Source organism: Sphingopyxis solisilvae, from assembly GCF_015475875.1.
In the GTDB taxonomy this organism is placed as follows: domain Bacteria; phylum Pseudomonadota; class Alphaproteobacteria; order Sphingomonadales; family Sphingomonadaceae; genus Sphingopyxis; species Sphingopyxis solisilvae.
Map to the genome: position 1 here is coordinate 1 of NZ_JADKYM010000006.1, position 166,461 is coordinate 166,461.

The following is a 166,461-nucleotide window of genomic DNA, read 5'->3' on the forward strand; positions in this document are numbered from 1 at the left end:
GCGTTGTGCTCCTCGGGAGTCTGATCCCGTTGATCGCGGGTTAGCCAAAGACGCCGATTCCATATTGATTGCCAGGCCCCAATCAGTCAGTGCAAATCATTCTCAATAAAGGTGTTGGCGGCTCCGAAGCCAAGCTTCTTCTTGGCAGCGATCTGCATGGTCTCTCCGGTCGCCGGGTTGCGGCCCTCACGAGCAGCCGACGTCGAGACCTTGAACTTGCCGAAGCCACTGACCGAGACTTCTTCGCCCTTTGCGGCCGCGTCCGTGATCGCCGAGAAAACGGCATCGACGGCCTTCTTGCCCTCGGCCTTGCTCACTCCGAGCGATGCGGCGACGCTGTCTGCCAGTTCGGCATGGTTCAATTGATGTCTCCTTGTGCGGCCGGAGAATCCCGGCCGGGCGGGCCATATAGCGCCAGCTGATGCGAGACGCCATGTACGGCGCAGCATGTGGGGAGAAGCTGTTGAACTCGAATACTCCCTGCGGCACTAGCGCACCAATGCTCTCCATCCGCCTCATCGCATCCGCCCTGATCCTCAGCGCCACCGCCTGCTCCGCCGCGGCGAGCTCGCCTGCGGACATAACCCCGCCCGCGCAGACCAAACCGCTAAAAGTCGCTAGCTGGAACCTAGAATTCCTCGCCGAGCAAAACGGCGCCGGCTGCAACCCGCGCGATGATGCTGATTATGCCGCGATGCGCCGCATAGTCGGCAGCCTCGATGCCGATGTGATCGCGTTCCAGGAAGCCGAGAGCATTGCCGCTGCCGCACGCATCTTCGACACGGCGAGCTACACGATCGTCATGGAGGCGCGCCCGGGCGCGCCGAGCAGTACATGCGGCGGCGAGCATCCGGATCAGAAGGTCATTCGCCAGGCGGTGGGTTTCGCGGTCCGCAAGGGCATCGCCTTCGAGCGCAATGCGGATGTTTCTTCGCTGATGATCGGCAACGCGCAGCTGCGATCGGGGATCGACATCACATTGCGGCCGGCTGACCGCGCGCCGATTCGCCTGCTCGGCATTCACCTGAAATCGGGTTGTTTCGCGGGCAACGAGGCCAAGGCATGCCCGACGCTCATGCAGCAGCTCCCCGCGCTCGAGGCATGGATCGATGCAGCCGCGAGCGGCCCTGACCGCTTCGCCGTTCTCGGCGACTGGAACCGCCGGCTCGCGCAGAGCGGCGATATTGTGTGGACCGAGATAGACGATGGCGAGCCGGCGAACGCCGACCTCCATCTCGCCGACGCCGGCAAGGGACCGGCCTGCGATCCCCGCTATACCAGCTTCATCGACCATATCGTTCTCGACAGGCGCGCAGCCGCGGACCTCAGAGGCTTCGCCGAGACGTTCTATGCTCCCGGCGAGAAACATTACTCCGATCATTGCCCGATTGCGGTGACGATCGCGAACTGAACGGCGACACGCCCCACTCAGTCGTCGAGAAACCAGTCCGGCGTGTCGATCCTGCGCCAGGTCTTGTATGTGCCGGGCACCGGTATCTTCGCGCGAGCCTCGATCAGGGCGCCGGTCGTCAGATCATGGATGTCCGCAAAGACTTTGGGATTGCCATAATATGGCGGGGGACCGTTGAGCGGCCCTACCTCGACGATGCGCGCGCAGCTGTTCGCCCAGGTCGTTCGGCGGATCCAGAAGCCCGGCTGCCGCGCGTTGGCTTCGTACATCTGAAAGACGTTGAGATCGGAAAATTCGGTCGTCGCCCCCTCCCTCTTGCTCAAATCGGATAGTTCAGACCCATTGGAGGGCACAGTCTTCGATCGAAGCCTCCTCGCCCATCGAGAGGCGGACAAACAACGCGTGCCGGTAGCGGAAGCTCCGCTTGATCTGCTCAAGCTTCATCAGGTCGCGCTCATTGCTCCTGTTGCTCGTGGACTTCTTGATCTCGATAACCAGCAGATTGTCGTCGTCGGATCCCGGCACATGGACGATGATGTCGGGAAAGACCTTGCTCTCGGTCAGCTCGCCTTCTGCATCCGGCAGCCCGATCTCCTTGGGATAGATGTCATGCCGATTATATTCGACATGGACCTTGTGCTCGGGAAAATGAGGGATGAGCAGCCAGGCCAGAGAGGAGCTGATCGTCCTCTCGCCGATATCGAAGGAAATGATCTTGCCCTCTTCGGCGTAAAGCTGCTCGATCGCCTCAACGACGATAGCACCGATCGTATCAGCGTCCATAATGCGCCCTTCTCCACTATCAACAATACCGGATATGGAACAATTATTGACAATTGTTCCTATAAGGAACATATAGGTCTCACTGGAGACTATATGGCTACCGCTGCAAAAGCTATCGACCGCAAGGAACTCACCGGCCCCGCGCTCCGGACCTTCTTCAACATCGCAGAGGCCTGGGACCTCAGCGAGGTCGAACAGATGAAGATCCTCGGCCTCGACAGCCGTTCGACCTTCCACAACTGGAAACGCGGCGATGTCGCTGCGCTCAGCAAGGATGCGCTCGAACGCATCTCCTATGTGATGGGCATCTACAAGGGTTTGCAGATCCTCGTCCCGCAAACCGCCGACGCGTGGGTGCGCAAGCCCAACAAGGCGGCCATGTTCGGCGGCAAGCCTGCCATCGATCGCATGGCGTCGGGCAATGTCTCCGACCTCTACGTCGTGCGCCAGTATATCGACGGCCAGCGCGGCTGATCCCTTGGACATTCCCGTTACCGCCACGAGCTGGGCGCCTTGCTATCGCATCATCCCGAGCCGCTTCCCGCCAGTCGGCCTGTTCGACAAGGTGGCAGACCCGGCCGACCTCGACGCAGTCTTCATCATCGAGGCGATGACAAATGACCGGCTCCGCGACGAGGTCGGCGACCTCGCGCTCGTCCCGCCCGAGGACCGCATCGCCGGCCCCGGCACGACGCCGATCATGGCCGCCTTCACGCATCTCAATACCGAGGGTAGCCGTTTCTCCGACGGGAGCTTCGGCGTCTTCTACGCCGGCCTCACCATCGACACCGCGATTGCCGAGACCAAGCACCACCGCGTCCGCTTTCTCGGCGCGACCGACGAGCCCGCGCAGGAGATCGACATGCGCGTTTATGCCGCCGACCTCACCGCAAATCTTCACGACATTCGCGGCCACGCGGAAAGCCATGCCCATCTCTACGATCCCGACACCTATGCCCATTCGCAGGGTCTCGCGACCGAGCTGCGCGAGGCAGGATCGGATGGCATTCGCTACCTAAGCGTCCGCGACCCCGGCGGAGAATGCGCCGCCGCCTTCCGGCCTCGTCTGCTCGCGAACTGCCGGCAGGAACGACACCTTTGCTATGTCTGGGACGGCGCGACGATCGGCACCGTCTATGAGAAGAGAAATTTCGAAGGCTGACCAGACCGCGGGAACCATCGATCGATCCCGGACGTTTCAATTACCTGTCCAGACGAAAGAATGGCAGAATTTGATCGCATCTTCGGATGCAATCTAGGGAAGCCCCGCTGCAGAGATGTAGCGGGGCTTACCGCATGAACTCCCCGAGAACTGAGGGCAATGGCCCGAAGGCCTTGGACGAATGCGCTCATGTCGAGTCTGCGAAGTGAGAGACCGATCGAAAGCGCTCAATTTGACCAATCGGGAGATTTCGGACAAAAAGAGAACAAATGTCCACGAGCCCGCCACGACGTAGCCGCAAGATCGGCCGAAATGAGCGCTGTCCCTGCAGAAGCGGACGCAAGTTCAAGCACTGTCATGGTACAGTCGGATCGAACCTCCCCGCAGTTGGCGTTTTTCCAAAGGACATCGAGCAAGCCCGGACGCAGTGGCGAGCGCGCGAGAGGGTGCGCGAGAAGCAGCAGGGCCTAGGACGCCCGATCATCTCTGCGAAGGTTGGTAATGAGCAGATCGTCGCAATCGGCAACAAGCTCCTTTCATCCCGGAACTGGAAGACATTCCCTGATTTCCTGCAGGACTATCTCAAGACCAAGCTCGATCCGGCGTGGGGTAATGCCGAGATCGCAAAGCCGCTCGAGCAGCGACACCCGATCATGCAATGGTATGAAGCGCTATGCCATTTTCAGCGCAAATGGGTGATGAAGCCCGGCGTCCCGACGAGCACCGATGTTGTCGGCGTCCTCGCCTGCTATCTTGGTCTTGCCTATGCACGAGAGTACACTCACCGTATGTGCAGATCGATTCGAGGTGGCGTTCGGGTCGGACTCATGGTCCAGCAGAGATCACGGCCTACAGCGACGACCGCCTCGGTCACCTGGCTCAGGGGGCCCCAACCAGCCCCATGCTGTCCAACCTGGTAAGCGAGCCAATGGACGACCTCTTGGCAAAGATCGCTCGGGAGCGTGGACTTGTTTATACACGCTACTCCGACGATGTTGTCTTTTCGACCGGGACGACGATTACTCGGCGTGAAGTGCGCAATCTGGTCCATGATGTGAAGCGTGTGTTCAATTCGTTCGGGCACCTGTTACATCGCAAGAAAGTCGTCATTGCGCCGCCAGGCGCGCGCAAACTCGTCTTGGGATTGCTTGTTGACGGCGATGAGGTGCGGCTGTCTCGCGAATATCGGGCTAGGGTCGAATCTCATGTCCGCGGCATCGAGAAATTTGGCTTAGCGGAGCACGCAGCCTCGCGCCACTTTACGTCGGTCTGGGGCATGGTGAGACACGTCGGCGGACTGATTGCACACTCCAGAGCCGTAGATCAAACTTATGGAGATTCAATGCAATTGCGACTTTCGGCGGCACTTGAAGCTTCAGGTTGGAGTGATGCTTCACCCTGAAAGTATCCCCCCTTTAAAGCATCCACCTGGCCATCTGGTCAGATCGAGTTACCGAATTTCATTCAGGATGGAATGCCAAAGATCACCGCTTCGAGCGAGGCGCAAACTAGCTGGCTGCCCGTGCAGTTTCCTCAAGCTCGGAGATACGCGATGTGCAGACTTCGCGGACAATCGCCGCTAGAGCGTCAACTCGGCTACCGAGCCAAGCTAGCTCCTCCACAGAGATCCGATAGTGCTTCGAATAGCGGGCTTTAATGTAAGCCTCCTTCAACTTCTCGAAACGTGATCGATCGGCCTTCGTCTCGCGAGGCCAAGCTTCAGCCAAGCGCTCGTCCATCCGTTCTGCTTGGGTGCGCAGAAATGCGAGATTGTGCACGTGCGGGCTGTAGAACGAACAAACAAGCAGTGCGCAATTGTAGAGGCGCTCGGCCGTCTGATGGTAGTCGAACGCGGCGTCCTTCAGATAATTCTGCTCGACAGCGAACTTCGCTATATCCCTCCGCTTCAAAGCACTCGGATACCACTCGTCGAAATACTCCCGCGCCATCTCCAGCGCAGCGTGCGGCGTCTTCGGTTGCGGTTCGGGTAGTTCGTCGTCGACCGCCTGATAAATCGCGATCCCGTCGCGCGCGACGTCCATGAAGAAATAGCGACCCTGCGACAGTCCCGCGTTTACCTCGCCAGCGCTATGCACGATGAAGTTCACTGGCGTGCGAAGCGTCTTCGTAACCGACAGTTCCCGGATCAGCCGATCATCAAGCTTCGACCAATATTCGACCCGGTCGGTCAGCCGATCATCGTTGACGATGATCAGCAGATCATAATCGGACTGATATCCCTTGGCCGTATGCGGCTCGTCGACCCAACCGCCGCGGGCGTAGCTGCCGTACAGGATGATCTTGGAAATGCGCCCCTTGCGCTTCCAGTCCTGCGTCGCGAGAGCCAATGCGTCGCCGAACTCCTCGAAAATGATCTCGACGATCCGTTCGAGCTCGCGCTGCTTCTGAGGTGGGAGATGATCGATACCGCTACGCATGCGCGGTCACCCTAACAAGGTGGCGACACCCTTGCACCCCGATATTGATCCGGAACGCAAGGATGCCGCCGAGTGACGGCCGAGCGGGTCGCATGCTCGGCCGACGGGTTGTTGCTGAGAGATTTACCCCCATCGGCGCGGCCCCCCGACGGCGCCGATGCAGGCCGGTTAGAGCGACCGTTACCGTAAGGGAAACAAGCGATTGCATGAGCGTGGCAAGCCCAGCTTCGTCGCGAGGGTGAAAGTTATTTGCCATCTCAATCCGCCGCGTTCCAGATGATCGCAAAGCGGTTCTCATCTTCGGCCGCCGCAGCCCTGCCAAGGTTCGCATAGAGGCGCCGTGGGCCGAATTCGGGCGCTTCAAGCGTGATGGATACGTAGGGCTTTCCCGAGCCCGCGCCGACACGGATCCATCCCGCGCCGATCTCGACGCCGTCCGACCAAAGGCGATAGTCAGGCTGAATCTGCGAGCCCTTCGCCCGATTGAGGCGGATTTCGATCGGGGCCCTTATCGATAGGGTCGTCAGCTGGCCAATGAAGCCCTTCTCGATACTTCCATTGACGATTCCGATTGCTGCCATGGTGCTGCTCCTGCGTCACGCGCGGGCCGATCCCGCCGCGGCGGAAGCGTCGGGACGGTGGCATGAGCAGCGGATGCACCCGCAGGGCCGCAGCGCAGCGAAGGACAGGAGCATCGCTCCTGTTGCATCGGCTGCGCCGCCGTCCAAAGCGCTGTTGCGGCGGGTCGGACCGATGGATCAGTTGAAATGACGACCTCGGCCGGAAGCTGACAGATAGATTCAATTTGGACCATTAACCCGTACGTCAACTTGCCCCTTCGCAGCGCAGCGCTATGCTGACAGGGCATCGGGCAGCAAGGCGCGCGGTGCCGGGACGTAAGAATCTCGTTCGGAAGCCTTATGACATTCCCATCCGTTGCCGGGTGGCCGACGCGTATGTCCAGGCCTTCGGGCTAAAGGCGGCGGCGCATATTTCCGAATATGTTCTTACCTCCCGGCTTCATCGCCTCACCGTCCGACCGGTAGGCGATATGGAATGGACTATGATGACGACCCGACGGACCGGCGAGGTGCCGCACCGGGCGACCCCCTGCCTCCAAACGACTGGGCGGGGTTCAACCATGCCGATCGCGCCGAGGCGCTGTACGTCGCACATCAGGCCCGCGTAGCAGGCATCTTCCGCCGCAACGTTCCGCCGCATGAAGTCGGCGACCTCGTGCAGGAGACGTTTCGCCGCCTCTTTTCCGCGAAGGGCGTGAGCGCAACCTTCCTCGAAGCCCCTGCAGCCTATCTCGCGTCGACAGCCCGAACGATCCTGAAAAACCGGAAGCGGTCGGGGATGCGCAGCCAGTTGCAAGCTCACCACAGCTTCGAGGATCATGACGTTGCGGGCCCCGACCCGCATGCGACGCTGGAGCACCGCGACATGCTTCGCCGCGCCGAGGAAGCCATCGCCAGACTGAATCCAGTCACAAGGGATGTATTCCTGATGCACAGGTTCGAAGATCTCAGCTATTCCGAGATCGGACGAATCAAAGGCATGAGCAATAAAGCCGTGGAAAAACATATCGTCAAAGCTTTGGTCGCGGTTCGCAAGGCACGAGACCCGCAGTCGTGAAATCCAGCGAGCGCGAAGCGATCGAATGGGGCGTGCGCATGCGAGGTGCCCCCACAGAGGCCGACCGTGAGGCCTTCAAAATCTGGTATGCGAAACCCGGTAACGCCGAAGCATTCGCGGTGGCCGAGGACGATTTCGTGATGACCGGCTCTGCCTCCCGAACCCGCATCGAGGCGATCGCGCGAGAGGGACAAAAGCCGTCGGGCGGATTCCGGTGGGCCTTCGCCGCCGTCGCCGGGCTCGTGATAGCTGTCGGCTTCGCCTGGCATCTCGGCCGGCAGGGCGACACGCCCCAGATAGCTGCAGGCCCCATGCTTCCCGGCCAGCTTCGCCTCGCCGACGGCTCGACCGTGACGTTGATGGACGGCGCGTGGGCCGAACCGCAATTCTCCGACACCGAGCGCCGTGTCCGCCTGCACGGCGGCCGCGCACGCTTCGATGTTGCACACGACAGCGCCCGCCCCTTCATCGTCGTCGCCGGCATCTCGGAGACGAAAGCTCTTGGTACGGTGTTCGAGGTCGACGCCCGGTCGGATGTCCCGAAGGTCAAACTCGTGCGCGGCTTGGTCGAGGTCCGGCTCGGCGGGACGACAAAGACCGTGCGCCTCGCCCCCGGGGAAAGCGCCGAAGTCGCGCAAAGCGGCCCGCGTCTCATTCCTGCCATGACCAGCCCGGTCCAAACGGCAGAGCCGACCACAATGCTGGCGGCCGACGGACTCCCGCTCGGCGCGGTCATCGATGCGGCCAACAAGGCCAACGCGAAGCCGATCCGCCTCGCCGACCCGGCCCTCGCATCACTCCCTGTGACGGGCCGTTTCGACGTCGACAACGGCGCAGCCCTTGCCCGCAAACTCGCGGCAGCTCTGGACCTGGAGGCGGCAGAGGGGCCGGACGCGATCACCCTCAGTAAAAAATAATTCCGATCGGAGAGGGGGGGAGTTCCCTTTCCGGTGTTTTGCACCCCCAGACGGCCATCGGTGGCCGCTTGGGGAGGTAAGATGAAGTACAAGTTTCTGGCGGCGATGCTCTCGGTGAGCACCGCGGCAATCGCGATTCAGGTTCCTGCCGCGCACGCACAGGCACAACCAGCACAGCAGACCTATAATATTGCCGCGCAGGATCTCGGCGCGGCCCTGCAACGCTATTCGCAGATTTCAGGCCGGGAAGTGATCGCCTCGACAGGTCTCGTCGAAGGCAAGCGCAGCGCCCGCGTCCAAGGTCGCCTGACAGCCGATACTGCCCTCTCGCGTCTGCTTGCCGGCACCGGCCTCAACGTCGAACTGGTCGAAGGGGCCTGGGTGCTGCGCTCGGGAAACGACCATGCCGAGGAAGTTGGATCGACTGAATCCGGCGGGGAATCGATCGTCGTTACCGGCTCGCGTATTCGCGGGGCCGGTCCCACCGGGTCGCCCGTCGTGTCCATCGACCGGGAGGCCATCGAGAAGAGCGGCTACAGCAGTGTCCAGCAGTTGCTCCAATCGCTCCCACAGGCATTCGGCGGCGGTTCGAACGAGGCCACAACGGGCGCGACCACGCGCAACGGCACTGGCAATGACGCGACGCTCGGATCGAGTATCAACCTTCGCGGGCTCGGCACCTCGTCGACTTTGGTCCTGATCGACGGCTCGCGCCCCGCCCTCGGCGGCGTCGGCGGCCTTTTCGCGGACATCTCGCTGATCCCGATGGGCGCGGTCGAGCGGATCGAAGTGCTGACCGATGGCGCGTCGGCTATCTATGGGGCCGACGCCGTCGCGGGCGTGGTCAACGTCCGAATTCGCAATCGCTTCGAAGGCGCGGAAACGACGCTGCGCGCGGGAACCGCCGACGGCGACTTCAGCGAGGTGCAATTCAGCCAGCTTCTCGGCAAGCGGTGGAGCGGCGGCCATGTCATGCTCGCCTACCAGTTCTCGAACCGCGGCGCGCTCGCGGGCGCGAAACGCGATTTTGCCCGCGAGGATCTTCGCCCCTTCGGCGGACCCGACTTCCGGTCGACAACCGCTGTGCCGGGCACGATCCGGGCCGCGAACGGGCAGATCTTCGGCATACCCGCCGGGCAGAACGGAACGGCGCTCACCGCTGCGCAGCTCCTTCCCGGCATCCAGAACCGGCGCGACGGCCGTGCCGAGAGCGACATCCTGCCGCGCCAGCGCGTTCACAGCCTCTATGCCGGAGGCGAACTGGAGATCACGAGCGACCTGATCCTCAAGGTCAACGCGCTCGCCGCGCAGCGCGATTTCCGCAGGATCGCGAAGGGCGACTTCCTCCGCGTGTCGCGCGTGCCGGTCACCAATCCCTTCTATACCGATCCGATCGGTACGAACCAGCCGGTGCAGGTCACCTACAGCTTTGCGAACGACCTCGGACGTGAGAACCGTTCGGGCCGCGTGCGGGCCATTAACCTGTCAGGTGGGCTCGAACAGCGTCTCGGGCCGTGGAGCATCCAGCTCGGCGGTGCCTATGGCCGTCAGAAGGGCAAGGCCGACTATACCAATCTCGTCAACAATGCCCGTCTGACTGCGGCGCTCGCCGACACCAACCCGGCGACCGCGCTCAACGTGTTCGGCGACGGAACGGCGAACAATCCCGCGACGCTCGACCGCATCCGGGGCAGCTACGGGACGATCGACGATTATTCGAACTGGTCGGCGGCGCTTCGCGCCGACGGCCCGTTGTTCCGTCTCCCGGCGGGCGATATCCGCCTCGCTGCGGGCGCGGAATATCGGCGCGAGGCCTATGACTATTTCGTCAAGAACGACATCAGCGCCGCGACCCCGAACAATGCGCCCTATCCCGGCCTGCCCGGTCCGCGGCATGTGAAGTCACTCTATGCGGAATTGCTGGTGCCGATCTTCGGCCCCGACAATGAAGTGCCCGGCTTCCGGCGCCTCGAACTTTCTGCTGCAGGTCGCATCGAGGACTATAACCAGTTCGGTCGCACCGAGAATCCGAAGTTCAGCCTGCGCTGGGAACCCGCTGAAGGCATCGCGCTCCGCAGTTCCTACGGCACGTCGTTCCGCGCCCCCCTGTTCGACGAACTGATCGGCCCGGCGCTCTCGCTCTACTCGGTCGAGAATGTGCCGGATCCAGCGTCGCCGACGGGGCAATCGACCGTCCTCGCGCTGTTCGGCTATGCGCCGAACATCCAGCCCGAGAAGGCGACGACCTGGACTGCGGGCTTCGATATCGCGCCGCCCTCGCTGCCGGGCCTCCGCGCATCGCTCACCTATTATTATGTCGATTATCGCGATCGTATCGGAACGGTGACCGAGGATTATCTCCGCTTCCTGTCGAACCGCGACGTGTTCGGCGGGGTGATCATCGACAACCCGCCGCTCGACCTCGTCAATTTCTACTTCAACCAGCCGACCTTCTTCAATCCCTCGGGCTTCGCGCCGACCGACATCGTCGCGATCCTCGACGGCCAAACGCGCAATCTCTCGGCAGAACGACAGCGGGGGATCGACTTCGACCTCGGCTACGCACCGCAGCTGGCCGGCGGAACGCTCGACCTCGGGATCAGCGGCACGCATATCTTCTCGATCAAGCGGCAATTGACGCCCGGTGCACCGAGCACCGACGTCGTCGGCTTCTACGCCAGCCCCGTGAAGTGGCGCCTGCGCGGGCGCGCGGGCTGGTCGAAGGGCGGCTTCTCGGCCAATGCCTTCGTCAATTTCACCGACAGCTATATCAACCAGATCGTCGTGCCTGCCGAGCCCGTCTCGTCATGGACCACCGTCGATCTCACGATCTCGCAGCGGATCGGTGGAAGCGGCGGTGAAGATGGCCGGGGGCTTCAGCTTGGCCTTTCCGTCCTGAACCTGTTCGACAAGGACCCGCCCTATGTCATGAACCGCAGCCAGACCTCGGCAATGGGTTATGACCCCGAGAAGGCGAGCCCGGTCGGGCGGATGATCTCGGTCCAGGCGACGATCAAATGGTAGGACGGCTGACGCTGATCCTTGCCCTGCTGGCCGCGGCATCGCCCGCGGCCAGCCAGACGACGCCGAGGGAGATCGTCGAGACCGCCGATATTTCGGGGCTTGCGGCGTCTCCCGACGGTCGCTGGATCGCCTACAGGATTGAGAGGCCATCGACCGCCACGAACCGCATCGACGTCGACTGGTATCTGGTTGCGGCCGACGGCCGGTCACCCCCGCGCTCGCTTGGTCGTCTCGGAACGGCGATGTGGGACGATGCTGGCGTGATCGTAGCCGGTGAGGCCAAATGGGGTCCGGACAGCCATCGCCTTGTCGTTCGCGCGCTCGTCGACGGACGGGTCGGCCTCTGGGCCAGCGCAACCGACGGCTCGGGCTTTCGTGCCATCGCGGACGGCGACAGCGACATCGAGGCATTCGCGTTTCGGGCCGACGGTGCGCTCGTCACGCGCGAGGGGCCGTCGCGGGCCACTATTGCACGCGCCGAGGAAGCCGAGCGCGAAACCGGCATCCTCGTCGACGGCGCCACCGACCTTGCCCAGCCGCTCTATCATGGCGCCCTGATCAACGGGCGCCCGGCCACGCAGCGCTTCTCGGGCGACTGGTTCGACAGGGCGCCGCTGCTCGCTGCCGCGCCGCGCCACTTCCTACGCTACGATGCCGGTGCCCTCGCGCCCGTCGCCGCAGATGCCGCCGATCAGGCGCTGCTCGAACCACAGCCGCATCCCGCTCTCGTTTCGCCAGCCGATTTGCCCGTCGCGCTGCGCACCGCGCTCGGAGCCCGCGGTATGTGCGCGGCAAAAAGCCAATGTCCCCCGGGTGAGCTGCGCCTCTCCTGGTGGGCGCCCCGAAGCGACGGAAGCGCGGTCGTCGCGCTCCATGACGCGGACTTCCACCAGACCCTGTTCGCTTGGTCGGCACGAACAGCAAGGCTGACCCGCCTCGCCGCTGCGGACGGACAACTCTCGGGCGGCCGTACCCATTATCTGCCCTGCGCCGCAGCGCAGGCTGCCATCTTCTGCGTCGAAGCCGCCCCCGATATCGCGCCGCGCCTCGTCCGTATCGGCGAGGGCGGCAACAAGACCGTCGTCTCCTCCCCCAATCCAGATCCTGACAGCGAAGGGCTCCTTGCCGAAACCATCGCGTGGCAGGTGAGCGGCAGCCGTGCGTCGGGCGTATTGATCCGCCCGAAGATCCCCGGGCGGCTGCCGCTCTTCGTCACTTACTATCGCTGCGCGGGATATCTGCGCGGCGGTGTCGGCGACGAATGGCCGCTGCGCGCGCTTGCCGCGAACGGGATCGCCGCACTCTGCATCAATTCGGTGCCAAGCGGCGCGGTCGGAGAAGCACGCTACGAACAGGGCATGGAGGCTGTTCGTGCCGCGGTCGATCTCCTCGCAAAGCGCGGGATCGTCGATCCGGCGCGCGTCGGCATGGGGGGCCTCAGCTTCGGGAGCGAGGTCACGACGTGGACGCTCCGGCACAGTGATTTGCTCAAGGCCGCCTCGATCGCCTCGGTTCAGCTCGAACCAAGCTATTACTGGTTCAACGCGCGGCCCGGGCGCGAGACCTTCATCAAAAATGTGCGCGAAGTCTGGAAGGTCGGATCACCCGATGAATCGCCGGACGGCTGGAAGCGCCTTTCAGCGGCGCTCGACACCTCCAACATTCACGCGCCCCTCCTCATGCAGCTGCCCGAACATGAAGCGCGGCTCTCGCTCGAACTGTTCAGCAAGCTCGCGACCGCCCGGCTCGCCGAGATGCACATCTTCCCGTTCGCTGCACACATCAAGGCCGAGCCCCGGCAGAAGCTCGCCGCCTATCAGCGCAATCTCGACTGGTTTCGTTACTGGCTGCAAGGCGCGATCGACCCCGATCCCGCCAAGGCCGGGCAGTATCAGCGCTGGTCGCTGCTCGGACCGAAGAAGGGCGAAGCCTCGACCGCGCGGATCCAACGCTCGACATCGGCGATCTCAAGCAATCGGAAATAGTCGAAATTGCCGACGACGTCGGCAGCCTCGATATAGGCCGATATGCTCGCCGCATCGAGCAGCCCGCGCGTGGCGAGACGGCCGTCCAGCAGCAGCTCGCCGAGGTCATGCCGCTGCCGCAGGAAGGCGGCGGTGCAGAGCGATTCCAGTCGCCCCTTGTCGCGCCGCCACACGACCGATGCCGGCAGGCGGTTCGCAAAGGCGGCGCGAGCAACCGCCCGGTCCCGGCCACCGGTGAACCAGACCCAGCTCGGGATCGACAGGCAGAGCTCGACGACCGGCTGCGACAGCAGTGGCAGGCCGACATCGCGATCGTACCAGCGATCGGGACGGTCGGCGAAATCGAGGATCCGGCGGATGGCCTCGACATGCTTGCGCTTGCCTCTCGACGCGCCAGCCGCCCCCTCGTCCCAGGGATGAGTGAAGGGTGCCGCAGGCAGCGCCGCCTGATTGCAGAAGCTCGTCTCGCGCGGCCAGCCTCGGCGCGGCCCGACGCGCCGAGCACGTACCAGCAGGCGGACCGCCTCCCAGATCGTCGCGCCACCCGCGCGCGCAACGTCGCGAAGTACGGCAAAGGTCCGCCGCGAGAAGCCGAACTGCTCGAACGCATCGACCGCGGGGCCGATAGAGCTGTCGAAGGCGAAGACATTATCGCCGCCGATGCCGCCGATAATCGCCCTTGCCTTTCCCCCGCCAGCCTCCTCGAAGGCCTGGTCAAGGCCGCCGAGAACGCCATAGGCACCCGGGCGCGGATGCAAATGGGCAGGCGGCGACAGAAGATCGATCCGCGTGTCGTCGTTCCGGGCTTCGATCATCGCAGCGCCAACGCGCTCGGCAACCGCGCGCGCGAAATGGCGTTCGTCGCCATCGGCGCCCGGCGTCGCGAAATTGATCGCCGAAAAGTCCGCGCCCGCCCCCGAGAGCGAGGCCGCGACGATCGAACTGTCGAGCCCACCCGACAGTTCGAGAAGAATTTCGCTGCGACCCGAACTCCAGGCCTTCACGCTGCTGTCGATGCGCCGCTCGAGCGCCGCGGCAAGTTCGGCAACGCCGCTCGCCGCCGGCTTTGCCACATGCTCCCACGGCGACCAGTCCGCCCGGACCTCGGTCCCATGACCGTCGAACGCGAGGCTGGAGCCGGGGAGCAGCTCGAGCAGGCCCGCAATGCCCGTGCGCTCGGTCCTGAGATTACTGTACGCGAGGGACTGGCCGACGAACTCCCAGTCGATCGAAACGTCCGAGAGCAAGTCACGGACGAGTTCGAGATGCGAGAAGCAGAGGATCCCGTCCGCGTTCCGGATCCAATATAGCGGCATGCCGGTCAGCGCCGCCCGCTCAACGATCAGCGTATCACCCCGCCGTGCTACCGCGATGAAATTACCCCAGCCATCCGCGGGAGCGTGAACGCTCACCCCGGTTCGCGTGAAGATATCCCCGAGGATGACCGCGCCGTCCGCGAGGCGCCGCGACGGCAGGTCCGTGCCTGCGAACAGGATATGGTCATGCTCGATCGCGACCGCGCCAAGGCCATGCTGCTCGGCGGCGGCGGCGACGTCCGCCGCGCGGTCGGGTGCTCCCAGAAAGGCGAGCAGTCCCCGCTTCACCGGACGGCCAGGATCGGCGTGAAGTTACGGGCCTCGGCAGCCGAACCGGTAAGGATGGTCTCCGGGGTCTGGAGCCAGCAATGAGCGTTGAAGGGCGACATCCGCACGCCGAAGACGAGGCTCGCGACGATACCGCGCGCAAGAAGGATATGGTCGAGCGCGAGCGCATCGATCAGACAGCGCGGCGGAATGGGATTGAGCCAGCGGCTCGCGGCATAAGCGGCGGCAACGGAAGCGGCTGCATCCTCCGTTCCCGGGACGCCGATGGCACGCTTTCGCTCGGTAAACCGGACGACAGTCGCGGCAATATGCTCAGGCCTCATCGCCCGCCGAGCCCAGCGAAGCGCGAACGCCGCCGAAGCAATCATCCGCAGGCCCGTTCGGCCCTCCGTCGCCATGAGATCATCCTCGGGCACTTCGATCTCGGTCGGTCCGATGCTGGTGGATTTCCCCGACTGCATGATGAGCCCGGCTCGCTCGAGCCGCGTGATGGCTTCGCTATCGTTGGGTTCTCCGGCCCGGAGGCGATCGAACGCCGCGCGGTCGGCCCCGCGCAGCAAGAAATATTTGTCGCGGGCGAGATCGAGGAAGACAAGCTCGCCGCCCACCTCGCAATAGCCCGTGCCGGTCGCCAGTTGCCAACCCATTGCCATGATGCCTGGGGCTTCCGGAGACCCGGCACCGCCGGGCCCCCGGGGTGCCGTCAGTCCTGGACGAGACCGGGGCGCAGCATGCGCCCGCCGGATTCGATCGGCAGGCCTTCGTCGCCGGCGGTATCGGTCGTGACAGTGCCGAGCTCGACGAGCTCCTGGGGTTCGCGTTCCATGGTCATTTCCTTTCCTCGATCATCGAAGGGCGATGCCGGGAGCCGGCTGCCCGGCCCCCGGCGCCGTGGTCAGTCCTGGGTGAGCCCGGTGACCTTGAACTTGCCGGCACCTTCGATGCCCAGCGGATCGTCGCCGGCGGTGTCCGTCGTGACGGTGCCGAGTTCGATCAGTTCATTGGTTTCGCGATCCATGATCGTTTCCTTCCAAGATGCCGCGGAATTGCGGCTCGATCGAAGCTAGGGCGGCGGCGCCGTATAGGAATTTTATACGACTCATATCGTCCGAATATTATCGCAAGGGTTCCGAGCGCTTGCGGATCTCGGCAGCAACGCGCCCGGCGAACCCGGCTCGCCGGCGATGGAAGCGCGTGATTTTGCTGCGCAAAGCGCTCCAGCGCCCGAAGCGATAATCCTCCGCCATTGCCTTCAAAGCATCGTGCGCGTCGGCATCAACGCGGACCTCCAGCGAGCGAATTGTCATGCTCCTCTCCACCATATTGACGATCGCGGCGCGAAGTTCGCCATTCGAGCTGCCGGTCGCGATGGTCCGGAAGAGACTTTCGATCGCCTCCGGATAGGAGTCGTGAGCCGCAAGTTCGATCAGGCCGCCGGGCAAGTCAGGCCGCGGGGACCGCCCCTTGAGCGCCATCGACAGGAGCGCCCCGGCCCAGCCATAGAGGTCGACGAGATCGGCCTCGCCAAGGAGGGGCTGCCGGAACCCCTCCTGGTGCCAGCTCTCGATGATCCGCTCCCCCGAGAGGCGGTAGAGGGCATCGCGGACCGGAGTGGCGCTCGAGGCAAGCGTTCTCGAAAGCTGCGCGGCCTCGAGGCGAGTGCCTGGCGGATAGGCGCCAGACAATATGCGTGCCTTCAAATCCAGATAGACCCGCTCCATCGTGGCACCAGGGCTCATGCCGCCAACGCCCCGCGCTCGCCTTCTCCTTCCGGCGGCTGCCCGGCGACATAGTCGGCGAGAAGGGCCTGCTGATCGGGCCGGAGCGCATCGACCGCGGCGATTGGGTCGGCGGGGTAGCCATTGAACAGCACCGACGGACATTGCCCCTCGAAATTGCCGAGATTGGGACGATGCTGCGCATAGCCGGCAAGCGCCGCGAGGCCTGGCGCGAATGTCCGTGCAATCTCCGGCGGATAGGCCAGCCACTGGTTCTCGTAGGGCTTGAGCCAGCCGAGGCAGTAGCTGACGATGATTCCGCGGCGGACGCTGCCGCTCCGATTTCCGCCGGCGCCGTGCAGTGTCGAGCCGAGGAAGACGATCGCGTCGCCGGGCTGGGCCTCCGCAACGATCGGGGTTTCCTTCGATTCCTCCACCAACGCTTCGACGCCATGGCTGTCCGGCCAGATGATCGTCGCGCCATTCTCCTCGGTGAAGGGGGTAAGCGGCCACATGACATTGACGAGATATTCGACCTCGCCAAGCGCACCCTGCCACATATTCTGGTCACGGTGCGGGAATTGCGCGAGAGCGCCGGGATGAAGCTCGATCGCCTGGGTGAGATTGAGCTGGATCCGGTCGCACCAGTTCCCGAGTACGATCTCGGCGAGCTCGAGGACGGCAGAGTTCATGACCAGATCGGCCATATGTGGCGAGCGGATCAGAAGGCGGCCGAACCGCTTGGTCCTTGTCCCGTAGAAGCCGCCTTCACAAAAAGGCGTCGCCTCGTAGCGTGGCCCGAGATCCTCGGCGATCGCGCCGATTAGCGAAGCCGGAACGGCGTCGCGGAGAACCGTATAGCCCCTTCCCATGAGGTCGCGGGCTGCCGGGGATCGAGGCGAACGTGCGTCGAGCGCAGCATGATTGATCAGCATCGTTCTCTCCTCACGCGGCGCAGGCGGCGTCGGTCGCCGCGGCGTCGCTGGCGATGCCGGCCGCAGCGAGCTTGGCAATCGTCGAGGCGTCGATCTCGATCCGCAGCGCCGCGAGCGCTTGTCCCCGATGGAGCACGGGTTCGCCAAGGGCGCGGCAGTCCCAGCCGAAAGTCTGGATCTGGCGGAACCAAGGGAGCTCGGCGACGCCGGTGTAGGTGCGTACGCCATTGGCGAGGGCGAACTCGGCGAGGCCTACCAGGAGCGCGTCGCGTGCGATCCTGCGCTCGCGCGCCCCGATGCCCGGCGACAGGCAGAAGCGCGTGATCTCGAGCACATCGGGACCTTGCGGCACCTCACCCTCGACGAGACCCGGAAACAGCGTGTCGAGCAGCGCGGGCCGGGTCGTCAGCAGCAGGCGGGCCGAGGCGAGATGATCGCCCTCCTCGGTCGCGACGATCAGGTAGATCGCGTCCTCATTGTCGAACTGGTCGAGCTCGTAGCGGCCGGCGAGCGCGGGCAGGTCCCATTTCAGGAGATCGATGAAGACGCGCTTGCGCGCCTCGAACATGGATCTCAGCACCAGGTGCTCGCGGGTCCGGTTTTGTTGGTCGACGATTAGCAGCATGGATAAGCCTCCTTCTGAAAGAGGCGTTCCAATTGAACGGCTTTTCGGACCCGCACCATAGCATGATAGGGGGGTGTCCACGATTTTTCTCAGCGCTTCGCGATGTCCTCGAAGCTGATGTCGCCATCGTACAGCGCCCGCACGGTCAGCGTGATCCCGCCATTCGCCTCATAACGCTGGCGCGCATTGCGCAGATGCTCGCGGACCGTATCGGGACTGAGACCGAGAATAAGCCCGATCTTCCAGACCGGTTCCCCCTTGGCGGCCCATATCAGGCATTCGCGCTGCCGATCGGTGAGCCGCGGCGCGATGCGCGCGAGGGCCGGATTGCCGATTTGCCGCGCAGCATCGAAGGCCGCGCCTCCGATCATGCGAGCGAACTGCAGCGCATCGGCGTTCGCCGCGATCCCCGGCTTCCAGGCGAACGATACCGATCCATGCGCATCGCCGGGAATATGAGCGGGGACCGTGAGCCCGTCGCCAATGCCGTGCCGTAGCGCCTCGCCGAGGATCATCTCGTCCTCGCGCCGTTCGCCTGCCAACGGCTTCATATCGTGCCACAGGAACCCCGCCGAACTCCGCTGGCTCGCACGATGGACCGGATCGGTCACGCCGAGTTTCCGCTCGTCGAACCAATGCGCCCATTCCTCGGGATAGTTATGGATGCGAATGCCGCGATCGGGCGCAGCGAGAAAATCGACGTGATGGCTCAGCGCGAACCAGGAGCAGCCCATGGCGCGGCAGGCCTCTGACAGGAGGTCGGCGAGCGCCGCCCCGTCCTTTACATGACTGACGTCGAGCGCAAATGCATGCGCGGCGTCCATCGTCGGCATTATGACCTATAGCGCGCCGACCGGCGTTTCCGACCTGCCCGGTCCGCGTGCTCCTCGTCAGTGCAGGCGACCCCTGCCCTCTCACAAGGCTGGCCGGCCCGCAACGGTCGATCGCCGCTGGTCAAGGCGATCTTGGGAGAATCTGAAAATGCGGGACAAGTCCATATTATTCAAATATATTCGGAAGATATAACCAGATTGAGGCCATTATTTCGAGAGATCGGCCGGCGTTCGACCGATTTCAACCTTCGCCCGCTAGCGGCAGGTCCCCTGGAATCAGGCGCCCAGATTCTTCAGGGGCATCGAAACGGGACCGTATCCAGCGTCGGGCGGCAGCACCAGAACGGGTTCTCCATTCTCTTCCGAGACCTCGGGCAGCACGGTCACGAGCCTGCGTTGCCTTGCGCGCGAAATGCAATCCTCCGCACTTTCTGCCTCGGCGAGCAGCTGCAGGTTCATCAAGGTCGGAAAGATGATGGTCCGCTCGCCCGCCGCCGCCAATCGGATCGCCTCCCGCGGCGAGATCCATTCCACATCGACGGTCTCGCGTCCGTCACAGGCCGCCACCTGTCTCGGCGGCGCGCTTATGGTGTAGAACCAGGTATCGAACCGCTTGGGCATGATAATCGGGGTAATCCACCGGGCGAAGGTGGCAAGTGCATCGAGATCGAGGCGCACGCCCAATTCGCGAACCACATCGATGAAAGCGATTTCGCCCGTCTCGACCGCGCTGCGCGCCGATGCGTCGCAAGCGCCCTCAAACGGCGCGCCTTGGGCGGTCTGCGCCAGCAGAATCCCCGTTTCCTCGAATGCCTCGCGGATCGCCCCGATGCGCAGGGTTCGCTGGACCGCATCCAGATTGTTCCACCCGATCGCATGCTCGGACCAACGCTCGTCCTTGTCGCCATCATGCGTCTTGCCGCCTGGAAAGACCAAGGCTCCGGATGCAAAATCGATCTGGTGATGGCGCTTGACCATCAGGACCTGAAACTCGGGCTGGTCGCGGACCAGGAGCAACGTCGCGGCGGGCTTCGGTTCGGGAACCTGGGGTGCATTGGTCATATGTGTCTCCTTGGGTCGAGCTGCATCGAAACACTTTGGTGCGCGCGCAATTCAGTTGCTTCCCGCCGTGCCCATCGGGTCCTGCCGAACATCTGCTGCTGCCGCGCGCATCGAACCGTCACCCTTGGACCACTCTTCGATCAGTGCCCGCAAGGCAGCGGCAAAGGCGAGAGGTTGGTCGAGCATCAAGTGATGTTGTGCGTCCGGAATCGCGATGATGGGGATATCTTCCCCTCCCAGTTCGCGCACGTAGAGGTGGGAATCGGGCGTGAAGAGCTGGCTCTGCTCGCCGTGGACAATCGCCTTTCGACCAGGTGCGGCGATCAGCCGGGGACCGATTTCGAGCCACAGGCGGCGAGAATTGTCGCGCCGGAAGACTGCCGGGGAGAATTTCCACACCCACTCGGCCCGTTGGCGGCGGAGCGCATGATAGGCCATGTAATCCATCAGAAAAGGTTCGCCCACCGGCTGTGGCGGGGCCAGCACGAACCTGGACCGCGCACTCGCGTAATCGGGATAGCGCCGATGAGGCTTGTCGGGATCGCCCGAGCCGGGACTGCTGCGGCCGTTGCTCCAATATTTTTCCAGTTCCGACGGGCGTAGAATCATCATGTCACAGATTATCACTCCCGCAAATGCGGCCGGCGCGAGTTCGAGAGCCTGCAGGGCTACGGCCGACCCGAAGCTGTGCGCTACCAGGATGGGTTTGCGAGCGTGGCCGAACAGGCCAAGGGCATTGGCGACCCCGATCATCTCGCGCCCGCGCGCCGCCATGTCGCAGTCGGGGCGCACGTCGCTGTCGCCCATGCCGGAAAGATCGTAGGCGACTATGTGGTAATCGCGGGACAGGAATGGCGCGATGAAGGCAAAGCAGCGGGCGTGCGACAGGAAGCCGTGGGTCATCAGGACCGGCGGCGCCGCGGGATTACCCCATCGGAAATAGTGAATGCGCACGCCATCGACTGTCACGAAGCCTTCCTCGCGCGGAACCGCCAGCGCCGCGACAAACCAGTCCGGCAGGACCGACGGGTCAGATACCCATTCTTGCACGATATCGGGGACAGTCTCGGTCATCGGTCGTTGCTTTCGTTCATGCCAGCGCGAAGCCGCGATACCCGTCCGCTGCCACGTCTTCGGAAATCTTGGCGAAACCGATCACGCTGGGATAGTTGAGCAATTGTCGAGGTTTACCAGGAATATTGTCGCCCATGTACCAGGACATTGCCCGGGGAAAGAGCGTCATGGACCCGATCGCGGCGACCCCCTCGGTCCATTCACGCTCGGCATCCTCTTCCGCTTCAAACCGCGTGAAGCCGCGGTCGCGCAGCGTCACCAGAAAATCCCGGACCCAGTCCCCCTGGATTTCCGCTGCCGTCGGGCCGTTGGCGAAACCCGACGGGCTCAGCGGCCCGTAGAGATAGGCCAGGTTGGGGAAGCCGTGCACGGCATAGCCGAGATAGGCAGTCACCTGTTCGCGCCAGGTGTCGGCAAGTCTGAGATCATTCCGGCCCCGAATATCGATCTGCATCAGGCCGCCGCGTCCGGCATCGAAGCCGGTAGCGAAAACGATCAGGTCGCATTCGATCAACCCGTCGTCGGTTTCGATCCCCTCGGCTATGATCCGCTGCACCGGTGTCCGCGCGAGGTCCACCAGCGCGACATTTTCCTGAGCGAATATCTCGTAATAGTTTCGCTCGAGCGAGGGACGCTTGGTTCCGAACGGGTGCGGCGGTTCGCTTGGTGCCAGGGTTTCGTGCAAGGCCGGATCGGCAATTCGCGCCCTCACCTTGTCGCGCCAGAAATCATAGGCGTGGCGGTTGGCTTGTTCGCTGGTCAGCAGATCGGCGAAATTGGCGTACCAGAAACGCAAACCCCCAGCCTGCCATTGCTTTTCGAACAAGCATCGCCTTGCCTCCGCATCGACATCGAGCGCCGAAGTGTCGACGCTGCCCGTATCGAAACCGCCAGAGGTCTGAAGGCGAGCTGCAAAGATCGCCGGATAGCCAAGCTTCTCCCGCTCCTGTTGCGCGATCGTCAGAGTTTCCTGTCGCATCGGCAGCGCGAGGATTGGCGTGCGCTGCAGCAGGGTGACCTGCGCCGCTTCGGCGGCCGCTTCCTGCGCCACCTGGACTCCGCTGGCTCCGGTGCCGATGATCGCCACCTTCCGGCCGGCCATGGACAGCCCCTGCTGCGGCCAGTGCGCCGTGTGGTGCCATTCCCCCGCGAAGCTTTCCAATCCCGCGATCTCGGGCACATGGGCCTGTGCCGCAAAGCCAAGGCATGGCAGCAGGTAGCGCGCCCGCAACATATCGCCGCCGTCCGTCGTCACGCGCCAGATGCGCTCGCTCTCGTCCCAGTGGGCGCTTGCCACCCGGGTCCCCATGGTGATGTGCGACCAGAGCGACAGGCGGTCGCAGACATGGCGGAAATAGGCGCGCAGCTCACGCCATCCGGGATAGCGTTCGCGCCAGGTCCAGTCGCGCCACAGCTCGGGGATCGAATATTCGTAGATCGGCACCTGCGAATCGACGCGCGCGCCGGGATAGCAATTCCAGTACCAGATGCCGCCCGGCTCGTCGGCTGCATCGATCAGCCTCGCATCGAAGCCCGCCTCGCGCAACCGGTGGAGCAGGTAGACCCCGCTGAAGCCGGCGCCGACGATCAACGCCTCACAGTCGCCAACCGGTCCGTTGTTCACGTCGTCGCGCCTTGCGATATCGCGAAGTCTCTTACCGCGGCATAGTCGGCCTTTCCGTTCGACGCGCGCAGCGGGATGGTGGCACGGTAAACCGACTTCGGGGTCTTGTAGCCCGCCAGACGCTTGCGGACGTGCGCCTTGATCTCGGTCTCGTCGAACTCGGCGCTCTCCTCGAGGCGAACCACCGCGGTCACCGCCTGGCCCCATTTCTCGTCCGGTACGCCAACGACGAGCGCATCGGACACGGACTTATGGGTCTTGAGCACCTCCTCGACTTCCTCGGGATAGACTTTTTCGCCGGCCGTGTTGATGCAGACGCTTCCCCGTCCAAGCAGAGTGAGGCTGCCATCGGCCTCCACCCGGCACCAGTCGCCGGGGATCGAGTAGCGCACACCGTCAATGGTCCGAAACGTCTTCGCAGACTTTTCCGGGTCCTTGTAATAGCCTGCCGGTATGGCGCCCTTGCGGGCAATGAAGCCGGGAATCCCGCTCCCCGCTTCGACCCTGGCGTCATTTTCGTCGAATATGTCGCAATGCTCGCCGATCACGAACCTCGCGGTCTGGACGGACCCCTGAGCGGTGGTCACCGACAGTCCGTAACCCAGCCCTTCGGATGCACCGAAGGCGTCCATCAACGCCACTTGCCGGATGTGCCGGATCAACCCTTCCTTGACCTCGCGGCTCCACATGACGCCCGATGAGATGATCGAGCCCAGGCTTGAGGTATCGAATTGCTCCGGCGCGTCGTCCAGAGCGGCCAGCATTGGCTTGGCGAAGGCATCGCCGACGATCGCGATGGACTGCACGGCGTGCTTCTCGACTCCGCGCCATAGCTCGGCTGCATCGAACGACGGACTGTCGAGCGTGACGATGCAGCCACCTCCCATCATCGCGCCGAGGGCAGATAGAAGGCCGGTTCCATGCATCATCGGGCAGGCAGGGAGAAAGATCCGGCCAGGGCCGTCGGCGCGGATCATATCGACCGTATCATCCAGGTCCAGGGGCGCCGGGCCGAGCAAACCGGCGGTATCGAGTTGCGCCCTCCGAAGGTCGTCGTGCCGCCACATCACACCTTTGGGCATGCCCGTGGTGCCGCCCGTGTAGATGAACAGCATGTCGTCGGGAGAACGGACCACGTCCAGCCGCGATCCGTCTCCTTGCGTCGCCAGTGCTTCATAGGGTTCGGCAAAAGAGGCGATTTCCGCCGGATCGCCGATTTCGACAAAGATCCGGACCTTGCCGAGGCGGTCCTTCAGTTCGACGATGCAATCGCGGAATTCGCTGCTGTAGACGATCACCTCGGCATCGGAATCGTCGAAGATGTAAAGCACCTCGTCGGGCTTGTAACGATAGTTGATATTGACGTGGGTCAGCCGAGCCTTGAAGCAGGCCGCCATCGTTTCGCCATATTCCGGGCGGTTCCGCATGTAGAAGGCGACCTTGGCCCCGGCTTCGATCCCCTCATTGCGCAGCGCGCGCCCAAGATTGTTGGACCGGGCGGACATTTCCGGCCAGGTGATCAGCCGGTCCCCATGGATCAGCGCGGGGGCGTCGTGCGGGAGCACGGGTTCGATCGCATCGAGAATGTCGCCAAAGTTCCAAGCAGTCATTCTCTTCCTCTCTCCCGCCTTATCGTGTCGCCGCGTTCAATCCTTGAAGCTGCGCCGCTTCAGCCCTGACCCGCTCCGGTCCGCCCAGAAGCTGGCGGTCGAAGCCGATCCGCTTGAACCAGAAGTGCAGACCAAGCAGGTCGGTAAAGCCCATGCCGCCGTGCACCTCCGTAGCCGTCCTCGCCACGAAGCGGTGGACCTCGCCTGTATGCGATTTCGCGAAACAGGCCGTGAGTGCCGCCTCGTCGGGAAGGACGTCGAAGGCATGCGCGGCGTACCACACCAACGCACGGCATGGTTCGTGCCGCGCCGCCATCTCGGCGCACATGTGCTTGACCGCCTGAAAACTGCCGATGACCCGCCCGAACTGCTCACGCTCTGCGGCATAGGCAACCGCCTGCTCGATCATCGCTTCGCCCGCGCCAAGGCTATCTGCCGCTAGCAATATCCGGCCGGCGTCGCGCAGCCGCCGCGTCGCAAGTCCGCCGTCGTCGGCAAGGGGCTCGGCCGCCGCGCCGGTCAACCGCAATTCTCCTACGCTTCGCGTCGCATCGATCGTCTGCAAGGCGATCGGTTCGACCCCGGTCGTCGCGGCAGCAAGCAGGTGAAGGCGCCCCGACGCATCGGCGACAATGAAATGGTCCGCCCCCTCGAAGTCGAGCGCGAACAGCGCGGTGCCGGTCAGCCCGCCGTCTTCGATCCGGACCGAAGCACCATCACGCTCTTCGACGATGCCTGCGATCGCGACGCCGAAGCGCGCCGCGCCGGAGGCAATCCGGGGTAGCCAGTCGGCCTGCTGCGCGGGCGAGCCTGCCAGCATCAGCGCGAGCGGGGCGAGCACGCTGCGCCCCAGAAACGGTACGGGCGCCACGGCCCGACCGAGCTGTTCGGCGACCACCGCCGCATCGAGCATCGTCATTCCCAGTCCGCCATGCGCTTCGGGAACCATCAGGCCGGTCAGCCCGATTTCATGGAAAGCAGCCATGACACGATCGCTGACCGCGCTGCCCGCATCCACACAGAAGCGCACATGATCGAGGGGGCAGGTTTCCGCGAGGCAGCGCCGGACCGTTTCGCCGAGCATCTCCTGTTCGGAGGAAAGACCGAAATCCATCAGGCCACGTCCTTCCGGCCCTCGGCAGAGGCCAGCGCAAGTCGCGGCTCGCGCGGCATGTCGAGGCCACGTTCGGCGATGATGTTCTTCTGAATCTGGGCCGTGCCGCCGCCGATGATGAGACCCAGCTGGAACATGTAGTTCCACTGCCATGTCCCGCCCTCGCGCACGCGCGGACTGTCGCTGTAGAGGATGCCCATTTCGCCCATCGCGTCGATCGCCAGGGCCGAGATCTGATGCGCCAGCTCGCAACTCTGCAGCTTGACGATCAGCTTCGCCATGCCCCCCGCGTCGCCCTTGAGCTGGTTCGAAAGCACGCGCATCCCGTTGTACTTCATCGCCGCGACCTCCGCCTGCAGGGCGACGAGGCGGTCGCGCAGCACGGGATCGTCTATCGCCCGGGCCGATCCGACCCGTTCGTCCCGCATCAGCCGGATCAGGGCCAGCAACCTGTTTTCAAGGGCATCGGGATCGCCCAGCATCCCGCGTTCATGGCCAAGCGTGGCATTGGCGACAAACCAGCCCTGGCCGCGCTGGCCCACGATCTGATCGACCGGTACCCGGACGTCGGTGAAGAAGGTCTCGTTGAATTCGGCGCGTCCGGTCATCGTCTTGAGCGGACGAACCTCGATCCCCGGCAGATCCATCGGGAAGATCAGATAGGAAATACCCGCGTGCTTGGGCGCCTCGGCCTCGGTCCGCACCAGACAGAAGATCATGTCGGCCTGCCGCGCGGTACTGGTCCAGATCTTCTGCCCGTTGATCACGAAGTGACCATCTTCCTCGCGGGCGCTGGTGCGCAGGCTGGCAAGATCCGACCCTGCGCCGGGTTCCGAATAGCCTTGGCACCAGACGATTTCGCCCCGCAAGGTCGGCTCGATCCAGCGGCGCTTCTGCTCTTCGGTGCCCAGCTCGAGCAGCGTGGGAACAAGCATCGAAATGCCCTGGTTGGAAAGCCCGGCCGGGACGCCCGCGCGGGCGAACTCCTCCGCGATGATCCGGGCCTTCAATATATCGGGTTCGGCCCCGTAGCCGCCATATTCTCCCGGGATGGTCCTGGCGGTGTAGCCATGCTCGATCAGCAGCTTCTGCCAGGCAACCGCAGCGGCATCGGGCCGGGCGGCGCGCTGCGACGCGTGCGGTGCGCGGTGCCTGTTGCCGGCGAGAAAATCGCGCACTTCGTCGCGGAAGCGCTCATATTCGGGCCCATATTCGAGGTTCATGGCGCAATGTCTCCAGGCGCGGCCGGCTGGAACACCGGCAACCGGAAATCGTCGCCCAGCGTCTCGAAGGTCAGTTCGACCGGCATGTCGAGTTCGAGCGCGTCGGGAGAGCATTCGATCAGTCTCGAGGCCATCCGCACCCCTTCCTCGAGCTCGACGACCGCGGCAACGAGCGGGATTTCGTCGGCGAAAGCCGGGTGCAGGGCCTGATGCGTAACGGTCCAAGAGAATAAGGTGCCTTTGCCGCTGCTGGGCTGCCAGGCGAAATCGGGGGAGCCGCAGCGTGCACACATATAGCGGGGAAGGTGCCGCCAGGTGCCGCAGGAGGCGCAACGCTGGAAATGCAGCCGGCCGTCCTGGCACAATCTCCAGAATTCCTGTTCGACGGGGTCCTGCGGACGCGGACGCGGCTTCGCCGGAACGGCCTGCGCATCGGGGCGCAGCTTGGGAGGAAGTTCGCTATCCCCGCTCATGAGAACCTCCGCAAGATGGCGATGCTGCCGTCGCCCAGATCGCCCCAGCCGGTGACGAGGCCGGTCTGGGCGTTCTCGACCTGCCGATCTCCGCAGTCATGGCGCAGCTGGCGGACCGCCTCGACCACATGGTTGAGGCCCCAGACATGGGCCTCGCTGAGCAGTCCGCCATGGGTATTGAGTGGATAGCGCCCGCCCAGCTCGATCTGCCCGTCCCGGACGAAATCGAGCTGCCCGCCCGGCTCGCAGTACCCCAGCGCTTCGAGCTGCAGCAGCACGACATAAGTGAAACAGTCGTAGATTTGCAGGAAATCCATGTCCTCGCGGGTCATGCCGGCCATCGCGAACGCTTTCGGAGCGGCGTAGGAGAGTCCGATCTTGAACGGATCCGGGCGGGAGGGAATGTCGTCGGCGGGATAGGGGTGCCCTTCGGCCGCTCCGGCGATCGTCACGGGCACGTGCGGCATGTCGCGCGCGCGGTCGATCCGCGAGACCACCACCGCGCAGGCTCCGTCGGTTTCGAGGCAGCAATCATAAAGCCGAAAGGGTTCGGAGATCCAGCGGGAGGTCGCGTAGGTATCCCAGTCCAATGGCCGCCCGTAGGTATAGGCCCTGGGATTCAGCTGGGCATGTTTTCGGCAGGCCAGCGCCACGGCGCCCATTGCCTCCGGCCCTACTCCGAACAGCCGCGAGTGGCGGGTCGCCAGCCAGGCGTACATCTGCACCGGCAGAAACACACCATAGGGGATGTAATAGCCCTGGATCGTGTTGGTGAGCGTGGTCATGTTCATCGACCGGGTCGGCGGTGCGCCGGCTTTTGGTCGCAGCGCGGAAAAACCGTTCCAGCCAAGCGTGACAAGAACATGGTCGCACAGACCAGACGCGATAGCCATGGCCGCATTTTGCAGTGCGGTCGTGGGACTGGCTCCGCCCATGTGGACGGTGGCTGCGTAACGCAGCACGTGGATCCCCAAATTGGCGGCCATTTCCTCCGAGGTCGTATAGATCGGCGGCGGGACCATGCCGTCGATGTCTCCCGGTTTGAGCCCCGCGTCGGCGATCGCGCGACGCGAGGCCTCCAGCATCATGTCGACCGCGCTGCGTTCGCTGCCCTTGACGAAATCGGTCTCGCCAATTCCGGTAATCGCGGCCTTGTCGGAAAAACCGTTCACGCGCCTCGCCACCGGGTCAGCGAAAACGGCTGGCCAGCGCGAGGGCCTTCTCGGCCTCGGAAACCAGATCGGCCATGACCGAAGCCGCGGGGCGCACCGCGTGGATCAGGCCGATGCCCTGCCCGGCGAACCCGGGGAGAATATCTTTGCGCCTTGCCTCGATACCGGCGGCCATGACCGGGCCGGCGATCATCGACTGATATGGCATCGGCAAAGGTTCCTTGCCTGCCGCGACCCACGCGTCAGCCCATTTGTTCCGGATCATTCGTGCCGGCTTGCCGGTGATCGAACGACTGACCACGGTATCGGAATCGCCGCCTTCGACGATCGCCTCCTTCTGGAAGTCCTCGATCCCCGCCTCTTCCGTGGCAAGGAATGCCGTGCCAACCCAGGCCCCTTCGGCACCCAGCATGAAGGCAGCGGCGACCCCCCGGCCATCGGATATGCCGCCCGCGCCGAGCACCGGCACCCTGTCGCCGACGGCATCGACCACCTGCGGGATCAGCGAGATCGTCCCGATCGGCGAATTATGCCCCCCGCCGTCATGGCCCTGGGCGACGATCACGTCGATACCGCTCTCGACCACCTGGCGCGCGTGCTGGACCTTGCCGACAACCGCCATGACGATGGTCCCGTTTGCGTGGAGCCGGTCCATCCACGGGCCGGGGTTACCGAGCCCGGCGGCGTAGACCGGCACCTTTTCCTCGATCACGACTTCCATCTGCGCCTCGAAGAACTCCTTCGAGAAGAGCGGCGGGCCGCCTTCTGCATCCCGTCCGCCGATCGCGCGTCGCGCCGCCTCGCTATCGGCCTTGGCCAACCCCTCGCGGGCCATGAATTCCTCAGCGAACTGGCGATATTCGGCAGCAAGCTCCATCGGATCGACGGGCGCCGCGCCATCTGGGGCGGGCTTGCCGCGGCGTACCGAGGCAGGGAGCAGCGTATCGACCCCGAACGGTTTGTCTGTCAGTTCGCGGATCTGGCGAATCCATGCCCGCAGCCGCTCGGGCGCGCAGGCCGCGGCGCCAAGCACGCCCAGCCCGCCGGCATTGGAAACCGCAGCCGCCAGCGCCGGAACGCTTGCCCCGCCCATTCCCGCAAGCACGATCGGGTAATCGATCTTCAGCAACTCACAAATGCGGCTGTTCAAGGCCATTGCCTCTCTCCCTTCAAGCTAGCCTGCTTGCGTTCCCCCAGCGCACCTTTTGCGCGAGCAGATCGGGACTGCGCTCGGCCAGGTAGGTTGTCGAACCAGCGATCAGCCGCTCCATCTGGCGGCGCGCGCCCGCCGCATCGCGCATCCGGACGGCGTGCAGCACGCGGCCAAGGCACCGCAGCTGGGTGTCGCGTTCCTGGGCCGAATAGCCCAGGCTTATCGACATGTTGCGGGTCAACAAGTGCAGTGCGGAGACAAGCAGGCCAAATGTGGGGTTGCCGCTGGCCCAGCCCAGCAGATCGTGAAACCGGCGATTGGTTTCCTCGAATTCCGCTCCGTCTCGCTCGCGCTCGAGTCGTCCCAGGCAATCCTCGAGCGCGGCGAGATCCGCGACGGTTGCCATTTCGGCCGCCCGCGCCGCAACCGTCGGGGCGACCGCCTCGCGCAACTCGAGCAGCGCCCGAAGATCGGTGTCCATGAATTGGAGGATCAACGCCATCGAACTGGCGAAATCGGCGGTCTGGGGTCGCGTGATGACCGGCCCGCCCCCCCGGCCCTGGGCGAGGTGGATGACACCCTGCAATTCAAGAAAGCGCAGCGCCTCGCGAAGCGTTGCCCGCGCCACATCGTAGCGCGCCAGCATGACGTCTTCGGGGGGCAGCCGGTCTCCGGGTCCTTGCGCCCTGCTCTCGATATCATCGACTATTTCGCGAGCCAGCACCAGCGCACGCTTGGCCTTGGCCGGAGCCTGGCCACTGCCGAGTGCCACGGTGCGGGCGGGATTGCGGCTTGATTGCATATAATTCTGATAAGATTTCGACGAGATATTGTCAACACATGGGTCATATGCCGGGTTACTTGGGGGAGTGACCCGTAAAAGCTTATACTATTATTGACGAATCGGCATGTTTCTCCTATGCCGCACCCGACACAGGAAAGGGAGTGGCGCGGTCATGGCTACGCGATCGATGCAGTCCGGTCCGGATCGCGAAGAACCGGACCGCCCAATTGCCGAAATCCCGCTTGCGGAAATCGACGTCTCTCGTCCGAGCCTGTTCCAGAGCGACAAGGTCGGAGCCTTCTTCGAGCGGTTGCGGCGCGAGGATCCGGTGCATTATTGTTCGGAGAGCGCCTTCGGACCCTATTGGTCGATCACCAGGTACAACGACATCATGGCGGTCGATACCAATCACAAGCTGTTTTCGTCCGAAGCCAAGTTGGGCGGCATCGCCATCCAGGACATGCACAACGACGCGACCAATCTCGAGCTCGAAATGTTCATCGCGATGGACCAGCCCAAGCATGACGCGCAGCGCAAGGCGGTTACGCCGGCAGTGGCACCATCCAACCTGCTGTTGCTCGAACCGGTGATCCGCGAACGGGCCGGGGCCATTCTCGATTCCCTGCCGGTGGGCGAAGAAATCGACTGGGTGAAGAGCGTTTCGGTCGAACTGACGACGATGACGCTTGCGACGCTGTTCGATTTTCCTTGGGACGAGCGGGCCAAGCTGACGCGCTGGTCGGACGTAACCACCGCGATTCCGGGATCCGGCATCGTCGAGAGCAACGAGCAGCGCCGCCAGGAGCTGATCGAGTGCGCCATGTATTTCAAGGGCCTTTGGGATCAACGCATCGACCGCTCCGAGGGTAGCGACCTGATCACGATGATGGCGAATTCGCCGGCCACGCGTGAAATGCCCTTCCTCGAATTTCTGGGCAACCTGCTCTTGCTGATCGTCGGCGGGAACGACACCACGCGCAACTCGATCAGCGGGGGTGTGATCGCGCTCAACCAGAACCCCGATCAATATGAGAAGCTGCGCCAGCACCCCTCGCTGATCGGCAGTATGGTCCCCGAGATCATCCGCTGGCAGACCCCGTTGACCCATATGCGCCGGACCGCGCTGGCGGATAGCGAGATCGGCGGAAAGCGCATCGCCAAGGGCGACAAGGTCGTCATGTGGTATCTCTCGGGCAACCGGGACGAAACGGTGATCGAGAGGCCCGAAGAATTCATCATCGACCGAAAGAACCCGCGCCAGCATCTGTCATTCGGCTACGGGATCCATCGCTGCATGGGCAACCGTCTTGCCGAACTGCAGCTGCGGATCATCTGGGAAGAGATCCACAAGCGCTTCCGCCTTGTCGAGATGGTGGGTGAGCCCGAACGCCTGCTCTCCAATCTCGTTCGCGGCATCACCCGCCTGCCGGTCAAACTTCACGCGCATTGATCGATGCACCAAGGGAAGGTCACAATCTTATGGTGAAGGTCACCTTCGTCGCCCATGACGGTCGGCGGTTTCCGGTTGAAATCGAACCTGGCATGACGGCGCGCGAGGCGGCTCTGTTCAACGAGGTTCCGGGCATCGACGGCGATTGCGGAGGCCAATGCGCCTGTGCAACTTGCCACGTCCATGTCGATCCTGCGTGGATCGACCGGGTCGGCCGCCTGGCGGATGACAGTATGGAGGCCGACTTGCTCCAATTTGCTGAGGGAACCACGACGGAAAGTCGGCTTGCCTGCCAGATCAAGCTCGATGATCGGCTCGACGGGCTTGTGCTTCGCGTCCCGGAGCAGCAATATTGACCGAGGGCCTTTAGCTGCGGCGCGGCCGCGCCGAGAGGCTGCACACCGATATCCGAGCGGGGCCGATCGGTAGGAGGGCGCCGGCAGGCTGGAAGCCTCGGATGTCCCCGACGGGCCCTTCTGCCTGCGGAAGCACGGCGCCTCCCCGGCCCGAGCGGTGCCGCGTTATAGCGTGCAGGCGGATCGATGCGGCATCGGATGCCGGCGATGAACGACGGGCGGTACGCCGCGACGGGCAATCTGCGGCTCAGCGCGTTGCGCGCCGGAAATCCCAGAGCGGGATACCCATCCGCGCCGCCTTGTCGGCGAGATTGTCCTGTATGCCGCTTCCCGGAAAGACGATGAGGCCGACGGGCAGCGCCTCGAGCATCCGGTCGTTGCGCTTGAATGGGGCCGCTTTGCCATGGCGGTTCCAGTCGGGCCGAAAGGCGACCTGCGCCACGCCCCGACTATCGGCCCAGCAGGCAGCCGCACGTTCGGCCCCCGTAGGCGCCGCCCCGTGAAGCAGGATCATGTCGACATGCCGCGCCCGAACCTTGTCCAGCGCAGTCCAGACGGCGTTGTGATCGCCGGTATCGCTTCCGCCGGTGAAAGCGATCCGCGTTCCTTCGGGTAGCAGGGCCGCGGCTTTCTCGCGAAGTCTTGCGTCGAGGAAATCGCGGCTGTCGATCAGCGATGCCGTCATCGCGCGGCGATGCGCGCGCGACCCGGTTCGCGGCGCCCAGGCCTTGCGCAGCAGGATGCGGAACTGCTCGGCGGCTGCCTCGCGGAAGAACTCCATGGTATCGCGCCGTTCGAGGAGCGAGATGCCCTCTCGGGTTGCCCGCTCGAGTTCGACCGACCGGATCTCGCTGCCGTCCTGCTCGCGCTGGAGGCGGCGCTGGAGCTGCTCATTGTCGTCGAGCGCGCGCTCGACACGTTCGCCGGCCCGGTGGAAGATGTTGACCAGGTTCCAGAGGAGGTCGTCGAGATCGGGCTCGATCCGGGTTTCGACGAGACATCCGGCCAGCGCATCGAACATGTCCGCGATCGCGCCGCCGGCAAGATGCGCGTCGGGAAGCGGTCTCGGGTCAGGTTCGTCTTCGAACGGACGGTGGCCGAAGAGCTGCATCTCCTGTAGCAAATAGGCCGTGGTGCCGGGTTCGGCGGGACAGTCGTGCGGGGTGGCGTCGCCTTGCATCATGGGTCTCCGTCTGTCCAAGCCGCGCCTCGTGCGGCCTTCGTGGCGACGGAAGGCGGCATGCGGAGCGGGGCTGCATCGCGGCGCGCCGCGACCGAAGCGCAGCGAAGGATGGCGAGCGCGCGGCTATTTTGTTTCGCGATGCAAAGGGGCCGCGAGGCCCCGGCGGAAAATAGCCGCACGCACGCCATTGTTGCCCCGCCCCGCCTGCCGCAGTCGCCCTCTCGCGAAGGCCGGGCGCGCACCGCAACAGAGAAGCCGCAAGGCTCCCACGCCGCTCGCTAACCCTCCCGGCAATCCGCCACCAATCAAAGAAGCTGCAGGCGATCCGCGGTTGCCAATTGCCGGCGGAGCGAGGCCGCCATTGCGCTTCGACCCAGCTTCCTGAGGTCAGCGTTAAAGTCGTCATTGAGCGGCTCAAGGGGAATGAGCTCGATGCCGGCCACTCCTGCGCGTTCGCGAAGCGTGGACAGTGCGACCATGCCGGCGGGATCGTCGTCAAGCGCGACATAGAGCCGCCGCAGCGCATCGGGGAACGCGATGGCGGCAAGATGCGCGCCTGACAGTCCCGCGATCATGGGCAGGGTCGGCATGACCTGGCGGATCGAGAGCATCGTCTCGATCCCTTCACCCGCTGCCATGACGGCCCCCGCAATTCCGAAGCGGACGCCATTTCCGAGAAGGTGGCCCATTGCGCGGCGCGGATCGGCAACCGGTGCCTTGTCTTTGGTCTCCGGGTCGAGCCAGGTTCGGTGGACGCCCGTGACCGAACCCGCGAGATTGGTCACCGCTGCGATCATCGCCGGCCACGCCGGCCGCCCGACCGGATCATCGTGGGTGGAAGAGCGGTAATAGCAGTGGGGGTGAAAGCGGAGAGGAGCATCGGGACAAAGCTCGGTGATCGACCGTCCGCGCAGATATTCGGCTCCAAGCGTGCCGAGGAGAGGCTTTGTCGCTGCCAGCAAACGCCGAGCCGACTCCGGCGATCCGGTCGGCGCCTTTGGCGGTCGAGGATTTCGGGGCATCTCGGGAGGCGGAGGCAGGCTCAGGAATCGACGCGCCTCATCCAGCGTCTCGCGAAACCCCGCATGGCCGCAGCTCGCGGCGATGATGTCGAGGAGATCGCCATGATCGCCGGTCGCGGCATCGGTCCATTTTCCCGGAGACCCACCGTCTCCGCTCGCGCCGAGCCGCACATAAAGACTTCGCCCGGGCGCGTTTCGAATGTCGCCAACCATCCAGTAATGGCCTTCTCGGCGGCCGTTGGAGAGATAGCGGCGGCACACAGCCTCGGCATTCTCCCCGAGGCGTCGCGATATGTCGGAAGCTGGACTGCTCATGCGGGGCTCCTTCAGGCGGCCTTGCGGTCGATGACCCGCTGGATCGGAAACCGATCGACGAGCGCATCGAACACATCGGCGCCAGCAGCCCCTGCCGGCACGTAGAGCTTGAGCTTCCACGAAACGATCTCGGAGATCAAGCCCATGGCTTTGAGCCGCTCGACGCCGAGGTCGTTGAACCCGCTGAGCTCGATGCGCCAATCGTTCATCGACCGGACGCGCCGCAGCGTCTGGCCTTCGGTAAGCTGGAACGCCACCTCGCCCGCCCCGAGTAAGCGCCATGCCTCGGCCTTGGGCAGGTCGCACGGCCCGTCGCGGACCACCGACGCCACCCAGCCTGCCGATACCTTGCGCCCGATCAGCCGCTCGCCCTCGTCGGTCTGAAGCCGGTACACGCGCGAGGACTCCTTCGGGAGTCGCTTCCAGATCGGCAGTAGGAGCCCCGACACCATGTAGAGCGTCGATGTCTCATACTCGGGGATCCCTTCGAGTTCGGCCGCCCAAACTGATCGGAACTCGCTGGCAGACGAAGGCTTCCAATGGCTCGCCTCATAATCCTCGAGATGCATGAGCGTGCGCTCGACCGGTCGCTGCAGCCCGATGCGGCGATGCACATTGCCGTCGTCGTCTATGACGCTGCGGGCACGCTGGCGCAGCGCCGCCCGGCCGGACCTCGCATTCACGACGAGTTCGCCATGCCCACCGGCCGCAAACTCGATCGCCTCGTCGAGATCGAACGGTATGATCCGGTCCTTGCTCTCGACGGTCAAAAGCTCGGTCGCCGCGCCCGTCCCGGGATGCGTGTAGATGGTCTGGCGCGACGAGACGATGAAGCTCATCGCCCGCAGGGTTTCGAGCCCGACCTCGTAAGTGCCGGATGCCATCGCCCCCTCGATCCGCGCAACGAGCAGACCCTCGAAGGCCTCGAACAGGATGTTCTGAAGATCGATGGTGAGCGCGAGCATGCGGTTGAGGAAGGTGGTGATCGGCGGCAGTTCCTCCTTGAGCCCGCCGCCCTCGTCGAGAAGTGACAGACCGGTCGCCGCCTCGAAGGTCAGCAGCGAGCATCCCTCGACCTTGCCGTCGACGAGCAGCTGGTAGAGGCGGCGAAGCGCATCGCGGGCGTAGGCGCTCTCGAGATTGTCCTCGGGCCGAAACATATTCTGGCCGCCCGTCTGACGCTGGCCGCGGGTGATCGCGCCCAGCGTGTCGAGACGACGCGCGATCGTCGAGATGAAGCGCTTTTGCGCCTTCACGTCGGTCGAGACCGGACGGAACAGCGGCGGCTGCTTCTGATTGGTGCGGTTCGTCCGGCCGAAGCCCTGGATCGCGGTGTCGGCCTTCCAGCCCGCTTCGAGCAGATAGTGGACCCTGCGGCGCTGGTTCCTGACCCCGAGGTCGGCATGATAGGAGCGCCCGGTGCCGCCGGCCTCCGAGAAGACCAGGATGCGCTTGGCATCGTCCATGAAGGCGTGGGTCTCGCCTAGGTTGGCGCTGCCGGGACGGTTCTGGACCGCGAAGCGCACGATGCCCTCGCCATCGGCCTTCGGGACGATCCGACGCGACCGGCCCGTGACCTCGGCAACCGCGTCGGGCCCGAAATGCTGGACGATCTGGTCGAGCGCACCCGGGACCGGCGGCAGCGCGGCGAGCTTCTCGATCATGGCGTCGCGGTAGCGGGCCGCTTCGCGGTTCATCACCGGGTTGCCATTGTCGTCGAACACCGGGCGCGACGAAAGATTGCCCTCGCTGTCTTCGCATGGCTCGTAGAGCTGGACCGGGAAGCTGTGCTGCAGATAGTCGAGGACATATTCGCGCGGCGTTATGTCGACCGACACATCGTCCCACTCCTCGGTCGGAATTTCCGCGAGCCGACGCTCCTGCAGCGCCTCGCCAGTCGAGACGATTTGCACGACCGCTGCATGACCGTCTTCGAGATCGCGCGCGATGCTCGCGATCGTGCTCGGCGTCTGCATCGCGGTGATGAGGTGATTGAAGAAGCGCTGCTTCGTGCTCTCGAAGGCCGAGCGCGCGGCGGACTTGGCCTGTGGGTTGAGCGTCCCATGGAGCGAGCTGGTGACCCCGGCCGCCTCCATCGCGGCGTCGAGATTGTTGTGGATGACCTGGAAGGCACCGGCATAGCTGTCATAGATGCGGCGCTCCTCGTCGGTCAGCGCATGCTCGAGCAGCTCATATTCGACCCCGTCGAACGACAGTGAGCGCGCCGCGTAGAGACCGAGCGCCTTGAGATCGCGCGCGAGCACTTCCATCGCGGCGACGCCGCCCTCCTCGATCGCCGCCACGAACTCGCCGCGTGTCGCAAAGGGAAAGTCGCCGCCCCCCCATAGGCCGAGGCGCTGCGCATAGGCGAGGTTCTGAACCGTCGTTGCGCCGGTTGCGGAGACATAGACGATGCGGGCGTCGGGGAGAGCGTGCTGCAGTCGAAGCCCAGCCCGCCCCTGCTGCGACGGTTTCGCTTCGCCGCGCGTGCCCTTCCCTCCTGCAGCATTCGCCATTGCATGTGCTTCGTCGAAGATGATCACGCCGTCGAAATCGCGTCCGAGCCATCCGACGATCTGCTCGATCCGGCTCGCCTTTGTATCGCGCGCCTGGCTGCGCAGCGTCGCATAGGTCGTGAAGAGAATGCCCTCGGCGAGCTTGATCGGCGTTCCCTGCCGGTAGCGCGAAAGCGGCGTGACGAGCAGGCGCTCTCGGCCCAAGGCCGTCCAGTCGCGCTGCGCGTCTTCGAGCAGCCGGTCCGACACCGACAGCCAGACGGCGCGGCGCCGACCCTTAAGCCAATTGTCGAGGATGATCCCCGCGACCTGGCGCCCCTTGCCGGCGCCCGTTCCGTCACCGAGGAACCAGCCGCGCCGGAACTGAACGGCTTCCTCATTGTCGTCGCTCGCCGCGGTGACAACGTCCCAGGTCTCGTCGACGGTCCAGCTTCCGGTGATGTGGCCGCTGTGCGCTTCGCCGGCATAGATGATCGACTCGATCTGCGCGTCCGAGAGGATGCCATCGGCAATGAGGCTCGTGGGCAGATGCGGACGATAGCCGGGCTTCGGCGGCGCGACCGAGGCCATCGCCGCCGATTGCACGAGCGCGGTCGGATGCGGCCTCGCATGCGGAATGCTCAGCGATTGCAGGACATAGGGCTCGTAGATGCCGTCTCCGAGCACCCCGTCGGCCGCCGACCAGTCGCGGCAATGATAGTCGAGTTCGGGGGCGACTTCGGCCACCCCCGCGCGGGCCTGCCGCTCGGTGGCGACGGCTCGCGTCCGTTCCGGCGCGGCGACCGGATGCGCTGCGGTCGCGCCCGGCGGAGGCGTCGGCGTGGATCGCGGCGGGACGTCGGCGATGACCCAGCCGAGCAAGGTTGCAAGATCGGCGGCCTCGCCCCGGCTTGCCGGAAAGGAAGAAGGGTCAACGGCCGCGAGCTTGTCGAACACGAGCAGCCGCGTCGGTGTGGTCGTCCCATGCTTCGCATAGAGTTTGCCGGCGATGGCGGCGGAGAATATGAGGCGCGCCTCGGCCTGCAGGCCGGTGAAGGCCTCCCGCCACGCCGGCACCTCGGGCGCGCAATTGGCGCCCACGATTGCCACGAGCCGGCCGCCCGGCCTCAGCCGCGCGAGCGCCGAGCGGATGTGCCGGATGGCGGCGTCCTTCATCGCGCGGTCGACATTCGCGACCGCCGAGAAAGGCGGGTTCATCAAGATGACGTCGGGAACGACGGCCCCGTCGAGACGATCGTCGATCGCTGCCCCGTCGTGGCGCGAAACCTGCGACGAGGGGAAGAGATGTCCGAGGATGGCTGCACGCCTTGGCTCGAGCTCGTTGAGTGCCAGGCGCGCGCCGGCGAGTTCGGCATGGCTCGCGAGCATGCCGGTGCCGGCGGACGGCTCGAGCACGAGGTCGGCTGGACCGATCGAAGCCGCCACAGCGGCGACATAGGCGAGCGGCAGCGGGGTAGAGAATTGCTGATAGGCTTGTCCGGCTTCGGAGCGGCGAGTCTGCGTCGGGATGCGGCGCGCGATCTGCTCCCACAGCATGAGGCGCCTCGGGGCCGAGCCTGCCCGGGTCATCAAGGCCCGGCCATATGAGCGAAGCAGCAGGACCTGCGCCGCCTCGCAGGCATCATAGGCGGTTTTCCAGTCCCAGCCGCCTTCGGCATCGCTCGCACCGAAGGCCGCAGTCATCGCGGCGCGAACTTGCCCCGTGTCGAAGGGGTTGCCCGCTTCGAGAAGCGGGAGAATGGCCTCGGCGGCCACCAACAGGCGGGTAGCTTCGGACGGGACGGAAAAAGGCGCGGCGCCGGGCGCCGCGCAGACGGAAGGATTTGGCATGAGCGGATTCCTCGGGAGAGCGGGACGGATGATGGCCCGCCGGACGCTCTCTCTCGGACCCGGCGGCTCCCTTTCCGGCCCCGGGACACTTCCTCTCATCCCATGGAGCGATGGCGCTCCGGATCGATCACGAAGCCATGCCGGCCGATGACATATTCCTCGTCGGGCACGAGGAAATCGCGGGACGCCACCGCGCCGCGCAAGCCGCCAAGCGAGGCGGTCGCGATTATCTTGCCGGGGTGCGCTTCGGCCTGGCTCGCAGCGATCACGACCCAGTCGCCTGCGTGATCGCGCTGGAAGGCCTCGCGATCGCGCGTCCGGGACTCCGAACGCTCGAGCCTGCGGCCGTAGAGCGCCTCCCAGATATCCGGTTCATAGTCGCGAAGCGTTCGCTCGGCCGCCTCGCGCTCCCGATCGGTGAAGAGATCGGGATAGCCCGCGGCGACGCGCGCCCAGTCGCAATCCTCCTCATACCAGCCGTCGTCCCACCGCAGCGCCGGGTGCAGCAGCGCGTTGCGGATCTCATCGAGGTGGAAGCCGCCGTGGCTCGCCGTGTCGTAGCAAATGATCCCCTCGGCGTAGCGTGTGGCTACCTGCGATGGCCCCCAGGGCGTATGCACGCTCCCGGAAATCCGCTCGCGGCCGAAAGCGGCGCGTTGCCGGAAGTGGAGCAGCCAGGCCTCGACATGCGATCGAAAGCCCGCTTCGTCCGCGACGATGCCATCGCGCCCGAAGGCATCCTTCGCGGACCATGACGTGATCGGCCGCGCCGACGAAGCGGCGGTCGAGATGCGATACTCGTCTCCCTCAGGCAGCGCGATCAACCCGAGATAATCGATGCGCGCCGCCATCAGGCCATCGGAAGTGGTGCCATATTCGGCCTGGATTGCGGTCATGCCGCTTCCTCCCGGATGAGCGGCCGATCGACCGGGTCGGGATCGCTCACCAGCTCGATCCGCGCGTCGTGATAATGATGCTCGGCCAGCCAAGCCCGCGCCGCTTCGTCATCGGCCGCGAGGTGACGCAGTTCGCAATTGTCCGCCAGTCCGGTTAGCACGCGTGCCGAACCGGCGACAGGCCGTTCGAGAATCTCGAAGTCGAGGTTGCCGACCACCGAGTAGATACGGCGCACGACGAGGATCGGGACCCCGCCGCTCGAATAGGTTGCAAGGTGGAGGCCGAAGGTTGCCGGCGATGAATAGGTAGGCCGATCGCAGCCGGGCTGGCATTCGATGAGCGTCCCGGTGCCATTGTCATTCTCCCATGCCTTGACCTTGCGGGTGAAGCGTTCGGGCGGGCGCGGCTGGCCATTGGAAAAGCGGATCTTGCTGCCGAGCGGCGCCGACAGATAAAGTTCAAGCGGTGTCATCATAGGTCTCCTGAAAATGAAGAAGCCCGGCGCGATGGCCGGGCTTCGAAGAGGGAAATTCGGTTCGCGGTTTCAGCCGGGCGGTGCTCCAATCGGGAGCTTGGCGATCGCCTGTTCGAGGAAATCGGATGTCGACATATGTTCGATGTCGCCAGCCGTGATCAGGGTCGCCGAGCCGCCGAAGCCATCGGACAGCATCTTCGAACAGGACCAGGCAGATTCCACCTCGATGTAATCGAGAGCCGAACGTTTCACGACGTCCTGGAAGATGCCTTCGAAACCGATGACCGACAGGTCGAAGTCGAGCTCGTTCGTGTCGGGATCGAGCCCTGCAAGCTCGTCGCGGAGACACTCCGCGAGCGAGCTTGCTATGCCATCGTCGGCGGCGAGCATCGTGATCACCTCGGGGACATCCATCGCGACGCTGTCGTTCGGCCCGAACGGCGCATAGAAATAGACATCCTCGCCGATGATCTCATGTCGAAACACCGAAGACAGCACCCTGAATTCCAGCTCGCTCATCGCCGTCTTCGGAATGTCGGGGCGCACGACCATCTGGGAATAATAGTCAGGCATGATCAGCGTCCTCCTCACCTTTGTGCGGGAGCGCCGGCTCCGGATCACCGTCGACGACCAGCGGCGGGATTTCGAAGTCCGCTTCCTCGAAGTAGGTAAGGATGGCCTCGATCGAACCGCGTTCCTTCACGACATGCTGGTCGATCATGATGCGATCATTCTCGTCGCACATGTAGGAGTCGGCTTCCCCCGAGCCGCGGAAGATGACGCGTTCCGCGCTCCACTCGCCGGGATAGCCGCCCGACCAGCGAACGAACGGCAGGCCTTGCTCGACACATAAGGCTTCAAGCGACTCCGCCCTGCCCCACGGCACATTGTGGGCGTAGAGCGACAGCGGTTCGCCGACGATACGATGACCGGCGTGGAAGGTGGGACCTTCCCATTCGATCGAGAGGCGTTCGCTGTTGATGATCTCGACGAGCGCGCCAAAAGCCTCGGCGCCAACGCGCCCGCCGATCGTGATCGAGATGGAGACGCAGTCAGCCATGATGACCTCCTGCGATAGCGGTAGCGCCACCGGCCTCGGCGGCATGGATTGAATTGGTCATTTCATTTCTCCGAAAAGGCGAAAGCCCGGCGCGATGTCCGGGCTTTCGTAGTCAGGATGGATTGCGGCTCAGCGCCGCAGCCGGATCATTCGGCCGCGACCGCATCCGCATCGTCGTCGTCCGTGGCATCGCCCTCGATGTTCTCGTCAAAGCTTTCGGCGAGGCCGGGCGGCAGTTCGCCGGCACCATCGTCGTTCGCGACTGCGGGTGAGGCCACCGGTTCGAGCTCGGGCGTGCGCAGCGGTTCGGGGAGCCAGTCGGTATCCTCGAGCAGTCGTTCGGCCTCGCGGGCCATGTCGGCCTTCTTCAGATGGTCGATCATCTGCGCGAAATTCTCGCCCCGCGCCTCGGTGACGTCGGCGAGGATGCGCGGCTTGGGCACGGCCGCGAGATAGGCGTCCGCTTTCGCCTTCCAGCCGGCGGCAATGACATCGAGGCCGACCGCGCGCGCGATGACATGGCTGTGCGCGACACGCCGCTCGACGCCGTGGGGAGAGATGCGGCCGTTGTCATATTTGACCGCCTCGCGCTGGGCGTTGACGCCGACCGACACGCAATGCGCGAACAAGGCCCATTGGTCATCGCTGCCGAGCGCGAGCACCCAGTCCCAGATGTCCTTGTCGCTCTTCGGCATCCGGGTGCGCCATTCCTCCCGCCGCTCGGCGATCGCCTGCCCGGGCGCGCTGTCGCGAAGGCCCGGAGGCTCGTTCGAGAAGCTGACCGGGTTCACGCGGACCTGCACGCAGCCCTCGCTGCTGTACCCGAAGAAGCAGGACAGGACGAAGGCGTGGAGCACCGAGACGAAGGCCGTCGCCGGATCCTTGGCGAAAGCATCCTGCAGCGCGAGCGTTCGCCACGCCGTCAGGTCGGAGACGAGCCGCTCGGACAGAGGCTTGAGCGTCTCGATCTCCTCCTCGCCGGCCGCCTCGCCGGTCACTGCGGGCGCCGCAGCATCGGTGGAAGCCGAGTCGGCATGCTGGCCGCCGGCACTGGCGCCCGCTTCGCCCTCACCGCCTTCGACTTCGGGATCGACCGGTTCGTCCTCTGCTTTCACGAAGCCACGCTCGATCCGGAGCGATCCATTGGCCTCGATCGACAGGAATGCGCCGGCAATCGCGATCTCGGCGGGATCGAAGATCTGCGGCCGCTCGGTGATCGCGCTTATCGCAGCGTCGATCTCCTCGAGGCGCGCATGGACCTCTTCGGGGACATAATCGGCGTCGCACCATTCGTTGCTGAGCGCCTCGCCTTCGGTCTCGAGATCGGAGAGCGTCTTCTGCTCCTCGTCGGTCATCGGCACTTCTTCGCCGTAGATCGCGCGCATTCCGCGGCTCGCGTTCCATGGCGCATCAAGGCCGGCATCGACCCATTTCCAGCCCTCGCCGCCGATGCGTTCGGCTTCGGATTCGAGTTTCGCGCCGACAAGCTTGTCGAGCAGCGGGGGATCGGTCAGCCAGCCGCCGGCGTCGGCCTCGAAGAGGTCGCGCACGACGCTGCCGCCCGCATCGACATAGGCCTCGAGCCCGACGAAGCGGACGCGTTTGTCGACGACACGCACGCTATTTTCGGTCAGCTTCTCGCGAATGAAGGCAGGCGCCGAACTTAAGCTGGTCTTCAGCAGCTCGAACACGGCTTCCTGGCGCTCGAAATCGTCCGAGATCGTGAAGGCCATGATCTGTTCGAGCGAGAGGCCGTCCTCGGCATAGACCTTGAGCAGCGCAGGCGACACGCCCGCGAGCTTCAGGCGTTGGCGGACGACCGCCGGCGTAACGAAGTGATGCGCGGCGATTTTTTCGACATCGTCGCCCTTCTCGGCCATCGCCTGCATGGCGCGGAACTGGTCGAGCGGATGAAGGGATTCGCGCCGGGCATTTTCGGCGAGGCTGTCGTCTTCGGCAAGGATGCCGCAATCGGCCGGCTTGACGATGCACGGAACGGGAGCATCCCTGGCGAGCCGCTTCTGCTTCACCAGCAGCTCAAGAGCGCGATATCGCCGGCCTCCGGCCGGAACCTCATAATCCCCGGTTTCCTGGCCGTCGTCATTCAAGACCGGCCGGACATTGAGGCTGGTCAGCAGGCCTCGCCTCTCGATATCGGCTGCGAGTTCAGCAATAGTTTCCCCGGCGAGGATTTTCCGCACGTTGGATTGGGACAGAAACAACCTGTCGAAGGGAATGTCGCGAGACTGGTTGAGGGTGATTTTCGGTTGCGTCTTGGCCATGAGCCATCTCCGGGGCGGGACGCCGGAAGCCACTCTCCCGACTCTCGATTCCGCCGCAAGGACCGGAATTCCCTCTGGCTCTCGAAGAGACACCGGCAGGTCCGGCGTTCGGGCCGGATCAGGCAAGGGACCGGCAGGATGGCTTTCGACCGATTCCCGGAAGCACCGCGCGGCAGCGCGGTGAACAGCGTCCAAGCTCGCGCTGCCGAAAATTTCACCTCCAGCTAGGAAACCGATCTCGGCCCCAGGATCCCGGCGTCGGAATCGCTGACGGTTCGCCGAAGACGCACCGCGCCCCTGCCGCGGCCATCATGCCAATCCCGGCGCGGACGGCGTCATCGCTATCCGGTCATGGTGGCCGTCGCCCTCTCCATGACCAGGGCCAGGGCTGCCGGGAGCGCATGTGCGCCGAGCGCGCGTTCGCGGGCAACGACAAAGGCAGCGCGTTGCCAGGCGCTCACCCCAAGTTCGGGCAGGCTTGCACCTTTAAATCGGTCAGCAGGACGCTGGCCTGAAACCCGTCCGGCACAAAGCGGAAGCTGAGCTGCCCTGCAAGCGCTGCGACCGCGCGCTTTGTAATGGCCAGGCCCAATCCGGTGCCTTCGCCGCCGCGCGCCACGTCGCCTCGTGCAAAGGGCCGAACCATCGCGTCGCATTGGCCGGAAGACATCCCGCTGCCCCGGTCGGTGACCGCTATCGCGACGCCATTCCCATTTCGCCGGGCCTCGACACGAACCGGCGCGGCACCATGGCGGACGGCATTGGCAACAAGATTGGCGACTGCACGCGAGAGGGCGTGCGGCCTGGTTCGAACTTCGAGGCCTGCCTCCACCTCGAGGTCGATAGCACCAGCCGAACCGCTGTCGGCAACGACTTGCGCCAGGAGCGGAGAGATCTCGACTATCTGGATCTCCTCTGTGTCGAAGCTGCCCGCAAAGTCGAGAAATTGGCCAAGCATGGCCTCGATCCTGTCGACCTGCCGAACCGCGCTCAGCTGCAATTCGGGGTCGCCTCGCATCATTTCGAGCGAGAGGCGCAATCGTGTGAGCGGCGTTCGCAAATCGTGACTGACACCGCCGAGCATGAGTGCGCGATCGGCCTCGTGATCGGCAAGTCGCTGTGTCAGTCGGTTGAAGGCAGCAGCAACGGTGGAAATTTCAGGCGGGCCTCCGGCATCTATCGGCTCGGGCGGATGATCGGGGCTATAGGCGTCGACCGCTGCAGTCAGGCGCCGCAATGGTCGGTCGAGACGGCGCTGAATCAACAGTCCCGCGAGCGAAGCGACGACGAAGGCGACACCGAGCGCGGTCAGGAGGCTGAACATGGCGCTCCGCTTGCGCGGCGGCGTCATACTGACCCAATATTCCTCTCGCCCCAGCGTCAGGCGCACCCATAATCGGTCGCCGGGATCGGTGATCCAGTCGAGACTCTCCTGTCTGTCCAGGCGTCCCGCGAGGGCACGCATGAAATGGACTTCAATGATCGACGGGAAGCGTCGCCCGTCCGCAGGCGGATTCGCGAGTGGCCGAACGAGCAGATTGTCGCCGCGATTCAGGTCGGCGAGCACCGCGGCGCGGCGCGACCGCGGCATGTCGGCCATGGCGTTAGACAGCGCTTCGATCATGTCGGCCGTCACGTCCGCGACACGGGCAGTCTGCGGTCCGATGACTAGCAATTGCACAAGCAGCCCGGCAAGCAGCTGTCCCGCCAGCACGATGCCGACCAGCATCGCGACCTTTCGCTTCGCGAAGCGCTCAACCATCCGGGCTGCAGGTCAGCATATATCCTACTCCCCATATGGTGCGCACGAAGCGCGGCGTATCTGTGTCATCGCCGATGGCCTTGCGCAGACGGCCGATCTGGACATCGATCGCGCGGTCGGTGATTTCTGCATCGCGACCAAGCGCGCGATCGATGAGCTGGGCACGGGTGAGCGGACGCCCGGCGCTTCGCGCGAGAGCCCCCATCAGAGCGAATTCCCGCGATGAGAGCGCGACGGGGTTACCGTCGCGCAGCACCGTCATCGCCGAGTAGTTTATCGTGAAGGGGCCGACGATCACCGTCTCGTCGCGCGACTGGGTGCGCGCTGGGGACAGTCGGCGAAGCAGGGCGTTGATACGGGCGACCAGCTCACGTGGCAGGAAGGGCTTACCGAGATAATCATCCGCCCCCATCTCGAGGCCGATGACCCGATCGACGGGATCGCCCCGCGCGGTCAGCATGATGACCGGGATGCCGTCGCCGCCTTCACGAAGACGGCGCAATATTGCGAGGCCATCCTCTCCCGGCATCATCAGGTCGAGCACGAGGAGGTCCGCGGGCTCACGCTGCAACCCCGCCTCCATGGCGCGCCCGCTATCCGCCACGCGAACCTCGAAGCCATGTTCGCGGAGAAAGCGCTGTAGCAGGGCTCTCAGTTCCGGGTCATCGTCGACCACCAAAATGCGGGGCGCCTTGCCGTCCATCCGCGCACAGTGCCAGCAAGCCCGCGCCCGGGCCAGTGCAGAAGATGTGACAAGTCATGACAGGCGCGCGGACCCGTCGCACCCTGTTGCAACTTCGCTCATCGGCGACATCATCACGATATAGTTTTGCGCGATGAAGGGGCGTTCCCATTGATACAACAGACAGGAGTATCGGCATGACCAACACCCCGAAAATGTTCGCCGCCCTCGCAGCGACACTGGCCCTCGCCGCGGCGGGCACCGCCGACGCCCGCCAGGGCTCGATCAAGGCGCGCGGCGCAAACGGCTCGGTTTCTGCCAAGAGCGGTCCCAATGGCACGATGGTCCGCGGTCGCGGAACGGTCCAGAACGATGACGGCTCGGTGACGACCCGCTCCGGCGGCGCCTACCAGGGAGCCAATGGAAGCCAGGCCAAGCGCGCTTCGACCACGACGGTCTCGCCCGACGGATCGGCCAGCCGGAGCGGCGAGGCCTATGCCAGCGGTCCGAACGGCAGCGCAAGCAGCGCCGGCGGCTTCCAGCGAGACGCGAACGGAAACTGGTCGGGCGGGCGTACGACGTCGGCCACCAACGCGAACACGGGTAACAGCTATTCCGGGTCGACGGCGATCGATCCTGCAACAGGCAAGCCGGTGCACAGCTCAAGCTGCACCGATGCGGCCGGCACCGTCATACCCTGCCGCTAACCGGGGCCGCCACACCCCCTCCCCCCGGTATGCGAGGGGCGGCCACCGCGAGCCGCCCCTCGCTTTTCCGGCCGCCTGTTCCTCCCTTGCAGGAGATTCGGTCATGAAGATGAATGCCAGGTCCATCCACGCCCTGCGCAGCGCCGCGCTCGGCCTTGCGCTGACGCTCTCGCTCTTCGCGAGCGCCGGGAGTGCGCAGTCCTTCCCCGGCGCCCCGGGGAATTTCGATCGCGTCGAAGAGCAACTGCGCGCCGCCGACAAGAATGGCGACGGCTCGGTCAGCCGAAGCGAATATAGGCAACAGCGAGCGGCGCAATGGTCCAGCCTCGACCGTGACGGCGACGGCTTCTTCAGCAAGGACGATTTGCCGTCGTTCCTCCAGTCGCGCTGGGATGGCGAGCGGATCGCCGATTTGCGACGGCAGTTCGATCGAAACGGCGACGGCCGCATTTCCCGGACCGAGTTCGTGGACGGACCGATGCCGGGATTCGATCTCGCCGACGCCAACCACGACCAGCTGGTCACAGAAGCCGAGATGAAGGTCGCCGCCCAGAAATTCAAGGCGAAATAGCGATGCGGCTTGCGATGCAATATCCGGTCGTGATGGTCGCCATGCTGCTTCTCATCGTCGCCGAATTTGCCTGGCGGCGCGCTGGCAGAGGTTATGATTTCCGCGCGGCGCTCGCGAGCTTCGGCGTAGCGATCGGGCAGGCAGCCATCCGCCCGGTTACCGGTATTGCGACTCTTGCAATCCTGCAGGCCGCGCACGGCTGGGCCCCGTTCCGCCTCCCCGTCGATGACTGGCGGACATGGGCGGCAGGATTTTTCGCAGTCGAGTTCACCTACTATTGGTTTCACCGCGCGAGCCACCAGATACGCTGGATGTGGGCGACCCATGCCGTGCACCACAGCACGCGCGAACTGATCCTGCCTTCGGCGATCCGCCTCGGGTGGACAGAGTTTTTTTCGCTCGGCTGGCTGTTCTTCGCGGCGCTCGCGCTTGCCGGATTCCCAGCTGTCGTGATCGGCGTGCTCCTGGGGTTGAACCTGATCTATCAGTTCCCGCTCCATACCGAGGCGATAGGCAGGCTTGGACCGCTCGAATGGGTGTTGAACACGCCCTCGCACCATCGAGCCCATCACAGCAGCGACGCCGCCTATCTCGACTGCAATTTCGGCGGCGTTACGATCATCTTCGATCGCCTGTTCGGCACGTTTCGCGCGGAACCCGTCGGCGGAGGGCTCACCTACGGTCTCGTCAAGCCGGTGAACTCGAACAACCCCTTGCTGATCGCGCTTCATGAATGGGGTCGCATGTTCTCCGACATGGTGGCTGCCCGGGGCTTCGCCGCCAGGCTGCGGATCGCAATCGGGCGGCCCTGACGCCGAAGCGTGGGACGTCGCGGGTCGCGCCAACGAGGCTATATTGTCAATAATCGACATAGCTGATATTGCGCGCGGATCGATCCGGTCCGAGGCGGTGCCGAAAGAGCGGAGTAATATCTCGGAGCCGACGCTATGCCCGCCAGCCGCGCCCATCTACGGACCTTCGCCCCTGCCAGCGATCCCTATCGCGAGATCGCGGTCAAGAGACTGACGCCAGCCATTGGTGCGGAGATTGGCGGTGTCGACCTCGCTGCGCCGATGCCGGACGCCGTCTTCGCCGAGATCGAACGCGCGTTCGCGGAGAATCTCGTGATCTTCTTTCGCGACCAGATGCTGACGCCCGAGGCTCATCTCGCGTTCGGCCGCAAATTCGGGGAGCTCCACGTCCACCCTGCCGCGCCCAGTGAAGCCGGACATCCCGAGTTGATGGTGATCGCGACCGACGAGAATAGCCCCCGCGCAAATGGTGAAGGCTGGCACTCGGACGTGTCGTGCGATGCGGAGCCTCCGCTCGGATCGATGTTATACATCCACACCTGTCCCGAAGTCGGAGGCGACACGCTGTTCGCGAACATGTACGCGGCTTACGAATTGCTGTCGGAAGGCATGAAGCGCCGCCTCGAAGGCCTGCAGGCCGTTCACGACGGGGAGCATGTCTATCGCGGCCTCTACGCGAACTTGGGTGTCTCCGATCGGCCGGTCTATCCGCGATCGGTCCATCCGGTTGTCCGCACCCATCCGGTGACGCGGCGCAAGGCGCTCTTCGTCAATTCGGGGTTTACGACCGCCATCGTCGGCCTGTCTCCGGACGAGAGCGACGCGCTGCTGCGATATCTCTTCGGTCACCTAGCCCATCCGCTATTCCAGTGCCGGTTCCGCTGGACGCCCGGCACTCTCGCCTTTTGGGACAATCGCTGTGCCCAGCACCAGGCGATTTGGGACTATTGGCCTGAAAGGCGTTATGGAAATCGCGTGACGATCAAGGGCGCCGCCCCTTTCTGAGGCGATTATGCGCGGCCGCCCGGTCATCTGTCGTCGCAGCGATTCGACGCCTTGCTGCCCCGCCGGCGTGGCCCGGAACCGACGCTTCAGTCCAGCAAGAGCCTGAGGAAGTCGGCATCGGACCATTTGGTCGCGGGGTCCGCGCCGGGGCCGAGCGCGGCGAGGTCGAGCCGCGCCTGGCGCACGATGACAAGTCCGCGCGAAGGGATGACGTATAGCCGCTGGTCTCCGGCCCCCGCCGCGAGCACCAGGTCGCGAGGCAGTTCGGCGGCGCGGCGGCCGATGTCGGTCGACGCCGTGACGGGATCGGCACCTGGCGCAATATGGGGGAGCCACCAGGTGAGGCCATAACCGGGATTGGCCTTGCTGCCTTTGAACAGCTCCGCGAATGCCACGGGATCGACGAGCGATTTCCCGTCCTTCGTGCCGCCGGCGCGGATGAACTCTCCAAATTTTGCCCACTCGCGCGCCGTCAGGACCATCCCTTGCGGCAGCAGCGGATTCCCGTCGGCACCTCGTCGCCACTGCGCCACCGACATTCCCAGCGGCTTCAATATCCGGTCGCCGACATAGGTTTCGATGTCGCCCGGCCGGCCGGCGGCGACAAGCTTGCGCCGGAGGATCTCTCCGAACAACTGCATCGGGGCCGGCCCATAATGAAATTCGGTTCCGGGCGCGGCGACCAGATCCTGCGCGGCTGCTTCCGCATATGTTGGCGGCTTGCCGATCGCGCTGACCTGTCCACCCGTCATCGAAAGGAGATGCCTCAGGGTGACGTCCTTCTTCAGGGGGGTCCCGGACCATTCCCTGATCGTTGCGGCGACCGGCTCGTCGAGGGTCAGAAGACCGTCCTGCACCGCCGCTGCGGCGATAATCCCGACAAAGCTCTTCGTCCCGGACCAGAGTTCATAGGCTTCCTCCGCGGCGCCCTTATGGGTGTCACAGACGATTGCTCCATTCTGCAGGACCAGGACGGACAGGCCCCGGCGGCTGTCCGAATAGGCGGTCGCCGCCGCGCAGCCGGCCCCGGTCGCGGCGATCGCGTGGCCGGGGGCTGCCAACGCCAATGCCGCGAGTATAATCCTGTATCTTGCCATGAACCTGCTCCCACCTGCTCGGCTTTGCCTACATTCTGACCGCGCCTGCCGTTTGTGAGAAAGACCGCGGCCATTGTCAATAATTGGCAAAGAACCGGCCGGGATCGGCATTCGGAGACATGGCACCGATGTCGCGAGACATGCCTGCCCTCAGATTCTGAACTCGCACTGCGCAGCGCAAATCGGCTTGTCCGGCCCGAGCTGCCATGCCTCGCCGTGAACGACGGCAACGCGGCGGCCGATGCGCCTCACCTGGGGTTTTGAAAAGGTCGGGACCGGGCCAGCGCTGGCGATATATTGCAGGTTGATGCTGATCGGGCGCGGCGGGGTGTGAAGCCCCGCAACCCGCGCCAGTTCGGCGGCGCAGCAGAGTTCGAGGAAGGCCGCTATCGCCCCGCCATGCAGCGCCGGGAGCTGCACGTTGCCCACCAGCCTCTCGCGTTCGACAAGCCGATAAAGATGCGCGCCATCGCTTTCGTCCATCTCGACCCCGAGGAAGGCGGCGAACGGAGAATGGGCGAGGATGTCACCTGTTGGGAACGGCTTGTTCACGACGAGGGGTGCCTCCTGAATGCGAAACTTCCCTGAGCGGCGGCGACGAGCGCGCCGGGGTCCGTATCCCACACGTCCGCACGCACGAAGGCGATGTTGCGGGTCATGTGGTAGCAGCGCGCCTCGACCGTCACGGACGATGCCGTAGCGGCTGGCCGCACATGGTCGATTTTGAGGTTGAGCGTCGAGATTACCACCTGTCGATCGAAGCGAGCCATCACGGCCATCCCGCATGCCTGGTCGATCAGTGTCGCGATCGCGCCGCTGGCAAGCAGCATGGCGTCCTCAAAAGCAGCGAGGTCGTCGCGCCAGGGCAGCCTCATGACCGCGCAATCGGACGATATCGTCAGAAATTCGAGGCCGAGGGCGCCGCTCCATGGCGTAACCCGGTTGAGCATCTCGGGCCGCGACGTCATGCGTCACCCTTCTGCGGATATTCCCCAGGCCCGGTAGCCACGGGGCGATGCACGCTCGTGCTGACGATCCGGTGAACCGATTGCATACCGCAGGATCCCAAAGTGTCAGACCGCAGCTCGCCCGGAGAAGGCAGCGGTACGTGCCCGAATTCCGGGACGAATTGCAGCTCGTTCATCTCCTCGGGAGCGCCAGGAAAAACTCCACTATCGTACGGCTTGCGTCCATGTCCCGGTTCGTCTTGCCGATGAGGAAGACCGGGGCATATTGCGGCCCCCCGGGCCAGCTGTGGCCCCCGCCCACGACCGAAACCAGCCTTACGGGGGCGCTGAGCGGACAGGCACGATAGTCCGTTGCGACGGTCGACGTGGATTCGGCGCGCTTCGTGGCCGCAGCATTGTTTCGCACCGTCATCGTGCCACATCGATTTTTCTCCGCCCAGAATTTCGCGCTGTCGTTAGCGGACAGAACGATACCGCCCTGCCCCCTCCCGCCGAAGTCTTCAACCTTCCCGCCGCCATAGGGCACGATCGGATCGGCGTCGCCGCTGATCTGCAGCAAGGCCACGGCGTGCCGGGGGTCGCACACCGCCGCATAGTCGGCGGCGAGCATCCCGGCGACAGCAGCCACAGCCGCAATCCTGTCGGACATGTCGCAGCCCAGCCTGTGTGCCATCATGGCTCCGTTCGACATACCCGTCACGAAAATGCGGCCGCGGTCAACGGGGTGGCGGCGGCCCACATCATCGAGGACCGCCCCGATAAAGCCGACGTCGTCGACCTTGCTTTTGACCGTTGCGCGGCCGTCGTTCCAATGTTTGCCGATGCCGTTCGGATAGACCGCTATAAAGCCCCGTGCATCCGCCAGCGGATCAAGCCGTGCGAGCTTGACCATGCTATCGGCCTGTCCCCCGCCCCCATGAAGAATGACCACCACCGGATAGCCGCCTTGGGGCGGAGCCTTGACCGGGACATGCATCAGGTAGCTGCGTTTCAGTCCGCCATGATCGATCGTGACCGCCGCGTCGGCTTCGCCTGCGGGAGCCCGCGAAACGCCGCCCGAAACCGGCAGGGCCGCCAGGGCCGCCGCGACCATGAAGATTCTGCGCATCGCTCCAATTCTCCCCGTCAGACCGCCAGCGGACTGCACCCGCTCGCTGCTCAGCTCTGCTTTCTGGTACAGGGTCCGGTCGTCTCGGGCAGGCCAAGCCGGACAATATCCCAGCGCGGATCGGAAGCAGACAGGCTCGCCGCCAGCTTGTCAATAATCGACCTGACTTGCCGATTGGCAATGTCGAAGAGAATGGGCAGCAGGTCGCATGTTGCATCGGCAGCACGTAGCAAGGCAGGGTGGCGGCGGTCGTGCGGCCAGCGCATCGAGGGGACGCTGCGCCGAGCTGCCGGAGGCGCCGCGACACCGGCAGGGCCGCACAATATATATGCAACTGCCCCGCCGCGGCCCAGCATCCCTCGCCCCGTCCCGGCCGGCGCCTGGAGACCGCTACGCAGGCGTTGGGCGCTGCGATCGAGGATTGATGACAATCGCTGTTATATTTCCTTCTCGTTACTGACGCGGCTCCTTCTCCGACGTGTCGCAACCCGGCCCTACTGGCCGAGGCGACATTGCTGGCGGGGACCACAACCATGAATCATTCTCTCCCGAACCTGCGGGCCGCACTCCTATTCACCGCGGCCCTGGTTCCTTTACCGCTTCTCGCCCAGACCGAACCCGTCGACGGGGCGGCCGACCCAGATGGCGATTCCATCGTCGTCACCGGCCAGCGCCGCGCGCAATATGAGGCGACGGCCGAAAAGCGAGATGCCTTCATCGTGATGGACGCGATCTCGTCGGACGACATCGGCAAGCTCCCCGACCATAATACCGCCGCCGCGCTGCGCCGCATCCCGGGCTTGTCGGTGCAGGAAGACCAAGGCGAACCGCGCTTCCCCGTGCTTCGCGGGCTCCAGTCGACCTACAACCGCACGACCGTCGACGGCGCGCTGGTGTCGGGCGTGGACTCGACTGGCCGCACGGTGCCGCTCGACATCATCCCCTCGGTGATGGCGGCGCGGATCGAGGTCATCAAGACGGTGACGCCAGAGAATGACGCCAATGCGATCGGCGGCATCATCAACATCGCGACGCGCAGCGCATTCGACGCAAAGCGGGCCTTTTTCAACGGCGTCGCATCCTATGGCGTCTACGAGCAGAATGGGGACGTGCGGAACAGCAAGCCGTCCTATCGCCTGGCCTTCGCCGCGGGCACGACCTTCGGTGCGAACGACGAATGGGGCATCGTCATCGGCGCCAGCCAGGAACAGCTCGACTACGACATCCCGCAGATCGAGGTCGCGAGCCCGTCGGTCCGCGAATATACGGCGGCCGGCGCGCCGGTGAACTCGGGCGCGGCAAACGGCAACGGCATTCAGGTGCCGACCCAGCACCGACTCTTCTGGTACAACAACACCAAACAGCGCACCGGCGGCAATGTGAAGATCGAATGGCGCCCGTCGGATCGCTTTCGCTGGGAATTGTCGGGTGTCGTTGCGCGCACCGAGGACGACGAAGAGCGCATCGAATATCGTATCGAACCGATCGGCAACGTCGCGAACCAGACGCCGACCAGCGGCGATTTCGCGCGCGGCCGCATCATCATCCAGCTCAACCAGCCGATCACGAAGCGCCTCGTCGCGCTCGGCCGCACCGCCTTCGACTGGGATGCCGGTGAGAAGCTGAAGGTCGACGGCGACGCCGTCTTCTCGCTCGGCCGCCTGCGCGTTCCCAATGAAAGCATCGAATTCCGTACCCGCGACGCCGATGGTACGCGCTATGCCTTTCACTATGACACGTCGGACTTTTATCCGGTGTTCACCCCGACGAACGCTGCTGCCGCGGTCGACCCGACCAACTTCTACCTTCAGCAGCAACGCAGCGACCTTCAGAAATCGCTGGAGAAGAGCGGCCAGTTCCGTCTCAACCTGACATATGGCGACGACAGCTATGACGGCGGGTTCAAGATCAAGACGGGCGGCGTCGTTCGTCTGACCGACCGCGAGAACAGCAACCCGCGCACCGATTATCGCGCTGCGACCGGCTTTACCTACACGCTCGACAAGGTCGTCACCGACGGTCCGACCAAGGCGATCCGCGATCAATTCTACATCCCGATCCGCATCGACGCCGACGCTTTCCCCGCTTTCTACGAAGCGAACAAGGCCAACTTCACGACGACGGTCGCGTCGGTCGCGGGCAATTACGACGTCAGCGAAGATGTCTATGCCGCCTATCTTCAGGGCAGCACGCGCATTGGCAATATCACCTTGCTCGGCGGTTTGCGCTACGAACGCACCGAGATTTCCTCGAACGCCTTCCGCGCAGTCGGATCGACGCTGACCGAGGTCACGACTGACGGCAGCTATGACAATTGGTTGCCGAGCTTCCATATCCGCTGGGACGTCGCGGACCGCTTCGTCATCCGCGGGGCCTATACCAACACGATCGGCCGTCCCGATTACGGCTCGATCGCCGCGACCGAAGCACTCAGCTTCGATGGCAGCCAGCCGACGCTGTCGCGCGGCAACCCCGGGCTGAAGCCCCGCGAAAGCCGCGGCTTCGACCTGTCGTTCGAATTTTATCCGAAGGACGGCGTTATCTCGGCCGCGCTGTTCCACAAGAAGATCAACAACGAGATCTTCACCCTGTCCAACGTCGAGCGGATCGACGTGGGCCGTGGGGTCGAGGATGTGCTGGTCTCGGAACCGCGCAACGCCGAGAGTGCAACGATCAAGGGGCTCGAGCTGAACCTTCAGCAGGCGCTGACCTTCCTGCCCGATCCGTTCGACGGCCTTGGCATCAGCGCGAACGCGACCTTCCTCGATACGAAGTTCACCTTCCTGACCAGCGTCGGTCCGCGCGTGACGGGCCTGTTCCTGCAGCCCGATACGGTTTGGAACGCGTCGGTCTATTACCAGAAGGGCAAGTTCGAGGGCCGGCTGTCCTACAATTACATCGGTGGCTTCCTCGAAACGATCAACGACACGATCCCGAATGCCGATCAATATTGGAAGAGCCGCGGCACGCTCGACGCGAACCTCAACTTCCGCCTGACGCCGAACGTCACGCTTTACGCCGAGGGGCAGAACCTCACGAACAAGGGGCGCCGCGAACTCGTCGGCCCGGGGCAAGCCTATCTCCAGGAATCGGCCGAATATGGCCGCACCTTCTGGTTCGGCGTGGCGGCGAACTTCTGATGCTCGGTGCGCTTCTGCTCCTCGCCTCGACCGCAGCGACGCCTGCCGCCGCGGTTCCGCAGGGCGAGGCGGCCGAGACCGTCCGCCGCATCCCCGCCGCCGAAGCGCGGCAGGGTGTGGCGGCCGGCCCCGCGGGCATCTACGCCGTCGCGAACTGGACGATCGCCCGCTACGACCGCAAGACCGGCGAGCGCGTGACACTGTGGGAGGGCGACCCCGCGCGCTATCCGCACATCAACAGCTGCGCCCTGCTCAAAGGCGAGCTGGTGTGCGCGGCGTCGAACTTCCCGGCGGTACCGCAGGCCAGCTCGGTCGAAATCTTCGATCCCCTCACGCTCGCTCACAAGCGCACGGTGTCGCTGGGACAGGGCACCGGTTCGCTCACCTGGATCGACTGGCACGACGGCCACTGGTGGGGCATGTTCGCCAATTATGACGCCAAGGGCGGCGAGCCGCCGCGCGACCACCGTTATACCACGCTGGTCAAATTCGATCCCGAGTGGCGCCGCACCGAAAGCTGGGCGCTGCCCGCGACGATCCTCGAACGGATCGCGCCGATGAGCATTTCGGGTGGCGGCTTCGGGCCCGATGGAAATCTGTGGCTGTCGGGACACGATCTGCCCGAACTCTATGTCACGCGGCTGCCCAAAGGGGGCGCAACGCTCGACCATATTGCGACCGTGCCGATGGAGGCCGAGGGACAGGCGATCGACTGGGACGAAAGCCAGCCGGGCGTGCTGTGGGGGATTTCACGCAAGAGCCGGGCGTTGATCGCAATGCGCGTGGCGGCGATCGACAGCCGCGGCCGCTGAGGCGACCTGCTGCCACCACCCCGGGGTGGCGGGACGCCCGCGCACCGGTGGCTCACGGTTCAGGGGCGTTTCGGGGCGCAACCCGACGGCCAACGTCGCGACCCCTAGATGAAATGGTCAGGCAACGCGCTCGATCGCCGGGAGCCGCCATGCGAGCGAACGAAGAGCGGGCAGCGCGAGATAGCCCCGAAAAAGCGGCCGGAAGGCACCGCCGGGTGTTGGCAGCCAGTTACCGGCCATGGCCGCCTCAGGCGCTTCGCGCTGAAACAATATGTCGATCGAGCCATCGCGATTGGGACGGATCGACCGGGTTCGGTCACCTATCGAATAGCGGGAAATGGGATTGGGAACGAGATACAGCCGACCGTCAGCCTCTTCACTGTACATTGTGAGCGACCAGAAGGCCTTCACCGGAACGCCCCCGGGTGGCAGGCGGAGACGGTAGTTCCGGTCGCCTCGCAGAGCTTCGCCATGATCGTCAGCGAGCCCGTGAGCGTAGAGCGCCTCCTCCGGCGGCAAGGCGGCGAGGCCCACGAGTGCGACACGCGCTCGCTCCTCTTCGTTTTCCCCAAAGTCGCCCGTCGCGTCGGCGGAGTAGCTCCAGCCATCAATTCTCCGCTCATTGGACGACGCGGCGGCTAGCCGGGTCAGCCCGTCGGCAATCGCGGTGCGCCACGACCGAAGCAGGGGCGCGGGCCAATCTTGTGCAGGCGGCATGGCGCCCGAGAACTCGGGAAACCGCCTTGCTCTTAGTGCACGCGGGTCTCCGGGGTCGCATCGATCGAGCATCGCCTTCACCACCGCGAGGAAATTTCCGGCATCGGCTATGTCACCTGGCTCGACCGGCAGGATCGGTCCGTCCTTGCGGGTTGCCGCATCCTCGATCCGGATGGCGTCCTGAAGCGCATTGACCGCAGCGACATCTTCGGGTCCGTCGATCAGAATGCGGATCAACATCCAGACGTCCGAAGTCGCGGCACGAACGGGATAGGCACCCTCGGGAACCGCGTCATCCGGCCAGCCTGGCGGCAGAATGGCAAACCGTCCGCCCCTGCCTCCCGACGCCCGTGTACCTGCAAAGAAGAAGTTATCGGTGAAGGCATCCATGAACGCCGTGCTGAAATAACGGTCCGGAATGTCCGGTATCTCGACAACGACCGGGCCGCCCGAGAGATCAATTCGGGCATTGGTGACGAGGCAATCATTGTTGACGGCGGTTATTTGCCGCATGGCGGGATCAGACAGGCTGCGCCGACTCATCGGCCTGTTGAGAATCCAGGCCCCTCCCGCAGTCCGCGGCCTAGCCGAAACATAGGCGGTGCGGGCGAACTCGAAAAGCGGAAAGCCGGCGCAGAAGGCTGCGAAGCGATCCTCGTCCGCGGTCACCGCGGCGACCGGCTCACCAACGGGAATGACCGCAGCGGCGGCGGCAAAGCGGATCATGTCGCGCCTGGTAAACGTCATGATGCGCGCCTGGCCCACGATTGATGCTAAAGGACGACGCGGCGGCTGCCGCCGCCGCGCCGAGGTATTGCTCCCTCGGAGGTGAGGTCAGGGAGCCGGAGTACGGTTCGCGATCGCAACTTCGATCAAATCCTGCATCACCTGCTCGAGCTCGACGCCCTTGCGGTCGCCGCCGGTCGAGATTTCCGTGGCGATCAGGCCATAATAGCCGGTCTGGCGATCGATCCATCCGGTCCATCCATAGGCCCCTGGCGAGGAATTGATCTTCGAGGTCGCGCAGGCCGCTGGGGTATCGCATTCGACGAAGGAGCCGAGCGCATATTCCCAGTTGGTCGCGCCGGACGGAACGAACAGCCGCGGCAGGCCAGCCGTTCGCTGCTGCGTGAAGGCAGTCATGTCGGTGACGAATGTGCCGCTCAGAAGGGCGCGCAGGAGCTTCGCATAATCGCGCGGCGTCGAGTAGGCGCCGCCGGCAATCCACGGATTGGTCGGGGCGCTTCCGCCTGGATCGTACCAGACCGTGGAGGTCATGCCGAGCGGCGTTGTCACGTGCTGGCTGAACAGCTCGTGGAAATTGCGCTGACGCGCGGGGCTCGTCCCGGGCTGGATACTGGTGTCCTTCGCCTCGAGATAGGCGGCCGCGATCTGGATACCGTGCGGCCCGTAGCTGTACTGGGCGCCAGGCGCATTGCCTGGCCTCAGGCTGTCGTAGCGCAGGTCATGGATGCTTTTCGCGCAATTGTAGAGCGTCCAGGTCGGAAGAAGCTGGCATCCGCCGACCAGCGGGCTCGCATTGAAGCCCGAGGTCATGGACAATGTGTGCTTCAGCTTGACGTTCTTCTTCGTACCGCTCGTCGTCCAGAAGGCAAGCGCCGGGGCCATGGGATCCTCGAGCGTGACGATACCCGACTGGACCATTCGCATGGCGAGCGCTCCGGCCATCCATTTCGAAGCCGAGGCGAGCGGGGTTACGCGATCGATCCCGAAACTCCCCTTCTCATGGGTGAACAGATATTCCGGATCGTTCGCGTTGCCGACGATGAAGAAGCCGTTCGCGACCTCCGTGTCGGCTTCGATCGCGGCTTCCAGCGCCGTCCAGTCATAGGTATAGCCTCCGACCGTGGTCGACAGGCTGGCGCTCGCAGCGGGTGCCGCGGCGGTTGCGCTGCCGGATGCCCGGGCCATGGGGGCCTGGGGAGGCAGCTGCACCATCGGGCGGGCGCCGTCCTCCTCCCTCTGACTAAAGACGGATTGCGCGGCAATCGCGCCCGCGCCGATCAAGGCGGCACCGGCGGCGCCCCAGACCAATATTCTCCTCTGCACCATATTCTCTCTCCCAGCTTCGTTGCACGTCGTCGAAACGGAGCCCGCGGACCCGTGGGCGCTATGGAGCAGTGCCCGATGCTTCGGCATGCACCTTCAGAAGATGATCGATCTGCGCCTTGCGAAAGCCGGAAGCCACGACCGGGTTCGCAGCGAGCAGGGCCAGACGGTCGTCAGCCGCGTCATAACGCGGCCAATCCGGGACGAGCGCGCAGCGCGGATTTCCGAATTTTGCGAAAGCCACCCAGCATTCGGACATAGCGGCGCCGAACCGGCGGTCCTCTTCGCCGATCGGTCCCGCGAGCGATGCAAAATAGTCCAGCGATCCGAACAGATAGGGAATTTCGGAGCCATGCGCGGCACCTTTCGCCTGCGAGCGACGACCGGCCGCGACATAGTCGAAATGATAGAGAAAGGAGGGCTTGCCCCGGGCCGTGCGTGCGGCCAGCCACCGCGCCGGCCCGACGAACCAGGCGTCGCCGAGGATCTGGCGTGCAAGTTCGTCTTCGGCGAGACCAGCGCCATAGGCTGACCGCCCCCCCGCCTGGTCGGCGCCGAGATAGACCATCGCCATCGCGGGCGGCACACCCATTGCGACGATCACGCTGGCCTCGTTACTGTTCGCGCCGACGAGGAGCGGTACATCGACCGGTTCGCCCTTGGCGAGCGTCCGCCAGGGGGCTTCGCGAATGAGCGTCCCGTCGAGTATGGGGCCTGTCATCTCCCCCGGTGACCGGACTTCGCTTGCGGAGACCAGCGCGGCGACGGGAAGCGCGCGCAAATCGGCTGCCGATGCTCCGGGTTTGGCTCCGGCCCGGACCGCCAACGCGGCGCCGAGGGCTTCCTGCTGTGCGAGCGGGCGCGGGTCGAGGAGGCCGACACCCGACTGGACGATCGCGCGCGCGAAGAGCCCCTTGGCCTGCTCCTGCGCGAGGATCGTCGTTACGCCGATCGCGCCGGCCGACTCTCCGAACAGCGTTACCTGCTTCGGATCTCCGCCGAAGGCCGAAATATTCGCCTGGACCCAGCGCAGCGCCGCCAGCTGGTCCATGAGACCATAGTTGGCGAGCGCTTCACCCTTTGGCCTGGCGGCGCTGAGCGCGGGGTGAGCATAATATCCCAGCGCACCGAGACGGTAGTTGATGGTGACGAGAACCACGCCCTGGCGCGCGAAGGCGGAGCCGTCGAAGGCCGGAAAGACACCCGATCCGAGAACATGGGCGCCGCCGTGGATCCAGACCATGACCGGGAGTTTGCGCGCGTCCTTCGGCCGCCAGACATTGAGCTGGAGGCAGTCCTCGGACTGAAAGTCCGCGACACCGCCGGCGACGAGGGCGGGCACGACCCGCTGCGGGCAGGCCGGTCCCGGCCGTGAAGCATCGCGGGTGCCCTTCCACGCGCCCGCGCGCTGGGGCGGACGCCAGCGCAGGCTCCCGGTCGGGGCGGCGGCAAACGGGATGTTGTAGAAGCGGTCGATCCCCGATGCGCTGCTGCCGACGAGCCTGCCCTGTGCGAGGCTGACCGCCGGCCCCGCGTCGCCTGCGAAGGCGGACGCGGGACAGAGCAAGCCGGCTGCCAGGCAAAGTCCCAATGATAAGCTCAGCCGCAATTCGGCCTCCTCATTTCTGCTGCCAGGTGCGAAGGCCTCCTCCGCCGTGCCGTGTCAGAAGGTTATGCGACCCTCGACACCGATTACGCGCGGCTGGCTGTAGCGATTGATCGTGGGGGCCTGGGCGACATAGTAGAGCTTGTCGAACAGGTTGTTGGCGAAGGCGCTGATGTTGACCTTCCCGAACTGTACGCCGACGCGCAAGTTCACCAGAACATAATCGTCAAGATCGACCGATGTGGCCGTCAGCTCCTGCTTGCCGCCCCATTGACCGCTCACGAGGACATTGCTCGTCAGCGCGACATCCTTGGCGACGGGATAGCGAAGGTTGAGATTGGCCGAGGCGAGCCAGTCCGGCACCTGGGCAAGGTCGAGCCCGTCATAGCGTCCGCTCTTGACCTTCCCGCCCTGACGCGACCCGCTGAGCGCGAGGCGGCCATTGCCCTCCCCGAGATCGAAGCCCTGCGAATATTCCGCTTCGATGCCCCAGCTTTTCGCATCGCCTGCATTGGCGAGATAGGTTACGGCGGCCACCGGGCAGGTCGGGTTTGTCAGCGCGCAGCCATCGTCGAGTTGGGCGATCAGATCATCCAGCTCGGTATAATAGCCGGCGATCGCGAAGTAGCCGCGGCGAAGGGGGCTGCCCTTGATGCCGACTTCATAGCTCCGGCTCCCCTCGCTCCCGAACGGTACCTGAACAGGGCTCGGCGCGCGCGGATCCGACAGGCGGGTGTTGAAGCCGCCGGCGCGGTAGCTGGTTCCCACCTTGCCATATGCCAGCACGTTCGGCGTGAGCTTGAACGACAGGGTCGCATTGTAGGAAAGATTGTCGTCGCTCAGCTTCCCGTCGATAATGCGGCTCGGCCCGCCGGTCGGGAGGCCGGTCGCCAGATCGTAGAGCCGCGCCGTGATCGACCGGCTGTCGCTGGTGTAGCGAAGTTCGCCCGTGATGTTGATCGTGTCGGTGATGTCGAAGCCGAGCGACCCGTAAGCCGCATAGCTTTCGAAGTGGAGGCGCGACGGCGCGATGTTGCCCGGCGACGGGTTGGCGAGCGTCGGCGTCCGCGTCGTGGTCAGCGAGAAATCGCTGTCGAGAATCAGCGCCTCCGCGCCGAGGAGCCAGGCGAAGCGCCCGCCCGATCCGTTGACGTGAATGTCCTGCGAGAAGCTGTCGGTGGTATCGATCACAAACGACCCGCTGCTGGGATCGATCGGCGTCAGCGCGCCGACCTGGCCCGCTGCCCGCGCACGCGCCAGCTCGGCCGGGCTGACCGCGTCGTTGTCGAGGTCATATTCTGAATGGCGTTTGCGGAAACTGGTCGTGGAACTGAGCTCGGCGCCGCCCAGATCGACGCGCACCAGGGCCTGCAACCCGTCGATGTCCTGAATGGCTCGCGGGGCGGTGCTCCAGGGATAGCTGAAGCGGTCCTGGATATAACCTCCCGGAAAGCCCGGCGTGCCGGCCGGGATGAAGATCTGGTAGTGGATGCTGGGCGTCGTGAGGCGCTGCGTCTCGGCGAGAAGCACGACATCGACGGGACCGCGCCGAAGGCGGAGCTGGCCGCGCAGACCGTGGCCCTTCTGCCGATCGAAATATACGTCGTTGTCCGGATTGTAGAAAAAGCCCTTGTCCTGCTCGACAAGGTCGCCGCTTATGCGCAGCGCAGCGCCTTCGCCAAGCGGCACATTGACTGCGCCCTGCAGCTGGAGGCTGTTGTTCTCGAAGGCATAGCGTGCGCTCGCCCACCCCGAGAGATCGAACTCCGGCTGTGCCGAAATGATGTTGATCGCGCCACCGACCGCGTTCCGGCCGTAAAGGGCACCCTGCGTCCCGCGCAGCACCTCGACGCGGCCGATATCGAGCATGTCGAGCCGCGAGAAGTTGCGGCCGCCGACGGGGCCGCCGCCAATATAGGCCCCGTTGCGGTAGAGACCGATGCTCGGATCGCCGTTCGTCGCCCGCGCCGTCGACGATGCGCGAATGGAAATTTCGGAGGTCAGCGACGAGTTGAGGTTGTTGAAACGAACGCTCGGCTGATCGGCCAGGAGTTCGGGGGTCGACGTCGCGCCACCGCGATCTGCAAGCGAGGCTGCGTCGATGACCGAGGCCGCTGTCGGGACGTCGGCGAGCCGCTCCTCGCGGCGCCTCGCCGTAACCACGATCGAGCCGTCATCGACGGCTGCCGACGCGGTGTCAGCCGGGGCGGGCGGGTCGCTTTCCTGGGCCAGAGCCGGATCGGCGCCGACGACCCAAAGGGCGGCCGAACAAAACAAGGTGCACGCGTAGCGTCCCATAAATCCCTCCCATGTCATTTCTCATTATTATCGATAATTTTGAACATCGATACAATTCTGTCAAGCCGATTCTGCCCGCCTCGCCTCGCTAATCAGCGATGTGCCGGAACCAGCGCGGAGATCAAATCGCGGATCCCGCGTGCCGTAGCGGCAAGCGGCTCGGAGGCGACGACGTCCAGCGTATCGGTCGCCGCATGATGATGTCTGTGGGCGCCGAACACGCCGGCATGCCGAACATAGCCGGCGCCGATGACCTCGGCGAGTTCGCCCGCCACGCCCTGCGAAGACGGATAGGCCATCTCGAGTCCGGGTTGCCCCTTGAAGATCGCGCGCGCGCGATCGACGAAGTCCGCCGAGGTCATCAGGAAGCGGTAGGGATCCGCGCTCGGCAGCGGCAGAAGCGCGGACGGCGTTTCCTGAAAGTCGCGCGTGGCGACATTGGCTCCGAGGTGGAGCCAGAGGTCGGTCTCGGCCGGCGGCGGCCCGATGCTCTCGACGACGTGGCTGGCTCCGAGATTCTCATACTCATGTCCGCTGTTGCAGAGGAACAGCAGACTGTGACCGGTGAAAATACGCGGCATCCAGTCTGCCAGCGCCAACCAGACGGCGATCCCGGGACCCCGTTCGCCGGCGCAATCGGTCCAGCCCGAACGGGGGGTCGAGACGACGATCCAGCGGCGGCCGGCGCGTTCGACACGCCCTATTATATTGTCCGCCCGGCGAACGCCCCCGTCGCCCGTTATCGTGAGGCTCGCGCGCGTGCCGTGGCGAGCCGCTTCGATCACGGGCGCCGCATGACGCGGCGCGAGGAGGGCTATCGGCCTGTCGGAAAATGGCCCGTCCGCGGGAGCATTCAGCAGAAGCGCCTCCCCGCTCGGGCCGGTCGTGACGAGGATAACCCCGCTGGCTCCACGCGCGAGAGCGTCGGCCAGTGGCTCGCGCACGGCCCGGTCCAGCAAACTCGACCAACGGCGGTACGGGAGCCGGATAACCGCGATCGCGCCGTCGAGCCGCCCGCCGGTTTCGGCCAGCCGCAGCGCCGCTTGAACCCCCCGGGGCTCGGTTACGGCAGCCAGCGGCTGCGCCGTGAGCCCGATCTTGATATCGCCGAAGGCGAGCTCGCAGACGGAGCCATCGAACCAGGGCACCTCGAATCCTTGCCGTTCGACGTTGAAGCCCGCCACTTCAAGGCGCTTCGCGGTCCAGTCGGCCGTCCAGCGGTCTCCAGCTCCGCCCGACCTCTTGTTGCCGGCTTCCGCATAGGTTCTGACGTCCGCCAACAGTCTTTCGGGCCCGAACATCGCTTCACCCCCGGTTGCAGCGCCAGCTTTCGTTGCCTCGAACGCCAGCGGAGCGGCGAGCCCGGCCTTGAGCAGCGTCCGCCGATCGGTCCGGACGCGGGTCACGCCGACTTCGCGCGGCGACGGCTCGCTCTCGGCTTTGCGTGGCGCGCCTTATACTCCTCGAGGGCCTGCTCGAAGCTCTCCTGCGTCACACCGATCAGCGCGCGTGCGGCCGCGTCGGCGGCATCGCCGTCGCGGGCCACGATATGGCGGCATAGCGTCTCGTAGAGCGCGGCCGAGCGCCGCGCGGCCTCGTTGCCATGGGTCTCGATATAGCTGTTGGTGTAGACATTATGCTGCCATCGCGCGAGCAACGCGACGCGGTCGAGAAGTTCGAGAGCGAGCGGCGCATTGCTGCGCTTCGCGATGAAGCGGCCGATGCGGTTCGAGACGTTGAGATGCTCGAACGTATTTTCGGTGCGCAATGTGACGTCCTTGTATTCGACAAGGCGATGCATGAGTTCGCGGCCGTCGCGGTCGCTCATTTCCGCGCAGGCAAGGCGGCAGGCCACGCCGAACAGCGCCTTCCAGAGCTCGTAAACCTCGTCAGCGGCATGTTGGTCGAGATCGATCACGAAGGCGCCGCGCCAGGGGACGACCTTCAGGAGACCTATGTTTGCGACCTGCCTGAACGCCTCGCGCACGGGGGCGTGACTGACCGCGAAGCGCGCGGCTATCTCGCGCTCCCGGATCCAGGCTCCCGGCGGAATGCGCCAGGCCACGATGTCATCTATCAAGAGACGCGCGATCACCCTGTCCTGGGTCGGCGCGCTATCATCGTCGCCAGTATTTCTCGCCATGAAGCTCCGCTCGAATTCCGTTCCGGGTCCATCGTGTTGGCACAATGTTTGCCGGAAATCGATGATTGCGAGAGGCATTATTATCGATAATTTTATTTTTTCACAAGCGGTAGTGCGCCATCGGAATTCAGCCTTCAGGTGCCGGCTTCGGTGCCATGCTGCGCGGCCCGGTCGCCGGCCGATCTCCGTCCGGCCCAAGGGCGTTCGCCGCGGCAGCGAGGGAGGCAGGCGATCGCCCGCGGTCGGCGGAGGATCGCTATTGTACATCATCGTCCAGCTCCTCGCGCCGCCGCTGGCTGGCCATGAATTCGCGCGTGGTTCGGAACGACGGCGGCAGCGACCGGCGCTTGCGGCGCATCGTCGCCCAGATCCGCAGCATGTGCCGTCTGCGTTCCGGCTCGACATGGTCCTCGAACGCAGTCCGGGCATGAAGGACGGTGTAGTTATTGGCGATTTGAAGGTCTCCGGGGACCATCACGAACTGGAAAAAATGCGCCGGGTCGTTCAGCGCCGCATCGAGCGCGTCGAGCGCGGCGACTTGCTGCGCCGTCAAACGCGGGACACCGGGCATGGCTTGCGCGAGATCGATATAGCCGCGCTTGTGCAGAATATTCAGCAACCCGCGATGCTCAGCGAAGATGGGCACGGCCTGCACCGGCCGTTCGGGGCCAAGTTCGCCGCGGGTATCGAAATAGAATTCACGCTGAAGGACGAGCGCAAGACCGGGGTCGCGGGCAATGACGGCATTGAAGGCCGCCCCGGCGCTCACGATGCGGCTATGACCGCCCGATTTTCCCGCGTTGCGGCAGAGAAAGAACAGGGCGTCGGACCCGTCTCCGTGGAACTGCAGCTCGACGTTCGTCTGATAGCCCCGGATATTGCTGCTGCGAAAGGCGGTACGCGCTTCGGCTTCGTCGGCGAAACTCTGCTCGGCGCGGACGTGATGCAGTCGCTTCCCGCTGGCGTCTTGCGGCTCGGGATAGCCCATATGGCTCACGATGCCCCAGAACAGCCGTTCGACATCGGCAAGCTCGAGCCCCTCGATCGGGACATTGCGCAGGAGCGCAAAGCCCGGCCCCCCTTCGATCCGGTCGATGATCGCGTCGAGCCGGCGCGCAAAACCGGGCAGCCGGAAAGTCTCGGGCCCAATCTCGTCGCGCGCGACGCCCATCCGGTTGACATCGGCGAGAGCTGCCAGGGCCTCGGCCCGGTCCGCCGGGGACAATTCGACGATCCAGCTCCGGTCGCTTTCGATATCCGCCGAAAGCCAAACCGAAGGCCCGGTAACCGGCGTCGTGCGAACGGAGTCGGTCTGGATCATTCGGCTTGTGTATTGTCAATAATCGACATTGGCTATAGGAATCTTTCACGCGGCCCCAATGGGCCCGAAGACAAATAGGTGAAGCGGGGGTGGCAATGGCATCGATTGCGAAATCCGGAACCTGGACGGGCCGTCTCGCCTATTTCCTCTTCCTGATGTTCCTGGTCTCGACCCTCAACATGGCCGACCGCCAGATCATCGGTATCGTCGCGGAGCCGATCAAACGCGAGTTTGGCCTTTCCGATACGCTGCTCGGGCTGCTCGGCGGCACTGCGTTTGCGCTGATCTATCCGCCGCTTGGCCTACCCATCGCGCGGCTGGCCGACCGCTTCAACCGCCGAAACATTCTCGCGATCTGCCTTGCCTTCTGGAGCGGGATGACCGCGTTGTGCGGCGCCGCTACGGGCTTCTGGTCGCTGCTCTTCGCGCGCGCGGGCGTCGCGGCAGGAGAAGCGGGTTACGCGCCCTGCACGCATTCGCTCATCGCGGACGAAGTCGATGAGCGCTACCGTGCTACGGCGTTCGCGGTGCTCGTGACCGGCATCTCGGCGGGCGGCTTTCTCGCCTCGGCGCTCGGAGGCTATGTGGCACAGGAATATGGTTGGCGGTGGGCTTTCGCTGCAATCGGAATTCCGGGCCTGCTTCTCGCCCTGCTCGTTCGCCTGACCGTCCGCGAGCCGCCCCGAACCGTCGCACCGCGCGGCGCGACGGCCTGGAGCGTCTATCGCAGGCTCCTTACCAACCCCGCCTTCTCCTGGTGCATTGCCGGTTCCGCGTTGCATCTTGTCGTGACGTACGGGCTCGGTGCGTGGGCGGTGGTCTGGTTCGTGCGGGGTCATGACATGCCGCTCGCCACCGCAGGCCTGGCTCTGGGCGGCCTCGGCGCAGTCGCCGGTGCGCTGGGGAGCTTCTCGGGCGGACTGGCAGGCGACTGGCTGGCCCGGCGCGACAGGCGCTGGCTCGGCTGGTGGCCATCGATCACGGTGCTGATCGCGGCGCTCGTCGGAGCGCCGGCTTTCCTCACGGACAATGTTGCGCTGGCCATCGCCGGCGTCACGCTGGCGGTATTTCTGAACGCGCTCTACCAGCCTTCGACCTATGCGTTGGTGCAGGGCGTCGCCGACCCGGGCGCGAGGGCCAGCGCCGCAGCGCTGATGATCTTCGCCCAGAATATTGTCGGGCTCGGACTGGGGCCGGTTGCGATCGGCGTCGCCAGCGACGCATTGACGCCGGCAATGGGCGAGGCCGGCCTGGGACTGGCACTCGCGGGGGTCTTCATATTCAACGTGCTGGCCTGCATCGCCTATTTCATGGCCGCCCGCTTTTTGCGAACCAAAGGAAACGACGATGCATAAGATCCTCATATCGGTGCTGCTCGCCGCCGCACCCGCCAGCGCGTCCGAGCCGGTTCGACGCGACACGCCGCAGGGCGTGGTCGAGGGCCGAAGCGACAATGGCATAGAGATGTTCAAGGGCATCCCCTATACGGCGCCGCCGCTGGGACCGATGCGATGGCGCCCGCCCGGTGATCAGCCGCACTGGACGGGCGTCCGCGACGCCTCCGCCTTCGGCCCGGTCTGCGTCCAGAAGGCTCCGGCCACCGCGCGCGTTCTCGCCTCCAGCCCCCAAAGCGAAGACTGCCTCACGCTCAATATCTGGCGCCCGGCCGATGCGAAGAATGCCCCGGTGATGGTCTGGATCCATGGCGGGGCGAACATGTTCGGGTCGGGATCCGAGCCATTCTACGATGGAGCCGCCTTCGCGCGGCGCGGCATCGTCTTGGTGACGATCAACTATCGGCTGGGCTATCTCGGCTTTTTCGGTCATCCCGCGCTCAAGGAGGGCGGCGGCAACCTCGTCAACTATGGTCTTCTCGACCAGATTGCCGCGCTCAAATGGGTCAAGGACAATATAACGGCCTATGGCGGCGACCCGGCGCGCGTCACCATGTTCGGAGAGAGCGCGGGCGGCGGCGCAGTCCTGAACCTGCTCGCCGCTCCTTCGGCACGCGGCCTCTTCGCGCAAGCGATCGTGCAGTCCGGCGGGGGGCTTCCGGCTCGCAAGGACGCCGGGGACGCCACAAAGGCCGGACAGGGGATCGCCGCGGCCCTCGGCCTGAAGGACGCGACTGCCGATGCGCTGCGTGCCTTGCCGGCGGAGCGGTTCTTCGATGCTGCCGTTCCCCGGCCGGAGCCGGGTTTCGGCGCGGTACCGGGAGGTGCAGAGGTGGCGGAACCTCCGCTCGCCGCAATTCGCGCGGGGCGTGCGGCGAATGTGCCCCTCTTGATCGGCGTCAACAGCAACGAGGGCAGCCTGGTCGACAGCTGGGGTATGAAGGACGAGCAGGTGCTGGCGCTTCTCGGGGGCCGCGGGCCGGTCATCGCGGACGCTTACGGGTCTGCGACGACAAATCGCGGCGACTTTGCCCGCAGGCTGTATGGCGATGTGATCTTTCTTTATCCTGCGCGTGCGATCGCGAGGGCGCAGCAGCGGCGCGCGCCGGTCTGGCTCTATTATTTCGACTATCTGCCGGAGGGCCTTCGCGCCCAGCAAAAGGGCGTGAACCATGCGGGCGAGATCCCGTTCGTTTTCGACATGTCCGCATCGCTGGCGCAGATCCCGCGCACGGAGCGGGACTTGTCCTTCGCAAAAGGCGTGAACGGATGTTTCGCCGCCTTCGCGACGGGGGGCAAGCCCTCGGCGTCGCCCTTGTGCTCGGCGTGGGCGCCCTATGACGCAAAGGCCGACAACTGGTTTGTCTTTCGTGACCCGCCCGCCGGGGCCAACCGCTTCGCGGAGCGGCAGCTCGACGCCATTGGCGCCGTCCTTCGTCAGCTCGGGCTGGATTGATATTGGCTGGCGTTCGTCGAATTGCCCCGCGAGGCGGGGCAAGAGGCAGCCCTTTGCCTGCCGCCCGGCGTGCTTGTCCTGTCGCTGAATATTCGGGGTGGACGATCAGGCCGCGCGGCCGCCGGCGGCGCGCGCACGCCTGCATATGATCGAAATCTTACGGCACGGATCGCAGCGGAACCCGGCCAGGCCGCCTGCGGGTTCTCGCCAATACCCACATCCCATTGCGTACCGCGCGCCAGGCTGACAAGGAGAGACAAGATGCTGCGTATCGAGGAAGATGGCGGGATAGCCGTCGTTCGGATCGACAGGCCGGAAGCGCGAAACGCCCTGAACGCGGAAACGCTTTCCGCCTTGACGGATACCGCGCGAACCCTGGGTCGGAGATCCGACATTTCCGCCGTTATCTTGACGGGCACCGACAGTTTCTTTTCCGCTGGCATCGACCTCAAGGCCGAACCGAGAGCTTCAGCTACGCTCCTCGAGCGGCGCGATGCCGCGCGCGCGGGTCCTGATCTGTGCCGCGCATGGGAAGCGATCGAGGCAGTGACGATCGTTGCGATCGAAGGCTATTGTGTCGGCGGGGCCTGCGCACTCGCACTCGCGTGCGACTTCCGCATCATGGCAGCGGGCGCGATGATGCGGCTTCCGGAAGTGCCACTCGGCATGAACATGAGTTGGGGGACCCTGCCAAGGCTGGTCGCTCTGATCGGGCCGGCACGGGCAAAGGCTTTCGCGCTCTTCGGAGAGCCTGCCCATGTATCGGAGTGCCTGGCGTGGGGGCTTGCCGACCGCTCGGCCGAGCAAGGCGAGGCCCTGACCGAGGCAAGGCAATGGGCCGAGCGTGTCGCAGCGCTTCCACCACTACCGGCGCGCATGACCAAGGAGGCGATCAACGCCAGCGCCAATGCGCTGAGCGCCGCGGCAAGCTTCATGGACCGCGACCAGTTTCTCCTCACGTCGCTCACCGACGATTTCGGTGAGGGGGTCGCCGCCTTTCTGGAGAAGCGCGCGGGGCGCTTCCGCGGGGACTAGTAATGTCGCTGCATATCGACATATAGCCTCCTTGTAGGGGAAAACAGTGGTCGAGCCTAAACCAGTGGGACGCGTCGCGGACAATCGCCTCGCTCCGGACGATGTCGTATTCGTTGCCCTCGAACGGATTATCGAAGGCGCTCTCGTCGCTGGCGCGCGCATAACCGAGCGTTGGATTGTCGACCAGGCGGGCGTAACGCACGCGCAGGCGCGCGAAGCCCTTCATCGCCTCGACAAGCTCGGCGCGCTCACGCTCTCCGCGCGCCGGGGCGCAACGCTGATACGTCCCGATCATGTTGACCCGTCCGACATCCGGCCGATCTGGCTTGCACTGCTCGGGATGGCAGGCCGAAAGGCTGCGGGGCGCGAAGTGGTCGCGCCAGCGCCCGTCCTCAGGACCCCGTCAGCCCGCTGGCCGCGATATCTGGCCTTGCGAACGAATATCGACCTGATCGGGCGAGCCGCCGGAAGCGAGCGACTGACGCACGTCCTGCAGCGGCTGGCGCTGCAAAGCGTCATCGGCCGTGGCGGTTTCGGCGCGATCGCCCCGGACGCCGTCGCGCAATTCGCTGCCAGCGTTGCTCGCGGGGCGTTCGACGAAGCCGCGCTCAACGCCAGTTTCGAGGATTGCTCTCCGCGCGCTCCCGCGCGTGACGAGGCGACCTCATTGCCCCGCGCGGTCGGCAGCCCAATCATCGACCTCGGCGACTCCGCTTCCTCGGCGCGCGCATATCTCGACCGGATCGCGAAGCGGCTTTCGTTGTCGCCAACGGCCGCGCCCTCGACGTCCGATCAACTCGCCTCTGCGATCCTGCAACGTATCCAGTTCGGCGAGATCAGACCCGGGGAGGCGGTGCGGGAGCTTCCGCTCGCCCAGGAATTCGGCGTCAGCCGGGGACCCGTGCGGGACGCACTGCGCGCGCTGGACCGCCAGGGCATCATCGATATCGAGGGGCGGCGCGGCGCATTCGTCCAGCGATTTGCGGCACGGGATGTTGCCGACCTTTTCGAGATCCGTGCGACCGTATCGGGGGTTCAGATGGCGGAAGCGGCAATCGCCCCGGACCGTCCGGACTGGATCGATGATGAACTGCGGGCGGGCGCCGCCCTTCTCGATGAAATCGCGCATGATCCGGATAGTCCGCTCGGAAACTATATCGTTGTCCGCCGGGCGCTGGCGATGGTCACGCTCGCTGCCGGAGGAAACATTGCCGTGGGACGATTGGCGGCCGAGCTTGAGGGCCAGGTTTCGATCCTATGGACCACGGTCCTCAGGAAAAGCCGCCAGGTCGCCTCTGCCAGGACCTGGCGATCCATTGTCGAGGCGATAATTTCCCGGGACGCAAGCGCGGCGAGGTACAACGGACAGCGCATCGTCGAGGAGGCCGCGATCGAGGCCCTGAGCGAAGCGAGAGCGATCGAGAGGCGAAGCGCGCCCGGTCCATGACCGGCAATATGGGCTGACGCCCTTCCCGCTGCGAGGTTCGAAATTGGCACCGCGTATGCGCCCGGCAGGCTTCGTCCAGACACGGAAGGTCCGGTTGCACTCGTGAGGGTGCGGAAGGCTGGTCCCTCTGCCCGTGTCGAGGAGCGACATTCGGCCGCGCGCAATGCTGCCCTGGCGCAAGGGCGCAGCGCGCGATGGTCCGGACGCGGGGACATTATTTTTCATCGGCAAGGCCTTCGAGCCCTGGAACGACGATCGAGGCTGCTACGCCCGTCCGCGGTCCTGTGACGCCGGTTCGGCCGCTTGTGCCATGGCTGGCAGCGACGCCGCCGCTCCTCGCCTCGCGAGCGCTACACGCGTCGCCGATCCGCCATGCGGGCAGCTTCTAGCGCGAGATATCCTGCGCATGATTGGAGGCGCCATCGACGGCTGCGCGTGAAAATGGCGCGAAATCCCCGCGAATGCCGTGCTTGAGGACTGCCAGCGAGAGGCCGTCGCGCGCCGCTTCTGCGAGGCCCCTGCCCGCCCACAGTCCGTCGAGCACGCCCGCCGCAAAGGCATCGCCAGTTCCGACCCGGTCGATCACCGGCGCGACGAGAACCGAATCGGTCGAACCGCCCTCGTCGCGCGTATCGACCCGGGCCACGAGCCGGTGCGCGTCAGGCCCGATGATTTCGCGAGCCGTCGAGGCAACATATTCGAGGGCTGGAAACGCCTCCAGCAACCCCAGAGCCGCTTCGCGCCGCCGGGTTTCTCCATCACCCGAAAAGGCCCGTCCCAACAGCAGCCCGGCGTCGCGATGATTGCCGAACAGCACGGTTGCGTGTGCAACGATCGGCTTCAGTATCGCCGCCGGTTCAGGCTGCCAGCGCTCCCAGAGCCGGCCGCGCCAATTGCCGTCGAACGAGACCCCGATCCCGGCAGCGCGAGCCCGCGTCACGGCATCGAGCGCAGCCTCGGCACTCTTCGGTCCGAGCGCAGGGATAACGCCCGAAAGGTGCAGCCATCCCGCGCCTTCCAGCAAACGATCCCAGTCCCAATCGCGCGGCCGCATCTCCGTAAAGGCCGATCCGGAAACAGCGGACCGGACTGCCTGACCCGATGCCATGCCCGAAAGCTGGTGACCGTCCTGCCAGAAATCGTCGTGACGAATGGTGAACGCACATTGGTCCTGCCGCCCGACGCTGGATATGGGGAAATATCACAGCCGATGAGCACGCTGAAGGCGTGACGAGCGCCGGTCGGCGATGGCAGGCTAGTTCCAAGCTAGTTCCAAGTGAGACTAGGGCGATGCCTCGTATCGGGGGCACCCAAGAGCGCCAGCAGTAACAGCTGTCTCTGAGCGAGGGAGTTAGCGGATTCGCCTACCCCCCGAGGAGGTGATCGTCCAGGCCGACCGGTGATGCCGATGCGCGCCTGGTCTGAGCGAAATATCAGGGTAGCGGTCGCAGGAACTCGAACAGAGCTTTCTCGGCGTCCGGTTCGCTTAGCATCGGAGCATGCCCGACACCTGCAATTTCGGCCACCGTGATAGATGGCGCCGAACGCTGCATTTTCGCGGCGATCGCTGCTGTAACCAGATCCGAAAGCTCCCCCCGCATCAACAAGACCGGACGTCGGGCAAGTCTTCGAAAGAGCCACCAGGCGATCCAGGTCGAGCGCTTGATAGGCTGGTCGCTAAGCGGCTTTCGAATTTCCGGATCATAGTCCAGCTCAAGGCTACCGTCCGCTTTGGTACGAAATGAACGGCGGGCCATCAAATCCCAGTCGGCGCGCCCGCCTTGCGGGAAAGCATCCGCCATGATCTTTTGCATATAGGCGGACGCTTCATCCCAATTTTGGATGGCTTCTGCCTTCCCCGCGTAACCGGTAATCCGATCGATTCCTTCCTGAGCAATCTCTGGCCCAACGTCATTCAACACCGCCGCGGCAATAACCCGCCGCCGCAGCCCGCCGATCGCCATGGTTATGAGCCCGCCCATAGATGTTCCGACAAATATCGCGCGGCCTATGCCCAGAGCGTCGAGAAGCGCCAGCAAGTCACGAGCATAGGTAGGGACGGCGTAGCGGCCCGCGTCGGGGCTTCTTGCCGATTTGCCCCTGCCGCGGACATCCGGCACGATCACCCGGCGGCCTTCGGCCGCAAGCTGCGGCGCCAGAAGTTCGAAATCACTCGAATTGCGGGTAAGTCCGTGAAGGCAAACCACCGGCAACCGCGCTGCGCCGGCCGCGGCTTCATAGTCGCGCGCGTACAGCTCGAGACCGTCACGCGACAGCCACCAGCGATCGACATAGCCAATCTCGCGCACTGCGCTTTCGATTGCCATCTGCCTCAAAACTTCACCGACGCTGCGACAAATATCTGGCGAGGATTGCCGTAGAATGCGGTAAGCGTCCCTTCCCTTCCGAGAGCGGGTATGAGATTCCCGGACGCATTTCGGAGCAAGGCGCCCGTGCGGGCATCGACTGCCATGAACGTGTAGCCCGACGTCTTGTAGCGCTTGTCGAGCAGATTCTTGCCATGGAGGCCGACGGACCAGCGTCCGCCCGGCGCGCGGTACACAAGATTGGCGTCGAACAGGGAGTAGCCGTCCTGATCGAGGAACGGGTTGGGAATCTCAAACTGGTAAGTCTTCGAACGATACGACCAGGTGGCAGACGCGTTTATGCTCCCGTCACCGACTGGCATCAGATAGGCAGCGGTAACGCTCGAGGTCCACTTTGGCGTATTCTGTACCTGCCGGAAATCTGCGACATCCACGGGCGCTCCCGCTACGAGGGTCACATATTCCTTGTACTCGGCATCGATATAGCCGAGCGTCCCGGCGACGCTCAAGCCGCCGGGGAGGCGGACATTGGCTTCCGCCTCTACGCCGCGAAACCGAGCCTTGCCCGCGTTGCTCACGACGCCGCAGAAGCTTGGCACGCCGGCGACCGTGCAGCCGACCGATCCGGGAATCTGGACATTCTTGTAATCGGCATGAAATGCTGCGAGCGCCAGCGTCAGTCGCCGGTCGAAAAGGGCGCCCTTGTAGCCGATTTCGTAGCTGTCGACCGACTCGGGTGCGAAGCTCAGGAACGCGGCGACCTCGTCATTTTCCCGGACGCCGTTTCCATTCAGGTCCGGCGCGTTCGCGCCAACCCCGCGTGGATCGAAACCGCCACCTTTGAAGCCCTGGGAATAGCTGGCGTAAAGATTGTGATCGGGCGTCGGCTTGAAGCTGATCGAGGCGCGGGGTGTGAACTTGCTGAACACGCTACGCCCCCTGAAATTGGTCGACGGACCACCCAGCGGTACGCCCGCGCCGCCGAACACGGTGGATCCGCCGCCGAGATAATTCTGGCGAAGGATCTGGGCTTTGCGTTCATCCCAAGTGTAGCGCCCGCCGACCGACAGGCTGAACTGATCAGAGAAGTCATAGGTGAAATCGCCAAAGGCGGCGAGCGTGTTGGTCCGCACATCTGCACTCGTATATGCCGCAAGGGTCGGCACGGTTGTGAAGATACGCGCATCGAACTGCGTCAGCGCCGATGCGTCGAGATAGTAGCCGCCGATCAGACCGTGAAAGCGATCGGTGTCGATCAGCAGCTGAATTTCCTGACTGAACTGCGTATTGTCATATAGCCCCGGAACGTCCGTATCTTCCGATGGCAGCGCGTCGAAATCGATCGGGCCTGCCGATTTGTCAGCACGGTATGCCGTGATGGACCGGAACATGATGCTGTCAGCCGGACGCGCCTCAAGGAAAAGCGACGCGCCCCACGCTTCGACGTCCTGCTTGGGGGTGTTGAGGGCTCCCCGTGTGTCATAGACATCAGACAAAACGGGAGCGCCGGTAAGCTGGCTCACGATCAGCCTGTGCCCTCCCCTCGGATTCGACATGTCATGGGTATAATCGCCGGTAAGCCGGGCGAAGATCTGATCTCCATGCACCTCGGCGGTCCCGCGAGCCGCGATCACCTTTTTATCGTAATTGTCCAAGCCGGTCGTCAGATTATCGCCGAATCCGTCCCGATTCAGCGATGCGAATGCGCCACCGAGACGAAGGATACGGCCCGAATCGACGGGCATGCTCGCACTTACTACCGCGTCGCGCTGATTGTAGCTTCCGTAGGCGGCTCGCAGGTTGATCTCGGCTTCGTCGGGAAGCTTCTTGGTGACATATTTGACCGCGCCGCCGACGGTATTGCGGCCATAGAGCGTTCCCTGCGGTCCTCGAAGGATTTCGATCCGTTCTACATCATAAATATCAAGAACGGCAGCCTGGGGACGATTCAGATACACGTCGTCGAGATAGATACCGACACCCTGCTCGAAACCCGAGACGGGATCCTGCTGCCCGACGCCGCGAATGAAGGCAGTGAGCGTCGAGTTGGTTGCACGCGACGCCTCGAGGGTGACGTTGGGCGTGACATTCGACAAATCGGTGATGTCGATCGCGCCCTGTGCTTCGAGCTTTTCCCCGCTGAACGCGGTGATCGCGATCGGGACATTGATGAGAGTTTCCTCGCGGCGACGAGCCGTGACAACGATCTCGCTACCATCGTCCGACGCCGCCGCACTCTCTGTCCCGGCAGGTGCCCCCTCCTGCGCATGTGCAGCCGCGACGGCTCCCGAGGCCACGCCGGCAAGAATGACCGCGCGCACGGCTTTTCCCAGAATGATCATCTACCCTCTCCCCTAATTGATTCTATATGGTATGAGAAATTCGTACGCCGAGGTGAACGGGTCGTCAACTTCATATTCTAGCCGAGGTCGCAAGATCTCGGCCTTCATGCGCCGTAGCGCATCGATCAAGTCGACGTATCCATACCTATTAGTATATATGCACCTTGACCGGCCGGGCAGCAGTCCGATAGGCGTACTGCTATGTCCGGCACCCAATCAATCAAACACGCGGGGGGCGAAGTCCACAGTACACCCCCCTCCCGCGCACTGAAGCGCGGCCCGAAGCGCAAGCTCGACGAAGATCACTGGTTTGAGGCGGCGCTGGACGCGATGGCGATCGGCGGCGTGGAGCGGGTGAGGATTGACCGCCTTGCCGCTGATCTTGGCGTCACCAAGGGCAGTTTCTATGTCCTTTTTCGGTCACGCGAGGCGTTTCTGGACGAACTCCTTGCCCATTGGCGCCGGATTTCCACCTTGCAGGTGATTGCAGAACTGAGTGCAATCAACGAGCCGCCCCTCGATCGCCTGGCCCGCGTCTTTGCCATCTCAACCTCCGATCGCGCCAAACGACGGGCGCGCATCGAGGCAGGATTTCGCCTTTGGGCATATGATGATCTCCGCGCCTCCCAAACGATGAGGGAAATCGATCACCATCGCCTCCTCTATTTCCAATCTGTGGTCGCAGCCGCTGGGATACCCGCAGATGACGCCCGGCCACGGGCGTTTCTCATCTACTCCTACCTGATTGGCGATGCGATGCTGGCGGCCGGGCAGGATGATCTACGGGAAGTATGCAGAGCCTTTCTGTCGACCGGAAGCCAGCGGCAATAATCATTCATGGCCCGGTAGCGCCTCGTTCGCTCACCAAAGCACTCGCCAAATATGGCTGCGAACGCGCGGTCGGCTGACACACGAGACCGCAATGGTTCACAATTTCCGCCGAGCGGGCTGACGGAACCGTGAAGACTGTCGGATGCTCCAGCGACATGCCGGCCTCGTCATGGACATCGAGGAGCTTGGGCGAGATATTGATGTGCTTCGGCCCTTGGCGGAGCGCTTCGCGTCGTCGCAGGAGGGGGCGCCGAAGTTCAGTCGGAACCGAACCTGCCGCGGCTCCAGAACATAATGGCATATTGCATCAAGAGAGACAGGATTTCGCCAGACCCTCGATGTGGATCCGGGCGGCGGCTTTGGATCCTTCCACATCTCCTGCGGACACATTCTCGATCAGCCCGTTAAGCCGGTCCTGAAATCCTCGCAAGTCAGGCGCTGTGTCTGAGGATTGCATGACGAAGAAATTCGCCATGCTGATTAACGATCCGAATTTCTGGCTTATGAGCGGCGATCCAGCCATCGCGTGAACAATGTCGAGGAGTTCCTTGCCTCGCAGGAGCTTTTCGCTATCCGCAAGGCCGTCCCATTCACCGGCGAGTGTGCGCATGGCGACGATGATGGTCCGTCGCCCTCCTTCGCCGCGCGCAGCCGCAAGGCCGGCAAACTCCTCCTCCACAAGGACGAGGCAGCGGAAAAAATCGTCGATTCTTCCCGGACTCGGATGGACTACATCACAGCCGACCTGAGGCACGACGCGGACATATCCCTCTACCGCCAGCGCATTTAGCGCAGCTCCGATCGGTTGCCGGCTGGCACCGGTTTCCGCAGCGAGGTCGTTCACGATTATCCGATCGCCGAAGCGATATTTCCCGCAGATCAGTCGGCATAACAGTTCGTCATAGAGCGTGTCCCGCTTGTTGGCGCTCATCGCTCGAGCCTCGCGCTCGCTATTCGGACGTTGGTTAGCCCCGCCCGGACCCAAGCGATCCCTAGTCTCATCCGACAATGCCCCGAGCCCGCAAAGCGGCGATTTGGCCGGAGTTCAAACCGAGGTCGCGAGCCAGAATTTCGTCGGTGTTTTCACCGAGCATCGGTGGCGCGCTCGAAGCGACAGCCCGCTTCCCGTCGATCATGATCGGGCTTGCGACGCCGGGAAGGTCACCGAGCTGCTCATGTTGGAGTTCGACCTTCATTCCCCGGTGCCGGACATGAGGATCGGCAAATACGTCGGCGATCTCGTTGATCGGCCCTGCCGGGACACCGGCCGCGTCCAGCCTCTCGATCCATGTGTCGGCGCTGGCTGCGGTGAACAACGGGACCAGTTCGCACTCAAGCGCAGACTTGTGAACGGCGCGGGAGCCATTGGTGGCGAAGCGGGGATCTTCTGCAAGATCCGGGCGGCCGACCGCTTCACACAATCGCCGGAATTGCGAATCATTTCCTATCGCGAGATTGATCCCGCGGTCAGCGGCCAGGAATGATTGATAGGGAACGATGTTGGGATGCGCATTCCCGTAGCGGGGCGGGTTCTGCCCGGTCGCAAAATAGTTGAAGGCCTGATTTGCGAGCGTCGCGACCGTTACGTCGAGCAAGGAAACGTCGAGATGACAACCGGAGCCGGTGCGACCCTGCTTGAAGAGAGCGGCAAGGATCGCAGCCGTGGCGTATAGGCCGGTCATGATATCCGATAGCGCGACGCCTGTTTTCATGGGACCGCTTTCGGCAGAGCCCGTCACGCTCATCAGGCCTCCCATGCCCTGAGCGATAAAGTCGTAGCCCGGGCGGCCGCTGTAGGGGCCATCCTGGCCAAATCCCGTGACCGAGCAATAGACCAGCCGGGGATTAAGAGAGCGCAGGCTTTCCGCGTCCAATCCATATCGCTTGAGCACGCCAACCTTGAAATTCTCGACGACGACGTCGGAGCCGGCGGCCAGGGTCCGGATGAGTTCCTGACCTTCGGAGCTGGCGAAGTCGGCGGCGAGCGCCAGCTTGCCGCGATTTGCGCACAAGTAATAGGCCGAAGTCTGCACATCATTCCGGTGCAGCCATGGTGGACCCCATTTACGCGTATCGTCCCCCTCCTGCGGTCGTTCGACCTTGATCACGGTGGCCCCCATATCGGCCATGAGCTGCGTCGCCCATGGCCCAGCCAGCACGCGACTCAGGTCAAGAATCCGGACGCCCTCGAGCAACCGGCTCATTGCTCACATCTCTTCGCGAAGGGCCCGCTTGTCATCTTAACGTCTCGACCCGGACGTCGCATGGCGCATCACGCCGCCCCGCTCGTGGCGAAGTGACATCAGGCCCGGCTTCCAGATGCCCAAGCCCGAGCAAGCCGTTCCACGACGCCGACTGCCCAAGATATTTCACATCCGAATCCATCAGCACTCCATCTCGGCTCACGGTGGAGACGCCGGAGCGGGCCGGGAAGAATTGCCGGCGCGTCGCGCTGCGATCGGAGCGATCGTCGCGCTGACGGATCTACCGGTCCTTTCCGGGTCAGCATGTCGCGATCGGGCCAGCTCCTCGACAAGCCCGCCACATCGCTGTTCGTCCCGGAAATCCATGTCGCCCTCACCCCGCTATTGCATTACGACGAATGTGATGCACTATGTGCAATACTCAATGGCTCAGCAAGGCTCGTTATTCAAGCCTGTTCGCTTGATCCGGAGAGCGACCGCGCAACCCGGAAAAGGAGCTGTTGAATGTCGGTAAGCATATGATGGCCGTTCGCGACCGGATTTGGGGCTCGGCGAGCCTGCTACTGTGTTCCGCGTCGCTTTTCTGGGCACTCAACCCCATCGTCGCGCGGGCCGTCCACCATCTGGTGTCACCCTTGGGGATGGCGTTCTGGCGGTGGGTCGTGGCTATGGGCGTCGGTATGATCTTCGCCTGGCCGCATCTTGTCGACGACCGCCGGGAAATCCTGCGCGAGTGGAAAATGCTCGCGCTGCTCGGAACCTTGGGTATCGGGGCGTTTGCCCTCGTCGTCTATTGGGGGCTTCAATATACCACGGCGACGAACAATCTGATGATGCAAGGCGCGATGCCGTCTATGATCCTGCTTCTTTCAACACTGGTCTTCAGAGACAAGATCACGCCTGGCCAGCTCGTGGGCACTCTGGTTTCCCTCGCAGGACTATTGGTGATCGTGGCGCAGGGCAGCATGGCGAACCTGCTCGCCATGACATTCAACCGCGGGGATGCCGCCGCGCTCTTCGGCGTTTTTCTTTATTCGCTATATTCGACGCTGCTGCGCAAACGGCCCGCGATCCATCAGCTAAGCTTCCTGGTCACCCTGTTCGGTGTCGGGGCGGCCAGTATCGCGCTGCCATATTCCCTGGAGATCGCCCAGGGCCATTACATGGCGGCACGGGCCGAGGTCGTTCTTGCCATTCTCTATGTGGGAATATTCCCGTCGCTTCTCGCCTACTTCTTCTTCAATCGATCAGTCGACCTCATCGGCATCTCCCGCGCCAGCATCTATATGAACCTGCCGCCGATATTCGGGGTTGGACTTGCGATCCTGCTGCTGGGCGAGCGCCTCGCGCCGTTTCACCTCGTGGGTGCGGTGCTCGTGGCGTCGGGCGTTTTCCTGGCGACGCGCCGAGGGGCCGAGGCCTCGCCCACGGTCGGCGAAGCAGAGCCCAAGGCAGCCGAAGCTGAGCCGATCTCACGCTAGGGCGCAGGCGGATTTCCAGCTTTGCGGGGCCCTTATGGCGCCGGGGATCGCACGCGTGGCGCCATGACCGCATAGGAATGCACCCGTTCCCGACCAAGAAACGCCTTTGCATTGCGCGCGATGAATTGTATCTAACGAGCTTATAGTGATCGTGGTTCGCGCTTTCTGTGACGGGCCGCGGAGTTGCATAGACTGGAATGGAAATACTTTGGAACGACTCGGCAAGAGCGTGCGCAAGACGAACGTGGAAGACGACAACATCGCACCCTCCGAGGCGCCTGCCCAAACTGGTTCGCGGGCACCCCGATCGGCTCAGGCCCCAAGGCCCCGGAAGAGTATCCAGTCGGTCGAGACCGGCGTCCGCGTGCTTGAAGCTCTCATTTCCTGCCCTGGCGGCTGTGCTCCCCTACGAGACATCGCGGCCGCTGCGGCCATGTCGCGGAGTCAGGCTCACCGTTATCTCCTGGCCTATATCAACACCGGGCTGGTTCAGCAGGAGCCTTCCGACGGCCGATATTCGCTTGGCCCGATGGCCCTCAAGGTCGGCCTATCCGCCCTTTCGCGGCTCGATGTGATCCGGATTACGACCGCCTACCTGCGGCAACTCGCCGATGACCTTCAAACCACGGGGCTGCTCACGATCTGGGGCGACTATGGCCCGACGATTATCCGCTGGCTCGACGGAGGCGTTCCCATAGCGACGTCGCTGCACGTGGGTTCGGTCCTTCCGATCCAGCACTCCTCGGCAGGCCTGACGTTCATGGCCTTCCAGCCGCCGCTTGCCTATAAAACCCTCCTCGAGCGCGAGCGGGCGGCTCGCGCGGCGATCGACGAGACGGAACTTCAGGGAATGCTGTTCGAGATCCGGCGTCAGGGCTATGCCAAGGTTGACGGTCAGGTCGTACCTGGGCTTGCCGCCATCTCGGTGCCTATTTTCGACATGCAGGGCAAGACGGTAGCCGTGATCGGTGTCCTTGGCCGGATGTCCGACAAGCACTTCTTCTGCCAGGGCAATGTTGACAAGGTGAAAGCCGCGGCCAATGAGGCGAGTCTCGCGATGGGATGGCAGCCGGATGAGGCGCGTGCTGCATCCTGAACCGGCGCTCGCGGTATCGTCGCCTGCTGAGCCCGGTCTTTAAGGCCACTCGGTGGTCAGGCGATGATTGAACTCGACCCGGACTTTTTCTGGAATTTCTCTCTAGACGCCTACGCTCGCCCCGGTGTTGCCCGCCTGTGCCTGACCTTGCAGGACGATCATGGGCTCGACGTCAATGTCCTGCTGTTCTGCTGCTGGATCGCGCAAAGCCGGTCGGCACCGGTCGCAGAATGCGACATCGAGCGTCTCGTGGGCGAGGTCGCACCGACCAACGTCGAGGTGGTTTGGCCGCTCCGTCGCGCGCGCAGATGGCTGAAGGCGGCAGCAGAGGCCGAAGATGATATCGCTCCAGCGGCTGCGCGCACCCGTGCCCTGGTGAAAGAGGCAGAACTTGCAGGCGAACGCCTCGTACAACAGATATTGGCGACGTCGGCGCGGCTATCGTCGGCCGCGAGCATTCAAAACCCCGTTGACGCGGCAGATCTGAGCCTCGCTGCCTATGCCCGTGCAACCGGTGCAATCGCCGCAGGCCCAGATCTTCGCCACCTCGCGAGGCTCATCCTCCAGTCGGCCGGGCCAGCGGCTTCGGCGGAACCTTTGCAGTCTTGAGATAGGTTATGAGGAGTTGGAGATCGTCTTCCGATATCTCGGTCGGCCGAAACGGCGGCATCTCGACAAGACCGTTGCGCACGACCGAATGGACATAATCGCCGTCGAGGTCGGTTCGGCCGATCAGCGAAGCGACCGGGCGATCAAGCTCCTGAAGAAGCATCGTTCCGGGATGACCCGGACCCGGATCGTGGCAGCCCGCGCAGTGGAGGGCGTAGAGTTCCATCCCGTCCGGCTTGACCTCCCCGTTCTGCTTCGAGCAGGCTGCGAGTATCAGCAGGGCGATAGCCGGAATTCCCATCTTCATGGTTCGAGCTCCTCTGCGCCGCTCAGGCAGAAACAAAAAGATTTGCGGGATCGAGCGCGCGCTTGACCCGGGCGTGGAGCTGCGCCGTGGCGCCGCTCTCGTAACTTGCCCGAGCAGCCCCCGCCAGCGAAGCTTCCACATGCGTCTGACCGAAACCGGCGCTCGCTTGCGCTTCGATGATTTCCTGCGCGCAGGTTCGAACCTTCCCGTTACCCTCGCTGCTTCCATTCCAGCAAATATGCTGCAGATGCTGAGCGGAGCGCCAAATTGCGTTGGTTTCTGTCAACAAGTCGAACCCATGACGCCCGGCAGCGTCCCGCGACAGCTCGTAGAGGCGCAAGACGTCCGCGCCGTCGACGGGGCTCACGGGGCTGACGCGCATCGACGATCCGCCGGCCCATGCAGGCACGCGCCCCGGAGGCGCGCCGACGGAACCGCTCATCATGCCGGCCCGCCAATCCCACAACCCGCGGTTCGCGAAGTCCGTGCCCGACAGAATGCGCGCGCCGCTGATCGACGAGAAAGCATCCGAGATCATCGACCAGGCAATGGAGACATTTTCGGGCAAGCCGTAAAGCGAGCCGTAGAGCGTCCAATATCCAAGACCTAACGACGCTCCGGCCTTTCCGATCTCGCTGGCCTTCATTGGTCCGGACCCGGCGAAGTCGCGTCGGGTCTTGCCCGCGAGGGCTGCCTCATGCAGGGCATTCGCGACCGCAACGCCGTTCGGAACCACCATGTTGGTCTTGAGCGGACCGAGCACGTCGAAGAGGGCCGCAAGGTCGTCTTCTCCCGGCACGGTTACCGCGAAAGGCTTGGCCGCGGGCGGACTGGGCATCAGCCAGAGGCCGACCTTCGTGACGATCCCGAGGTCGGACTGCGTGAAGAGGCCGTCAACCCATGGGCCGTACCCGAATTTGAACAGCTGCCAGCATGTACTCTTGGGCATGGCTCCCATGCCCGTCCGCACGCTGCGACCGTCGGCCAACATGACCTCGAGGCCACATTGCATGAGATAATGGTCTGCATATGGCGTATAACCGGCGCGGCGCTGGATGAAGGCATCTGCGACAGACTCATCGGGATCGCCGGGGCAATCGATCCCGAGTCTGAGGCCGCGCTCGCTGATATGCTCGGACAATTGCTGGAAGGTGACGCCAGGTTCGACCAGACAATAAGCGAGTTCCTCGTTCACCTCGAGGATCTTGTTCATGCGGGAAAGGTCGAGGATGATGATCTTGTCGCGCGCGGCTGCATCGCGCCCCGGCGCCGCTCGGGATGCCGGCTGGAGTGCGGCGCCTGCCGACCGTGCCGCGGCGAGGATCCTGGAAAGCTCCTCCTCGCCGGCCGGCGCGACAATCGCTATCGGCAGATTCCGTCCCGATCGAAACGGCGCCAACATCGCGGGATCGCGCGTCAAACTGGCGCCTCCCACCGAAGCTTCAATGGCGTTGACCGCCGCGGCTTGTCGCGTCGCGTCCATTTGGAGCTCCTATTTCTGGAAGTTCGAAGGCTGGAGGACGACCGGGAACCGCCCGGGGTCCGAAATGTCGAGAGCGAATTCCCCGGCGCGCAGCTTGCGGTCGATCGCGCTTGCCGGCTCACTGTCGCGCCAGGAAAAGCAGCAATCGTTACAGCGCCAGATCGTCCAGACGGTCTCACCGTCATCGACACCGCGAAAATCGGCGGTGCTACCGTCGGATCCGCATCGTGGGCATTGCGCTGGCGTCACCGCACGTCTCCTCGTTGCATCTGGCGAATGCGTTTGCCAAGTTCTTCGATTTCCGGTCCGGTGGGCGGGGATACCAGATGAGCCTCGCCGACCGGATCAGGCGGTAGGTAGCTGGTCGCATCGATAATGAGATGATGCCCTTTCCCGGGCGTCACGGCGGCAGGATCGATCGGGACCATTGCCATATTGGGCAGCACGATGATGTCGTCGGCGCGCGTTCGGGTCGATAGGGCCCACATGACCTGGTTCAGGTCGAACGGATCGATGTCGGCATCGACCATGATCAGATTCTTGAGATACATCAGGCCGTGCGGAGTCCCGAGGGCGCGGAGTGCCACCGACTTGGCGAAGCCCGCCATCCGGTTCTTGACCGCAATGATGCCTGTCAGCCCATGCTGGTAAAGCGCATTAACCGCGGTGACTTCAGGAAAGGTCTGGCGGAGCTGCGCATAGATCGGCGCGGAGGTATGAAGGCCGATCAGCGTGTCATGTTCGGTCCAGCCCCTCCCGATGTAGATATTCTCGAAAATCGGGTTCTGCCGGTGCGATACCGCCGTCACCTTGAATACCGGAGCGCGCCGAACCCCGCTGTACGAGCCCGGGAATTCTCCAAACGGTCCCTCGAAGACGCGCTCGCCCAGGACGAGTTCCGCTTCGATCACGATCTCGCTGTCGGCGAGGATATCGATACCGTTTCCGGAGCTGGTGAGGCGTATCGGTGCTCCCATCATCGCCGAGGCATAGGCATATTCGGATTCATCATATCCGATCGGGGTCGCGGCAAAAAGCGCAACGCCCGGATGATTGCCGAGCATCACCGCGACCTTGAGCGGAACCCCTTCCCGCTCCGCGGCCAGGATCTGCCGGCCCATGTCATGGGCCGGGATCGTCATCAGACTGAAGCGATCGGGTCCCTGGATCTGCAGGCGGTAGATACCGACATTCTGCTTGCCGAAATCGTCCGGTTCGAGCGGATCGCGCGATGCGACCGACGCCTTCGCAAGATAGAAGCCGCCATCATATTCGTTGATCCTGTAAACGGGCAGAATATCATAGAGGTTGATATTCTCTTCGTGGCGACATTCGTGGACGGGCGCCTGCCCTTCCGACACGCGGCTGATCTGCGCCGAGGCATCGCCCCATCGGCCGGCGATATCGAAGAACATCTCCCTGATCGTGGTTCCCTTGGGCTGCCCGAGAAGCAGCGCGATATTGTCCCACGAACCATGGACGCCGACGACCGTTCGCTTCCCCGGATAACCCGCAATATTGTCGAATATGATCGCCGGCGCGTTGTTGACGTCCCGCGAAGCCGCGACGGCGATATTGCGAAGGTCGGGTTCGGGCATGACGCGGTCGCTCCAGCGAACCGCCTGCCCATGCTCCTCGAGAAGCTCCAGGAAGTCGCGCAGCGATCCGACCCCCCGCGCGCGCTCCGCGAGGTTGCTTCGCAAATTGCCGTCTGCCCGCTCCATCAATGCCCTCCTTCACCAGCGGCGCCGGTCTGAATGGTGACCCACTTCCACTCGGTCATGATGTCGAGATCGACCTCGGTTCCTTCCCGGCCGAAACCGGAGGCTTTCGCACCCCCGAATGGAACATGGGGCTCATCGTGCAGGGTCGGGGCATTGATATGCACCATACCGACCTCCGCTTCGCGCGCGAACTTCAGCGCCTTGTCGATATCGCGCGTGAAGATCGCCGCGCTCAAGCCATATTCGGTATCATTTGCGAGGCGCAGGGCCTCGTCCATGCTGTCGAACGGATAGAGCGACGTCACGGGACCGAAGGTTTCCTCCCTTGCGACGTCCATCTCCGGCATGACGCCGGCGAGGACTGTGGCTTCGCACACATTTCCGAGCCATTGCCCTCCCGCCAGCACATTGGCGCCCTTGTCCCTGGCGTCGTCAACGTGGCGCCGGACGCGTTGCCGTTGGCGATCCGAGATTATCGGCCCCAGCATCGTCGAGGAGTCGCGGAGATCGCCCCCCGTCAGCCGCGAGGCGGCCGCGGCAAACGCTTTCGAAAAATCCTCGAATATCGGGCGCTCGACATAGATTCTCGAGGCGCCCATGCAGACCTGCCCCTGATACATGAAAATGCTGAAGATCGCGGCCGCGACCGCCTTTTCGATATCTGCGTCGGCGCAGATCACGAGCGGGCTCTTGCCGCCGAGTTCGAGCGTGTATTTCTTCAGCCCCCTCGCGGCGATCGCGGCAATATGCCTTCCGACGCGCGATGAGCCCGTGAAGGTGATCGCGCGTACCTTCGGATGGCTCGTGAGCGTGTCTCCGATGCGCGCGCCGTCGCCATATACGACATTGAAAAGCCCAGCCGGAACGCCGGCCTCGGACCAGAGCCGGGCAAGCATGTCGGCAACCCGCGGCGCAGACTCGGAGGGCAAAAGGACAAAGGCATTTCCCGTCGCCAGAGCCATTGCGGACTGCTTGATCCCCTTGATCAACGGCACGTTGAACGGGGTAATGCCCGCGACCACGCCAACCGGCTCGCGCAGGCTCATGCTGAACCTGCCGGGGGCGTCCGAAGGGATGGTCTCGCCACGGATACGGCGCGGCACACCCGCCGCGGCGCGCAGGAAGCTCGCGGCAAATCGGGTTTCGAAACCGGCCTTCGCGATCGGTGAGCCGATTTCCTCGATGAGAACATCCGCAAAGGCTCCGGCGTCGCGCTCGATCAGCGCCGACGCCTTCACCATCCAATCCTCGCGCACCGCTGCCGGCAGGTGGCGATACTTGCGGAAGGCATCGTCGGCCATCTCGACGGCCCGTTCGATGTCGGCGGACGTCCCGGCCGCGGCGCGCGCGTAAAGGCTGTCGTCGACCGGGTTGAGGTCGTCGAAATATCCGGCATCGCCGGGCGCCACGAACTCGCCGGCGATCCAGTGGTGAAGGTGCGGACGGGCATGGGTCATGATGAAAATCCCGGGAGATCAAGGGACGCCGACATCAGCCGCGCGCAGCCTTCGGCCAGATACCCTGCTTGCCTGGCGACAGAATTCCATTCGGATCGAGCACATCCTTCAGGCGGTGGTGCAGGTCCCATAGCGCTCCATCATTGTGGCGATAGGTCTTCGCGATCTGGTCCATGAAGGCGAGATGGGTGCGATATTCGCCGAAGCCCGCGTCGGCAGCCTCGTCCACAAGGAGGCTGAACAGGTCGTATGCACTTTTGCGCATCGCTTCGTCGGCGCGATTGTACATGATCATCAGGATGTGATGCATGTCGCGCCACCCCACGAGGAATTCGCCGATATAGTCGAAGCCGAACTGGTGGCAGCGTTGCTTGATCAGATTATATTGCGACATCGCCTCGGCCCCGTTCGGCGCGGAGATTGGCGAGAAGTTCACATGCCCGCCCCCCCCGATCCAGTTCATTATGCTGAACTCGGTCATATTGGGTTCGCCGCGCATCAGTTTCACGCGGTAGTCCCATGCCGGGTCGTTTTCGCGCGCGAAGTGAAATTTCGCCCCCGGGATGCTGCCGAATGCGTCCTCGATGACTTTCCAGTTGTTCTCGATCATGGGCGGCGGCCCGTAAAGCGCGCCGTAAAAATTCCACATGCCAAGATCGAGATCGGATGCGATCTTGGCCCGGACCGACGGCGGAACCGGGCCTTTTCCGTCATAATAGTGACGGCGTGTCGTCTTTGCCGATGCCTCCCACAGCAGATCGACTGCGACAGCAGCATTCGGGATGATCTGGTTAACCTTGAGCGGGCGCGTGATCTCGAAAATCTGCTCGAGATCTTCTTCCCGCGGGAAGGTGATCATGAACGGCTTGTACCCGGGTGGCTCGGGCATCAGCCAGATGCCGAGCTTGGTGACAACGCCGAAGTTCGATTGGGTGAACATGCCATCGAACTGGGGACCGATGCCATGCTTGCTGATCTGCCAATTCTTGCTTCCCGCGATTCCACCTTGCCCCGTGCGCACGACCTGACCGTCCGGCAATATCACTTCCATGCCGCACTGCATGATGAAGTGATCGCCGTACGGAGTGTAGCCGGCGCCATGTTCGAGGGCATTCCCCATCACGCCGCCCCATGCCGGCGCGGCGGGATCGATCCAGAGCTTGCTGCCGATCCGCTGGAGGTGCCGGTAAAGCTGCATGTAGGAAACGCCGGGCTCAACCAGCGCATAGCCATATTTCTCGTTGACCTCGATGATCCGGTTCATGCGCTTCAAGTCGAGGATGACATATCCGGACTTGCGGGGCGCCGGGCCGCCATAGGCAAAATTTCGCCCTGTCCCGATCGTCCACAACGGCGCGCGATAATTGTTCGCGACCGCGAGAATTTTCTGAATTTGCTCGATATTCTCTGGAGCAACGGCCGCCGAGGGCAACAGCGTGCCGTCGGCGAGAGGCGAATATGCATCGCGGTAGCTTGAAAGAGGAAGCTCGTCGACGAACACCCAGGATTTCCCGACGACGCCGGAGAGCTCCTCCAGAAGGCGCGAGAAGTCGGCAGCAGCAATGCCCTCGGGAAGGTTGGGCGTCATCGGACACCTCCGTCGAGGCGAAATGCCCAGGTCACGAGAAATCCGGGACTGCGCGCACTCAAGCCGCAAATTTCCGAGGCGCACCCCGACTCCCGCGGCCCGGCCGCCCGTCCGGCGAGCTCGTCGCGGAGGCGCATCGCAGCGACGGCCGGCCATGTGAATTGCGAAACACCTGCGAAGCCTGGCTGGCCGGCTATCCGGTGCGTCCATCGGCCGGCGCCATAACTATGGTCCCAGCGCAGGATCGGAGTGGCGCCTGCCTCGATCAGAAGCTGACCGGCGATCATCGCCACCGGGTCGGAGGTCAGTCCGGCAATCACGCCCTTTCCGCTCGGGCGGTATCCGAATAATTCGTCCAGCCCAGGCCCAACCTCCAGCGCGCTGGCGGTCGGAACCTCCGAGGCAAGCGCATCGGAGAAGCGGATGCTTTCGGGGATTCCCTGCTGCCGCACCACCCGGACCGGTTCGCCTCGCGCAGGCACGGAGCCGAGGCCGGCGACCCCTGCCAATCCAGCGGTGACAAGCCCTGCCCCGAGCAAGTCGCGGCGATTAAGCTCGTTCATCATTGGCTTACCCTTTCCGAAGGTTCGGTCGATTCAAGGCGCGTGACCTGGGCACTGCTGAGGCCGGTCCAGCGCCGGTCCTGTTCCCGATGAATTCCGAACTGATCGAGGACGCGAATGCAGCTGTGATCGACGATGTCCTGGACCGTCGACGGCCGCGCGTAGAAGCCGGGAACAGGCGGAAATATGACCGCGCCCATTTCAGAGCATGCGACCATGTTGCGCAGGTGAGCGAGATTGAGCGGCGCTTCGCGGACCATCAGCGTCAGCCTGCGCCGCTCCTTGAGCATGACGTCGGCTGCACGAGTGATGAGATTGTCGGACAGCCCGTTGGCGATTGCGGCCAGAGTCCGCATCGAGCATGGCGCGACCACCATACCCTCGCACAGGAAGGATCCGCTCGCGATAGAGGCTCCCACGTTGCGAACATTGTGCACGACGTCGGCTGCCGCTTCGAACTGCTTCAGCGTCAGCGGTAGCTCCTCACGGATATTCAGCACAGCGGCCTGAGAAACGACGAGATGCGTTTCGAAGCCGGGCGTATCGCGCATCATTTCGAGAAGCCGCAGACCGTAGACTGCGCCGGTGGCGCCAGTCACGGCAATAACGATCCTCCGCAGCGTCACAGGACCCGGCGGATCGCGTCGCATTTCGGTCCAGAAATCGCCATTGCAGACCCGCTCCCGATTCTATTGTCGACGCACACCATACAATCCATTGCTCATTGTGCAAGGGATAAGTGGGTGACGCCGTCGCGCATCATGGCTTGAAGCGTTCCAGCAGCCTCCCGGCCGCATCAGCGAGCGCGAATGCGTCGATTCCGACGGCGACGAAGCTCGCCCCGGCCGAGAGATGGGCATCGACCAAGGAGAGATCGCGCGACAAGATTCCTGCGGGCTTTCCGGTCGCGATGATCCGCGCGAGAGCGTCCAGCGTCAGGTCCCGCAGCCTGTCCCTGTTGGAGCTGCCCATCAGCCCCGCGGAGGCTGCGAGGTCCGCGGGACCGATGAAGAGGGCATCGACACCGTCGACCGCGGCAATCGCCTCGAGATTTTCTATCCCCGCCATGGTCTCGATCTGCGCGATTACGCAAAGCTGCGCGTTCGCTTCAGAGACAAAGGTGGGAATAGCACCCCAGCGCGACGCCCTCGCGCCGCCGATCCCTCGGCTCCCTGCAGGCGGATACCGGCATGCATCGACGATCCGGGTCGCCTGTTCGGCATTTTCGACCATCGGGATCATCAGCGTTGCAGCGCCCAGGTCCAGGATCTGCCGCAGCGCGATCGGATCGGAGGAAGGTGCGCGTACCACGGCGGCGCAGGAAGAGCAGCCTTCTATCGCGCGAAGCTGGTCAATAATGCCGGGCAGCGTCTGCGGGCCGTGCTCGGCATCGATCAGCAGCCAGTCGAAACCGACCCCGGCGCATATTTCAGCCACACTGGCGTCGGCCAGGGCAAGCCAGAATCCGAACAGGGGACGTTGCTGCGCCAGCGCGGCTTTGAAGTGATTGGGAGGCATGGGCAACGGCACGTCAGGCGAATCTCATGCCGATGGTGCCGAGCCTGCCGAAGTCGGCCGATATCACGTCGCCGCGAGAGACGGGAACGGGGCGCGTAAAGGAACCTCCGAGCAAGATTTCTCCGGCTTGCAGGCCCTCGCCCCAAACTCCCAACCGGTTCGCGAGCCAAGCGACGCCGCGCGCTGGATGGTTCAGCACCCCGGCCGAGAGGCCGGTCTCCTCGATCACGGCGTTGCGCGAGAGGATGGCGCCCACCCACCGAAGGTCAACGGCATCGACCCGGACCGGACGGCCGCCGATGACGATGCCGGCATTCGCCGCATTGTCCGCGATCGTATCCTGGATCTTGCGCGCGCTTCCCGTCACCTCGTCGATGGCTTGAACGCGGCTATCGATGATCTCTATCGCCGGTACGACATAGTCCGTCGCCGCAAGGACGGCGTGAGCCGTGACACCGGGCCCTTTCAGCGGGCGAGCCAGGAAGAAGGCGAGCTCGACTTCGACCTTCGGGTTGATGAAGCGATCGATAGGGATATCGCCTCCTTCCTCGAAAGCCATGTCGTCGAGCAATGTGCCATAGTCCGGTTCGGTAATGCCGGCCGATTGCTGCATTGCGCGGGAGGTCAAACCGATCTTCCGCCCGATGGAATGGCGGCCCGATGCGAGTTTGCCGTCCACCCAAGAGCGGGCGACCCGGTAGCCATCCTCGATCGTCATATCGGGATAGCGGGCCGACAATTGACGAACTGGCGTTCGCGTCTTCTCGGCTTCGCCCAATTCGCCGGCGAGCGTCGCGATGAGCCTATCGTCCATGGCGGTCCCCTTCCGATCTTCCTTCGCGAGCCAAAGCGCTGCGCGTGGAAGTGAAATCCAATGGGCAATGCATTGCACATAGAGATATTCGAGTCTAGCGATATGGGACCTCGCGAGATCTCAAACGCGAATACAATAGACAATGCGATATCCATTGTGCAATGCTCTTGGTTGTCTTCGACATGGAGAAGGAAGGGAGAGACATCGTGAACACAGCTGTACGCGAAGAAAAAATCGTGGGCCGCGGGCTGACATCGCACACGCTCATTGCTGGCGATCCTGCCAATCCGGCGGTCCTGCTGCTGCATGGCGCCGGGCCCGGAGCGCACGCCGCGTCGAACTGGCTGCACCTCATGCCCGACCTGGCGGAGAATTTTTTCGTCGTCGCTCCGGATCTGATCGGCTTCGGGCAGTCGACGATCCCCGACCCCTCGCCGGACAATATCATGGGCTGGATCGGCACGCGCGTGGAACAATGCCTCGGGCTCATGGAGACCATGTCGATCGACGTCGCTCACGTCGTCGGAAATTCGATGGGCGGCGCACTTACGCTGCAGCTTCTGAGCGAGGCCCCGGAGCGTTTCGGCAAGGTCGTATTGATGGGTTCCATCGGGGCTCCCGCTCCCCGCACGCCGGAACTCATCCGGCTTCTTTCATTCTATTCCGATCCCCGTCCGTCGCGGTATCGGCAGCTTATGCACAGTTTCGCCTATGATGCAGACAAGTTCGAGGGCATGGAGGAGATCGTCACGTCGCGCTACAAGATTGCCACCGACCCGTCCGTCATGGCCGTCGCAGCGAAGATGATCGACTCCATGAAGGTTGGTATCGAAGCTCTGGCGATGCCGCCGTCAATCCTGAGCAAGCTTCCGCACGACGTGCTGATCTTCCACGGCAGGCAGGATCGCATCGTACCCCTCGACACCAGCCTTTACCTGCTGGAACATCTGCAACACGCGGAACTTTATGTTCTCGACAGGTCCGGCCATTGGAGCCAGCTTGAGCGGTGGGACGTCATGCGGCCGATGATGGAACTTCACTTCGGCGCCAGGGACTGGGCAAAATCGGGCTGACGATTTGGGCCATCGTCTCGCGTGAGCCGACGCCGTTTGCCGGGCGGCCACTCCCCCCAAGTGACCGCCCGGCGGGGCTAAATCGGATAAACCAGGTAACGTGGGAGCACGGTCGTATCGAGCAGCGCCCGGCGGGAGAGGAGCCTAAGTTCTCCCGCCGCGGATTCGCGCACGACATCCTCGTACCTGCCCGTTGCCAGCACTTCCGATACGCCGCTATCTTCGGGCGTCATGAACACGCTGAAATTCGAACGTGCGTGCCAGGTCTGATCATCGATGCGCCCGGTCGCCACCCGCTGTACAAAGTGCCGCGTACGATAATCCTGGAAGGTTCCAGCCCAGATTTGCGTGATATAGGTAACCCGGTCGAGGAGTCGTGCGCGGCAATCGTCGTACATGAAACCGAGCGCAAGCCCCTGTTCCTCATTCTCGGCCGACAGGCAGATGTAGGAGGCCGCATCTTCCTCGGCATAGTTGGACAACCAGCGCGCCATGTCCTTGCTGTCGAGGGCGTCGGCGTCGGACACGAGCAGAGCGTCGAGGGCGCGGTTCAGAGAATCTGGCGCGAGGCTCATGCCGCACGCCTCGCGAATCCCATGACCTCGCGATAATATTCCCAGCGCGGCAAGTTACCGCTCTCGTCATTCTGCAGGAATTCCTCCTCGATCGTCTCGGGATCTCGGACGCCTTTCTGGAAGACCGCTGCTCCCGGCGTATGATTTCCGATGTGAATGCGATGGAAGATCGACGCGTCTTCCATGCTGATGAGGCCGCTCGGCCCGAGGAGGTTGGAGCTTTGACGCAGCCGGTGACGCACCATTTCCTCGTCGTCATCGGCGTGCGCAAAATAGGCGTAGTGAACTTCGACGCGCTCGTGATCGATGGGAGTCGCAAATCGCAGGTTGATAACATCGAGATGTTTCGTCGCGACGAACGTCGGAAAAAGGCTCACGATCCGCGACCCGACCGAGGGGTCCTGACCCTTGAACTCGATGATCGAGGGATCTTGCAGGATGGTGTCGCCGCGGGCGACCGACAGCTCGGATTCGAATCCGATATGGCCTCGCTTCGTGCTGGTGAACTGCCGTCCCTTTCCGCCTTGCCAGTTCAGCAGGTTGAAGGCCTGATGGAGCAAGGGGGCGTGATACCCGTCATTGTCGGTATAGGACTTCCAGTTCGTGTTGTAGCGAACCTTCTGATAGCCAAGCAGCTTCAGGCGTCCGTCGCCGCCAACCAGCTCCCGCAGCGTCTCCATCATCCCCCCGAGGCTTTCCACAAGAGGTTCGGTCCGCGCCGACATCGTGACGAATACGAGACCGTAGACGCTCTCCATTCTCGGCTGCGCGAGCGGATAGTCGGAGCGGTTGAATCCGGGCAGGAATTCGCGCTGGTTCGGACAACCGACCAGCTCCCCCTTCGTGCTGAACAGCCAGCGGTGATAGGGACACTCAAATTCTGTCTTGTTCCCCATCGGCGCGGTCTCGAGCTGATTGCCCCGGTGGGAACACGCGTTGAAAAAGGCCCTTACGACCCCATCGTCGCCACGCGCGATCAGCAGCGGGACACCCGCGAGCCTGAAGGTCTTGAAATCGCCTGGCTCGGGAATCTCGCTCTCGTGACACACGGGGTGCCACTCCTCGCCATGAAAGATACGACGCAACTCGACGTCGTAAATGTCCTTGCGCGTGAAAGCTTCCTTGGGAATCTCGTTTATATTGTGCGGCCAGTCCAGCTCTACCTTTGTCATAACGCCGACTCCATTGCTGCGGGGGTAGCGCGCTCCGCTTCAAGCGCCCTGCCAAGGTCAGCCCACATCGTCCCCGACTGCCGCGCGCCGGCCAGAAAGGCCTCGGGAACGAGATGGTATGGTGGCCGGACGGGGCCGGCCTTCATCCAGCCTGCCGCGTCCATCCGCGCCTTCTCCAGCCCGATATTGTACGTCGAGAATTCCTTGAAACTTCCATTCGGAAATAGCGGGGCCGCGGTCGGCCCGAGGCGAGACTGGAGCGCCCGGGCAGCCGTCCAGTCACCGCTTGCCCTCGCTCCCGCGACGATGTCGCGCAAGGTGGTCGTCACGAGGGGATGGCACACCGCACCGCTCGACCAGAAGGCGTCGACATCGTCTGCCATCCTCGCCGCGGCATAATAGTCGAAATCGATCGGAAGCAGCTTGATCTTGTCCTTCACCGCGGCAAGATCGGCCAACAGGGTTCCGATACCGATATATTTGGCCGTAACGACTTGCGGAATCTCGGCGACTTGCGCCCAGAAGGATCGCGGAAAGTCGAATTTGAACGCTTCAGGGTTCGCATAGACCGCGATGTTCATGCCGGGCACTGCCTCTGCGACGTCGCGGTAGAACTGGACTGCCACGTCGAGCGCGGGCGCACACCACATCGGGATGCCGAGCATCGTTCCATCCGCGCCGATCTCGAGTGCCTCGCGGGTCAGCGCGATCGTGTCGCGCGTGTTGAGACAGGTCGTTCCGACGAACACCGGTACGCGGCCTCGGGCGGCATCCACGATGGCACGCATATAGTCGAGCTTTTCGGCGTGGGTGAGCGTGGCTGCCTCGCCCAGCGTACCCATGCTCAAAATCCCGTCGATCCCGGCTTCTATCAGGCCATTCACAACGCGTGCGGCTTCGTCGAGATCGACGGTTTGCGTGGCCCGCCAGTCCGACGCATCATCGGTTGCTGGCGTCGGTATGATCGCCCAAGCGCCCCTGATATCCCGCGGGTGGATTAGCCTGTCGCGCATTGTCCCTCTCCTTTGAAGCTCCGCAGAATCGCGGGCCTCATTCATTGTTCATAGTGTAATGCTTTACCCCTTGTGTTTGCAAGCACCGAGATGGTAAGATTGGACCGATCGTTCGATGCCAAGATAAACACTTGAAACTATGCAACTAATTGCGATGCGGGAGAAATGATCCATGTATGGCGGCTCTAATCGTTTTGCTGGTCAAATCGCGGTGGTCACGGGAGGCGCGCAAGGGATCGGCCTCGCTGTCGCAACGCGGATGGCCCGCGAGGGGGCCTCTGTGACAATTGCCGACCGCGCCGAGGAGGCGACAAAAGGAGCGGTAGCGGAACTGCGGTCGCAGGGGCTGGACGCACGGGCCGAGTGCCATGATCTGGAAGGCCTTGAGGGAGCGCGAGCCCTTTATGACAATGTCATGAGCCGTCATGGCCGGGTCGATGTCGCCGTGCATAATGTCGGTGGCACGATTTGGGCGAAGCCATTCTGGGAATATTCCCCCAACGAGATCGAAGCGGAGATCAGACGGTCGCTCTGGCCGACCATATGGTGCTGTCACGCTGTCTTGCCGCACCTCATTTCCGCCGGGCAAGGCGCGATCGTGAATGTCGGATCGGTTGCGACGAGAGGCATCAACCGCCTGCCCTATGCCGCCGCGAAAGGGGGTGTCTCCGCGTTGACGGCGGCATTGGCACAGGATCTGGAAGATCGCCCGATCCGCGTGAATTGCGTGGCACCTGGCGGCGTGAATGTCGCGCGCGTAACGCCCCGCAACCCGGCACCGCCCACCGACGCGGACCGCGCGGGTTTCGACACCGTTGTCCGTCAGACGCTTCGCGACACGCCGATGGCGAGGTTCGGCGAGCCGGACGAGATCGCGTCCGCGATCTGCTTTCTTGCCGCGCCGGAGGCATCCTATATTACGGGGCAGACCTTGTATGTCGCAGGGGGCGGGATAGGCTGAGGTCGACGAGGCTCAGGCCGTCGCACGCTTCAATATCTCCCGCAGCGGTGTATCGACATCGGCAAGATGCGCCGCGTCGATCTGCGTTCTGCGCTCCACGAGGCGCTTTGCGATGCCCATGTCGGAGGGGCGGTTCGCGGTGAGTGCACCGGTCACGATGCCGTCCGACAGGAAGAATGCGGAGAAGGCGCCATCTTCCATCCTCCCGCGGAGTATCACCTGCTTTTCGGCATCGATCCGCCCTGTGCACTGAATATTGAGGTCATACTGATCGCTCCAGAACCAGCAGGGACGACAATATTCCACCGGCAGCCCGAGCATGCCCGACGCAGCCGCCGCCCCTTGCTCCGCTGCATTCTGGTAGGTTTCCAGACGAACGCGCCCGCCAAAGAAGTCAGGCTGCTCGGCGACATCTCCCGCAGCGAACACGTTTGGATTGCTGGTCCTGCACTGGGCATCGACGACGATCCCGTTGCCCACGGCAAGTCCGGCGCTCGCTGCCAGCTCGATCGCGGGCACGATTCCTATCCCTACGACGATGGCATCGCACGGCACCAGTTCGCCGTCGTCAAGCTCGACCGCATTGACCCTTGACCCTTCGCGGCGGAGCGCGGCAACCGACCTGCCGAACAGGGACCGAACACCCTGCGTACGATGATATTCTCCCAGCCACCCGCCGAAATGCTCGCCGATCGTGCGAACCATCGGGGCAGCAAACGGCTCGATGGCCGTGACCTCGCACCCGATGCGGCGCGCACTCGCCGCAACCTCGGCGCCGATCACCCCCATTCCGATCACGACTATCCGGGCGCCAGGCCGCAAATCTCCGGCCAGACGAAGCGCATCGTCATAGGTTCGCAAATGATGGACGTTGACAGCGTCCGCGCCGTCCAGCGGTAACCGTCTCGCGGCCCCGCCCGTCGCGAGCAATATCCGGTCCGCGTCGATGCGCTCGCCCGAAGCCAGCCCGATGGCCCCCGCGCTCAGGTCGATGGTGTCCGCTCGCACACCGAGGCGAAGCTCTATTCTGTTCGCTTCGTACCAGGCTTCATCATGGAGATAGAAGGTTTCCGGCGGCGCTCCGTCGTGCCACAGCAACTCTTTCGAGAGCGGCGGTCTTTCGTAAGGCCGCCACGGCTCGTCGCCGACGAGGTGTATCCGTCCGTCATATCCAGCGCCGCGGAGCGCTTCCGCTGCGCGCGCGCCGGCCATATTGGCGCCGACGATCGCAATATTTCTGATCATCTGCGCTCGTCCTACTGATCGAACATTCCAAGCTTGCCGTCCTGGAGATTGACGATAACTGACTTGGTCTGCGTGTAATGGTTCAGAACCTCGTGGCTGAACTCGCGGCCGAAGCCGCTTTGCTTATAGCCTCCGAGCGGCATGTTCGGCTTGAGATTATAATAGCGATTGATCCAGACGGTCCCGGTCTCCAGCTTTCGCGCGATGCGGTGCGCCCGCGCGATATCACGGGTCCAAACGCCACCGGCCAGGCCAAAACTGGTGTCGTTCGCGCGCGCCATCATTTCATCCTCGTCGCCCCAGCTCTGCACGGTGGTCACGGGACCGAATATCTCCTCTTGCGCGATGCGCATGTCGTTCGCGACCTTGGTGAAGATCGTCGGCTGCACATAGTGACCTTTTGCAAGACCAGGATCGGCTGACCGCGCTCCGCCGGCAAACACGGTTGCGCCTTCTTCCACGGCCAGCGCGAGATAGGATTCGACCTTCTCCATCTGCATTGCCGACGCCTGCGCTCCGAGCTGGGTCGCCGGATCCAAAGGGTCTCCCTGGCGGATGTTGCCGAGCGCAGCGCGAAACTTCTCTAGAAATTCCTCCTCGATGGCCTCGTGGAGGAAGAGCCGCGATCCGGCGAGGCACACTTCGCCCTTGTTCAGGACCGTGGACATGGTGGCACTCTCGACAGCGGCGTCGATATCGGCGTCCGCACATATGATATGGGCCGACTTTCCGCCCAGCTCGAGCGTCTGCGGCACGATGTTGGCAGATGCATATTGGATGACGCGCCTTGCCGTCGCTACCGACCCCGTAAAGGCCACTTTTCGCACATCCGGGTGGGTAACAAGGGCTTCCCCGACGTCGGCGCCATAGCCTGTCACGACATTGACCACGCCTGGGGGCAACAGATCTGCCATTTCCACGAAGAATTCGAGCACCGACAAACATACGGTCTCGGCCGGCTTCAAGACAATGGTGTTGCCGGCCGCGAGCGCGGGCGCCACCTTGCACGCCATCATCAGGAGCGGGACGTTCCAGGGAATGATCTGGGCGCAAACACCAAGCGGCTCCCGGTGTACGATCCCGATCGCATCGGGAAAGTCCAGCGTCTGGCCATGCAGGCCGTAGGCCGCGCCGGCAAAAAGCTCGAACTGGCCGATCGCATTGGGCATGTCGAAATACATCGACTCCCGGATCGGCTTGCCGTTGTTCAAGGTCTCGAGGATGGCATATTCCTCGTGCCGGGCCTTGAGCCGGCGAGCGATCTCGTAAAGCAAGTCCTGGCGCTCTGCCGCGGAACTTTGAGACCAGGCCGGAAATGCGGCTTTCGCCGCAGCGACCGCGAGCCCTATATCCTCTGCATTGCCGGCCTGGATCCGCGTCAAGGTTTCCCCTGTCGCAGGATTCAAGAGCGCGATCGTCTTTCCGCTCGAGCCTGCGATCCACTCGCCGCCGATCAGGTGGCCATATTCGCTCCGGATGCCATAGTTGCTCTCCACGGGTTTCAGCGATGCAGACATGTCAACTCTCCAGGATTAATCCACGACTTCGATCGTCAGCCGTCCCAGCGGATAGAGGCGGCACGCGAGGGCAATTCCGGCGGCCAGGTCCGAGTCCGACACATGGGCCTTGCTCATCTTGCCGAGGCGATGCGGTCCGCGAAGCACGCGGACCTTGCAGATACCGCATCCGCCTCCGCGGCATCCCACCCCGATGTCGCTTGCTCCGCTCCGTTCCATCGCGACCAGAACGCGCTCGCCGTCCGGGCAGGAGAAAGCGCTCCCGCCGTGAATCTCCACCATATGCGCGAGACTCATGGTCCCGGTCCCAGCTCGCGCGCGCGGCGTGCGGCGATCGACTGACCTGCGACTGCAAAATGCGCGGGCGGTATCTCGCGCAGGATGACCCGCACCGACTCGACAGGGGCCCCGATGGCCGTCACGGCCGCAGCGGTCAGCTCGGCGATGAGCGCCTCCTTCGCCTCGGGCGTCCGCCCCTCGAGCAAGGTGACCTCGATGATCGGCATCAGGCCTGCACCCTGAGCGCTACGGACCCGAGATTTTCGATCGTCGTACGTATTGCTTGACCCCCATGGAGGGCGGGAGCGGCGGTGATGCCGCCCGCGAGAACGATGTCGCCTTCCTCGATGCGTCCGCCGCCTTGCGAAACCATTGCCGCGGCCGCCACAAGGGATCGAAGCGGGTGACCGAGGATCGCGGCGCTCGAACCCACTTCCGTTACCGCGCCGTCGATTTCCAGGATCACCCCGAGATTGGAGAGATCCTGCGAGGGATCGTTCCATCCGCCGATCACGAAGCCCGAGGATGAACTGTTGTCGGCGATCACATCGGGCAAGGCGAACTTGAAGTCTTCATACCGGCTGTCGATCACTTCCATGGCCGGCGCCACCGCCGCCACGGCGGCGAGCGCCTCGACCATCGTGACCCGCCCGGCCAGCGGAGCGCCCATCAGAAACGCGATTTCCGGTTCGATCCGGGGATGGATGAAGTTCGCGAGGGAGAGGCTTCCGCCTTCGTCCAGCATCATCGCGTCGGTGAGCCGACCCCACGCCATCTGGTCTACTCCGACCTGCCGCATTTTCGCACGGCTGGTCAGTCCCATCTTGATGCCGACCAGTCGCTCGCCGCGATCGAGGCGACGATCGATCGATAGCTTCTGGATCGCGTAGGCATCCTCTACCGTGAGGTCGGGACGCGCATGGGTAAGCTGCGGGACGGCCCTGGCGCCGACCGCGGCCTGATCGAGCGTCTCTGCAAAATCTGCCAGCCAGCTCATCGCGTCGCTGCCTGTCCGCTGCGCCCCACAAGATCGAGGGCCACATCGACGATCATGTCCTCCTGGCCGCCGACCATTCGCCGCCGCCCCAGCTCGACAAGTATGGCCCTGGTATCGAGGCCATATTGATCGGCCGCCTTTTCCGCATGGCGGAGGAAGCTCGAGTAAACGCCGGCATAGCCAAGGCTCAGTGTTTCGCGATCCACGCGAACTGGCCGGTCCTGCAGTGGTCGGACCAGGTCTTCTGCGGCATCCATGAGCGCCATCACGTCGCAGCCGTGCTGCCAACCTTTCCGATCGGCGGCCGCGATGAAGACTTCGAGCGGCGCGTTACCAGCACCCGCTCCCATTCCGGCGAGGCTGGCGTCGATCCGTATCGCGCCCGCCTGGGCGGCGGCGATGGAATTCGCGACGCCCAACGAAAGATTGTGGTGAGCGTGCATGCCGCGCTGGGTCTCGGGCTTCAGCACGCGATCATAGGCCTCGAGCCGCGCGCGCACTCCGTCCATGTCGAGCGCGCCCCCGCTGTCGGTAACATATACGCAGTGCGCACCGTAGCTTTCCATGAGAAGGGCCTGCGCAGCGAGCGCGTCAGGCTCGATCATATGGCTCATCATGAGGAAGCCCGAGACATCCATGCCGAGGTCCCTGGCAATCCCGATGTGCTGCTTCGCGACATCGGCTTCGGTGCAGTGGGTTGCGACGCGAACCGACCGAACTCCGATGCTGTGCGCCCGCCTCAGTTCCTCGACCGTTCCTATGCCGGGAACCAGCAACGTCGTGAGAACGGCATTTTTGATCACGTCCGCAGCCGCCTCGATCCATTCCCAGTCGGTATGCGCGCCGAACCCATAGTTGAAGGACGTCCCGTTCAGGCCGTCGCCATGCGATACCTCGATCGCATCGACGCCGGCGTCATCGAGCGCCTTCGCGATCATCCGGACGCTGTCGGTCCCGTACATATGCAGGATCGCATGCATTCCGTCTCTGAGCGTGACATCCTGTATGTAGAGCGGTTGGGTAACGGGATCGAAAGTCATGCCGCCGCGCTCCCCGCATGCTGCACCATCACCTCGGCAGCCGCCTTTGCGGCGGAGGTCATGATGTCGAGATTGCCTGCATATTTGGGCAGATAGTCGCCGGCGCCCTCGACCTCCAGGAAGACGCTTGTCTTCAGCCCTTCGAATTCGCCGTAGCCCGGAATTCTCAGGGGGCGGTTCGACCCGAACCGCTCGAACTGAACATCTTGCTTCAGCCTGTAGCCCGGGACGTAGCGCTGGACCTGCGCCACCATCTCCTCGACCGCACTGCGAACCAGCCCTTCGTCAACGATATCGGTCAGCGTGAACACCGTGTCGCGCATGATCATCGGCGGTTCGGCAGGGTTCAGAATGATGATCGCCCGCCCCTTCGCGGCACCCCCGACAACCTCCAGGCCCTTCGCCGTCGTCCGTGTAAACTCGTCGATGTTGGCCCGCGTGCCCGGCCCGGCGGACCGCGACGAAACCGAGGCGACGATCTCCGCATAATGAACCGGGGCCACGCGCGATACCGCCGCGACGATCGGGATTGTCGCCTGCCCGCCGCAAGTCACCATATTGATATTGCGCGCGCCCGAGGAAACGGAGGCATTGACGGGCGGCACCGTGAACGGCCCCAGCGCGGCCGGGGTGAGATCGACGACGAGCTTGCCGTCCTCCGCCAGCGCTTTCGCGTGCTCGATATGCGCATAGGCGGAGGTTGCGTCGAACACGAGGCCAATTTCGCCATATTCGTCGAGCGCCTGAAGGCCGGCCATACCTTCATGCGTCGTCGTTACGCCGCGCTCCCTTGCCATCGCCAAGCCTTCTGACGCCGGGTCGATACCGATCATCGCGGAGAGTTCCAGCTCACTGGAGCCCTTGAGAATCTTGATCATGAGATCGGTACCGATGTTCCCGGACCCGATTATCGCGCATTTGGTCTTTTGCATGTCATTCTTCCCTTCGGAACTTCCGCAACGGCTCGCGACGTCTCAGCCGGCGAAAGCCGCCTTGACGCTACCGAGCCCGTTGATTCTCGCTTCGATCACATCGCCGGCCGCCGCTGCCGCCATGGGACCGAGCGCGCCGGACAGGAGGACATCGCCCGCGACGAGCGGTCGGCCCTCTCTCGCCATTACCTGCGCAAGCCAGAGCGAGGCGCTGATCGGACTGCCGAGGCAGGCTATCCCGGCTCCGACCGAAATCGGCTCCCCGCGGCACTCCATCACCATGCCGCAGGTCCTGAGGTCCAGGCCCTCGAGCTTGCGAGGCACCGCACCGAGGACGAAGAGGCCGCTCGACGCATTGTCCGCAACGGTGTCCCAGATTCTGATGTCCCAGTTGGCGATGCGGCTATCGACGATCTCGATGGCCGGCACGACATATTCGATGGCGCGTATCAGTTCCGCAGTCGTGAGGTCCGGATAGGGGAGATCGCGCCCGATGATGATCGCGACTTCCGCCTCGACTTTTGGCTGGATGACCCGATCGAGGGCTACCGGCTCTCCTTCGGGCACATCCATGTCAGCGAAAAGCATCCCGTAGTCGGGCTGATCGACGCCAAGCTGTGCTTGAACGGCACGGGAGGTAAGGCCGATCTTTCGGCCCACGAGCCGCCGACCCGATTCAAGCGCATTCTTGGTATTGGCCTCCTGGATCGCGTAGGCGGCCGCCACCCCGCCATCGGAAATCCGATCGCGGAGAGGGCGCACCGGAGTCCGCGTTTCTGCCGCGACTCTGAGTTCGGCCGCGATCTGTTCGATGATCTGCTGGTCGAGTTGTTCCTGATCGGGCATGGTCAAACTTTCACGCAGATATTTTCGAGTTCGGTATAGAATTCGAGGCTGTGCTGCCCGCCTTCCCGGCCGATCCCGGATTGGCCCGCTCCACCGAACGCCGTCCGCAGATCACGTAAGAACCAGCAGTTCACCCAGCAAATGCCGACCGACATGGCGGCCGCGACGCGGTGCGCGCGAGACAGGTTCTGGGTCCAGATCGTCGCACACAGGCCATAGCTGGTGTCATTTGCGAGAGCGACGGCTTCGTCTTCGCTGTCGAACGGGATCACACCGCAGCATGGTCCGAATATTTCCTCGCGCATAACGGCCGCGTCGTGGGGCAGCCCCGTCCAAATTGTCGGCTCGATCCAGAAGCCCCCGGACGCGGCCGGATCGACTTGCGGTATACCGCCCCCCGTGATCAACGTGGCCCCTTCCGCCAGCGCCCGCTCGTAATAGCCGAGCACCTTTTGGCGATGCTCTTCGCTGATCAAGGGACCGACATATTGGGGATCATTGACGTCGCCCGGCCTGAGCGCCTGGGCAGCGGCGGCGAGCCTCGCTACAAACGGCTCGAATATGGAGCGCTCGACGTAGATGCGCTCCGTCCCGAGGCAGACCTGCCCGGTGTTGAGAAACGCCGCTCGCGACACCCCTTCGACCGCCTTGTCCAGATCGGCATCGGCAAAAATCACCGCAGGATTCTTACCGCCCAGTTCGAAGCTGATATCGCGAACCCCCACGGCCGCCTGCTTCATGATCGCCTCGCCCGTACCGGTCTCCCCCGTGAAGGTGATGGCATCGACACCTGGATGGGAGGTCAGGAACTCCCCGGCCGCATCCGGGCCGAACCCGTGTACAACATTGTACACGCCCGCAGGCATACCCACCGCGTCCATCACCTCGCCCAGCAGCGCGGCGGTCCGGGGCGTCTCCTCCGAAGGTTTGACGACCACCGTGTTACCGCAAGCAAGCGCCGGTCCTACCTTCCAGGTCATGAGCAAAAGCGGAAAGTTCCATGGGCAAACGACGGCCACGACGCCTTTCGGCTTGCGGACGGAATAATTGAGCGCGCCCGCCCCGTCGGGGGTCGGGGTGGAGAATGCCTCGGTGGGAAGGGTCGAGACGACGTCCGCGAACATCCGGAAATTCGACGCGCCCCGCGGAATGTCGATATGCGAAGCGACGTGACGCGGCTTGCCGGTATCGGCGACCTCGGCGGCCAGAAAGTCCTCCGCCCTGCGCTCGATCTCGTCGGCGACCGCGGCAATGAGCCGGACGCGTTCAGCCGTCGTCATCTTGCCCCAGGGACCGGTCAGTGCGCGCCGGGCTGCCCCGACAGCGCGATCGACATCCGCTCGCGTCGCCTCGTGGACGCGCCCCGTTTCGAGGCCGCTTGCAGGATCGATGTTGGCAAAGGTGGCGCCTGCGCTGCCCTCTTCGAAACGGCCATCGATATAATTTAGAATATGGCGTGCAATCTCCAATCCGCCTGCCGCGTCCGTAGCCTCGAGCCGCCTTGCCTGTTCCATTTAAAACTCCCTCGCGCCGATCGCAGCAGCAGCCGCATTGGCGCAGGCGACGTCGACTTCCTCGCTGCCGCCCGAAACGCCAATTCCCCCAACACATTCTCCGTCGAAGACGACCGGGACGCCTCCCCCGAACATCACGACACGGGGCTGGTGCGCGATACCTTCGCAAAGCGCAGCCGATCCCGACACCAGATCGTAAACTTCGGCAGTAGGAACCTTGAAACTTGAAGCGGTGAACGCCTTGTCCTGCGCAATCTTCTCGGAGTGGAACGGTGCCGCGCCTCCCCGCAGGAACGCGACCAACTCACCGGAAGCCCCGACGACCGCGGCGACTACCGGCGTACCGTTCGCGGCGCCGTGTCCGACAGCTGCCGCAACGGCCTGCACGGCAGCTTGATGCGTTATGGTTCGATAGTTCTCAACCATGGCGGCGGTGTCATGTATTGACCGTCATGAACCGGTCGTTCAGCGCCTTCTCATAGTAGAAGATCGCCTTGCCGGCCTGATCGACTCCCCATGTCCTTCGCGGATTGTCCGGATAATAATCGTAGCCGCCGGAGAAGGTTTCGTTCCGGTTGCCGGACGGATCGAAGAAGTAGATGGTCTGGCCGCGCGTGATCCCGTGTCGAGTCGGACCGATGTCGAGAGAGATGTCATACCGGCTGATGATATCCGCCGCATTGCCGACATCGTTCCACGATTCCAGACGGAACGAGGTGTGGTGAATTTTCGCGTCCTCGGGACCGGCAAGAAAGGCGATATCATGCGCCTTGTTGCTACAGCTCAGGAATATGCCAAGGCGCGCGCCGCTCTCCTCGTCAACCAGTTCCTCGGTGACGGAGAAATCCAGAGCATCCACGAAGATGCGCGCCGAACCGGCAACATCGATGCCATTGAGCGCGGAGTGATCATAACGCATCGCCCGCATGCCCCGCGGTTCGCTGCGCCAGACGTCCGGATTTTTCACCGGCGGACCATCCGCCGAAAGCTCCATTTCGGCATAGAGGTCGAAAATGTGACCCGTCGGAACTGCAAACCGCAGCTTGCGACCGACGCCCGGGTCCTCACCCGCCCCGATCCAGTCGGTAGCGACGCCGCCAGCTGCGAGGCGCTCCGCGAAATGATCCAGATCCTTCTCGCTGCACACCTTGAAGCCTATCCTGTCGAGGCCGGGCATGTCGGCTTCGCGCAAGATGATGCTGTGGCGATCAAATTCGTCGAAGCCGCGAAAGAACGCGCGGTCGCCTGACCGCCCGACCAACTCCAACCCGATGCGATCGCGATAATGGAGGGTCGCCTCGTCGAGATCGAGGACGCGCATCTGGACATAGCCCGGACGCATGACGCCTGTAACTGCCATTATGACTCTCCCAGAGTTTTTACCATTTCAGCCCATGTTTGAAGAACTCGGACACTGCCCGATTGAAGCTGGCCATGCGCTCGATCTGAACCCAATGGCCGCATTCGCCGAAGAAGCGGACGTCCGAATGTTCGATGAGGTTGCCGAGGCGCAGGGAAACTTCCTGCGGGATCACCTGGTCTGCCTTGCCGTGAAGAATGAGGACCTCGTGCGGCAACGCCGCGATATCTTCCTCGCGGCTCGCCAGCATATTGATCCCCGCCTGCCGATCCGGCCCCCCGAACGTGGCGCGATATGGCTCGTGTGCGCCGGGCCGAATGCTGGCCTGATATCTGGAATCGATCAGGTCGTCGGTCAGGCGGCTTTGATCCCAAGCGAGCATCTTGAGCGATGCGTGCATCGCCTCGCGCGAAGGCTCGTAACCCCAGACGAAGTCGAGAGCCGGCGTCAGCGGGAACTCGAGCCCGGCGGCGCCCATAAGAACCGCCCGATGCACCCGGTCGGGATGTGCGATCATGAAGGCGAGCGTGACGCCGCCGCCGAAAGAATTGCCGACCATCGAGACCCGTTCGAGACCGAGCTCATCCAGCAGGCGCACCAACTGGTCCGTCCACACCCGCTTGTCGGTGATCGCGCCAATGGAATCGCTGTAACCGAAGCCCAGCATGTCGGGCGCGATGACCCGGAACTCTTCGGCGAACACCGGCATATTGAGCCGCCAGTTTGCCCACGACGTCACGCCGGGCCCCGACCCGTGAACGAGCAAGATGGGATCGCCCGACCCGATATCGTGATAATTTGTGGTCACTCCGTCGAACGTCGTCGACTTGCCGATTTCCGGGCGATCCTGGATCGTTTCGGAGGTCATGCCTCAACCTCCATCGCATGGAAACACGTGCAAATGGCATTGGTCGCTTCGAGCATCCTCACCCTCCGTTCCGTCCGTTGAATATCGGCCGTCTGTAATGAAATTGTTGCACCATGAGAAACGCGTTTGCAACAGGTAAATGGGAACATGCCGCCGAATTCACAGAAGTCCCTCGGCCCGAAGAGCTTCGCTCACGCCATTTTCGGCGGCAATGCGCTCCCGGAAGCGACTGAGCGAAGGGAAAGCGGCCAGTTCGATGCCGCAGAGCGGGGCCCATCCCAAGATGCAAAAGAGATAGGCGTCGGCCACTGTGAAGGCCTGTCCGAAGCAATAGCTTCTCTCGTGGAGACAGGCCTCCAGCGCTTCGAGATGGCGCAGCACTTCGGCTCGTGCCGCGGCCTTGGCAGCTTGCGGAGCCCCCTTTGAAAAAAGGGGCACGAAGCTCTTGTGAATCTCCGAAGAGATGAAACCGAGTAGGTCCGTGAACAAATATCTTTCGAAGGATCCTGCGGGCGGCGCAAGTCCTGACCCGGGCGCGAGATCGGCGACATAAAGCAGGATAGCCAGAGTCTCGGTGAGAACCTCTCCCGAGGCGAGGCGGAGCGCGGGTATTTTTCCGGACCGCTTGATATCGCGGAAATCCAGCCCGTCTTCCGTGAGGCGCGTGGCCATATCGACTCTCGTCAGGGAGAAGGCCTCGCCGGTGCGCGCGAGCGCGATGTGAGGGGCCAAGGAACAGAGCCCGGGCGCGTAGAATAGCTGCATTCGTAACTCCGCGACTTCGAGGGCGGATCAAGTCCGGTGGCGGCCAGCCAGCCGGGTCAGTTGTCGATTCCGGAGAAGCCTTTCCCCGCTGCCAGGACACCGCAGGTCCGCATTGCGCTCAGCATCATCGCGGGATCTGCCTTCCCGGTTCCCACGATGTCGTAGGCCGTACCGTGCGCGACCGACATGTGGAGATAGGGTGGCCCCATCATGATGACGCAATTCCCGGAAAAGCCCCACGTCTTCACGGCAATATGGCCCTGGTCGTGAAACATCGCGAGCACCAGATCGTAACGACCCTCTATGCACTGGCGAAACACTGTATCCGGAGCCGACGGCCCTTCGACGTTGATCCCGCGCTGCCGCGCGCGCGCAACGCCCGGGGCGATGGCACGCACCTCCTCCTCGCCGGTCGCGTGCGGATTGAGCCCTGCCACGACGATGCGAGGATCGCTGACACCCCAGCTTCGCATTGCCGCGTCGATTTGCTGCAGGGCTCCATCGATAAGGTCGGGTGTGATGAGATCGCAGACTGTGCGGATCGACATATGGTCCGTCAGGTGGGCAACGCGCAACGGCCCGGTGAGCAAAAGCAGGTAGCTTTCGCCCGGGGTCGGGCTGATGACCATATCGAGCTTGCCGGCCAGCTTGAGCGAGCCGGTGCTGATCGGCCCCATTACCGTCCCGGCAAAATGTCCGTCGCGGGCCAGCGCGTCGAGCTCGGCGAGCCACTGAGCGGTTGCCAGGCCAGACGCGAGGGTATCTTCGGCAAAAGGGAGATCGGCCGCATCAAGTGCACCGGTGTCGAGGACGTCGATGATCGCGGGATCGTCGCTCGGCGCGTCGAACGAGCGCAAGACCCGGACGCGCGCCGCGACGCCCGTCGCTTCCAGCGCGCGTTCGATGGACGCCGCCGAGCCGACCAGCATGGGTATCGAAACCTCGTGCACCCGCCCCGTCGCCCACGCACGCACGACCACCTCGGGACCGATACCGGCGGGTTCGCCGACCATCGTCCCGATACAGGGCCTGCCACCTGTCCCGGACGTCACCGCCGCTGCCTCAGATGCTGTAGACATCGAGCATCGTCTGCGCCATGTCGTTGACTACAATGGTATATTTGCGCCGAATGACAAATGTGTCGCCTTGGGGTTCAAGGTCGTAAACGGCCGAGCCGCAATATACCGTCGGCCGATCCTCCAGCACCGACGTTGCCGACCAGTTGGTCCTCGCCTGAATGGCATCGTCGATTTGCTCGACAGAAAGCAGGCTGAACAGGTGAGATGTTCGCGGTGCCGGCGAGCTCGCTGACGATCGTCCCGTCCTGATCCTGTAGACGCGGTCCTCGAGGCCCGCGCGAGTTGGGTAGTAAATCAGCGAGATCTCGCGTTCGGGGTCTTCGGTCAGTCGGCCGCTGTCGTCCCAGGCCGGAACCCAATATTCGGCCTCGGGGTGATAGAGGTCCAGCCAGCTGTCCCAATCCTTGGCGTCCAAAGCTGCAGCTTCGCGGCCAAGGAAGCGCTGGATCGCCACCCATTGTGCAACCTCGCTGCTCATTTTGCCATCTCCGGAACCGTGGTCGCGCGCTCCGTCTCCTCGCGCTCGATCGCGGTATGCATCCGCGAGACCCACTCGTCGTGGATAGCCACATAGAGACCCTCATCCGCCACGGCGGTGCCGCTCATGATGGCATCGACACCGAGCGCGTCGCCGTGACTGCTGACTCCGCGCACCCACCTCGTCGCGCCGCGCGACATATCGTTCGCCCGCCCTGCGCCGCCGCCGAATCCGACTTGGCAATTGTTGAACTCGGTGAGATCGTCGGGCGTTGCCATTCCGCTGGCGTTGAAAAAATCCTCATATTGGCGAATGCGCAAGGCACGGGCGCGGTCGCTTTCACCGACCGGAGCGATGCAATAGGTCGTCACCTCGGTCTCATCGACCGAGATCGGCCGAATGATGCGAATCTGCGTGCTGGTCTGATCCATCAGGAACACATTGGGGAACAGCTCAAGATTTCGGATTCTGCCGTTCATCCATGTGGCGCGCTCCTCGCCCCGCTCGCGCTGCAGCCACTCCAGTATTTCGAAATTGGGACGATCCTGGAAATTCGCATAGTCATTCCAGAGCACGCAGTGCCCGTTGTCGAACGAAAATGACCCCCCCTCGAGCTGGTTCCAGCGACCGAAATCAAAGGCCCTTGTCTCGTTCTTCGAGGTTCCGTCGACGCGGCGGGCTACTGTCATGAAGTAGTTCGCGTGCACCGTCCCGATATGGTAGCCGTCAAGACCGTTTTCGACCTGCAGCTTCCAGTTGCCGCGGTAGCGGTAGCGCGTTGCGCCGGGCAGAACCTCGAGATTCCCCTCAATGGACTGGTCGACCATCAGATCGATGAAGGTCTTCGCCCCGGCAAGATAGTCTTCGAGCGATACCACGTCCGGGTCGAGACTCGCAAAGACGAAACCCCGGTAGGTTTCAAGCCGCGCGACATGTTCGAGACCATAATCTTCGCGCTTGAATCCGGGCGCGTAGCCTCCTCCGGCCTCGTCGGTGACGTCGAGCAGCCGACCGGCCGGGTCGTAGGTCCAACCGTGGAAGGGGCAGGTAAAGTTACGGCGACTGCCGCTCTTCTCCCGGCAGACACGTGCGCCGCGATGCGCGCAGGCGTTGATCATGCAGTGCAGGTTGCCCGACCTGTCGCGGGAAAGGATCACGGGCTGCCGGCCGATGAAGGTTGTCAGGAAGTCGTTCGGCTTGGCCACCTGGCTCTCGTGCGCGAGGAAAACCCAGTTTCGCTCGAAAATATACTTCATCTCGAGCGCGAAGACCTCGGCATCCGTAAAGGCGGCCCGATCGATTTGAAACCGGCCGCTCGCCTCGTCCTTGACGAGCCATGCATCAATACGCGCGCGCAGTGACTCAAGGTCGGTTGTTCCGGCCGAAGCCTCTCTCCCAGGTTGCGACATCCCTCTCTCCATGTTCGCCGGCCGTTCGTCGGCGGGCCCGTTACGCTTCGGGAAGATCGGAAAGGCGCGAACGCTGCGCTCAAGCCGATTTCGCCCTAACGATCACCATAGCAGCTATGCCATAATGTGCAATGGGTTGCACTCAGAACAAAGTTGCACTATCGGAACCACGTTGCACCATAAGAGATGCATCGGGGCGAATCGCCCCTCAAATGAGAAAAAATGCTGTGGGAGTGCGGAAAATGACGGGCGTGACCGAGCTTGGCTATCTGGGACTGTCGGTATCCGACCTTGACGCCTGGAAGCGATTCGCCAGCGGCATCGCGGGCATGGAATATGTCGACGAGGGCGAGGACGGTCGCGCCTATTTGAGAATGGACAAATGGCATCATCGAATCGCCCTGCACCGGGACGGCGGCGACGACCTCGCCTATCTGGGGTGGCGGGTGGCCGGACCGCGCGAGTTCGACGACCTTGTCGAAAAGCTGGTCTCGCAGAATATCGAGGTTGATGTATCGACCGAAGCCGAGGCCCTCGATCGCCATGTTCTCGGGCTTGCCAAGCTGAAGGACCCAGGCGGCAATCCGACCGAGATTTTCTACGGTCCGCAAGTCGACAATCATCGTCCTTTCCACCCGGGCCGCCCGATGTTCGGAAAGTTCGTCACCGGGCCGGAAGGCGTAGGTCACTGCATTCTACGACAGGATGACGTTCCCGCTGCGGTCCGCTTCTACGAATTGCTCGGCTTGAGGGGGTCGGTCGAGTATCGACTCACCCTTCCGAACGGCATGGTTGCCACACCTTATTTCATGCATTGCAACGACCGGCAACATTCGGTCGCCTTCGGGCTCGGACCGATGGAGAAGCGCATCAACCACCTGATGCTCGAATATACCGAGCTCGACGACCTCGGCCTTGCTCACGACATGGTGCGCGAGCAGAAAATCGACGTGGCTCTCCAACTCGGCAAGCATGCCAACGACGAAGCGCTTACCTTTTATTGTGCCAACCCGTCGGGATGGCTGTGGGAATTCGGCTGGGGAGCAAAGAAGGCCGGACCCCAACAGGAACATTATCTGCGCGACCTCTTCGGCCACGGCAACGAGGCCGAGGGTTACGGCATGGATATCCCGCTCGGCTGATTTGGCGCCGATCAATCAAGGGCATCTAACAAATGGAAATGGTTGCGATGGAGAGAATTCGCCTGTGCCGAATAGAAGAACCGAAGGACGGCGAACCCGTCGCGATAGCTCCCGGCGCCTATCCGCCTCTTGCCGTCTATAATGTAGACGGCGACTATTTTGTCACCGACAATACTTGCACTCACGGAAGCGCTCTCCTGACCGACGGATATCAGGACGGCGCGACGATCGAATGCCCTTATCATGGCGGCGCATTCGATATTCCGAGCGGGGCCGCGACGACCTATCCTTGCCAGATTGCCCTGAAGACCTACCCGGTGACTCTGGAAGATGGGTGGATCACCATTGATCCGCCCCGCAGTGAAGCCTGAGCCGGTGGACCTCACGACCCTCCCTCGGGCAGAATTGATGCGCGAAGTCACCGACCTCGTTGCCCTCCATGCCGAATTGATCGACGACGACCGTTTGGAGGAGTGGCCGGACCTCTTCACCGAGGAATGCCTATATTCGGTCATACCCCGCGAAAATGCAGACCGCGGCCTGCCCGTCGCAACCATCTTCTGCGACAGCAGGGGCATGCTCGTCGATCGCGTCGTCTCGTTGCGCAGGGCGAACATTTTTCCCGTCCATAACTATCGTCACATCATCAGCACCAGCCGTATCCATGGCGTTACGCCGGAGGCTGTCACGGCACACACCAACTATGTTGTACTGCAGACCCGAAATATAGGTCAGTCATTCGTTTACAACACCGGGAAGTATGTCGACGAAATAGTTTACAGTTCAGGAAGATTTCTTTTTCGTTCGAAGAAAGCGATCTTCGATACGGACCTTGTGGACACTCTGATGGTTCGACCCATCTAGGACTGAGGTAAGACATGCTCAACAATCACGGCGCGGCCGACGCATCGGCAACAGCGAGCGAGCACGATCGCATCGGGTGCCGGGTTCCCTACTCGGTCTTCACTGACGAGGCGTATTACAAGGCGGAGCAAGAGCGTCTCTTTCGCGGCCCCACCTGGAATTTCGTCGCCTTGGAAGCCGAGGTGCCGGAACCGGGCGACTACAAGGCGACGTTCATCGGCGACACGCCCGTCGTCGTCACGCGCGACAAGGATGGCGGCCTGCATGTCGTGCTCAACAGGTGCGCGCATCGCGGCGCCATGGTTTGCCGTGAGCGCCGCGGCAACGCGCCGCACCTCGAATGTGTCTACCACCAGTGGGCCTACGATCTGAACGGGGATCTCATCGGTGTTCCCTTTCGCCGCGGTATCAAGGGCCAGGGCGGAATGCCCGCTGACTTCGCACTCAAGGATCACGGCCTGGTCAAGCTGCGGGTGGAGTCCCTAAACGGGCTGGTCTTCGCCACATTCTCCGAAGAGGTCGAGCCACTGCGCGACTATCTCGGCCCGCTCATCACGGAGCATGTCGAACGGATTATGTGTCGCCCCGTCAAGATTTTGGGGAATCAGCGCCAGTTCATTCACGGCAACTGGAAACTGTACGCCGAGAATACGCGCGACCCCTATCATGCGAGCCTGCTTCACCTGTTTCACAATACATTCGGTCTTTATCGCTCGACCCAGACAGGCAAGTGCGTGATGGACGAGAACAAGCGGCATTCGCTCCTGTTTTCGATGGCAGGAAGCAACGACGCCGAGCGCGACAGCCAAGTCTACCAGGAATCGCGCAGCTTCGACACGAGCTTCACGCTCAAGGACCCCTCGCTGCTGGCGGGGCGCAGCGAGTTCCCGGATGGGATTACGCTCGTCATCCTGGCACTCTATCCGAACCTCATCCTCCAGCAGATATCGAATACGCTCGCGGTGCGCCAGATTGTCACGCGCGGGCCGGACTCGTTCGAACTCGTGTGGACCCAGTTCGGCTACGCCGACGACGACCCGGAAATGGATGCCATCCGGCTGAAGCAGTCCAATCTGATCGGTCCCGCCGGGGTTATCTCGATGGAGGACGGCGAGGCGGTAGAAATCGTCCAGCAGGCGGTCACACCCGATCGCGGTGCGAAGTCGTACATCGCAATGGGCGGCGGCGGCGCGGACGATGCCGATCATCTGGTGACCGAAGGGGCCATTATCGGCTTCTGGCAAAACTATCGGAAGATGGTCGGCTTCGAAGAGGCCCTCCCATGACATCCGTCATCGATTTCTACTTCGATTTCATCAGCCCGTTCAGCTACCTTGCTCACGTGCGGCTACCCGCAATGGCGCGCGCGCATGGCCGGACCCTCGCCTATCATCCGATCGACATACCCGAAGCCAAGATTGCGGCAGGCAACTACGGCCCGTCCAACCGTGAAGTTCCGGCCAAGATCAAGGTTCTGATGGCCGATCTTGGACGCTGGGCGGACCGATATGAGGTTCCCCTCGCCTTTCCCGCAAGCTTCGAGTGCTCCGAATGGAACATCGCTGCCATATACGCGGCGCAGTGCGGCGCTGCCGAGGCGTTCGTCGCCGACGGGTATCGCAGGATCTGGGGGATCGGCATCGACCCCCGCGACGACCAGGAACTGCGCGCAGCATCATCGACGGCGGGGCTCGATCCGGACGAAGTGACGGCCTTCGTCACGTCCGGGGAGGGCGCGCTCCGCTACCGCGAGGCGCGATCGAAAGCTTATGCGCGCGGCGTGTTCGGCGCGCCGATGATGTTCGTCGATGACCAGATTTTCTGGGGCAACGACCGCCTGGATTTTCTCGAAGGATATTTGCGTCTGAACTGAGCAGAATAATCAGGGAGAGGGAGAAATATAATGTCGAAGAATAGCCGCAGAGGCTCGCGCATCCTGGCGAGCGGCGTCGCGATGATCGCGTTTGCATGGAGCGTGGCCGGCCACGCGCAGGAGACCGCAACGGCCACCGAGCCGGAGCCCGAAGCACAGTCGAGCACAGGCATTTCCGATATCATCGTGACGGCGACCCGGCGCGAGGAGCGGCTGCAAGACGTGGCGGTCGCCGTGACGGCAATCACGGGAGATTCGCTTTCGGCCGCCGATGTGTCGACGGTTCGTTCGCTGACCCAGGTTGTGCCCGGCTTCATCGGCAGCCGCAACATGGGCGTCTTTCAGCCCGTCATTCGCGGCGTCGGGTCGACCGGGATTTCCATCGGCGACGAGCCCAATATCGCCACCTATATCGATGGCGTGTACCAGCCGGAATCGGCCGCGAACTGGATCGACCTCGTCGAGGTCGAGCGCGTCGAGGTGCTTCGCGGCCCCCAGGGCACGACATTCGGGCGCAATGCCACCGGCGGCCTCATCAACGTGATCACGCCGGACCCGAGCTTCGATCTCCGCGGCAAGGCGTCGCTGCGTTACGGCCGGATGCGCAACGATGCGGGCGACTACGACGCGCGCTTCTACATCACCGGCGGGCTGAGCGACAAGTTCGCGGCGGATTTCGCCGCGCTGTATCGCAAGAACGATGGCTATATCGACGACCTTGTTCGCGGCGGCACGCTCGGCGACCAGCAGGTGATCAACCTGCGCAGCAAGCTTCTCTGGCAGCCCGCGGACAACGCCAAAATCATCCTTACGGGCGAGTTCTTCGACCAGAACAGCACGACCAACTCGCCGCAGCCGGTTAACGGAAACACCGCAGGCCGCCGTTTTCCCGGCGTCATACTGCCTACCGATGCATGGCAGGCATCCTTGACCGACATCCCGGCACTGGATCTTCGCCGTTGGAACGCAGCGCTTCACATCAAGCTTGAATTCGATGGCTTCAACGTCGAGGCGACGAGCGGCTTCATGAACCTGCGCTGGTATCAGGAAACCGATTCCGACGCCTCGAACATCTTCCTGGGTAATTTCCCGGCAGCCTTTGCGACCGAGTCGGGGAGCCAGGAAATCAAATTCAGTTCCGCCGATCCCGGCCGCTTCCAGTGGCTTGCCGGCGGCTATTTCTACCAGTTCGGGGGGCATTCCAGCCTGCAAATCGTGACCTCTGCCGGCCCCGGCATTCCAGCGACCACGCTCCGCCTTGACCCCGCGCTGTCCGGTCGCTCCTTCGCAGGGTTCGCCGAAGGAACCTACGAGATCGTCGACGATCTGTTCGTGACCGTGGGCGCCCGTTATACGACCGAAAGGCGCACGTTCGAACAGGTCGTGAATGGCAATCTCGTTGTTCCGAAGACGGCCAAATCCTTCAACAAGTTCAACTATCGCGGTGCCATACGCTACCAATTTTCGCCGGACGGCAACATTTATGCGAGCTACGGCACCGCGTTCAAGAGCGGCGTCTATAATATGGCCGGCACCTCGCCAAACCCGGTCAATCCGGAAAATATCAAGGCGTGGGAAGCCGGAATCAAGGTCGATCCCGTCGATTGGCTGCGCACGAACCTCGCCGTCTACCATTACACCTACGACGATCTCCAGGTGCAGGCGAAGGACGCATCGGGCCCGAGTTACATCCTGCAGAATGCGGCCAATGCGAAGATCTACGGCGGTGAGTTCGAGGCGATCGTGCAGCCGGTACAGGACCTGAGCATCCGCGGCTCGGTTGCTTACAGCCACGCTCGCTATCGCAACTTTCCGCTCGCCCAGAGCTTCTTTCCCCGCCCCGATGGCGGTAACACCGTTTCGCCGGCGGACGCTTCGGGCAACGTAATGACCCGCGCGCCCGAATGGACGTTCAACCTCGGCGTCGACTGGGGCCACGAGTTTGATGCGGGTCGCCTCGGCGTTTCCGTGAACACCTTCTATTCGAGCCGGCTCTATTATGATTTCCAGAATCTCTTTTCGCAGCCGAGCTATACCCTGACAAACGCGTCGATTTCCTTCGCTCCGACCGGAGATCGCTGGAAGTTCAGCCTGTGGGCGACCAACCTCACCAACGAGAAGGTCTTTCAGACGATCCGCGTCGGCGCCCAGGCGACCGATGGCTTTTACGAACAACCAAGGAAAGTGGGCGTCAGCGCCGAACTGCGGTTCTGACGCGCCCGAACGCGATCCGAGGGCGACGAATTCGCGGATCGCGTGCGGCCAGGCTGCCGCCTTGTCCGCCAGCGCTTGCCGATAAGGGCACGTGCTGGCGGACTTTGATTCACAAACGCTGGAGATTAGGTGGTCCATACCGACCCGGAGTGACTTCATGACGATCAACGGACAGATGCAACCGGCGCAGCTCACCATCGGGTCGATACTCGATTATGCCGTTCGCGCGCACGGTAACCGTCCCGTCGTATCGGTCGAACCCGGGAGCGCCGATCTGTGGCGCTACAACTATGCCGGACTGGCCCGACGGACGGCCCAGAGCGCCAATATGCTCGCCGCTGCGGGCGTCACCAGCGGAGACAGGGTATCGTCTCTCGGATGGAATACACACCGTCACCTTGAGCTCTTCTACGCCGTGCCGGGCCTCGGAGCGGTACTCCACACCGCCAATCCGCGCCTGTCCGACGAGCAACTGATATACACGCTGAATCACGCCGAGAGCCGCGTGCTTTTGTTCGAGGCGAATCTCGCCGCCCTGGTCGAGCGCATCGCGCCCGCGCTTCACCATGTCGAAACTTTCATCGTCCTCTCGGACGAGGCGCTTGCCGCTGGCGGTGAATTGGAAGCGCGCGCGTACGACACTTTGCTCGCCCAGTTCCCGGAGACGATCAGCTGGCCCATGTTCGACGAGAATTCGGCGGCATTTCTCTGCTATACCTCGGGCACGACGGGCGACCCAAAAGGGGTTCTGTACAGCCACCGGGCCGTTGTGCTTCACGCAATGGGGGCAAGCCTCGCGAGCGCATTTGGCCTCACGCCCTTCGATTCCGTGATGCCCTGTTCGTCGCTTTACCACGCAACGGCCTGGGGGCTTCCCTTCGTGGCCCCGCTTTGCGGCGCCAAGCTCGTACTGCCGGCAGACCGGCTGGACGGGGCGAGCCTCCACGAGCTCATTCGCGACGAGGAGGTGACCTTTACCGGGGGCGTTCCCACGATCTGGACCATGTATCTTGCCCATCTCGAGGCGACCCGGAGCGCACCCGGACCTTTGAAACGCATCATGATCGGCGGATCAGCCGTTCCGCGCGCAATGGCTGAGACGTTCAAATCCTCCTATGATGTCGATGTTCTCCAGCTTTGGGGAATGACAGAAACATGCCCACTCGGCGTCATTGCGACACCGACCCCGGCAATCGCTGCCCTCGGCGAGGCGGAGATGCAGGACATGTTGTGGACGCGCCAGGGGCGCCTCCAGTTCGGGGTCGACATGCGGATTGTGGGAGACGACGGCACCATATGCGCCCACGACGGCCGCAGTTCCGGGGCGTTGCAGGTGCGAGGCCCTTGGGTCGTACAACGCTATTTTCGCCAGCCATCGGACTGTACGGACGATCTCGGCTGGTTCGATACCGGCGACGTCGCGACGATCGACAGCTTCGGCTTCATGCGCATTACCGATCGCACGAAGGACGTTATCAAGTCGGGGGGCGAATGGATCAGTTCGATCGACCTCGAAAATGCAGCTGCCGGATGCAGCGGAGTAAAGGTTGCTGCCGTAGTCGGCATAGCGCATCCAAAATGGGAGGAGCGCCCGCTACTGATCATCGAGCCCCATGACGGGGCGGAGCCGTCCGAAAGCGATGTCATGGCGACCCTTTCAAGGGAGTTTGCCAAGTGGCAGCTGCCCGATCGGATTCTGTTCGGTCCCGTCCCGCTCACCGCGACGGGGAAGATCGACAAGAAGCAGCTGCGTGACCGTTATGCCGGGCTCTACGGGGCTGACAACTGACCGGGACCGGCGGCGGGCAGCGCCAAGGTCAACCGGCCTCGCCGGGCCCCTCGCCGTGGGCCGGCTGCTTGCGGAGCTTCCCGGTATATTCCGAAAGCAGATCGATGGTCATCCTTGTCACGCGCTTAGAGCGTTCAGGGTCGCGGCCAATCTGGTTTCTGATGGCCAGTCCTCGAATGACGCTCCACATCAGCCACAATATGTCCTCGGCGTCGGAAGGCGAAATACCGGTCCGGGCGAAGCGCCGAACCCAGGCCTGCTCGGCTCCGACACGCCGTCGCTTCGACATTCCCCGCACATCGTCCGCAAGCGCGCGAAGTTTGTTGCCCGAAATGACAAGGTCGAGTGCGATCAGGAAATCCTCCCCGTAAAAAAATGCTTCCGCATCCTCACAGGCGGCCTCGAGTATCCGATCGTCGTCTGCGGCTCTACCGGCGGCTTCGCTGGCTCGTTCCAACGCGACGGCAAAGACTTGCTCGAGGCACGCCGCAACGAGGAGGTCCTTCGTTGGGAAATGATGCAATTGCGCGCCGCGCGATACGCCGGCGGCGTCGGCTACATCCGCAACACGAAAAGCCGAATACCCCTTCTCTCGAAGTAATTCGATCGCCGCGGCGAGTATTCGGGCCCGCATCTTCCGGCTGCGCTCGCCCTGCGGGACACGGGATGCACCCGCTGCTTGGAGGTTATCCGTCACTCGCCTGCCACACCTCTCGCCTGAGCCTTCGCAGCACCGCTCGAAAAGGCTGCATAGCTTCCCGTCGGTCCGAGTTAAAGGCCTATTGGGTCCGCGGATCGCTCGCTGGCTTGCGGCGCGAAGTTCATATCATGTGCCGGCAGCGACCTCAGCGAAACGTCGTTCCTCCATCAACGGCAATCGACTGACCTGTTACGAACTCGCCTCCCTTGGAGGCGAGATACAATGCGGCAGCGAGCAGGTCGTCGGCTGTCTCGTGCCGCTTGATGCATTGCATGTTGAGTATCTGGGTCTTCTGCTCGGGGGTCACCGTTTCGCGTTCAATCTCCGTGAAGGTTGCGCCTGGGAGCAATGCATTGACCGTGATCCCGTCAGTGCCGAGTTCGCGCGCCATGGCGCGCGTCATACCGACGACCGCCGCCTTCGAGGCGACATAATGAAGATAATAGGGTCGCCCCAGCGTCACCACGCCCGACGAGATATTGATAATCCTGCCATGGCGGTTCCGCCGCATTACGGGGGCACAGGCTTTGGTGACGAGCATGACGCCGTCGACGTTGACGCGCATCACGTCGCGCCACTCCTCGTAAGGAATTTCCTCGAACGACCGCATCTTCAGCGTCGAGAATATGGCAGCGTTGTTGATGCAAATATCGATACGGCCGAACGCCGACAAAGTCTGGTCCACGGCGGCTTCGACGGCATCGGGATCGGCAACATCCGCAACGATGGCGATGGCGGCGCCGTCGCCGAACTCCGATACGATCTCCGCGGCAACCGCTTTCGCCTTGGCCTCGTTGAGTTCAACGATCGCGACTTTCGCGCCAGCCCGAGCGAAACCGTTCGCGAAGGTCCGGCCGATCCCCTGCCCTGCTCCGGTGATCAATGCTACCTGCCCTGCAAGATCCTGCCCAAATTCGGTCATATCCACTCCCTTTCTATCTCTTCGCGGTGCGACACCGCGACCTGCGCGGCCGCATTACCGACTTGCCGCGCGTGAATTCTCGGGCTGCTGCCATTCGGTCAGCCATTGCCAAAGTCTTTCGACAACCCCTCCCGACAGGGTCTGCCGCGCCCTGATTTCGCATGCGTCCAGGAGTCCGGTTGCGGGATCGAAGCCCATCGAGCGAATGTCCCGCTCGACGCGTGCCGCATCTTCGAGAAAGAAGGCGAAGGTTGCCGCCTCTTCTATGTCCCGGCCAACGGTGATCGCACCATTGGCACGCATGACGACTGCTGATGCGCTTCCCAGGGTCGTGGCGAGCCGAGAGGCGGATTCAGAATCGCGCAGCAACCTCGGGTCGTTCCAGAGCGGCGGGGCGGGCGCGAAATAAGCCCCCAGTCCATGGCGGGCCGCGGGGGTGATCCCCATCGTTGACAAGGCCATGGTCGCCGGCGGCATGATCCGGCAGATCCCTCCGACATCCGGTCGCGCGCGATAGATGGCCTGATGGGCTCGAACCTCTCCGAGGACGCCGGAAGGCAGATCCCCTTCGACCGAAACTATCGTCCCGGGCTCGTCGCGGATAAGACCCATAGGCATGGGCGCACATACCAGGAATTTTTCTGCATCGACCCTGGCGCTGCAATGCCCAAAGGCATGAACCAGCCCTGCGCGCCCCAATCCGCGAGCTGCCAGGCGGACCCGCTCGTCGAGAACGGGATCAAGGCGGTCCATCGCCGAACCCCTTTCCGCAACACAGCGACTCCGCCATTCGCATCGCAGCCGCCATGCTGGCGTGCTGAGCCACTCCTTTTCCGGCAATTTCCATAGCGGACCCGTGCGGAACGGTCAGGCGAACATAGTCCAGGCCGATATAGATTGTGCAGGCGCCCTCGAAGGCCGCTGTTTTGAGAGCGATCTGGCCCTGGTCGTGATACATAGACACGACGACATCGTAACGGCCCTCGATAGCAAGGCGAAAAATCGAGTCGGGAGATACCGGCCCCTCCACGCGCCGCCCTGCCGCCCGCGCCCGCTCTATGGCCGGCGCGATCTCTGCCGCCTCCTCCATGCCCATCGCGTGGGGGTTGAGCCCGGCCACGCCGATCCTGGCACCGGGCACCCCCCACCGCTGGAAGCTGTCGTCGACGACCTCAATCAGCCGGGAGATGGATGATGCGTTCACTGACGCCGGGACGGCGGAGATTGCAATATGTTCGGTTATGGGAACTACGCGAAGCGAGGGACTTACCCTGAGAAGATAGGTCCCCTCTGGCTGCAGGTCGTCGATCGATTCGACTTTCCCGGAAAGCTTCAGCGAAGAGGAATCGACCGGCGCCATGATCCAGGCCTGGATCTGCCCGTCCCTCGCCAATCCTTCCGCAATCTCGATCCATTCGATGACCGCCCTGCCCGACGCAGCGCCGGCCTGCCCGACCGACCATGCCTCCCTGGGCAGATTCCCGGGGTCGAGGACGGCAATCCCGCCGGCCGCATCGTCGATATCGTCAGGGGATCGGACCGGGTAGGCTTGACACGCGATTCCGCTCGCCGCGACCGCCAGCCGGACAGCGTCAATGCTTCCGATAAGGAGGTGGCGAGCCGACCGCGGATCGCGGTCCAGCGCGAGGGCTTTCGCGCAGACTTCCGGCCCGATACCTGCCGGGTCGCCGATCACCGTCGCGACGACCGGCAGCGCGCCCAGGGCTGCTGACGCGCCGCCGTTCACAGGAGAAACGTCACGTTGCGCATCGGGGAATCATTGGCGATCAGGTAAACTTTCTTCCCGAGTATCCGCAAGCCGTCCGCCTCGCGCCTCAATCGATGGGCGGCACGCCCGAACAACGACTGCTGCTCAGCCCCCCTGACTTCCCCGAGAATAAACGTCGAGAATGCCAGGATATCTGCAGGTCCCGAGGCGCTCGCGGTGATGTTGGAGACGATCCGGATCAACCGCGACTTCGGACTTTGCGAATGCATGCGCTTGTCCTTCAGGCGAAATATCCTGTCCTCGATCTGCGGATACCGTTCGTAGATGATCGAGACCGACTCTCGCGGATCGATGTCTTCGCCATTCGACGGAACCCAGTAGAGGCCGTCGGGGTGCCAGAGCCCGAGCCATGCGTCGAACGAATGGCTGTCCATGAGTTCGGCCTCGCGATACAGGAGCGCCTCGATCTCGCTATACAGGCTGCTGCCCGGCAATATGGACGTGTCGTCCCCGGCCCGCACAAACATGGAGACTTCGTCCCGTTCGGTCATCGCAACGCCCATTCTAGCCCTCCTCGAATTCCGGACGCCCCACCATCATCGTCAGCCATTGCTTGAGCTGGCCCCGTTGCGGCACCTCGTCCGAAATATGGCCAACGATGGTGCCGTCGGCCTCGACTCGTTCGCGGTTCATGCCGCGCGAAATGTTGATCCAGGGGTCGATGCTGGCGCCGAGACCTTTTTGGACGCGCTCGAAGATTTCGGCGTCGTCGGTGGAGCCAGACCCGGCCGGCCCATAAAAGGATTCATGCTGTCGAAGACGCAGCGCGTTGATTTCGGGACTGACGTTCGCAAACAGGACGGGGAACATGACGACCTCGGTCTCGTCGACAGAGATCGGGTTCACGATCCGTATCTGGTTGTTGATGAGCTGGAGATTGGGGAAAATCCCGACATGGGGGTCGCCGGCCATCGCGAGAAGCACATCGGCCCACGATTCGTCATGTTCTGCGTAGAGCGCCTCGATGTAATCGGTCCCGCCAGGCGTGTTTTCGAGGATTGATCGGAACTTGCCCGAGTGGTTTAGCCGGTGCTTCAGAAAATCGAGCATCGTGTGGCCATTCCCGAAGTCGCGCGTTTCGGAGACGCCGTCGAAGTTGAACGGGTTCGCGCTGTGGGTCGCGCCGAGACTATGGCCGGAATCGGAATGCCGCTCCCAAGTTGCCAGCACGGAGGCATGGACGAAGAGCGGATGATACCCGTCCATGCCGACCTGCTTCCAATTCCCCTTGTATATCGTTCGGTTCGACCCCGATCGCACCAGCAGTTCGCCACGCGGGGCTGAATCGACGAGAATGTCTATGACCTTTGCGGCGCCGCCGAGATATTGTTCGAGAGGGGGTACGGCATCGTCCAGTGCCGCGAACACGAACCCCCGGTAGCTTGCGACGCGGGGCACTGGGGTGAGGCCGTTCTCCCGGGCATCGAAACTCGGGCCGTAGCCATCGGGTCCGGATACGCTGACCAGTTCGCCCGAGTTCGAGTAGGTCCAGCCGTGATACCAGCAGCGAAAATAACTGTCGCGCCCCTCGTCGACTTCGCAGACGATCGCGCCGCGATGACGACATCGGTTCAGGAATACCCGAACTTCGCCATCCTGGCCACGAACGAAGATGACGGGCTGCCGGCCCATCTGGCGGCGTCGGAACTCTCCGGATTTCGCGATCTCGCTTTCGTGACCGATGTACACCCAGCCCTTATGGAAAATACGTTCCAGCTCGAGCTCGAATATGCGGGGATCGGTATAGACAGCCGAATGCACCCAGCCGGGCGCAACGAGCGAGCGCAGCCCCGCGGCATCGTATCGACTGCGCGCCACGTCGAGGCGGTCCGGCACACGATGCGGCCCTGGCGGCGCGGCGCGCTCTATCGCTGCCACATCAGCGGAGGCAGGCCGGGCAGGCGAGATTTGGTGCTCAGTTGGCATTTCATTCTCCGGATTGCGTCAAGAAACGGATATCCATTTGGTCTGAAGGGCTATTCACGAGACCATGTCGTCGGCAATCGACCTCCTCGCTTGCCAGAATATGTAGGCGGCGACCGGGGCCAGGAGGCTCGCGCCGACGAGAGCGAAGCGCAGGCTCGCTCCCTTGTCCTCGCCTGCCTGCCAGGCGATGACGTCGCTCGCAGATCCTACGAGCAGCGGGCCAAGGCCGACGCCGATCAGGTTCAGGATTAGGAGGAACAAGGCGGTCGCTGCGCCGCGCATCTCCGGCGGTGACACGCTTTGATGGGTGCTGTGGACCGGCCCCATCCACATGGCTCCCAGAATATTGGGAAGGGCGAGACCGGCGAGCGCGAATATTCCGCTGTCGACCGTAAAAATCAGCGCGTAACAAGGCAGGGAAGCTGCCGCCGCCAGCGCGGGGACGGTGACATAGGCCCGCGCGTCATTCCGGCCATGTCGGTCGGCAAGAAAACCGCCGAGCCACACCCCGATCGCACCGCCAAGGCCAGTGGATAAACCTAGAGTCAAACCCAGGAAGCCCGCCACGCCTAGGCCGGCAGAGGAGGCAAGGTCGCCAATCTCGGCGCCGTGGTTTCGGACGAAAAACGAGGCAAGAAACGGACCGAAGCCGTAGCCCACCGCCGCCTGGAGCGCGGTGGCCATGACCACCAGGCGGTAGGTGCGGATCCGCCACAATGTCACGACGGTCGCCACCGTCCCGATCGGCGCAAGGTCGGGACCCCGCTCCTTGCCGGTTCGCGGCTCGGACAAGACGAAGAGAAGACAGGGGGCGAGAAGAAGGCCTGGAACGCCGGCAAGGAAGAAGGCAGCGCGCCAACCATAGGCATCTGCGACCAGGCCTCCTAGTGCCATGCCGGCCAAGGTTCCTATCGGGACGCCGAGATAATAGAGCGCCAGCGACGAGGCACGGCGCTCGGGCCGGACATAGTCGACGATCAGCGAGTTTGCCGCTGGTGTCAGACCGGCCTCACCGATGCCGACGCCGACGCGGCCCAGCAGAAGCTGAGGAAAGTTCCGCGCCAAGCCGCAGGCGATCGTGAAGCCACTCCACAGGAGCACGGCCAGCGCCATGATCCGAGGGCGGTGGCCGCGATCTGCCCAGCGCGCGAACGGAATGCCGGCGAGACCGTAGAGCAACGCAAATGCGAGCCCCGACATCAAACCGATCTGCCAGTCCGCGAGCTTCAATTCTCGACTGATCGGTTCGGCGAGAATATTCACGATCTGCCGGTCGACGAAATTGAGCGCCAGTGCTCCGGTCAGGAACATCATGGCCGCGCGCGGCCCGAAGGGCAGCCCGGTGTCCGCGGCGCCCGGAGCGTCGTTCGATCCGCGCTTCCCCGTCAGAGTGTCGGGTGCGGTGGTCGACATCGGGGGTGCGCCCGGCGCTTTCACGTCCCGCCGGACCTGAGGGAGATGAAGATATTTTTCTCCTGCGAGAAGGCGAGCAGTTCGCCGAGACACTCCTCACGGCCGATCCCGGATTGTTTCATGCCGCCAAATGGGGCGCCGAGAATGTGGCGGGATGTCTCGTTAATCCACACATAGCCGACGTCGACTTCCATCGCGGTTCGGTGCGCCGTTTCGAGGTCACGCGTCCAGATGGAACATGTCAGTCCGTAATCGAGTTCGTTCACCGTCTCGATCATTGCTCTTTCATCGGACCACTTCATGATCCCCAGCACCGGCCCGAATATTTCCTCCTGAGCGATGCGCATGCCGGGCGTCACGTCCGCGAAGATCGTCGGTTCGACGAAGAGTCCCTTCGAGAGATCGGGGTCTGATGGCGCCCCTCCTCCGCAGATGAGACGGGCTCCATCGTTCTTTGCCGAAGCGATCGCTCCCATGATGCGCTCATACTGCTGCGGGCTGATCACGGCTCCCATCGACGTATCCGAATCGAGCGGGTCTCCTGGTCGAAAGCGCCCGACCGCCGCCTGGATGTGCGCGAGCACATCATCGTAGATGTCCTCGTGAACGAACGCCCGGCTTGTGGACCCGCACGACTGCCCGCACCAGGCGAAGTTCATGCCCTGTACCAGCGCCTGCCCCACTTCCCCCGGATCGGCGTCGCCATAAGCGATCAGGGCATTCTTTCCCCCGAGCTCCAGCAGGACCGGTTTCAGCGTAGCGCTTGCCGCGCGCATCACCTCGCGGCCCGCCGCCGCACTCCCGACAAGACTGATCATCGCCACTTTCGGGTGCGAGGCGAGCGCGGCCCCGGTCTCACCGTCCCCGGTCAGCACTCCGAACGTCCCGGCGGGCAACAAGCCATCGATCAGTTCTGCAAATCTGAGGGCCGAGAGGGGGGCCTGATCGGATGGTTTGACGATGACCGCGTTGCCCGCGGCCAGCGGAGCCGCGATTTTGCCAGCGCAGAAGAGAAAGGGGTGGTTGAACGCCAGAATGCGAGCCACCACGCCGAAGGGTTGCCGAACGGAGAAATTCACCGCGTCCGGGCCGACGGGGATGGACGCCCCCTTCATTTCCGTCACCAGGCCCGCGAAATATTCGATGAGCGCTGCCGCGACCTGCGCATCGCCGATCAATTCCCGGATCGGGTTTCCGCAGTCCAGCGCGTCAAGCCGGGCAAGCTCAGCGTGGTTCTTGCGGATGATTGCAGCCATCTCGCGAAGCAAGCGCGCCCGCTCGAGGGGCAAGACATCGCGCCATACGCGAGATGCGGTAACGGCGGCCAGCACCGCCCGATCGACGTCCTCCTTGCCGGCCTTCGACACGAGTGCGATGTAGGATCCGTCGGCAGGATTGATCGACGGTCGAAAGGTGTCGGATATCGGGGCATGCCACGCACCGCCGTAGTAGAGGCCATGTTCGATCATTGCTGCCATACCGGGACTCGCTGCTGGTCGATAAATCGGGTGACGGTGTTCAGAAGCTCAGCTCGATCCCGGCACCGATGCGCCGCGGCAGTTCGTAGCGAAGGTCGGTGCCGAGCGCTCCCGGGCGCACTTCCTGGATGATCTTCTCGTTCGCGATATTGGTAGCCCAGATCGAGAAACGGAACTTCTCGTCGGCGGTCCTCCAGGAAATCTCGCCGTTGATCGAGGTATAGGGATCCTGCTTTGTCGTGTTCAGGAAGTCGAAATAGACAGTAGAACTGCGAAAGAGGGAGCCATTGATATTCAGCGTTCCGGACTCCAGGGGCACATCGAGGCTGGGAGCGATATTGAAGGTCCATCGCGGTGCCCGCGGCAGGCGGTTGCCCGAGACATCGGCCTGCGAGACGACGTTCCCGCCCGTCGGCCTGGGGATGAAGACCTGGGCTTGCGGGAAATTGTCATATTGAGCGTGGGAATATGCGATGGCGCTGCTGACCCTGAAATTCTCGCTCGGCGCGATCGTGGTTTCCAGCTCCCCGCCATAGAGCGTCGCGTCCGCGGCGTTCTGCAAGACGTATCCGGGACCGATCGGATCCCTGGCAGTCACCTGCAAATCCTTGTAATCATAATGGTAGAGCGCAAGGTTCGCGCGTAGCCAGGGCGTGATATCCGACTTTATACCGCCCTCTAGGGCTCTCAGCGTTTCGGGATTGACGGCCGTCGCTGCCGTGCCGGTCATGTTGAACACGCCGCTCTTGAACCCGGTGCTGTAGGTTGCGTAGACATTCGTGTCCGGGGAGATCTCGAAGCGGACCGTTCCCTTGTAGGTGACCCGGCTGAAGGATTTTTTCGCGGTTTGCGGAAAGAGGGCGACGCCGTTGACAACCTGGTCGAAACTCCTCTTCTCGTCGGTGTACCTGATGCCCCCCGTTACGAAGAGACTGGGAACGACCTCGAGCGTCGCCTCGGCAAAGGCGGCATAGGAGGTGGTCTTGATCAGCGGGTCAAATGTGCGGACGAGCAGCGGCTGTGAAGGATCGGTGCGGCTGCTGAGAATGAAGTTCGCGTCGCCTTCGAGGTGGAAGGCGTAAAGGCCGGCGATCCACTGAAGCGGACCCGATCCATCCGATAGCAACCGAACCTCCTGGCTGTAATATTCGGACGTGATATTCGGTGCCACGAACGTCGCGAGGAGAATGTTGGAGGAATCGGAGTCGGTCGCTTGGGACGTTCGATTATGCGCATAGGCGCCCGTCGTTTCCAGGTTCACGCCCCCAAGATCGAAGCGCGTCTGAAGCGCGACACTGTACCGCCGGGTCTTGAGACTCGGACGCAGGTCGGTTGATAATTGCCAAGGCTTGGTCGGCAGGATTGCGCCGGCAAAAGCGCGCCCTGCCGTATTGTTTTCATAGGGCTGATACACATTCTCGGAACCGGCGCGATCGAAATACTCGCCAGTCAGGACGATCTTGCTGCCGTCGCCGTCGTTGAACATGAGCGTGCTTCGAACGTCTATGACACGATAGCCGCCAGCTTTGCCGCCGCGGACGAGATCGTCGACGAAATTGTCGGACTTGCGGTAAATACCTGCGATATCGGCCGCAACGGAGTCGGACAGCCCCCCGGTAAGGTAGCCGCGAATGTTATAATCCCCGTCGCCCGTTTCCATGGCAGCGGCACGGGCCGAGACGAGGCCGCTGAAGTCGAAGCTCGGATCGGGCGTGATGACATTGATCAGGCCGCCGGTCGCGTTGCGTCCGAAAATCGTTCCTTGCGGGCCTCGAAGCACTTCGACGCGGTCGACTTTCACGAGGTCGGTCCAGGTCGAGAACGGATCTCCTTGATATATGCCGTCAACATAGGTCGCGACATTGGACTCGTCGCCCACCGAAATGCTGCTCGATCCGACGCCGCGAATGACAGGAAGGAAGACGCCCGCCGCACGCCCGCCGAAAAAGCCGGGAACGACTTGCGTGAGATTGCGAATGTCGGCCGCGCCCGACCGTCCCAGGGCTTCGGACGTCACGGCGGTCACGGCCACCGGCACATCCTGCAGCTTCTGTTCTCGCCGCGTCGCTGTAACGACGATTTCCCCGAGCCCTCCGCCTTGCTGGGTCGATTGCTCGCTTTCCTCCTGCGGCGCCGTTTCTGCGGTCGGGGGCTGCGACCCGTCACCGACAACCGCAGATGATTGCGCGTTGCTCGGCGCAGCAATTGTCGCGCCAGCTGCGAGCAGCAAAGCTCTTGTGAGGTGATAGCCTTTCATTCCCCGTCCTCCTCCTCGTCATATATTTTTTGTAAATGCCGTTCGCCCCTCAGAGCGGGAACACGAGGTACCGCGGCAGGACCGAATTGTCGGTCACGGCGGTCCGCGACAGGAAGCGGCATCGACCGCCATCCATCCGGATGATGTCTTCGTATGTCCCTGTCGCGAGTTGCTGCGGCAGCCCGGTGTCGTCCGGCGTGAAAATCACCGAAAAATTCGACGACATCGCCACGCTGCCGTCTTCGCGCCGTTCGGCTGTTACGCGCTGCGCAAAGTGGCGCGTCCGGTAATCCTGAAACGTCCCGGCCCAGATATCCTCGATGAAGGTACAGCGGTCTATGAGCCTGTCTCGACAATCGTCGAGCATCATTGCCACCTTCAGGCCGCATTCGACGTCGTTTCGGGCCGTGCAAATGTAACTCGCATCCGGGTCATCGTCGAAAGTATCAAGCCAGGCCTTCATCGCCTTGCCGTCGAGCGCGGAGATATAGGCGGCTTGCAGCACGTCGAGGCTGGCCAGCTCTTCCAGGCTCAACTTGCTCATGCCGCCGTCCTCCGGAAGCCCATCGCCGCCCGGTAATATTCCCAGTGCGGAAGATTGCCGCTTTCGTCATTCTGCCGAAATTCGAAGCTGAGGCGCGACGGATCGGTCACACCCTTCTGGAAGACGGCCTTGCCCGGCGTGCGATTCCCGATGTGCACCCGGTGAAAAACCGACGCATCCTCCATGCTGATCAGGCCGGACGGCCCGATCGCATTCGAGCTTTGGCGGATACGGTGGCGCACCATTTCCTCGTCATCGTCCTGATGGGCGAAATAGGCGTAATTTACCTCGACCTCATCGATCGCGACCGGCGTGGCAAATCGAATGCTGATGACGTTGAGATAATTCGACGCGACGAGCATCGGAAAGAGCGCAAGAACGCTCGACCGCTTCGGGCGCCCTTCGTCACGGAACTCGATTACGGAGGTGTCGCGAATGACGCTGGTCGGCTTCGGGACGGTGAGTTCCGTATCGATACAATAATGCCCACGACCGGTCGTCGCATATTGTCTGCCGGCACCGCCCTGCCAATTAAGCATGGTGAACGCCTGGTGCAGAAGCGGCGGATGATAGCCGTCGTTGTCGCTGTAGGCCTTCCAGTTGGTGAGATATCGGACCCGGTGGTAGCCGATCAACCTGAGGCGGCCGTCACCGCCCATGATATCCATAAGCGAGGTCTTCGCTTCCTGCAGGAAATCGTCGAGGCTGTCGGTATCGGGCGACAAGGTGACGAACAGGAGTCCGCCCAACGATTCCTGACGCGGCTGAGCCAGCGGATAGTCCTTCTTGTCGAACCCGGGCGTGAACTCGCGCTGGTTCGGACAACCGACCAGCTCGCCTGCGCTATTGAACAGCCAGCGATGATAGGGACATTCGAATTCGGTCCGATTGCCGGACGGTTTGACCTCGATCTGGTTGCTGCGATGCGAGCAGGCGTTGTAGAAGGCCCTGACCTTCCCGTCCTCGCCCCTGATGATCAGGAGGGGGACGTCCGCGAGATTGCAGGTCTTGAAGTCGCCGGGGAGCGGCACCTCGCTTTCATGCGCGACGGGATGCCATTCCGGCCCCCGAAAAATCCGGTTGATCTCGGCTTGATAGAGATCCTGCCGAACGAATATCTCCTTGGGGATCTCATTGTAATTTGCCGGCCAGACAATGTCTCGCTGATACGCCTCCTGACCCGTCATCTCCCGTCCTTCCTCTAGCGCTCCACCGGCGCGTTATCGTTTGCTTCAAGATTTGAAATCGATGTGCCCCGGCTACGCTCGCAGGCACCGCGAGCCCAAGGCCGCGGACATTTAGCTCGACAGCTCCTTCATCTTCGGCGAGGCACCCCACATGCAGAAGCTCCTCGGCTCGAACCCGAACTGACGCTCCCTGTATGTCTCCTCATCGACCTCCCGGACCCCAACGGAATATTCGAAGACCATTCCGTCAGGGCCCTCGAAGTAAACGAACCGCGCCCCTGAGGTCGGGTGCCGACCGGGACCGAACACGATTGGAACCTTGTGCTGCCGAAGCAGCGAATAGCTGCGTTGGACGTCGTCGATCGACTCCACTTGGTGATTGATATGCTGGATTCCGAAACGATCCGACGGCACCAGCGCGATGCTGTGATGAATCTGGCTCAGTCGCAGCAGCGGGAGCTCGCCGACGCGATCGCTCACGCGCGCGTTGCAGACCTGGGTCCAGAAATGTTCGTCGCGCGCCGGGTCGCTACTGAACAATCCGACGTGGCTGAAGCCCGTGATTCCGGCATCGCGACTTAATGTCGCGCCGCGCCCCGAGACCTGGGGAGCGACCGCGAATTCGATTTGCGCGCCCCCCGCATCGCGGAATGATATGAAGTCGATGACGCAACGTTGTTCGCGCTCCTCGTGCGATCCGCGCCGCACCGCGTGCCCGAGCGCCTCGAGCGTCGTGGCCGCACTCTCGAGGTCCGTGCCACTGGCGAGTTCGAAGCCAACGACCGTCTCGGCCGGATCGCCGGTTTCGTAACTCATCGTGCACATGCGATGGTCGGACCGAAAGGATCCGCGATCGCGTGCGCGATCGACAACCTCGAGTCCGAGAATGCGGGTCGCGAAGTCCGCAGCATGCTCGAGATCAGGGGTCTTGAGCCGTGTGTACGCGATATCGAGAATGCCGATTGTCATAACGCCGAACCTCCCAGTTCAACGAGTTGGGAGGTGGACCCCCAACTGCACCGTGACGACGGCAGGTCGGCGAACTGGCGAGGTCGCGAGCCTTGCGGAAGAGGAACGGACCCCGTCGAATAGGAGAAATAGAAGCCCGGTACCGGACTGCTGAAAGTCAGGAATATTTCACCGCTGGCCGGATCCTTGCCCGGACCTCGAACGATGGCGACCTGGCGCTCCAGGAGAAAATAGCTCGATTGCATCACGGCATCGATGCTCTCGACCTCGTATCCGCCAACGAGAAAGCTGTCGCGCTTTGACGGGACGAGCATCACGCGATGATGCTGCCCGTCCCAGCTGAGGTAGACCGCGTCCCCGACCCGGTCAGTGATGCGCGCGCCAAAGGCTTCGACCCAGACTTCAGCATCGGAAGCGGGGTCGAGGCAACCCAATATGACCTGGTTCAGGCCAAGAATTCCCGCGTCTCGGGACGGAAAATAGCGTCGACCGCTATCTTCGGGACGTACGACGAGCTCGATGCAATTGCCGCTGAGGTCGCGGCAGCTGAGTCCGGCATGGTAGCGGCGCGCCCGGCATAGCTCATATGGTATCGCCTCGGCTCGCCATCCCAGCTTCGGAAGCTGCTCCGAAAGCGCGTCCAATTGTTCAACGGTCCGGAGCGAGATGCCCACCACAGGGCGCGTCGTCTGTCCCGAGGCATCGAACTCAAGGCTATAGTATCGGGCATCCGAACGAAAACGTTCCCCATTGGGCACCTGGTCGACACGCTCCAGGCCCACAATCTCCACGGCGTGGCGCGCCGCTTCATCGAGCATGGGGCATGGGACCCGAATGAACCGCAACTGCTCTAGCATGAGCGCCTTCCATAGTTTCAGTCCGTCCATACTGTTTGTTTTGATTCGAAACAAGCCTGTTGGAAAGGGCAGCCCAAATCTAACAGTCAAGTGGTTGATTCAGAACGACAACAAGTCTCTATTTCCGCGCGTGGTCGTGAGCAGGCGTGCACCGCGCAAGACACTCTTCCGGAGCTCGCGGAGCCACATCGGCAAGCATCGCTATTCCGAGGGCCGTGCAAGAAGCTTCAGGAGAGGGTGGGCTCGAGGATAGGCCTCGGCAAACGACAGCGGCTTGCCATCGGCCCTTACCTTGATCTCGAATATCGGCCCTTCGGCGCATGATACACCCGCCGTTGAATGCATACGGCGATATGGTGGCGGCGACGATCGCGGCAAATCCACCTCCCAGAATCAGGCCATTGTCCTCAAGGAAAATCGTTGCACATTATGCCAAACCTGTCAATCAGCGGCGCCTCGCCCCGCTAAGACATCGCATCGGACAAAGACTGATCCCGAGCTCATGGCGCTACGTTCAGGACGCTGCCATTCTCCGACGTCCGCTTGCTCGATCGAGCATTTGAATGCGGGGGCGCGCACCGGACAGCCAAATGCTGGATGGGAAAGCGCGTTCAAACCTCTTGGTGGGAATTTTGTGCGGCACATTCCGACCCGGCGATTCGCGGCAGTCGATGGTCGACGAGCGGCTGGAAGCGCGGTTGCGATAAGCGCCGAATGTCACTGCAACAGCGCTACCCCTTGGAGAAAACCGTTGCAAATTCGCGCAAATCCGTGCCTAATTTCGGACCTCGGCCGCGCTCCGAGGCGAGCCGATAGTTATCGATAGGTTCCGAATTCGCGACACGGCCGAATCGAGGAATTTCTCTCTATTTTTCAAAAGCGTAGGTTTTTGACGGGCCGCAGTTCGGTCATTTCGGACCAAATATTTTTTTTGGAAGTATTTTCAGTGCGTTACGCCTTAGAAAATTATTGAGTGGGAGTGACGGGCTGACGCGTCAGGCAGCGACTGGCGGTGTAGGTCGCCAGCTCCAGATCAGCAGCAGCAGGCCAACGATGATGAACAAGGCGAAGCCCGACAGCATCCAGGCATTGACATACCATTGTTCGCCCCATTCGAACTCGCCGCCCATGATGCGTGCCCAGCCGCGAAAATGCTGGGTCGCCGCAACCGACAATCCGAACACCGCGAACACCGCCGACAAGTAACGCACCAGCCAGTGCGCCGGGTTGGGTAGCATCAGCAAAAACCCCAGCAGGCCGATCACCGTCCGCTGGCTGCGGCAATAGGGGCATTCATACACCAGCCCCGTCAGATCGACGGCCCAGGTCAGGGCCGCGATCGTGATCGCCAGCAGCCCGACGGCGCGCCGATGCCGCAGCAATAGCTGCGGAAAATTGTCGAACATCTCTCTCCCCCTCCGAACGAAATTTACCCGCGACGCCTTAACACTCGCCCTGCCGTATTCAATGATATGTCATATCATTTTTATATGGTCGTTAGCGACATCCTGGTCCCCCGGGACGTCGCTGCTCGCGCGTTCCCACCAGTCGCCCAGCGCGTCGATCAGCGGGACGAGGCGCAGACCCGCCGGGGTCAGATCATATTCCACGCGCCGCGGATAGCCATCGAACTCGGTGCGCTGGACGATCCCCGCATCTTCCAGCTTGCGCAGCTCCATCGTCAGCATCTTGTGCGAAATCGTCGGATTGTCGCGTTGCAAGTCGCTGAACCGCTTTGTTCCTTCGCTCAGATAATAGATCAGCAGGCTGGGCCAGCGCCCGCTCAGCACCTGCATCACCTCTTCGATCGGACAGCGCGAAACCAGATCCTTCATCGTCGTTCCCCTGGTTACAAAAAGGTGCGTAATTTACGCCCGCATCGGGCGCCCTATATCCGGGATCGCTGCGCAGCTCCCCTCAAAAAGATGGAGCAATACATTGGAACCGATCCTTATCTATGGCTTCCCGCTGGGAAGTTCCATGGGCCTTGTTGCGGCCCTCGAATGGCTGGGCAAACCCTATCGCCTGTGCCGCGTCGATATGCTCGGCGAAATGCGCGACCCGTCCTATGCCCGCATCAACGCGCGGCACGAAACGCCCGCGCTGATTACCGGCAAAGGCCAAGTGCTGACCGAAACCATGGCGATCGCGGAATGGCTGGCGGCGCGCGACGATGATCGGCTGGTCAGCCCCGATCCGCTGTCGCTCGATGCCGACCGGATGCGGCAGATCATGGCGTTCATCAACACCGGTTTCACCGGCGCCTTCAGCCCGCTGTGGGTCGCGCTCGAAATGGACCCGCCGCGCCCGGCGTTGCAGGCGGCGCTGCGCGAATATGCCAAGGAAGCCGTGATCGAACGCCATGACAAGCTGGAGGCGATGGTCGGCAACGGCCCTTATCTGGTCGGCGACCGGCCGACGCTTGCCGACGCACTGTTCATCGGCATCGCGCGCTGGCTGGAGTTTCACGAGGTTGCCGAACCGGTGCGCTGGCCAAAGCTTGCCGCCTTGCGCACGCGGCTGGAGGCCGACCCTGCGGTCATCTACGCCACCGCGCTGGAAAGCGGCGACAGCGTAGCGGGCAGCGGTCCGTTCCGTGGTCATGTCCCGCTGGCCGAGGTGATCGAACGCTTCGGTAGCTGACCCACAAGGGCGGTACGGTTGCGAGACCGTGCCGCCCTTGATAGCATCGCCAAATGGACCGGATCGAAACCCAGGCCTCGGGCGGCTGCCAGTGCGGCGCGGTGCGCTATCATGTCACCGCGGTGCTTGACACCTCGCACATCTGCCATTGCCGCATGTGCCAGAAGGCGGCGGGCAATTTCTTCATCGCGCTGATCGGCGTCCCGCGCGACGCAATTGCCTGGACGCGCGGCGAACCCGCAACCTTCGCCAGCTCCGACAAGGCGATGCGCGGTTTCTGCCGCGACTGCGGCACGCCGCTGCTCTACGATTATCACGACAGCAAGCATGTCAACCTGACTACCGGATCGTTCGACAACCCGGCGCAATTCCCGCCGCGCGTCCAGTTCGGCGTCGAAGCGCAGCTGCCGCTTTTCGATCATCTGCCGATCAAGGCCGAGGGGACGACCGAAGAGACGATGGCGGCCTATGTCGGCGCGATCCAGGCGAGCAATCACCAGCACCCCGACCATGACACCGACGTCTGGCCGCGCTGACCGGCGAGTGCTGGCGAATCCCCGCGGCTGCGATTAGGGGGAGACGAAATCTCTCGAGCCCGGAGCCTGTGCCATGACCCCCACCGCCACCATCCTGTTGCTAGGTTCGGGCGAGCTTGGCCGCGAATTTGTGATTTCGGCGAAGCGCCTCGGCTGCCGCGTCATTGCCTGCGACAGCTATGACGGCGCGCCCGCGATGCAGGTTGCCGATGACTTCGAGGTCTTTTCGATGCTCGACGGCGATGCGCTGCGCCGCGCGATCGAAAGGCACCAGCCCGACCATATAGTGCCCGAGATCGAGGCGATCCGCACCGAAATCCTCGCCGAAGTCGAGGCCGAAGGCTTTCACGTTGTCCCGTCGGCGCGCGCCGCGCAGTTGACGATGAACCGCGACGCGATCCGCGATCTGGCCGCGAGCGAACTTGGCCTCACCACCTCGACCTTCGAATATGCCGAAACGCGCGAGGCGCTGCATGCCGCCGCGGCGCGCATCGACTTTCCGCTCGTCGTCAAGCCGGTGATGTCCTCATCGGGCAAGGGCCAGAGCACAGTCAAGAGCCCGGCCGACATCGACGCGGCGTGGGATTATGCCGCCGCGGGCATGCGCGGCGACCGGCTACGCGTGATTGCCGAGGCGTTCATCGACTTCGATTACGAAATCACCCTGCTAACCGTCCGTCACCAGGATGGCGTGACCTTTTGCCCGCCGATCGGTCACCGCCAGGAACGCGGCGATTATCGCGAAAGCTGGCAACCCGCGGCCATGTCCGATGCAGCACTGGCCAGCGCGCAGGACATGGCGACCAAGGTCGTTGATGCCCTTGGAGGTTACGGCATTTTCGGGGTCGAGTTTTTCGTCAAGGGCGACACGGTCATCTTTTCCGAGCTCAGTCCGCGCCCGCACGACACCGGCATGGTGACGCTGATCTCGCAGTCGCTGTCCGAATTCGACCTCCATGCGCGCGCCATCCTTGGTCTGCCCATCCCCGCCGTCGCCGTTCCCGATGCCAGCGCGAGCGCGGTGCTGCTCGCCGACCGCGACGCAAGCGATTTTGCAATCACGGGCCTCGCCGATGCGCTCGCCCAGCCCGACCCCGCAACTTCCATCGACGCACGCATTTTCGGAAAACCGGTCACGCGCCCGCACCGCCGCATGGGGGTTACGCTGGCGAAGGTGACCGGCGGCTCCAGCGACGACGCGCGCACCGCTGCCGTCGCTGCCGCCGCAAAACTCTCGATAGATTACCGCGCATGACGACGATTTCGGTCCAGCGCCTCACGCCCGGCGACATCCAAGCGGTGCGCGACCTCAACGCGCTTTATGCCGACGCCTTTGCCGACCATGAAACCTATCGCCGCGACCATCCCGACGACGCGTGGCTCGCCCGCCAGCTTGCCAAGGAGGCGATCATCCTGCTCGTGGCGCGGATCAACGGCCGTATCGTCGGCGGCCTCACCGCCTATGAACTGCCCAAGTTCGAGGCGGCGCGCAGCGAAATCTACCTTTACGATCTGGCGGTCGCCGAAAGCGTCCGTCGCCGCGGGGTCGCGACCACGCTGATCGCCGAACTTCAGCACATCGCCGTGGAAACCGGCGCCTGGGCGGTGTTCGTCCAAGCCGACTATGGCGACGATCCGGCGGTTGCGCTGTACACGAAGCTCGGCGTGCGCGAGGATGTGATGCATTTCGACCTGCCGCCTCGACCCCGGCCCTAGCGCGCGCTACACCCCGCGCCATGTCGGACAAGAATCATCTCTATCTGGTCGATGGCTCCAGCTATATCTTTCGCGCCTATCACCGCCTGCCGCCGCTGACGAACCCCAACGGCGTGCCCGTCGGCGCCGTCTATGGCTATACGACCATGTTGTGGAAGCTGGCGAAAGATCTGAACGATGCCGAAGAGCCGACGCATCTGGCGGTGATTCTCGACCATTCGAGCCACAGCTTTCGCAACGACATATACGATCAATATAAAGCGAACCGCCCCGAACCGCCCGAGGATTTGCGTCCGCAATTCCCGCTGATCCGCGACGCGACGCGCGCCTTTTCGCTGCCGTGCATCGAAATGGCGGGGTATGAGGCCGACGACCTGATCGCCAGCTATACCGAAGCCGCGGTCGCCGCGGGCTGGGACGTTACCATCGTGTCGTCCGACAAGGATCTGATGCAGTTGATCCGCCAGCCCGCCGAGGGGCCGCAAGTCGACATGCTCGACACAATGAAGAACGTCCACATGGGGCTGGAGGCGGTGAACGAGAAATTCGGCGTCACCCCCGACCTCGTCGGCGACGTGCTCGCATTGATGGGCGACAGCGTCGACAATGTGCCCGGGGTCCGCGGCGTCGGACCAAAGACCGCGACCAAGCTGATCGTCGAATATGGCGATCTGGAAAAAGCGCTCGCGGGCGCCGAGACGATGAAGCCGTCAAAGCTGCGCGACAATCTGATCGAACATGCCGACATGGCGCGGCTGTCGCGCATATTGGTCGACCTGAAACGCGACGTGCCGTTGCCGCAACCACTCGACGAAATGAAGCTCGGCGACATACCGCCCGATCCGCTGCGCGCCTTTCTCGACGAACATGGCTTCCGCTCGCTGTCGGCCAAGCTGTCGAACGGCGCGTCGCCCGGCGGTCCGCCGACCCCGACGCACAAGAGCGCGGCGCAAGGCGGCACCGCGCCGTCGGCAACCCCGGCGACGCCAACCCTGCCCGCGATGCCGGCGATCGATCGCACCGCCTATGAATGTGTGACCAGCCTCGAAGCGCTCGACCGCTGGATCGCGGCGGCCCGCGCCGCGCATGTCGTCGCGATCGACACCGAAACCGCGAGCCTCGACAGTGTCACCGGACGGCTCGTCGGGGTCAGTCTGGCGACCGCGCCGGGCAAGGCGTGCTACATCCCGCTCGGTCATGGCGGCACCGATATGTTCGCCGAAAAGCCCGAGCAGATCGCGATGGACGCGGCGCTGGACCGGCTGCGCGCCCTGTTCTCGGACGATGCGGTGCTGAAGGTCGGGCATAATCTGAAATATGACATCGGCGTGCTCGCGCAGCATGGCATCACCATCGCCCCTTATGACGACACGCTGGTGATGAGCTTTGCGCTCGACGCGGGCAAGCATCAGCACGGGCTCGACGAACTGGCGAAGCTGCACCTCGACCATGCCTGCCTGTCGTTCAAGGACGTCTGCGGCACCGGCAAGTCACAGATCAGCTTTGCCGAAGTCCAGCTCGATCGCGCCACCGAATATGCTGCCGAGGACGCCGATGTGGCGCTGCGGCTCTGGAAGCTGCTCAAGCTGCGGCTGCCGCTCGAAGGTGGCACCCGCGTTTACGAGATGGTCGATCGCCCGCTGGCGGCGGTGATCGAGACCATGGAGCGAGCCGGGATCATGGTCGACCGCGACTATCTGGCGAAGCTGTCGGGCGAGTTTGCGACCGAAATGCTGCGAATCGAGGGCGAGATTCACGAGCTTGCGGGCCAGCCCTTCGCGATCGGCAGTCCCAAGCAGCTTGGCGAAATCCTGTTCGACAAGCTCGGCCTGAAAGGCGGGCGCAAGGGCAAGTCCGGCGACTGGTCGACCGATCAGAACGAACTCGAACGGCTCGAGCGCGACGGTTTGCCGATCGCGCGCAAGATCCTGGAATGGCGCCAGCTGTCGAAACTCAAATCAACCTATACCGACGCGCTACAGCAACAGATCAATCCCGCCACGGGGCGCGTCCACACCAGCTACAGCCTGGTCGGTGCGCAGACCGGGCGGCTGTCGTCGACCGACCCGAACCTCCAGAATATCCCGATCCGTACCGAAACCGGGCGCCAGATCCGCGACGCCTTTATCGCCGCGCCGGGCCACGTCCTAATCGCCGCCGACTATAGCCAGATCGAGCTGCGCCTCGCTGCGCACATGGCCGACGTTCCCGAACTGAAGGAAGCCTTTGCGCAGGGGCAGGACATCCACAGCGCCACCGCGATCGAATTGTTCGGCGAAAGCAACCGCGACACCCGCGGCAAGGCCAAGACGGTCAATTTCTCGATCCTCTACGGCATTTCGCGCTGGGGACTGGCGGGACGGCTCGAGATTACCCCCGACGAGGCGCAGGCGCTCATCGCGCGCTATTTTGAACGCTTCCCCGGCATTTCGGACTATATCACTGACACGCTCGAAAGGGCGCGGGCGACGGGGTACACCGAGACGTTGTTCGGGCGCAAAACCTGGTTCCCGCGCATCAAGGCCGCCAACCAGAATGAACGCGCGGGCAGCGAACGCGCCGCGATCAACGCCCCGATCCAGGGCACCAGCGCCGACCTGATCAAACGCGCGATGGCGCGCATGCCCACGGCGCTGGCCGAAGCGGGGCTGGCCGACGTCAAAATGCTGCTGCAGGTCCACGACGAACTGGTGTTCGAGGCACCTGAGGGCCAGGCCGAGGCGGCGGGCGAGGTCATCCGGCGGGTAATGATGGGCGCCGCCGAACCGGCGCTGACCTTATCGGTCCCGCTCGAAGTCGAAATCGGCATCGGCAAAAGCTGGGGCGAAGCGCATTGATTAGCGGACCAACTTTCCATTGATTGCAGAAAAAACTTGTTGCACCCGAAAGCAAAGATGACGGCGAATCCGCCGCATCACGGAAATTCGGGGGCAAAATGATCGTCGGAATCGATCTGGGCACGACCAACAGCGCAGCGGCAATCTTTGAAAATGGCCAAACAAGACTAATCCCTAACGCGTTGGGCGATCTGCTCACGCCGTCGGCCGTTGCGATCTTGCCGGATGGAACGACGCTGGTCGGCAAGCCCGCGCTCAATCACTGGGTGCTGAAACCCGGCGAGGCCGTCACCAGCTTCAAGCGTTTCATCGGTACCAACCGCATGATCAAAATTGGGCGCTATTCTTTCAAGGCCGAAGATCTGTCGGCGATCGTCCTGCGTAGCCTGAAAGAAGACGTCGAGGCGGCAACCGGTCAGGACGTGACCGAGGCGGTAATTACCGTTCCAGCCTATTTCAACGACAAGCAGCGCAAGGCGACGCGGCGCGCGGGCGAACTCGCTGGGTTGAAGGTCGCCCGGCTGCTCAACGAGCCGACCGCGGCCGCCCTTGCTTTCGGCATTGCGGACAGGGAGGATCGCGAGCCCTTTCTTGTCTTCGATCTTGGTGGCGGCACGTTCGATGTTTCGATCGTCGAAATGTTTGACGCGATCGTGGAAGTCCGCGCCTCGTCGGGAGACAACCGCCTCGGTGGTGACGATTTCACCAACGCGATTGTCGCACATTGGGCGGCAAACAACGAATTTCCATCCGACGTGCGGCGCAATCTGCTTGACGCGCGCCTGTTCCGGGGCGCGGATACGGCGCGGCGGATGCTCACCGACCACACCGAGGCGCATGTTGCGCTCACGCTCTCCGACCGCCAATTCGATCTGGCGATCACCGCCGACCAGTTCGAAACGCTCGTCGCATCGCTGCTCGCACGCCTCCGCGACCCGATCCTGCGCTCGTTGCGCGACAGCAATTTGCGTATTGAGGGGCTCAGCGACATTGTCCTTGTCGGCGGCGCTACACGTATGCCGGTGATCCGAAAGGCTATCACCAAGATGTTCGGCCGCTTTCCCAATCACGTCGTGCATCCCGATCATGCGGTCGCCATCGGCGCAGCGATCCAGGCCGGGCTGGTCGCGCGCCACGCCGCCCTCGACGAGGTGCGGCTTACCGATATCTGCCCCTTCACGCTGGGGATCGAAGTCACCGAATATGACAGCCACGGCCGGCTTCGCGACGGCCTATTCTCGCCGATCATCAGCCGCAACAGTCCGACCCCAATCAGCCGTACTAACAATTATTCGTCGATGTCCGACAATCAGGCGCACATCAAACTCAACGTCTACCAAGGAGAATCGCGCGAGGTCGCGAACAACATCCTGCTCGGCACAATGGAATTTCCCATTCCGAAAAAACCGGCGGGCCAGGTCTCGATCGACTGTCGTTTCACCTACGATAGTTCAGGCATGCTCGATGTTGACGTGACAATTCCGGAAACGGGCGAAACACGGTCGATGTTGATCGCTGACGATAGCGAGGGACTGACGACCGAACAGCTCGAAGCCCGGCGCGACGAGCTCGCGGCGCTCAAGACCCACCCGCGGGATATAGCAGAAAACCAGTATATCGCAGGCTGGGCGGCGCGGCTCTACGAAGAATTTATCGACGAGCGGCGTGAGCATGTTGCACGAATGCTGCTCCATTTCGAAGGCGTGCTCGAAACGCAGGATCCGCGCGCCATCGATGAAGCGCGCGGGGCGATGGCAAGCGCGCTAAAGGAAATGGAGCAGGATCACCGCCTGTGACCGCCCTGCACTGGCCATGGTCTTTCCTCGACATTGCGCCGACGCAAGACCGCAAATTGATCCGTGAAGCCTATTCGCGACGGCTCAAGGCGCTCGACCATGACGCCGAGACCGAAGCCTATATGGCATTGCGCGATGCACGCGATGCCGCGCTTTCAGGTCATTTCCTTTGTGCCCCGGCAACCGGCGACGAAGATGACTTCGGCCTCGGAGAGCTGTCTTCCGACGAAGAAGCCGACGCCGAAGAGACGCGTCAATTCACAAGCGAAGCCGAAGAAAAGCCGGTGTTTACGGTCGAATATAACGATGAGGACGACAGGCGTTTTCAACGGGTGGTCGACCTTTTCCTGCAGGACGGCGCACTGACGTCGGAGGAAGCGGAGGAACTGGAACGGCATATTGACGCGTTGTTCGATGACGATCGCATGGCCGATCTTGGCCATTATGCACGGGTTGAAAGCTGGCTCGCGCAGCTGCTCGCCGACCGCTTCCCTCGCGGCGCCGAGTTTTTTCCCAAGGCCGCCGAATATTTCAACTGGTCCGAACGTGCGCACGAACTTGGCATCCACCCTGCAATCCCGTGGCTCGTCAACGCCGACGAGGGTCGGCGCGTGCTCAGTGCAATCGCAACGCCCGGACACGTCTATCATCGCGAATGGGTCGAACTGAGCCGCGGAAAGGCGAAGGGACCGCTCTGGACGCGTGGCATCGACAATCCGCGCATGGCCAATCTCATCGCTACGGTCCGCCGCGATTATCCGTGGCTTGAGCAGGAGCATTGGCAGCCCGAACTTGTAGCCCGCTGGGAAAAGAAGGTCGAGGGCGGCAGCGTCAAAGGACCCGGCCTGTGGACTTGGGTCGCGTTGGCAATTTTCGCGCTATCCGGGATCGGCAGACTGGTCGACACCGATTCATCCAGGATCGACCATAATCCTGCCGCCCTCGCTGCGCTACACACGGCAAAAGCCGATGCACATATCGCCAGCTTTATCGAAACCGAGTTTCCCGATGCGCAGGCCGACGGCAGGTCCGTCGAAACATTGCGATCGAAAAGCCCCAAGACATTTGCCGCGCTACACAAGGTCGCCAGCGATTTCGATACGCTCGACGAGGCGCGCAATCGCATCATGATGCGGGAAATAACCGAACTCTATTATCTGATCATCGACAAGCTCCCCTACGAGGATCAGGTCATGGACGCGAAACTCCGCGCAACGACGATCCAAAAAATGAAGAGCCATCCACGCGGCTGTGCTGAATTCATCCGCAATCCCCGAACCTATTTGCGACAGGGGAACAGCGCCGGCCTCCTCTCGCCCGAGTACCGGTATCAGATATTTTCGACCGTCCACGATCACTATGATGATCGCGAGTGGGCACTGGTGCCAAAACGGGCAGAGATTCCCGGTGAACTCGTCGGAAAACTGGTCCGGCGGTCGGGCGTACCGGAAGAACGGCTTGGCGCGGTCCTGCGTTCAAGAGAGTCCCCCGATGAAGATGTTTGCCGGGTGATCGGCAGTTTTTATGAGCTGTTGACGGAGATTCCTGCCAAGGAGGCTGACAAGATCCTGCCCGCCATTCTGTAGGCTCAGTTTCCCGGAGCTCAATTCTTGTTCGCAATATTGCTTCCCGTACTGGTAGCGGCGACATCCGCCGACCTCGTCACGAACGGATCGCAATTCGCCGGAACAGCGGATCAAGCTTTGCCGGTGGCTCCGGCATCCGCGCGACCCCCGCCGATTGCCGAAACGGACGTGCGCGAATTTGTCGCGATCGCGGGGCGCAGAGTCGCCGGACGCCCGGTCGGAGGGCCGATCGCCAGCGCCGACAAGCTGCTGCTGATCGCCCGCGACGACAAGGGGTATCCGGTGACCGCGCTCAGCGCCGGCTTTCCGTCGCGCCAGGCGCTTCCTGCGCCGCCCGGCGGAACGCTGGCGGTGGTGCGGCTGCGCCAGCGCTACACCACCCCCGTTCCCGGCCCCAGCGCTGACGACCTCGCCTTTGTCGCAGCGCATCGCATCCCGCTGTTCATCGTCGGCGAATGGTCGCGCCCGGCCCCGATGTGGGAAGTGGCGTGGGTCGATGGCGCGGTCCGGTTCCGCACCATCGGCGAGGTCGGCGAAATCGGTCCCTGGCAGGACTAACCGACGCGGCCTTGCGCCGCGCTGCCCGCAGCGCCCTTTGCGAACCGCGACTTTTGTCTCTATGACGATCCGATGACATTGGGCTGGCATTATCGTGACAGCCGCCGATCAAGGATTTCCATGAGCAAGTTCCAGCCCGTCGCGCAGGCGCCGGTCCGTATTCAGCAAAACATCCTCGCGCGCGGCGAGCGCCGCCTGCTTAACTGGATCTGTCCGCGCCTGCCGCAATGGGTCACGCCCGACAAACTGACGATGCTCGGCTTTGCCGGGGCGGTGATGGTCGCCGCCGGATATATGCTCAGCTGGGTCGACGACGAATGGCTGGGGCTTTGCCTGGCGGGCTATATCGTCAACTGGTTCGGCGATTCGCTCGACGGCAGCCTGGCGCGCTGGCGCCAGATCGAGCGGCCCAATTATGGCTATTTCGTCGACCACAGCGTCGATGCGCTCGCGACGCTGCTGATGGTCAGCGCGATCGGGATGAGCCCCTATATGCGCTTCGACGTCGCGCTGATGGCGGTGATCGGATATTTTCTGCTGTCGATCCACACCTTCATCGCCGCCAAGGTCGTCGGCGAATTTCGCCTGTCCTATATGGCGGGCGGGCCGACCGAACTCCGGCTGATGCTGATGGCGATGACCGCGCTGATGCCGGTGATCGGCAGCGCCGACATCGCCGGGACGAATTTCTCACCGTTCGACCTGTTCGCGCTGGTCGTTTCCAGCATTCTCGTCACGCTGTTCATTGTCCAGACGTCGGCGACCGCCCGAATGCTCCGCCGCCGCGGGATTTAAGGCCGCGCGCGCGCCTGTGGGTAGGTGCCTAGCAGGCTGAGCGACTTGGTCTGGAAATCCAGTTCCTCCAGCGCGCGATCAACGCGTTCGTCGCCCGGCGCGCCAACGATGTCGGCATAGAATTTGGTCGCGGCAAAGCTGCCGCCCACCTGATAGCTTTCCAGCTTGGTCATGTTGACGCCGTTGGTCGCAAAGCCGCCCAGCGCCTTGTACAGCGCGGCGGGGATATTCTTCACCTCGAAGATGAAGGTTGTCATCAGCGGCACGCCCGCGGGCGGCGGCACCGGTTCGCGCGCCAGCACCACAAACCGCGTCATATTATGGTCGGCGTCTTCGATGCCCGCTTCGTGCAGTGTCAGCCCGTATAATTCGGCGGCGTGCGGCGGAGCGATGGCGGCAAGGCCCGCTTCGTCGCTGTCGGCGACCCAGGCGGCCGCGCCCGCGGTGTCGCTGTGCGCGACCGGCGAGATATTGTGGGTGCGCAGCCAGTGACGACACTGGCCCAGCGCCTGCTCGTGGCTCATCGCGCGCGTCACCGGGCCCAAGTTGCGACTCATCAGCCCGTGACGGATGCGCAGAAAATGTTCGCCGACGATTGAAAGGCCGGATTCGGGGAGCAGAAAATGGATGTCGGCGACGCGTCCGTGCAGGCTGTTTTCGATCGGGATGATCGCGCGATCGACGCGGCCGTCGCGCACCGCGTCGATTGCATCCTGAAAAGCGTAGCAAGGGAGCGGCAGCGCCGCGGGGTCATATTCACGCGCGGCGAGATCGCTGTTGGCCCCCGGCGCGCCCTGAAAGGCGAGTCCCCGCCCCGGTTCGGCCAGCGCCGCCGCGCGCATGTTATCGACCAGATGCTGTGCCGAAGCCGAATAGCTGCCCATATTTGCCTTCCCGCGCTGGAGCGGCGGCGAATAGCGGCAGCGACGGGACGACGCAACCGGTCGCGCTTGGCGATTTCATCCCCTTGCGCCGTTGTCGCCGCGCCAGTAAGGGAGCGTCCAAATCAGATATGCGTCCGGCAAGCGGACGCCAGCTAACGGGGCTCAAAGAGCATGGATAATCGCAACAACACGATCGCTGGCTGGGTGCTGTTTGCCGGCATTTGCGCACTGGGCCTGACCATCGGGTCGAGCATGTTGTTCGCCGGCCATGCCCCGGAAAAGCCCGGTTATCCGATCGAGGACGCCGAAGCAGGCGGCGGTGCCGCCGCCGCGGTGCCGATCGCCAACCTGCTCGCCGCCGCTGATCCGGCGAAGGGTGAAGCGGTGTTCGCCAAATGCGCCGCGTGCCACACGATCAATTCGGGCGGCGCCAATGGCATCGGCCCGAATCTCTGGGCGTCGATGGGCAAGCCGCACGGCCATGTTCCGGGCTTCGCCTATTCGGAAGCGCTGAAGTCGGTGCCCGGGAACTGGACGTTCGAGGCGATGGACGCCTGGCTGGCCAGCCCGCGCAAATATGCGCCGGGCACCAAAATGTCGTTCGCCGGCCTCAGCAGCGCCGAGGATCGCGCGAACCTGCTGCTCTATCTGAACAGCCAAGGGTCCAACCTGCCGCTGCCCGCCCCCGAAGCCGCTCCGGCGACCGAGGGCGAGGCTCCGGCCGAAGGCGAAGCGGCCCCGGCGGCAGACGACGCCGCTGCCGCAGCCGCGCCCGCCGCGGAAGCAACCAAGCAATAATGCGCATCGCGCCCGTGCTATTGGCGGGCGCCTTGGTGCTCGCCGGTTGCGGGAAGAGCGATACGCCTCCCGCCGCGACCGAGGCGGCCAGTCCGGCAGCCGCCGATGCTGCGCCCGCCGTTGCGCCGACCGCCGCGATGGGCGAGCAGGTATTCAAGCGCTGCGCCGCCTGTCACACGGTCGACAAGGGCGGCCGCAACGGGATCGGTCCGAACCTGCACGGCGTCGTCGGCGCGCCCGTCGCGGCAAAACCCGGCTTTTCCTATTCGGGCGCGATGAAGGCAAAGGGCGGCGTCTGGGACGATGCCGCGCTCGACGCCTATCTTGCAGCCCCGATGAAGGCGCTACCGGGCACGCGGATGGCGTTCGTCGGAGTTATCGACGCCGCGGATCGCAAGGCGTTGATCCTGTATCTGGAAGCGCAGTCGAAGTGATTGATCCTCCCTGTGGCGAAGCCATGGGGAGGTGGCAGCGGCGGAGCCGCTGACGGAGGGGCCATTGCGCTCGCGTTGCGGCCCCTCCACCACTTGCTTCGCAAGCGGTCCCCCTCCCCATCGCTCCGCGACAGGGAGGATCTAAGCGACCCTAGCCCTACTCTTCAATCGCCGCGTAGAAATCCTGGACGATCTGCCACGCCTCATCGGCGGTTTCGACAAATTTGAACAGGTCGAGGTCGCGGGCGCTGATGACGCCTTCCTCGACCAGCGCCTCGAAATTCACCACCCGCTGCCAGAATTCCTGTCCGAACAGCACGATCGGGATCGGCTTGATCTTGCCGGTCTGGATCAGCGTCAACAGCTCGAACATCTCGTCGAAGGTGCCAAAGCCGCCCGGAAAGACGCAGACAGCGCGGGCGCGCAGCAGGAAATGCATCTTGCGCAGCGCGAAATAGTGGAACTGGAAACTCAGGTCCGGCGTCACAAAGCGGTTCGGCGCCTGTTCGTGCGGCAGCACGATGTTGAGGCCGACCGATTCCTTGCCCACATCGGCCGCGCCGCGGTTCGCCGCTTCCATGATCGACGGACCGCCGCCCGAACAAACGACGAAATGGCGGCAGCCGTTTTCGTCGGGGGGCACCTGGCTCGCGAGCCGCGCCAGCTTACGCGCCTCCTCGTAATATTTGGCCTTTGCCTTCAACCGTCGGGCGATGTTGCGTTGGACGTCATCGGTCGCTGCCGCCTCGATCGCATCGGCCTGGTCGGGTTCGGGAATCCGGGCCGAGCCATAGATGACGAGCATCGATTCAATCTTCGCCTCGTCGAGCAGCAACTCGGGCTTGAGCAATTCCAGTTGGAACCGCACCGGACGCAGATCCTCGCGCAGCAGGAAGTCGTTGTCCTGAAACGCCAGCTTATACGCGGCGCTCGCGGTCTGAGGGGTGGTGGTCGCCTGCTTGGCGAATTGCGCGTCGTCCTTGGCCTTGTGGAAACGCGAACGATGGGGCTGTTTGTCGGTTGTCATTCCCCCGCAGCTAGCCGTTGCCGCCGCGCTTGCCAAGTCAGCGGCAAAAACCGTTGCCGCTCATGTCGAAATGGAAATGGTCGTGATGCGCCGCATTATACTCGGGGCCGAGCACGGTGCCGAAGCGGCGACAGGCCGATTTCTGCAGCGCACGCAGAAATTCCTGCGCGTCCTTGCTGCCGCCCCATCCCTCTTTCAGCGTGATCCGGCGGCCGTCGGCGAGCACGAACCCCGACACATCGACGGCATTGGAATAGGCGTGCTGCGACAGGCGGCCCGAGCGGCCGCCATAGATATTGCGACAGCTATAGGTGCCAAAGGTCTCGATTTTCACGACTTCCTGACCGAAATATTTGCGCGCCGCCGGCTTCACCGCATATTGCGCCCAGCCCGCGAAACTGCGCGCCAGCGGACAGGTCATCGCCCCCAGATTGGTGGTCGGAGTGCCGATGTCGAGCAGCTTGACCGAATCGATCGAACTGCACCCGCCCCCGTGATCCTGATTGGGCAGCGGCGTAAAGCGCACCCCCGCCTGTTGCAGATCGACCGCGCACTGTTTCGCCTCTGGGCTGGTAAAAGAGGGCAGCGGTGCCGCCTGCGGACGTTTCGGCGCGCTGGCGACCGGACGCTTGGGATCGCCGCGCTTCATCACATCGGGACTGCCGAAACAGGCGGACAGCGCGAACGCCGCCGCTGCTGCGACAAGCATCCGGGGCTTCAGAAGGGTCGGGATCGGCATGCCCGTCAAAATACCGACAAGATGGTTAACAGCCTCTTTAACTTTGCCTCAACTCACCCGAAATTTCGTGCGCCCCACGCATTTTGTTTGACAGCCCGCGTCCCCGCCCTAAACGCGGCGCCGGGCCACGCGGTCCCAACGCCGCGCGCGCTCTCTGCAAGGAGAGACTATAATGAGTGAAGTGCCGACGCCACAGGTGCGCCCTGCGCGCCCCTATTTTTCCTCCGGACCCTGCGCCAAGCCGCCGGTCTGGTCCCCCGAAAAACTGCACACCGAATCGCTGGGCCGTTCGCACCGTGCGAAGATCGGCAAGACGCGCCTGCAATACTGCATCGACCTGATGCGGGAGATGCTGGCGCTGCCCGACACGCACCGCATCGGCATCGTGCCGGGCAGCGACACCGGCGCCTTTGAAATGGCGATGTGGACGATGCTCGGTGCCCGTCCGGTCACGACGCTCGCTTGGGAGAGCTTCGGAGAAGGCTGGGTCACCGATGCCGCGAAGCAGCTCAAGCTCGATCCCACTGTCATCCGCGCCGATTACGGGCAGCTTCCCGACCTCGGTCAGGTCGACTGGTCGAACGACGTGCTCTTTACCTGGAACGGCACCACCAGCGGCGTGCGCGTTCCGAACGGCGACTGGATCGCCGCCGATCGCGAAGGGCTGAGCTTCGCCGACGCAACCAGCGCGGTATTCGCCTACGACCTGCCGTGGGACAAGATCGACGTAGCCACCTTTAGCTGGCAGAAAGTGCTCGGCGGCGAAGGCGGCCATGGCGTGCTGATCCTCGGCCCGCGCGCGGTCGAGCGGCTCGAAACCTACGCCCCTGCCTGGCCGCTCCCGAAAGTGTTCCGTCTCGTCTCGAAAGGCGCGCTCGCGGAGGGCGTCTTCAAGGGCGAGACGATCAACACCCCGTCGATGCTCGCGGTCGAAGATGCGATCTTCGCGCTCGAATGGGCGAAGTCGCTCGGTGGCCTCGATGGGCTGAAAGCCCGCAGCGACGCCAACGCCGCCGCGCTCGACAAGATCGTCGAAGACCGCGACTGGCTGAGCCACCTCGCCGCCGACCCCGCCAGCCGATCGAAGACTTCGGTGTGCCTGTCGGTCGCCGGCGCCGACGAAGCCTTCATCAAAAAGTTCGCGGGGCTGCTCGAAGCCGAAAGCGCGGCCTATGACATAGCGGGCTACCGCGATGCGCCTCCAGGCCTTCGCATCTGGTGCGGCGCGACCGTCGATACCGCCGATATCGAAGCGCTCGGCCCCTGGCTCGACTGGGCCTACGCCAGCCTCAAGTAATTTCAGTGTGTCCCCGCGAAGGCGGGGACCCATCTCCTGCCATTTCATTCCGCAAGCATCGGGAGCTGGGCTCCCACCTTCGCGGGAGCACACTGAAGGTTCAATATCATGACTGCACCCAAAGTCCTCATCAGCGACAAAATGGACCCCAAAGCCGCCGCGATCTTCAAGGAACGCGGCATCCAGGTCGATGAAATCACCGGCAAGACCAAGGACGAGCTGATCGCGATGATCGGCGACTATGACGGCCTCGCCATCCGGTCGGCGACCAAGGTCACCGCCGACGTCCTCGCCGCCGCGACCAATTTGAAAGTCGTCGGCCGCGCCGGGATCGGCGTCGACAATGTCGATATCCCCGCGGCGTCGAAGCAGGGCGTCATCGTGATGAACACGCCTTTCGGCAACAGCATCACCACCGCCGAACATGCGATCGCGATGATGTTCGCGCTCGCGCGCCAGATTCCCGAAGCCAATGCCGGGACGCAGGCGGGCAAATGGCCGAAGAACGACTTTATGGGGGTCGAACTGACGTCGAAGACCCTCGGCCTGATCGGCTGCGGCAATATCGGCAGCATCGTCGCCGAACGCGCGCTGGGCCTGCGCATGAAAGTCGTCGCCTTCGACCCCTTCCTGACCCCCGAACGCGCGATCGAACTGGGCGTCGAAAAGGCCGATCTCGACACCCTGCTCGCCAAGGCCGATTTCATCACGCTGCACACGCCGCTTACCGACCAGACGCGCAATATCCTGTCGGCCGAGAATATCGCCAAGGCCAAGAAGGGCGTGCGGATCATCAATTGTGCGCGCGGCGGGCTGATCGACGAGGCGGCGCTGAAGGACGCGCTGGAATCGGGTCATGTCGCGGGTGCGGCGCTCGATGTGTTCGCGCAGGAACCCCCCGCCGCAGATCATCCGCTGTTCAGCTCCCCGAACTTCATCTGCACCCCGCACCTTGGCGCCTCGACTGACGAGGCACAGGTCAATGTCGCCATCCAGGTCGCCGAACAGATCAGCGATTATCTCCTCACCGGCGGCATCACCAACGCGCTCAACGTGCCGAGCCTGTCAGCCGAGGAAGCGCCGAAGCTGCGCCCCTATATGAGCCTCGCCGAAAAGCTCGGCAGCCTGGTTGGCCAGCTCGCCCACGACAATCTGACCACCATCTCGGTCGAGGTCGAGGGCGCCGCCGCCGAGCTGAACCTCAAGCCGATCACCGCCGCGGTGCTGACCGGTCTCATGCGCCGCTATTCGGACAGCGTGAACATGGTCAATGCCCCACACCTCGCGCGCGAACGCGGGCTCGACGTCCGCGAAGTGCGCCACGACCGCGACGGCGACTATCACACGCTCGTCCGCGTCACGGTGGCAACCGAAGCGGGCGACCGCTCGGTCGCGGGCACGCTGTTCAGCAACGGCGACCCGCGCCTCGTCGAGATGTTCGGGATCAAGGTCGAGGCCGATCTTGACGGCCACATGCTCTACATCGTCAACGAGGACGCCCCCGGCTTTATCGGCCGCATCGGCACGACGCTGGGTGACGCCGGACTCAACATCGGCACCTTCCACCTCGGCCGCCGCGCCGCGGGCGGCGAAGCCGTGCTGCTTTTGAGCCTCGATTCGCCGATGCCCGAACCACTTCTGTGGCAACTTTGCCAACTTCCGGGCGTGAAGACGGTGAAGGGGCTGAAGTTCTGACCCCAAACCTTTTCCCTTTGCGAGAAGGATACGCCGCCTTGCCGACTTGTCGGCTAGGCGGAGTTGGATGAGGGGATGCGCGCTATCGCAATGGCACATCCCCTCACCACTGCGACTAGGCGGCAAGCCGCCAAGTCTCGTTGCCTCTCCCGACGGGAGAGGATTGGCGATGCTTTCAATTGCACCACACTACTACTAAGGCCGCACCCATGCCCAAAACCCCTGCCCTGCTGCCCGAAGGCCTCCGCGACCGCCTGCCGGAGCAGGCCGAGGCCGCATCGCGCGTCACCCGCGCGCTCGTCGATGCGATGCGTGCGCATGGTTATGGCCGCGTATCGCCGCCGCTTGCCGAGTTTCGCGAAACGCTGGGCGGCGATGACGACCGCAGCGCGCGCGACCTGCTGCGCTTCACCGATCCGGTGTCGCAGCGCACGCTGGCGCTTCGTCCCGACATCACGCGACAGGTCGGCCGCATCGCGACCTCGCTGCTCGCCAATGCGCCGCGCCCGCTGCGCCTCTGCTACGCCGGTCAGGTCGTCAAACTGCGCGCAAGCCAGCTCCGTCCCGCGCGTGAGATGCTCCAGGTCGGCGCCGAACTGATCGGCAGCGACAGCGTCGCCGCTGCGCGCGAGATCGTGACGGTCGCGATCGATGCGCTCGAAGCCGCCGGCATCGGCCCGGTGACGATCGATTTCACCCTGCCCGACGTCGTCGACCTGCTCGCGAACGGCCCGCTGCCCGTCGAGACCGACATCCAGCAACTGCGCGACGAACTCGACGCCAAGGATGCCGGCGCGCTGACGCGAATCGGCGCCGCCGCCTATCTGCCGCTCCTGCGCGCCACCGGGCCTTTCGATCAGGCGATCGCCGACCTACGCGCCTTCGACACGTCGGGCGTGCTCACCGCACGCATCGATGCGCTTGAAGCCATTGCAGCGCCGGTGCGCGACCGCGTCACGCTGACCCTCGACCCCACGGAACGCCATGGCTTTGCCTATCAAAGCTGGTTCGGTTTCCAGATCTTCGTCCCGGGGCAAGGCGACGCGGTCGGCCGCGGCGGCGGCTATGCAATTCCGGTCGGCGAACAGGAAGAGGCTGCGGTCGGCTTTTCGCTCTATCCCGATCCGTTGATCGACGCAGGGCTTGGGGCCGAAGACGACGCCGAGCGCCGTATTTTCCTGCCGCTCGGCCACGATCCGGAGCTGGCGGCGAGCTTGCGCGCCGATGACTGGCAGACGGTGGCAGCCCTGTCCGATGCCGACGATGCGAAGGCGCTCGGGTGCGGGTGGCGGCTTGGCAGCGAGGGGCCGCTAGCGGTTTGAAGACTGCCGACTTTTAGTTCCGTTCGTGTCGAGCGAAGTCGAGACACAGGGAGGGCGTGTGCTACCGATAGGCATCTCGACTTCGCTCGATGCGAACGGGATTGGTTTTCAACCGACGTGCTGAAAATCTAAAAATCCGAAATCCCGAACCGCGGCACGCCCTGATTGACCCCCGGCGGATCAAGCACCGTCACGTCGAGCACAACCGGCTCGCCAATCCAGTGCGCCAGCGTCGTATGATCGGCCAGATCGTCGTCAGTCAGCGGATGCACCAGCGCGCGCAGGCCGGTCGCTTTGATCGCTGCAACCACCGCGACTTGCGAACGCGCCAAAAAATGCACCTCATATTGCGCGATCGGGTGCGGCCCGGCGGCACCATCGGTCATTGCACCGACGAACAGGATCGCGGGATCTTGTCCGAAGCGGTCGCGCAATGCCGCAGCGGCGGGGCGCTCGGCGGGGTCGTAATAGATATGGGCGTGATAGGGGGCGTCGGGGTTGGTCATGGGCTCTCCTACGTCCTCCCCTTCAGGGGAGGGCAGCGAGACTAACGAACTTGTTCGTTAGTCGCAGCGGGTGGGGGCCAACGGCCCTACGCCAGGCCGATGGCCCGCACCCCAACCCCTCCCCTAAAGGGGAGGGGCTTGAAACGCTACCGTCCGAACACCCGTTTCAACCACGCATCGACCGCCCCCGTCGCCGGATAGGCGGGATCGCCCAGACTGCGGTTGATCTCGGCATGGCCCTTCAGCCCCTCGCCGGGGAAGCTGCCATGCTCGACACGGCTGCCGCCTGCAACCAGCGCGTCGCCCAGAGCCTTTGCCTGCCGTACCCCGTCGGGGCGCTGGACATAGAGCAGCAGGAACTCGCGCGCGTTCGGTGCGGCAGCGTGGGCGGTCGGCGACAAGGCCTTTTGCCGCGCCGGGTCCGTCCCGAACGCCTGCACATAGGTTTTCTGCATGATCGGCGGACCGTCCTTCATCTGCGTCGGCACATCATAGGCCGCGCCGTCATTCGGGATCACCCCGGCAATGTCGGCAAAGGACAGTCCGGCGCCCTTCAGATAGCGCTCGTCGGTCCCGACCAGCGCGACCAGATGCGCGCCCGCGCTATGCCCCATCAGCACAATCCGCCGCCGGTCGATGCCCAGCGATCCGGCGCGATCGATCAACGCCCTGACCGCGCCCGCAACGTCGGCTGCCTGCTGCTCGACGGTCGCGGCGGGGACGAGGCGATAGTTGATCGATGCAAAGGCATAGCCTTGGTCGGGATAATGCACCGGCTTGAACCGCCCTGTGGCATTGTCCTTGCTACCGCGCTGCCACCCGCCGCCATGGACATAGACGATCAGCGGCGCCGGCCCCGTGGCATTTCTGGCGCGCCAGATATCGAGCACTTGCAGGGGGTCGCGGCCATAGCTGATCGTCTCGCTACCCGGCGCTTTCGGACCCTGTTCGACCCCCATCCGCTCGGCCATCCGTTCGCGCAGCCGGTCGCGTAGTTTTTCGCGTGCATCGCTGGCAGGCATTCCTCCTGCTACGACCGCGGTCACCGCCGCCAGGCCGATCCAGTATCGCTTGGTCATATCGTACCTCCATCGCCCCCCGGCGCGGGTCATCCGTGACCCGCAAATGTCGCAAATTCATCCCAGCGCGCTTGCCTCTGCGGTCAAATCCGCTAAGGCCGCGCCGGGCCCGCGCTGGTCGTTCTTGGCCCGGTTCAGCAGGACAGCATCATGGCAAATGTTACCGTCATCGGGTCGCAATGGGGCGACGAGGGCAAGGGCAAGATTGTCGACTGGCTCGCCAGCCGCGCCGATGCCGTGGTGCGGTTCCAGGGTGGTCATAATGCCGGTCATACGCTCGTCGTCGGCGAACAGGTGTACAAACTGTCGCTGCTTCCCTCCGGCATCGTCACCGGCACGCTGTCGATCATCGGCAATGGCGTCGTGCTCGACCCGTGGGCGCTGCGCGACGAAATCACCAAGCTGCGTGGCCAAGGGGTCGAGATCAACGCCGACAATTTCGCGATCGCCGACAATTGCGCGCTGATCCTGCCCTTTCACCGCGACCTCGACGCGCTGCGCGAGACCGCCGCGGGCGCGGGCAAGATCGGCACCACCGGGCGCGGCATCGGCCCCGCCTATGAAGACAAGGTCGGTCGCCGCGCGCTGCGCGTCTGCGACCTCGCCCACCTCGACAAGCTGGAACCGCAGCTCGACCGCCTCACCGCGCACCACGACGCGCTGCGCGCCGGGTTCGGCGAACCGCCGATCGACCGTGAGCGCTTGGTCGCCGACCTCACCGAAATCGCCGACTATGTGCTCGAATATGCGCAGCCCGTGTGGAAACGCCTGAAAAAGGTCCGCAAAGCGGGCGCGCGCATCCTGTTCGAGGGCGCGCAGGGCGTGCTGCTCGACGTCGATCATGGCACCTATCCCTTCGTCACCAGCAGCAACACCGTTAGCGGCACCGCCGCCAGCGGCTCGGGCCTCGGCCCCGGTGCGGTCGGCTTCGTCCTCGGCATCGCCAAGGCCTATACGACGCGCGTCGGCAGCGGCCCCTTCCCGACCGAACTCGAGGATGAGATCGGCCAGCGGCTCGGCGAGCGCGGGCATGAGTTCGGCACCGTCACCGGGCGCAAGCGCCGCTGCGGCTGGTTCGACGCGGTACTCGTCCGCCAGAGCTGCGCGGTATCGGGCGTCACCGGCATCGCGCTGACCAAGCTCGACGTGCTCGATGGTTTCGACACGATCCGCATCTGCACCGGCTATCGCCTGCGCGGCAAGATCCTCGACTATTTCCCTGCCCACTCGGCCGACCAGGCCGAGGTCGAGCCGATCTACGAGGAAATGGACGGCTGGCAGGAAACGACCGCCGGCGCGCGCAGCTATGCGGACCTGCCCGCACAGGCGATCAAATATATCCAGCGCGTCCAGGAACTGATCGAAACGCCGATCGCGCTGGTATCAACCAGCCCCGAGCGCGAGGACACCATCCTGATCCGCGATCCGTTCAGCGACTAAATCGGTCCTTCCCGTGGCGAAGCCACGGGGAGGTGGCAGCGCGAAACACTGACAGAGGGGCTTTGACGCGACTGTCGCCGCCCCTCCACCATCCGCTTCGCGGACGGTCCCCCTCCCCATCGCTACGCGACAGGGAGGATCATTTGCCCGGCAGCGGCAACGTCGCGGATCGCTGCTACGAAGCCCACCGGGTCGTCCTCCTGAATGAAGTGGCCCCCGCGCAGCGTGCGGTGCGCCACCCGCGCCGCGCCCGGCACCCGCCCGGTGAACAAGGCATCGCCACCGCGCGTGATCGGGTCGCCGTCGGAAAAGCAGCACAGGAAGGGCTTGTCGAACGCTTCCAGCCCCGCCCATGCGCGCTTCTGATCAGGCACCGCGACATTGTCGCCGAGCGGCACGAACGAGGGGTACGCCCGCGCCGCAACCTTCGACGCCCGCGTCGGGAACGGCGCATCATAAGCCGCGATTTCGGCGGCGCTCAATTCGCGCTTGGTGCCCGCGTTGACGATCTTGCCGATCGGGAACACCGGACTGTAGCGCGAGAAGGCGCGCCAGATAGCAAAAGCGCGCGGTGCCGGCTGGCCTTCGGGCAATCCCCCGTTCGACAGCGCGACCCCCGCGAACCGCTCGGGCATATCGGCGACCAGACGCAGGCCGATCAGCGATCCCCAATCCTGACACGCGAGGATGATGTCCTTGAGATCAAGCGCCTCGATCCATTGCCGCATCCACGCGACCTGCGCGGCATAGCTGTATGCCGCGCGATCAAGCGGCTTGTCCGACCGCCCGAAGCCGATCAGGTCGGGCGCGACGACGCGAAACCCGGCATCGACGGCGGGGCCGATCATATGGCGATAAAGATAGGACCAGGTCGGCTCGCCGTGCAGCATCAGTACCGGCTGCGCATCACGCGGCCCTTCGTCGACATAATGAACGCGCAGGCCATCCGCGATCTCGGCATAGTTTGGCGCAAACGGCCAATCGGGCAAATCCGCAAAACGCTCGTCCGGTGTCCGATAACTGCGCATCCTATTCTCTCCACCCTCGATCGCGATCAGCTTAGGGGACTTCCGCTCCGGCGCAAGCCGTGCCACCGTCGCGACATGACCCGACACATCCTCGTTTTCTACGGCAGCTACCGGCGCGACCGGCAGGGCATCAAGCTCGCGCATTGGCTGGTTGATGCGATCACCGCGCGCGGCGATAGCGCCGAATTGATCGACGCCAAAGCGATCGACCTGCCCATGCTCGATCGCATGTACAAGGAATACCCGAAGGGCGAGGCACCGCCCGCGATGGCTGAGCTTGCCGCCAAGATCCGCGCCGCCGACGGCTTTCTGTTCGTCACCGGCGAATATAATTGGGGGCCGCAGCCGGGGCTGAAGAACCTGACCGACCATTTCCTCGAGGAATGGTTCTGGCGCCCCGCCGCGATCGCCTGTTACTCGGCGGGACCATGGTCGGGCGTGCGCGCGATGATGGGCTGGCGCGATACACTGGGCGAGATGGGGATGGCGGTCACCTCGTCGATCCTGCCCGTCGGACGGATCGGCGGCGCGTTCAATGCCGATGGCCAGCCGACCGGCGACGACGGCGCGCGGCTGGTCAAAAGCTTCCCGCGCTTTGCCGATGACCTGAATTGGTGGATTGACGCCGCCAAGGCACAGCGGGCGAGGCAAGACCCGCCTTATTGATACGTCATTGCGAGGAGCGAAGCGACGCGGCAATCCAGAGGCTGCGTAAACCGCCCTCGATTGCTTCGCTCCGCTCGCAATGACGAGATGTGGGTGCTAGCCCGATTTCAGTTCAGTCTTCAGCCGCAGGCTGGCGCGCCAGAAGAAGAAGGCGGGGATCAGTCCAAGCCAGGCCGCGCCGTAGAGCACCCACCGGACGCTCTCCTGTCCCGCGACCGGAGCGAGGATATCGGAGAGAACCCCGAAGAGGAACGGGCCAAATCCCAGCCCGATTAAATTCTGCCCGAACAGCATGATCGACGCCGCCACGGCGCGCGCGCGCGGTTGCACCAGCCCCTGCACACACCCATAGGCCGGGCCGTAATAGGCTGAGTTGAGGATCGTCGGGATGATGAGCATCGCCACCGCGATCCGCCAATCCTCCATATAATAGCCGAGAAACAGGATCGGCGCGGCAATCGCCATGCCATAGGCGGGGAAGGTCAGAATATGCTTCTTGTCCCGCGCGCCGAACTTGTCGGCCATCTTGCCCCCCAGCCATGTTCCGAACACGCCGGCAAGCCCCAGCACCACGGCCATCGAGAGCCCCGCCTCGGTCGTCGAAAGACCATGGCTGCGAATGAAAAAGCTGATTGTCCAGAGCGCCTTGCCATAACCAAGGAAAGCGGTGACCGAGGCAGCAACCAGAATATAGATGAACGCCCGCGAACTGAAAATCTCACGAAGCGCCTCGCTTGTCGAAAGCGGCACTACCGCCCGGGCCATCGCCACCGCTTCGTCCGAGCGACTGTGACGCGGTTCGCGCATGACAAACAATACAATGAGCGCCAGCAGCAAGCCGGGCGCGCCAACCATCATCAACGCGATCCGCCAGCCATACAGGTCGTTGACGATCCCGCCGATAACGAGCCCCAGCAGCGAGCCGATCGGCACGCCGAGCCCGTAGAAAGCTATTGCCGACGAGCGTTTTTCGGCCGGGACGCTGTCTGTAATCAAGGAATGCGCCGCCGGAGTGCAGCCTGCTTCGCCGATACCTACCCCGATGCGCGCCAAAAGGAGTTGAACAAAGTTCTGGGCCAGCCCGCAAATCGCCGTCATCGCCGACCACACCGCAAGCGCGAGCGCGATCAATCGGACGCGGTTGGTGCCCTCTTTGTCGGCATAGCGCGCGATCGGAATCCCCAATAGCGCATAGAATACTGCAAAGGCTGGCCCCGCCAGCAGGCCAAGCTGGGTATCGGACAGTCCGAGGTCTGCCTTGATCGGTTCGGCAAGGATGTTGACGATCTGCCGGTCGAGAAAATTGAAGATGTAGACGATCAGCAGCAACCACAGCATCGTCCGCGTCTGCGCCGACGCCGTCGTGGCCGGGGTAGCGATGCCGTGCGACAAGGCAGCTTTATCTGTCATTTCTCTCTCTCCCGCCGCGAAGGGAGCAGACCGGAGGGACCGGTGTCAACGCCCTTGCGCCCGCTTGAAAATCGCCGCTTGCAATTGCCGCTACGGCTGCCAGCGTATCGCCATGCAAAATTTTTCTCGCCTCGCCGCAGCCGCGCTGGTTCTGACCACAAGCGCCGCTGCGATGCCGCCGCCGCTCCCCGCCGTCGAGGGCAAGGACGCAGCCAGCCTGCAAACCGAACTCGCCGAAAACCGGACGACAAGCGAGGCAATCACCGCCGCCTATCTGGAACGCATCAGGACGATCGATGACAGCGGCGCCACGTTGAACGCCGTCATCGCAACCTTTCCGGGCGCATTGACCGAAGCGCGCGCCCGCGATCTGGAACGCCGCGCCGGGCGCGTCCGCGGCCCGCTGCACGGGATACCGGTGCTGCTGAAGGATAATATCGAGGCCAGGGGGCCGGTGCCGACGACGGCTGGATCGCTGGCGCTGAAAGACAACATCACGAACCGCGACGCGCGGCTGGTGGCACGGCTCCGCGAGGCGGGTGCGGTGATCCTCGGCAAGACCAACCTCAGCGAATGGGCGAACATCCGTTCGAACAATTCGACCAGCGGGTGGAGCGCGGTCGGCGGTCTGACCAAGAATCCGCACGCGCTCGACCGCAACACTTGCGGGTCTTCGGCAGGCAGCGGCGCCGCAATGGCCGCTTCGCTGGCCGCTATCACCATTGGCACGGAAACCGACGGTTCGATCACCTGCCCGGCGGGGATCAATGGCGTCGTCGGATTCAAACCCACGGTCGGCCTGGTCACCCGCACGCATATCGTGCCGATCAGCCACAGCCAGGATACCGCGGGTCCGATGACGCTGACGGTGCGCGATGCCGCATTGGTGCTGACGGCGATCGCGGGCACCGACTCGGCCGATCCCGCGACGGCGGAGGCCGACGCGCGGCGGACCGATTATACCGCGGCGCTGTCGCCCGATGCGCTGAAGGGCAAGCGCGTCGGCGTCCTGCGCGACCGCATCGGCGAGCGCGCCGACATTGCAACGCTGTTCGACGCCGCGCTCAAGCAAATGAGCGATCTGGGGGCAACCGTCATTGAGATTGCCGACAGCCGCAAAGGACTGGAAGAACTGGGCGCGGCCGAGTTCGAGGTGCTGATGACCGAACTCAAGGCCGATATGGCGGCCTATCTCGCTAGCCTCCCCGCGAAGGACGGTCCCAGGACGCTCGCCGACCTGATCGCGTTCAACAAGGCCAATCCTGAGGAACTAAAGTGGTTCGACCAGTCATTGTTCGAACTGGCGGAGAGTAAAGGCGGGTTAGACAGCGCCGCCTATGTCGCGGCGCGCGAAAAGGCGGCGCGGCTTGCGGGAGCCGAAGGCATCGACCGGCTGATGAAAGAGCATGACGTCAGCTTGCTCGTTGGCGTGACCAACGGCCCCGCATGGACGAGCGATCTGGTGAATGGAGATCACTACACCGGGCCCAGCGCCAGCCAGCTGCCCGCTGTAGCGGGCTATCCGCATCTGACCGTGCCGATGGGGACGGTGCAGGGGCTGCCGATCGGGGTATCATTTATCGGTAGCAAGTGGACCGATGCTGAAGTGTTGGCAGCGGGTTATGCTTATGAGCAGGCGAGCCGGAAGCGGGTGGCGCCAACCTATCGGGTGAGTGTGGTACCGTAAAATCCTCCCTGTCGCGAAGCGATGGGGAGGTGGCAGCGCGAAGCGCTGACGGAGGGGCTTTGGCGCTACCGCCGCGGCCCCTCCACCACTCGCTTCGCGAGCGGTCCCCTCCCCATGGCTTCGCCACAGGAAGATCGCTTCACCGTTTATCCCGCCGCCGCTGCCAGCCCATCTCTTCCAATTCGAGCAACTCCATCGGCACATGGATGGTGCGGATCGCCAGCCGCACCTCGATCAGGAACAGCACCAGCGACACCAGCAACAACAGCATCGCCAGAGCAAAAACCCACGCCGCCGCGAGCCCCAGATTGAACCCGGCAAAGGCCTGCGCAAACAGCAACGCGACCAGAAAACAGACGACGATGCCGCATGCCACCGCCGCTGCGATCGAATTGTTGATCACGTCGATCCGCCGATCGACCACACGCAATTCGGCAACGATGCGCTCATGATCCTGCCCCTCGGTCTCGGCCCAGCGTTCCATCAGGACGCGCGACCGGTCGATGACGCGCGCTAGCCGCCCAGTGAAGACGTTGAGCAGGCTGCCCGTCGCGACGAGCAGGAACACCGGGGTGACCGACAGCTGGATCGTCTCGGCGATCATCGCCGAGCCGGTCATGCTCATCCCTCGCCGCCCGCCGCGACCGACGGCGTGTTGATGCCGTGCATCGCCAGGAATTTGCGGACGTTGCGCGCGGCCTGACGGATCCGCTGCTCATTCTCGACCATGGCGATGCGGACAAAGCCCTCGCCGTCCTCGCCATAACCGACGCCCGGCGCAACCGCGACCTTGGCGTGCGTCAGGAGTTGTTTGGAAAACTCCAAACTGCCCATTTCTTTGAGCGCGGGCGGGAGGGGTGCCCAGGCGAACATCGATGCCTTGGGGCTCGGAATGTCCCACCCGGCGCGACCAAAGCTTTCGACCATCACGTCGCGGCGCTTTTGATACAGCTCGCGGTTCTTGGCGACGATATCCTGCGGCCCGTTGAGCGCGGCGCATGCGGCGGCCTGAATCGGCGTGAACGCGCCATAATCGAGGTACGATTTGACCCGCGTCATCGCGGCGATCAGCCGCTTGTTGCCGACCGCAAATCCCATGCGCCAGCCCGCCATCGAATAGGTTTTCGACATCGAGGTGAATTCGACCGCGACATCCTTCGCGCCCGGTACCTGCAGGATCGAAGGGGTCGGATTGCCGTCGTAGTAAAGTTCGGAATAGGCAAGATCGGACAACACCCAGACCTTGTTCTCCTTCGCCCACGCGACGAGCCGCTCATAGAAAGCAAGGTCCACCGCCTCGGCGGTCGGGTTCGACGGATAATTGACCACCAAAATCGACGGCCGCGGCACGGTGAACGCCATCGCGCGGTCGAGCGCGCGCCAGTAATTCTCATCGGGCGTCGTCGGCACGCTGCGGATCGTCGCGCCTGCGATGATGAAACCGAAGGTATGTATGGGGTAGCTGGGGTTCGGCGCCAGCACGACGTCGCCGGGGCCGGTGATCGCGGTCGCGAGACTTGCAAGCCCCTCTTTCGACCCCATCGTCACCACGACTTCGCTCTCGGGGTCGAGCTCGACGTTGAAGCGGCGCGCATAATAATTCGCCTGCGCCTTGCGGAGCCCCGGAATCCCCTTTGACTGGGAATAGCCGTGCGCGTCGGGCTTCATCGCGACTTCGCACAGTTTTTCGATCACATGCGCGGGCGGCGGCAGGTCGGGGTTGCCCATCCCCAAGTCGATGATGTCTTCTCCCGCGGCGCGGGCGGCCGCACGCATCGCATTGACTTCAGCGATGACATAGGGCGGCAGGCGCTTGATGCGATAGAATTCATCTTCGGACATGGGAAACTAGAACAACTCCTCTTCGTTATCGGATATAGGTGCGAACGGCGCCTCGCCAGCCGCACCGCGGCTTGTTATAGGCTTCTATCGGCACTGACCAGCAGGAACGAACATGAGCGACGCAGGCACCAGCGACACGACCGACGCTCCGAACCCTTTCCTGCCGACACCCGACGACATGCAGCATTGGGCCAGCGTGATCGGGCGCGCGCAGCAGATGATGCTCGAATATGCGCTGGGTCAGGCGAACGACGGCAAGACCAGCGCCGCTGCGATGTTCGATCCCGCAACCTGGCTTGAAAATCCGGCGACGCAGACATGGGCCCAGCAATCAGCCAAGATGTGGGAACAGGGGGTCGCCTTCTGGACGTCGCTTGCGACGCTGAACCCGATGACGCCGCCCGCGCCGGAGCCAGCAAGCAAGGACCGCCGCTTTGCCGATCCCGACTGGGCGGCGAACCCGGTGTTCGCAATGATCCGCCAGACTTACGGCCTGCTCGCCGAGCAGATGCTGGCAACGACCCGCCAGCTCGACGGGCTCGATCCCGCGGCGCGCGCCAAGATGGAGTTTGCCGCCAAAAGCATCGCCGACGCGATGGCGCCGACCAACCTTGCGCTCACCAACCCCGAAGTGATCAAGCGCGCGGTCGAAACGCGCGGAGAAAGCCTGCTCAAGGGCTTGAAGCATATGCTGACCGACCTGTCGCGTGGACAGTTGAGCCATGTCGATCCCGATGCGTTCGAGGTCGGGGTCAATATCGCGACGACGCCTGGCAAGGTCATCCACGAAACCGAATTGTACCAGCTGATCCAATATGATCCAGCGACGAAAGACGTGTTCGCGGTGCCGTTGGTAATCTTTCCGCCGTGGATCAACCGTTTCTATATCCTCGACCTCAATCCCCAGAAAAGCTTTGTCAAATGGGCCACCGAACAGGGGCTGACGGTGTTCATGGTGTCGTGGAAGTCGGCCGATGCGTCGATGAAGGACGTCGTGTGGGACCATTATATCGCGGCACAGGTCGATGCGATCGACACCGTGCGCGCGGCGCTGAACGTTCCGGCGGTTCACACGATCGGCTATTGCGTTGCCGGGACGACGCTTGCCGCGACGCTGGCGGTGCTCGCCGCCAAGGGCGAGGCCGAGCGGGTGAAGTCGGTCACCTTCTTCACCGCGCAGGTCGATTTCGAGCAGGCCGGCGACCTCAAGCTGTTTGTCGACGACAGCTATCTGGCGCTGCTCGAACAGCTATCGGCACCGGGCTATCTCGACGGCCGTTACATGGCCGCGACCTTCAACAGCCTGCGCGGACGCGACCTGATCTGGAATTATGTCGTCAGCAATTATCTGCTCGGCAACGATTATCCGCCCTTCGATCTACTCTATTGGAACGGCGACACGACCAACCTTCCCGCGAAATGGCATCGCCAATATCTCGTCGACCTGTACCGCGACAACCGGATGGTGATCCCGAACAGCCTGTCGGCGCTGGACACCCCGATCGACCTCAGGAAAATCCAAACCCCCGCCTATATCCAGGCGGGGCGCGAGGATCATATCGCGCCGCTCGCCAGCGTGTGGCGGTTGATGGACCATTTGTCGGGGCCGAAGACTTTTCTGCTTGCCGGATCGGGCCATATCGCGGGGGTGGTCAACCCGCCCGCGGCGGGCAAATATCAATATTGGACCGGCGACAGCGAAGCCGCGACGCTCGACGAGTTCGTCGCGGGGGCCAGCGAGACCAAGGGCAGTTGGTGGCCGCACTGGATCGACTGGATTGCGGCGCAGGATGACAAGAAAATTGCCGCCAAAGGCGCTCGCATCCCGGGAAAAGGCTCCAAAAAGGCGATCGAGGACGCGCCGGGCCGCTATGTCAAACAGCGGTAATATCCCGAGATTATCCAGCTGAAAGGCGCGGATCGAGAATTTTTGTGCGCTGCACAAAAAATCTCTTGAAATCGCCGATCCACTCCTATATTGTGCAGTGCAACATAAAGGAGTTGTCCCGATGGCTACCAAGATGGATAGTGCCGAAAAGGCTTTTGAAGCCGCGACGCTGGAAACCGCCGCCAAGCCGGTGGCGGCTCCTGTCGTTCCGGCTGTCGCCGCTCCCGCAGCGGCAAAAGTCGAAACGCCTGCAAAGATCAAGCCGGTGAAGGCAAAAGCCAAGCCGGCCGCGAAAAAGGCCGCTGCCCCCAAGGCAGTTGCCAAAAAGGCCGCCCCCAAGAAGGCGACCGTGAAGAAAATTGCCCCCAAGGCTGCGCCGAAACCGGCCGCCGCCGTCAGCAAAGGAATCAAGACCATGAACGACACCGTCAAGAAGTTCGCCGACGAAGCGAAAGCCCGTACCGAAGCCCTGACCGCCGACTTCAACGAAAAGGCGAAGGATGCGATGAGCAAGACCAGCAAGCTCGCCGAAGAAGCCGTCGAATTCAACAAGGCGAACATCGAAGCGCTGGTCGAAGCCGGCAAGATCGCTGCCAAGAACATGGAAGTTCTGGGCCAGGAAGGCGTGACCTTCGCTCGCAAGAGCTTTGAAGACACGACCGCCGCGCTCAAGAGCTACAGCTCGGTCAAGTCGCCGACCGAATTCTTCAAGCTTTATGCCGAAAACAGCAAGAAGGCGTTCGACGCCGCTGTCGCCCAGACCTCGAAGACCAGCGAACTGGTCGTGAAGATGGCGAACGACAGCTTTGCCCCGATTTCGAACCGGGTTTCGGTCATCACCTCGAAGATGAAGGCCGCCTAAGCCGTCTTCACCTTCCGTTGGCGCGGGCACTTCCCCCTCCCTCCCCGCCTGCGCCGACACCCTCAAGGCCGCCCGCTTCCCACGGAAGCCGTTGCCGGGA

At 63.5% G+C, this 166,461-nt stretch carries 157 protein-coding genes and 2 pseudogenes; 56 read left to right on the forward strand and 103 right to left on the reverse strand.

The window, feature by feature from the left end:
* Positions 1-86: 86 nt before the first annotated feature.
* Complete coding sequence (locus IR187_RS05780; RefSeq protein ID WP_228765582.1) at positions 87-362, reverse strand: HU family DNA-binding protein; 276 nt, start codon at positions 360-362, stop codon at positions 87-89.
* Positions 363-499: 137 nt separating this feature from the next.
* Here IR187_RS05780 and IR187_RS05785 point away from each other — a divergent pair, with 137 nt between their 5' ends.
* On the forward strand, positions 500-1,411 hold the full coding sequence (locus IR187_RS05785) for an endonuclease/exonuclease/phosphatase family protein (protein WP_058807779.1): 912 nt from the start codon (positions 500-502) through the stop codon (positions 1,409-1,411).
* 17 nt (positions 1,412-1,428) lie between these two features.
* On the opposite strand, the gene IR187_RS05790 is transcribed toward IR187_RS05785, so the two are convergent.
* Together IR187_RS05790 and IR187_RS05795 are read right to left on the reverse strand one after the other, a co-directional pair.
* A complete protein-coding gene (locus IR187_RS05790; protein WP_156420509.1) occupies positions 1,429-1,680 on the reverse strand; it encodes a hypothetical protein in 252 nt (83 codons plus the stop codon).
* Positions 1,681-1,744: 64 nt separating this feature from the next.
* A complete protein-coding gene (locus IR187_RS05795) occupies positions 1,745-2,194 on the reverse strand; it encodes a hypothetical protein (RefSeq protein ID WP_058807777.1) in 450 nt (149 codons plus the stop codon).
* 93 nt (positions 2,195-2,287) lie between these two features.
* On the opposite strand from IR187_RS05795, the gene IR187_RS05800 reads away from it, so the two are divergent.
* From IR187_RS05800 to IR187_RS05815, 5 genes and pseudogenes are all read left to right on the forward strand, one after another.
* Entirely contained in the window at positions 2,288-2,668 is a 381-nt protein-coding gene (locus IR187_RS05800) for an antitoxin Xre-like helix-turn-helix domain-containing protein (RefSeq protein ID WP_058807776.1), read from the forward strand.
* Positions 2,669-2,672: 4 nt separating this feature from the next.
* Complete coding sequence (locus IR187_RS05805; protein WP_058807775.1) at positions 2,673-3,356, forward strand: RES family NAD+ phosphorylase; 684 nt, start codon at positions 2,673-2,675, stop codon at positions 3,354-3,356.
* Positions 3,357-3,625: 269 nt separating this feature from the next.
* Positions 3,626-3,718, forward strand: a pseudogene (locus IR187_RS17145) (SEC-C metal-binding domain-containing protein); the annotation flags it as partial.
* 84 nt (positions 3,719-3,802) lie between these two features.
* Positions 3,803-4,276 (forward strand): hypothetical protein, encoded by a 474-nt coding sequence (locus tag IR187_RS05810; protein ID WP_228765583.1) that lies wholly within the window; start codon positions 3,803-3,805, stop codon positions 4,274-4,276.
* Complete coding sequence (locus IR187_RS05815; RefSeq protein ID WP_194953770.1) at positions 4,258-4,758, forward strand: RNA-dependent RNA polymerase family protein; 501 nt, start codon at positions 4,258-4,260, stop codon at positions 4,756-4,758. The genes IR187_RS05810 and IR187_RS05815 overlap by 19 nt, the downstream gene beginning before the upstream one ends.
* A gap of 106 nt (positions 4,759-4,864) precedes the next feature.
* Here IR187_RS05815 and IR187_RS05820 read toward each other — a convergent pair whose 3' ends face one another.
* Together IR187_RS05820 and IR187_RS05825 are read right to left on the reverse strand one after the other, a co-directional pair.
* Entirely contained in the window at positions 4,865-5,794 is a 930-nt protein-coding gene (locus IR187_RS05820) for a HEPN domain-containing protein (RefSeq protein ID WP_058807773.1), read from the reverse strand.
* Positions 5,795-6,051: 257 nt separating this feature from the next.
* Positions 6,052-6,375, reverse strand: a complete 324-nt coding sequence (locus IR187_RS05825) for a DUF736 domain-containing protein (RefSeq protein WP_058807772.1) — start codon at positions 6,373-6,375, stop codon at positions 6,052-6,054.
* Here IR187_RS05825 and IR187_RS05830 point away from each other — a divergent pair.
* The 5 genes from IR187_RS05830 to IR187_RS05850 all read left to right on the forward strand — a co-directional run bounded on the left by IR187_RS05830 (position 6,374) and on the right by IR187_RS05850 (position 13,358).
* On the forward strand, positions 6,374-6,565 hold the full coding sequence (locus tag IR187_RS05830; protein WP_156420506.1) for a hypothetical protein: 192 nt from the start codon (positions 6,374-6,376) through the stop codon (positions 6,563-6,565). The genes IR187_RS05825 and IR187_RS05830 overlap by 2 nt on opposite strands.
* Positions 6,566-6,850: 285 nt before the next feature.
* The gene (locus tag IR187_RS05835; RefSeq protein WP_058807771.1) at positions 6,851-7,432 is read left to right on the forward strand and encodes an RNA polymerase sigma factor; all 582 of its coding nucleotides are present in this window, start codon (positions 6,851-6,853) and stop codon (positions 7,430-7,432) included.
* Complete coding sequence (locus IR187_RS05840; RefSeq protein WP_058807770.1) at positions 7,429-8,349, forward strand: FecR family protein; 921 nt, start codon at positions 7,429-7,431, stop codon at positions 8,347-8,349. Before IR187_RS05835 ends, IR187_RS05840 begins: the two co-directional genes overlap by 4 nt.
* Before the next feature lie 81 nt (positions 8,350-8,430).
* Positions 8,431-11,373 (forward strand): TonB-dependent receptor, encoded by a 2,943-nt coding sequence (locus IR187_RS05845; RefSeq protein ID WP_058807769.1) that lies wholly within the window; start codon positions 8,431-8,433, stop codon positions 11,371-11,373.
* Positions 11,367-13,358: an Atxe2 family lasso peptide isopeptidase gene (locus IR187_RS05850; protein ID WP_058807768.1), complete on the forward strand. Its 1,992-nt coding sequence runs from the start codon at positions 11,367-11,369 to the stop codon at positions 13,356-13,358. The genes IR187_RS05845 and IR187_RS05850 overlap by 7 nt, the downstream gene beginning before the upstream one ends.
* Here the strand turns inward: IR187_RS05850 and IR187_RS05855 are convergent.
* From IR187_RS05855 to IR187_RS05930, 18 genes are all read right to left on the reverse strand, one after another.
* Positions 13,265-14,962, reverse strand: coding sequence for an asparagine synthase-related protein (locus tag IR187_RS05855; RefSeq protein WP_058807767.1), 1,698 nt, complete (start codon positions 14,960-14,962; stop codon positions 13,265-13,267). The two genes, IR187_RS05850 and IR187_RS05855, sit on opposite strands and share 94 nt — an antisense overlap.
* Positions 14,959-15,609, reverse strand: coding sequence for a lasso peptide biosynthesis B2 protein (locus IR187_RS05860; RefSeq protein ID WP_058807766.1), 651 nt, complete (start codon positions 15,607-15,609; stop codon positions 14,959-14,961). Before IR187_RS05860 ends, IR187_RS05855 begins: the two co-directional genes overlap by 4 nt.
* 56 nt (positions 15,610-15,665) lie before the next feature.
* Entirely contained in the window at positions 15,666-15,788 is a 123-nt protein-coding gene (locus tag IR187_RS16960; protein WP_267463756.1) for a hypothetical protein, read from the reverse strand.
* 69 nt (positions 15,789-15,857) lie between these two features.
* Positions 15,858-15,980: a hypothetical protein gene (locus IR187_RS16965; RefSeq protein WP_267463757.1), complete on the reverse strand. Its 123-nt coding sequence runs from the start codon at positions 15,978-15,980 to the stop codon at positions 15,858-15,860.
* A 97-nt stretch (positions 15,981-16,077) separates the two neighbouring features.
* Positions 16,078-16,701 (reverse strand): GntR family transcriptional regulator, encoded by a 624-nt coding sequence (locus tag IR187_RS05865; RefSeq protein ID WP_058818522.1) that lies wholly within the window; start codon positions 16,699-16,701, stop codon positions 16,078-16,080.
* Positions 16,698-17,615, reverse strand: coding sequence for a phytanoyl-CoA dioxygenase family protein (locus tag IR187_RS05870; protein ID WP_058807764.1), 918 nt, complete (start codon positions 17,613-17,615; stop codon positions 16,698-16,700). Before IR187_RS05870 ends, IR187_RS05865 begins: the two co-directional genes overlap by 4 nt.
* Positions 17,616-17,625: 10 nt before the next feature.
* Positions 17,626-18,240, reverse strand: a complete 615-nt coding sequence (locus tag IR187_RS05875; RefSeq protein WP_058807763.1) for an acyl-homoserine-lactone synthase — start codon at positions 18,238-18,240, stop codon at positions 17,626-17,628.
* 89 nt (positions 18,241-18,329) lie between these two features.
* A complete protein-coding gene (locus tag IR187_RS05880) occupies positions 18,330-19,064 on the reverse strand; it encodes a helix-turn-helix transcriptional regulator (protein WP_058807762.1) in 735 nt (244 codons plus the stop codon).
* Positions 19,065-19,349: 285 nt separating this feature from the next.
* Complete coding sequence (locus tag IR187_RS05885; protein WP_228765584.1) at positions 19,350-20,051, reverse strand: NUDIX hydrolase; 702 nt, start codon at positions 20,049-20,051, stop codon at positions 19,350-19,352.
* Positions 20,052-20,186: 135 nt separating this feature from the next.
* Complete coding sequence (locus IR187_RS05890) at positions 20,187-21,209, reverse strand: alpha/beta hydrolase (RefSeq protein WP_082662786.1); 1,023 nt, start codon at positions 21,207-21,209, stop codon at positions 20,187-20,189.
* 16 nt (positions 21,210-21,225) lie between these two features.
* Positions 21,226-22,833 (reverse strand): flavin-containing monooxygenase, encoded by a 1,608-nt coding sequence (locus IR187_RS05895; protein ID WP_058807760.1) that lies wholly within the window; start codon positions 22,831-22,833, stop codon positions 21,226-21,228.
* The gene (locus IR187_RS05900; RefSeq protein ID WP_058807759.1) at positions 22,830-24,443 is read right to left on the reverse strand and encodes an acyl-CoA synthetase; all 1,614 of its coding nucleotides are present in this window, start codon (positions 24,441-24,443) and stop codon (positions 22,830-22,832) included. The genes IR187_RS05895 and IR187_RS05900 overlap by 4 nt, the downstream gene beginning before the upstream one ends.
* Before the next feature lie 19 nt (positions 24,444-24,462).
* Entirely contained in the window at positions 24,463-25,557 is a 1,095-nt protein-coding gene (locus tag IR187_RS05905) for an acyl-CoA dehydrogenase family protein (protein ID WP_058807758.1), read from the reverse strand.
* Positions 25,557-26,780 (reverse strand): acyl-CoA dehydrogenase family protein, encoded by a 1,224-nt coding sequence (locus IR187_RS05910; RefSeq protein ID WP_058807757.1) that lies wholly within the window; start codon positions 26,778-26,780, stop codon positions 25,557-25,559. Before IR187_RS05910 ends, IR187_RS05905 begins: the two co-directional genes overlap by 1 nt.
* Positions 26,777-27,253 carry a Zn-ribbon domain-containing OB-fold protein gene (locus tag IR187_RS05915; RefSeq protein WP_058807756.1) on the reverse strand — a complete coding sequence of 159 codons (477 nt, stop codon included), beginning with the start codon at positions 27,251-27,253 and terminating at the stop codon, positions 26,777-26,779. The genes IR187_RS05910 and IR187_RS05915 overlap by 4 nt, the downstream gene beginning before the upstream one ends.
* Entirely contained in the window at positions 27,250-28,425 is a 1,176-nt protein-coding gene (locus tag IR187_RS17090) for a thiolase C-terminal domain-containing protein (RefSeq protein WP_058807755.1), read from the reverse strand. Before IR187_RS17090 ends, IR187_RS05915 begins: the two co-directional genes overlap by 4 nt.
* Positions 28,426-28,441: 16 nt before the next feature.
* Positions 28,442-29,581: an NAD(P)H-dependent flavin oxidoreductase gene (locus IR187_RS05925; protein WP_058807754.1), complete on the reverse strand. Its 1,140-nt coding sequence runs from the start codon at positions 29,579-29,581 to the stop codon at positions 28,442-28,444.
* Positions 29,582-29,594: 13 nt separating this feature from the next.
* On the reverse strand, positions 29,595-30,380 hold the full coding sequence (locus tag IR187_RS05930) for a FadR/GntR family transcriptional regulator (protein ID WP_058807753.1): 786 nt from the start codon (positions 30,378-30,380) through the stop codon (positions 29,595-29,597).
* A gap of 154 nt (positions 30,381-30,534) precedes the next feature.
* Between IR187_RS05930 and IR187_RS05935 the strand changes: the two genes are divergently transcribed.
* Both IR187_RS05935 and IR187_RS05940 read left to right on the forward strand, forming a co-directional pair.
* Positions 30,535-31,812, forward strand: a complete 1,278-nt coding sequence (locus tag IR187_RS05935; protein ID WP_228765585.1) for a cytochrome P450 — start codon at positions 30,535-30,537, stop codon at positions 31,810-31,812.
* Between the two features lie 29 nt (positions 31,813-31,841).
* Entirely contained in the window at positions 31,842-32,168 is a 327-nt protein-coding gene (locus IR187_RS05940) for a 2Fe-2S iron-sulfur cluster-binding protein (RefSeq protein WP_058807751.1), read from the forward strand.
* A gap of 247 nt (positions 32,169-32,415) precedes the next feature.
* On the opposite strand, the gene IR187_RS05945 is transcribed toward IR187_RS05940, so the two are convergent.
* From IR187_RS05945 to IR187_RS05980, 8 genes are all read right to left on the reverse strand, one after another.
* Positions 32,416-33,348, reverse strand: a complete 933-nt coding sequence (locus IR187_RS05945; protein WP_058807811.1) for a DUF2493 domain-containing protein — start codon at positions 33,346-33,348, stop codon at positions 32,416-32,418.
* Between the two features lie 308 nt (positions 33,349-33,656).
* On the reverse strand, positions 33,657-34,688 hold the full coding sequence (locus IR187_RS05950; RefSeq protein ID WP_058807750.1) for a DUF7146 domain-containing protein: 1,032 nt from the start codon (positions 34,686-34,688) through the stop codon (positions 33,657-33,659).
* Positions 34,689-34,699: 11 nt separating this feature from the next.
* Positions 34,700-39,034, reverse strand: coding sequence for a strawberry notch-like NTP hydrolase domain-containing protein (locus tag IR187_RS05955; protein WP_194953771.1), 4,335 nt, complete (start codon positions 39,032-39,034; stop codon positions 34,700-34,702).
* 95 nt (positions 39,035-39,129) lie between these two features.
* Positions 39,130-39,930, reverse strand: coding sequence for a DUF7007 domain-containing protein (locus IR187_RS05960; protein ID WP_058807271.1), 801 nt, complete (start codon positions 39,928-39,930; stop codon positions 39,130-39,132).
* Positions 39,927-40,403 carry a hypothetical protein gene (locus IR187_RS05965; protein ID WP_058807284.1) on the reverse strand — a complete coding sequence of 159 codons (477 nt, stop codon included), beginning with the start codon at positions 40,401-40,403 and terminating at the stop codon, positions 39,927-39,929. The genes IR187_RS05960 and IR187_RS05965 overlap by 4 nt, the downstream gene beginning before the upstream one ends.
* A 72-nt stretch (positions 40,404-40,475) precedes the next feature.
* Positions 40,476-40,979 carry a hypothetical protein gene (locus IR187_RS05970; RefSeq protein WP_058818479.1) on the reverse strand — a complete coding sequence of 168 codons (504 nt, stop codon included), beginning with the start codon at positions 40,977-40,979 and terminating at the stop codon, positions 40,476-40,478.
* Entirely contained in the window at positions 40,972-41,466 is a 495-nt protein-coding gene (locus tag IR187_RS05975) for a hypothetical protein (protein ID WP_058807269.1), read from the reverse strand. Before IR187_RS05975 ends, IR187_RS05970 begins: the two co-directional genes overlap by 8 nt.
* 146 nt (positions 41,467-41,612) lie before the next feature.
* Complete coding sequence (locus tag IR187_RS05980; protein WP_443028858.1) at positions 41,613-43,346, reverse strand: chromosome partitioning protein ParB; 1,734 nt, start codon at positions 43,344-43,346, stop codon at positions 41,613-41,615.
* Between IR187_RS05980 and IR187_RS17200 the strand changes: the two genes are divergently transcribed.
* Positions 43,305-43,976 carry a hypothetical protein gene (locus IR187_RS17200; protein ID WP_443028859.1) on the forward strand — a complete coding sequence of 224 codons (672 nt, stop codon included), beginning with the start codon at positions 43,305-43,307 and terminating at the stop codon, positions 43,974-43,976. The genes IR187_RS05980 and IR187_RS17200 overlap by 42 nt on opposite strands.
* Positions 43,977-44,205: 229 nt before the next feature.
* Here the strand turns inward: IR187_RS17200 and IR187_RS05985 are convergent, their stop codons facing one another.
* On the reverse strand, positions 44,206-45,510 hold the full coding sequence (locus IR187_RS05985; protein WP_058807268.1) for an ATP-binding protein: 1,305 nt from the start codon (positions 45,508-45,510) through the stop codon (positions 44,206-44,208).
* A complete protein-coding gene (locus IR187_RS05990) occupies positions 45,503-46,213 on the reverse strand; it encodes a response regulator (RefSeq protein ID WP_058807267.1) in 711 nt (236 codons plus the stop codon). The genes IR187_RS05985 and IR187_RS05990 overlap by 8 nt, the downstream gene beginning before the upstream one ends.
* Positions 46,214-46,389: 176 nt before the next feature.
* On the opposite strand from IR187_RS05990, the gene IR187_RS05995 reads away from it, so the two are divergent.
* From IR187_RS05995 to IR187_RS06010, 4 genes are all read left to right on the forward strand, one after another.
* A complete protein-coding gene (locus IR187_RS05995; protein ID WP_058807266.1) occupies positions 46,390-46,899 on the forward strand; it encodes a hypothetical protein in 510 nt (169 codons plus the stop codon).
* A 103-nt stretch (positions 46,900-47,002) separates the two neighbouring features.
* Positions 47,003-47,470, forward strand: coding sequence for an EF-hand domain-containing protein (locus IR187_RS06000; protein WP_058807265.1), 468 nt, complete (start codon positions 47,003-47,005; stop codon positions 47,468-47,470).
* A 32-nt stretch (positions 47,471-47,502) separates the two neighbouring features.
* The gene (locus tag IR187_RS06005; protein WP_228765586.1) at positions 47,503-48,282 is read left to right on the forward strand and encodes a sterol desaturase family protein; all 780 of its coding nucleotides are present in this window, start codon (positions 47,503-47,505) and stop codon (positions 48,280-48,282) included.
* Between the two features lie 135 nt (positions 48,283-48,417).
* A complete protein-coding gene (locus tag IR187_RS06010) occupies positions 48,418-49,287 on the forward strand; it encodes a TauD/TfdA dioxygenase family protein (protein ID WP_058807263.1) in 870 nt (289 codons plus the stop codon).
* An 86-nt stretch (positions 49,288-49,373) separates the two neighbouring features.
* Here the strand turns inward: IR187_RS06010 and IR187_RS06015 are convergent, their stop codons facing one another.
* From IR187_RS06015 to IR187_RS06035, 5 genes are all read right to left on the reverse strand, one after another.
* Positions 49,374-50,495 (reverse strand): serine hydrolase domain-containing protein, encoded by a 1,122-nt coding sequence (locus IR187_RS06015; RefSeq protein WP_082662662.1) that lies wholly within the window; start codon positions 50,493-50,495, stop codon positions 49,374-49,376.
* A gap of 39 nt (positions 50,496-50,534) precedes the next feature.
* Complete coding sequence (locus IR187_RS06020) at positions 50,535-50,936, reverse strand: PaaI family thioesterase (RefSeq protein ID WP_058818481.1); 402 nt, start codon at positions 50,934-50,936, stop codon at positions 50,535-50,537.
* Positions 50,933-51,352, reverse strand: coding sequence for a PaaI family thioesterase (locus tag IR187_RS06025; RefSeq protein WP_058807260.1), 420 nt, complete (start codon positions 51,350-51,352; stop codon positions 50,933-50,935). Before IR187_RS06025 ends, IR187_RS06020 begins: the two co-directional genes overlap by 4 nt.
* A 172-nt stretch (positions 51,353-51,524) precedes the next feature.
* Positions 51,525-52,460 carry an extracellular catalytic domain type 1 short-chain-length polyhydroxyalkanoate depolymerase gene (locus IR187_RS06030; RefSeq protein ID WP_058807259.1) on the reverse strand — a complete coding sequence of 312 codons (936 nt, stop codon included), beginning with the start codon at positions 52,458-52,460 and terminating at the stop codon, positions 51,525-51,527.
* Between the two features lie 50 nt (positions 52,461-52,510).
* Positions 52,511-52,726, reverse strand: a complete 216-nt coding sequence (locus IR187_RS06035) for a hypothetical protein (protein WP_156420461.1) — start codon at positions 52,724-52,726, stop codon at positions 52,511-52,513.
* A gap of 267 nt (positions 52,727-52,993) precedes the next feature.
* Between IR187_RS06035 and IR187_RS06040 the strand changes: the two genes are divergently transcribed.
* Both IR187_RS06040 and IR187_RS06045 read left to right on the forward strand, forming a co-directional pair.
* On the forward strand, positions 52,994-55,600 hold the full coding sequence (locus IR187_RS06040) for a TonB-dependent receptor (RefSeq protein WP_058807258.1): 2,607 nt from the start codon (positions 52,994-52,996) through the stop codon (positions 55,598-55,600).
* On the forward strand, positions 55,600-56,412 hold the full coding sequence (locus IR187_RS06045; protein ID WP_058807257.1) for a hypothetical protein: 813 nt from the start codon (positions 55,600-55,602) through the stop codon (positions 56,410-56,412). The genes IR187_RS06040 and IR187_RS06045 overlap by 1 nt, the downstream gene beginning before the upstream one ends.
* Before the next feature lie 117 nt (positions 56,413-56,529).
* On the opposite strand, the gene IR187_RS06050 is transcribed toward IR187_RS06045, so the two are convergent.
* From IR187_RS06050 to IR187_RS06080, 7 genes are all read right to left on the reverse strand, one after another.
* Positions 56,530-57,876, reverse strand: coding sequence for a DUF1254 domain-containing protein (locus IR187_RS06050; protein WP_058818482.1), 1,347 nt, complete (start codon positions 57,874-57,876; stop codon positions 56,530-56,532).
* An 87-nt stretch (positions 57,877-57,963) separates the two neighbouring features.
* A complete protein-coding gene (locus tag IR187_RS06055; RefSeq protein WP_058818483.1) occupies positions 57,964-59,184 on the reverse strand; it encodes a serine hydrolase domain-containing protein in 1,221 nt (406 codons plus the stop codon).
* Between the two features lie 76 nt (positions 59,185-59,260).
* Positions 59,261-60,766 carry a carboxylesterase/lipase family protein gene (locus IR187_RS06060; RefSeq protein WP_058807254.1) on the reverse strand — a complete coding sequence of 502 codons (1,506 nt, stop codon included), beginning with the start codon at positions 60,764-60,766 and terminating at the stop codon, positions 59,261-59,263.
* 96 nt (positions 60,767-60,862) lie between these two features.
* Positions 60,863-63,103 carry a TonB-dependent receptor gene (locus tag IR187_RS06065; RefSeq protein ID WP_058807253.1) on the reverse strand — a complete coding sequence of 747 codons (2,241 nt, stop codon included), beginning with the start codon at positions 63,101-63,103 and terminating at the stop codon, positions 60,863-60,865.
* Positions 63,104-63,195: 92 nt separating this feature from the next.
* Positions 63,196-64,509 carry a hypothetical protein gene (locus IR187_RS06070; RefSeq protein WP_058807252.1) on the reverse strand — a complete coding sequence of 438 codons (1,314 nt, stop codon included), beginning with the start codon at positions 64,507-64,509 and terminating at the stop codon, positions 63,196-63,198.
* Positions 64,506-65,516 (reverse strand): GntR family transcriptional regulator, encoded by a 1,011-nt coding sequence (locus IR187_RS06075; RefSeq protein WP_194953772.1) that lies wholly within the window; start codon positions 65,514-65,516, stop codon positions 64,506-64,508. Before IR187_RS06075 ends, IR187_RS06070 begins: the two co-directional genes overlap by 4 nt.
* Entirely contained in the window at positions 65,503-66,567 is a 1,065-nt protein-coding gene (locus IR187_RS06080) for a TauD/TfdA family dioxygenase (protein ID WP_058807250.1), read from the reverse strand. The genes IR187_RS06075 and IR187_RS06080 overlap by 14 nt, the downstream gene beginning before the upstream one ends.
* A gap of 95 nt (positions 66,568-66,662) precedes the next feature.
* On the opposite strand from IR187_RS06080, the gene IR187_RS06085 reads away from it, so the two are divergent.
* The 4 genes from IR187_RS06085 to IR187_RS16975 all read left to right on the forward strand — a co-directional run bounded on the left by IR187_RS06085 (position 66,663) and on the right by IR187_RS16975 (position 71,899).
* On the forward strand, positions 66,663-67,922 hold the full coding sequence (locus IR187_RS06085; RefSeq protein ID WP_058807249.1) for a spinster family MFS transporter: 1,260 nt from the start codon (positions 66,663-66,665) through the stop codon (positions 67,920-67,922).
* Positions 67,915-69,417 carry a carboxylesterase/lipase family protein gene (locus IR187_RS06090; protein WP_058807248.1) on the forward strand — a complete coding sequence of 501 codons (1,503 nt, stop codon included), beginning with the start codon at positions 67,915-67,917 and terminating at the stop codon, positions 69,415-69,417. The genes IR187_RS06085 and IR187_RS06090 overlap by 8 nt, the downstream gene beginning before the upstream one ends.
* 261 nt (positions 69,418-69,678) lie before the next feature.
* Positions 69,679-70,452, forward strand: a complete 774-nt coding sequence (locus tag IR187_RS06095; protein ID WP_058807247.1) for an enoyl-CoA hydratase/isomerase family protein — start codon at positions 69,679-69,681, stop codon at positions 70,450-70,452.
* Between the two features lie 46 nt (positions 70,453-70,498).
* Positions 70,499-71,899, forward strand: a complete 1,401-nt coding sequence (locus IR187_RS16975; RefSeq protein ID WP_058807246.1) for a GntR family transcriptional regulator — start codon at positions 70,499-70,501, stop codon at positions 71,897-71,899.
* A gap of 385 nt (positions 71,900-72,284) precedes the next feature.
* Here IR187_RS16975 and IR187_RS06105 read toward each other — a convergent pair whose 3' ends face one another.
* The 3 genes from IR187_RS06105 to IR187_RS06115 all read right to left on the reverse strand — a co-directional run bounded on the left by IR187_RS06105 (position 72,285) and on the right by IR187_RS06115 (position 76,568).
* Positions 72,285-72,953 carry a PfkB family carbohydrate kinase gene (locus tag IR187_RS06105; protein ID WP_058807245.1) on the reverse strand — a complete coding sequence of 223 codons (669 nt, stop codon included), beginning with the start codon at positions 72,951-72,953 and terminating at the stop codon, positions 72,285-72,287.
* A gap of 379 nt (positions 72,954-73,332) precedes the next feature.
* Positions 73,333-74,226, reverse strand: coding sequence for an alpha/beta fold hydrolase (locus IR187_RS06110; RefSeq protein ID WP_058807244.1), 894 nt, complete (start codon positions 74,224-74,226; stop codon positions 73,333-73,335).
* 5 nt (positions 74,227-74,231) lie between these two features.
* On the reverse strand, positions 74,232-76,568 hold the full coding sequence (locus tag IR187_RS06115) for a TonB-dependent receptor (RefSeq protein WP_058807243.1): 2,337 nt from the start codon (positions 76,566-76,568) through the stop codon (positions 74,232-74,234).
* 201 nt (positions 76,569-76,769) lie between these two features.
* Here IR187_RS06115 and IR187_RS06120 point away from each other — a divergent pair, with 201 nt between their 5' ends.
* On the forward strand, positions 76,770-77,399 hold the full coding sequence (locus IR187_RS06120) for a TetR/AcrR family transcriptional regulator (protein WP_058807242.1): 630 nt from the start codon (positions 76,770-76,772) through the stop codon (positions 77,397-77,399).
* A 307-nt stretch (positions 77,400-77,706) separates the two neighbouring features.
* Here the strand turns inward: IR187_RS06120 and IR187_RS06125 are convergent, their stop codons facing one another.
* Both IR187_RS06125 and IR187_RS06130 read right to left on the reverse strand, forming a co-directional pair.
* Complete coding sequence (locus IR187_RS06125; RefSeq protein WP_058818488.1) at positions 77,707-78,330, reverse strand: GntR family transcriptional regulator; 624 nt, start codon at positions 78,328-78,330, stop codon at positions 77,707-77,709.
* Between the two features lie 67 nt (positions 78,331-78,397).
* Positions 78,398-79,603 carry a CaiB/BaiF CoA transferase family protein gene (locus IR187_RS06130; RefSeq protein ID WP_058807240.1) on the reverse strand — a complete coding sequence of 402 codons (1,206 nt, stop codon included), beginning with the start codon at positions 79,601-79,603 and terminating at the stop codon, positions 78,398-78,400.
* Positions 79,604-80,124: 521 nt separating this feature from the next.
* Here IR187_RS06130 and IR187_RS06135 point away from each other — a divergent pair.
* From IR187_RS06135 to IR187_RS06145, 3 genes are all read left to right on the forward strand, one after another.
* Positions 80,125-81,084 carry a DMT family transporter gene (locus IR187_RS06135; protein WP_228765587.1) on the forward strand — a complete coding sequence of 320 codons (960 nt, stop codon included), beginning with the start codon at positions 80,125-80,127 and terminating at the stop codon, positions 81,082-81,084.
* A 208-nt stretch (positions 81,085-81,292) separates the two neighbouring features.
* On the forward strand, positions 81,293-82,180 hold the full coding sequence (locus IR187_RS06140; protein ID WP_228765588.1) for an IclR family transcriptional regulator: 888 nt from the start codon (positions 81,293-81,295) through the stop codon (positions 82,178-82,180).
* A 63-nt stretch (positions 82,181-82,243) separates the two neighbouring features.
* The gene (locus IR187_RS06145; protein WP_082662668.1) at positions 82,244-82,789 is read left to right on the forward strand and encodes a TIGR02444 family protein; all 546 of its coding nucleotides are present in this window, start codon (positions 82,244-82,246) and stop codon (positions 82,787-82,789) included.
* On the opposite strand, the gene IR187_RS06150 is transcribed toward IR187_RS06145, so the two are convergent.
* The 10 genes from IR187_RS06150 to hpaH form a co-directional block, all read right to left on the reverse strand.
* A complete protein-coding gene (locus tag IR187_RS06150; RefSeq protein WP_058807238.1) occupies positions 82,737-83,096 on the reverse strand; it encodes a c-type cytochrome in 360 nt (119 codons plus the stop codon). The genes IR187_RS06145 and IR187_RS06150 overlap by 53 nt on opposite strands.
* Positions 83,097-83,118: 22 nt before the next feature.
* On the reverse strand, positions 83,119-84,579 hold the full coding sequence (locus IR187_RS06155) for an FAD-binding oxidoreductase (protein WP_194953773.1): 1,461 nt from the start codon (positions 84,577-84,579) through the stop codon (positions 83,119-83,121).
* A 9-nt stretch (positions 84,580-84,588) separates the two neighbouring features.
* Positions 84,589-84,828 carry a non-oxidative hydroxyarylic acid decarboxylases subunit D gene (locus tag IR187_RS16980; protein ID WP_058815051.1) on the reverse strand — a complete coding sequence of 80 codons (240 nt, stop codon included), beginning with the start codon at positions 84,826-84,828 and terminating at the stop codon, positions 84,589-84,591.
* The gene (locus IR187_RS06160; RefSeq protein ID WP_058807236.1) at positions 84,825-86,303 is read right to left on the reverse strand and encodes a non-oxidative hydroxyarylic acid decarboxylases subunit C; all 1,479 of its coding nucleotides are present in this window, start codon (positions 86,301-86,303) and stop codon (positions 84,825-84,827) included. The genes IR187_RS16980 and IR187_RS06160 overlap by 4 nt, the downstream gene beginning before the upstream one ends.
* The gene (locus IR187_RS06165; RefSeq protein WP_058807235.1) at positions 86,303-87,760 is read right to left on the reverse strand and encodes an aldehyde dehydrogenase family protein; all 1,458 of its coding nucleotides are present in this window, start codon (positions 87,758-87,760) and stop codon (positions 86,303-86,305) included. Before IR187_RS06165 ends, IR187_RS06160 begins: the two co-directional genes overlap by 1 nt.
* 34 nt (positions 87,761-87,794) lie before the next feature.
* Positions 87,795-89,432 (reverse strand): FAD-binding oxidoreductase, encoded by a 1,638-nt coding sequence (locus IR187_RS06170; RefSeq protein WP_324187651.1) that lies wholly within the window; start codon positions 89,430-89,432, stop codon positions 87,795-87,797.
* The gene (locus tag IR187_RS06175; RefSeq protein ID WP_058807233.1) at positions 89,345-89,914 is read right to left on the reverse strand and encodes a hypothetical protein; all 570 of its coding nucleotides are present in this window, start codon (positions 89,912-89,914) and stop codon (positions 89,345-89,347) included. The genes IR187_RS06170 and IR187_RS06175 overlap by 88 nt, the downstream gene beginning before the upstream one ends.
* Positions 89,911-90,561, reverse strand: a complete 651-nt coding sequence (locus IR187_RS06180; protein WP_156420460.1) for a UbiX family flavin prenyltransferase — start codon at positions 90,559-90,561, stop codon at positions 89,911-89,913. The genes IR187_RS06175 and IR187_RS06180 overlap by 4 nt, the downstream gene beginning before the upstream one ends.
* A 109-nt stretch (positions 90,562-90,670) precedes the next feature.
* Positions 90,671-91,429: an HpcH/HpaI aldolase family protein gene (locus IR187_RS06185; protein WP_228765589.1), complete on the reverse strand. Its 759-nt coding sequence runs from the start codon at positions 91,427-91,429 to the stop codon at positions 90,671-90,673.
* A 13-nt stretch (positions 91,430-91,442) separates the two neighbouring features.
* Entirely contained in the window at positions 91,443-92,243 is an 801-nt protein-coding gene (hpaH, locus tag IR187_RS06190; protein WP_058807232.1) for a 2-oxo-hept-4-ene-1,7-dioate hydratase, read from the reverse strand.
* 161 nt (positions 92,244-92,404) lie between these two features.
* On the opposite strand from hpaH, the gene IR187_RS06195 reads away from it, so the two are divergent.
* Entirely contained in the window at positions 92,405-93,316 is a 912-nt protein-coding gene (locus IR187_RS06195; RefSeq protein WP_228765590.1) for an alpha/beta fold hydrolase, read from the forward strand.
* 77 nt (positions 93,317-93,393) lie between these two features.
* Here IR187_RS06195 and IR187_RS06200 read toward each other — a convergent pair whose 3' ends face one another.
* The 3 genes from IR187_RS06200 to IR187_RS06210 are packed head-to-tail and all read right to left on the reverse strand — an operon-like array spanning position 93,394 to position 96,076.
* Positions 93,394-93,891 (reverse strand): aromatic-ring-hydroxylating dioxygenase subunit beta, encoded by a 498-nt coding sequence (locus tag IR187_RS06200; RefSeq protein WP_058807231.1) that lies wholly within the window; start codon positions 93,889-93,891, stop codon positions 93,394-93,396.
* The gene (locus IR187_RS06205; protein ID WP_058807230.1) at positions 93,888-95,063 is read right to left on the reverse strand and encodes an aromatic ring-hydroxylating oxygenase subunit alpha; all 1,176 of its coding nucleotides are present in this window, start codon (positions 95,061-95,063) and stop codon (positions 93,888-93,890) included. Before IR187_RS06205 ends, IR187_RS06200 begins: the two co-directional genes overlap by 4 nt.
* A complete protein-coding gene (locus IR187_RS06210) occupies positions 95,060-96,076 on the reverse strand; it encodes a dihydrodipicolinate synthase family protein (RefSeq protein WP_058807229.1) in 1,017 nt (338 codons plus the stop codon). Before IR187_RS06210 ends, IR187_RS06205 begins: the two co-directional genes overlap by 4 nt.
* 172 nt (positions 96,077-96,248) lie before the next feature.
* Here IR187_RS06210 and IR187_RS06215 point away from each other — a divergent pair, with 172 nt between their 5' ends.
* Positions 96,249-97,037: a 1,6-dihydroxycyclohexa-2,4-diene-1-carboxylate dehydrogenase gene (locus IR187_RS06215; RefSeq protein WP_058807228.1), complete on the forward strand. Its 789-nt coding sequence runs from the start codon at positions 96,249-96,251 to the stop codon at positions 97,035-97,037.
* A gap of 12 nt (positions 97,038-97,049) precedes the next feature.
* On the opposite strand, the gene IR187_RS06220 is transcribed toward IR187_RS06215, so the two are convergent.
* From IR187_RS06220 to IR187_RS06295, 16 genes and pseudogenes are all read right to left on the reverse strand, one after another.
* A complete protein-coding gene (locus tag IR187_RS06220; RefSeq protein ID WP_228765591.1) occupies positions 97,050-98,282 on the reverse strand; it encodes an NAD(P)/FAD-dependent oxidoreductase in 1,233 nt (410 codons plus the stop codon).
* Positions 98,283-98,293: 11 nt separating this feature from the next.
* Positions 98,294-99,799, reverse strand: a complete 1,506-nt coding sequence (locus IR187_RS06225; RefSeq protein WP_058807227.1) for an aldehyde dehydrogenase family protein — start codon at positions 99,797-99,799, stop codon at positions 98,294-98,296.
* 15 nt (positions 99,800-99,814) lie between these two features.
* Entirely contained in the window at positions 99,815-100,096 is a 282-nt protein-coding gene (locus tag IR187_RS06230) for a 2Fe-2S iron-sulfur cluster-binding protein (protein WP_058807226.1), read from the reverse strand.
* A pseudogene (locus IR187_RS06235) lies at positions 100,093-100,329 on the reverse strand (2-hydroxymuconate tautomerase); the annotation flags it as partial. The pseudogene IR187_RS06235 and the gene IR187_RS06230, both read right to left, overlap by 4 nt.
* Positions 100,305-101,075: a 2-keto-4-pentenoate hydratase gene (locus tag IR187_RS06240; RefSeq protein ID WP_058807224.1), complete on the reverse strand. Its 771-nt coding sequence runs from the start codon at positions 101,073-101,075 to the stop codon at positions 100,305-100,307. The gene IR187_RS06240 and the pseudogene IR187_RS06235, both read right to left, overlap by 25 nt.
* The gene (gene dmpG / locus IR187_RS06245) at positions 101,072-102,115 is read right to left on the reverse strand and encodes a 4-hydroxy-2-oxovalerate aldolase (protein WP_058807223.1); all 1,044 of its coding nucleotides are present in this window, start codon (positions 102,113-102,115) and stop codon (positions 101,072-101,074) included. Before dmpG ends, IR187_RS06240 begins: the two co-directional genes overlap by 4 nt.
* A complete protein-coding gene (locus IR187_RS06250) occupies positions 102,112-103,047 on the reverse strand; it encodes an acetaldehyde dehydrogenase (acetylating) (RefSeq protein WP_058807222.1) in 936 nt (311 codons plus the stop codon). The genes dmpG and IR187_RS06250 overlap by 4 nt, the downstream gene beginning before the upstream one ends.
* A 42-nt stretch (positions 103,048-103,089) precedes the next feature.
* The gene (locus tag IR187_RS06255) at positions 103,090-103,893 is read right to left on the reverse strand and encodes a 2-keto-4-pentenoate hydratase (protein WP_058807221.1); all 804 of its coding nucleotides are present in this window, start codon (positions 103,891-103,893) and stop codon (positions 103,090-103,092) included.
* Positions 103,894-103,895: 2 nt separating this feature from the next.
* Positions 103,896-105,407 (reverse strand): 2-hydroxymuconic semialdehyde dehydrogenase, encoded by a 1,512-nt coding sequence (locus IR187_RS06260; protein WP_082662669.1) that lies wholly within the window; start codon positions 105,405-105,407, stop codon positions 103,896-103,898.
* Positions 105,408-105,833 (reverse strand): GlcG/HbpS family heme-binding protein, encoded by a 426-nt coding sequence (locus IR187_RS06265; RefSeq protein WP_058807220.1) that lies wholly within the window; start codon positions 105,831-105,833, stop codon positions 105,408-105,410.
* Positions 105,834-105,843: 10 nt separating this feature from the next.
* A complete protein-coding gene (locus IR187_RS06270; protein WP_228765592.1) occupies positions 105,844-106,749 on the reverse strand; it encodes a catechol 2,3-dioxygenase in 906 nt (301 codons plus the stop codon).
* Positions 106,750-106,786: 37 nt separating this feature from the next.
* On the reverse strand, positions 106,787-107,635 hold the full coding sequence (locus IR187_RS06275) for an alpha/beta fold hydrolase (protein WP_058807218.1): 849 nt from the start codon (positions 107,633-107,635) through the stop codon (positions 106,787-106,789).
* 159 nt (positions 107,636-107,794) lie between these two features.
* Entirely contained in the window at positions 107,795-108,400 is a 606-nt protein-coding gene (locus IR187_RS06280; RefSeq protein WP_058807217.1) for a glutathione binding-like protein, read from the reverse strand.
* Between the two features lie 56 nt (positions 108,401-108,456).
* Positions 108,457-109,413, reverse strand: a complete 957-nt coding sequence (locus tag IR187_RS06285) for a PdxA family dehydrogenase (protein ID WP_156420459.1) — start codon at positions 109,411-109,413, stop codon at positions 108,457-108,459.
* A 49-nt stretch (positions 109,414-109,462) separates the two neighbouring features.
* Positions 109,463-109,957 (reverse strand): aromatic-ring-hydroxylating dioxygenase subunit beta, encoded by a 495-nt coding sequence (locus IR187_RS06290; protein WP_058807215.1) that lies wholly within the window; start codon positions 109,955-109,957, stop codon positions 109,463-109,465.
* On the reverse strand, positions 109,954-111,366 hold the full coding sequence (locus tag IR187_RS06295; protein ID WP_058807214.1) for a Rieske 2Fe-2S domain-containing protein: 1,413 nt from the start codon (positions 111,364-111,366) through the stop codon (positions 109,954-109,956). Before IR187_RS06295 ends, IR187_RS06290 begins: the two co-directional genes overlap by 4 nt.
* Before the next feature lie 242 nt (positions 111,367-111,608).
* Between IR187_RS06295 and bphC the strand changes: the two genes are divergently transcribed.
* From bphC to IR187_RS06330, 7 genes are all read left to right on the forward strand, one after another.
* A complete protein-coding gene (gene bphC, locus IR187_RS06300; protein ID WP_058807213.1) occupies positions 111,609-112,508 on the forward strand; it encodes a biphenyl-2,3-diol 1,2-dioxygenase in 900 nt (299 codons plus the stop codon).
* Positions 112,509-112,540: 32 nt separating this feature from the next.
* The gene (locus tag IR187_RS06305; RefSeq protein WP_228765593.1) at positions 112,541-112,879 is read left to right on the forward strand and encodes a non-heme iron oxygenase ferredoxin subunit; all 339 of its coding nucleotides are present in this window, start codon (positions 112,541-112,543) and stop codon (positions 112,877-112,879) included.
* Positions 112,854-113,372 (forward strand): aromatic-ring-hydroxylating dioxygenase subunit beta, encoded by a 519-nt coding sequence (locus IR187_RS06310; RefSeq protein WP_228765594.1) that lies wholly within the window; start codon positions 112,854-112,856, stop codon positions 113,370-113,372. Before IR187_RS06305 ends, IR187_RS06310 begins: the two co-directional genes overlap by 26 nt.
* Positions 113,373-113,386: 14 nt before the next feature.
* Positions 113,387-114,658 (forward strand): aromatic ring-hydroxylating dioxygenase subunit alpha, encoded by a 1,272-nt coding sequence (locus IR187_RS06315; RefSeq protein ID WP_082660143.1) that lies wholly within the window; start codon positions 113,387-113,389, stop codon positions 114,656-114,658.
* Complete coding sequence (locus IR187_RS06320) at positions 114,655-115,245, forward strand: 2-hydroxychromene-2-carboxylate isomerase (protein WP_058807210.1); 591 nt, start codon at positions 114,655-114,657, stop codon at positions 115,243-115,245. Before IR187_RS06315 ends, IR187_RS06320 begins: the two co-directional genes overlap by 4 nt.
* A 30-nt stretch (positions 115,246-115,275) precedes the next feature.
* Entirely contained in the window at positions 115,276-117,459 is a 2,184-nt protein-coding gene (locus IR187_RS06325; protein ID WP_058807208.1) for a TonB-dependent receptor, read from the forward strand.
* A 91-nt stretch (positions 117,460-117,550) separates the two neighbouring features.
* A complete protein-coding gene (locus tag IR187_RS06330; RefSeq protein ID WP_288987626.1) occupies positions 117,551-119,248 on the forward strand; it encodes a long-chain fatty acid--CoA ligase in 1,698 nt (565 codons plus the stop codon).
* A gap of 28 nt (positions 119,249-119,276) precedes the next feature.
* Here IR187_RS06330 and IR187_RS06335 read toward each other — a convergent pair whose 3' ends face one another.
* The 15 genes from IR187_RS06335 to IR187_RS06405 form a co-directional block, all read right to left on the reverse strand.
* Complete coding sequence (locus tag IR187_RS06335; RefSeq protein ID WP_156416858.1) at positions 119,277-119,945, reverse strand: TetR/AcrR family transcriptional regulator; 669 nt, start codon at positions 119,943-119,945, stop codon at positions 119,277-119,279.
* 148 nt (positions 119,946-120,093) lie between these two features.
* Entirely contained in the window at positions 120,094-120,870 is a 777-nt protein-coding gene (locus tag IR187_RS06340; RefSeq protein WP_058807205.1) for an SDR family NAD(P)-dependent oxidoreductase, read from the reverse strand.
* Between the two features lie 54 nt (positions 120,871-120,924).
* Positions 120,925-121,623, reverse strand: a complete 699-nt coding sequence (locus tag IR187_RS06345) for a class II aldolase/adducin family protein (RefSeq protein WP_058807203.1) — start codon at positions 121,621-121,623, stop codon at positions 120,925-120,927.
* The gene (locus tag IR187_RS06350; protein WP_058807201.1) at positions 121,610-122,617 is read right to left on the reverse strand and encodes a PdxA family dehydrogenase; all 1,008 of its coding nucleotides are present in this window, start codon (positions 122,615-122,617) and stop codon (positions 121,610-121,612) included. The genes IR187_RS06345 and IR187_RS06350 overlap by 14 nt, the downstream gene beginning before the upstream one ends.
* The gene (locus IR187_RS06355; protein ID WP_058807199.1) at positions 122,614-123,162 is read right to left on the reverse strand and encodes an aromatic-ring-hydroxylating dioxygenase subunit beta; all 549 of its coding nucleotides are present in this window, start codon (positions 123,160-123,162) and stop codon (positions 122,614-122,616) included. The genes IR187_RS06350 and IR187_RS06355 overlap by 4 nt, the downstream gene beginning before the upstream one ends.
* 1 nt (position 123,163) lies before the next feature.
* Positions 123,164-124,585: an aromatic ring-hydroxylating oxygenase subunit alpha gene (locus IR187_RS06360; protein ID WP_082662672.1), complete on the reverse strand. Its 1,422-nt coding sequence runs from the start codon at positions 124,583-124,585 to the stop codon at positions 123,164-123,166.
* A 54-nt stretch (positions 124,586-124,639) separates the two neighbouring features.
* Positions 124,640-125,998, reverse strand: a complete 1,359-nt coding sequence (locus IR187_RS06365; RefSeq protein ID WP_058807197.1) for a spinster family MFS transporter — start codon at positions 125,996-125,998, stop codon at positions 124,640-124,642.
* A gap of 20 nt (positions 125,999-126,018) precedes the next feature.
* A complete protein-coding gene (locus IR187_RS06370; protein ID WP_228765595.1) occupies positions 126,019-127,467 on the reverse strand; it encodes an aldehyde dehydrogenase family protein in 1,449 nt (482 codons plus the stop codon).
* A gap of 49 nt (positions 127,468-127,516) precedes the next feature.
* Positions 127,517-129,733, reverse strand: a complete 2,217-nt coding sequence (locus tag IR187_RS06375; RefSeq protein WP_082662673.1) for a TonB-dependent receptor — start codon at positions 129,731-129,733, stop codon at positions 127,517-127,519.
* Between the two features lie 49 nt (positions 129,734-129,782).
* A complete protein-coding gene (locus IR187_RS06380; RefSeq protein ID WP_058807193.1) occupies positions 129,783-130,277 on the reverse strand; it encodes an aromatic-ring-hydroxylating dioxygenase subunit beta in 495 nt (164 codons plus the stop codon).
* Complete coding sequence (locus IR187_RS06385) at positions 130,274-131,464, reverse strand: aromatic ring-hydroxylating oxygenase subunit alpha (RefSeq protein WP_058807191.1); 1,191 nt, start codon at positions 131,462-131,464, stop codon at positions 130,274-130,276. The genes IR187_RS06380 and IR187_RS06385 overlap by 4 nt, the downstream gene beginning before the upstream one ends.
* A gap of 111 nt (positions 131,465-131,575) precedes the next feature.
* The gene (locus IR187_RS06390) at positions 131,576-132,433 is read right to left on the reverse strand and encodes a VOC family protein (RefSeq protein ID WP_058807189.1); all 858 of its coding nucleotides are present in this window, start codon (positions 132,431-132,433) and stop codon (positions 131,576-131,578) included.
* Complete coding sequence (locus tag IR187_RS06395; protein WP_058807188.1) at positions 132,430-133,320, reverse strand: VOC family protein; 891 nt, start codon at positions 133,318-133,320, stop codon at positions 132,430-132,432. The genes IR187_RS06390 and IR187_RS06395 overlap by 4 nt, the downstream gene beginning before the upstream one ends.
* A 965-nt stretch (positions 133,321-134,285) precedes the next feature.
* Positions 134,286-134,696 (reverse strand): hypothetical protein, encoded by a 411-nt coding sequence (locus IR187_RS06400; RefSeq protein WP_194953774.1) that lies wholly within the window; start codon positions 134,694-134,696, stop codon positions 134,286-134,288.
* A 69-nt stretch (positions 134,697-134,765) separates the two neighbouring features.
* On the reverse strand, positions 134,766-135,125 hold the full coding sequence (locus IR187_RS06405; RefSeq protein WP_194953775.1) for a winged helix-turn-helix transcriptional regulator: 360 nt from the start codon (positions 135,123-135,125) through the stop codon (positions 134,766-134,768).
* 103 nt (positions 135,126-135,228) lie between these two features.
* On the opposite strand from IR187_RS06405, the gene IR187_RS06410 reads away from it, so the two are divergent.
* The 9 genes from IR187_RS06410 (at position 135,229) to IR187_RS06450 (ending at position 145,757) form a co-directional block, all read left to right on the forward strand.
* A complete protein-coding gene (locus tag IR187_RS06410) occupies positions 135,229-135,933 on the forward strand; it encodes a glutathione S-transferase family protein (RefSeq protein ID WP_194953776.1) in 705 nt (234 codons plus the stop codon).
* Positions 135,934-135,986: 53 nt separating this feature from the next.
* Positions 135,987-136,469 (forward strand): GFA family protein, encoded by a 483-nt coding sequence (locus IR187_RS06415; protein ID WP_194953777.1) that lies wholly within the window; start codon positions 135,987-135,989, stop codon positions 136,467-136,469.
* Between the two features lie 73 nt (positions 136,470-136,542).
* Positions 136,543-137,724, forward strand: coding sequence for a formate-dependent phosphoribosylglycinamide formyltransferase (gene purT, locus IR187_RS06420; RefSeq protein ID WP_194953778.1), 1,182 nt, complete (start codon positions 136,543-136,545; stop codon positions 137,722-137,724).
* Positions 137,721-138,185, forward strand: coding sequence for an AAC(3)-I family aminoglycoside N-acetyltransferase (locus IR187_RS06425; protein ID WP_194953779.1), 465 nt, complete (start codon positions 137,721-137,723; stop codon positions 138,183-138,185). Before purT ends, IR187_RS06425 begins: the two co-directional genes overlap by 4 nt.
* A gap of 20 nt (positions 138,186-138,205) precedes the next feature.
* Entirely contained in the window at positions 138,206-141,022 is a 2,817-nt protein-coding gene (gene polA, locus IR187_RS06430) for a DNA polymerase I (RefSeq protein WP_194953780.1), read from the forward strand.
* A gap of 98 nt (positions 141,023-141,120) precedes the next feature.
* Positions 141,121-142,818, forward strand: coding sequence for an Hsp70 family protein (locus IR187_RS06435; RefSeq protein ID WP_194953781.1), 1,698 nt, complete (start codon positions 141,121-141,123; stop codon positions 142,816-142,818).
* A complete protein-coding gene (locus tag IR187_RS06440) occupies positions 142,815-144,404 on the forward strand; it encodes a hypothetical protein (protein WP_194953782.1) in 1,590 nt (529 codons plus the stop codon). Before IR187_RS06435 ends, IR187_RS06440 begins: the two co-directional genes overlap by 4 nt.
* 123 nt (positions 144,405-144,527) lie before the next feature.
* Positions 144,528-144,962, forward strand: coding sequence for a hypothetical protein (locus tag IR187_RS06445; RefSeq protein ID WP_228765596.1), 435 nt, complete (start codon positions 144,528-144,530; stop codon positions 144,960-144,962).
* 120 nt (positions 144,963-145,082) lie between these two features.
* Positions 145,083-145,757 carry a CDP-alcohol phosphatidyltransferase family protein gene (locus tag IR187_RS06450; RefSeq protein ID WP_194953783.1) on the forward strand — a complete coding sequence of 225 codons (675 nt, stop codon included), beginning with the start codon at positions 145,083-145,085 and terminating at the stop codon, positions 145,755-145,757.
* Here IR187_RS06450 and IR187_RS06455 read toward each other — a convergent pair.
* A complete protein-coding gene (locus IR187_RS06455) occupies positions 145,754-146,641 on the reverse strand; it encodes a prephenate dehydratase (protein ID WP_194953784.1) in 888 nt (295 codons plus the stop codon). The two genes, IR187_RS06450 and IR187_RS06455, sit on opposite strands and share 4 nt — an antisense overlap.
* A 171-nt stretch (positions 146,642-146,812) precedes the next feature.
* Between IR187_RS06455 and IR187_RS06460 the strand changes: the two genes are divergently transcribed.
* Both IR187_RS06460 and IR187_RS06465 read left to right on the forward strand, forming a co-directional pair.
* Positions 146,813-147,439 (forward strand): c-type cytochrome, encoded by a 627-nt coding sequence (locus tag IR187_RS06460; protein WP_194953785.1) that lies wholly within the window; start codon positions 146,813-146,815, stop codon positions 147,437-147,439.
* Positions 147,439-147,873, forward strand: coding sequence for a c-type cytochrome (locus tag IR187_RS06465; RefSeq protein WP_194953786.1), 435 nt, complete (start codon positions 147,439-147,441; stop codon positions 147,871-147,873). Before IR187_RS06460 ends, IR187_RS06465 begins: the two co-directional genes overlap by 1 nt.
* A gap of 157 nt (positions 147,874-148,030) precedes the next feature.
* On the opposite strand, the gene IR187_RS06470 is transcribed toward IR187_RS06465, so the two are convergent.
* Together IR187_RS06470 and IR187_RS06475 are read right to left on the reverse strand one after the other, a co-directional pair.
* On the reverse strand, positions 148,031-148,900 hold the full coding sequence (locus tag IR187_RS06470) for an LOG family protein (protein WP_194953787.1): 870 nt from the start codon (positions 148,898-148,900) through the stop codon (positions 148,031-148,033).
* Positions 148,901-148,937: 37 nt separating this feature from the next.
* Positions 148,938-149,639 carry an extensin family protein gene (locus tag IR187_RS06475; protein WP_194953788.1) on the reverse strand — a complete coding sequence of 234 codons (702 nt, stop codon included), beginning with the start codon at positions 149,637-149,639 and terminating at the stop codon, positions 148,938-148,940.
* Positions 149,640-149,811: 172 nt separating this feature from the next.
* On the opposite strand from IR187_RS06475, the gene IR187_RS06480 reads away from it, so the two are divergent.
* From IR187_RS06480 to IR187_RS06490, 3 genes are all read left to right on the forward strand, one after another.
* Positions 149,812-150,936: a phosphoserine transaminase gene (locus IR187_RS06480; RefSeq protein ID WP_194953789.1), complete on the forward strand. Its 1,125-nt coding sequence runs from the start codon at positions 149,812-149,814 to the stop codon at positions 150,934-150,936.
* Between the two features lie 108 nt (positions 150,937-151,044).
* Complete coding sequence (serA, locus tag IR187_RS06485) at positions 151,045-152,631, forward strand: phosphoglycerate dehydrogenase (protein ID WP_194953790.1); 1,587 nt, start codon at positions 151,045-151,047, stop codon at positions 152,629-152,631.
* A 209-nt stretch (positions 152,632-152,840) separates the two neighbouring features.
* A complete protein-coding gene (locus tag IR187_RS06490) occupies positions 152,841-153,953 on the forward strand; it encodes an ATP phosphoribosyltransferase regulatory subunit (protein WP_194953791.1) in 1,113 nt (370 codons plus the stop codon).
* Between the two features lie 128 nt (positions 153,954-154,081).
* Here the strand turns inward: IR187_RS06490 and IR187_RS06495 are convergent, their stop codons facing one another.
* On the reverse strand, positions 154,082-154,459 hold the full coding sequence (locus IR187_RS06495) for a DOPA 4,5-dioxygenase family protein (RefSeq protein WP_194953792.1): 378 nt from the start codon (positions 154,457-154,459) through the stop codon (positions 154,082-154,084).
* A 146-nt stretch (positions 154,460-154,605) separates the two neighbouring features.
* A complete protein-coding gene (locus tag IR187_RS06500; protein ID WP_194953793.1) occupies positions 154,606-155,538 on the reverse strand; it encodes an alpha/beta hydrolase in 933 nt (310 codons plus the stop codon).
* 150 nt (positions 155,539-155,688) lie between these two features.
* Between IR187_RS06500 and IR187_RS06505 the strand changes: the two genes are divergently transcribed.
* Positions 155,689-156,978, forward strand: coding sequence for an adenylosuccinate synthase (locus tag IR187_RS06505; protein WP_194953794.1), 1,290 nt, complete (start codon positions 155,689-155,691; stop codon positions 156,976-156,978).
* Positions 156,979-157,100: 122 nt separating this feature from the next.
* Here IR187_RS06505 and IR187_RS06510 read toward each other — a convergent pair whose 3' ends face one another.
* Positions 157,101-158,006, reverse strand: coding sequence for a haloalkane dehalogenase (locus IR187_RS06510; RefSeq protein WP_194953795.1), 906 nt, complete (start codon positions 158,004-158,006; stop codon positions 157,101-157,103).
* A 75-nt stretch (positions 158,007-158,081) separates the two neighbouring features.
* On the opposite strand from IR187_RS06510, the gene IR187_RS06515 reads away from it, so the two are divergent.
* Entirely contained in the window at positions 158,082-158,672 is a 591-nt protein-coding gene (locus IR187_RS06515; protein WP_194953796.1) for an NADPH-dependent FMN reductase, read from the forward strand.
* A gap of 96 nt (positions 158,673-158,768) precedes the next feature.
* On the opposite strand, the gene IR187_RS06520 is transcribed toward IR187_RS06515, so the two are convergent.
* On the reverse strand, positions 158,769-160,082 hold the full coding sequence (locus tag IR187_RS06520) for a spinster family MFS transporter (protein WP_194953797.1): 1,314 nt from the start codon (positions 160,080-160,082) through the stop codon (positions 158,769-158,771).
* 112 nt (positions 160,083-160,194) lie between these two features.
* Between IR187_RS06520 and IR187_RS06525 the strand changes: the two genes are divergently transcribed.
* Positions 160,195-161,769: an amidase gene (locus tag IR187_RS06525; RefSeq protein ID WP_194953798.1), complete on the forward strand. Its 1,575-nt coding sequence runs from the start codon at positions 160,195-160,197 to the stop codon at positions 161,767-161,769.
* A gap of 139 nt (positions 161,770-161,908) precedes the next feature.
* Here the strand turns inward: IR187_RS06525 and IR187_RS06530 are convergent, their stop codons facing one another.
* Positions 161,909-162,394, reverse strand: a complete 486-nt coding sequence (locus IR187_RS06530) for a DUF2721 domain-containing protein (protein ID WP_194953799.1) — start codon at positions 162,392-162,394, stop codon at positions 161,909-161,911.
* Positions 162,391-163,611 carry an LL-diaminopimelate aminotransferase gene (locus tag IR187_RS06535; RefSeq protein WP_194953800.1) on the reverse strand — a complete coding sequence of 407 codons (1,221 nt, stop codon included), beginning with the start codon at positions 163,609-163,611 and terminating at the stop codon, positions 162,391-162,393. Before IR187_RS06535 ends, IR187_RS06530 begins: the two co-directional genes overlap by 4 nt.
* A 112-nt stretch (positions 163,612-163,723) precedes the next feature.
* Here IR187_RS06535 and IR187_RS06540 point away from each other — a divergent pair, with 112 nt between their 5' ends.
* Complete coding sequence (locus IR187_RS06540; protein ID WP_194953801.1) at positions 163,724-165,499, forward strand: PHA/PHB synthase family protein; 1,776 nt, start codon at positions 163,724-163,726, stop codon at positions 165,497-165,499.
* A 121-nt stretch (positions 165,500-165,620) separates the two neighbouring features.
* Positions 165,621-166,361 (forward strand): phasin family protein, encoded by a 741-nt coding sequence (locus IR187_RS06545; protein WP_194953802.1) that lies wholly within the window; start codon positions 165,621-165,623, stop codon positions 166,359-166,361.
* Positions 166,362-166,461: the final 100 nt, after the last annotated feature.

Coding starts and splice junctions, on each gene's coding strand:
- IR187_RS05785 (WP_058807779.1), top strand. CDS start 500: ATGCTCTCCATCCGCCTCATCGCATCCGCCCTGATCCTCAGCGCCACC.
- IR187_RS05790 (WP_156420509.1), bottom strand. CDS start 1,680: ATGTACGAAGCCAACGCGCGGCAGCCGGGCTTCTGGATCCGCCGAACG.
- IR187_RS05795 (WP_058807777.1), bottom strand. CDS start 2,194: ATGGACGCTGATACGATCGGTGCTATCGTCGTTGAGGCGATCGAGCAG.
- IR187_RS05800 (WP_058807776.1), top strand. CDS start 2,288: ATGGCTACCGCTGCAAAAGCTATCGACCGCAAGGAACTCACCGGCCCC.
- IR187_RS05815 (WP_194953770.1), top strand. CDS start 4,258: ATGCTGTCCAACCTGGTAAGCGAGCCAATGGACGACCTCTTGGCAAAG.
- IR187_RS05820 (WP_058807773.1), bottom strand. CDS start 5,794: ATGCGTAGCGGTATCGATCATCTCCCACCTCAGAAGCAGCGCGAGCTC.
- IR187_RS05830 (WP_156420506.1), top strand. CDS start 6,374: ATGGTGCTGCTCCTGCGTCACGCGCGGGCCGATCCCGCCGCGGCGGAA.
- IR187_RS05825 (WP_058807772.1), bottom strand. CDS start 6,375: ATGGCAGCAATCGGAATCGTCAATGGAAGTATCGAGAAGGGCTTCATT.
- IR187_RS05835 (WP_058807771.1), top strand. CDS start 6,851: ATGGACTATGATGACGACCCGACGGACCGGCGAGGTGCCGCACCGGGC.
- IR187_RS05845 (WP_058807769.1), top strand. CDS start 8,431: ATGAAGTACAAGTTTCTGGCGGCGATGCTCTCGGTGAGCACCGCGGCA.
- IR187_RS05850 (WP_058807768.1), top strand. CDS start 11,367: ATGGTAGGACGGCTGACGCTGATCCTTGCCCTGCTGGCCGCGGCATCG.
- IR187_RS05860 (WP_058807766.1), bottom strand. CDS start 15,609: ATGGGTTGGCAACTGGCGACCGGCACGGGCTATTGCGAGGTGGGCGGC.
- IR187_RS16960 (WP_267463756.1), bottom strand. CDS start 15,788: ATGGAACGCGAACCCCAGGAGCTCGTCGAGCTCGGCACTGTCACGACC.
- IR187_RS16965 (WP_267463757.1), bottom strand. CDS start 15,980: ATGGATCGCGAAACCAATGAACTGATCGAACTCGGCACCGTCACGACG.
- IR187_RS05865 (WP_058818522.1), bottom strand. CDS start 16,701: ATGAGCCCTGGTGCCACGATGGAGCGGGTCTATCTGGATTTGAAGGCA.
- IR187_RS05870 (WP_058807764.1), bottom strand. CDS start 17,615: ATGCTGATCAATCATGCTGCGCTCGACGCACGTTCGCCTCGATCCCCG.
- IR187_RS05875 (WP_058807763.1), bottom strand. CDS start 18,240: ATGCTGCTAATCGTCGACCAACAAAACCGGACCCGCGAGCACCTGGTG.
- IR187_RS05880 (WP_058807762.1), bottom strand. CDS start 19,064: ATGGACGCCGCGCATGCATTTGCGCTCGACGTCAGTCATGTAAAGGAC.
- IR187_RS05885 (WP_228765584.1), bottom strand. CDS start 20,051: ATGGTCAAGCGCCATCACCAGATCGATTTTGCATCCGGAGCCTTGGTC.
- IR187_RS05890 (WP_082662786.1), bottom strand. CDS start 21,209: ATGACCGAGACTGTCCCCGATATCGTGCAAGAATGGGTATCTGACCCG.
- IR187_RS05900 (WP_058807759.1), bottom strand. CDS start 24,443: ATGACTGCTTGGAACTTTGGCGACATTCTCGATGCGATCGAACCCGTG.
- IR187_RS05905 (WP_058807758.1), bottom strand. CDS start 25,557: ATGGATTTCGGTCTTTCCTCCGAACAGGAGATGCTCGGCGAAACGGTC.
- IR187_RS05910 (WP_058807757.1), bottom strand. CDS start 26,780: ATGAACCTCGAATATGGGCCCGAATATGAGCGCTTCCGCGACGAAGTG.
- IR187_RS05915 (WP_058807756.1), bottom strand. CDS start 27,253: ATGAGCGGGGATAGCGAACTTCCTCCCAAGCTGCGCCCCGATGCGCAG.
- IR187_RS05925 (WP_058807754.1), bottom strand. CDS start 29,581: ATGGCCTTGAACAGCCGCATTTGTGAGTTGCTGAAGATCGATTACCCG.
- IR187_RS05930 (WP_058807753.1), bottom strand. CDS start 30,380: ATGCAATCAAGCCGCAATCCCGCCCGCACCGTGGCACTCGGCAGTGGC.
- IR187_RS05935 (WP_228765585.1), top strand. CDS start 30,535: ATGGCTACGCGATCGATGCAGTCCGGTCCGGATCGCGAAGAACCGGAC.
- IR187_RS05940 (WP_058807751.1), top strand. CDS start 31,842: ATGGTGAAGGTCACCTTCGTCGCCCATGACGGTCGGCGGTTTCCGGTT.
- IR187_RS05945 (WP_058807811.1), bottom strand. CDS start 33,348: ATGCAAGGCGACGCCACCCCGCACGACTGTCCCGCCGAACCCGGCACC.
- IR187_RS05950 (WP_058807750.1), bottom strand. CDS start 34,688: ATGAGCAGTCCAGCTTCCGACATATCGCGACGCCTCGGGGAGAATGCC.
- IR187_RS05955 (WP_194953771.1), bottom strand. CDS start 39,034: ATGCCAAATCCTTCCGTCTGCGCGGCGCCCGGCGCCGCGCCTTTTTCC.
- IR187_RS05960 (WP_058807271.1), bottom strand. CDS start 39,930: ATGACCGCAATCCAGGCCGAATATGGCACCACTTCCGATGGCCTGATG.
- IR187_RS05965 (WP_058807284.1), bottom strand. CDS start 40,403: ATGACACCGCTTGAACTTTATCTGTCGGCGCCGCTCGGCAGCAAGATC.
- IR187_RS05970 (WP_058818479.1), bottom strand. CDS start 40,979: ATGCCTGACTATTATTCCCAGATGGTCGTGCGCCCCGACATTCCGAAG.
- IR187_RS05975 (WP_058807269.1), bottom strand. CDS start 41,466: ATGGCTGACTGCGTCTCCATCTCGATCACGATCGGCGGGCGCGTTGGC.
- IR187_RS17200 (WP_443028859.1), top strand. CDS start 43,305: ATGCGCGGCGATTTTTTCGACATCGTCGCCCTTCTCGGCCATCGCCTG.
- IR187_RS05980 (WP_443028858.1), bottom strand. CDS start 43,346: ATGGCCGAGAAGGGCGACGATGTCGAAAAAATCGCCGCGCATCACTTC.
- IR187_RS05985 (WP_058807268.1), bottom strand. CDS start 45,510: ATGGTTGAGCGCTTCGCGAAGCGAAAGGTCGCGATGCTGGTCGGCATC.
- IR187_RS05990 (WP_058807267.1), bottom strand. CDS start 46,213: ATGGACGGCAAGGCGCCCCGCATTTTGGTGGTCGACGATGACCCGGAA.
- IR187_RS05995 (WP_058807266.1), top strand. CDS start 46,390: ATGACCAACACCCCGAAAATGTTCGCCGCCCTCGCAGCGACACTGGCC.
- IR187_RS06000 (WP_058807265.1), top strand. CDS start 47,003: ATGAAGATGAATGCCAGGTCCATCCACGCCCTGCGCAGCGCCGCGCTC.
- IR187_RS06005 (WP_228765586.1), top strand. CDS start 47,503: ATGGTCGCCATGCTGCTTCTCATCGTCGCCGAATTTGCCTGGCGGCGC.
- IR187_RS06010 (WP_058807263.1), top strand. CDS start 48,418: ATGCCCGCCAGCCGCGCCCATCTACGGACCTTCGCCCCTGCCAGCGAT.
- IR187_RS06015 (WP_082662662.1), bottom strand. CDS start 50,495: ATGCCGATCCCGGCCGGTTCTTTGCCAATTATTGACAATGGCCGCGGT.
- IR187_RS06025 (WP_058807260.1), bottom strand. CDS start 51,352: ATGACGTCGCGGCCCGAGATGCTCAACCGGGTTACGCCATGGAGCGGC.
- IR187_RS06030 (WP_058807259.1), bottom strand. CDS start 52,460: ATGCGCAGAATCTTCATGGTCGCGGCGGCCCTGGCGGCCCTGCCGGTT.
- IR187_RS06035 (WP_156420461.1), bottom strand. CDS start 52,726: ATGCGCTGGCCGCACGACCGCCGCCACCCTGCCTTGCTACGTGCTGCC.
- IR187_RS06040 (WP_058807258.1), top strand. CDS start 52,994: ATGAATCATTCTCTCCCGAACCTGCGGGCCGCACTCCTATTCACCGCG.
- IR187_RS06045 (WP_058807257.1), top strand. CDS start 55,600: ATGCTCGGTGCGCTTCTGCTCCTCGCCTCGACCGCAGCGACGCCTGCC.
- IR187_RS06050 (WP_058818482.1), bottom strand. CDS start 57,876: ATGACGTTTACCAGGCGCGACATGATCCGCTTTGCCGCCGCCGCTGCG.
- IR187_RS06065 (WP_058807253.1), bottom strand. CDS start 63,103: ATGGGACGCTACGCGTGCACCTTGTTTTGTTCGGCCGCCCTTTGGGTC.
- IR187_RS06075 (WP_194953772.1), bottom strand. CDS start 65,516: ATGATGTACAATAGCGATCCTCCGCCGACCGCGGGCGATCGCCTGCCT.
- IR187_RS06080 (WP_058807250.1), bottom strand. CDS start 66,567: ATGATCCAGACCGACTCCGTTCGCACGACGCCGGTTACCGGGCCTTCG.
- IR187_RS06085 (WP_058807249.1), top strand. CDS start 66,663: ATGGCATCGATTGCGAAATCCGGAACCTGGACGGGCCGTCTCGCCTAT.
- IR187_RS06090 (WP_058807248.1), top strand. CDS start 67,915: ATGCATAAGATCCTCATATCGGTGCTGCTCGCCGCCGCACCCGCCAGC.
- IR187_RS06095 (WP_058807247.1), top strand. CDS start 69,679: ATGCTGCGTATCGAGGAAGATGGCGGGATAGCCGTCGTTCGGATCGAC.
- IR187_RS06105 (WP_058807245.1), bottom strand. CDS start 72,953: ATGCGGCCGCGCGATTGGGACTGGGATCGTTTGCTGGAAGGCGCGGGA.
- IR187_RS06110 (WP_058807244.1), bottom strand. CDS start 74,226: ATGGCAATCGAAAGCGCAGTGCGCGAGATTGGCTATGTCGATCGCTGG.
- IR187_RS06115 (WP_058807243.1), bottom strand. CDS start 76,568: ATGATCATTCTGGGAAAAGCCGTGCGCGCGGTCATTCTTGCCGGCGTG.
- IR187_RS06120 (WP_058807242.1), top strand. CDS start 76,770: ATGTCCGGCACCCAATCAATCAAACACGCGGGGGGCGAAGTCCACAGT.
- IR187_RS06125 (WP_058818488.1), bottom strand. CDS start 78,330: ATGAGCGCCAACAAGCGGGACACGCTCTATGACGAACTGTTATGCCGA.
- IR187_RS06130 (WP_058807240.1), bottom strand. CDS start 79,603: ATGAGCCGGTTGCTCGAGGGCGTCCGGATTCTTGACCTGAGTCGCGTG.
- IR187_RS06135 (WP_228765587.1), top strand. CDS start 80,125: ATGGCCGTTCGCGACCGGATTTGGGGCTCGGCGAGCCTGCTACTGTGT.
- IR187_RS06145 (WP_082662668.1), top strand. CDS start 82,244: ATGATTGAACTCGACCCGGACTTTTTCTGGAATTTCTCTCTAGACGCC.
- IR187_RS06150 (WP_058807238.1), bottom strand. CDS start 83,096: ATGAAGATGGGAATTCCGGCTATCGCCCTGCTGATACTCGCAGCCTGC.
- IR187_RS06155 (WP_194953773.1), bottom strand. CDS start 84,579: ATGGACGCGACGCGACAAGCCGCGGCGGTCAACGCCATTGAAGCTTCG.
- IR187_RS06160 (WP_058807236.1), bottom strand. CDS start 86,303: ATGGAGCGGGCAGACGGCAATTTGCGAAGCAACCTCGCGGAGCGCGCG.
- IR187_RS06165 (WP_058807235.1), bottom strand. CDS start 87,760: ATGACCCATGCCCGTCCGCACCTTCACCACTGGATCGCCGGCGAGTTC.
- IR187_RS06175 (WP_058807233.1), bottom strand. CDS start 89,914: ATGATGAACGAGCTTAATCGCCGCGACTTGCTCGGGGCAGGGCTTGTC.
- IR187_RS06180 (WP_156420460.1), bottom strand. CDS start 90,561: ATGCGACGCGATCCGCCGGGTCCTGTGACGCTGCGGAGGATCGTTATT.
- IR187_RS06185 (WP_228765589.1), bottom strand. CDS start 91,429: ATGCCTCCCAATCACTTCAAAGCCGCGCTGGCGCAGCAACGTCCCCTG.
- hpaH (WP_058807232.1), bottom strand. CDS start 92,243: ATGGACGATAGGCTCATCGCGACGCTCGCCGGCGAATTGGGCGAAGCC.
- IR187_RS06195 (WP_228765590.1), top strand. CDS start 92,405: ATGCTCTTGGTTGTCTTCGACATGGAGAAGGAAGGGAGAGACATCGTG.
- IR187_RS06200 (WP_058807231.1), bottom strand. CDS start 93,891: ATGAGCCTCGCGCCAGATTCTCTGAACCGCGCCCTCGACGCTCTGCTC.
- IR187_RS06205 (WP_058807230.1), bottom strand. CDS start 95,063: ATGACAAAGGTAGAGCTGGACTGGCCGCACAATATAAACGAGATTCCC.
- IR187_RS06210 (WP_058807229.1), bottom strand. CDS start 96,076: ATGCGCGACAGGCTAATCCACCCGCGGGATATCAGGGGCGCTTGGGCG.
- IR187_RS06215 (WP_058807228.1), top strand. CDS start 96,249: ATGTATGGCGGCTCTAATCGTTTTGCTGGTCAAATCGCGGTGGTCACG.
- IR187_RS06220 (WP_228765591.1), bottom strand. CDS start 98,282: ATGATCAGAAATATTGCGATCGTCGGCGCCAATATGGCCGGCGCGCGC.
- IR187_RS06225 (WP_058807227.1), bottom strand. CDS start 99,799: ATGTCTGCATCGCTGAAACCCGTGGAGAGCAACTATGGCATCCGGAGC.
- IR187_RS06230 (WP_058807226.1), bottom strand. CDS start 100,096: ATGAGTCTCGCGCATATGGTGGAGATTCACGGCGGGAGCGCTTTCTCC.
- IR187_RS06240 (WP_058807224.1), bottom strand. CDS start 101,075: ATGAGCTGGCTGGCAGATTTTGCAGAGACGCTCGATCAGGCCGCGGTC.
- dmpG (WP_058807223.1), bottom strand. CDS start 102,115: ATGACTTTCGATCCCGTTACCCAACCGCTCTACATACAGGATGTCACG.
- IR187_RS06250 (WP_058807222.1), bottom strand. CDS start 103,047: ATGCAAAAGACCAAATGCGCGATAATCGGGTCCGGGAACATCGGTACC.
- IR187_RS06255 (WP_058807221.1), bottom strand. CDS start 103,893: ATGCCCGATCAGGAACAACTCGACCAGCAGATCATCGAACAGATCGCG.
- IR187_RS06260 (WP_082662669.1), bottom strand. CDS start 105,407: ATGGAACAGGCAAGGCGGCTCGAGGCTACGGACGCGGCAGGCGGATTG.
- IR187_RS06265 (WP_058807220.1), bottom strand. CDS start 105,833: ATGGTTGAGAACTATCGAACCATAACGCATCAAGCTGCCGTGCAGGCC.
- IR187_RS06270 (WP_228765592.1), bottom strand. CDS start 106,749: ATGCGTCCGGGCTATGTCCAGATGCGCGTCCTCGATCTCGACGAGGCG.
- IR187_RS06275 (WP_058807218.1), bottom strand. CDS start 107,635: ATGACCTCCGAAACGATCCAGGATCGCCCGGAAATCGGCAAGTCGACG.
- IR187_RS06280 (WP_058807217.1), bottom strand. CDS start 108,400: ATGCAGCTATTCTACGCGCCCGGGCTCTGTTCCTTGGCCCCTCACATC.
- IR187_RS06285 (WP_156420459.1), bottom strand. CDS start 109,413: ATGGTCGGCGAACCCGCCGGTATCGGTCCCGAGGTGGTCGTGCGTGCG.
- IR187_RS06290 (WP_058807215.1), bottom strand. CDS start 109,957: ATGAGCAGCGAGGTTGCACAATGGGTGGCGATCCAGCGCTTCCTTGGC.
- IR187_RS06295 (WP_058807214.1), bottom strand. CDS start 111,366: ATGTCGCAACCTGGGAGAGAGGCTTCGGCCGGAACAACCGACCTTGAG.
- bphC (WP_058807213.1), top strand. CDS start 111,609: ATGACGGGCGTGACCGAGCTTGGCTATCTGGGACTGTCGGTATCCGAC.
- IR187_RS06305 (WP_228765593.1), top strand. CDS start 112,541: ATGGAAATGGTTGCGATGGAGAGAATTCGCCTGTGCCGAATAGAAGAA.
- IR187_RS06315 (WP_082660143.1), top strand. CDS start 113,387: ATGCTCAACAATCACGGCGCGGCCGACGCATCGGCAACAGCGAGCGAG.
- IR187_RS06320 (WP_058807210.1), top strand. CDS start 114,655: ATGACATCCGTCATCGATTTCTACTTCGATTTCATCAGCCCGTTCAGC.
- IR187_RS06325 (WP_058807208.1), top strand. CDS start 115,276: ATGTCGAAGAATAGCCGCAGAGGCTCGCGCATCCTGGCGAGCGGCGTC.
- IR187_RS06340 (WP_058807205.1), bottom strand. CDS start 120,870: ATGACCGAATTTGGGCAGGATCTTGCAGGGCAGGTAGCATTGATCACC.
- IR187_RS06345 (WP_058807203.1), bottom strand. CDS start 121,623: ATGGACCGCCTTGATCCCGTTCTCGACGAGCGGGTCCGCCTGGCAGCT.
- IR187_RS06355 (WP_058807199.1), bottom strand. CDS start 123,162: ATGGGCGTTGCGATGACCGAACGGGACGAAGTCTCCATGTTTGTGCGG.
- IR187_RS06360 (WP_082662672.1), bottom strand. CDS start 124,585: ATGCCAACTGAGCACCAAATCTCGCCTGCCCGGCCTGCCTCCGCTGAT.
- IR187_RS06365 (WP_058807197.1), bottom strand. CDS start 125,998: ATGTCGACCACCGCACCCGACACTCTGACGGGGAAGCGCGGATCGAAC.
- IR187_RS06370 (WP_228765595.1), bottom strand. CDS start 127,467: ATGATCGAACATGGCCTCTACTACGGCGGTGCGTGGCATGCCCCGATA.
- IR187_RS06375 (WP_082662673.1), bottom strand. CDS start 129,733: ATGAAAGGCTATCACCTCACAAGAGCTTTGCTGCTCGCAGCTGGCGCG.
- IR187_RS06380 (WP_058807193.1), bottom strand. CDS start 130,277: ATGAGCAAGTTGAGCCTGGAAGAGCTGGCCAGCCTCGACGTGCTGCAA.
- IR187_RS06385 (WP_058807191.1), bottom strand. CDS start 131,464: ATGACGGGTCAGGAGGCGTATCAGCGAGACATTGTCTGGCCGGCAAAT.
- IR187_RS06390 (WP_058807189.1), bottom strand. CDS start 132,433: ATGACAATCGGCATTCTCGATATCGCGTACACACGGCTCAAGACCCCT.
- IR187_RS06395 (WP_058807188.1), bottom strand. CDS start 133,320: ATGGACGGACTGAAACTATGGAAGGCGCTCATGCTAGAGCAGTTGCGG.
- IR187_RS06400 (WP_194953774.1), bottom strand. CDS start 134,696: ATGTTCGACAATTTTCCGCAGCTATTGCTGCGGCATCGGCGCGCCGTC.
- IR187_RS06405 (WP_194953775.1), bottom strand. CDS start 135,125: ATGAAGGATCTGGTTTCGCGCTGTCCGATCGAAGAGGTGATGCAGGTG.
- IR187_RS06415 (WP_194953777.1), top strand. CDS start 135,987: ATGGACCGGATCGAAACCCAGGCCTCGGGCGGCTGCCAGTGCGGCGCG.
- purT (WP_194953778.1), top strand. CDS start 136,543: ATGACCCCCACCGCCACCATCCTGTTGCTAGGTTCGGGCGAGCTTGGC.
- IR187_RS06425 (WP_194953779.1), top strand. CDS start 137,721: ATGACGACGATTTCGGTCCAGCGCCTCACGCCCGGCGACATCCAAGCG.
- polA (WP_194953780.1), top strand. CDS start 138,206: ATGTCGGACAAGAATCATCTCTATCTGGTCGATGGCTCCAGCTATATC.
- IR187_RS06435 (WP_194953781.1), top strand. CDS start 141,121: ATGATCGTCGGAATCGATCTGGGCACGACCAACAGCGCAGCGGCAATC.
- IR187_RS06450 (WP_194953783.1), top strand. CDS start 145,083: ATGAGCAAGTTCCAGCCCGTCGCGCAGGCGCCGGTCCGTATTCAGCAA.
- IR187_RS06455 (WP_194953784.1), bottom strand. CDS start 146,641: ATGGGCAGCTATTCGGCTTCGGCACAGCATCTGGTCGATAACATGCGC.
- IR187_RS06460 (WP_194953785.1), top strand. CDS start 146,813: ATGGATAATCGCAACAACACGATCGCTGGCTGGGTGCTGTTTGCCGGC.
- IR187_RS06465 (WP_194953786.1), top strand. CDS start 147,439: ATGCGCATCGCGCCCGTGCTATTGGCGGGCGCCTTGGTGCTCGCCGGT.
- IR187_RS06470 (WP_194953787.1), bottom strand. CDS start 148,900: ATGACAACCGACAAACAGCCCCATCGTTCGCGTTTCCACAAGGCCAAG.
- IR187_RS06475 (WP_194953788.1), bottom strand. CDS start 149,639: ATGCCGATCCCGACCCTTCTGAAGCCCCGGATGCTTGTCGCAGCAGCG.
- IR187_RS06480 (WP_194953789.1), top strand. CDS start 149,812: ATGAGTGAAGTGCCGACGCCACAGGTGCGCCCTGCGCGCCCCTATTTT.
- serA (WP_194953790.1), top strand. CDS start 151,045: ATGACTGCACCCAAAGTCCTCATCAGCGACAAAATGGACCCCAAAGCC.
- IR187_RS06490 (WP_194953791.1), top strand. CDS start 152,841: ATGCCCAAAACCCCTGCCCTGCTGCCCGAAGGCCTCCGCGACCGCCTG.
- IR187_RS06495 (WP_194953792.1), bottom strand. CDS start 154,459: ATGACCAACCCCGACGCCCCCTATCACGCCCATATCTATTACGACCCC.
- IR187_RS06500 (WP_194953793.1), bottom strand. CDS start 155,538: ATGACCAAGCGATACTGGATCGGCCTGGCGGCGGTGACCGCGGTCGTA.
- IR187_RS06505 (WP_194953794.1), top strand. CDS start 155,689: ATGGCAAATGTTACCGTCATCGGGTCGCAATGGGGCGACGAGGGCAAG.
- IR187_RS06510 (WP_194953795.1), bottom strand. CDS start 158,006: ATGCGCAGTTATCGGACACCGGACGAGCGTTTTGCGGATTTGCCCGAT.
- IR187_RS06515 (WP_194953796.1), top strand. CDS start 158,082: ATGACCCGACACATCCTCGTTTTCTACGGCAGCTACCGGCGCGACCGG.
- IR187_RS06520 (WP_194953797.1), bottom strand. CDS start 160,082: ATGACAGATAAAGCTGCCTTGTCGCACGGCATCGCTACCCCGGCCACG.
- IR187_RS06525 (WP_194953798.1), top strand. CDS start 160,195: ATGCAAAATTTTTCTCGCCTCGCCGCAGCCGCGCTGGTTCTGACCACA.
- IR187_RS06530 (WP_194953799.1), bottom strand. CDS start 162,394: ATGAGCATGACCGGCTCGGCGATGATCGCCGAGACGATCCAGCTGTCG.
- IR187_RS06535 (WP_194953800.1), bottom strand. CDS start 163,611: ATGTCCGAAGATGAATTCTATCGCATCAAGCGCCTGCCGCCCTATGTC.
- IR187_RS06540 (WP_194953801.1), top strand. CDS start 163,724: ATGAGCGACGCAGGCACCAGCGACACGACCGACGCTCCGAACCCTTTC.
- IR187_RS06545 (WP_194953802.1), top strand. CDS start 165,621: ATGGCTACCAAGATGGATAGTGCCGAAAAGGCTTTTGAAGCCGCGACG.